The sequence below is a fragment of the Actinomadura sp. K4S16 genome (genome assembly GCF_008327685.1).
Taxonomy (GTDB): Bacteria; Actinomycetota; Actinomycetes; order Streptosporangiales; family Streptosporangiaceae; genus Spirillospora.
Genome location: NZ_BDDE01000016.1, coordinates 55935 through 286620 on the forward strand (window position 1 = coordinate 55935; position 230686 = coordinate 286620).

At 72.8% G+C, this 230686-nt stretch carries 189 protein-coding genes, 1 tRNA gene and 1 pseudogene (2 of these 191 only partly in view); 112 read left to right on the top strand and 79 right to left on the bottom strand.

The annotated features are described in order from the left end of the window. On the bottom strand, window positions 1-127 hold the 5' portion of the coding sequence (locus K4S16_RS24245) for a TetR/AcrR family transcriptional regulator (protein ID WP_160161016.1). Its footprint begins 491 nt before the window's first position; the window shows 127 of its 618 coding nt (coding positions 1-127); it begins with the start codon at window positions 125-127; the stop codon falls past the left edge of the window. Between the two features lie 125 nt (window positions 128-252). On the opposite strand from K4S16_RS24245, the gene K4S16_RS24250 reads away from it, so the two are divergent. Both K4S16_RS24250 and K4S16_RS24255 read left to right on the top strand, forming a co-directional pair. Beyond that, complete coding sequence (locus tag K4S16_RS24250; RefSeq protein WP_149261337.1) at window positions 253-1167, top strand: oxygenase MpaB family protein; 915 nt, start codon at window positions 253-255, stop codon at window positions 1165-1167. 23 nt (window positions 1168-1190) lie between these two features. Beyond that, entirely contained in the window at window positions 1191-2735 is a 1545-nt protein-coding gene (locus tag K4S16_RS24255) for an AMP-binding protein (RefSeq protein WP_149261338.1), read from the top strand. Window positions 2736-2762: 27 nt separating this feature from the next. Here the strand turns inward: K4S16_RS24255 and K4S16_RS24260 are convergent, their stop codons facing one another. From K4S16_RS24260 to K4S16_RS24270, 3 genes are all read right to left on the bottom strand, one after another. Next, a complete protein-coding gene (locus K4S16_RS24260; RefSeq protein ID WP_200842080.1) occupies window positions 2763-4514 on the bottom strand; it encodes a serine/threonine-protein kinase in 1752 nt (583 codons plus the stop codon). Between the two features lie 142 nt (window positions 4515-4656). After that, a complete protein-coding gene (locus K4S16_RS24265; protein WP_149261339.1) occupies window positions 4657-5220 on the bottom strand; it encodes a hypothetical protein in 564 nt (187 codons plus the stop codon). A gap of 333 nt (window positions 5221-5553) precedes the next feature. Continuing rightward, window positions 5554-6999: a cytosine permease gene (locus tag K4S16_RS24270; RefSeq protein ID WP_149261340.1), complete on the bottom strand. Its 1446-nt coding sequence runs from the start codon at window positions 6997-6999 to the stop codon at window positions 5554-5556. Between the two features lie 104 nt (window positions 7000-7103). On the opposite strand from K4S16_RS24270, the gene K4S16_RS24275 reads away from it, so the two are divergent. Next, window positions 7104-8660: a PucR family transcriptional regulator gene (locus tag K4S16_RS24275; RefSeq protein WP_149261341.1), complete on the top strand. Its 1557-nt coding sequence runs from the start codon at window positions 7104-7106 to the stop codon at window positions 8658-8660. 15 nt (window positions 8661-8675) lie between these two features. Here the strand turns inward: K4S16_RS24275 and K4S16_RS24280 are convergent, their stop codons facing one another. From K4S16_RS24280 to K4S16_RS24290, 3 genes are all read right to left on the bottom strand, one after another. Beyond that, a complete protein-coding gene (locus K4S16_RS24280) occupies window positions 8676-9542 on the bottom strand; it encodes a polysaccharide deacetylase (RefSeq protein WP_149261342.1) in 867 nt (288 codons plus the stop codon). Window positions 9543-9576: 34 nt separating this feature from the next. After that, the gene (locus tag K4S16_RS24285; RefSeq protein ID WP_149261343.1) at window positions 9577-10707 is read right to left on the bottom strand and encodes a tRNA-dihydrouridine synthase; all 1131 of its coding nucleotides are present in this window, start codon (window positions 10705-10707) and stop codon (window positions 9577-9579) included. Window positions 10708-10796: 89 nt separating this feature from the next. Next, on the bottom strand, window positions 10797-11405 hold the full coding sequence (locus K4S16_RS24290) for a DUF1989 domain-containing protein (RefSeq protein ID WP_149261344.1): 609 nt from the start codon (window positions 11403-11405) through the stop codon (window positions 10797-10799). A 391-nt stretch (window positions 11406-11796) separates the two neighbouring features. Between K4S16_RS24290 and K4S16_RS24295 the strand changes: the two genes are divergently transcribed. From K4S16_RS24295 to K4S16_RS24320, 6 genes are read left to right on the top strand one after another with little or no spacing between them, the layout of a single operon-like run. Then, window positions 11797-12630 carry an STAS domain-containing protein gene (locus tag K4S16_RS24295; protein ID WP_235037043.1) on the top strand — a complete coding sequence of 278 codons (834 nt, stop codon included), beginning with the start codon at window positions 11797-11799 and terminating at the stop codon, window positions 12628-12630. After that, window positions 12630-13016 (top strand): STAS domain-containing protein, encoded by a 387-nt coding sequence (locus K4S16_RS24300; protein WP_200842081.1) that lies wholly within the window; start codon window positions 12630-12632, stop codon window positions 13014-13016. Before K4S16_RS24295 ends, K4S16_RS24300 begins: the two co-directional genes overlap by 1 nt. Further along, window positions 13013-13423: an anti-sigma regulatory factor gene (locus tag K4S16_RS24305; RefSeq protein WP_149261345.1), complete on the top strand. Its 411-nt coding sequence runs from the start codon at window positions 13013-13015 to the stop codon at window positions 13421-13423. Before K4S16_RS24300 ends, K4S16_RS24305 begins: the two co-directional genes overlap by 4 nt. Further along, entirely contained in the window at window positions 13411-14466 is a 1056-nt protein-coding gene (locus K4S16_RS24310) for an ATP-binding SpoIIE family protein phosphatase (RefSeq protein ID WP_235037044.1), read from the top strand. Before K4S16_RS24305 ends, K4S16_RS24310 begins: the two co-directional genes overlap by 13 nt. A gap of 4 nt (window positions 14467-14470) precedes the next feature. Beyond that, the gene (locus K4S16_RS24315) at window positions 14471-16195 is read left to right on the top strand and encodes an ATP-binding protein (protein ID WP_149261638.1); all 1725 of its coding nucleotides are present in this window, start codon (window positions 14471-14473) and stop codon (window positions 16193-16195) included. Continuing rightward, the gene (locus K4S16_RS24320) at window positions 16192-17772 is read left to right on the top strand and encodes a SpoIIE family protein phosphatase (RefSeq protein WP_149261346.1); all 1581 of its coding nucleotides are present in this window, start codon (window positions 16192-16194) and stop codon (window positions 17770-17772) included. The genes K4S16_RS24315 and K4S16_RS24320 overlap by 4 nt, the downstream gene beginning before the upstream one ends. A gap of 1 nt (window position 17773) precedes the next feature. Here the strand turns inward: K4S16_RS24320 and K4S16_RS24325 are convergent, their stop codons facing one another. The 3 genes from K4S16_RS24325 to K4S16_RS24335 form a co-directional block, all read right to left on the bottom strand. Beyond that, window positions 17774-19096, bottom strand: coding sequence for an amidohydrolase family protein (locus K4S16_RS24325; RefSeq protein WP_235037045.1), 1323 nt, complete (start codon window positions 19094-19096; stop codon window positions 17774-17776). 172 nt (window positions 19097-19268) lie between these two features. Next, window positions 19269-20036 carry a peptidoglycan recognition family protein gene (locus tag K4S16_RS24330; RefSeq protein ID WP_149261347.1) on the bottom strand — a complete coding sequence of 256 codons (768 nt, stop codon included), beginning with the start codon at window positions 20034-20036 and terminating at the stop codon, window positions 19269-19271. A 129-nt stretch (window positions 20037-20165) separates the two neighbouring features. Next, the gene (locus K4S16_RS24335) at window positions 20166-20732 is read right to left on the bottom strand and encodes a hypothetical protein (protein ID WP_149261348.1); all 567 of its coding nucleotides are present in this window, start codon (window positions 20730-20732) and stop codon (window positions 20166-20168) included. Between the two features lie 694 nt (window positions 20733-21426). On the opposite strand from K4S16_RS24335, the gene K4S16_RS24340 reads away from it, so the two are divergent. From K4S16_RS24340 to K4S16_RS24350, 3 genes are all read left to right on the top strand, one after another. Beyond that, window positions 21427-22434, top strand: coding sequence for a DUF5753 domain-containing protein (locus K4S16_RS24340; RefSeq protein ID WP_149261349.1), 1008 nt, complete (start codon window positions 21427-21429; stop codon window positions 22432-22434). A gap of 101 nt (window positions 22435-22535) precedes the next feature. Beyond that, on the top strand, window positions 22536-23363 hold the full coding sequence (locus K4S16_RS24345) for an SAM-dependent methyltransferase (RefSeq protein ID WP_235037046.1): 828 nt from the start codon (window positions 22536-22538) through the stop codon (window positions 23361-23363). A 256-nt stretch (window positions 23364-23619) separates the two neighbouring features. Continuing rightward, the gene (locus tag K4S16_RS24350; RefSeq protein ID WP_235037078.1) at window positions 23620-24657 is read left to right on the top strand and encodes an NBR1-Ig-like domain-containing protein; all 1038 of its coding nucleotides are present in this window, start codon (window positions 23620-23622) and stop codon (window positions 24655-24657) included. Window positions 24658-24708: 51 nt separating this feature from the next. On the opposite strand, the gene K4S16_RS24355 is transcribed toward K4S16_RS24350, so the two are convergent. Genes K4S16_RS24355 through K4S16_RS24365 form a run of 3 tightly spaced genes read right to left on the bottom strand, consistent with a single transcriptional unit; the run spans window position 24709 to window position 27472 of the window. Then, the gene (locus K4S16_RS24355) at window positions 24709-25656 is read right to left on the bottom strand and encodes a SpoIID/LytB domain-containing protein (RefSeq protein ID WP_149261351.1); all 948 of its coding nucleotides are present in this window, start codon (window positions 25654-25656) and stop codon (window positions 24709-24711) included. 35 nt (window positions 25657-25691) lie between these two features. Further along, window positions 25692-26582 carry a peptidase inhibitor family I36 protein gene (locus K4S16_RS24360; RefSeq protein WP_149261352.1) on the bottom strand — a complete coding sequence of 297 codons (891 nt, stop codon included), beginning with the start codon at window positions 26580-26582 and terminating at the stop codon, window positions 25692-25694. Between the two features lie 41 nt (window positions 26583-26623). Beyond that, on the bottom strand, window positions 26624-27472 hold the full coding sequence (locus K4S16_RS24365) for a peptidoglycan-binding protein (protein ID WP_149261353.1): 849 nt from the start codon (window positions 27470-27472) through the stop codon (window positions 26624-26626). 252 nt (window positions 27473-27724) lie between these two features. Between K4S16_RS24365 and K4S16_RS24370 the strand changes: the two genes are divergently transcribed. After that, a complete protein-coding gene (locus K4S16_RS24370; RefSeq protein WP_200842083.1) occupies window positions 27725-28501 on the top strand; it encodes an aldo/keto reductase in 777 nt (258 codons plus the stop codon). Between the two features lie 4 nt (window positions 28502-28505). Here K4S16_RS24370 and K4S16_RS24375 read toward each other — a convergent pair whose 3' ends face one another. From K4S16_RS24375 to K4S16_RS24385, 3 genes are all read right to left on the bottom strand, one after another. Further along, window positions 28506-29387 (bottom strand): AraC family transcriptional regulator, encoded by an 882-nt coding sequence (locus tag K4S16_RS24375; RefSeq protein ID WP_235037047.1) that lies wholly within the window; start codon window positions 29385-29387, stop codon window positions 28506-28508. Between the two features lie 37 nt (window positions 29388-29424). Continuing rightward, complete coding sequence (locus K4S16_RS24380) at window positions 29425-30234, bottom strand: alpha/beta fold hydrolase (RefSeq protein WP_149261355.1); 810 nt, start codon at window positions 30232-30234, stop codon at window positions 29425-29427. A 67-nt stretch (window positions 30235-30301) separates the two neighbouring features. After that, window positions 30302-30859 carry a TetR/AcrR family transcriptional regulator gene (locus K4S16_RS24385; RefSeq protein WP_149261356.1) on the bottom strand — a complete coding sequence of 186 codons (558 nt, stop codon included), beginning with the start codon at window positions 30857-30859 and terminating at the stop codon, window positions 30302-30304. 71 nt (window positions 30860-30930) lie between these two features. On the opposite strand from K4S16_RS24385, the gene K4S16_RS24390 reads away from it, so the two are divergent. The 4 genes from K4S16_RS24390 to K4S16_RS24405 all read left to right on the top strand — a co-directional run bounded on the left by K4S16_RS24390 (window position 30931) and on the right by K4S16_RS24405 (window position 34804). After that, window positions 30931-32076 carry an FAD-dependent monooxygenase gene (locus K4S16_RS24390; RefSeq protein WP_149261357.1) on the top strand — a complete coding sequence of 382 codons (1146 nt, stop codon included), beginning with the start codon at window positions 30931-30933 and terminating at the stop codon, window positions 32074-32076. A gap of 28 nt (window positions 32077-32104) precedes the next feature. Then, on the top strand, window positions 32105-32650 hold the full coding sequence (locus K4S16_RS24395; protein ID WP_149261358.1) for an arylamine N-acetyltransferase: 546 nt from the start codon (window positions 32105-32107) through the stop codon (window positions 32648-32650). Between the two features lie 283 nt (window positions 32651-32933). Further along, window positions 32934-34073 carry a CapA family protein gene (locus K4S16_RS24400; RefSeq protein WP_160161017.1) on the top strand — a complete coding sequence of 380 codons (1140 nt, stop codon included), beginning with the start codon at window positions 32934-32936 and terminating at the stop codon, window positions 34071-34073. A gap of 59 nt (window positions 34074-34132) precedes the next feature. Beyond that, window positions 34133-34804: a DNA alkylation repair protein gene (locus K4S16_RS24405; protein ID WP_149261360.1), complete on the top strand. Its 672-nt coding sequence runs from the start codon at window positions 34133-34135 to the stop codon at window positions 34802-34804. Between the two features lie 115 nt (window positions 34805-34919). Here K4S16_RS24405 and K4S16_RS45880 read toward each other — a convergent pair whose 3' ends face one another. Next, a complete protein-coding gene (locus K4S16_RS45880) occupies window positions 34920-35189 on the bottom strand; it encodes a metal-sensitive transcriptional regulator (protein WP_235037048.1) in 270 nt (89 codons plus the stop codon). Window positions 35190-35507: 318 nt separating this feature from the next. On the opposite strand from K4S16_RS45880, the gene K4S16_RS24415 reads away from it, so the two are divergent. The 3 genes from K4S16_RS24415 to K4S16_RS24425 all read left to right on the top strand — a co-directional run bounded on the left by K4S16_RS24415 (window position 35508) and on the right by K4S16_RS24425 (window position 37711). Next, a complete protein-coding gene (locus K4S16_RS24415) occupies window positions 35508-36083 on the top strand; it encodes a rhodanese-like domain-containing protein (protein WP_149261362.1) in 576 nt (191 codons plus the stop codon). Beyond that, window positions 36083-36991, top strand: coding sequence for a sulfite exporter TauE/SafE family protein (locus K4S16_RS24420; protein ID WP_149261642.1), 909 nt, complete (start codon window positions 36083-36085; stop codon window positions 36989-36991). Before K4S16_RS24415 ends, K4S16_RS24420 begins: the two co-directional genes overlap by 1 nt. Window positions 36992-37096: 105 nt before the next feature. Continuing rightward, window positions 37097-37711, top strand: coding sequence for a bifunctional 2-polyprenyl-6-hydroxyphenol methylase/3-demethylubiquinol 3-O-methyltransferase UbiG (locus K4S16_RS24425; protein WP_149261363.1), 615 nt, complete (start codon window positions 37097-37099; stop codon window positions 37709-37711). Window positions 37712-37741: 30 nt separating this feature from the next. On the opposite strand, the gene K4S16_RS24430 is transcribed toward K4S16_RS24425, so the two are convergent. Both K4S16_RS24430 and K4S16_RS24435 read right to left on the bottom strand, forming a co-directional pair. Beyond that, window positions 37742-38956, bottom strand: coding sequence for a sulfotransferase (locus K4S16_RS24430; RefSeq protein WP_149261364.1), 1215 nt, complete (start codon window positions 38954-38956; stop codon window positions 37742-37744). After that, complete coding sequence (locus tag K4S16_RS24435; RefSeq protein ID WP_149261365.1) at window positions 38956-40026, bottom strand: DUF1214 domain-containing protein; 1071 nt, start codon at window positions 40024-40026, stop codon at window positions 38956-38958. The genes K4S16_RS24430 and K4S16_RS24435 overlap by 1 nt, the downstream gene beginning before the upstream one ends. A 149-nt stretch (window positions 40027-40175) precedes the next feature. Here K4S16_RS24435 and K4S16_RS24440 point away from each other — a divergent pair, with 149 nt between their 5' ends. The 3 genes from K4S16_RS24440 to K4S16_RS24450 all read left to right on the top strand — a co-directional run bounded on the left by K4S16_RS24440 (window position 40176) and on the right by K4S16_RS24450 (window position 42433). Next, on the top strand, window positions 40176-40763 hold the full coding sequence (locus K4S16_RS24440; RefSeq protein WP_200842084.1) for a TetR/AcrR family transcriptional regulator: 588 nt from the start codon (window positions 40176-40178) through the stop codon (window positions 40761-40763). A 95-nt stretch (window positions 40764-40858) separates the two neighbouring features. Beyond that, entirely contained in the window at window positions 40859-41299 is a 441-nt protein-coding gene (locus tag K4S16_RS24445; protein WP_149261366.1) for an SRPBCC family protein, read from the top strand. Between the two features lie 399 nt (window positions 41300-41698). Further along, window positions 41699-42433, top strand: a complete 735-nt coding sequence (locus tag K4S16_RS24450) for a LuxR C-terminal-related transcriptional regulator (protein WP_149261367.1) — start codon at window positions 41699-41701, stop codon at window positions 42431-42433. On the opposite strand, the gene pabB is transcribed toward K4S16_RS24450, so the two are convergent. Genes pabB through K4S16_RS24475 form a run of 5 tightly spaced genes read right to left on the bottom strand, consistent with a single transcriptional unit; the run spans window position 42378 to window position 48153 of the window. Next, complete coding sequence (gene pabB / locus K4S16_RS24455) at window positions 42378-44513, bottom strand: aminodeoxychorismate synthase component I (protein WP_149261368.1); 2136 nt, start codon at window positions 44511-44513, stop codon at window positions 42378-42380. The two genes, K4S16_RS24450 and pabB, sit on opposite strands and share 56 nt — an antisense overlap. Next, complete coding sequence (locus K4S16_RS24460; RefSeq protein ID WP_149261369.1) at window positions 44501-45325, bottom strand: aminotransferase class IV; 825 nt, start codon at window positions 45323-45325, stop codon at window positions 44501-44503. Before K4S16_RS24460 ends, pabB begins: the two co-directional genes overlap by 13 nt. A gap of 2 nt (window positions 45326-45327) precedes the next feature. Continuing rightward, window positions 45328-46881 (bottom strand): benzoate-CoA ligase family protein, encoded by a 1554-nt coding sequence (locus tag K4S16_RS24465; RefSeq protein ID WP_149261370.1) that lies wholly within the window; start codon window positions 46879-46881, stop codon window positions 45328-45330. Continuing rightward, window positions 46874-47458, bottom strand: coding sequence for a hypothetical protein (locus tag K4S16_RS24470; protein ID WP_149261371.1), 585 nt, complete (start codon window positions 47456-47458; stop codon window positions 46874-46876). The genes K4S16_RS24465 and K4S16_RS24470 overlap by 8 nt, the downstream gene beginning before the upstream one ends. Beyond that, the gene (locus tag K4S16_RS24475; RefSeq protein ID WP_149261372.1) at window positions 47437-48153 is read right to left on the bottom strand and encodes a Phenylacetic acid catabolic protein; all 717 of its coding nucleotides are present in this window, start codon (window positions 48151-48153) and stop codon (window positions 47437-47439) included. The genes K4S16_RS24470 and K4S16_RS24475 overlap by 22 nt, the downstream gene beginning before the upstream one ends. A 446-nt stretch (window positions 48154-48599) precedes the next feature. Between K4S16_RS24475 and K4S16_RS24480 the strand changes: the two genes are divergently transcribed. The 9 genes from K4S16_RS24480 to K4S16_RS24520 are packed head-to-tail and all read left to right on the top strand — an operon-like array spanning window position 48600 to window position 66544. Further along, window positions 48600-55232 (top strand): non-ribosomal peptide synthetase, encoded by a 6633-nt coding sequence (locus K4S16_RS24480; RefSeq protein WP_235037049.1) that lies wholly within the window; start codon window positions 48600-48602, stop codon window positions 55230-55232. After that, a complete protein-coding gene (locus tag K4S16_RS24485) occupies window positions 55229-60679 on the top strand; it encodes a non-ribosomal peptide synthetase (protein WP_149261374.1) in 5451 nt (1816 codons plus the stop codon). The genes K4S16_RS24480 and K4S16_RS24485 overlap by 4 nt, the downstream gene beginning before the upstream one ends. Next, a complete protein-coding gene (locus K4S16_RS24490) occupies window positions 60676-61710 on the top strand; it encodes a saccharopine dehydrogenase NADP-binding domain-containing protein (RefSeq protein WP_149261375.1) in 1035 nt (344 codons plus the stop codon). The genes K4S16_RS24485 and K4S16_RS24490 overlap by 4 nt, the downstream gene beginning before the upstream one ends. After that, the gene (locus tag K4S16_RS24495; protein WP_235037050.1) at window positions 61707-62843 is read left to right on the top strand and encodes a Gfo/Idh/MocA family oxidoreductase; all 1137 of its coding nucleotides are present in this window, start codon (window positions 61707-61709) and stop codon (window positions 62841-62843) included. Before K4S16_RS24490 ends, K4S16_RS24495 begins: the two co-directional genes overlap by 4 nt. Beyond that, window positions 62840-63619: a thioesterase II family protein gene (locus K4S16_RS24500; protein ID WP_149261376.1), complete on the top strand. Its 780-nt coding sequence runs from the start codon at window positions 62840-62842 to the stop codon at window positions 63617-63619. Before K4S16_RS24495 ends, K4S16_RS24500 begins: the two co-directional genes overlap by 4 nt. A gap of 37 nt (window positions 63620-63656) precedes the next feature. Beyond that, on the top strand, window positions 63657-64028 hold the full coding sequence (locus tag K4S16_RS24505; RefSeq protein ID WP_149261377.1) for a nuclear transport factor 2 family protein: 372 nt from the start codon (window positions 63657-63659) through the stop codon (window positions 64026-64028). A 46-nt stretch (window positions 64029-64074) separates the two neighbouring features. Beyond that, window positions 64075-65019: an ATP-binding cassette domain-containing protein gene (locus K4S16_RS24510; RefSeq protein ID WP_149261378.1), complete on the top strand. Its 945-nt coding sequence runs from the start codon at window positions 64075-64077 to the stop codon at window positions 65017-65019. Then, entirely contained in the window at window positions 65019-65798 is a 780-nt protein-coding gene (locus tag K4S16_RS24515) for an ABC transporter permease (RefSeq protein ID WP_149261379.1), read from the top strand. Before K4S16_RS24510 ends, K4S16_RS24515 begins: the two co-directional genes overlap by 1 nt. Beyond that, window positions 65795-66544, top strand: a complete 750-nt coding sequence (locus tag K4S16_RS24520; RefSeq protein WP_149261380.1) for an ABC transporter permease — start codon at window positions 65795-65797, stop codon at window positions 66542-66544. Before K4S16_RS24515 ends, K4S16_RS24520 begins: the two co-directional genes overlap by 4 nt. Before the next feature lie 37 nt (window positions 66545-66581). Here K4S16_RS24520 and K4S16_RS24525 read toward each other — a convergent pair whose 3' ends face one another. Further along, a complete protein-coding gene (locus K4S16_RS24525) occupies window positions 66582-67244 on the bottom strand; it encodes a methyltransferase (RefSeq protein WP_235037051.1) in 663 nt (220 codons plus the stop codon). 56 nt (window positions 67245-67300) lie between these two features. On the opposite strand from K4S16_RS24525, the gene pdxH reads away from it, so the two are divergent. The 4 genes from pdxH to K4S16_RS24545 are packed head-to-tail and all read left to right on the top strand — an operon-like array spanning window position 67301 to window position 71250. Further along, a complete protein-coding gene (gene pdxH / locus K4S16_RS24530; protein WP_149261381.1) occupies window positions 67301-67891 on the top strand; it encodes a pyridoxamine 5'-phosphate oxidase in 591 nt (196 codons plus the stop codon). Window positions 67892-67901: 10 nt separating this feature from the next. Continuing rightward, the gene (locus K4S16_RS24535) at window positions 67902-69467 is read left to right on the top strand and encodes a (2,3-dihydroxybenzoyl)adenylate synthase (RefSeq protein WP_149261382.1); all 1566 of its coding nucleotides are present in this window, start codon (window positions 67902-67904) and stop codon (window positions 69465-69467) included. Then, window positions 69464-70606, top strand: a complete 1143-nt coding sequence (locus tag K4S16_RS24540; protein WP_235037052.1) for a 3-deoxy-7-phosphoheptulonate synthase — start codon at window positions 69464-69466, stop codon at window positions 70604-70606. The genes K4S16_RS24535 and K4S16_RS24540 overlap by 4 nt, the downstream gene beginning before the upstream one ends. A gap of 14 nt (window positions 70607-70620) precedes the next feature. Further along, entirely contained in the window at window positions 70621-71250 is a 630-nt protein-coding gene (locus K4S16_RS24545) for a DUF2461 domain-containing protein (protein WP_149261383.1), read from the top strand. A 58-nt stretch (window positions 71251-71308) separates the two neighbouring features. Here the strand turns inward: K4S16_RS24545 and K4S16_RS24550 are convergent, their stop codons facing one another. Then, window positions 71309-72139: an SDR family oxidoreductase gene (locus tag K4S16_RS24550; RefSeq protein WP_200842085.1), complete on the bottom strand. Its 831-nt coding sequence runs from the start codon at window positions 72137-72139 to the stop codon at window positions 71309-71311. After that, window positions 72136-73476: an NAD(P)/FAD-dependent oxidoreductase gene (locus K4S16_RS24555; RefSeq protein WP_149261384.1), complete on the bottom strand. Its 1341-nt coding sequence runs from the start codon at window positions 73474-73476 to the stop codon at window positions 72136-72138. Before K4S16_RS24555 ends, K4S16_RS24550 begins: the two co-directional genes overlap by 4 nt. Before the next feature lie 131 nt (window positions 73477-73607). Between K4S16_RS24555 and K4S16_RS24560 the strand changes: the two genes are divergently transcribed. From K4S16_RS24560 to K4S16_RS24570, 3 genes are all read left to right on the top strand, one after another. After that, the gene (locus K4S16_RS24560; RefSeq protein WP_149261385.1) at window positions 73608-74735 is read left to right on the top strand and encodes a helix-turn-helix domain-containing protein; all 1128 of its coding nucleotides are present in this window, start codon (window positions 73608-73610) and stop codon (window positions 74733-74735) included. 115 nt (window positions 74736-74850) lie between these two features. Further along, a complete protein-coding gene (locus tag K4S16_RS24565) occupies window positions 74851-75123 on the top strand; it encodes a DUF1876 domain-containing protein (protein ID WP_235037053.1) in 273 nt (90 codons plus the stop codon). Between the two features lie 71 nt (window positions 75124-75194). Further along, a complete protein-coding gene (locus K4S16_RS24570) occupies window positions 75195-76865 on the top strand; it encodes a GAF domain-containing SpoIIE family protein phosphatase (RefSeq protein ID WP_149261387.1) in 1671 nt (556 codons plus the stop codon). 25 nt (window positions 76866-76890) lie between these two features. Here the strand turns inward: K4S16_RS24570 and K4S16_RS24575 are convergent, their stop codons facing one another. Further along, window positions 76891-77337, bottom strand: a complete 447-nt coding sequence (locus tag K4S16_RS24575; RefSeq protein WP_149261388.1) for an Lrp/AsnC family transcriptional regulator — start codon at window positions 77335-77337, stop codon at window positions 76891-76893. A gap of 93 nt (window positions 77338-77430) precedes the next feature. Between K4S16_RS24575 and K4S16_RS24580 the strand changes: the two genes are divergently transcribed. Beyond that, a complete protein-coding gene (locus tag K4S16_RS24580) occupies window positions 77431-78249 on the top strand; it encodes an LLM class flavin-dependent oxidoreductase (RefSeq protein ID WP_149261389.1) in 819 nt (272 codons plus the stop codon). Continuing rightward, window positions 78246-78713 (top strand): nucleoside deaminase, encoded by a 468-nt coding sequence (locus K4S16_RS24585; protein ID WP_149261390.1) that lies wholly within the window; start codon window positions 78246-78248, stop codon window positions 78711-78713. The genes K4S16_RS24580 and K4S16_RS24585 overlap by 4 nt, the downstream gene beginning before the upstream one ends. A 66-nt stretch (window positions 78714-78779) precedes the next feature. Here the strand turns inward: K4S16_RS24585 and K4S16_RS24590 are convergent, their stop codons facing one another. Beyond that, the gene (locus K4S16_RS24590; protein ID WP_149261391.1) at window positions 78780-80027 is read right to left on the bottom strand and encodes a M24 family metallopeptidase; all 1248 of its coding nucleotides are present in this window, start codon (window positions 80025-80027) and stop codon (window positions 78780-78782) included. A 124-nt stretch (window positions 80028-80151) separates the two neighbouring features. Between K4S16_RS24590 and K4S16_RS24595 the strand changes: the two genes are divergently transcribed. The 5 genes from K4S16_RS24595 to K4S16_RS24620 all read left to right on the top strand — a co-directional run bounded on the left by K4S16_RS24595 (window position 80152) and on the right by K4S16_RS24620 (window position 96083). Beyond that, window positions 80152-82869: an AAA family ATPase gene (locus K4S16_RS24595; protein WP_149261392.1), complete on the top strand. Its 2718-nt coding sequence runs from the start codon at window positions 80152-80154 to the stop codon at window positions 82867-82869. Window positions 82870-83409: 540 nt separating this feature from the next. After that, window positions 83410-87528 carry a LamG-like jellyroll fold domain-containing protein gene (locus tag K4S16_RS24600; protein WP_149261393.1) on the top strand — a complete coding sequence of 1373 codons (4119 nt, stop codon included), beginning with the start codon at window positions 83410-83412 and terminating at the stop codon, window positions 87526-87528. A gap of 138 nt (window positions 87529-87666) precedes the next feature. Beyond that, complete coding sequence (locus K4S16_RS24605) at window positions 87667-94689, top strand: polymorphic toxin type 17 domain-containing protein (RefSeq protein WP_149261394.1); 7023 nt, start codon at window positions 87667-87669, stop codon at window positions 94687-94689. An 840-nt stretch (window positions 94690-95529) separates the two neighbouring features. After that, window positions 95530-95829: a DUF6247 family protein gene (locus tag K4S16_RS24615; RefSeq protein WP_149261396.1), complete on the top strand. Its 300-nt coding sequence runs from the start codon at window positions 95530-95532 to the stop codon at window positions 95827-95829. After that, entirely contained in the window at window positions 95826-96083 is a 258-nt protein-coding gene (locus tag K4S16_RS24620) for a hypothetical protein (RefSeq protein WP_149261397.1), read from the top strand. The genes K4S16_RS24615 and K4S16_RS24620 overlap by 4 nt, the downstream gene beginning before the upstream one ends. 238 nt (window positions 96084-96321) lie before the next feature. Here the strand turns inward: K4S16_RS24620 and K4S16_RS24625 are convergent, their stop codons facing one another. The 5 genes from K4S16_RS24625 to K4S16_RS24645 all read right to left on the bottom strand — a co-directional run bounded on the left by K4S16_RS24625 (window position 96322) and on the right by K4S16_RS24645 (window position 101875). Beyond that, window positions 96322-97086: a sulfotransferase family protein gene (locus tag K4S16_RS24625; protein WP_149261398.1), complete on the bottom strand. Its 765-nt coding sequence runs from the start codon at window positions 97084-97086 to the stop codon at window positions 96322-96324. 41 nt (window positions 97087-97127) lie between these two features. Continuing rightward, complete coding sequence (locus tag K4S16_RS24630; RefSeq protein WP_160161018.1) at window positions 97128-97901, bottom strand: bifunctional 2-polyprenyl-6-hydroxyphenol methylase/3-demethylubiquinol 3-O-methyltransferase UbiG; 774 nt, start codon at window positions 97899-97901, stop codon at window positions 97128-97130. Window positions 97902-97975: 74 nt separating this feature from the next. Beyond that, the gene (locus K4S16_RS24635; RefSeq protein WP_149261400.1) at window positions 97976-98965 is read right to left on the bottom strand and encodes an aspartyl/asparaginyl beta-hydroxylase domain-containing protein; all 990 of its coding nucleotides are present in this window, start codon (window positions 98963-98965) and stop codon (window positions 97976-97978) included. A 5-nt stretch (window positions 98966-98970) separates the two neighbouring features. Further along, on the bottom strand, window positions 98971-100332 hold the full coding sequence (locus K4S16_RS24640; protein ID WP_160161019.1) for a M28 family peptidase: 1362 nt from the start codon (window positions 100330-100332) through the stop codon (window positions 98971-98973). 376 nt (window positions 100333-100708) lie between these two features. Continuing rightward, window positions 100709-101875, bottom strand: a complete 1167-nt coding sequence (locus K4S16_RS24645) for a cytochrome P450 (RefSeq protein WP_149261402.1) — start codon at window positions 101873-101875, stop codon at window positions 100709-100711. A 255-nt stretch (window positions 101876-102130) separates the two neighbouring features. On the opposite strand from K4S16_RS24645, the gene K4S16_RS24650 reads away from it, so the two are divergent. From K4S16_RS24650 to K4S16_RS24665, 4 genes are all read left to right on the top strand, one after another. Further along, a complete protein-coding gene (locus tag K4S16_RS24650; protein ID WP_149261403.1) occupies window positions 102131-103399 on the top strand; it encodes an MFS transporter in 1269 nt (422 codons plus the stop codon). Between the two features lie 109 nt (window positions 103400-103508). Next, window positions 103509-104609, top strand: a complete 1101-nt coding sequence (locus K4S16_RS24655) for a hypothetical protein (RefSeq protein ID WP_149261404.1) — start codon at window positions 103509-103511, stop codon at window positions 104607-104609. 159 nt (window positions 104610-104768) lie between these two features. Beyond that, window positions 104769-105893, top strand: coding sequence for a TRM11 family methyltransferase (locus K4S16_RS24660; RefSeq protein WP_149261405.1), 1125 nt, complete (start codon window positions 104769-104771; stop codon window positions 105891-105893). Between the two features lie 128 nt (window positions 105894-106021). Then, window positions 106022-106450 carry a DUF5959 family protein gene (locus K4S16_RS24665; RefSeq protein WP_149261406.1) on the top strand — a complete coding sequence of 143 codons (429 nt, stop codon included), beginning with the start codon at window positions 106022-106024 and terminating at the stop codon, window positions 106448-106450. Between the two features lie 125 nt (window positions 106451-106575). Here K4S16_RS24665 and K4S16_RS24670 read toward each other — a convergent pair. Continuing rightward, window positions 106576-106652 (bottom strand) — tRNA-Arg (locus K4S16_RS24670). A 105-nt stretch (window positions 106653-106757) separates the two neighbouring features. Between K4S16_RS24670 and K4S16_RS24675 the strand changes: the two genes are divergently transcribed. From K4S16_RS24675 to K4S16_RS24695, 5 genes are all read left to right on the top strand, one after another. Further along, window positions 106758-107549, top strand: a complete 792-nt coding sequence (locus K4S16_RS24675; RefSeq protein WP_149261407.1) for an aminoglycoside phosphotransferase family protein — start codon at window positions 106758-106760, stop codon at window positions 107547-107549. Then, window positions 107524-108429 carry a cobalamin biosynthesis protein gene (locus K4S16_RS24680; protein ID WP_235037054.1) on the top strand — a complete coding sequence of 302 codons (906 nt, stop codon included), beginning with the start codon at window positions 107524-107526 and terminating at the stop codon, window positions 108427-108429. The genes K4S16_RS24675 and K4S16_RS24680 overlap by 26 nt, the downstream gene beginning before the upstream one ends. Next, window positions 108426-109937: a cobyric acid synthase gene (locus K4S16_RS24685; protein ID WP_149261408.1), complete on the top strand. Its 1512-nt coding sequence runs from the start codon at window positions 108426-108428 to the stop codon at window positions 109935-109937. The genes K4S16_RS24680 and K4S16_RS24685 overlap by 4 nt, the downstream gene beginning before the upstream one ends. A gap of 37 nt (window positions 109938-109974) precedes the next feature. Beyond that, a complete protein-coding gene (locus K4S16_RS24690; protein ID WP_235037055.1) occupies window positions 109975-110610 on the top strand; it encodes a DUF1444 domain-containing protein in 636 nt (211 codons plus the stop codon). A gap of 64 nt (window positions 110611-110674) precedes the next feature. After that, entirely contained in the window at window positions 110675-111313 is a 639-nt protein-coding gene (locus tag K4S16_RS24695; protein ID WP_149261409.1) for a LysE family translocator, read from the top strand. A 9-nt stretch (window positions 111314-111322) separates the two neighbouring features. On the opposite strand, the gene K4S16_RS45165 is transcribed toward K4S16_RS24695, so the two are convergent. Beyond that, window positions 111323-113194 (bottom strand): serine/threonine-protein kinase, encoded by a 1872-nt coding sequence (locus K4S16_RS45165; protein WP_200842086.1) that lies wholly within the window; start codon window positions 113192-113194, stop codon window positions 111323-111325. A 107-nt stretch (window positions 113195-113301) separates the two neighbouring features. Between K4S16_RS45165 and K4S16_RS24705 the strand changes: the two genes are divergently transcribed. Beyond that, window positions 113302-114252 carry an alpha/beta hydrolase gene (locus tag K4S16_RS24705; RefSeq protein WP_235037056.1) on the top strand — a complete coding sequence of 317 codons (951 nt, stop codon included), beginning with the start codon at window positions 113302-113304 and terminating at the stop codon, window positions 114250-114252. Window positions 114253-114267: 15 nt separating this feature from the next. On the opposite strand, the gene K4S16_RS24710 is transcribed toward K4S16_RS24705, so the two are convergent. The 4 genes from K4S16_RS24710 to K4S16_RS24725 form a co-directional block, all read right to left on the bottom strand. Next, window positions 114268-115968, bottom strand: a complete 1701-nt coding sequence (locus K4S16_RS24710) for a serine/threonine-protein kinase (protein ID WP_200842088.1) — start codon at window positions 115966-115968, stop codon at window positions 114268-114270. A gap of 81 nt (window positions 115969-116049) precedes the next feature. Next, window positions 116050-117393, bottom strand: a complete 1344-nt coding sequence (locus K4S16_RS24715; RefSeq protein WP_149261410.1) for a DUF4389 domain-containing protein — start codon at window positions 117391-117393, stop codon at window positions 116050-116052. Window positions 117394-117465: 72 nt separating this feature from the next. Then, window positions 117466-118428: a quinone oxidoreductase gene (locus tag K4S16_RS24720; protein ID WP_149261411.1), complete on the bottom strand. Its 963-nt coding sequence runs from the start codon at window positions 118426-118428 to the stop codon at window positions 117466-117468. A gap of 111 nt (window positions 118429-118539) precedes the next feature. Next, window positions 118540-119232: a TetR family transcriptional regulator gene (locus K4S16_RS24725; protein ID WP_149261412.1), complete on the bottom strand. Its 693-nt coding sequence runs from the start codon at window positions 119230-119232 to the stop codon at window positions 118540-118542. A gap of 314 nt (window positions 119233-119546) precedes the next feature. On the opposite strand from K4S16_RS24725, the gene K4S16_RS24730 reads away from it, so the two are divergent. The 3 genes from K4S16_RS24730 (at window position 119547) to K4S16_RS24740 (ending at window position 123562) form a co-directional block, all read left to right on the top strand. Then, the gene (locus tag K4S16_RS24730) at window positions 119547-119819 is read left to right on the top strand and encodes a hypothetical protein (RefSeq protein ID WP_235037057.1); all 273 of its coding nucleotides are present in this window, start codon (window positions 119547-119549) and stop codon (window positions 119817-119819) included. 103 nt (window positions 119820-119922) lie between these two features. After that, the gene (locus tag K4S16_RS24735; RefSeq protein WP_149261413.1) at window positions 119923-120198 is read left to right on the top strand and encodes a DUF6504 family protein; all 276 of its coding nucleotides are present in this window, start codon (window positions 119923-119925) and stop codon (window positions 120196-120198) included. 1 nt (window position 120199) lies between these two features. After that, window positions 120200-123562: a DNA polymerase III subunit alpha gene (locus tag K4S16_RS24740; RefSeq protein ID WP_235037058.1), complete on the top strand. Its 3363-nt coding sequence runs from the start codon at window positions 120200-120202 to the stop codon at window positions 123560-123562. Between the two features lie 15 nt (window positions 123563-123577). Here the strand turns inward: K4S16_RS24740 and K4S16_RS24745 are convergent, their stop codons facing one another. The 4 genes from K4S16_RS24745 to K4S16_RS24760 form a co-directional block, all read right to left on the bottom strand. Then, entirely contained in the window at window positions 123578-124252 is a 675-nt protein-coding gene (locus tag K4S16_RS24745) for a DUF4328 domain-containing protein (protein ID WP_149261415.1), read from the bottom strand. Window positions 124253-124348: 96 nt separating this feature from the next. Then, window positions 124349-124696 carry a hypothetical protein gene (locus K4S16_RS24750; protein WP_235037059.1) on the bottom strand — a complete coding sequence of 116 codons (348 nt, stop codon included), beginning with the start codon at window positions 124694-124696 and terminating at the stop codon, window positions 124349-124351. A 70-nt stretch (window positions 124697-124766) separates the two neighbouring features. After that, a complete protein-coding gene (locus K4S16_RS24755; protein WP_200842089.1) occupies window positions 124767-125414 on the bottom strand; it encodes a response regulator transcription factor in 648 nt (215 codons plus the stop codon). A gap of 42 nt (window positions 125415-125456) precedes the next feature. After that, window positions 125457-126650: a sensor histidine kinase gene (locus K4S16_RS24760; protein WP_235037060.1), complete on the bottom strand. Its 1194-nt coding sequence runs from the start codon at window positions 126648-126650 to the stop codon at window positions 125457-125459. 119 nt (window positions 126651-126769) lie between these two features. Here K4S16_RS24760 and K4S16_RS24765 point away from each other — a divergent pair, with 119 nt between their 5' ends. The 5 genes from K4S16_RS24765 (at window position 126770) to K4S16_RS24785 (ending at window position 130961) form a co-directional block, all read left to right on the top strand. Beyond that, window positions 126770-126961: a hypothetical protein gene (locus K4S16_RS24765; RefSeq protein ID WP_149261418.1), complete on the top strand. Its 192-nt coding sequence runs from the start codon at window positions 126770-126772 to the stop codon at window positions 126959-126961. Continuing rightward, complete coding sequence (locus tag K4S16_RS24770; protein ID WP_149261419.1) at window positions 126958-127641, top strand: ABC transporter ATP-binding protein; 684 nt, start codon at window positions 126958-126960, stop codon at window positions 127639-127641. Before K4S16_RS24765 ends, K4S16_RS24770 begins: the two co-directional genes overlap by 4 nt. Continuing rightward, the gene (locus K4S16_RS44455; RefSeq protein WP_160161020.1) at window positions 127641-129635 is read left to right on the top strand and encodes an FtsX-like permease family protein; all 1995 of its coding nucleotides are present in this window, start codon (window positions 127641-127643) and stop codon (window positions 129633-129635) included. Before K4S16_RS24770 ends, K4S16_RS44455 begins: the two co-directional genes overlap by 1 nt. A 174-nt stretch (window positions 129636-129809) precedes the next feature. Further along, a complete protein-coding gene (locus K4S16_RS24780) occupies window positions 129810-130016 on the top strand; it encodes a hypothetical protein (protein ID WP_149261420.1) in 207 nt (68 codons plus the stop codon). 144 nt (window positions 130017-130160) lie between these two features. After that, window positions 130161-130961 carry a methyltransferase domain-containing protein gene (locus K4S16_RS24785; protein WP_149261421.1) on the top strand — a complete coding sequence of 267 codons (801 nt, stop codon included), beginning with the start codon at window positions 130161-130163 and terminating at the stop codon, window positions 130959-130961. Between the two features lie 22 nt (window positions 130962-130983). On the opposite strand, the gene K4S16_RS24790 is transcribed toward K4S16_RS24785, so the two are convergent. The 4 genes from K4S16_RS24790 to K4S16_RS24805 all read right to left on the bottom strand — a co-directional run bounded on the left by K4S16_RS24790 (window position 130984) and on the right by K4S16_RS24805 (window position 134968). Continuing rightward, window positions 130984-132639 (bottom strand): acetolactate synthase large subunit, encoded by a 1656-nt coding sequence (locus K4S16_RS24790; protein WP_149261422.1) that lies wholly within the window; start codon window positions 132637-132639, stop codon window positions 130984-130986. A 126-nt stretch (window positions 132640-132765) separates the two neighbouring features. Next, complete coding sequence (locus K4S16_RS24795) at window positions 132766-133785, bottom strand: LLM class F420-dependent oxidoreductase (RefSeq protein WP_149261423.1); 1020 nt, start codon at window positions 133783-133785, stop codon at window positions 132766-132768. Window positions 133786-133925: 140 nt separating this feature from the next. Further along, complete coding sequence (locus K4S16_RS24800; protein ID WP_149261424.1) at window positions 133926-134126, bottom strand: DUF397 domain-containing protein; 201 nt, start codon at window positions 134124-134126, stop codon at window positions 133926-133928. Beyond that, on the bottom strand, window positions 134123-134968 hold the full coding sequence (locus K4S16_RS24805; protein ID WP_149261425.1) for a helix-turn-helix transcriptional regulator: 846 nt from the start codon (window positions 134966-134968) through the stop codon (window positions 134123-134125). Before K4S16_RS24805 ends, K4S16_RS24800 begins: the two co-directional genes overlap by 4 nt. 213 nt (window positions 134969-135181) lie before the next feature. Between K4S16_RS24805 and K4S16_RS24810 the strand changes: the two genes are divergently transcribed. Further along, window positions 135182-135685: an ATP-binding protein gene (locus K4S16_RS24810; RefSeq protein ID WP_235037079.1), complete on the top strand. Its 504-nt coding sequence runs from the start codon at window positions 135182-135184 to the stop codon at window positions 135683-135685. Between the two features lie 7 nt (window positions 135686-135692). Here K4S16_RS24810 and K4S16_RS24815 read toward each other — a convergent pair whose 3' ends face one another. Continuing rightward, window positions 135693-136298 carry a TetR/AcrR family transcriptional regulator gene (locus tag K4S16_RS24815; RefSeq protein WP_149261427.1) on the bottom strand — a complete coding sequence of 202 codons (606 nt, stop codon included), beginning with the start codon at window positions 136296-136298 and terminating at the stop codon, window positions 135693-135695. Between the two features lie 76 nt (window positions 136299-136374). Between K4S16_RS24815 and K4S16_RS24820 the strand changes: the two genes are divergently transcribed. From K4S16_RS24820 to K4S16_RS24900, 17 genes are all read left to right on the top strand, one after another. Next, window positions 136375-137010 carry a GNAT family N-acetyltransferase gene (locus tag K4S16_RS24820; RefSeq protein ID WP_149261428.1) on the top strand — a complete coding sequence of 212 codons (636 nt, stop codon included), beginning with the start codon at window positions 136375-136377 and terminating at the stop codon, window positions 137008-137010. Beyond that, the gene (locus tag K4S16_RS24825) at window positions 137007-137486 is read left to right on the top strand and encodes a hypothetical protein (RefSeq protein WP_149261429.1); all 480 of its coding nucleotides are present in this window, start codon (window positions 137007-137009) and stop codon (window positions 137484-137486) included. Before K4S16_RS24820 ends, K4S16_RS24825 begins: the two co-directional genes overlap by 4 nt. 2 nt (window positions 137487-137488) lie before the next feature. Next, window positions 137489-138736, top strand: coding sequence for a bifunctional cobalt-precorrin-7 (C(5))-methyltransferase CbiE/decarboxylating cobalt-precorrin-6B (C(15))-methyltransferase CbiT (locus K4S16_RS24830; protein ID WP_149261430.1), 1248 nt, complete (start codon window positions 137489-137491; stop codon window positions 138734-138736). Beyond that, window positions 138733-139329: a precorrin-8X methylmutase gene (locus K4S16_RS24835; RefSeq protein ID WP_149261431.1), complete on the top strand. Its 597-nt coding sequence runs from the start codon at window positions 138733-138735 to the stop codon at window positions 139327-139329. Before K4S16_RS24830 ends, K4S16_RS24835 begins: the two co-directional genes overlap by 4 nt. Further along, complete coding sequence (gene cobC / locus K4S16_RS24840; protein ID WP_149261432.1) at window positions 139326-140351, top strand: Rv2231c family pyridoxal phosphate-dependent protein CobC; 1026 nt, start codon at window positions 139326-139328, stop codon at window positions 140349-140351. Before K4S16_RS24835 ends, cobC begins: the two co-directional genes overlap by 4 nt. Then, entirely contained in the window at window positions 140335-141447 is a 1113-nt protein-coding gene (gene cobT / locus K4S16_RS24845) for a nicotinate-nucleotide--dimethylbenzimidazole phosphoribosyltransferase (RefSeq protein ID WP_235037061.1), read from the top strand. The genes cobC and cobT overlap by 17 nt, the downstream gene beginning before the upstream one ends. A 126-nt stretch (window positions 141448-141573) precedes the next feature. After that, entirely contained in the window at window positions 141574-142812 is a 1239-nt protein-coding gene (gene cobA / locus K4S16_RS24850) for a uroporphyrinogen-III C-methyltransferase (protein ID WP_235037062.1), read from the top strand. Continuing rightward, on the top strand, window positions 142809-144920 hold the full coding sequence (locus tag K4S16_RS24855) for a dynamin family protein (protein WP_235037064.1): 2112 nt from the start codon (window positions 142809-142811) through the stop codon (window positions 144918-144920). The genes cobA and K4S16_RS24855 overlap by 4 nt, the downstream gene beginning before the upstream one ends. Further along, window positions 144917-146629, top strand: a complete 1713-nt coding sequence (locus tag K4S16_RS24860; protein WP_235037065.1) for a GTPase family protein — start codon at window positions 144917-144919, stop codon at window positions 146627-146629. Before K4S16_RS24855 ends, K4S16_RS24860 begins: the two co-directional genes overlap by 4 nt. Window positions 146630-146713: 84 nt before the next feature. Next, a complete protein-coding gene (locus tag K4S16_RS24865) occupies window positions 146714-147181 on the top strand; it encodes a single-stranded DNA-binding protein (protein ID WP_149261434.1) in 468 nt (155 codons plus the stop codon). Window positions 147182-147604: 423 nt separating this feature from the next. Further along, window positions 147605-148894 (top strand): GGDEF domain-containing protein, encoded by a 1290-nt coding sequence (locus tag K4S16_RS24870; protein ID WP_149261435.1) that lies wholly within the window; start codon window positions 147605-147607, stop codon window positions 148892-148894. Between the two features lie 46 nt (window positions 148895-148940). Further along, window positions 148941-150605: an energy-dependent translational throttle protein EttA gene (ettA, locus tag K4S16_RS24875; RefSeq protein WP_149261436.1), complete on the top strand. Its 1665-nt coding sequence runs from the start codon at window positions 148941-148943 to the stop codon at window positions 150603-150605. Between the two features lie 174 nt (window positions 150606-150779). Beyond that, entirely contained in the window at window positions 150780-152318 is a 1539-nt protein-coding gene (locus K4S16_RS24880; RefSeq protein WP_200842090.1) for an aldehyde dehydrogenase (NADP(+)), read from the top strand. After that, window positions 152315-153658: an enolase C-terminal domain-like protein gene (locus tag K4S16_RS24885; RefSeq protein WP_268843271.1), complete on the top strand. Its 1344-nt coding sequence runs from the start codon at window positions 152315-152317 to the stop codon at window positions 153656-153658. Before K4S16_RS24880 ends, K4S16_RS24885 begins: the two co-directional genes overlap by 4 nt. Before the next feature lie 39 nt (window positions 153659-153697). Further along, window positions 153698-154129 carry a thioesterase family protein gene (locus tag K4S16_RS24890; protein ID WP_149261438.1) on the top strand — a complete coding sequence of 144 codons (432 nt, stop codon included), beginning with the start codon at window positions 153698-153700 and terminating at the stop codon, window positions 154127-154129. Next, window positions 154126-154719 (top strand): GNAT family N-acetyltransferase, encoded by a 594-nt coding sequence (locus K4S16_RS24895; RefSeq protein ID WP_149261439.1) that lies wholly within the window; start codon window positions 154126-154128, stop codon window positions 154717-154719. The genes K4S16_RS24890 and K4S16_RS24895 overlap by 4 nt, the downstream gene beginning before the upstream one ends. A 448-nt stretch (window positions 154720-155167) precedes the next feature. Then, window positions 155168-156580: a S28 family serine protease gene (locus K4S16_RS24900; protein WP_235037066.1), complete on the top strand. Its 1413-nt coding sequence runs from the start codon at window positions 155168-155170 to the stop codon at window positions 156578-156580. Between the two features lie 82 nt (window positions 156581-156662). Here K4S16_RS24900 and K4S16_RS24905 read toward each other — a convergent pair whose 3' ends face one another. The 4 genes and pseudogenes from K4S16_RS24905 to K4S16_RS24920 form a co-directional block, all read right to left on the bottom strand. Then, entirely contained in the window at window positions 156663-158231 is a 1569-nt protein-coding gene (locus K4S16_RS24905; protein WP_149261441.1) for a glycoside hydrolase family 13 protein, read from the bottom strand. A 24-nt stretch (window positions 158232-158255) separates the two neighbouring features. Beyond that, window positions 158256-158621, bottom strand: a pseudogene (locus K4S16_RS24910) (globin); the annotation flags it as partial. A 72-nt stretch (window positions 158622-158693) separates the two neighbouring features. Continuing rightward, window positions 158694-159737, bottom strand: coding sequence for a mechanosensitive ion channel family protein (locus tag K4S16_RS24915; RefSeq protein WP_149261443.1), 1044 nt, complete (start codon window positions 159735-159737; stop codon window positions 158694-158696). 286 nt (window positions 159738-160023) lie between these two features. Further along, a complete protein-coding gene (locus K4S16_RS24920) occupies window positions 160024-160323 on the bottom strand; it encodes a hypothetical protein (RefSeq protein WP_149261444.1) in 300 nt (99 codons plus the stop codon). 392 nt (window positions 160324-160715) lie between these two features. On the opposite strand from K4S16_RS24920, the gene K4S16_RS24925 reads away from it, so the two are divergent. After that, window positions 160716-162365, top strand: a complete 1650-nt coding sequence (locus tag K4S16_RS24925) for an XRE family transcriptional regulator (protein ID WP_375708345.1) — start codon at window positions 160716-160718, stop codon at window positions 162363-162365. Between the two features lie 5 nt (window positions 162366-162370). Then, a complete protein-coding gene (locus K4S16_RS24930; RefSeq protein ID WP_149261445.1) occupies window positions 162371-162976 on the top strand; it encodes a GNAT family N-acetyltransferase in 606 nt (201 codons plus the stop codon). A gap of 614 nt (window positions 162977-163590) precedes the next feature. Here the strand turns inward: K4S16_RS24930 and K4S16_RS24940 are convergent. Both K4S16_RS24940 and K4S16_RS24945 read right to left on the bottom strand, forming a co-directional pair. Next, window positions 163591-164376, bottom strand: a complete 786-nt coding sequence (locus K4S16_RS24940) for a class I SAM-dependent methyltransferase (RefSeq protein ID WP_149261447.1) — start codon at window positions 164374-164376, stop codon at window positions 163591-163593. Continuing rightward, a complete protein-coding gene (locus tag K4S16_RS24945) occupies window positions 164373-166475 on the bottom strand; it encodes a prolyl oligopeptidase family protein (RefSeq protein WP_149261448.1) in 2103 nt (700 codons plus the stop codon). Before K4S16_RS24945 ends, K4S16_RS24940 begins: the two co-directional genes overlap by 4 nt. 262 nt (window positions 166476-166737) lie before the next feature. Here K4S16_RS24945 and K4S16_RS24950 point away from each other — a divergent pair, with 262 nt between their 5' ends. Beyond that, window positions 166738-167247 carry an HNH endonuclease gene (locus K4S16_RS24950; RefSeq protein WP_149261449.1) on the top strand — a complete coding sequence of 170 codons (510 nt, stop codon included), beginning with the start codon at window positions 166738-166740 and terminating at the stop codon, window positions 167245-167247. 31 nt (window positions 167248-167278) lie between these two features. Further along, on the top strand, window positions 167279-167497 hold the full coding sequence (locus K4S16_RS24955) for a zinc ribbon domain-containing protein (RefSeq protein ID WP_089309617.1): 219 nt from the start codon (window positions 167279-167281) through the stop codon (window positions 167495-167497). Window positions 167498-167519: 22 nt separating this feature from the next. On the opposite strand, the gene K4S16_RS24960 is transcribed toward K4S16_RS24955, so the two are convergent. The 3 genes from K4S16_RS24960 to K4S16_RS24970 form a co-directional block, all read right to left on the bottom strand. Next, window positions 167520-167870, bottom strand: coding sequence for a DUF1330 domain-containing protein (locus K4S16_RS24960; protein WP_149261450.1), 351 nt, complete (start codon window positions 167868-167870; stop codon window positions 167520-167522). A 99-nt stretch (window positions 167871-167969) separates the two neighbouring features. Continuing rightward, a complete protein-coding gene (ilvD, locus tag K4S16_RS24965; RefSeq protein WP_149261451.1) occupies window positions 167970-169832 on the bottom strand; it encodes a dihydroxy-acid dehydratase in 1863 nt (620 codons plus the stop codon). A 247-nt stretch (window positions 169833-170079) separates the two neighbouring features. After that, entirely contained in the window at window positions 170080-170892 is an 813-nt protein-coding gene (locus K4S16_RS24970) for a nuclease-related domain-containing protein (protein ID WP_149261452.1), read from the bottom strand. Between the two features lie 223 nt (window positions 170893-171115). On the opposite strand from K4S16_RS24970, the gene K4S16_RS24975 reads away from it, so the two are divergent. Both K4S16_RS24975 and malQ read left to right on the top strand, forming a co-directional pair. Next, entirely contained in the window at window positions 171116-172540 is a 1425-nt protein-coding gene (locus tag K4S16_RS24975) for an amidase (RefSeq protein ID WP_149261453.1), read from the top strand. Window positions 172541-172568: 28 nt separating this feature from the next. Further along, window positions 172569-174674 carry a 4-alpha-glucanotransferase gene (gene malQ, locus K4S16_RS24980; RefSeq protein WP_149261454.1) on the top strand — a complete coding sequence of 702 codons (2106 nt, stop codon included), beginning with the start codon at window positions 172569-172571 and terminating at the stop codon, window positions 174672-174674. Here the strand turns inward: malQ and K4S16_RS24985 are convergent. Together K4S16_RS24985 and pepN are read right to left on the bottom strand one after the other, a co-directional pair. Beyond that, window positions 174655-175692, bottom strand: coding sequence for a hypothetical protein (locus K4S16_RS24985; protein ID WP_149261455.1), 1038 nt, complete (start codon window positions 175690-175692; stop codon window positions 174655-174657). The two genes, malQ and K4S16_RS24985, sit on opposite strands and share 20 nt — an antisense overlap. 180 nt (window positions 175693-175872) lie before the next feature. Continuing rightward, window positions 175873-178407 (bottom strand): aminopeptidase N, encoded by a 2535-nt coding sequence (gene pepN / locus K4S16_RS24990; RefSeq protein ID WP_149261456.1) that lies wholly within the window; start codon window positions 178405-178407, stop codon window positions 175873-175875. Window positions 178408-178572: 165 nt separating this feature from the next. On the opposite strand from pepN, the gene K4S16_RS24995 reads away from it, so the two are divergent. The 8 genes from K4S16_RS24995 to K4S16_RS25025 all read left to right on the top strand — a co-directional run bounded on the left by K4S16_RS24995 (window position 178573) and on the right by K4S16_RS25025 (window position 184625). After that, on the top strand, window positions 178573-179187 hold the full coding sequence (locus K4S16_RS24995; protein ID WP_149261457.1) for a DsbA family protein: 615 nt from the start codon (window positions 178573-178575) through the stop codon (window positions 179185-179187). A 163-nt stretch (window positions 179188-179350) separates the two neighbouring features. Next, window positions 179351-180061, top strand: coding sequence for an energy-coupling factor ABC transporter permease (locus tag K4S16_RS25000; RefSeq protein WP_200842091.1), 711 nt, complete (start codon window positions 179351-179353; stop codon window positions 180059-180061). 10 nt (window positions 180062-180071) lie between these two features. Next, a complete protein-coding gene (locus tag K4S16_RS45170) occupies window positions 180072-180428 on the top strand; it encodes a PDGLE domain-containing protein (RefSeq protein WP_200842092.1) in 357 nt (118 codons plus the stop codon). Then, window positions 180428-181192, top strand: coding sequence for a cobalt ECF transporter T component CbiQ (cbiQ, locus tag K4S16_RS25005; protein ID WP_149261458.1), 765 nt, complete (start codon window positions 180428-180430; stop codon window positions 181190-181192). Before K4S16_RS45170 ends, cbiQ begins: the two co-directional genes overlap by 1 nt. Further along, window positions 181189-181941 carry an energy-coupling factor ABC transporter ATP-binding protein gene (locus K4S16_RS25010; RefSeq protein WP_149261459.1) on the top strand — a complete coding sequence of 251 codons (753 nt, stop codon included), beginning with the start codon at window positions 181189-181191 and terminating at the stop codon, window positions 181939-181941. Before cbiQ ends, K4S16_RS25010 begins: the two co-directional genes overlap by 4 nt. Before the next feature lie 129 nt (window positions 181942-182070). Further along, on the top strand, window positions 182071-183015 hold the full coding sequence (locus K4S16_RS25015; RefSeq protein WP_200842093.1) for an ATP-binding protein: 945 nt from the start codon (window positions 182071-182073) through the stop codon (window positions 183013-183015). A 61-nt stretch (window positions 183016-183076) separates the two neighbouring features. After that, complete coding sequence (locus tag K4S16_RS25020) at window positions 183077-184105, top strand: hypothetical protein (protein ID WP_149261461.1); 1029 nt, start codon at window positions 183077-183079, stop codon at window positions 184103-184105. Between the two features lie 43 nt (window positions 184106-184148). Beyond that, a complete protein-coding gene (locus K4S16_RS25025) occupies window positions 184149-184625 on the top strand; it encodes a ribose-5-phosphate isomerase (RefSeq protein WP_149261462.1) in 477 nt (158 codons plus the stop codon). An 18-nt stretch (window positions 184626-184643) separates the two neighbouring features. Here K4S16_RS25025 and K4S16_RS25030 read toward each other — a convergent pair whose 3' ends face one another. Next, a complete protein-coding gene (locus K4S16_RS25030; protein WP_149261463.1) occupies window positions 184644-184877 on the bottom strand; it encodes a hypothetical protein in 234 nt (77 codons plus the stop codon). 131 nt (window positions 184878-185008) lie between these two features. On the opposite strand from K4S16_RS25030, the gene K4S16_RS25035 reads away from it, so the two are divergent. Then, window positions 185009-186124 carry a PP2C family protein-serine/threonine phosphatase gene (locus K4S16_RS25035; RefSeq protein WP_149261464.1) on the top strand — a complete coding sequence of 372 codons (1116 nt, stop codon included), beginning with the start codon at window positions 185009-185011 and terminating at the stop codon, window positions 186122-186124. A gap of 41 nt (window positions 186125-186165) precedes the next feature. Here the strand turns inward: K4S16_RS25035 and K4S16_RS25040 are convergent, their stop codons facing one another. Further along, on the bottom strand, window positions 186166-187506 hold the full coding sequence (locus K4S16_RS25040; RefSeq protein WP_149261465.1) for a serine/threonine-protein kinase: 1341 nt from the start codon (window positions 187504-187506) through the stop codon (window positions 186166-186168). A gap of 333 nt (window positions 187507-187839) precedes the next feature. Between K4S16_RS25040 and K4S16_RS25045 the strand changes: the two genes are divergently transcribed. Continuing rightward, on the top strand, window positions 187840-189201 hold the full coding sequence (locus tag K4S16_RS25045; protein ID WP_160161021.1) for a cell wall metabolism sensor histidine kinase WalK: 1362 nt from the start codon (window positions 187840-187842) through the stop codon (window positions 189199-189201). Here K4S16_RS25045 and K4S16_RS25050 read toward each other — a convergent pair. Continuing rightward, window positions 189198-190664 (bottom strand): amidase, encoded by a 1467-nt coding sequence (locus K4S16_RS25050; protein WP_149261467.1) that lies wholly within the window; start codon window positions 190662-190664, stop codon window positions 189198-189200. The genes K4S16_RS25045 and K4S16_RS25050 overlap by 4 nt on opposite strands. A 56-nt stretch (window positions 190665-190720) precedes the next feature. On the opposite strand from K4S16_RS25050, the gene K4S16_RS25055 reads away from it, so the two are divergent. The 4 genes from K4S16_RS25055 (at window position 190721) to K4S16_RS25075 (ending at window position 195067) form a co-directional block, all read left to right on the top strand. Continuing rightward, window positions 190721-192217 (top strand): carboxyl transferase domain-containing protein, encoded by a 1497-nt coding sequence (locus K4S16_RS25055; RefSeq protein ID WP_149261468.1) that lies wholly within the window; start codon window positions 190721-190723, stop codon window positions 192215-192217. A gap of 209 nt (window positions 192218-192426) precedes the next feature. After that, entirely contained in the window at window positions 192427-193659 is a 1233-nt protein-coding gene (locus K4S16_RS25065) for an RNA-guided endonuclease TnpB family protein (RefSeq protein ID WP_149261469.1), read from the top strand. 28 nt (window positions 193660-193687) lie between these two features. Next, the gene (locus tag K4S16_RS25070) at window positions 193688-194302 is read left to right on the top strand and encodes a class I SAM-dependent methyltransferase (RefSeq protein WP_200842094.1); all 615 of its coding nucleotides are present in this window, start codon (window positions 193688-193690) and stop codon (window positions 194300-194302) included. Window positions 194303-194446: 144 nt separating this feature from the next. Continuing rightward, the gene (locus K4S16_RS25075; protein WP_149261471.1) at window positions 194447-195067 is read left to right on the top strand and encodes a hypothetical protein; all 621 of its coding nucleotides are present in this window, start codon (window positions 194447-194449) and stop codon (window positions 195065-195067) included. On the opposite strand, the gene K4S16_RS44460 is transcribed toward K4S16_RS25075, so the two are convergent. After that, a complete protein-coding gene (locus tag K4S16_RS44460) occupies window positions 195040-195213 on the bottom strand; it encodes a hypothetical protein (protein WP_160161022.1) in 174 nt (57 codons plus the stop codon). The two genes, K4S16_RS25075 and K4S16_RS44460, sit on opposite strands and share 28 nt — an antisense overlap. A 10-nt stretch (window positions 195214-195223) precedes the next feature. Then, window positions 195224-196147: a hypothetical protein gene (locus tag K4S16_RS25080; protein ID WP_149261472.1), complete on the bottom strand. Its 924-nt coding sequence runs from the start codon at window positions 196145-196147 to the stop codon at window positions 195224-195226. A 182-nt stretch (window positions 196148-196329) separates the two neighbouring features. Here K4S16_RS25080 and K4S16_RS25085 point away from each other — a divergent pair, with 182 nt between their 5' ends. Then, window positions 196330-197391: an alpha/beta hydrolase gene (locus tag K4S16_RS25085; protein ID WP_149261473.1), complete on the top strand. Its 1062-nt coding sequence runs from the start codon at window positions 196330-196332 to the stop codon at window positions 197389-197391. Here the strand turns inward: K4S16_RS25085 and K4S16_RS25090 are convergent. Both K4S16_RS25090 and K4S16_RS25095 read right to left on the bottom strand, forming a co-directional pair. Beyond that, window positions 197388-198815 (bottom strand): aldehyde dehydrogenase family protein, encoded by a 1428-nt coding sequence (locus tag K4S16_RS25090; protein WP_149261474.1) that lies wholly within the window; start codon window positions 198813-198815, stop codon window positions 197388-197390. The genes K4S16_RS25085 and K4S16_RS25090 overlap by 4 nt on opposite strands. A gap of 5 nt (window positions 198816-198820) precedes the next feature. Next, complete coding sequence (locus K4S16_RS25095; protein ID WP_149261475.1) at window positions 198821-200299, bottom strand: PucR family transcriptional regulator; 1479 nt, start codon at window positions 200297-200299, stop codon at window positions 198821-198823. Between the two features lie 91 nt (window positions 200300-200390). Here K4S16_RS25095 and gabT point away from each other — a divergent pair, with 91 nt between their 5' ends. Next, entirely contained in the window at window positions 200391-201752 is a 1362-nt protein-coding gene (gene gabT / locus K4S16_RS25100) for a 4-aminobutyrate--2-oxoglutarate transaminase (protein WP_149261476.1), read from the top strand. 63 nt (window positions 201753-201815) lie between these two features. Here the strand turns inward: gabT and K4S16_RS25105 are convergent, their stop codons facing one another. The 4 genes from K4S16_RS25105 to K4S16_RS25120 all read right to left on the bottom strand — a co-directional run bounded on the left by K4S16_RS25105 (window position 201816) and on the right by K4S16_RS25120 (window position 205924). After that, window positions 201816-202805 carry an LLM class flavin-dependent oxidoreductase gene (locus tag K4S16_RS25105; RefSeq protein ID WP_149261477.1) on the bottom strand — a complete coding sequence of 330 codons (990 nt, stop codon included), beginning with the start codon at window positions 202803-202805 and terminating at the stop codon, window positions 201816-201818. A gap of 37 nt (window positions 202806-202842) precedes the next feature. Further along, window positions 202843-203151 (bottom strand): hypothetical protein, encoded by a 309-nt coding sequence (locus tag K4S16_RS25110; protein ID WP_149261478.1) that lies wholly within the window; start codon window positions 203149-203151, stop codon window positions 202843-202845. Between the two features lie 105 nt (window positions 203152-203256). Then, window positions 203257-204945, bottom strand: coding sequence for an ExeM/NucH family extracellular endonuclease (locus K4S16_RS25115; RefSeq protein WP_149261479.1), 1689 nt, complete (start codon window positions 204943-204945; stop codon window positions 203257-203259). Window positions 204946-205060: 115 nt separating this feature from the next. Then, window positions 205061-205924, bottom strand: a complete 864-nt coding sequence (locus K4S16_RS25120; protein WP_149261480.1) for an NAD(P)-dependent oxidoreductase — start codon at window positions 205922-205924, stop codon at window positions 205061-205063. 79 nt (window positions 205925-206003) lie between these two features. Here K4S16_RS25120 and K4S16_RS25125 point away from each other — a divergent pair, with 79 nt between their 5' ends. After that, complete coding sequence (locus tag K4S16_RS25125; protein WP_149261481.1) at window positions 206004-208979, top strand: BTAD domain-containing putative transcriptional regulator; 2976 nt, start codon at window positions 206004-206006, stop codon at window positions 208977-208979. On the opposite strand, the gene K4S16_RS25130 is transcribed toward K4S16_RS25125, so the two are convergent. Continuing rightward, window positions 208976-210166, bottom strand: a complete 1191-nt coding sequence (locus K4S16_RS25130; protein ID WP_149261482.1) for an MFS transporter — start codon at window positions 210164-210166, stop codon at window positions 208976-208978. The two genes, K4S16_RS25125 and K4S16_RS25130, sit on opposite strands and share 4 nt — an antisense overlap. 99 nt (window positions 210167-210265) lie before the next feature. On the opposite strand from K4S16_RS25130, the gene K4S16_RS25135 reads away from it, so the two are divergent. From K4S16_RS25135 to K4S16_RS25150, 4 genes are all read left to right on the top strand, one after another. After that, window positions 210266-211675, top strand: a complete 1410-nt coding sequence (locus K4S16_RS25135; protein ID WP_149261483.1) for a PLP-dependent aminotransferase family protein — start codon at window positions 210266-210268, stop codon at window positions 211673-211675. A gap of 112 nt (window positions 211676-211787) precedes the next feature. Then, entirely contained in the window at window positions 211788-213047 is a 1260-nt protein-coding gene (locus tag K4S16_RS25140; RefSeq protein WP_149261484.1) for a lipase family protein, read from the top strand. Between the two features lie 48 nt (window positions 213048-213095). Continuing rightward, window positions 213096-214064: an acyl-CoA desaturase gene (locus tag K4S16_RS25145; RefSeq protein WP_149261485.1), complete on the top strand. Its 969-nt coding sequence runs from the start codon at window positions 213096-213098 to the stop codon at window positions 214062-214064. Then, a complete protein-coding gene (locus tag K4S16_RS25150; protein ID WP_149261486.1) occupies window positions 214061-215818 on the top strand; it encodes a fatty acyl-AMP ligase in 1758 nt (585 codons plus the stop codon). Before K4S16_RS25145 ends, K4S16_RS25150 begins: the two co-directional genes overlap by 4 nt. Window positions 215819-215833: 15 nt before the next feature. Here the strand turns inward: K4S16_RS25150 and K4S16_RS25155 are convergent, their stop codons facing one another. From K4S16_RS25155 to K4S16_RS25165, 3 genes are all read right to left on the bottom strand, one after another. Then, window positions 215834-217102: a CdaR family transcriptional regulator gene (locus tag K4S16_RS25155; RefSeq protein ID WP_235037069.1), complete on the bottom strand. Its 1269-nt coding sequence runs from the start codon at window positions 217100-217102 to the stop codon at window positions 215834-215836. A gap of 120 nt (window positions 217103-217222) precedes the next feature. Continuing rightward, the gene (locus K4S16_RS25160) at window positions 217223-218065 is read right to left on the bottom strand and encodes an EamA family transporter (RefSeq protein ID WP_149261487.1); all 843 of its coding nucleotides are present in this window, start codon (window positions 218063-218065) and stop codon (window positions 217223-217225) included. Further along, window positions 218062-218580 (bottom strand): MarR family winged helix-turn-helix transcriptional regulator, encoded by a 519-nt coding sequence (locus tag K4S16_RS25165; protein WP_149261488.1) that lies wholly within the window; start codon window positions 218578-218580, stop codon window positions 218062-218064. Before K4S16_RS25165 ends, K4S16_RS25160 begins: the two co-directional genes overlap by 4 nt. 99 nt (window positions 218581-218679) lie before the next feature. Between K4S16_RS25165 and selA the strand changes: the two genes are divergently transcribed. Genes selA through selD form a run of 3 tightly spaced genes read left to right on the top strand, consistent with a single transcriptional unit; the run spans window position 218680 to window position 222760 of the window. Then, on the top strand, window positions 218680-219999 hold the full coding sequence (selA, locus tag K4S16_RS25170; protein ID WP_149261489.1) for an L-seryl-tRNA(Sec) selenium transferase: 1320 nt from the start codon (window positions 218680-218682) through the stop codon (window positions 219997-219999). Further along, window positions 219996-221762, top strand: coding sequence for a selenocysteine-specific translation elongation factor (gene selB / locus K4S16_RS25175; protein ID WP_149261490.1), 1767 nt, complete (start codon window positions 219996-219998; stop codon window positions 221760-221762). The genes selA and selB overlap by 4 nt, the downstream gene beginning before the upstream one ends. Then, window positions 221759-222760, top strand: coding sequence for a selenide, water dikinase SelD (gene selD / locus K4S16_RS25180; protein WP_149261491.1), 1002 nt, complete (start codon window positions 221759-221761; stop codon window positions 222758-222760). Before selB ends, selD begins: the two co-directional genes overlap by 4 nt. Before the next feature lie 181 nt (window positions 222761-222941). Here the strand turns inward: selD and fdh are convergent, their stop codons facing one another. The 4 genes from fdh to K4S16_RS25200 form a co-directional block, all read right to left on the bottom strand. Next, entirely contained in the window at window positions 222942-226193 is a 3252-nt protein-coding gene (fdh, locus tag K4S16_RS25185) for a formate dehydrogenase (RefSeq protein ID WP_149261492.1), read from the bottom strand. A 94-nt stretch (window positions 226194-226287) separates the two neighbouring features. Continuing rightward, window positions 226288-228072, bottom strand: coding sequence for a hypothetical protein (locus K4S16_RS25190; RefSeq protein ID WP_200842095.1), 1785 nt, complete (start codon window positions 228070-228072; stop codon window positions 226288-226290). 143 nt (window positions 228073-228215) lie between these two features. After that, window positions 228216-228953 carry an evbL gene (locus K4S16_RS25195; protein ID WP_149261493.1) on the bottom strand — a complete coding sequence of 246 codons (738 nt, stop codon included), beginning with the start codon at window positions 228951-228953 and terminating at the stop codon, window positions 228216-228218. A 176-nt stretch (window positions 228954-229129) separates the two neighbouring features. Further along, a protein-coding gene (locus tag K4S16_RS25200; RefSeq protein ID WP_149261494.1) for an MDR family MFS transporter crosses the window boundary here: on the bottom strand, window positions 229130-230686 show its 3' portion. Its footprint extends 24 nt past the window's final position; 1557 of the gene's 1581 nt are visible here — the last part of the coding sequence; its start codon lies beyond the right edge, outside the window; its stop codon occupies window positions 229130-229132.

The window sequence follows — 230686 nt, forward strand, 5'->3', positions numbered from 1 at the left end:
TGGAGGCGCCGTCGTACCCGCGCTCGGACAGAACGCGAGTGGCGGCCTCCAGGATCCGCTCGACCGTGCGGCGCGAACGGTCCTGGGAGGGGGTCCTGCGGGGTGAGAGCCCAGGTGAGCGCGCCACCGGCCGATCCCTCCGAAACGCGACTTGTAAGCGACTGCTTATTCGCGTTTAGCTTACCGGAGCCGCCCCGCCGGCGGCCGGGTCGTCCGCCGGCGGCAGGAGTCGCTTCGTCAGGAGGTCGCGGCATGACGGTGACCGATGGGACGCCCGTGAACCCGCCGGCCGAGCGGGAGCGCCCCGGCGAGCCGACGCCGTTCGGGCCCGGTTCGCTTCTGTGGGAGCAGATGGGGCTCTACACCTCGGCGATCGCGGGCAACAGCGTGTTCATCCTCCAGGTGATGCACCCGGCGATCGGGACCGTGGTCGACCGGCTGTCGAGCTTCCGCACCGACCCCCTCGGCCGTGCCGCGCGCAGCTTCGCCTCGGTGCAGACCTGGGTCTACGGCGGGCGCACCGCCATCGAGGAGGGCAAGCGGCTCCGCGAGATGCACAAGCCGCTCAGCGCCGTCGACGAGGAAGGGCGGCGCCACCACGCGCTGTCGGCCGAGCCGTGGGCGTGGGTGCACCTCACCGGCTTCTACGCCGCCGTCACCGCCGCCGAGTACTTCGCCGCCGCCCCCTTGACCCCGGACGAGGAACAGCAGATCTTTGAGGAGTTCCTCCAACTGGGCAGGATCCTCCGGGTGCCCGAGCGGATGCTGCCCGAGAGCATCCCCGACTACTGGGCCTACTTCGACGACATGGTGGCCAACACTCTCGTCCCCCACAAGGTCGCACACGAGGTGCTCGCGCAGATGGACCAGGTGCCGCCGAACGTGCCGGGGCCGCTGCGTCCGGCGGTCGCCCCGCTGAGCACGGCCGTCGGGCGGCTCGGACGACTGATCACGGTCGGTACCCTCCCGGCGCCGGCGCGCGAGAAGCTCGGCCTGCGGTGGACCGCGGCGGACGAGCGCAGGCTGCGCCTGGCCGGGCAGATCATCGGGCGTGGCACGCCGCTGCTGCCCGAGCGGGTCCGCTACATGCCGATTGCCTACCGCGCCCGGCAGGCGGCCCGCGCCGAGGAGCGGCTGGAGCGCGCCCTGGCGCGCCGGCCCATGTGAAGCACCGCAGGAGGTCGATCACCATGCCCGCCGAAGACCCGCTCGCGGCGATGGCCGCCGCCGCCCCCGCGAAGACCGCGGTCGTCGAGGACGAGCGCCGCCTGACCTACGCCGAGTTCAACGCGCTGGTGAACCGGTACGCCAACCTGCTGGTCGAGCACGGCGTCCGGGCCGGCACGAAGGTCGTGTGGTGCGGCCGCAACAGCACCGAGGTCGTCGTGCTGATCTCGGCCCTGCGCAAGTGCGGGGCCGTCGGCGTCCCGCTGAACTACCGCCTCACCCCGGAGGAGACGTCCTACGTCGTCGAGAACGCCGACGCCGCGCTGGTCGTGTTCGACGCGGAGCAGGCGCCCCAGCTGGAAGCGGCGCACGACCGCGCGACCGGCGTCCGCGCCTGGCTCGCGTGGGGCTCCGAACCACCAGGCTGGGCCTCCTCGCTCGACGCCCTGGCCGAGCGGAGCCCGGACACCGAGCCCGTCGCCCGCGGCGCCGACCCGGCGGCCGGCACCTCGATGTTCTACACGTCCGGGACGACCGGCAAGCCCAAAGGCGTCGTGCGCGGTGAGCCCGACCCGGCCCTGGTGCTCGGGCTGGTCGGCGAGATCGGCTTCGAGCCCGGCGACGTCTACCTCACGACCGGCCCGCTCTACCACTCGGGCCCGATGAGCTTCATGCTCATCGTCCAGCTCATGGGCGGGACCGTGGTCGTGATGCGCGACTTCGACCCCGAACTCTGGCTGGACCTCGTCGAGCGGTACCGGGTGACCACCACTTTCTCCGCGCCGACCCCGATCCGCCGGGTGGTGGACCTGCCGGAGGAGACGATCCGCCGCCGGGACCTCTCCTCGCTGCGCCGCATGATCGCCAATGCCGCCCCGTGGCCCTTCGAGCTCAAGCGCCGGTACGTCGACAGGATCGGCGAGGACTCCCTGTTCGAGGTGTACGGGTCCACGGAGCTGGGCGTGGACACCGTGCTCCGCCCCGAGGACCAGATGCGCAAGCCCGGCAGCTGCGGCCGCGCCGCCCCCGGCGTCGAGATCGCGCTCTTCGGCGAGGACGGCCGCCCCGTCGAGGAGCCGCACGTGCCCGGCGACCTCTACGTGCGCGGCGCCGGCACCTTCAACGCCTACTACAAGGCCGAGGGCAAGTTCCGGGACGCGAGCCTCGGGGACTGGCTGACCGTGGGCGACATCGCCTACCGCGACGAGGAGGGCTTCTACTACATCTGCGACCGCCGCACCGACATGATCATCTCGGGCGGCATGAACATCTACCCGGCCGAGATCGAGGCCGTCCTCACCGCCCACCCGGCGGTGGCCGACGCGGCCGTGTTCGGCGTCCCGTCCGACGAGTGGGGCGAGTCCGTCCACGCCGCCATCGTCCAGGCGGAGGACGGCACCGTCACCGACGACCAGCTCCGCGACTTCTGCCGGGAGCACCTGGCCGCCTACAAGACCCCCAGGGGCTTCGACCGGCTCGACGAGATCCCGCGCAACCCCTCGGGCAAGACCCTGAAACGCCAACTGCGCGCCCCCTACTGGGAGTCCCGTCCCTCCAACCTCACCTGACCCCGTCGCACGCCACGGCGACGACCGCTACGCCAGCGGCCGGACGCTGCGGAGGATCCTCTCGACCACGTCCTGGTCGGCGAACTTGATGCCCGGGCCGGTGAGGACGGAGAACGCGAACGGTCCGCCGTTGCGCCCGGGGACCCGCGATGCGGCCGTCAGGACGTGGACGCGGGCCCCGCCTCTGGCGGCGTTGCACTCGGTCGCGCCGGCCACCGACCGGACCGTGAACGAGTGGAGCTGGGCCTGGACGCCTCCCGCGAGGGCGAGGGTCCGGTGCGCGCCCGCGTCCAGGACCGGGGGCCTGCCCCGCACGCTGAACGCGCCCCGGGCCCATTGGCGCGCCTGCTTCTCGGCCTCCCGGGCCAGCGCGCCGGCCTGGCCCCGCGCGGCGCCGACGATCCCGCCCGTGCCACCGCGCACGCCGGCGAGGGCGAGGTAGCAGCCGTTCCCGTCCCCGTTCTCCTGCTTGATGTAGGCGATGCTCGCCGCCCCGATGATCGGCTGCTCCGCCGCGTCGAAGTACGCCATCTCGTAGCCGGGGGACCCCGCCGTCCAGGTGGACGGCACCTCGTAGGCCACCCCTCGCTCCTTCGACACGACCACCTGCCAGCCATCGTTCGTCGGGGTGGTCGCGGTGCCGCTCGGAGTGGACGGAATGCTGGAACGAGGCGGTGGGGACGGGTCCGAGCCGCCGTTGGAGGCGACCGCGAACGCGGTGCCCGCCACCGCGACCAGCGCCGCGGCCCCGACCGCCGCCGCTGCCTTGAGGCCTCTGCCCCCGGGGCGCCGCCCGCCGTCGGTCCGGGTCGCCTCGTCGGGCACGGAGACCCGCGTCACCGGCGCAGCCGTTCCCGTCCCCGTTCCAGGCGGCATCGGGGGCATCGGCGGCGGTCCTCCGGGCTCGGCGCCGACCGCGCGCAGCCGCCGCGCGACCGTCGCGGCGTCGGCCGGGCGGGCCTCCGGATCCTTGGCGAGCAGGTCGGCGACCAGCGCGCGCAGCTCCGCGGGCACCGAGCCGGGCAGGGGCGCGGGCACCGAGCCGGGCAGGGGCGCGGGCACGGCGTTCAGATGCTGGTACATCAGCTGCGCCATGCCGCCCCCGCCGGTGAACGGCGGCGCACCGGTCAGCAGCTCGTACAGGACGCAGCCCAGCGAGTACAGGTCGGTGCGCGGGCCGACCGCCCCGCCGAACTGCTCGGGCGCCATGTACCGGGGCGTGCCGATAGTGCCGCCGTCGACGGTCAGCCGGGTGGTGGTGTCGGCCAGCCACGCGATGCCGAAGTCGCAGATCTTCACGCGGCCGTCCGGCAGGACGAACAGGTTCGCCGGTTTGACGTCGCGGTGCACCACGCCGCGCGCGTGCGCGATGGCCAGCCCCTCGGCGACCTGCGCGGCCAGCGACACCGCCTGCGGAACCGGCAGGCCGCCGGGCGCGACGCCGAGGACGGTGCGCAGGTCGCGGCCCTCCAGCAGCTCCATCACCAGGTAGACCAGGTGCCCGCCGGGAACGCCGGGGTGGGGCTGCTCGCCGATGTCGAACACGACGGTGACGGCCGGATGCTGCAGCGTTCCCGCCGTCTCGGCCTCGCGCCGCAGCCGCGCCACCGCGGTCCCGTCCGTCCCCGCGTCCAGCGAAAGGATCTTCACGGCCACCGGGCGGCGCAGGCGCCGGTCGGATCCGCGCCAGACCTCGCCCGTGCCGCCGCGGCCGATGAGCGCCTCCAGGCGGTACCGGCCCCCCAGTTCCATCTCGGCCTGTCCGATGGGATGTGTCATCAAGATCAGCAGACTAGTCCCGCGCATCCCCAGGGGTGCGGGCTTCCGTGGAGATCGCCTCCACCGAGGGCTCCGGCGGTCTGCTGATCATCAGCGGCGATGCGGTCCGCCGCTGATCGGACGTTCCGTCCGCCGCTCCTGCCTAGGGGTGTGCGCGTTCGGTGCGGCGGTGGGGGGTCTTCGGCTCGGGCTCCGGAGGGCGGGCCCACGGCGATCGCTGGGGTGGCTGGTGATGGCGGGGTCGGCGCGCGACGGCGTTTCCTCCGAACGCGGAAGCCGCCCTCGGCGGGCGCTGGGTCAGGTACTCCTCCGGGGCGTCGTCCCTTAAGGACGGCGAGGCCGGGACGGTGCCGCGGTCGGCGGTCCGCGCCGAGGTGATCGTGAGCTCGTAGTGCGCCCACACCATGGCGGCGTTCTCCAGCCGGCGGGCCGCGGCGTCGACGAGGTAGACCTCGGACAGGGCGGTGACGATCAGCAGGACGGACGGGTCGCGGTCCAGGTCGGCCGCGGTGGGGCCGGAGGGCCAGACCGCCACGCGCAGGTGCCGGTCGCCGACGACGCGGAGTTCGCCCCAGTCCGGGACGCAGACCCGGGGCCGCCCGTCCGGGGCGCAAGTGATCATGATGACGGGGTGGTGACGGGCCGGCGCGCCGCTGAGCGCCTGGACGGCGGCTGGGAGCACCTCGGGGGAGAACGCCATCGGCATGTCCGCCTTACCTCGAAGGTCCTGTACGTCGAAGGTCCTGCCGGCCCGGGGGTCCGTGCCGGTCCCTGCTCGAAGGGTTCCCGCTCAGTCGATCATATGTTCGATTTTAGAGGCGGGCGAGCGGTATTTCCACGAGCGGGGACGCCTGGTTCATTCCCGCCCCCGACGGGTCGCCATGCGACAACCTGGCGTGCGGGAGACATGGATGGCGCGTCGAGGATGGGTCGGTTTCGACGGTATGCGCACGGTGAGCCGCCGACCGTGATGGTCTCGGCGGCTCACCGTGGGCTGTGCAGGACCGGGGACCAAAGGAGCGGTCCCCTCAGACCTCTGTCAGGAGACCTCCTCGGCCAGGGCCGGGGCGGGAGGCGCCTGCCGATGGGCGCGCCGGGCCAGCGCGTAGTACAGCCCGCCCGCGACCAGGCCGCCCGAGAGCCAGGAGAAGTCGGTGTGCCCCAGCGTCCGCGCGATCGGCCCCTGGAGTGCGGGCACCATGCCGAACTGCCACGCCCACGCCGCCACCAGCCCCAGGGCCAGGCTGACCAGGGCCCGGGCGTTCGCGCCGCCGTCCCGGTAGAGGGTGGCCACGTCGATCCGGCCGCGCCGCAGCACGAAGAAGTCCACCAGGACGATGGCCGCCCACGGGCTGATCCAGACCAGGATGGACGCCATCCAGTGGTCGAACGCCTGGGCGAAGCTACTGGCATGAAGGAAGACCGCCAGCACCGCGGACGCCACCGCCCCGGCCACCAGCGTCACCTTCCACCGGGCGACCCGGATGCCGACCGACAGCGCGGCGAGCGAGCACGAGTACAGGTTCAGGATGTTGGTCGCCACGGGACCGTGCATGATCAGCAGCAGCACGGGCACGGCCATCACGCCGAACGTGCCGGTCACCAGGCTGGACGGGTCGCCGCCGTCGCCCGCGCTCGCCAGGCACGCGCCGAGCGCGGCCAGCCACACGGTGGGGACGTACATCCCGAGTGCGGTGGACCAGAAGACCGACCGGTCCGAGGACCGCGGGCGGACGAAGCGGCTGTAGTCGGCGGAGTAGGGCAGCCAGCTGATGCCCCAGCCGATGCCGATGGCGGTGAGCAGCTGGGTCACGGCGGTGAACTTGTCGCCCGGCGTCGTGGCGGGCGCGGTCGTCCAGTGGAGGTCCGCCTGCCCCAGGGCCAGCCCGGTCATGACGACCATGACCAGCACCGTCGCCGGGACGGTGTACTTCTCGAACGTGCGGATCGCGTAGAAGCCGTAGAGGGCCAGGACGAGCTGGGCGGCCATGATGAGCCCGGCCACCAGGTAGCGGAGCCCGGTGCCGCCGTGCACCCCCATCTGGGCGAGGATCTCGATCACCAGGTCCAGCACCACCCAGGTGTTGACGCCGACCCATCCCATGGTCAGCAGCCCCTGCACCAGGCCGGGGACGATGGCGCCGCGCCGGCCGAACGGCCCGCGGCCGAGCACCATCTGGTTGACGCCGGTGCGGTGGCCGATGACGTTGAACAGCCCGAAGACCGCGCAGCCGACCAGGTTGCCGAGCGCGACGACCACCAGGGTCTCCAGCAGGCTGAGGCCGAGCGTGATGCCCAGCGCTCCGAGCACCCAGTTGATCGGTGCGATGTTGGCCCCGCACCAGATCCAGAACTGCTGCCACGGCGTGGAGTCGCGGGAGGAGGCCGGGATCGGCTCGATTCCGTGTTCGTCGAAGCGGACCGGTTCTTCCAAGCGAACCGGTTCGGCTGAAAGGCTCTGGTGTGCGGATTGGTTGCTGGACATGGTTCCTCCGTCCGTGACGTACAGCACACCAAAGCACCGCGCCGTCCCGTCCAGAAGTAGAGAAACCTCTAGCGTTGACCGCAATGGCTGGATAGGTTCACAGGGTGTTCACGCTGGCGTCCCTGCTGGAGGACGAGTCGCTCGGCCTCACCGTTCTGGTCCCGGGCCCTGAGGGGGCCCTTGAGGAACCGGTCGCCTGGGTCCACAACACCGAGCTGCCCGACCCCTCGGGCTACGTGCGGCGGCGCGAGCTGGTGCTGACCAACGGCCTGTGGGACGACCGGATCGAGGCCTCCGGGTTCGTCGCCAACGTCCAGCGGGCGCAGGCGGCGGGCATCGTGTTCGGCCTGCGTCCGGAGCGCCGCACCACGCCGGGGGAGCTGGTCACCGCCTGCCGCGCCGCGGGGGTGCCCCTGCTGGAGATCGCGGCGGACGTCCCGTTCACCGCGATCTCCGAGGCGGTCGCCACCCGCTACACCGAGGAGCGGCAGGGCGCGCTCGTCGGCATGGTGCGGCGCGGGGACGCGCTGGCCACGGCGATCTCCCGGGGCGCGGGCGCGTCGGGCGTGCTGCAGGTGCTGCGCCGCGACCACGAGCTCCCGCTCGCCGTCATCGACCGGATGGGCCGGCTGCTCGCCTCGGCCGGCGCCGACCTGGACGCCGCCCAGCTCCACACGGTCGCCACCGGCCTGACCCGCCGGCCGCCGCCGCTGGAGCTGGACCTCGGCCCCGCGGGACGGGCCGCGCTGTACCTGGTCGGGGCGGTCGGCGACGTCGACGCGGCGCTGATCTGCCTGCGTCCGGTGAGCGAGCTGACCCGCGCCGAGCAGGACGCGCTCGACCAGGCGGCGCGCTTCCTCAGCCTGGAGGTCGCCAAGCAGCAGGCCGTGCAGGCGATCGAGCTGCGGTTCGCCAGCGAGCTGCTGGAGATGGTGCTGTCGGGCGGCAGCCGCGACGCCGAGGTGCCCGGCCGGCTGCGCGCCTTCGGGGTGGACCCGGACGGGCCGCTCGCGGTGTGGACGACGGCGTTCGCGGGCCCGGAGGCCACCCTGCCCGGGCTGGCGGAGGTGGTCGGCGAGTTCTTCGCCGCCACCGGCGTCCCGGTGGTGGTGGCGGCCGGATCGCAGGACGTGGTGGCGGTCCTGTCGTGGCGGCACGGCGAGCGGGAGGCGGCGCCCCTCGCCGAGCGGCTCGCCGCCGCAGTGGGGGAGCGGTTCCCCGGCCGCCGAGCCGTCGTGGGGCTCGGCGGGACCGTCCGGGGGCCGGCGGCGCTGCGCGAACCGCTCATCAGGGCGCGCGAGGTCTGCCGGACCCTGCGGCGCGGCGGCGCCGGGCCCGCCGTCCGGACCTTCGCCGAGCTCGGCCCCCACCGGCTCCTGCTCGGGACGCAGAACGCCGCCGCCCTGCGGACGCTCGCCGACGGCGTGCTCGCCCCCATCCGCGAGCACGACGCCAGGCGGGGCGGCGAGCTTGAGGCCACGCTGCGCGCCTTCCTCGACCACGACGGGCACTGGCAGGCCACCGCCGCCGCCCTCCGGGTGCACGTCAACACGCTGCGGAACCGGCTCGCCAAGATCGCCGAGCTGACCGGCCGCGACACCTCCCGCACCGCCGACCGCGTCGACCTCTTCCTGGCACTCCAGGCCGCCGACATGGCCTGACCGGCGGGCGGGCGGTCAGCGCGGGTGGACGTCCGGGTCCACACGCGGCGGACGGTGGGGGCGCGGCCGGACGTCCGGATCGGCGAACGCCGCCTCCGCCACGTCCCGGCAGCGGGCGAACGCCACGTCGCCGCACTCCCGCGCGTACTCGATGAACTGGCGCAGGGCCAGCGCCCGGCCCGGGCGCCCGGACAGGAACGGGTGCACGCAGAGGTTGAACAGGCACCGGTACCGCCGCATGCCGTCCAGCTCCGCCTGCCACAGCTCCAGCACCTTGCGCGGCGACTCGATCACCGCGCCGACGTGCGGCTCCGGCAGGTAGGCGTACTGCTCCCAGTCGTCCAGCGACCAGTGCACCGGCAGCTCGACGATCTTGCCCGCCCCGGTCGGCACCCGGTACGGCCGGTCGTCGCCCATCAGGGACGAGTCGTAGCGCAGCCCGTGCTCGGCGACCAGTTCCGCCGTCGTCCAGGACGCCTCCCACAGCGCCGCCCGGTGCCCGGCGATCTCGATGCCCTGCCGGTCGAACACCTCCAGGGCGCGCTCGAAGTCCGCGCGCTCCTCTCGCGGGGACAGCGAGGTGGGCGGGCGGTGGGAGTAGGAGTGGTGCGCCACCTCGTGACCGCGCTCGACGACGGAGGCGGCCAGCCCCGGGCGCTGCTCGGCCACCCAGCCCGGCACGAAGAACGTCGCCGGGACCTCCATCTCATCCAGCAGGTCCAGGATGCGCGGCAGCCCCACGTCCGGTCCGTAGGCCTGGTGCGACATGGTGCTCGCGTGCGCGGCGTACCGGCCGCCCTGGGCGAGGACCGGCGTCTCGGCGTCCACGTCGAAGCCCAGCGCCACCACCGCGGCGGCCCCGCCGTGCCAGCCTCCGCTCATGCCCCCGCCCCTCTCGCCGTCTCCGCCCGCCGGGTCAGGCGTCCGCACGGGCCGCCAGCCGCCAGCGCCGGACGTTGTCCAGGGTGACCATCGGCGACAGCATCGCATGGTCGAAGCGCTCCGGCTCCCGGCCCTCGGCGAGGCGGCGCGGCAGGTCGGGGTGCACCAGGGCGCCCCTGGCGATCGACACCAGGTCGGCGTGCCCGTCCGCCAGGACCTGCGCCGACAGCTCCGGGTCGTGCATCCCGCCGTTGGCGATCACCGGCAGGCCGCTGACCCGGCGGGCCAGGCCCGTGACGGTGAGCCCCCGCTCCAGCTGCGCGGAGTCGAGCCAGTTCCGCCCCTCGCTCGCGACGTGCAGGTAGGTCGCGCCCGCCTCGGTCAGCGCGGCGAAGATCACCTCAGCGTCGTGGGCGCCGCCCGGCCACCGGTACCGGAAGTCGTTCACCTTGGTCTGGGACACCCGGACCCCGACGCACCAGTCCGGCCCCACCTCGGCGCGGATCGCCGCGACGACCTCCGCCATCAGGCGCACCCGGTCGGCCACCGTCCCGCCGTAGGAGTCCTCGCGCTGGTTGGTGTAGTCGGTGAGGAACTGGTCCAGCAGGTAGCCGTTGGCCCCGTGGACCTCCACACCGTCGAACCCGGCCTGCCTGGCGTTCACCGCCGCGGCGACGAAGCCGTCCACGGCCTCCTTGATGTCGGCCGGGCTCATCTCCTTCGGCGCCGGCCACGGCCCGTGCCCGCCGTACTCGGGCATCCTGACCCCCTGCGGCACGACCGCCGACGGCCCCGCGGTGTCGTCGCGGTAGGGGTTGCCCTGGGACAGCGCGCCCGCATGCATCAGCTGGGCCACGATGGAGCCCCCTGCCTCGTGCACGCCGGTGGTGACCTCGCGCCAGGCGGCCGTGTGGCGCTCCGACACCAGCCCCGGCTGGTTGAGGTAGCCCTGGCTGTAGGCGGCGTCGGTGTAGACGCCCTCGGTGATGATCAGCCCGAAGCCGCCGCGGGCGAACTCCGCGTAGTACTCCGCGATCTCGGGCGTGGGCGTGCCGTCCGGCGCGGCCGACACCCGTGTCATCGGCGCCACCGCCATCCGGTTGGACGTCCGCAGTCCGCCGACGAGTCCCGGCTCAAGCGCGGGGTGCGCGGTCGTGACGGTCATCTTCGCTCTCCTTCTCGTTCCTGCCGTGCACCCGTTCATCGCGTGCACTTGTTCAATGAGTGCGCGGACCGGCTCCGGGCCGGTCCGCCTCACAGGACGTCGATCGCCAGCGGGGTCGGTCCGTCGCCGTTGATGGGGTTCAGGTCCTGCGGGCACGCCGACACCACGACCACGCAGTCCATGAGCGCCTCGAAGGTGATCGCGTCCCCCGGCCGGCTCTCGGCCGCCAGCCACCGCAGCCGCCCGGACTCCTCCACCGGAATCCGCATGAACACGTTGACCGGCTGCGGGGTGACGGCGACGGCCGGTACCGTCCCGGCCGGCCCCAGCGCCGCCAGCGCCGATTCCAGGTTCCCCGCGCACGAGGCGTGCCCGGGCACCCCGAGGGCCTCGTACCGCGCCGGGTCGCAGGCGGCGATCAGCATGTCGTGCGTCCCCGGCGAGGTGTCGTCCACCAGCGCCAGGATCGGCCGCCGGCGGTCGGTGACGAACGACTCGCCCACCTGGGGGAAGAGCCGGCTCGTCACGCTCCGGGTGTGCGCGGCGCTCAGATGCTCGCGCGGATCGTCCGCGGCGAACGCGAACAGGTCGCCGACCTGCCCGCCCTCGACGTCCACCACCCGTACCCGCCGCCCGGCGCCCACCCGCACCGCCCGGCCTTCTCCGGCGGGCACCATCGTCCGTTCCGTCGTCACCATGCGGGCAAGCACACCATCGACCGGGCCGGGTTTTCTATGGAGCTACATCTAGTCCCAGACGGGGATATTGGATTTTCATCCATGGTGTGCGGCCTGAGCGGCCCGCGGCCCGCTCGGCGGCCGGAGAAGAGACGGGGCCCGCCCGCGCGGGCGAGGCGCGACCTGACGTTCACGCTCCGTCACTGCCGGAGGCCTGGCGGCGTCGAGTTACCGGCGAGTCGGGTCCGGGTGCGCGTTCTGCCCGTCCGGCGCCGCCCCTGTTCGGAGCCGATTCGGGCCGACCGTGGATGATCATGGCGAAAAGTCCGTTTCTCTCTGTTATGGGCGGTAGCCTTCCCGCAGGCACTCGCGTGCCGAAGAGGACCCGGCGGTCAGAGAGGGAGCACTGCTTTTGAGCAAGGGAACAGGCGACGCGCATCTTCCGGAGCTGCTGCGCTCCAAGCGGGATGCCGTCCTTGACCGGTGGGTCGAGCTGGCCGTCGCGGGCGTGCGCGGCCGGATCACGGAGAGTGAACTCAGGACCGAGCTCTCCGAGCTGTACGGGTTGATCGAGAGGTCGGCCGGCGGGGAGGGCGAGGCGGCAGGGGAGATCCGGGCCGCGCTGTCGGAGATCTCGCGCGCCCGGGCCCGGCAGGGGTTCAGCCCCAGCGAGACCGCGGTGAGCGTCTTCGCGCTCAAGCAGGCGGTGCTGGAGCAGGTCGGCGCCGTCGGGGACGTGGCCGCCTACAGCGAGTTCGCGGGGTTCTCGGCCGAGATCGACGATCTGGGGCTGGTGACCTTCGAGACCTACGCCGCCGCGCGCGAGCAGGTCATCGCCGACCAGATGGAGCAGCTGCTCGAACTGTCCACCCCGGTCGTGAAGCTGTGGGAGGGCATCCTCGGGGTGCCCCTGGTGGGCACGCTCGACTCGGCGCGCACGCAGGTGGTGATGGAGACCCTGCTGGAGCGCCTGGTGGAGACCGGCTCGCAGTTCGCGGTGATCGACATCACCGGGGTGCCGGCCGTGGACACCGAGGTGGCCCAGCACCTGCTGAAGACGGTCATGGCGGCCAGGCTGATGGGCACCGAGTGCGTGATCTCCGGCATCCGGCCGCAGATCGCCCAGACCATCGTGGCGCTCGGGATCGAGTTCGGCGACATCCCGACGAAGGGGTCGCTGGCCGACGCCCTGGCGTGGGCGCTGGAGCGCAGCGGATCCCGGGTCGTCGCCGGGGCGGGTGGCTGATGGAGCGGGTGCCGATTCTCAAGATCGGTGACGTCCTGCTGGTGTCGATCCAGATCGACCTGCAGGACCAGAGCGTCCTGGCCCTCCAGGAGGACCTGGCCGACCGCATCGTCAAGACGGGCGCGCGAGGGGTGATCATCGACATCACCGCGGTGGACATCGTCGACTCCTTCATCGGCAGGATGTTCGCCACCATCGCCTCGATGTCGCGGCTGATGGACGCGGAGACGGTGGTCGTCGGCATGCGTCCCGCGGTGGCGATCACCCTGGTCGAGCTCGGGCTGTCGCTGGGCGGCGTGCGCACCGCCCTGGACCTGGAGAAGGGCATGCGGCTCCTCGGCGCACCGCTGCCGTCCGTCGGCCCGGGCACCGTGGACGGGCCGTGACGACTCCGGCGGGCGACTCCCTTCCCATCGCCTCCAACGACGACGTGGTCCGCGTGCGGCAGCTCGTGCGGACCGCCGCCGCGTCGGCCGGGATGTCGCTGGTCGACCAGACCAAGATCGTCACGGCGGCGAGCGAGCTGGCCCGCAACACCTTCGTGCACGGCGGAGGCGGCACGGCGCGCGTGGAGTCCGTCGTCAACGCGCGGGGACGCGCCGGTGTGCGGCTCGTGTTCACCGACGAGGGCGGGGGGATCCCCGACGTGGCGCAGGCGCTGACCGAGGGATGGACCAGCGGAGGCGGCCTCGGCCTGGGCCTGCCGGGCGCGCGGCGCCTGGCCGACGAGTTCGAACTGGAGACCGAGGTCGGGAAGGGCACCACGGTGACGGTGACCAAGTGGATCCGCTGACCGGCACCGGATGGATGACCAGCCCGCCCTCCGACGACGCGGTGTGGCTCCGTGCCGAGGAGCCCAGCGCGGCGGCCGGCGCGCGGCGCCAGGCCGTCCGCCTGGCCGAACGGCTCGGCTTCGCCGGGGAGCGTCTCGGCCAGATCCAGCTCGCGGTGACCGAGGCGGCCTCCAACCTCGCCAAGCACGCGGTGCGGGGAGAGATCCTGGTGCGGATCGTCCGGACGGGGGAGGACGCCGCGCTGGAGGTGGTGTGCCTGGACCGCGGGCCCGGGATGGCCGACGTCCGCGCCTCCCGCCTGGACGGCCACTCCACGTCCGGCACGCTCGGCCTGGGCCTCGGCTCGATCGAGCGGCTCGCCGACCGCAGCGGCATGCACTCGCTCCCGGGCGCCGGCACCGTCCTGTACGCCGGGTTCCGGCCGTCCGGCGGGAGGGGCGCCTCCACGGAGCCGGGGCCGCCGTTCGCCGGCCTGACCCGGCCGATCGACGGGGAGCGGGAGTGCGGCGACGCCTTCGCCGCGCGGCTGGACGGCGGGACGGTCTACGCCATGGTCTGCGACGGCCTCGGGCACGGGCCGATGGCGGCGCGGGCCGCCCAGGAGGCCGTCAGGGCGATGCGCGAGGCCGTGCTCCCGGCGCGTCCCATCGACCTGCTGCGGCAGGTGCACCAGCGGCTCGGCGCGACCCGGGGCGGCGCGGTCGCGGTGGCGTCGGTGGACCCGGCGGCGGACGTGGTGCACTACGCCGGGCTGGGCAACGTCGCCGGATGGATCCTCGGCCCCGACCGCCGGCACGGCATGATCTCGGTGCCGGGCATCGCCGGCGCGAAGACCAGGACGATGCGCGAGCACACCTACGCGCTGCCGCGGGGCGCCGCGGTGGTGATGCACTCCGACGGGCTGACCGACAAGTGGGACGCCGCGGGCCTGCCCGCACCCTCCCGCGGGCCGCTGCTGATCGCCGCGGACCTGCTGCGGTCCGCCGGAGTGCGGCATGACGACCGCTGCGTCCTCGCCGTCACGACCCCCGGGCGGCGGTGAGCCCGTGGCGGAGGAACTGCTGCGGTTGCGGGTGGCCGACGACGAGGGCGTCTTCGCCCTCCGGCAGGCGGGCCGGCACGTCGCCGCCGCCGTGCGGCTGGACTTCCAGGACCAGGTCCGGGTCGCCACCGCGCTCAGCGAGATCGGCCGGGAGCTCGTCGCCCACTCGGGCACGGTCGCGGTCGTCTTCTGCCTGGACCGGGGGCCGGCGCCGCGGCTGGTGATCGAGATGGAGTACGCGGCCGCGCGGGGCGCCGGCCGTCCGAAGGAGGGCGACGCCGCGGCCGCACGCCTCCTGGACCTCGTCGAGGAGACGGGGACGGGACCGCGGCGGGTCGTCCGGCTCGCCAAGGGACTGCCCGCGGACGCCGCCGCGGTGGCCGGCCCGGCGCTGACCGACCTCCGGGCGCGGCTGGGGCGCCTCCAGCCCGCGACCGCCCTGGAGGAGCTGCGTACCCAGAACGCCGAGCTGGTGCGGACGCTGGAGGACGTACGGCGGCAGAGCGAGGAGCTCCGCTCGCTGAACAGCGAGCTGGAGGAGACCAACCAGGGCGTGATGGCCCTCTACAACGAGCTGTCCACCGAGTTGGAGGAGACCAACCGGGGCGTGGTGGCGCTGTACGCCGAGCTGGAGGAGAAGTCCGACCAGCTCCGCGAGGCGGGCGAGGCCAAGAACCGCTTCTGGGCCAACATCAGCCACGAGCTGCGCACCCCCGTCAACGGCGTCATCGGCCTCGCCCGGCTGCTCCTCGACCCCGCCGCCGAGCCCCTCACCGAGGAGCAGCGGCACCAGGTCTCGCTGATCGCCGGGGCCGGCGAGACGCTGCTGTCGCTGGTGAACGAGCTGCTGGACATGGCCAAGGCCGAGCAGGGCAGGCTCGCGCCGCGCCGCAGCTTCGTCGAGGTGTCCTCGGTGCTGCGGCAGCTCGCGGACCTGATGACGCCCATGGCCGACCAGTCGGGGGTGCGGCTGCGGATGGACGCCGCCGAGGCCGGGGCCCTCACCATGGTCACCGACGAGGTCATGCTGACCCGCATCCTGCGCAACCTGGTGGCCAACGGGCTCAAGTTCACCGACGAGGGCGAGGTGCGCCTGACGACCCGGCGCACCCCCGGGCACCTGGAGTTCGTCGTCGCCGACACGGGCGTGGGTATCCCGCCAGGCGAGCAGGAGCGCGTCTTCGAGGAGTTCTACCAGGTGCCCGGCGGCAAGCCCGGGGGGACGGGACTCGGACTCACCTACTCCCGCCGCCTTGCCGAGGCCCTCGGCGGCGACCTGTCGCTGGAGAGCGAGGTCGGCGTGGGGACCACGGTGACGCTGCGCCTCCCCCCGTACGAGAGCCTGGCCGAGCTCGGCCTCTCCCACGTACTGATCGCCGACGGGCGCGACGCCATGCGCCGGACGCTGCGCGACATGCTGGGCGACGCCGCCGAACGCGTCAGCGAGGCCGCCGACCCGGAGGCCGTCCGCGACATCGCCGCCTCCTCCGACCCGCCCGACCTGATCCTGCTCGGCCCCGGCATCTCCGCCGCCGACGCGGTCGGGGAGCCGCCCGCGCTGCCGCCCGCCACCGCCGTCGTGCTGGTCACCGCGTCGGAGTCGGCCCCCACGGACGGGACGCGACCGGAACGGGTCGACGCCGTCCTCGCCCAAGCCCAGCTCGCACAGGTCATGCTCGCCGACGCGGTGGCACGGGCCCGAGCACGACGAACGGCCCGAACGCCATGACCGACTCCATACCGACCGGGACCGCCCTGGTCGTCGACGACAACGAGACCAAGCGCTACATCATCGGCAGCTGGCTGCGCCGCGCCGGCCACACCGTCGTGGAGGCGGCCACCGCCGCCCAGTGCTGGGAGCGGCTCGCCGAGCACCAGGTCGACCTGGTCGTCCTGGACGTCCGGCTGCCCGACGCGAACGGCATGGAGGTCTGCGAGCAGATCAAGGCCGCGCCCGCCACGGCGTCGCTGCCCGTCATCCACATCTCCGCCACGGCCGTCGACACCACCGACCGCACCCACGGGCTGCGGCGCGGCGCCGACGCCTACATGACCGACCCCATCGACCCGGGCGAGTTCATCGCCACCGCCGAAGCGGTCCTGCGCTACTACCAGGCCCGGCGGCGCGCCGAGCGCATCGCCGAGCGGCTGGCGGCCTTCACCCGCACCTCACTGGGGATCAACGCCGCCCAGACCTTCGACGGGCTCGCGGCGGTGGCGGCGCGCGGCGCCTTCGACATCTTCGCGGTGCCCGCGGCCGTGTTCGTCCACCCGCCGGACGGCCAGGTGCGAAGGACCGTCCACCTGGGCAACGACCCGTGGAACCGGCCCTGCGCCGCCGACGTGCCCGCGCGGCTCGCCGAACTGGCCGGCCTGGGCGACGACACAGGCACCCGCATCGTCAGCGTGCCGGAAGCGCGGTGGCGGGAAATGCTGCCCGACAGCGCCTCCAAGGGCGACGTCCTCCTGGTCACCTCGCGGGTCAAGCGCGACCGCCCCGCGATCGGCGTGGCGATCGAGGCCCGCGGCGCGTCCGACGAGGACTCCGCCCACCTCCTGCGGCAGCTCGGGCAGTCGGTGGCCCTGGCGATGGAGGCGCTGCGCTCCTACACCGAGGAGCACCTGATCTCGCTGACGCTGCAGCGCAGCCTGCTGCCCGCCGTCCACCCGGCCATGCCCGGCTGGGCGTTCAGCGTCCGCTACGAGCCGGCCAGCGACCAGGCCGAGGTCGGCGGCGACTTCTACGAGGTCATCCACCGCGACGGGGAGGTCCTGGTGGCGATCGGCGACGTGCAGGGGCACTCCCTGCACGCGGCCACCGTCATGGCCGAGCTGCGGCACGCGATGCGCGCCTTCGCCGCGGAGGGCCACGACATCGCCGGCATCCTCCGGCTGCTCAACACCGTGATGCAGCGCTACCACGACGACCAGACCGCCACGGTGTGCCTGATGTCCCTGGACCCGCGGACGGGACGGCTCCAGGTGGCCAACGCGGGCCACCTCCCGCCCCTCCACATCGCCGGCGGACGCGCCGAGTACGGCTCCCGCGGCGGCCTGCTGCTCGGCTTCCCCGCCGAGCGGCTCGGCCTGGAGGAGGCGACCGTCCCGCCGGGCGGCACCGTCGTCCTCATCACGGACGGGCTGATCGAGGACCGCGCCGTCCCCCTGGCCGCGAACCTCGAACGCCTCAGGACCATCGCCACGGACGTGGACGACGACCTTGAGGTCTACAGCGACCGCATCATCGCCGAGTTCGGCCATCGCGAGGACGACGTGGCCCTCATCGTCCTCCGCCGCGACCCTTGACTCAGGGGAGGGTGTTCTTGTGGATGCGGCCGTCCTTGATGATGACCTTCAGGTTGGCGGGGTCCGCCAGTAGGCGCAGGTCTCGGGTGGGGTCGCCGTCGACGAGGAGGAGGTCGGCCCAGGCGCCCTCGGCGATGACGCCCAGGTGGGCGACGTGCGGACCGTCTCCGTACGCCGCGGTGTCGGCCGATGCCGGGTTCTGGTAGGGGTCGCGCGGCCCGGCCTTGCGGAACAGTTCGGCGTTGCCGGACGTGGCGATCTTCAACGCCGCCAGGGGCCCGCCCACAAGTCCGGCCATGCGGGCGAGCATCTCGCTCTGCCTGGCACTGCTGGCAGGGTCCAGCAGCAGGTCGGTGCCGAACGCGACGCGCACGCCGTGCTCCAGCGCCCACCCGAAGACGCGCTCCACCCCCTCGCACACCCGCCGGTTCTTCTCGGCCGCCGCCGGATCCGGGAAGAAGTGGTCGGTTTCGGCGAACGGCTGGCCGCACAGCCATACATCGTGCTCGGCCATGTAGGCGATGTCGTCCTCCTCGGCCAGGTGCCCGTGCTCGATCACCTGCACCCCGGCCCGGACCGCTCGGCGGATGCCTTCCCCGGTGTAGACGTGCACCGCGACGTAGGTGCCCCAGTCGGCCGCCGCCTGCACCCCGGCGCGCAGCTCCTCGGCGGTGTACTGCAGGACGTCCAGGTGGTCGTAGGCGGACGCGACCCCGCCGCCCGCCATCATCTTGATCTGTGAGGCGCCCTTCTTCAGCTGCTCGCGCACGCCCGCGAGCACCTGCGCCGTGCCGTCGGCGATCCGCATCAGCCCGAGCTGCTCGGCGCGCGTGGCGGTTCCGCCCAGGGCGGTCGGGATGTCGTAGACCATGCCGAAGTCGCCGTGCCCGGCGGTCTGGGACAGGCCCGCGTGGCTGGGATAGATCCGCGGCCCAGGCAGCGCGCCCGCGTCGATCAGGCGCTTGAGGTCGCCGGTGTCCCCGGCCATGTCGCGCACGGTCGTGAACCCGCGCATCAGCATCGCGCGGGCCTCGGCCGCGCCCCTGAGGTATCCGACGCCCGCGCCGCCGAGCATCAGCTCGACCTGCGTGGCCCCGGCCAGGAGGAGGTGGACGTGAGCGTCGCTGAGGCCGGGGATGAGCGTCGCCCCGCGCCCGTCGACGACCGTGTCCGCCGCGCCGGGGACGGGCGGGTCCCCGTCGCCCACGGTCTTGATCTTGGTGCCCTCGGTCAACACGTGCCCGGTCCGCACCCGGTCGTTCACCCCGTCGAAGATCCGCACATCCCGGATCAGGATCGTCCCGGCAGGCCCCTGTTCGCTCACGACGGGGTCCTGCCCGCCCGGCCACCGGCGCGCGGCCGACCCCCGAGGGATATCGCTCAGCGATGAACGAACCTTTGCCCACTCCGCGAAGCCACCGGCCTTCGGTGTGAATCCCGCACCGGCCAAAATGCTCTCGGCAAGGGCGCGCCGCCGTCACCTGCTGCGGGGCCGGTCAGCGTGTGGGGTCGCCGGGGCCGAGCGCCGGGCCGTGGTCGAAGGTGAAGCGCGGTCCGGGCAGGCCGCTGGGCCCGGGGCGCGACGCCTCGGTCGCGCGCCGCTCACCCAGGCAGTAGGCGGCCTGGTCGCGGAGCCGCGGCAGCAGGGAGTACAGGACGTCGCCGGGGCAGGCGGTGCTGTTGTAGTCGCGGTGCCCGACGATCGCCGCGTGCGGATCGAGATCGTAGACGTCGCACAGCCACGCACAGGTCCGGACGAGCCTTCGCCATAGCGCGCCGGTGGGCGCCGCGGTCATGTAGGTGCCCTCGTTCTCGATGCCGATCGTGTGGTCGTTCTCGCCGAGGGTGTGCGCGCCGACGACGTGCTTTTCCGCGCAGATGGCCTCGATGGCGCGGTTGCGGCCCTCCATGAGATGACCGCCGCGGCTGATGGTGAGCTGCTGGCCGGTGTCGTCCCAGCCGTTGGTGTCCATGTGGAAGTCCTGGATCGACCGGGACAGGGCGAGGGCGTGGTCCAGCGAGTAGTCCGTGGAGTTCGGCGAGGCGGTGTGGTGGACCACGATGTGGTCAGGACCTTGGTCCAGCACGGTCGCCGGCACCTTGGGCGGCCGTGCCTCCCACTCGGCGCGGGTGTAGATGCGAGGCATGACCTGCGCCGACGCCACGGCGTGCGGCCCGGCCAGCGGGCCCAGCAACGCGCCGCCCACGAGGGCGGTGGTGCCCTTGAGCAGGCCGCGGCGGGGAAGGTGCGGGTCGGCGGGCATGAGCGTTCCCTCCAGGAGTCGATCAGCCGATAAGGCGATCTCGCGGGAAGATAGTGGAAATGGCGCGATATGTACTAGTCGTGTCGGTGGTCGCGTTCGGGAGCGAAAACGCGACCGCTTGATCAGAATCTAGTGCCGCGGTGGTAGCCACAGATGCGCCTTGGCTTTGCGTGTCTGCTTGCAGTTGACGCTCAATGGGGCGTAGGCGTTCGGGTCGATGGCGCCGTCACCGGCCGCGGCGCGGTAAAGGTGGTCGGAAACGACCATGCCGATGTCGGCGTCCAGGGCGCCGGCCATGGCCCGCTTGAACGCGGGGGCGTCCAGCAGCCGGAAGAGGTGCGTGACGGCTTGGCCGAGGACGCCGTGGGCGTCGTGCTGGACCTCGCCGCAGTGCACGGCCATCCGCAGCCGGAGGCGGGTGATGTCGTTGGCGAGCCGGTTGGAGCGCCGCAGCAGCGCCGCCAGGTGGTGCGCCAGGGGATCCAGCGCGGCGAAGGAGTCCACGGTCGGCGGTGCGACGATCAGCGCACCGTCGCCGCGGTCCTCGCGGTGGCAGGACCACCAGGGCAGCCGCGTCATGGCGAAGGAGTCCGCCAGCAGCTCGTACATGGTGGCGCGCAGCAGGCGCTGGACATCGTGCGTGCGGCGCTCGTCGCCGAAGCCGGGGATGTCCAGGGCGATCAGGGTGGTGTTCATGGTCGGGGACGGCTCACTCGGCTGGGGTCGGTGGGGACTGGGAATCGTCTGACATCAGGTGGTCCGCCCAGAAGTCTTCGAGTTCCTCCGCGCTCAGTTCGTGCACGGGGGAGGTCGGCAGCGGACGACCGGTGCGTATCGCCCAGACCGTCATGAGCGCCAATGCCATGTACGCGTCGTTGCCGACCGGTCCGATAGCGGTTCGGGGCATTTCGCGAGCACAAGTCGGGGGACGCATCCGTGTCCTTCTCGGGAGTTTCGTGCGGACGCGGTCAACCTTGGTCGTTCTCGCCCGGAAGTGAGGCGCGAACGTCCAACCCCGGATGCCTCGGACGGGACGGAGCTACCATCCAGTACATCCGAAATTGATCCGGGATGCTCCTGGGACGTGGCGGTTGTCGACTGATGGACCCCCAACGGGGCTCTTGTTATTCGCTGTAACCAGCGCCACGAAATGTGTCATGTGACCGAACCATCCCTGTCGGAGCTGGCAGCATGTCGATGCCGAAGATCCATCGGGGCCCTAGCGTGGACGGAGTCGATCATGGCGGACGGGGTTCCCGGCAGTCGCTTCGCGCCGGTGGTCTCCCTCCTGAGGCACAACCGCCGCGTCGCGGGAGTGCCCAGTTATCAGACGATCGAGAATATTTCGGCGGAGTTGGAAGCCGCCAAGCGCCCGTTTTACGGCGTTTTAGTGTGGCGTGTTCCGCGCTCGACCGCTAATGACCTCTTCAAGAAGTCCAGGCCGCGCATCCCGCGATGGGAACTGCTGGAGTCGCTGTGGGCGACGCTGTACCGCTACGCCGAGCTGAGAGGCCGCGAGACGAACGGGATGTTCTCCCTGGCCGATCTCCAACGCAGCTACCGGGAGGCGCAGAACGCGCCCGACGATCCCGCCGAGAGCGCGCACCGCGCACGGCCCGCCAGCGCCCCCGAGGGCGCCCTCGATGTCGGGGCGGGCGCCGCGGAGCTCCAGGGGCCGCTGGACTGGAGCGCCCTCCTGGCCGACTCGCTGCCGACGCCGGGCGCCGCGGGCGGCGTCCCCGCCGAGTCCCGCCCGCGCGAGGTCGACCAGCAGTTCGTCGCCGAGCTCCAGAAGCGCGGTGGCCGGGCCCTGGTGCAGTCCTACCGGGACGTCATCCCGGACTGGTTCGTGCTCTACGTGCTGGCGGAAGCGGAACTGGCCGAGATCAGGGCGTACGCGCCGCTCCGGATACCCGGCCTGCTGCAGACCGGCGAGTACGCCCGCCTGGTCATCGCCCACGACCTTCCGGACATCTCCGAACCGGAACTGCGCCGCAGGGTGGATCTGCGGCTGTCCCGGCAGGACGTCCTGTACCGCCCCGGCGGCCCGAGAGTGTGGGTGATCATGCATGAGCGCGTGCTGCGCGACGACGTGGGGAGCCCGGCGGTCCTGCGCGCGCAGATCCGGCACCTGATCGGGCTCGCGGGTTATGCGAACATCACGCTCCAGGTCATTCCGGCCGTGGAGATGAACCGGCCGTTCGCGGACGGCCCGCTGACGGTGATGCGGTTCCGCGAGCCCCACGTCAATGACATGATCTTCCTTGAGTTCCCCGGGTACGGGCTCTACCTGCATCGCCGGCGCGACATCCTGTATTTCTCCGAGCATTTCGCGACTTTCATGGTCAGCGCCCGGTCCCCAGACGAGAGCATTCGCTTTCTGCACGGCCTCCTGTGACCACCTCCAGCCATCGGATCCGAGCCGGTGTCCTCCTCCCCGGTTCTCTGGTCTCATGGGTGAGGAAACGATCAGCCCCCGAAGGGTTCTGGAGGATCACGATGTCGAGCGGCCCCGAGGAATTCCAGGCCAGAGCCGGCAAGGACCTCATGCGCGGGATCGACACCAGCGTCCCCCAATCGGCGCGTATCTGGAACTACTGGCTCGGCGGCAAGGACAACTTCGCCGTCGACCAGGAGGCGGGCGACCAGTACGCCCGCCTCTTCCCCGGGATCTTCGATCTGGCGAAGGCCGAACGGGCCTTCCTCGGCCGCGTGATCCGCTACCTGGTCGGCGAGGCGGGGGTCCAGCAGTTCCTGGACGTCGGAACCGGCCTGCCCACCGAGGACAACACCCACCAGGTCGCCCAGGCGCTGGCCCCCGAATGCCGCGTCATCTACGTCGACAGCGACCCGCTCGTCCTGGCCCATGCCCAAGCCCTGCTCGTCAGCAGCCCCGAAGGCGCCACCGCCTACATCGACGCCGACATGCGGGACCCCGACCGCATCCTCGGCCAGACCGTGAGCCTGCTGGACTTCGACCGGCCCATCGGCCTGCTGTTCATGGGCGTGCTCGGACACATCACCGACGACGCCGAGGCCCGGGGCATCGTGTCGCGCCTGGTGGAGGCGCTCCCCTCCGGCAGCTACCTCGCCCTCAACGACGGCGCGAACACCGATGCCGAGTTCAACCGGGCGCAGCAGAGCTACGACGACACCGGAGCCGTTCCGTACCGGCTGCGCAGCCCGGACGAGATCGCGCGCTTCTTCGAGGGCCTGGAGGTGGTCGACCCGGGCGTCGTCCCCATACCGCTCTGGCGCCCTGATCTCGGCGACCCGGGGGCGCCCAGGGCGATGAACGCGGTCGGCGGCGTCGCCAGAAAGGCATAGCCCGGCGACTCTGGGTGACAAGGATGATCTGTCAGGAGCCCGAAGAATGAGGATGCGGCCGGAAATGAAAAGGGTTCTTGTCGATCAGGTGACCGTCCCTCGCGAGGTGAGAGACCGGACCACCCCTTGATAAGACGGGCCGGTTTACCGGTGATCCGAACCCGGGTGAGAAGTGCCGTCTCGCCGGGCCGCCACCGATATCGATTCGAGCTTGAGGGGAGGCCGTGGGCGCTGTTAGCTTCACCCGGTGGACGACATGCGTGCACAGGCGGACGCGGTCGCGGACTTCGCGGCGGCTCTGCGAGAACTGCGCGAATCGGTGGGCAACCCGCCTTTCCGGGAGATGTCCGGCCGGTCCGGGGCGATCTCGCACACGACACTGCACGAGGCCACGAAGGGCAACAGGCTCCCGAGCTGGGGGACCACCGCCGAGTTCGTCAAGGCCTGCGGCGCCGACCCGGCGGCCTACCGCGAACGCTGGGAGCGGGCGAACCTGGCGGTCAGGTCGGCGGGCGTAGGAAGGCCCGCCGCCTCGGCGGCCTTACCTCTTGAGACCACCGAAGGCTCCGCCGCGAGCGCCGTGGAACCGTCGGGTACGTCCATCGCCATCGAGCCGCAGGCGTCCGGGCTGGCCGAGGGGACGGCGGCGACCGTGCCCGTGCGGCGGCCGCCGGACGAGATCGCGGGTGGGGCCCGGCCGCCGGCCGCCGTCCCGAGGGGGCGAGGGCCCTCGCGGCGGGCCCGCCTGGTGAAGATCGCGCTCGTGACCGCGGTCATCGGCGCGGGGACCGGGGCCGTCATCGTCTACGCCGTCGAACGCGGCTCCGGGTCCGGCAGGGACGGCCCCGGCGCGTCCGGCAACCGGGCCAAGGCCGCGCTCTCTCCCGCGGACTGCCCGGTGCACGCGACCAACCCGGCGCCGGCTCCGCCCACGCACCAGGGGGATGCCGCCCTTTTCGTCGCGGACATCACGCTCCCCGACTGCACGCGCGTCGGCGCCGGGAAGTCCGTGACCAAGGTGTGGCGGCTCAAGAACACCGGGACGGTCCCCTGGGAGGGCTATTCGCTGCGCCGCCTCGACCTCCCGCAGAAGGCCGACAACTGCCAGACCATCTCCGAGGTGCCGATCGCCGACACGCGGCCGGGCCGGGTGGTCGACATCCGCACCGACATCACCACGCCCAAGCAGCCCGGCCTGTGCTATGTCCGGTTCAAGATGGTGGACGGTGCGGGACGGGTCGCGTTCCCCGGAAGCCGTCCGGTCAACTTCCAGGTCATCGTCGAAGGACCCTGATCCCCCGCCGCGGAGGGGCACGGCGGGGGACCAGGGTCCGGGGGAGCGGGATCAGGAGATGGTGATCCCGCTGTAGTAGGCCCTGAGGATGGTGGAGTAGCTCTGCCCCGCGTTGGCCTTGTCACGGGAGCCGTACTGCGACATCCAGTCCCCGTTCACCCAACCGCCGCACGCCGTGGTCGTGGAGCAGTAGTGGGCTTGCAGGATCTTTCCGCCGCGGGTCATCCGCTTGCCCCACGTCGCGTCCACGGCGGAGCTCGTGGACGCCTTCGCCGATCCGGGCTTGTACACCTGGCTCGACGTGGTGTCGTAGACGTCGAAGCACTGGCCGCCCGACGTCTTGCGCGTCGAGTGCAGCGCCCAGTACCAGCCGTAGCTCTTGACGGCCATCGCGCCGGCCTTCAGCGACTCGCCGGGCCAGCTCGACACCCACTCGTTGGGAAGGACGTTCTTGACGTAGGTCTTGAACGACACCCGGTCCACCCGGCCGAGGGACACCCGGTACACCAGGATCGTCGAGGGGAGCTTGCTGTCGGTGCCGTCCGTCTTGCATCCGGTGGGCGGCGTGGAGCTCAGGAACTTGTGCGAGGCGTTCTGGTTCTTCAGGCTGGAGTTCAGGTTGCCCTTGGCTCCCGCCTTGAAGTCCTGGTACGTGCCGCCGTAGTTGCTGTTGTAGTAGACGCGGACGGTCTTGGTGCTGCGGTTCCAGACCGACGCGGCCTGGTTCTTCACGCACTTGCCCTTCCCGTTGCCCGACCCTTTGAAGTCGTAGCAGGAGGGCTGGGCGGTGCCGTAGTCGGCCACCGAGCCGGTGAAGTCCGAGACCGACCCCGCGTTGTTGCTGTTGAAGTAGTAGCAGAACTCGCCGCTGTCGCAGACGCCGTCGCGTCCCGCCGCGGAGGCGGGCGCGGACGCCGAGACGAGGGCCGCTCCGCCGAGCGCCATCGCGGCGGTCGCCGCGGTGGCCCGCGAGATCAGCCGCACGGTTCGTGTCGACACAGTCGTCTTCCTCTACTGGTGGAGGCCGCAGCGCTCTATCGGACGTTGTAGCCCTGGGAGTTCCAGAACGAGGTCGGGTTCGGGTTGTCGAGGACCGGGTCGTTCACGCTCTTGGACGCGTGCGTCTGCTTGCCGGGCCGCATCTCGACGTGGGTGTGCGCGCCCGAGCTGGACGACACGCCGTGCCACGACTCGTCGGCGATGATCTGTCCCTTGCTGATCGACTGGCCCACGCTCAGCGACGACCGCGGAGCGGTGTGCAGGTAGATGACCGTCTTGTTCGCCGAGGCGTTGTAGACGGCGATCGTGGACAGGCCCGAGCTGCCGGTGGCCCCGCGCGCGATGTAGGTGATCTTACCGCTGACCAGGGCGTGCACGTCGGAGCCGACGCTGCGGGCGATGTCGATGCCCTCGTGCCGGCCGGGGGTGCTGGTGTAGCCGTCGAAGCCGCAGGTGATCCGGCCGCCGCTCGCCTTGTACAGCGCGTAGGACATGTTCGTGCGCGACGACGGCGAGAACTGGTGGGAGGCGTTCTGGTTCTTCAGGCTGGAGTTCAGGTTGCCCTTGGCTCCCGCCTTGAAGTCCTGGTACGTGCCGCCGTAGTTGCTGTTGTAGTAGACGCGGACGGTCTTGGTGCTGCGGTTCCAGACCGACGCGGCGTTGTTCTTGACGCACTTGCCCTTGCCGTTGCCCGCGCCCTTGAAGTCGTAGCAGGAGGGCTGGGTGGTGCCGTAGTCGGCGACCGAGCCGGTGAAGTCCGAGACCGACCCCGCGTTGTTGCTGTTGTAGTAGTAGCAGAACTCGCCGCTCTCGCAGACGCCGTTGCGGCTCGCGGCCGAGGCGGGCGATACGACGAGCGCCGCCGTCCCGCCGAGCGCGACGGCGGCGGTCGCCGTCGCGGTGAGGACCTTGTTGAGCGTGTTCATGCTGTTCTCCTTGCGTGTGCGTAACACGATTGACGGATCGATCAGCGGCGCTGGTACTCCTCCCAGGTGCGGATGGTCACCTTCGGGCCGTCGTCCGGGCCGCGGCCGGAGAGCCCGTTCAGGCCGAGGTAGTAGTCACCGACCTGGTGCTGGGCCTGGGTCGAGAGGTCGGTGTCGTTGATGGCGACGGCGTGGATGTGCCACGGCCAGTCGCCCTGGGCGGGGCTGCGCACCCATGCCGCGAAGCCGACCTGGCGCAGCGCGCGGGCGACCGAGGTGCGGGTGGCGGAGGTCATCCCCTTCACCGAGATGTCGACGACCCCGCCGCCGTCATGGGTGCCCGCGGACGTGGGGTCGCCGCCGGGGTTGTAGGAGCCCTGGTCCAGCACGAGGTTCCGGCCGGCCAGCCGTTTCGCCTCGGCGAGCATGCTCTGCGTCCGGGTGTTGATCACGACGCCGCCGCTGGACACCCGGGAGCCCGGTCCGATGGGCCGGCTGACCGTGAAGCGGTCGGCTCCGAGCTTGGTGAGCGACGCCTTGCCCGGCAGCCCGTTGGCGCCGAGACCGCTGTAGCCGAGCGACTTCTGGTACTTCGCATAGGCCGCGATCGTCGTGGTGCCGAAGTAGCCGTCCACCCACTTCGCGTCGAGCAGGTGCCGGTCGCGGAGCGCCTGCTCGACGAGCAGCACGCTCGCCTTCGCGCCGGGGGTCAGCGTGTCGTCGGCCCGCCGCGGGTCGATCTGGGCGGCCTTGACGGCGGCCTCCATGTTCACGCTCGGAAGGGCCGCGGCGCCGTCCCTCTGGGCGGCGGCGGCCGTGACGGCCGTTCCCGTGAGCGAGGTGAGCAGGGTCGCCGTCACGAAGGTGGCGGCATAGGAAGGAAGCTTCATCGGGTCTCCTGGTGGGGGGAGCTCGGGGCGAAGCCCGCGGCGGGGACCACCGTCACCCGGCCGCTCACCTGTCCACAAGAAGATCGGTGTTGTCAGCCTGTTCGCCAGGCATTTCCGTACAGGCGTACACAAGATCTGACAGCCGAGACACCGCCGAACAACACGTCCGGACGCCCACATCGAGCCGTGTTCGGAGCGGCTGACACGGCCGCGTCAACGACCGGCGGGCCGAGCACGGGCAGAATGCGGTACATGACTCGGACTGTGGACCTGCCCGGTGGCACCGCGCTGCCGCTGATCGGTTTCGGGACCTGGCAACTGGGGTCCAGGGCGGCGTACGAGGGGGTGCGTGCGGCGCTCGACATCGGCTACCGGCACATCGACACCGCGACGCTGTACCGCAACGAGGCGGACGTCGGCCGGGCCGTGAAGGAGAGCGGCGTCGACCGGGAGGACGTCTTCATCACCACCAAGCTGCGCCCGCAGGACGCGCGGCACGCCCGCCGCACCCTGGAGTCGAGCCTCCGCCTGCTCGACACCGGCTACGTGGATCTCTGGCTGATCCACTGGCCGACCGCCCAGGACGAACTCGTCCCGACGTGGCGGGAGCTGCTGTCCGCCCAGGAGGCGGGGCTGGTCCGCAACGTGGGGGTGAGCAACTTCAGCCCGGCGCAGATCGACCTGCTCACCGAGGCCACCGGCCGGCAGCCGGCGGTCAACCAGATCTCGTGGAGCCCGGCGCAGCACGACCCGGCCCTGCTGGACGAGCACCGCCGCCGGGGGATCGTCGTGGAGGGCTACAGCGGCCTCAAGAACACCGACCTGCGCGATCCGGTCCTCACCGGGATCGCCCGGCGGCACGGCGCCACGCCCGCCCAGGTCGTCCTCCGCTGGCACCTGGAACATGACATCGTGATCCTCCCGAGGTCGTCCCGCCGCGAACACATAGCCGCCAACTTCGACCTGGAAGCCCTGACCCTCACCAAAGAGGACATCGCCGCCATCGACACCCTCTCCCGAACCCGCTGATCCTTCAGCGCGGCCGAAGGACGCGTTGCCGGCCGTCCACGGGGAGGTGTGGCGGCGTCGGTGCGGGCCAGGCTGTGTCGTCGATGGCGAGCCAGGGGGCGGTGGCCACGCCTGCGGGGGTCAGGTCGGTGAACGTCCTGACCTCGCGGTGGAGGTGGGACTGGTCGACGTAGCCGCACTCGGCGGCGACGTCGACCGGGGCGCGGCCCGCCGCGAGGAGGTGGGCGGCGTGGTCGAAGCGCACGAGGCGGGCGGCGCGCTTGGGCGTGATGCCGAGTTGGGCCCGGAAGCGCGACCAGAGGCGCTTGCGGCTCCAGCCGACCTCGTCCGCCAGGCCCTCGACCCGTACCCGTCCCTGGCCGGTGAGCGTCCGCCGCCAGATGTGGGCCACCTCGGGATCGACCGGCGGGCGGGGGGCCGGCCGGCGGCCGAGGATCTCCGCCGCGATCGCGAACCGCTCGTCCCATGTCGCGGCGGCGCGCAGCCTGTCCTCCGCTCGGTCGGCGTCGTGGCCCCAGACGTCCCTGAAAGGCACCACCGTCCCGGTGAGCTCGGCCGATGCTCCTAGGACCGCGGCCGCCGCGACCGGGCCCAGCCGGATCTGGAGGCACTCGCCGACCCGGCCGCCCACCCGGAGGCCGGCGGGATGGAGCCCGGCGACGAAGCTGCCGTGCCGGCGCCGGCCATGGACGCCGTGGACGATGCCTTCCCCGTCGCTCAGGTCGAGGAGGAGGGTGACGGACGGGTGCGCGACCATGGCGATGTCGACGGGCGCGGGGAGGCGCTGGCGGAACCCCGCCATGGCGACCCCCGGCAGCCGGACCGGCGGGCGCGGGACGGCGATGTCCACCTCCGCCCAGTCGGGGGACGTCCCGGTCGGCAGCACGTGACCAGTCTAGGTCGGGGGCTCGCAGGCCATCGGGTCAGCGGACCGCGGCCGTGAAGTCCAGCAGCAGCTCGCTGGTCGCCTCGGGCGCTTCGAGAGGGGGCAGGTGCCCGACGTCCGGCAGCATCTCGACCCGCGCGTTCGGTACCGCTTCGTACCGGCGCGCCGACGAGGGATCCCAGCGGGCGTCGGCGGCGCCGAAGACCACCAGCACGGGCACCTCCAGGGCGGCGAGGCGCTCGGGGACGCTCCGCTCGGCGACGTAGGCGGTGTTTCGGCGCAGGACCGTCCTCATCGAGCGGTAGGTGATGGCTTGTACGCCGGTGACCAGGTCGTCCGGGACGTCCACCGAGTGCGCGGCCGTCGCGGCGATCCCGCGGCGGATCATCGCGTCCGAGCGCCTCGCCCACAGGACCGGGCCGAGCGGCGGGGACAGCAGGACCCGGAGGAGGAGCGGCTGCCGGAGGAACGCGTCGAGACTCGGACCGCTGCTGATCAGCACGAGCGAGCCCACGAGGTCGGGCCGCCGTTCGGCGAGCGCGGTGGCGACGTAGCCGCCGCTGGAGTGCCCGGCCACGGCGGCGCCCCTCAGCCCGAGGTCGTCCAGCAGGGCGGCGACGCGGTCCGCCTGGTCGGGAACGTCGTACGACGGCGCGGGCGGGGACTGCCCGCAGCCGGGGAGGTCGACCCGGACGACGTGGTGGCGGCCGGCGAGCGCCGGGACCATGGGGTTCCACGTGGCGCCCGAGGCTCCCGACCCGTGGAGGAGCAGCAGCGGCGGCGCCTGCCGCGGCCCGTCGTGGACCACGTGCATCCCATGCGAGCGCTCGACATCGACTTCACTCATGCACCGACCATGCACGGCCGACCGCCCGCCGGTCTTGGACAAATGTTCCGGTCGAGCGGCGGTGCGCTCAGTCCGGAGGGAGGACGCCGGTCAGGTACTCGCGGACGGTGAGGCGGAGGTCGTCCAGGGCGGGTTCGCGTCCCGCGCCCGCGATGGCGTCGAACATCACGCCTTCCATGAAGGCGACGAGGGCGTGCCCGTGCCGGTCGGGGTCGGTCGAGCCGGCCGCGGCCATGAGCGAGACGGCGGCACGGCGGAAGTCGCGTCCGATCGCGTCGTAGATCGCGCGCAGCTCCGGCCGGCGGGTGGCTTCGAGCGCCAGTTCGTACCGGGCCAGCGTGCGGCGCCGGTCCTCGTGCAGGGCGCCGTGCAGGAAGCGCGCCAGCGCCTCGACGAGGCCGCCCTGCTGCGGGCCGAGGCCGGCGAGGCCGCGCTTCTCCAGTTCGGTGAGGTGGACGAGGGCGAGTTCGAGGAGTGCGGCGCGGCTCCGGGCGACGTTGGACGTGGAGCCGGGAGGGAGCCCGGCCGCCTCGTCGACGGCGCGGTGGGTGAGGCCGCGCATGCCGCGCTCGGCGAGCAGGGTGATGGCGGCTTCGGCGACGAGCGTCGCCCGGGTGGTGAGCACCACGTCAGACTACTCATGTAGTGCACACTATGAATGTAGTGGCACTATAGATGTAGTGAAGGGGGTCGGCGATGGCGAACGCGATCGTGGTCGGGGGCGGGATCGGCGGGCTGACGGCCGCGGTGGCCCTGAGCGGGAAGGGGTGGACGGTCACCCTGCACGAGCGGGCTCCCTCGTTGGAGCCGATCGGGTCCGGCCTCGCGCTCGGGCCCAACGCCCTGCGCGCGCTCGACACGATAGGGGCGGGTGACGCGGTGCGGGAGCTCGCGGTGATGCAGGGGGACGGCGGCCTGCGCACGGCGGGCGGCGCTTGGCTGAGCCGTACGAGTGCCGAGGCCCTGGTCGCGCGCTTCGGCGACCCGACGGTGGTGCTCATGCGCAGCGCGCTCGTCGATCTGCTGGCGGAACGGCTGCCCGAGGGCGCTCTCAGACTGGGATCGACGGTCAGGTCGGTGTCGCCGGACGACGGCATCGTGGTCACCGGGGAGGGGGAGGAACGGGCGGACCTGGTCGTCGCGGCGGACGGCATCCACTCGTCCGCCCGGTCGGTGCTCTTTCCGGGGCCGTCCCCCGTCCGGTACACGGGGCTGACCGCGTGGCGGGCCGTCACCTCCGAATCCGTGGGGGACGTCGCGGGAAGCGAGGCTTGGGGACGCGGCCGCGTGTTCGGCATGACCCGGCTGGCGGGCGGGCTCGCCTACGTCTACGCCACGGCGAAGGCCCCGGAGGGTGTCCGCGCCCAGGACGAGCGCGCCGAACTGCTCCGGCTGTTCGGGGACTGGCACGACCCGATCCCGGCGCTGCTGGCATCGCTGTCCCCGGACCGTCTGATCCGCAATGATCTCTACGCGATGGGACGCCCGCTGCCGTCCTTCCACCGCGGCAGGGTGGCGCTGCTGGGCGACGCCGCCCACCCGATGACGCCGAACCTCGGGCAGGGCGCCTGCCAGGCCGTCGAGGATGCGGTCGTGCTGGCCTACGAGGTGTCGGCGGGCGGGGGAGGGCTGCCCGCCTACACCGCGGCGAGGCTTCCGCGCACCACCGCGGTGATGCGCCGCTCCCTCCAGATCGCCCGTCTCACCGCCCTTTCGGGTGCCGTGCCGGTCGCGGCGCGCAACGCGATGGTGTGGCTGGGAGGCAGGCTCGGCCCCACCGCGGTCCTTCGCCAGGCGGACCAGCTCTACCGCTGGTCCCCGCCGGAAAGCACGTCCCCGTGACCGCTCTGCCCACCCGAGGACCGGTTCTATGACGTCGCCATTGCTCCGCGGATTCCTGCAGCGCGCCGGCCTGCCCGCCGACGCCCGTCTCGAAGACGTCGTCCGGGCGGTCCAGCGCATCCGTTACGGCCGTCCCCGCGACCGCTCCCCGGAGGGCGTCCTGTCCGAATGGACGGGCACCTGCTCCACCAAGCACGCCCTGCTGGCGACGCTGGTCCGTGAGCGTTGGCCGGAGCATGACCCCCGCCTCGTGCATCGGGTCTACCGCGTCGATCGGGAGCTGGCGCGCAGGCGGTACGGCTCCGTGCCGGCGGCCGCGGTGCCCGAGGAGGGGCTGACCGACGTCCACCGATACCTGCTCCTTCGCCGCGACGGTCGGGACGTGGTCATCGACGTCACCTTCCCCGGCGATGCCCCGTGGGACGGCCGGACCGACATGCCGATGGCGTGCGGGCCCGGCCAGGACCATCCGGCAGGGCCCGACCCGGACGCCGAGAAGGCCGTCCTGGAAGCCGCCCACTGCGACCCCGCGGTGCGGGAGCCCTTCATCGCGGCGCTCTCCCGCATGCCGTGAGCCCCGGCTGCCAGGCATGACAAGGAACCTGAAAGGCCATAAGAACACTAGTTCGGAAATCGTCCATTCCGAATCGTCGCGCGTCATCATCCCGGCAACACGCGCCTTCGGCATGCGATCTACATGATCTCGACAAAGCATCACCAGCGATGATCGTTCTTACGGTAAATGCCCGTTTCGGGCGACGTGAGCTGTTGATACAGCAACTATGCGAATGTCGATATCAACCCGGAAATCGGCTATCGGTCGGCGGCCCAGTGCCGGCCGGGCCGCGGCGAGCGCCTTGCTGGTCGGCGTGCTGGGGCTGGCCGCGCTCTCGGGATGCGACGGCGATGAGCGCCGGCCCGCGACACTCCAGCGGGCGACCAAGTCAAATCACCCTAAAACCGCACAATTCACGGTCGCGGCCACCGGCGACTTTCTGCTGCACCGGATCCTGATCGACCAGGCGGCCTCCGACGCTCGCGGCAGAAAGCGGGGCGGATACGACTTCATGCCGATGCTCGCCCGGCTCAATCCCGTGATCAGTCGAGCGGACCTGGGGATCTGCCACGTCGAGACCCCCCTGGCCAGGCGGTCGGGACCCTTCTTCGGCTATCCGGCGTTCAACTCGCCGCCGCAGATCGTGGACGCGATCCGCGGGCTCGGCTACGACTCCTGCTCCACCGCGTCCAACCACTCCATCGACCAGGGCGAACCAGGGGTGCGCCGCACGCTCGACGCCCTGGACAAGGCGGGCGTCAGGCACGCCGGCACGGCCCGCAGCGCGGCGGAGGCGAAGAAGACCAACCTCCTGGACGTGAAGGGCGTCAAGGTCGCGCACCTCTCCTACACGTACGGCACCAACGGCATACCGAAGCCGTCCGGCAAGCCCTGGCTGGTGAACGACGGGCTGGACCCGGCCAGGATCCTCGCGGACGCGGCCCGCGCCAAGCGGTCCGGTGCCGACATCGTCATGGTCAGCCTCCACTGGGGCGAGGAGTACCAGCACGAGGCGACCCCCGAGCAGCGGCGCCTTGCGGCGACGCTGCTGCGCTCCCGCGATGTCGACCTGATCCTCGGCGACCACGCGCACGTCGTTCAGCCTTTCGAGCGGATCAACGGCAAATGGGTCGTCTACGGGATGGGCAACCAGGTCGCCAATCCGGTCGCGAACATCCAGGCCACCCACGAAGGGCTCGTCGCCCTGGTCGCCTTCACGTGGGACGCCCGCGAACGGCGGTGGAAGGAGAAGCCCTCCTTCGTCCCCACCCTCGTCGCGCCCGGCCCGCCCATCAGGCTCCGGACCCTGGTCCGCGGCGACTCGGCCGACCAGGCGGCCATCGACGACACGACGAGAGTCGTCCGCAGCCTCGGATTCAAGGTCCCCGACGCTTCGGACCAGGTCACCTCGGTGAAGCTCCAACGCCCCGGGAGACGCTGAGCCCTTGCCGCGGCCTCGCGTCGTAGGGTGAGGGGCACCCGGGACGGACGGGAGGCCGGATGACCGAGGCGACGGTGGCCGGGGTGATGGCGGAGTTGGCCGGGCTCCAGGACCCGAAGATCCGCGAGGTGAACGAACGGCACGGCGACGACCACGGCGTGAACCTCGGCAAGCTGCGCGCGCTCGCGAAGCGGCTGAAGACGCAGCACGAACTCGCGTGCGGGCTCTGGGGAACCGACGACAGCGCGGCGAGACTGCTGGCGCTCCTGATCTGCCGCCCGAAGGCGTTCGAGCGCGACGAGCTGGACGCCATGCTGCGCGAGGCGCGCACGCCCAAGGTGCACGACTGGCTCGTGAGCTACGTGGTGAAGAAGAACCCGCACTGCGAGGAGCTGCGCCTGGCCTGGTCCGCCGACCCGGACCCGGTGGTCGCGAGCGCCGGCTGGGCGCTCACCGCCGAACGCGTGGCGAAGAAGCCCGAGGGCCTCGACCTCGCGGCTCTGCTCGACGTCATCGAGGCCGAGATGCGGGACGCCCCCGACCGCCTGCAGTGGGCGATGAACACCTGCCTCGCCCAGATCGGGATCGAGCACGCCGACCACCGCGCCCGCGCCATCGACATCGGCGAACGCCTCCAGGTCCTGAAGGACTACCCGACGCCCCCGAACTGCACGTCCCCGTTCGCCCCCATCTGGATCACCGAAATGGTGAGTCGAAAGCAAGGCGTCTGACTCGCACTCCAGCGTGCGGCCTTCGGGAGATGGGGTGCGCCGAGGCGGGCCTTGCCGCCACGGTCTACGGAGGCTGATCCGCTCGTCCGGGGCGGTGGTCGTACTCGGGGCCGGGTCAGGCGAGGCTCATGAAGAGCTTCTCCAACTGGGCGCGGTCGAGTGCGGCCTGCTCGGAGTCCGCGCCTTCCTGGACGCACTTCTCCAGGCCCGTTGCGATGATCTTGAACCCGGCGCGGTCCAGTGCCCGCGAGACCGCCGCGAGCTGGGCGATCACGTCCTTGCAGTCCCGCTCGTTCTCGATCATTTGGATGACGCCGCCGAGCTGCCCCTGGGCGCGCCGCAGGCGCACGAGGACATCGGCCAGCGATTCCGCCTCGAATTTCACGTCGCCCTCCTCATACCGGCCAGGGTATAGGGTCCGCGCCGCGACCCGGCGGGCCGGGCGGGCCCGGTTCGCGGCCCGCTCCCCCCGCGACGAGCCGGCGGGCTGACCGCGGGCCGAGCCGTACACGGCGTTCCTGGATACCCCCTGGGGTATTTGCGCATCGTTTCCCTTCTCGGCTACTCTCCGAGGCATACCCCCTGGGGTATCTGACATGTCCGTGACCTGCGCGTCCGGCGACCGCGGCCTGCTCGCCCCCCGGTGGGCGGCGGCAGCGGCGCCCCGGGTCCGGACCGGCCTCCACGACGAAAGAAGATGGGTATGCCTCGTTTGTCCCCGAAGATCGACGCGGCCTCGCTGCGCGACCGCCTCGCCGCCCCGGACGCGCCGCGCCTGCTGGACGTGCGCACGCCCGCCGAGTTCGCCGCGTCGCACATCCCCGGCTCCTACAACGTCCCCCTCGACACGCTGCGGGAGCACCGCGCCGAGCTGCGCGGCTCCCTCGACGAGGTGGTGCTCGTCTGCCGGAGCGGCGCCCGCGCGGCCCAGGCCGAGGAGGCGCTCGGCGAGGCGGGCATGACCAACGTGCACATCCTGGACGGCGGGATCGTCGCGTGGGAGGCCGCGGGCGCGCCGCTCAACCGGAACCGGTCCCGCTGGGACCTGGAGCGGCAGGTGCGCCTGGTCGCCGGGTCCCTCGTGGTGGTCGGCGTCGTCGGCGGCCTCGTCGTGCCGGGGCTCCAGTGGCTCGCTGCCGGAGTCGGCGCCGGCCTCACGGTCGCGGCCCTGACCAACACCTGCACGATGGGCATGCTGCTGTCGAAGCTGCCGTTCAACCGGGCGCCGTCCTGCAGCGTCGTGACGATGGCCGAGCTGCTGAAGGAGCGGCGGCCATGATGACACTCGCGCTGACCCTGATCGCATCGCTCGCCATCGGCGTCTCGCTCGGCCTGCTCGGCGGCGGCGGATCCATCCTCACCGTGCCGATCCTCGTCTACGTGGCCGGGGTCGAGGCGAAGCAGGCCATCGCCATGTCGCTGTTCGTGGTGGGCGCGACCTCGCTGGCGGGCATCCTGCCGCACGCCCGCGCCGGCCGTGTCCGCTGGCGCACCGGCCTGCTGTTCGGCGGCGCCGGAATGGCGGGCGCCTACGCCGGCGGACGGCTGGCGGCCTTCATCCCCGGCGGCGTGCTGCTCGGCGCATTCGCGGTGATGATGGCCGTGACCGCGGTCGCGATGCTGCGCAGCCGCCGCACCCCCACCGGCACTCACGCGGACCGGCCCATCTTCCGGATCCTGGCCGAAGGGGTGACCGTCGGGCTCGTCACCGGGCTGGTCGGAGCCGGCGGCGGCTTCCTCGTCGTTCCCGCGCTCGTCCTGCTCGGCGGCCTGTCCATGCCCGTCGCGGTCGGCACCTCGCTGCTGGTCATCGCGATGAAGTCGTTCGCGGGGCTGGCCGGATACCTCTCCAGCGTCCACATCGACTGGCCGCTGACCCTCGCGGTGACCGCCGCCGCGGTGCTGGGCGGCCTCGCCGGTTCGCGCCTGGCCGGACGCGTCGACCCGCAGCGGCTCCGCCAGGCCTTCGGCTGGTTCGTCCTGGTGATGGCCGGGGTCGTGGTGTCCCAGCAGGCCCCCGGGCCGGTACGCCACGCCCTGTTCGCCACCCCCCTCGGCTGGGCGGTGCTGGCGGCCGTCACCGTGGCCGCGTCCGCCGCGCTCCTGGCGCACAGGACCAGACGGCACGGGCCGGCCGCCGTCCACGAGGCGAAGCACGCCGCTCCGCCGGAAGGGGTGCGGCACTGATCCGCCGGCTCGGCGGCGCGGGATTCCCGCGCCGCCGGGCATGAGCGCGGCGCCTGAGGGGGACGGCGACGAAGATGGAACGGGACGTCGAACGTGGAGGTGGCCGTGGACAGCGCGGAGTGGGATCGCCGGTACGCCGGCAGCGACCTGGTCTGGTCGGCCGGGCCCAACCGGTGGGTCGAGGAGGTCGCGGCGGACCTGCCGGCGGGCCGCGCCCTCGACCTGGCGGCGGGGGAGGGACGCAACGCGCTGTGGCTCGCCGAGCGCGGCTGGACGGTCACCGCGGTCGACTTCTCCGCCGTCGGTCTGGAGCGGGCCCGCTCGCTCGCCGAGCGGCGGCTCGGTGAGCACGCGGACCGGATCCGCCCGGTCGAGGCCGATCTACGGGAGTACACCCCGGCACGCCAGGGCGCCGAGTTGGTGATCGTCGCCTATCTGCAGGTCGCCGAGCGGTTGCGCCGCAGCGCCCTGCGCGCCGCCGCCGACGCGGTGGCCCCCGGCGGGCTGCTGCTCGTCGTGGCCCATGACAGTGACAACCTCGCGCACGGTGTCGGCGGCCCCCAGGATCCGGCCGTGCTCTACACCGCGCAGGACGCGGTGTCCGACATCGAGGGCCGCGGCCTCCAGATCGTGCGGGCGGAACCCAGGACCCGCGAGGTCACCACCGACGAGGGCTCCCGCACGGCCATCGACGCGTTCCTCCTCGCCCACCGCCCGTGACCTGCCCGATCACCCCGGTGAGCCGGCCGCTCAGGGCGGCCCCGCCCAGCGGGTGAGGCGGGCCCGGACCGCTGCCTCGTCGAGCGCGAAGTCCTGCGGGGTGTAGCGGTGGGCGCCCTTGGCGGTGCGCGGGTGGTCGGCGTGGTAGCGGTCGATCATGCCGGTGGCATCCTCGGGTTCGAGGCCCGCCGCGGCGTAGATGCGGTCGAGAACGGCGGCGGTGTCGTGGACGAGGTCGTCGTAGTCGATGTCGACGATCGTGAGGCTGCCGGCCCGGTCACCGGTGCGGAAGTCATGGGCGCGGCGGAGCCACAGTTCGGTCTGATCGGTCTGGAAGCGGCCGACGTCGGCGGGGGCGACGTGGTCGCTGTAGGTGGAGCGGAAGACGCAGAAGAGACTGGCCCCCGAGGCGACGGTCTGCACGATGTCGCGGTGCAGGAAGATCACGCAGGCGCCGGGGAAGGCTGCGGCCAGGCTGGAGAGCTCGGCGGTGTGGGCGGGGGCCTTGAGGAGCCATCGGCGGCCGTCGGCGTCGTCGAGCGTGGCCAGGACGTGCCGGTGGCGCCGGTAGGTGTCGGTGAGGTCCTGGCCGGCGAGCCAGCGGCTGTAGCCGTCCAGCCGGACGGTCGCGCTGAACCCCCAGTTGCGGAAGCCGGAGTTCATCGCGACGACGCATTCCTCGGGCAGGCGCGGGCCGTGGCCGTGGACGGTCGACAGAGCGGGGTTCAGCAGGTCCAGCAGGTCGTTGGCCGCCGCGCCGGCGTCGATGAGTTCCGCGCGCCGCTCGGCGTCCGCGCCGCGGAACTTCCAGGGGACGGCCAGTTCGGCGGGCAGCGGTGCGCGCAGGCGGGGGTCGGTCGCCAGCAGCCGGTACAGGAACGTCGTTCCGGTCCGCCACCCTCCGGTGATGACGACGGGGGGCGTGTCGAGCGGCCGGTCGGTGTGCCGGAGCCGGTCCATCGCGAGGCGGGCGCGGAGGCCGGCGACGGCCGTCCCGCGGACCATCCTGGTGCCGAGGGCGTTGAGGCGGCCGTCCTCGTCGGCGGACGCCAGGTAGCGGTCCAGCCCTTCGCGCCAGAGCGCGGGGTCGCCGAGCCCGGCGGGGTCGGCGTCGCGGAGCGCCGCGGCGATGACGGGTTCCGGGTCGAGCGCGTACGCGTCGGGCCGGGCGGCGCGGTCGGACTCGGCCGCGGCGTAGACCGCCTGGGCCTGCGGGGTCCGCTGGGGAGGGTGCCACGGCGTCATCAGGCGGTTCCCAGCTCGTCGATCCGGCGGACGCGGACGCGGGGCAGAGGCGGCGGGCGTTCGGCGTGCAGCCAGCGCAGGACGACGAAGCCGGACGGTCGGCCTTCGGTGTCGAGCCAGTCGACGTCCGGTCCGGTCTCCGGCGCCTGGGAGGCCAGGACGATCCGGTAGCGGCCGTCGCTGATCGTGGCGTTGGCGCCGGTCAGGGACACGGTCCGGTGGCGGTAGTCGAGAGAGTTGAGGTATCGGCTGTAGAGGAGGGCGTTCCAGTGCCGGCAGGGGACGGTCTCGCCCTCGATGAGGAGCGCCTGGCCGGGGTCGAGTCTCCAAGCGCCGCGCAGGTAGTGGATGCCGGGTTCGGTGTAGGCGGCGCCTTCCGCCATCTCCGCCCAGTGGTGGACGGTGTTGGGTTCGACCTGCCTATCCACCGCCGCGAAGACCGCCGGCATCATCTCGACGGCCTTGGCGAGCCGCCGCAACCGGTGCCGGAACCGCGCGGCCTCGATCGGCGGCGGGGGCTGCGGCGCCGCCACCGGTTCGATGGCGCACCAGCCATGGCGATCGGTTTTGACGTCGTCGTGGAACTGGCGCACCCAGAGTTGCCCGTTGCCCTCGGGAAGCGGGAGCCACGCGCCCGCCTGAGGCCGCGTCCCGCCGACGAGCACGGAGAACTCCCCGGAAGGGCCGATGCCGAGCCGGTCGCCGTCGATGCGGGCCGCGGCCGTCGCTGTGCCGGGCCCGCCGGTGTAGGCGGTGATCGAGGTGTGGACGGCGTCGCCGGTGCTGCCGGTCAGGCGGTACCGCCGGTCGCCGCGCACGTCGGCGACCCAGTAGCGGGTGTCGGGGTTGTCCATGAAGAACTTCTGCCGCCAGCCGTTGAACGGGACGAGCTCCGGGCGCTCGCGGTCGACCTCGAACCGGGCGAGCTGGTGGTGCAGGCCGCGCAGCAGGGCCCGGTAGCCGTCGGCGCGCTCCTGCTCGGACAGGTCGGCGGCGGCGTCGTCGAGCCGCCGTCCCGCGGCCCCCAGCGCCTCGACCAGATCGGCCCAGGCCCGCCCGTCGGGACTCATATGCCGCCCTCGCCCGGTCCCCGGTCGGTCGCTCGGTGCGGCGTCCCCATGGCTCACCCTCGCTCCTGCCCGGTCTGGACGGCCGCCGGGCAAGGCGATAACTTACAGTTCGTAAGTTATCGGGGCAAGATGCGAGGAGCCACCGGACCATGACCGCACGCCGACGGCTGAGCGGCCCGCAGCGGCGCGCCCAGATCCTGGACGTGACCCGCCGGATCGTGGTCGAGCAGGGCTACCACGCGGTGAGCATCGAGCGGGTCGCCGAGGAGTGCGGCGTCACCCGCACCGTCATCTACCAGCAGTTCGAAAGCCTGCCCGGTCTCCTCGTCGCGCTCGTCGACCGCGAGATCGAGCATGCCTTCGCCGGCTTCCGGGAGGCGGCCGCCCGTCCCGTCCATCCGGACGAGGACCCCTTCACCAGCGCGCTGGCCGGAATCCTGGACGCCGTCGACGCGGCCCCCGCCACCTGGCGGATGTTCATGCTCCCCGCCGAAGGCGGACCTCCCGAACTCCACCAGCGGCTCGCCCGGGCCCGCGCCGTCACCCGCTCCCACCTCCACAGGATCACCGGCCATGCCGCCGATCCGGAACTGAGTATCCGCGTCCTGCACGCCGTCGCCGACGAACTCGTCCGCCTCCGCCTCACCGACCCCGACCACCACTCCACCGAACGCCTTCTGGCCCAGGCCCGCCGCATCGCGCGGGCCACCCTGGGCACCGCCACCGCGCAGCCCTGATGCGGGGCATTCGTCCCGCAGGTCGAGCCCGCCGCCAAGGCAAAGCCTGGCGAGGCTGAACGACGCCGGCCCGGCGCGGTGAAAGAATGATCGGCATGGGACAAGTCGTGGTGACCGCGGAGAGAACGCTGGCAGCGAGCCCGGACCAAGTGCTCGGAGCGCTCGCCGACTACACCGGGGTGCGGTCCCGGATGCTGACGGAGCACTTCAGCGAGTACGAGGTGCGGGAAGGCGGCCAGGGCGAGGGCACGGTGGTGCACTGGAAGCTCGCGGCCACCAGCAAGCGGGTGCGCGACTGCCTCTTCACCGTGAGCGCCCCCGCCGCCGACCGCCTGGTGGAGCGGGACGCCAACTCCTCGATGGTCACCACGTGGACGGTCGCCCCGGCCGGCGGAGGCGCGCGCGTCCAGGTCGCCACCACCTGGGACGGAGCGGGCGGCATCGGCGGCTTCTTCGAACGGACCTTCGCCCCCAAGGGCCTGCAGCGCATCTACGACGCCCAGTTGGCCAAGCTCGACTCCGCGCTGAGCGCGTGACCGGTGCGCCGTAGGGGCCCGTCACTCCATCCCATTGTGGACGACTGCGAGCGGTCGGCGATATCTCTTTGGCCCGCCCGCCGCTGACGTGTTTCGCGTCCTGCGAGTAAACGATGAGCGAACACGCGGGACGGTCTTGAGGCTTGCATGCAGGGCCCGCGCGTGGCGCGGTGCGATGCGGTCTCCGAGCCGGAGGCTCCGCGAATATGGAGACGCCTCCGACGTGCATGGTTGTAATTTCAATTAAAGGCGCCATTCGTTCTGCCGACGGCGCCGAGTGGTCCACATTTTTGGCTGCATGGAGGTCTTTATCTTGGGTATTACGATATAGAGAGTGGTTTGCGGCGGGGGCATAAATGGAGTTACGGTCATGGCTCCCCTGATCGACGACGGGTTCTGATGACTTCGAATCGGCAGGCAGGACGGAACGGCTCCCGCGTCGCCCTGGTCTCCCTGGGGAGCGAGGTGGTCCGGTGCGGAGTGGGCGCCATGCTGCGCGAGCTGGACATGTTGGATGACGTGGTCGCCAGCGGCAGCTTCGACCACAGCATGGAGCTGCTGCACTCGGGCCGGCCCACGCTGCTGGTCCTGAACCACGGCGACGAGCCCCGGCAGGCGGAGAAGCTCGCGAGCACGGCCGTCGGCTTCGGCGTGCGCGTCCTGCTGATGTTGAGGGCCGCCACCGCGGAGGCGCTCGCCCAGGTGGCGAGCGTGCCCGCCGACGGCTACCTGCTGGAGCCGACGCTGACCCGCGAGGCGCTGGTGAACGCGCTGGGGGACCTGGAGAGCGGGCTGGTGCCGATTCCGCATCCGGTGGCGCGCAGGCTCCTCGCCGAGGTCGGGCCCCTCGAACCCGCCGAGCCCGAACCGGCCGCGGCGCCTCCCGCGCGCGGGGACGGCGAGCCCGCCACACTGACGGATCGCGAGATGGAGGCGCTGGCCCTGATGGTCGAGGGGCTGAGCAACAAGCAGATCGCGCGCCGCCTCGGCATCTCCGAGCACGGCGCCAAGCGGCACGTGGCCAACATCCTGGCCAAGCTCAACTGCTCGAACAGGACGCTGGCGGCCGCCGTCGCGCTCAGTCGCGGACTGGTTCGGGTCCCCGGGACCTCGCGGCGGGCCCGCCGCCGGTGAGCAGGGGCCGCTCCCCGGCCCCGCGGGCCAGGGCGGCCAGACCGCGCAGCGGGGCGCGCGCTTTGAGCAGCATCTCCTCGTACTCGGACTCGGGATCGGAGTCCAGCACGATGGCGCCGCCCGCGCCCACCGACAGGCGGCCCGGGTGCGCGACCACGGTCCGGATGACGATGTTGAGGTCGGCGGTGCCGTCCAGGCCGAAGAAGCCGATGGCGCCGGAGTAGAGGCCGCGCGCCCGCCCCTCCAGCCGGTCGATGATCTCCATGGTGCGCAGCTTCGGGGCTCCGGTCATCGATCCGCCGGGGAAGCACGTCCTCGCCGCCTGCACGGCGGTCACCCCGTCGTGCAGGCGGCCGCGCACGGTCGAGACGAGCTGGTGCACGGTCTCGTAGGACTCCACCGCCATGAAGCGCGGCACCCGCACGGTGCCGATGTCGCTGATGCGCCCCAGGTCGTTGCGGAGAAGGTCGACGATCATGAGGTTCTCCGCCCTGGTCTTGCCGGAGGAGGCCAGCTCGTCGCGCAGGGCCGCGTCCACGTGCGGTTCGGGGGCGCGCGGCGCGGTGCCCTTGATCGGCTTGGACTCGGCCACCCCGTCCCTGTCGACCTTCAGGAAGCGCTCGGGGGAGGAGCACAGGGCGTGCATCTCGCCCATGCGCAGGTACGCGGCATAGGGAGCGGGGTTGAGCCGCCGCTGGGCCAGGTACAGGTCGTAGGGCGAGCCGTCGAAGGGGATCTCCGCCGTGTCGGTCAGGCAGATCTCGTAGCTCTCCCCGGCGCGCAGCAGCCGCAGGCACTCCTCGATGTCCGCCAGGTAGCGCGCTCGCGGCCGGACGAGCCACGGCTCCGGATCGAACTCCACGCTCGGCCGGGGGACCGGCCGCGCCCTCTCCCTCCGCCTGCGGCAGACGTCGGCCGCCCTGGCGACCCACGCCCGCGCCGCGGCGCGGCTCCCGCGCCCGCCGTCGGTCAGCGCGAGCGCCCAGGTCTCCCCGGCCTCGTGGTCGATCGCGACGAACCGGCTCGCCGACATCCAGACGGCGTCGGGCGAGGACGAGACCTGCGTCGCGGGGGCGCCGCAGTCGCGCTTCAGTTCGTAGCCGAGGTAGCCGACGTAGCCGCCGTTCAGGTCGAACGGAAGCGCCGGATCGCTCGGGACGGCCCGCGCCGCGATACGGGCGTCGAGCACGTCGAAGACCGAGGCGCGGACCGCGGACTCAGCGCCGCCGGCCCGTACCAGCACGCTGTCGGATCCCGGTGCGCAGCACAGGACCTCGCCGTGCGGTCCGCCCGCGTCGCCCAGGAAGGAGAAGCGGGACAGGCCGGGCTCGACCCGGCTGCTGTCCAGCCAGAAGGAGTACGGCTCGTCCGCGAACAGCTCGGCGAAGACGTCCTCTGCCTCGGAGACGCCGAAGACGCGCTCGGCCTCCAGCGCCCAGCGCGGCTCCTCCGGCGGTCGCGGAGCGAGGGCGGCGGCGCCCCCCGGCCTCGCCGTCCCGTTGTACTCCATGGCGAGGTCGCGGAAGTTGGACATCAGCTTCGGCCCGTACTCGGTGGAGACCGACTCCGGGTGGAACTGCACGCCCCACCAGGGCATCCGCCGGTGCCGCAGGCCCATCACGACCGAGTCCGCGGCCCATGCGGTGATCTCCAGGTCCTCGGGCGCGGGGGTGGCCACGCACAGCGAGTGGTACCGCACGGCCTGGAAGCGCTGGGGCAGACCGCGGAACAGGTCGCGTCCGCAGTGCCTGATCTCCTCCACGTGGCCGTGGACGGGTGCGGGCGCGGGCACCACGTCGGCCTTCGACAGCCAGGCCAGCGCCTGGTGGCCGAGGCAGACGCCCAGCGTGGGCAGCCCGGATTCGCGGATCAGGTCGAGCGTGATGCCGATGTCGCGCCGCTGCTGCGGGCGTCCGGGGCCGGGGGAGATGATGAGGGCGTCGAAGCGGCTCGGATCCAGCTCGGCCCAGCCGGGGTCGTCGTTGGGCATCACCACCGGCTCGACCCCGTAGGTCTGGGCGGCGAGCTGGAACAGGTTGTAGGTGTAGGAGTCGTAGTTGTCGACGATCAGTGTGCGCACGGCAGTTCCCAGAGGTTGAAGGCGGGCAGCACGGCGCGGTGCCGTACGGCCCGCCGCCAGTCCGCCGCCCGCGCCGTGACCTTGGCGGGCGCCGGGCGGCCGTCGGCGCCGATCCAGGCGCGCACCGGACGAAGACCGTGCAGTGCGTTGAGGGTCCAGGTCTCCAGCCCCGGCAGCTCGGAGAGATCGGCCTTCTCCTGCCGGACGGCGAACCGCCAGCACTCGGCCAGCCGCTCCAGATGCGTCCTGGTGACCGACGGGAGCACGGTGAGCCCGGCGTCGGGCACGCACAGCTCGTCGCCGCGCCACCACACCAGTGCGCTGTGGGCGGTCTCCAGTACCGTGCCCCCGCTCTCGTAGAGCACGGCGTCGTCGGCGCCGACCGCCTTGGCCCGCTCGCGCAGCGCGGCCAGGACGCGCAGGTCAGGGCCCTTGACCGCGGGCCGCGTGCGGGGATCCGGATCCGGCGGGATCCATAGCCTGACCTCCCCGGCGCCGGAGGCGGGCGCGGTTCTGGCCCAGAGGGCCAGCCGGGGCTCGGGGCCGCCGTACGCCTCGATCCTGGGGAACCAGCGGCCGCGCGGCGGCAGCCAGAGCCGCACCGCTTCCAGGAAGCGGTGGACGGTGGCGGGCGGAAGTTCGGGCACCAGGTCGGCGCAGGCGCGCAGGAACCGCTGCCCGTGCAGCGGCAGGTCGCGGACCCGTCCCTCGGCCACCAGCCAGGAGTCGACGACGGCGGGCTCGTCCGGCCGCCGGTCGGCCGCGGGCGTCAGGCCGGACCGCTCGCTCCACACCAGGCGGGAGTCCGGCATGGTCACCACCTTCCCTCGCGCACCGCGAAGCGGCGCAGCTTCCCGGTCGGGGTACGCGGCAGTCTCGGACGTAGCTCCACGCTGCGCGGCACCTTGTAAGCGGCCAGCCGGCGCCTCGCCAAGGCGATCAGCTCGTTCTCCAGTTCGGCCGGGTCCGCTTCCCGGCCGGGCACCACGAAGGCGCGCAGCTTGCGTGCGCCGTGCTCGTCGGCGATGACCGCCACCGCCACCTCGGACACCGCCGGGTGCTCGGCCAGCACGCGCTCGATCTCCAGGGGGGAGACGGTGATGCCGCCCACCATCTCCATGTCGTCGTTGCGGCCGCAGTGCTTCAGCGCGCCGCCGTCCACGTGTTCCGCCAGGTCCCCGGTGCGCAGCCAGCCGCCGCGCAGTGCCAGGGAGGTCTGCTCGGGGCGGCCCAGGTACTCGGCCATGACCGAGGCGCCCCGCACCCATATCTCTCCGCGGCCCTGCGCGACGGGGGCGCCGCTCTCGTCGCGCAGCACGATCTCGTATCCGGGCAGGGGGCGGCCGATGGTGCCGGGCTCGTTCCGCCAAGCGGTGTTGGAGCAGAAGGCGTGGCCGACCTCGGTGGAGCCGAGCTGGTCCAGCACCGGGGCGCCGAGCAGCTCGCGGGTCCTGGCGCCGAGGGCTGTGGACAGGGACTCGCCGGCCGAGACCGCGAGCCGTACCGAGGAGAACGCCGCGGGCGGGCATTCGGCCGCCATGTTGGCGTACGCGGACGGCACGCCGTACAGGAGCGTCACACCGTGCCGGGCCACGGCCTCGGCGATCTCCGCCGGCGCGGGCCGATGCGGCAGCAGCACCGCGGAGGAGCCGGAGAACAGCGGGAAGACCAGCGCGTTCCCCAGGCCGTAGGCAAAGAACAGCTTCGATATCGACAGCGTCACATCGTCGGGTCGGACGCCCACCACGCCGTCGCCCGCGGCCCGCTGGTAGAGCAGCGGGTCGGCGTGGCGGTGCAGCGCCGCCTTGGGGGTGCCGGTCGTGCCGGAGGTGTACTGGGCGTACAGCGGCGTGTCGCCGGTGACCTCGGCGGCCGGCCCGGAGGGGGCGCTCGCGGCCAGCCGCATCAGGCGCTCGCCCGTCAGGGCGGCGCGGCGGTCGAAGCGGTCGATGAGGCGCTCGTCCGCCACCACGAGGCGGGCCCGGCAGTCGTCGGCCATGAAGGCGTGCTCTTCGGGGATCAGGTCGGGGTTGACCGGGACCGCCACCGCGCCGAGCCTCGCGGCCCCGAGGAACGCCGTCACCCATGCGATGCCGTCGCCCATCGCGATGAGGATCCTGTCGCCCGGGCGGACGCCTTGGCCGGCGAGGACCGAAGCGGCGGAGGCGGCGAGGGCGTGCACCTCGCCATGCGTCCAGGAACGTTCCGGGGTGTGGAAGGCGGGGCGCTGCCCCCAGCCCTCCCGCAGAGCCTTGGCGGCCAGGTGCGCCGCGTAGTTCGCGGGCGCGGGCCCGGCGGTCGTCCGCCCACCTCGCTCCGGGGCGGTCGGCGCCTGCACGGCGGTGCGGCTGGGCGGGACCTCAGGCATGGCGGGACCTTTCTGGCACGGCTGCGCGGGGGCGGCTCGGCAGGTCGAGGGGGGCGACGAGGAAGGCGCCGTCCACGGGACCCACCGGCCACCAGCCGCGGGCGACCAGCTCGGCGAGCGCGTCGTCGCGGTCGCCGGTCAGCGCGTCGGCGACCAGGGTGCCGAGGAGCCAGAGGACCGCACCGGACATCGCCAGCGCGTCGGCGTCGCCGGGATCGGCGGGCCGCAGCCGCGGGGTGGCGACCAGCATCGCCACGTGCTCGGCCAGGTCCAGCCGGTCCTCGCGGCCGGCGTCGAGGAGCCTTCGCCGGGCGTCGTGCCGGCGGCGCTCCAGCCGGGCCAGCCAGCCGCCGTCCACCCGGTCGAGGAGGGGCGCGGGGACGTCGTCCACGACCCGCACGGGCTCGCCCGCCACCGCCACCGGGAGCTGGTCCTTGTCCCGCCGCGGAATGTTCGCACCGTCTCCCCGGAGGTGCTCGGACACGCCGTCGAGCAGCGCGGCGACGCGCTCGCCGCCGGGGCCGAGGTCGCGGGCCAGCCCCTCGGGCGGGGCGCTCAGTTCGTAGTACCGGGCCATCGCGTCGGCACCTCCGGGTAGTCCAGTCCGAGGTCGTCGCACAGCAGCGCCCGTGTGCGGCGGACGAACTCCGCCCGCGCCTCGTCGTTGGTCAGCCGTTTGATGCCCCACCTGCGGAAGACCTCGTTGTTCCGGGACTCGCTGCGGCCGAAGAAGGGCAGGGTCATCGCGATGAGGCGGTGCGCCGAGGAGCGGACCTCCTCGCGGGCGTCCGGGTCGGCGGCCAGCCGCTTGGCGCTCGTGGTCCCGAACCGGACGTGGAAGCGCTCCTCCGGCATCAGCGACCGGCAGAGCCGGCGCAGCGGCAGGTACGAGCACTCGCAGAGGTCCTCCATCAGGACGACCTCGGCGAGATCCACGATCGCCTTGGTCATCACGTATCCGGCCCACGACCCCACCTGGTAGTCGAAGACCGAGAGCGGCGGACGGTCCCCGGCGTCCTCCAGCCCCAGCTCGTTCGCGAGCTTGTTGAACTTTAAATGGTGACCGTACTCCTCCATGGCCATTCTGCAGGCGAGCCACTTCTCGCGCGGAGTGGGAGCCAGGGAAATGGACGGCTCATCGAACACCGCCGCCCCGGTCGCCTCATTTCGCACATGGCTGTTGATGATCTTTCCGAGCGCCGCGACGTACTCGTCGCCGAGCGCGTGCGCCTCCGCGGCGTCCTGGGCTTCCCGAGTGAGTGCCGGCGGCATGCCCCTCCTTCCGGACGTCATCGACGGAAGCTATGGAGGGGTCGGAGCGGAGGCAAGTGCCCGGATGGGCACCTCGAAAGAGCAGTAGCCGAACTGGGGCGGCGCGTCGTCCGGGCACCGTTGGCGCGTTCCCGCTGATCAACCTTTCCCGTTCGGGCAGTTAGGTAAGGCAAGCCTAACAGTCGAACGGCTACTTGGGACACCTGAAATAAAAGTCCGGGATTCGTCAGGTCTTTAGGGATATGCCAGTGTTGGGCGTTATGACGGAAACGGCGATGCGTTCCCCCTGCGTGTCCGTGCAAGGCCGGCTGCTTTCGTCCGACGATGTCGAAACGGCCGTTCGCGAGCTGACCGGATCGCCCTGCCGCGCCTTTCAGACCGTTCACGGCGGAGGCCTGACCGTAGTGGTGGAATCGGCGCCGGGCGCCGGACCCTCGGCCAGGCAGGTGCGAAGCGCCGTCATCGACGCGTGCGGCGCGGTCGTGGAGACGGTGGCCACCGTCGACCCGGGATCGCTGGCGGGCGACGAGGCGGAGCTCGTGACGCGCTACCGGCGCGGGCTGCTGCCGCTCCGGACCACCGACACGCTGGCCGCTCCGCCCGTCCCTCTGGACGCCGCGCCGGATCCCGCCCCCGGGGCCGGGAGCGCGCTCGCGAGCCCCGCCGTCCCCTCGCCGCAGGCTCCCGCCCTGGAGGAGGTCGCCTGTGCCGCGGCCGACCTGCTCGGCGTCCGTCCCGAGGATCTCGGGCATGGCGAGGACCTCATCGCTCAGGGCCTCGACTCCATCCGCATCATGCAGCTCGCCAACGACTGGCAGCGCCAGGGGCTGAATGTCAGGTTCGCCGACCTCGTGGAGTCCCCGACGGTCGCGTCATGGCATGCTCTGCTCCGGTCGGGAACCGCCGCGCCGCCGCCCGCCGCGGCCGAACCGGTCGACCGCGGCGCCCCCTTCGGTCTCACCCCGCTCCAGCACGCCTACTGGTTCGGCCGCCGCGACCGCCAGGTGCTCGGCGGCGTCGGCTGCCACTTCTACATCGAGTTCGACGGCCGGGACATCGACCGCGACGCCCTGGAGAGGGCCGCCCGCGCCCTGTTCGAGCGGCACGAGCTGCTGCGCGCCCGGTTCCTCGACGACGGCACCCAGCAGATCCTGCCGAGCAGCCCTTGGCCGGGCCTGACGGTCCACGACCTGCGCACGGCGGAAGAGGCCGACGAGGTCCTGCTCGGACTGCGCGAACGGCTGTCGCACCGGCGACTGGAGGTCGAGCGCGGCGAGGTGCTCGACCTGGCGCTCTCACTGCTGCCGGACGGCGCCCACCGCCTGCACGTCAACATCGACCTGCTGGTCGCGGACGTGCGCAGCATCCAGATCGTCCTGGAGGACCTGGCCGCCCTCTACCGCGGCGAGGACGCCGAGCTGCCGCCGCTGACCTACTCCTTCCCCGACTACCTTGCCCAACGGGAGCTGCTGCGGGCCGAGGAGCACGAGGCGGACCGCCGCTACTGGGCCGACCGCCTGCCCGAGCTGCCCCCTGGCCCGCCGCTCCCGCTGGCCGTCGGTCCGGAGAGGGTGGAGCGGGTCCGGGTGGTGCGCCGCGACCGCCGGATCACCGCCGAGGAGAAGGGGCGGCTGGCCGAGCGCGCCCGCGCGCACGGCGTCACGCTGCCCATGGTCATGGCCGCCGCGCTGGCCGAGGTCGTCGGCGCCTGGAGCGGCGCGCCGCGCTTCGTCCTCAACGTCCCGCTCTTCGACCGGCAGGCGATCCATCCGGACGTGGAGCGCATGGTCGCCGACTTCTCCAACCTCATCCTGCTCGAGGTGGACCTGTCGCGTTCGCAGACGTTCGCCGAACGGGTGGCGACGCTCCAGGCGCGCTTCCAGCGCGACGTGGCGCACTCGGCCTACTCCGGCGTCGAAGTCCTGCGCGATCTCAACCGGGGCGGCCCGCACGACCAGGTGACCGCGCCGGTGGTCTTCACCAGCGCCCTGGGAATGGGCGACCTCGTGGGCGCGGACGTGCAGCGGAGCCTCGGCCGCCTCGGCTCGATGCTGTCCCAGACGCCGCAGGTGTGGATCGACCACCAGGTGGTCGAGGTGGACGGCGGCCTGCTGGTCAACTGGGACGCGGTCGAGGAGCTGTTCCCGGCGGGCGTGCTGGACGGCATGGCCGATGGTTACGGCCGCCTGATGGAGTGGCTGCTGAAGCACGACTGGGATGCGGTCGCTCCGTCGCTGGTGCCGGCGTCGCAGTCGGCGGTGCGGGCGGCGGTCAACGACACGGCGGCGCCGGTTCCCGAGGGCATGCTGCACGGCGGCTTCTTCGAGCGGGCGCACCGTGATCCGTCGCGCGTGGCGATCTGCCCGGACGTCTCCTATGGGGAGTTGGCCGATCGGGCGTTGCGGGTGGCGGGTTGCCTGCGTGAGCGCGGGGTGGGCGCGGGCGACGCGGTGGCGGTGTCCCTGCCCAAGGGGGCTGATCAGGTCGCGGTGGTGCTGGGGGTGCTGGCGGCCGGGGCGCTGTACGTGCCGATCGGTGTGGACCAGCCGCCGGCGCGGCGTGAACAGATCATGGAGCGTGCCGGTGCGCGCGTGCTGCTGACCGAGCTGCCGGAGGGCGAACCGCTGGCGGCTCCGGTCGAGGTCGATCCGGGGTCGAGCGCGTATGTGATCTTCACGTCGGGCTCGACGGGCGAGCCGAAGGGGGTGGAGGTCTGCCACCGTGCGGCGTTGAACACGGTGCTGGACGTCAACGCGCGTTTCGGTGTCGGTGAGGACGACCGTGTGCTGGCGGTGTCGGCGCTCGATTTCGACCTGTCGGTGTGGGACGTCTTCGGGTTGCTGTCGGCTGGCGGGTCGCTGGTGATGGTGTCCGAGGACGAGCGGCGCGACGCGGCGCGGTGGGCGCGGCTGGTGGCCGAGCACGGGGTGACGGTGTGGAACACCGTCCCGGCGCTGCTGGACATGCTGCTGGTCGCCGAGCACGGTCATTTGGGATCGCTGCGGTTGGCGATGGTCTCGGGCGACTGGGTACCGCTGGACATGTCGGCAAGGCTGGCGCAGGCGGCACCGGAGTGCCGGCTGGTCGCGCTGGGCGGGGCGACCGAGGCGGCGATCTGGTCGAACTACTGCCCCGTACCGGCGGAGGTTCCGGCGGAGTGGGCGTCGGTTCCCTACGGGCGTCCGCTGGCCAACCAGTGCTTCCGTGTCGTGGACCAGATGGGCCGCGACTGCCCGGACTGGGCTCCGGGGGAGTTGTGGATCGGCGGCGCGGGCGTGGCCGAGGGCTACCGCGGCGACCCGGAGACCACCAAGGCCAAGTTCGTCGCGCACGAGGGGTTGCGGTGGTATCGCACCGGTGACATGGGGCGCTACTGGCCGGACGGGACGCTGGAGTTCCTGGGCCGGGTGGACCACCAGGTCAAGGTCCGCGGGCACCGCATCGAGCTGGGCGAGATCGAAACGGCGCTGCTGGCCCATCCCAAGGTGGAACGGGCCGTGGCCACCACGATCGGCGGTGCCACCCGCAGGCTCGCCGCCCTGGTCGTCCCCGCGGGGGACCTCGACCACGACCTCGACCCCGCCGACCTGCACGACCATCTGGCCGAGCACCTTCCGCCCTACATGATCCCCGAACAGCTCACCCGGGCCGCCCGCCTGCCCCTCAGCCTCAACGGCAAGATCGACCGCGGCGCCGTCCGGGACATCCTCACCGAGCATCTCGCCGAGCGTGCCGAGCGGTTCGATCCGCCCCGCCCGGGGGTGGAGACCGCCGTGGCGGAGATCTGGGCCGAGCTGCTCGAGCTGCGCGCCGTCGGCCGCGACCAGAACTTCTTCACCCTGGGCGGCGACAGTCTGCTGGCCACCCGCCTCATCACCCGCCTCCAGGCGGCCGGCGTGGCCGGTGCCGAGCTGACGAACCTCTTCGACCACCCCGAGCTCGCCGCGTTCTCCCGGACCGTGCGGCTGGGGGACGAGAGCGAGGTCTCCGCACCGTCCCCCCTGCGCGCCGACCCGGAACGGCGACACGAGCCGTTCCCGCCCACCGACGTGCAGCGCGCCTACTGGTTCGGACGCACCGACGACTTCTCCCTCGGGGGCGTCGGCTGCCACTTCTACACCGAGTACGACTTCGACGATCTGGACCTGGAGCGCCTCACCGCCGCATGGAACCGGCTCATCGAACGGCACGAGATGCTCCGCGCGGTGTTCCTGCCCGACGGCACCCAGCGGATCCTGCCGGCGGTGCCGGCGCTGACCGTCCCCGTCACCGAGGCCGGCGGCGGGGACGGCGAGCGGGCCCTCACCGAGCTGCGCGAATCCATGTCGCACCAGCTCATCGACGCGACCCGGTGGCCGCTGTTCGATGTGCGGGCCGTCCGGTACGGGGAGGGCCGCACCCGCCTCGGCGTCAGCTTCGACAACATCGTCCTGGACGCGCTCAGCATCATGACCCTTCTGGACGAACTGGACACCCTCTACCGCGACCCGGACGCCGGGCTGCCGGAGATCGGGCTGTCCTTCCGGGACTACGTGCTCACGGTCAAGCCCGAGGCCCAGGCGCTTCGGCGCGCCGAGGAGTACTGGTCGGCCCGGGTCGCCGAGCTGCCGCCCGCGCCGCAGCTGCCCCTGGCCAGGGACCCGGAATCGCTGGGCCGCCCGCGCTTCACCCGGCGCCAGATCCGCGTTCCGGCCGAGCAGTGGCAGGCCGTCAAGGACACGGCCCGGCGGCACGGCCTCACCCTCTCGACCGTCCTGGCCACGGCGTTCGCCGAGGTGCTCGGTGCGTGGAGCGCCCGCCGCGACATGACGATCAACCTCACGCTCTTCGACCGGCGCCGCGTCCACCCCGACATCGACGCCGTCCTCGGCGACTTCACCTCGCTGCTGCTGGTCGCCTACGAGCCGGGGGATACCTGGCTGGAGAGCGCCCGCCGGCTCCAGCGCCGGGTGGCGCGCGACCTTGAGCACAGCGAGGCGTCCGCGCTGTGGGTGATGCGCGAACTCGCCAAGAGCACCGGCTCGGCCGACGTCACGATGCCGGTCGTGTTCACCAGCACGCTCGGCGTGACGGGGGAGGACGGCGCGCTGGCCGACACCCTCTTCGCCGACCCGGTATGGGGCGTCTCGCAGACGCCGCAGGTGTGGATCGACCACCAGGTGGTCGAGGTGGACGGCGGCCTGCTGGTCAACTGGGACGCGGTCGAGGAGCTCTTCCCGCCGGGCGTGCTGGACGGCATGGCCGACGGTTACGGCCGCCTGTTCGAGTGGCTGCTGGAGCACGACTGGGAGGCGCCCGCCCCGCCCCTGGTGCCGGCGTCGCAGCTGGCGGTGCGGGCGGCGGCCAATGACACCGCGGCCCCGCTGCCCGACGGCACGCTGCACGGCCGCTTCTTCGAGCTGGCCCGCCGAGACCCGGCTCGCCCGGCGATCCGGCCCGGCATCTCCTACGGCGACCTGGCCGGACGGGCGTTGCGGGTGGCGGGTTTCCTGCGCGAGCGCGGGGTGGGCGCGGGCGACGCGGTGGCGGTGTCCCTGCCCAAGGGGCCTGATCAGGTGGCGGCGGTGCTGGGGATACTGGCGGCCGGGGCGCTGTACGTGCCGATCGGTGTGGACCAGCCGCCGGCGCGGCGTGAACAGATCATGCGGCGCGCGGACGCCCGCCTGCTGCTGACCGAGCTTCCCGAGGGCGAGCCGCTGGCGGCTCCGGTCGAGGTGGACCCGGACGCGAGCGCATACGTGATCTTCACATCGGGCTCCACGGGTGAACCCAAGGGAGTGGAGGTCTCCCACCGCGCCGCCCTGAACACGGTCCTGGACGTCAACACCCGCTTCGGCGTCGGTGAGGACGACCGTGTGCTGGCGGTGTCGGCGCTCGATTTCGACCTGTCGGTGTGGGACGTCTTCGGGCTGCTGTCGGCCGGTGGGTCGCTGGTGATGGTGACAGAGGACGAGCGCCGCGACGCCGCCCAGTGGGCGCGGCTGGTGGCCGAACACGGGGTGACCGTGTGGAACACCGTCCCGGCGCTGCTGGACATGCTGCTGGTCGCCGAGCACGGTCACCTGGCCTCGCTGCGGTTGGCGATGGTGTCGGGCGACTGGGTTCCCCTCGACCTGTCGGCAAGGCTGGCGCAGGCGGCACCGGAGTGCCGGCTGGTCGCGCTGGGCGGGGCGACCGAGGCGGCGATCTGGTCGAACTACTGCCCCGTACCGGCGGAGGTGCCGCCGGAATGGGTGTCGGTTCCCTACGGCCGACCGCTGGCCAACCAGTGCTTCCGGGTCGTCGACCCGCTGGGCCGCGACTGCCCCGACTGGGGCCCGGGGGAGTTGTGGATCGGCGGCGCGGGCGTGGCCGAGGGCTACCGCGGCGACCCGGAGACCACCAAGGCCAAGTTCGTCGCGCAGGACGGCGTCCGCTGGTACCGCACCGGTGACATGGGGCGCTACTGGCCGGACGGCACGCTGGAGTTCCTGGGCCGGGTGGACCACCAGGTCAAGGTGCGGGGCCACCGGATCGAGCTGGGCGAGATCGAGGCGGCGCTGCTGGCCCATCCCAAGGTCGAGCGGGCGGTGGCCACCACGGTCGGGAGCGCGGCCCGCAGGCTCGCCGCGCTGATCGTCCCGGCAGGCGGCCCGGACGGTGACGGCCTCGACCCCGACGAGCTGCACGACCGGCTGGGGGAGCACCTTCCGCCCTACATGATCCCCGACCAGATCATCCAGCTCGCCGCCTTCCCGCTCACCGCCAACGGCAAGGTCGACCGCGGCGCGCTCGCCCGGCTGGCCGAGGAGCACGGGAGCGGCCAGGCCCAGGACGCTCCGCCCGCCGGCCCCGTCGAGGAGGCCCTCGCCCGGGTCTGGCAGGCGCTGCTCGACGTCCCGGAGGTGGGCCGGCACCAGAACTTCGTGATCCTCGGCGGCGACAGCGTCCTCGCCACCCGCCTGGCCGAGGAGATCAGGATCGAGTTCGGCGTCGAGCTCCCGCTGCGGACGCTGTTCGCCGGGCCGACCATCGCCGAGCACGCGGCCTTGATCGAACAGCATCGCGACGAGGGAGCCTTCGAGGAGGGCACGATATGACCGCTGGTCAGCTCATCGCCGAACTGGCCCGGGAGGGCGTGCACCTGTGGGAGGAGGCGGGCCGGCTGCGGTTCCGCGCTCCCCAGGGCGTCCTCACCGACGAGCGGCGCGCGCTGCTGGCCGCCCGCAAGGACGAACTGCTGGAGTACCTGAGCCGCCCGGCCGCGCCCGAGTTGGAGCCGGACCCGGCCGCCCGACATGAGCCGTTCCCGCTCACCGACGTGCAGGCCGCCTACCTGCTCGGCCGGGGGGACGCCTTCGACTACGGCGGCACGGCTTGCCAGGTCTACGCGGAGCTGGCCTTCGCGGACCTGGACCCGCGCCGGATGGAGGACGCCTGGAACCGGCTCGTCGAGCGGCACGACATGCTGCGCTGCACCTTCCACCTGGAGGGTTACCAGGTCACCGCTCCGGAAGCGCCCCCGTACCGCGTCGAGGTCGCGGACCTCCGCGGCTGCTCCGCCGCCGAGGTCGACGCGCATGTGACCGCCACCAGGGCTGCCATGGACAGCCGCGTCTACGACCCCGCCGCCTGGCCGCTGTTCGACGTCCGGATCACCCGGACCGGCGACCGCGACCTGCTCCACGTCTCCATCGACTTCCTCATCGCCGACTACCTGAGCATCCAGCTGCTGCTCACCGAGCTGAAGCGCCTGTATCTCGACCCGGCCGCCGAGCTGCCGCCGCTGGAGATCACCTTCCGCGACTACGTGGCAGCTGCCCGCGGCCTGCGCGACGGCGCCGCCTACGAGCGCGACCGGGCCTACTGGGAGGACCGGCTGGACGAGCTGCCCGGCGCGCCCGAACTGCCGCTGCGGGAGGACCGCGAGGTCCAGGCGACCGGCTCCTTCACCCGCCACGAGGTCCGCTTCGACCCCGAGCGGTGGCGCGGGCTGCGCGAGCGCGCGGCGGCGCACGGGGTCACCCCCTCGACGGCCGTGCTCGCCGCCTTCGCCGAGACCGTCGGCCGCTGGAGCCGCCAGCCGGCTTTCTGCCTCAACCTCACGCTGCTCAACCGCCAGCCTCTCCACCCGCAGGTGGGCTCCCTCGTCGGCGACTTCACCACCGTCAGCCTCCTGGAGGTGGACGGCGCGGCCGGCGACTCCTTCGCCGCCCGCGCCGGCGCCCTCCAGCAGCGGCTCTGGGACGACCTGGACCACCGGCTCTACTCCGGCGTGGAGCTGATGCGCGAGATCGCCCGCCGCCGGGGCCGGCAGGCCGCCCTGGTACCGGTCGTCTTCACCAGCACCGTCGGGCTCAGCGACGAGAACGAGGGCATGGACGGCCTGGCCGAGGTGGTGTACGGCAGGAGCCAGACGCCCCAGGTGTGGATCGACTGCCAGGCACTGGTCGAGGGCGGCGTCCTGGAGGTCAGGGCCGACGTGCGCGACGGCGTCTTCCCCGACGGCCTGATCGAGGACCTGTTCGGCGCCCTGCGCGCGCTGCTGCTCGACCTGGCCGCCTCCGACGCCGCCTGGGAGTCGGCCTCACCGGTCCGGCTGCCCGCCGCGCAGGCCGAGCGGCGCGACCGCGCCAACGCCACCGCGGCGCCCCGTCCCGCCGGGCTGCTCCACGAACCCGTCGTGGCGCAGGCGGCGGCCACACCGGACGCGCCCGCCGTCATCACCGAGGAGCGCACGCTCACCTACGGCGAGCTGCTCGCGCGGGCCACGGCCGTGGCCGAGAGCCTGGCGGGGGCGGGCGACGCGCCCGTGGCCGTGCTCATGCAGAAGGGCTGGGAGCAGGTCGCCGCCGTGCTCGGCACGCTGCTGGCCGGCCGCGCCTACCTGCCCGTGGACGCCGGGCAGCCGCCCGCCCGGCGCGACCGCATCCTCGCCGACGCCGGGGTGACCACGGTGCTGACCCAGTCCCGGATCACGGAGCGCCCGCCCGGGATGCGCTGCGTGGACGTCGACACGACGCCGCCCTCCGCCGCCCCCGCGCCCCCCGGCCGCGCCCGTCCCGGCGATCTCGCCTACGTCATCTACACCTCGGGATCCACCGGCGACCCCAAGGGCGTGATGATCTCCCACGAGGCGGCGCTCAACACGGTGGCCGACATCAACCGCCGCTTCTCGGTCACCGCGGACGACCGCGTCCTCGGACTGGCGAGCCTCGGTTTCGACCTCTCGGTCTACGACGTCTTCGGCCCCCTCGCCGTGGGCGGCGCCCTGGTGCTGCCGAGCCCCGAGGGCCGCGGCGACCCCGGCCGCTGGGCCCGGCTGATCGCCGACCACGGCGTCACGCTGTGGAACTCCGTCCCCGCGCAGCTCCAGATGCTGGAGCACTACCTGGCCGCGAACCCCACCGGCCTGCCCGCGCTGAGGCTGGCCCTGCTCAGCGGCGACTGGATCCCGATCACGCTGCCCCCGGCCGTGCAGGCCCGCCTGCCCGGACTCGAACTGGTCAGCCTCGGCGGCGCGACCGAGGCCTCGATCTGGTCGATCCACCACCCGATCGGCGACCTCGCGCCGGACTGGACGAGCGTCCCGTACGGCAAGCCCCTGGCCAACCAGACCTTCCATGTCCTGGACCACGCGATGCGGCCGTGCCCGGACTGGGTGGCGGGCGAGCTCTACATCGGCGGCGCCGGAGTGGCGCTGGGGTACCTGGGCGACGAGGAGAAGACGCGGCAGCGGTTCGTCCGGCATCCGGAGACGGGCGAGCGCCTCTACCGCACCGGCGACCTCGGGCGCTACCGCGAGGACGGGCTGATCGAGTTCCTCGGCCGCGAGGACCGGCAGGTCAAGATCCGCGGACACCGCATCGAGCTCGCGGAGGTCGAGGCGGCCGTCCAGGAACATCCCGCGGTCGCCGCCGCCCACGTGCTGGTGGACGGCGACGGGATGGAGCGCCGCCTCGCCGCCTTCGCCGAGCCGGCCCGCACCCCGTCGCCGCGGATACCGGAGGCTCCGGCGGAGGAGCTCCGCACCGCGGGTTCCGGGGCCGGGGACATGCAGACCGCGCACATCGACCGCGAAGAACTCATGGAGTTCATGGCCCGGCTGGACAGGGCGGCGGTCGTCGGCATCATGCGCGCCCTCACGCGCCACGGCCTGTTCGAGCGTCCCGGAGACACCGCGACCACGGAGCAGGTCATCGAGGCCATCGGGGCCGCGCCACGGCACCACCGGCTCGTGCGCCGCTGGCTGCGCGTCCTCGAGGACGAGGGCTTCCTGGAGCGGGACGGGGACGCGCGCCGCGCCGTGCGCACCGCCACCGGGCACGACCTCGACGCCGCCTGGCAGGCGGTCGCGGAGCTGCAACGCGAGGACAGCTATCCCGAGGCCCTGATCTCCTACTTCCGGACCAGCACCGACCATCTGCCGGAGCTCGTCCGCGACGAAATGGACCCGCTGCCGCTGCTCTTCCCGGAAGGGCGCCTGGAGATCTCCGAGGCCGCGTACCGGGAGAACATCATCAGCCGCTACGTCAACCACGCCGCCATCGAGATGATGCACCGCATCGCCGGACGGCACGACGGCGGACTGCGGCTGCTGGAGGTCGGCGCGGGCGTCGGCGGCATCAGCGCGCAGATGATCCCGGCGCTGGCGGAGCACGACGTCGACTACCTGTTCACCGACGTCTCGCCCTTCTTCCTCAACGAGGCCCGCAAGCGCTTCGGCGACCGCCCCTGGGTGCGCTACGGGCTGTTCGACATCAACGAGGACTTCCGCGAGCAGGGGTACAAGCCCAACGACTTCGACGTCATCCTCTGCGTCAACGTGCTGCACAACTCCCGCCACGCGGGACGGGTGCTCGGCAGGCTCGTTCGGATGCTGCGGCCGGGCGGCTGGCTGGTCTTCGTCGAGACCACCAAGGACAGCCTCCAGATCATGACCTCGATGGAGTTCATGATGCCGGAGAAGGACCCGCGCAAGTGGGACTACGAGGACTCGCGCAAGGGCCTCGACCAGACCTTCCTCGGCCGCGGGCAGTGGCTGGAGCTGCTGCGCGAGGCGGGCGCCGGCACGACCGTCTGCCTGCCCGGACCGGGGGACGTGACCGATCCGCTCGGGCAGCACGTCTTCGCCGCCCGCTTCAAGACGGACCGGCACCCGCTGGACGTCACCGCGCTGGCGGGGCATCTGGCCGGGCGGCTCCCCGAGTACATGATCCCGGCGCATCTGCAGATCGTCGACGAGCTGCCGCTGACCCGCAACGGCAAGGTGGACACGGCCACGCTGCGCTCCTGGCTGCCGCGCGCCGCCGCCCGCCGCGCATCTGCGGGCGGGCCGCCCCGCGACGACCTCGAACGGGAGCTGGCCGCCACCTGGGCCGAGGTGCTCGACGTGGCCGAGGTCAACCGCGACGACGACTTCTTCGACCTCGGCGGCGACTCGCTCGTGGTCGCCAAGCTGGCCGCCACCCTGCGCGAGCGCGTGCCGGCCGCGGCGCGGGCGCACTGGGACGACCTGGTCCGCCAGATCCTGCACCGGCCGACGGTGGCCGCGCTCGCCGAGGAGCTGCGCAGGGACGGCGACCGGGACGAGGGCGACCGCCGCGCGGAGAGCTCCCCGCTGGTCCCGCTCGGGGGCGAGCTCCCCGGCGACGGGCCGCTGACCGTGCTCGTCCACGAGGGCAGCGGCACGCTCGCGCCCTACCGCGCCCTGTCCCGGCTGCTGGCGGGCAAGGGCGGTCCGCTGGCCGGACTCGCGGTCACCGACGTTGAGTCCTACCTCGCGGAGGATCCGCACGGCCTGATCGAGCGCCGCGCCGCCCGGTACGCCCGCGCGCTGCTCGACACCGGCGCCGGCGCCTTCCACGTGGTCGGCTACTGCATGGGGGGCCTGCTGGCCACGGAGATCGCCAGGCAGCTGACCGAGGCGGGCGCCGACGTCAGCAGCCTCACCGTGGTCAGCAGCTACACGATGCCGCGGATCATCGAGGACGAACTGGTCGTGGAGTACGTCTTCGCCAAGGTCATGGGCGCCGATCCCGCCGAGGCGGGATACCCCGGCGACGAGGAGGCCATGTCCGAGGTCTTCGAACTGCTGCTCCGCGAGGACCCGGACCGGGTGCCCGCCGGGCGCGTCACCGCGCTCACCGGCGGGCTGGCGCCCACCGCCGAGGCCTTCCGCGCCCAGGCCGCCCGCCCGCAGGACGAGCGGCTGGCCGCCATCGGCCGCGCCGCGGGCCGCCACGCCGGCTCGGACGCCGACATCGAACGGCACGTAGCCACCTTCTACCAGGTGGTACGGCACAGCCTGCTCGCGGTCGGCGCCCACGAGCCGGAGCCGTACGCCGGGGACATCACCTTCCTGCGCCAGCTCGGCGACACCCGCTTCCTGCCGTGGCTGCGCGACGACATGACCGGCTTCTGGCGCGAGCTGTGCCTGGGCGAGCTGAGGGTCGCCGACATCCCCGGCGACCACTTCAGCTGCCTCCAGCCCCCGCACGTGGAAGAGGCCGCCGCCATGCTGACCCGGAGGTGGGAGCGGCCATGACCGTCGGCGTGATCGGATGCTACGGCGCCGTGGGCCGCGCGCTGGTGCGCCGCCTGCCGGAACCGCTGCGCCTGGGCGGCAGGGACGCGGCCCGCACGCGGGAAGCCGCCCGGCCCGGTGACGAGGCCGTCGAGGTGGACATCGCCGACGCCTCCCGGCTGGCGGGGTTCTGCGCCGGCTGCGACGTCGTGGTGAACTGCGCGGGTCCCTCGGCCCGCATCGGCGACACCGTGGCACGGGCCGCGCTGAAGGCCGGGGCCCACTACGTGGACGTGGCCGGAGAGCAGCTCGACCGCCCCCGCCTGGCGGCGCTCGCCGGAGACCGCGCGGCGGTGCTGGCGGCGGGGATGATGCCCGGCCTGTCCGCGCTGCTGCCCCGCGCGCTGGCCGAAGGCGCCGACCGGCCCGCCCGGCTGGTCGCCCACGTCGGCGGCCTCGACCGCTTCACCAGGGCCGCCGCGCTCGACTACATCGCCTCCCTGGACGGCGAGCACGCGACCCCCCTGGCGGCCTGGCGCGGCCACCAGCCGATCCGCGGCGCCCTGCGTCCCGCCGAACGCGTCGCCCTGCCGCACTTCCCCGGCCGCGTCAGCGTCTACCCCTACCTGAGCCGGGAGACCGAGCGGCTGGCCCGCGCGCTGGAGCTGGCCGAGATCGAATGGTGGGGGGTCTTCGACGGCGACCGGACCCTGCAGGCGCTGTCCGGAGCAGGCGGCAAGGAGCCGGCGCGGGCCGCCGAGGACCTCGAACTCGCGGCCGGCCTCGACGCCCTCGGCCGCCGGCCGTACTTCCAGCTCGTCTTCGACCTGGACGGCAGGGTTCTGATCGTCCGCGGCGCCGACAGCTACGAGCTGACCGCCGCGCTCGCGGCGACCGCCACGCGGGCGGCGGCAGCGGGCCGGGTGCCCCCGGGCGCCCATGACGCGTCCGACGTGCTGGACCCGTCCGGCGTGCTCCAGGACCTGTGCGAAGACCCGGTCGTGGACGTCGCCCTCCCGTCGCAAGCGCCGGTCGAGGAGGGGGTCCTGTGAGCACGGGCGCCGATGCGGGCGCGCTGGACGCCGCCGGTCGCGGGGCGCCGGGGAGCCGGCGCCCGCGCGTGCTGGTGTGCGGCACCGGTTTCGGCCGGGTGCACCTGGCCGCCCTCAGCGCGCCCGGCGCGGCCTTCGAGCTCGCCGGCATCCTCGCCAAGGGCGGCTCGCGCTCCCAGGCGTGCGCGGAGGAGGCGGGCGTCCCGCTCTGGACCCGCGTCGAAGACGTGCCCGGCGACGTCGACCTGGCCTGCGTCGTGCTGCTCGGCGAGGTCAACGGGGGACCCGGCACCGCGGTGGCGGCCGAGCTGATGGCCCGCGGCGTCCACGTCCTGCAGGAGGGGCCGCTGCTGCGCGACGAGCTGGCCACCGCACTGCGCGCCGCCCGCCGCAACCGGGTCGTCTACCAGGTGAACACCCACTACGTGCACCTGCCTTCGGTGCGGAGCTTCATCGCCGCCGCCCGCGCCCTGCGGCCGGTGTACGTCGAGGCCACCTGCGGCGTCCAGGTCTCCTACCACCTGTTCGACATCCTCGGCCGGGCGCTCGGCGGCCTGCGCCCTTTCGACCTGCCCGCTCCCACGGGCCGCGGCCCGTTCCGCACCATCGACGGCACGCTGGCCGGCGTCCCGTTCACGCTGCGCGTGCAGAACCAGCTGCACCCCGCCGACCCCGACAACCACGCCCACCTGCTGCACCGCGTCACCATCGGCGCGGACGGCGGCACGCTCACGCTGGTCGAGACCCACGGCCCCGTCCTGTGGTCGCCCCGCCCTCACCTGCCCGCCGAGGCCAGGCGCACGACCCGGCTCGACGCCGCGGCCGATCCCGGCCTCGACCTGCCCACCACCAGCGCGATCGGCCCCGCCGCACCCCCGACCTACCGGGAGATCCTCGCGACCCTGTGGCCGAAGGGCGCCCACCGGGCGATGATGCGTACATGGAGGGCCGTGAGTGACGGGACCGATCCGATGCGTGAGGGGCAGTACTACCTGTCCGTCGGCTCGGCCTGGCAGGCGATGGCCTCCGTCCTCGGCTTCCCCGAGCGCCTCTCCGGCCCGCCGCACCGCCCGATGCCCGCCGACGAGCTGATCGCCACTGCGAGAACGGAGCTGGAGGAATCACCGGCATGACCATCCCGACCGTCCGGCAGCGCGAGCGGTGGCTGCGTCCCCTGCGCGTCCAGGACGTGCCCCGGCTGCGCCTGGTCTGCTTCCCGCACGCGGGCGGCGCCGCCGGCTTCTTCAGGACGTGGGGGGCGCGCCTGCCCGTCGGCGTCGAGCTGTACGGCGTCCAGTACCCGGGCCGCCAGGACCGGGTGCGCGAACCGTACGCCGAGGGCGTCGACGAGCTCACCGAGCCGATGGCCGAGGTCCTGGAGTCCATGGGCGAGGTGCCGCTGGCCCTGTTCGGCCACAGCATGGGCGCCGCCGTGGCGCACGAGACGGCCAGACGGCTGGAGAGCGCGCTCGGGCGGCCCCAGGCCGGGCTGATCGTCTCCGGCCGCCCGGCTCCGGACCGGCTGCGCCCTTCCGCCGTCCACCTCGGGGGCGAACCGGCGCTGCTGGAGGACCTGCGCAGGCTGGGCGGCACCAGCGACGAGGTCCTGGACGACCCCGCGATGCGCGCCCTGATCCTGCCGACGCTGGCCGCCGACTACCGCCTGATCGAGACCTACCGGCCCTCGGACACGGCCCCGATCCGCACCCCGGTCTGCGCGTGCGTCTCCGACGCCGACCCCGAGGTCGACCCGGACGAGGCCGCCGGCTGGGAGTACCACACCCGGGGGCCGTTCCAGCTCCGGGTCTTCCCCGGCGACCACTTCTACCTGGTACCGCAGGAGGACGAACTGGTCGAGCAGATCCTGCTCTTCTGCGGCCTGCCCGGCCGCTGGCCCTCCACCCCCTGAAGCCCCGCCACGACCACCAACACGAAAGGAGCCCGCGATGAGCCTCGAGAACGAACTGCGCGAACTGGAGGAGAAGGGCTGGGCGGCCATCTCGGTCGGCAACGGCGACTTCTACCGCGGCCTGGTCACCGACCGCACCGTCTGCGTCGAGCCCGACGGCCTGCAGACCGGCCACGAGCTCGCCGACGACATCGACGCCAACAAGGCGCCGTTCGACGACTACACGCTCGACGACGTCAAGGTGCTGCCCCTGGGCGGTGAGTCGGCGCTGATCACCTACCGGGCCACCGTGCGGCTCAGCGAGGCCGACTTCTCCTTCCAGCTCTACATGACCAGCGTGTACGAGCGCGGCGAAGGCGGCTGGAAGCTCCTCTTCCACCAGCAGACCCCGGTGAAGCAGGAGGGCTGACAGGCACGGGCCGCACGAGGACCACCCGCGACAGGAGGTAGCGCTCATGCACGAAGGGGGAGTCGAAGTCGAAGGCCTCCGCAAGAACTTCGGTAAGAAGACGGCCCTGGAGGAGGTGTCGTTCACGGTGCGGCCGGGCGCCGTGGTGGGGCTGCTCGGCCCCAACGGCGCCGGCAAGACCACGATGGTCAACTGCCTGAGCACGCTCCTGCCGCTGGACGGCGGCCGGGCGTCGGTGGCCGGTCACGACGTGGCGCGGGACCCGGCCGGGGTCCGCGCGTCCATAGCGCTCACCGGCCAGTTCGCGGCCGTCGACGACGTGCTGACCGGGCGGCAGAACCTGGTCCTGTTCGGCAGGCTGCTCAAGCTGGACCGCCGGGCCGCCGCCGCCCGGGCCGAGGAGCTGCTCACCGGGTTCCGGCTGAGCGATGCCGCCGACCAGCCCGTCAAGTCCTACTCCGGCGGCATGCGCCGGCGCCTGGACCTCGCGGCCAGCCTGGTGGTCAAGCGTCCCGTGATCTTCCTCGACGAGCCGACCACCGGGCTGGACCCGGCCGGCCGCCAGGAGATGTGGGACCTGGTCGCCGGGCTGCGCGCGGAGGGCGCCACGCTGCTCCTCACCACCCAGTACCTGGAGGAGGCGGACCGCCTGGCCGACCGGATCGTCGTCATCGACCACGGCAGGGTGATCGCGGAGGGCACCCCGGGCGAGCTGAAGGACCAGGTCGGCGGGCAGGTCTGCGAGGTGCGCGCCGAGCCGCGCGAGCAGGTGCTGCGGATGCTGCGGGAGCGGTTCGGCGACGTGGACGAGTCCGGCGGCGTGGTCACCGTGCGCGGAGCGGACGCCGACACGCTGACGGACGTCGTCGCGCTGCTGCGCGAGGCGGGGATCAGGGCCGACGACATCATGCTGCGGCGCCCCACGATGGACGAGGTGTTCTTCGCGCTGACCGGCGGGGAGGCCGCCCGGGAGCCCGAGGAGGTCGGCTGATGGCGACCTCGACCGAGGCCGGCCTGGGCAACCTCTTCGGGCAGGGGCTGCTGCTCGCCGGGCGCAACCTCCGGCTCAACTCGACGGCCGACACCGTCAGCACGATGGTGGTGTTCCCGGTCGTCTTCGTCCTCGGCTTCCTGGCGCTGTTCCGGAACCTGCTGCGGACGCACGGCGTCGACTACGCCCAGTTCCTGCCCCCGGCGATCGTGGTGCAGTGGATGTTCTCGGTGGCCATCACCGCCGCCTTCTTCTTCGCCTCCGACCGCCGCAACGGCATGCTGGCCCGCTACCGGTCGCTGGCCATCAGCCGGGGCGCCGTGGTGGTGGGCCGGATGGCGGCCGACAGCGCGCGGGCGCTGCTGGCCATCGTGGTGATCGTCCTGACCGGGTACGCGGTGGGCTTCCGGTTCCAGGCCGGTCCGGCGGCGGCCCTCGGCTTCGTCGTGCTGGCGGTGGGCTTCGCGCTCGCGGTCTCGGCCGGCACGAGCGCTCTCGGGCTGGTCTCCCGCGATCCTGAGGCGGTCTCGTCGACGCTGCACGTGATCTACCTGCCGCTGCTGATGATCTCCTCGGCCTTCGTGCCCGCCGACGCCTTCCCCGCCTGGATCGAGCCGTTCGTGCGGCACCAGCCGGTGACCGCGGTGCTCGACGCGCTGCGGGCCCTCGCGGACGGCGGTCCGACGGCGGGTCCGGTGCTGAAGGCGGTGGCATGGCTGGCCGGGCTGCTGGCGGTCTTCTCGGCCGCGGCGGTCCAGGCGTTCAGGAGGGCGGCATGAGCGTCATCACCGAGACGGGCGTCCTGGCCGGACGCAACCTGCGGCGCTTCGCCAAGAGCACGCAGCTGGTCGCCGACTCGTTCATGTTCCCGCTGATCCTGCTGTTCCTCATGCTGCTGGTCTTCGGGGAACTGGTCGGCGACGCCTCCGGCGGCCGCTACATCGACCGGCTCGCCCCGGCCATCGTCCTGTTCAGCGCGGCGTACGGCGCGGTCGGCACCGGCCTGGGGTTCCACACCGATCTGCGCACCGGCATCGTCGACCGGTTCAGGGCCATGAACATCAGCAGGCTGTCGGTGCTGGCCGGCCGGATCGCCGGCGACCTGGTGCGGGTCCTGCTGGTGGCGGCGATCACCACGGCCGTCGCGCACACGGTCGGGTTCCGCTTCAGGCAGGGGCCGCTGGCCGCGCTCGGCTTCTTCGCGGTCGTCGTGCTCTTCGCCTGGATCTTCCTGTGGCTCGCGGTCGTCGTGGCGATGTCGGCCAAGAGCGAGCAGGCGGTCAGCGGAGCGCTCAGCAGCCCCATCACGCTGCTGCTGTTCCTCTCCTCGGGATTCGTGCCGGTCGACCAGTTCCTCGGATGGCTGCGGCCCGTGGTGCGAGCCAATCCGCTGTCGCTTGCCTGTGACGCGATGGTCGGTCTTTCCAGCGGCGGGGAGGTGGCGCAGCCGGTGCTTTTCACCGCCGCCTGGGCGGTGGCCGCGACGGTGATATTGGTGCCGCTCGCCGTGCGCCTTTACAAGTGAATCGGCCGGGCCTCCGCGGAGGCCCGGCCGGAGCGGTTCAACCGGCCCGCGTGAATTCGAGGAGCCGGTATTCGATATGCCCTTCTTCGGCGGCGCATTTCGCGGCGCGCAGCAATGCGGGCCGCCAGCCGTGCCCGGCCGCCAGCGTGCGCACGCGCTGCTCGTCGCCCAGGTCGGTGAAGCCCAGCAGCAGCCTGCCGCCCGGCTCCAGGTGCGCGGCGGCGCCCCGGAAGAAGGCCTCGTGCGCCGCGTAGCCGGAGTCGAAGAAGGCCCGCTCCAGGGCGTCGGCCGGCTCGCCCTCGACGAAGTTGGAGTTCCAGTAGATGGCGTCGAACCTGTCCTCGCTGGTCAGGGGGCTGAACATGTCGCCGCAGGCCACGCGGACCCTCGACCCGGCGCCGTGCCGCCGGGCGTTGAGGCGGGTGTTCTCGGCGGCCGCCTCGCTGACGTCCAGGGCGGTCACCGAGGCGCAGCCGCGCAGCGCCGCCAGCACCGAGATGTAGCCCGTGCCGCAGCCGACTTCGCAGAACGAGCCGTGCAGCGGATAGGGCAGCCATTCGGCGTACAGCGCCGACGACTGCGACAGATGAGGCGCGTAGACGCCGGGCAGGAGATCCCATTCCATGCCGAGCAGACGGAATGTGCGGGGACTGGTGATTTCTCGGTGGCGGTCGATGAGAGTGCGGGCGACTTGTTGCATACGGCCGATTATAGGCAATATTGTCTAGAAGACCACTGAATGACGGGATCAAGAGAATGCCGACTCAGTTGCCGACCGACCCGCTGCAGCAGTTCACGCGCTGGCAGGAGGAGCAGCGGGCGGCCGAAGCGCAGATGCCTCCCGCCTCCGCCGTCCTGGCCACGGCCGACCACCGCGGCCGCCCCTCGGCCCGGTGGGTGGACGTGGCCTACGTCGACCACGGCTTCGTCTTCTTCACCAATCATGGGAGCCGCAAGGCCTCCGACGTGGCCGTCAACCCGGTGGCCGCGCTCTGCTTCGGCTGGCTGGAGAAGGGGCGCCAGGTGAGGGCCGAGGGCCCGGTCAGCAGGCTGAACGACGTGGAGTCCGACGCCTACTTCGCCACCCTGCCCCGCGGCATCCAGCTGCTGGCCTGGAGCAGTGACCAGCGGGCCGAGATCGATGACCGCCAGGCCGTGCGCGAGCGCTTCGACACCGAGCGCGCACGCTTCACCGGCCAGGAGATCCCGCGTCCGGCCCACTGGGGCGGCTACCGGCTCACTCCGGAGGAGATGGAGTTCTGGCAGCGCAGAGCCGACGAGATCCAGGACCGCCTGCGCTACCGCCGCCACGAGGAAGGCTGGCGCGTGGTGCGGGTGGCGCCGTGAGGAGGATTCGATGATCCCCGGATGTACGCCCTGGCCCGCGGAGACCGCAGAGCGCTACCGCGAGCTCGGCCTGTGGACCGGCCAGACCCTCGACGTCCTGCTGCGCGCCCACGGCGAGCGCACCGCCCTGGTCTCGGGCGGCACCCGCCGCACGTACCGGGAGCTCGCCGAGCGCGCCGCCCGCCTGGCCGCGGGATTCCACGGCCTGGGACTGCGGCGCGGCGACAGGGTGATCGTGCAGATGCCCAACACGCCGGAACTGATCGACACGCTGTTCGCCCTGCTGGCGCTGGGCGCCGCCCCGGTGCTCGCACTGCCCCCGCACCGGCGCGACGAGATCGGGCACCTGGCCGCGCACACCGAAGCCGCCGCCTACGTCGTCCCCGCCGTCCACCAGGGCTTCGACCACCGCGCGCTGGCCCGGGAGATCCGCGGCCCGCGGCACGTGATCGTCGCCGGCGAGCCGGAGGAGTTCACCCCGCTGTCGGCGCTCTACGCCGAACCCGCCGAGCTCCCGCCGCCCGAGCCGGGGGACGTGGCCTTCTTCCTGCTGTCGGGCGGCACCACCGGACGCGCCAAGCTGATCCCGCGCACCCACGACGACTACCTGTGCAACATCAGGCTCAGCGCTCGCAACGCCCGCCTCGGTCCGGACGACGTCTACCTGGCCGCGCTGCCCATCGCGCACAACTACGCGCTCGGCTGCCCCGGCGTGCTGGGCACGCTGTACGCGGGCGGCAGCGTCGCGCTCTGCCCGACGCCGAGCCCGGAGGACGCGTTCCCCGTCATCGAGAGGGAGCGCGTCACCGTCACCGGCCTGGTGCCGTCCCTCGCCCTGCTGTGGGCGGACGCCGCCTCCTGGACCCGGCACCGGCTCTCGAGCCTGCGCCTGGTGCAGCTCGGCGGCGCCGGCGTCAGCCCCGAGCTGGCCCGCGACGTCCGCGCGCGCCTCGGACCGGTGCAGCAGTCGTTCGGCATGGCCGAGGGGCTGCTCAGCCAGAGCCCTCCGGACGACCCGCCGGAGCTGGTGACCACCGTCCAGGGCAAGCCGCTCTCGGAGTACGACGAGGTCCGCGTCGTGGACGAGACCGGCGCCGAGGTGCCGGCGGGTGAGGCCGGGGAGCTGCTCGTCCGCGGGCCGTACACGATCCGGGGCTACTTCCGCGCCGAGGAGCACAACAGCCGGGCGTTCACCCCCGACGGGTTCTTCCGCACCGGCGACCTGGCCCGCCGCACCGAGACGGGCCACCTGGTCATCTGCGGCCGGATCAAGGACGTCATCAACCGCGGCGGCGACAAGGTGCCCGCCGACGAGGTCGAGGAGCACCTGCTGGCCCACCCGGACGTGCGGGCCGCCGCCGTCGTCCCGGTGCCCGACCCCTACCTCGGCGAGCGCACCTGCGCCTACATCGTCGCCCGCGACGAGCCGCCCACCTTGCAGACGGTCGCCGCGTTCATGCGCGAGCGCGGCGTGGCCGCCTACAAGATCCCGGATCGTGTGGTCGTCGTCCCGGGCCTGCCGCTCACACCGGTCGGCAAGGTCGACAAGGCCCGGCTCCAGGAAGCGTCGCCGTGATCAGCAAGGTCGCGCAGCAACCCGACTGGGGCGACCGGGCGCTGCTCGACCATGTCACCGGCACCCTGCGCGACATGCCGCCGCTGGTCACGCGGGCGGAGTGCGTCCGGCTCAGCCAGGCCGTGGCCCGTGTCGCCAGTGGCGGCGGCTTCCTCTTGCAGGGCGGCGACTGCGCCGAGCGCTTCCGCGAGTCCGGTCCCGCCGAGGTGCGCGCCAAGCTCGCGCAGCTCTACGGCCTCGCCGAGGTGATCCGCTCGGCCACCGGGAGCCCGGCCGTCCCGCTGGGCCGCCTGGCCGGCCAGTACGGCAAGCCCCGCTCGTCCCCCTACGAGCGCATCGCCGACGGCACCCTCGTCCCGTCCTACCGGGGCGACGCCGTCAACAGCCCGGCCAGCGACTCGCGAGCCCGCCATCCCGATCCGACCCGGCTCCTGCGCGCCCGCGAGTGCGCGGAGCGGGTGCTGGGGGTGGTGCGCGACTCCTGGGCGGGGCGGCCGCCGCTGGAGCGGGCCTACGTCTCCCACGAGGCGCTGCTGCTCGACTACGAGCGCCCGCAGGTGCGCGGCGACTACGCCTCCTCGGCCCACTCCCTGTGGATCGGGGACCGCACCCGCCGGCCCGACGGCGAGCACGTCGCCTTCGCGTGCTCTGTCGTGAACACCGTCGGCGTCAAGATCGGCCCCGTGATCAGCCCCGCGCAGGCCGTGCGGCTCACCCGCCTGCTCAACCCCGACGGCGAGGACGGCCGGCTGGTATTCATCGTCCGCCTCGGCAGCACGCGCGTGCGCGGCCTCCTGCCCGAGCTGGTGGAGGAGGTGAGCAGGCGGGGCAGGCCGGTCGTGTGGCTGTGCGACCCCATGCACGGCAACACGATGCGCATCGGCGCGGGCCCGAAGACCCGGCTCATGGAGGCGATCCTGGACGAGATCGTGGCGTTCGTCCGCGTCATGCGGGCCCGCCGGAGGCATCCGGCGGGACTGCATCTCGAGATGACCCCCGAGGACGTCACCGAGTGCACCACCACGCCGAAGCCGTTCCGGGCGCCGCCCGCACTGCCGCACTACCGTACGGCCTGTGACCCCCGTCTGAACGCCGCCCAGGCCGCCGAGGTCGTCGAGCGCTTCGCCGCCCTGCTGTGAGGAAGGAGGAATTGATGGCCTTCGACGGCATCCCCCGCAAGGCCTTCGACTTCTACAAGGAGCTGGAGGCCGACAACACCCGCGAGCACTGGCACGCGCACAAGGCCGACTACGACAGCGCCGTGCGCGGACCGATGCAGGCGCTGCTGGAGGAGCTGGAAGAGGAGTTCGGGGCGGGCAAGCTGTTCAGGCCGCAGCGCGACACCCGGTTCAGCAAGGACAAGTCGCCGTACAAGACGAGCCAGAGCGCCACCGTGGGCGGCCAGGGCCCAGCGGGCTACTACCTGGAACTCGGTGCCGACGGCCTGTTCGTGGGCGCGGGTTTCCACGCCTTCTCCTCCGAGGGCGTCGCCGCCTACCGGGCGGCCGTCGACGACGACAAGTCGGGCCCCGAGGCGCAGAAGATCGTGGACCGGCTGCTCGACCAGGGGTTCTCCCTGGTCGGCGAACGGGTCAAGACCCAGCCCCGCGGCTACAAGGCCGACCACCCGCGCATCGAGCTGATCCGCTACAAGAACCTGGGCGCCGAGAAGCGCATTCCGAAGACCAAGGCGACCGGAGCGCAGGCCCTGCCCGCGGTCCGCGACGCTTGGCGCGACCTCCGTCCTCTGGTGGAATGGCTCTCCGCGCATACCGCGTCCTGAGGCCCCTGGATCGAGGGGGCGGCCCTCCCGGCGCGGGTGCCCTCTTCACGGGACGTGGTCATCTGGTCGGCCGGTGACGTGCGATGACGCCGGCGGCCAGCTCGGCACCCTGGAACGCGCCGGAGCGGACCCGGCCGGCCAGCGTGCCGGCGACGATCCGGTCGGCCAGCGCGGGCAGATGGCGGGCCAGGAAGAACTCGACGGCTCCCCGCCGGGTGGTCGGCAGGTCGCGGCGCGGGCGCCCGCGCAGGGCGGCGCGGAGCACGGTGCGGACGACGCCCTCCAGGGGCTCGTACCGGCTCATGCCCTCCAGCGAGAGTCCGGCGGCGGCCGTCGAGTCGTGGATGGGGCTCCGCACGGCGGACGGGTACACGCAGGTGACGTCGACATGTGTGCCGATCTCCAGGCGGAGCGCGTCCGCGTACGCCACCAGCGCCCGCTTGGACGCGCCGTACGCGGCCGCCAGCGGCAGCTGCATGATGGCCATCCGCGAAGAGACCATGACGACCCGGCCGCGGGAGGCGACGAGGGCGTCCACGCATGCGGCGGTCACCCGCCAGGTGCCGAGCAGGTTGACGTCGAGCTGGCGGCGGACCTCCGCGCCCGGGGGCAGCTCGGCGGGGGCGGGCCCGCCGATCCCGGCGTTGTTGATCAGCAGGTCGAGGCCGCCGAGCCGGTCGATCGCCTCGGCCACCGCGGCCGGGACGGCGTCGTCGTCGGTGATGTCGCAGGCCAGGACCGTGACCGGGTCGTCCTCGCGGGGCTCCAGGTCCAGGCCGACGACGCGGGCGCCGAGTTCGCTCAGCCGGGCGCAGATCGCCCGGCCGAACGTCCCGGACGCGCCGGTGACGAGGACGCGCATGCCGAGGGGATCGCGGCGGGTGCTCATACGAGGGTCTCCTTGGGAGTGAACGGGCGCGCGCCGCGGGCGAGGCGGGCGCGGCCGGCCGCGATCTCGCGGGGCAGGTCGGCGACGTACTGGTCGAAGTCGATGCGCATGTGGGGCCGGGCGTTCTCGCCCCAGCGATTGACGGCGGCGCGCAGGGCGCGGGCGACGGCGCGTTGCTGCTCGTGAGCCGGAGGCAGGGCATAGGAACCTGACAGGTACGCGGCGGCCAGTCTGGCCTGGGCCTCCACCACGGGAAGCGCCGCGCCCGTGGACTGCATCAGGCCGACGAACGCCAGGCTGGGGTCGGCCAGATGGAAGACCCGCTTGTAGAGCGGCAGCCCTTCCGGGGCGGGCCCCAGCCAGCGCGGGGACAGGAACGGGATGCTCACCCGGTAGCCGGTGGCCCACACGATCAGGTCGACGGGGTCGGCGGTCCCGTCGGTGAAGACGACCCGGTCTCCGTCGAGGCGGTCGATCCCGGGGCGCGCGGCCACCTCGCCGTGGGTGAGGCGGTGCAGGATCGTGTCGCTGATCGTGGGGTGGTTCTGGAACAGGCCGCCGGCGGGAGCCGGAAGGCCGTAGCTCTGCGGGGTGCCCACGGCCAGCCGCAGCATGGTCTCGGCGACGCGCTGGCGCAGTCGCCACGGCAGGGGGGCGAGGGCGCCGCCGGTCGCGTCCGACGGGCGGCCGAACAGGTACTTCGGGACGATGTGGACGCCTCGCCGGGCCGAGAGCAGCACCGGGCCTCGGGCCGTGTACGAGGCGTCCACGGCGATGTCCATGGCGGAGTTGCCCATCCCGACGACGAGCACCCGCTTGCCTTGGAAGACGTCGGCGGTGCGGTAGCCGTGGGCGTGCATCTGGACGCCGTCGAACGTCCCGGGATACATCGGCTCCGGGAAGCGCGGATCCCAGTTGTGGCCGTTGGCGACGACCACGGCGTCGTACCGTTCCACGTCCCCGGATTCGGTCGTGACCGTCCACGCTTCGCCGCGGTCGACACGGGTCACGGTGCTGCGGAAGCGGATGTGCTGCGTGAGCCCGAACCTTCCGGCATAGTCGGCCAGGTAGCCGGCGATGTGGTCGGCCGACGGGTAGTCGGGCCATGCCGCGGGCATCGGGAAGTCGGCGAACTCCGTGCGGCCCTTGCTCGTGTTCAGGTGCAGCGAAGCGTAAGCCGGGGAGAGCCCGCTGCTGTTGTCCCTGGCCCACAGCCCGCCGGGCCGGTCGCCCTTCTCGTACGCCACGGCCTCGCAGCCGGCGTCGAGGAGGGCCTTCAGGGTGGCGAGGCCTGCTGCTCCTGCGCCGATCACGGCGACGCGGCGGGGCGGGGCCATGGCGTTCCTCCTCGGGACGTTGTGGCGCTCACCAAACCGTAGGGTCTGCTCCACCGGCCTGGACATGGGCCACGGCACGCCGTTCCGGGCCGAGGTTGTGGGCCGCCACATGGCAAGGCAGCATGAGCGCCATGGACGCACCCGACGGCTGGTCGGCGGTGATCGACCTCATCGAGCGGGTCGTGGGCGAGGAGGACCTGCTGCCGTCGGTGATCGCCGGCGTTCGCACGACGGTGCGGGAGGTCGCGGCGCTGCCCCCGTCCGACATCGCCGGGCACACCCGCGCTCTCCTGGCCGCGGCGACCCGGGCGCTGGCGGCCCGGCGCGGCCCCACCGAGGCCGAGTTGTCCTTCGTGGAGGAGCTCGGCGTCACCCGCGCCCGGCAGGGCATACCGATCGAGGCGGTGCTCGCCGCCGTCCACGTCGCCGAACGCGCGATCTGGGCCCGGGCCCGGGAGATCGCCCGCGCCGAGGGGGTCGCCCCCGACCGGCTGCTGGACGCGCGGGAGCTGTACGACGACTGGGCCGAGGCCGTCCGGTCCCGGCTGATCACCTCCCACCGGACCACGCGGGCGGGCGCGGACCCGCGGCCGGGCGACCGGGACGCGGCGATCCTGCGGCGCCTGCTCCAGGGCGGCTCGGCGGCCGCTCTGGCCGTCGCCGAAGCGGGCCTGCCGGCCACCGGCGGGCTGTGGGTGCTCGTCGCCCGGCGCGACGACGCCGCCGTGGCGGAACGGGCCCTGCGGGAGCATCCGCCGGTCCTGTGCGCGGTGGTGAACGACCTGCTCGTCGGGGTGCTGCCCCGAACCCCTCCCCGCGCGCTGGCGGCCGCCGGGCTCGCGGCCGGGCTCGCCGGTCCCGCCGAGCCGGAGGAACTTGCGCCGGTGCGGCGCCTGGCCGTCGCCGCCCTGGCCGCCGCCGAGTCCGCCGGGCGGAGGGGAGTGGTCCACATCGCCGACGTGGCCGTGCTGGCCGCGCTCACGGAACGGGCGGACCTCGCCGCGGTGCTGCTCGACCACCACCTGCCCGCCTGGGCGGCGCTCGGGCCCAATGCCGAGCCGGTGGCGCATGCCGTCCTGGCCTGGCTGGAAAGCGACCGGGACGTCACCGCCGCGGCCGCGAGGCTGTTCGTGCACCCGAACACGGTGCGCAACCGGATCCAGCGCTTCGCCGAGGTGACCGGCGTCGACCCGTTCAGTACCTTCGGCGCCATGAACGCCTGGTGGCTCTGCCGCACCCGGCTCACCGACTCGACCTGACGCTCCCGGCGTCGCCCCAGGTCATTCGGCCGTTCGGGGTCGGGACCTCCGCCTCTATGCGGGCGCTCGAGCCGACCCGACGATGGAGGTGGGAACGGCGCGAGAGGGGGCCGTCGTGAGAACGAAGCAGTGGAGCTTAGGGATCTACATCAGCGAGGACGACCGGGAGACGCGCGCGCATGCGGTGCTGTTCAGCGGCGGCGACGAGCACACGGCCGGGGACGGCCGGGCACGCCGCAACCCGGTCGATCCCGAGGTGGCGGAGATCGGCGACGAACTCGCCGTGGCGCGGGCCCTGGCGGACCTGGCCGGCCGGCTGCACGGCACCGCCGACGAGGACATCGCCCGACTCACGGAAGGGAGAGCCGAGCCGCCGAAGGCCTGGTGACCGCTTCCGGCCGGGAGGACGGCCCGGGCGTTCGAGATCAGGAAGGAGAGCCCACTGGAGGCTGTGGTGCGATGCGACCGACTCAGCGTGAAGGCGGCCCGCGGGACGTGATCGACCCGGTGCTGCAATCCGCTCCCTACGCGGTCCTGACCCTCGACCCGTCGGGGGCCGTCGTCCAGCTCAACGACGCCGCGCGTCTGCTGCTGGGCGTACCGGCGGGGGCAGCGCCCGCCGACGTCGTTCCGGGATGGCTGCGCGACGCCCAGCGGTCACTCGACGGCCCTTCCCTGGCCGCACGAGCCGAACTCGCGGGGTCGGGAGCCGGCCGGCCGGGCCCGGACGCGGTCGCCTGCGGACCGATCGGCGACCGCGTGTTCGACGCCCATCCCGTGCCGGTGGACGGGGCGTGGGGGAGCCCGACGGCCTGGTGGCTCGTCGATGTCACCGAGCAGACGCGGCTGGCCAGGGAACTGGCGGTCGAGCGGGGACGGCAGGCCTTCCTCGCCGAGGCGTCCAGCAAGCTGCTGGCATCGCTCAACCCGGACCGGTGCATGGAGGTGACCGTGCGGCTCGCCGCCCGGCACCTGGCCGATGCGGCCGTGGTGATCGTCCCGCGCTCCGGGAGGCCGGGCCACCCCGTCGCCCGCTGCGGGCCCGACGGGCGGGTCGAGCGGGAGGAACTGGCGATCGACCCGGCGGAGGTCGTGGGTCTGGCCGACGCGATGCGGGCCTTTCCGCCGGTGCCTCCGCGTTGGATCGATCCCCGCACCGCTCCCGACTGGATCGCGCGCCCGGAGCTGGGGGAGCCCCGCGCGATGGTGGTGATCGCGCTTCCGGGCCACGGGGTCGCGGCCGGGGCGCTGATACTGATGCGCCGGTTCGCCCCCGAGGGGTTCTCGGAGGGGGAGGAGCGGACCACCCGCCTGTTCGCGAGCCGTGCCGGCGCGGCACTGTCGGCCGCCCGGCTCTACGCGGAGCAGGCGTCCATCACCGCCACGCTGATGCGCGACCTGCTGCCGCCGCGCACCCAGGAACTGGAGGGCGTGGAGCTGGCGGCGCGCTACCGGCCCTCCGGCGACGAGGACCTGGTCGGCGGCGACTTCTACGACGTGTACCCCGCCGACGCCTCCGACCCGGATGCCGAGTCGCTCGTGGTGGTGGGGGACGTGTGCGGCAAGGGCCTGGAGGCCGCGGTGCTCACCGGCAAGATCCGCAACACGCTGCGGGCCCTGCTGCCGATGGCGGCCGACCACCGGCGCGTGCTGGAGCTGCTCAACGGGACGCTGCTGCAGACCGACTCGACGAGGTTCGTCACGCTCGTGCTCGCCTCGGCCCGCAGGCAGGGCGAGCAGGTCCGGCTGCGGCTGACCAGCGCCGGTCACCCCACCCCGCTGATCGTCCGGACCGACGGGACGGTCGAACCGGCCCGGACCGGAGGCTCTCTGATCGGCGTCCTGGAGGACATCGACTCGACGACCGCGGAGGTGACGCTCGAACCCGGAGACTCCTGCCTGCTGTACACCGACGGGATCACCGAGGCCGTCGGCGGGCCGCTGGGCGAGGAGATGTTCGGCGAGGAGCGGCTGCGCGCCGAACTGCCCCCGTGCGGCGGCATGCCCCCGGAGGCACTGGTGGAGCGGGTGCACATGCTCGCCGCCGAATGGGTCGGACCCGGCCGGCACGACGACATGGCAGTGATCGCCATAACCGCCCCCCGCCCCGCCCGCCCCGCCACCACCTGAACGAGCGCTGCGGATCGCTTGCCGGTCAGGGGCGGGCGGGGCCGCGGTAGGGGAGTGTCTGGCTGTAGACGACGCTGGTGGTCGTGCTGCCGAAGCCGGCCAACTCGTCCATCAGTTGCTCCAGATGCGCCATGGAGGTCGCGGCCACCTTCAGCGTGTAGCAGTCGTCTCCGGTGGTGCGCAGGCACTCCAGGATCTCCCGGCGCTCGGCGAGCAGGCGGCGCAGCGGCTGGTGGTGGTTGCCGGGGTACTTCAGCCGGACCAGGGCCAGGACGGGGTAGCCGACCTTGGCCAGATCGACCGTCGCCTGGTAACCGGTGATGACGCCCTGCGCCTCCAGTTGCCGCACCCGTTCGGTGGTGGCCGACGCACTGAGGTTCACGCGCCGTCCCAGCTCGCTGAGGGAGATCCGCGCGTCCTGCTGCAGCTGGTCGATGATCGCCCAGTCGACGTCATCGAGATTCGCGGTCATTCCGCGACTTTACCGGTAGATCCCCGGGAAACCGTCGATATGGCCGGTAACAATCGGTTCCGTCCTGGTCGCGGGCCGGGATAGCCTCGCGGGATGCAACTCGGCGTGAACGTACCGAACTTTGGACCTGGAACCGATCCCGGTGTGCTGCGGGAGTGGGCCGGGGTCGTGGAGGGGCTCGGATTCGACCTGCTCATGATGTCGGATCACGTGGCCATCACCCCGGACGTGGCCGAGCAGTACCCGGAGCCGTTCTACGAGCCGTTCACCACGCTGTCCTGGATGGCCGGCATCACCACCAGGGTGCGGTTGGGCACGACCGTGCTCATATTGCCCTACCGGCATCCGCTCCTGGTCGCGCGCATGGCCGGCAACCTCCACGAGCTGAGCGGCGGCAGGCTTGTGCTCGGTGTGGGCGTCGGCTGGGCGCGCCAGGAGTTCGAGGCGCTCGACGTGCCGTTCGCCGAGCGCGGCAGGCTGATGGACGAATACCTGACGGTCCTGAGCGACGCCCTGCCCGCGGACGGTGGAGACGCCGGCCCCTCCGTGCCCATCTGGGTCGGCGGGAACAGCAACGTGGCGATCCGGCGCGCCATCCGCTTCGGCCACCCCTGGCATCCGCTGCGGAGGACCCTCCCGTGGCTTCGCTCGGCCTTGGCGGAGCACTCGCCGCCCGCGTTCGTGCCCCGCATCGTCCTGCAGCTGACCGCCAAGCCCGTCGAGGACGGGGAGCGGCTCGCCGGCGTCGGCACCATCGACCAGATCCTCGACGATCTCGACCAGCTCCGCTCGCTGGGCGCCGAGACCGTCGTCCTCGACCCCTTCGGCGGTGACCCGGAGGAAACTCGCAGGCCCGAAGAGGCCTGGAAGGCGCTCACCGCCGTGGCCACCCACTGGAGCACAAGATCATGATCACCCCTGCCGACGAAGGCTTCCTGCGGCGTGCGATCGCCATCGCGGCCCACGCCGTCACTGTGGGCGACGCACCGTACGGCTCCCTCCTGGCGGGCCCGGACGGGACGATCCTCGTCGAAGCCCACAACACGGTTAAGCGCGACAACGACATCAGCGCCCACCCGGAACTGAAGCTGGCCCGCTGGGCGGCCCGCGAACTCGACTCGCGCACCGCGGCGGACACCACCATGTACACCAGCTGCCAGCCCTGCGGCATGTGCACCGGCGGCATCGCCCGCTCGGGGCTCGGCCGGGTCGTCTACGCCCTCGCCACCGAGCAGCTCATCGAACTCAACCCGTCGGGAACCTGGCCGACGGTGCCGCAGCACGGCCCGGCCCTGTTCGACGAGGCACGCGTCCCCATCGAAGACTTCTACCGCCTCGGCTCCCCGATTCCACAAGCGCCGTCCACCCAAAAGTGAGGCGATAACACGACGAGCCCGCCCACGCCGCCCCGCCGGGCCTGGAACCCGGCGGGGCGGGGGCTTTCAGGCGCGGAGGAGGTCGGTGGTGAGGGTGTTCAGTTCTACGGCGCCGTCCTCGCCGACGACCACTGTGCCGCCGAGGTTGGCCAGGCGGCCGTTCAGGACGCAGTTCGGCTCGAACGCGAACGCCATCCCCGGGGCCAGGGGGAGGTCGCTGCCGATGGTGGGCACCTCGGTGAGCAGGCCGTAGTCCGCCGCCTCGGGCAGTTCGCGCAGGCCGCCGCCGAAGCCGCAGACGGTCCCGTAGGGGTCGAGGCCGTGGACGAGCGGGTGCACGTTCCAGCCTCCGGCGTCCTCCACGGGCTGCTTCATCGCGGCGACGACGTCGCCGAAGGTGGCGCCGGGCCGCGTCGCCGCCACCCCGGCGTCGTAGGAGGCGCGCGCCGCCTTGGCGGCCTGCTCGACGTCCGCGTGGACGTCGCCGACCGCGATGGCGACCTGGTGCTGGGACTCGCGCATCCCGTAGGAGCTGAACACCTCCGCCAGGATCACGTCGCCGTCCTCGATGACCCGCGGCGCCTGCGGCCGGTAGGACCACACCGGCGGACCCCAGCAGGCGAAGCCGGGCCCGGACTGGATCAGCATGCCCGGCGCGGCGACGCCGAGCCGGAATCCGGCGGCCATGCCCGCCGCGTACACGTCCGCCTCGGTCGCGCCGGGCCGTGCCGCCTCCAGCATCGCCGCCGCCATCGCCTCGCCGGCGTCCGCCGCGTGGCGGAGCGCGGCCAGCTCCTCCTCGGACTGGACGAGCGTCCGGAGCAGGAAGCTCAGCCAGACGGGCTTGAACGTCGCGTCCGGGAGCTGCTCCAGAACCGTCGACCACAGCCCGTGCGGCATGATCGGGTTGAAGTGGAACGGCGGGTACGGCTCCAAGCCGATCACGCCGATCGCCGCCCGCTCCAGGCCGTGCTCCTTGAGCACCTCGACCACGCCGGGCGCGTGCTTGGCGACGCGCATGTTGCGCGGCTCGGTCCAGCACGCCTCACCGCGGCGGCGGGCCTCGATGTGGTCGGCGATGTGCATCGGCGACCACACCAGCGAGATCGGGTCGGCGTCCCGGGGGAACACCACGATGGCGCCGGGCCGCTCGTTGGTGAAGTAGACGTCCGGTGCGAACGGCGCGGGACCGCTCGACTCGTGCTCGCCGTAGACCACGAGCGCCTCGACGCCCTCGGCGTCCATCAGCTCGCGCGCCAGCGCCCAGCGCCGGTCCCGCTCGGCGGTCGAATAGCCGGGAACTCCTGCGGTCATCGTGCTCTCCTCGCGTTGGCCTTCCTGCTGGTCAGAACGCTACGGAGCGGGAGATGCCGAGGAATCGGTCGAATTACCGGTACCTGGTTGGCGGGCACGCGCACGACCTCAGTACGTTCCTCCCATGATGGTCGGTCGTGAGGCGGAACAGGCCGTTCTCGACGGACTGCTCGACGAGGCCCGCGCAGGCCGCAGCGGCGCCCTGGTGCTGCGCGGCCAGCCGGGTATCGGCAAATCCGCGCTGCTGGAGTACGCCGTCGCGCGGGCGGACGGGCTGCGCGTCCTCCGCACCGCCGGGATCGAGTCCGAGGCGGAGCTGCCGTTCGCCGGGCTGCACCTGCTGCTCGGGCCCGTCCTCGACCGGGTCGACGTCCTCCCCGAACGGCAGGCCGCGGCGCTGCGCAGCGCGTTCGGGCTCGGTCCCGCCGGGCAGGACGGCCCGCTGCTCGTCGGGCTCGCGGTGCTGTCGCTGCTCGCCGACCTGGCCCCGCTGCTGTGCGTCGTGGACGACGCGCAGTGGCTCGACCAGGCGTCCGCCGAAGCGCTCACCTTCGCCGCACGGCGGGTCCAGCGCGAGGGCGTGGTACTGCTGTTCGCCGTCCGCGGCGGCGGCCGCACCCGCTTGGACGGGATGCGCGAGCTGCCGCTGTGGGGGCTGGACGGCCGGGCGTCCGCCGCGCTGATCGCCGAGCACGCCGCCGACCTCGCGGGGCACGTCCGGGACCGGGTCCTCGCCGAGTCCGAGGGCAACCCGCTGGCGATCATCGAGCTGCCCGCCGCGCTCACCCCCGAGCAGCGCGGCGGCGCGATACCGCCGCTGTCGTACAACCTCGGCGCTTTGCCGCTCACCGACCGCGTGCGCCGCGCGTTCGGCGCGCAGGCCGCCCGGCTGGACGAGGGGACCCGCACACTGCTGCTCGTCGCGGCCGTCGAGGAGGCCGGCGACCTCGACGTCGTGCTGCGTGCGGCGGGGGCTCTCGGCGCCCCGCCGTCCGCGCTGGAGCATGCCGAACGCTCGGGCCTGCTGTCGTTCACCGGGATGGCGGCCGCCTTCAAGCATCCGCTCGTGCGGGCGGCGGTCGTCCAGGAGGCGCCGCTGGCCCGCCGGCTGGCCGCGCACCGGGCGCTCGCCGAGGCGCTCGGCGAGCAGCACCCCGACCGCCGGGCCTGGCATCTCGCCGCGGCGGCGACCGGGCCGGACGAGCCGATCGCCGCCGGGCTGGCGGACACCGCCGAGCAGGCCGCGGCGCGGGGCGGGTACGCCGCGCAGACCGCCGCGCTGGAGCGCGCGGCCGAGCTCACCCCCGACCCGGCGCGGCAGGCCGGCCGGCTCGTCGGCGCGGCCGAGGCCGCGCTGCTGGCGGGCGACCTCGCGCGGGCGGCGCAGATCGCGCGCCGCGCGGGCCGGGCCACCGTCGACGCCGCGCTCACCGCACGCCTGGCCCACGTGCGGGCCGGAGTCGAGTTCGAGCGCGGGTCACCGCTCGCCGCCGCGGCGATCCTGCTCACGGGCGCCGACCCGATCGCGGACCGGCGGCCGGCCGAGGCCGCGCGGATGCTGGCGGAGGCCGTCCGGAACAGCTACTTCGGCGGCGATCCGGCACTCGCCCGCCGCGCCGCCGACCGGCTGCTCGACGTGGTCGGCGAAACTCCCGGCGCGGTGGCGCTCGGCGGTCTCGCCCGGCTCATGGCGGGCGACCCGGCCGAGGCGATGCCGCGCATGCGCGTCCTGCTCGCCGAGGCCGGGCGCGGCGGGGTGACCGGCACCGGGGAGCGGGTGATCGCCGGGGCGATGGGCATGCTGACCGGCGACGACGAGGCGGCACTGGCGATCTACGAGCCGCTCGTCGCGGACGCGCGCGACACCGGGCAGATCGGCTGGCTGCCGAACGCGCTGGAGCACCTGGCCGTGACGGAGATGTTCCTCGGCCGCCGCAGGGACGCCGTCGTGCACGCTGAAGAGGGCGTGCGGCTGGCCGAGAGCACCGGGCAACTGCACCGTGTCGACCATCTGCGCTGCGTGCTGGCCTGGGCGGCGGCGCTCGCCGGGGACGAGGACGCCTGCCGCTCCCTAGCCGAACCGGCCATCGCCCGCGCCCGGACGGCCGGGATCGCCCGCACCGCCGCCTGGGGCTCGATGGCGCTCGCCCTGCTCGACCTCGGCCACGGCCGGCACGCCCGCGCCCTCGACCGGCTGGAGGCGGCCTCCCGCGGAACCGGAGACGGCCCGCTCGGCCTGATGAACCTGGTCCACTTCGCGGGCGACCAGGTCGAGGCCGCCGTCCGCGCCGGGCAGCCGGAGCGGGCGGACGAGGCGCTCGCGCGGTTCGAGGGCTGGAGCGTCGCGTCGGAGCAGCCGTGGGCGGCGGGCGTCCTGCTCCGCTGCCGCGCGCTCCTGACCACGGTCGAGGACGCCGGACGGTACTTCGCCGAGGCGGTGCGGGCGCACGCCAAAGGCGGCCGGCCGTTCGAGCGGGCGCGGACCGAGCTCCTGTACGGCGAGTGGCTGCGCCGGGCCCAGCGCAAAGCCGAGGCGCGCTCGCTTCTGCGTCCGGCCCTGGAGACCTTCGAGGGGATGGGCGCGGCGCCGTGGGCCGAACGTGCCAGGGCCGAACTCCGGGCGACCGGCGAGGCGGGCACGAGCACCCGCGACGACTCCGCCCTCGACCGGCTCACCCCGCAGGAACTGCAGGTCGTCCGGCTGGCCGCCCAGGGCCTGTCCAACCGCGACATCGCGGCCCAGCTGTTCCTGAGCCCCCGCACCATCGGCCACCACCTGTACCGCGCCTACCCGAAACTGGGCGTCTCTTCCCGCAGCGAACTCCCCCGCCTAGGCCTCTAACCCCCCCGGGGACAAGCGATCGCCCAAGCTCGCTCCGTTCCACGCCACAGGAGTGAACGGCGAGCGAACGTTGCCCCTGGGCGACGCGCAGTTGCGAATTCTGTGAGGATCCGAGGCGCAGGTCGACGATATGGAAGCCGCCGTCGAGTTCGCGCACTCGAAGAAGGATTAAAGGCCTGCTTCGGAAGCACAATCCGGCTTCCACTCGATGGTCGCTCCTGCTATTCCCTCTTTGTTACTTGTTGGTAACTATCACTCTCAGTGGTGGCCCGCGATTATCGGCGTGAACTGTTTCGGCAAGGACGTGCAGGTCATGAGGTCGGGTTACCGAGAATCAAGTGATGTAGATCACAATTGCTTGATCGTTCCGACTCTTCCGCGCCGCGATTGGTCACGTTACGTTAAAGCGACTTTATTGGGGCTTTATGTGGGCGGGAGACCTCTGTGGCCTTTTTGGGTCGTTTTCTGGCGCAAAAGTCCAGGTCTCATCGTGTCCGAAGTCGGCCGTTCACCGTAGCCGCTGCGGCTACGGCGCTCGCTTTGGCGCTGCCGTTGTCGCTGGTGCCGCTTCCTGGCGCCGCCGCCCCCATTTCCGCAGCTCAGGCGAAGGAGGCGCCGCAGGCGGCGCCCTCTCAGGGTGAGGCGGTGACGACTGCGCTGAAGACGAAGCGACCCGTCACCGTCACCTCGATGACCGGCCCGCAACGCGAGGTGCGCGCCCTGCCGGACGGCCGCTTGGAAGCGACGATGAGCGCCCGCCCTGTCCGCACCCTGCGTGACGGGAAGTGGGTGCCGATCGACACCAAGTTGCGGCGGCGCGCCGATGGCATGCTCGCTCCAGGCGCGACAACCGTCGGTCTGGCGCTTTCCGGTGGAGGCGCAGGCCCGTTGGTGACGATGAGCCGAGCCGGGCGCGCCATGTCCCTGACCTGGCCACATGGCGCACTTCCGCCGCCGGTCGTGGATGGTGAAGCGGCGACCTATCAGAATGTCCTCCCGGACGTGGACTTGGTAGTGCGGGCCAAGCCCAGTGGGTTCAGTCACGTTCTGGTCGTCAAAACCCCAGCGGCTGCACGGGACCCGAGGCTGGCCACGGTCCAGATGGGCTTGAGAGCCGACCGGATGAATGCCGAGGCCGGCAAGGCCGGTGGTCTTCGGATGGTGGATCAGGCGGCGGGGGGGACGGTCTTCAAGGCCGCCGAGCCCATGATGTGGGACTCCTCAGGGAAGGGCGCCGGCGCCGGCGTCCGGAAGACTACTCGCGCCGAGCGCGCCCACGCCGCCGAGGCCCCGGCTGACAGTGTGAAGCGCGGCCGCATCAGGATGTCCGCAGGACGGGGGAAGCTGACCCTCGTCCCCGATGCGGGCCTGCTCACCGGGGCCGATACGACGTTTCCGCTGTACATCGACCCGGACTGGCAGGGGCCGGGGGAGTCGGCTGCGGTCATGGTGTCGACCAAGTACACCGACTCCTCCTGGGAGGACGAGGGGATGGGGTACTGCTCGGACGCCGACCCGTACATGGGCGGACAGTGTGGCGGCACCATCACCAAGCGGCTGTTCTACAAATTCGTCCTCCCCTCGGCCGTCATGCGGACCAACGTCTTGTGGGCGGAGTTCAAGCCGTACCAGACCGGCGCCTACAACTGCACCGCCGCCGCGGCACAGGTCTGGAAGACCAAGGGTGTCAGCGGTTCGACGAGTTGGGGGACGCAGGCCGCCTCCGGGTTCTGGCAGCGCAAGCTGGTGGAAAAGAGCTTCAACTACGGCAACGAGGGCGTCGGCTGCGCGAACAATACGGTGGTGCTGTCCAGCGAGACCCTCAAGACGGAGGTAGGCAACACGGCCAATGGCAGCGGCACTCTCTGGCTCGGCCTGAAGGCGACCAATGAGGGCAGCACCACGGGCTGGAAGAGATTCAACAACGATGCCGTTCTCCGCGTCCTGTACAACCTGCCGCCCAAGACTCCGACCAACGTTCACCTGGAGGGCGAGGGAGGCACTTACCCGTGCGGGACGAACGACGTGTCGTCCATGCCCCGCCTGCGGGTCTGGCCCACCATGGCCGCCAAGATCGCCGACCCGCAGGGCAGCGACCGCGTCCAGGCCGAGTTCATGATCGGTTGGGGCGACTCCAACGGAGCCGGCTTCTCCTGGAAGATCGGGGCTGCGCCGGCCCCTGACTCGACGCCCGTCTACTCCGGCGGCGGTAACTCCGGGCAGGTGTTCACCAAGGCCATGAGCGCCCTGGCGTCATCTCGTGGTATCCCGAAGAACGTCCCGCTCGCTTGGACCGTCCGAGGACACGACTTCAAGGACGGACTGGAGAACGACGACTGGCACAACTGGCTCGGCGCGGGTTACTGGGCCGACGCCCCGACCAATGTCGGTGGCTTGGGGCACAAGTGCTGGTTCGTCTACGACGACGCCAGCCCACCGCCGCCGATCGTCACGTCCGCCAAATACCCCGCCAACGCCATCGAGCACGACGGGGTGGGACAGCCCGGTGACTTCACCATCACCGCGGCACCCGGCAGTGAACCGATCGTGAAGTTCGGCTACCAGTTCACCCCGCCCGGCCGCCCGGCCGAACCGATCGCCTGGCTGACGCTCGGGCAGACGCCCGGCTGCACCACGACGGCCTGCACCTTTACCAAGACACCAGACGTTCGCGGCGACTGGAAGTTGAACGTGCACGCCGTCGACCGGGCCGGCCGCTCCGGTACCGCCCCCGACTACACCTTCCGTGTCCGCCGTATTGCCAGCGAAGAGGCGCATTGGAAACTCGACGATCCCGCCGGGACGGTCAAGCTCCGAGAGGAGATCGCAGCAAATAACACCTTCACTGCCGTCAACGTCAAGACCGGCAAATGCCTGAACGTCGAAGGCGGTCAATCGGCGCCCGGGACGCACATCATGCAGTGGGACTGCGACGGCGTCGACTGGGAACGCTGGAAACTCAACGAGGTCGACGCCAACACCTACACCTTTGTCAGCAAGATGAGCGACAAGTGCCTCGACATCGAAGGGACACCTGCGTCCACCGCCGACGGCGCTCATGCCATTCAGTCCGAGTGCGCGGAGGTGTCCAGCCAGCGGTTCCAGCGCGTCGAGCAGGCGGACGGCGTCTTCCTCCTCAAACCCACACATAGCAACAAGTGCCTGACCATCGATGGTGAATCGATGGACAACCGCGCGCATGTCCTCCAGCAGACCTGCACCGGCTCGCAGTGGGAGCAGTGGCGCCTCCTTTCGGTGAACGAGGCGAGCATGGTCGGAACCGACTACACGCTGGGTACTCCGGCGAGGGTCGGGTCGTCGTCGCTGAAGCTGAACGCCGACGCTGACCCCGCGACCACGGGCTACGCCGAGACCAAACTGCCCTTGTTGGATCCGACGAAGAACTATGCGATATCGGCGTGGGCGAAACTGGCGGCCAAGGGCGGTGTCTCCACCATCGCCTCCCAGGACGCCGACGTCGCAAGCTCGATGTACCTCCAGTACTCGCCCATCGACGATCGGTGGGCATTCTCCGGAGTGCTCGGAGACAAGACCGATGCGCCCGGGGTCAGAGCCCTGTCGGCGCAGCCCCCGGTAGTCGGGCAGTGGACGCACCTGGTCGGCGTCTACGACGCATCGGCCAAAACGATCGGCCTGTACGTCGATGGCAAGCTTGAACAGACCACGTCCTACGACGGGGACCAGTGGGCGGGCGTGAACCGCGGCGCCTTCGCGATCGGCCGCGCCAAGTACAACGGCGTCAAAACCGACTTCTTCCGGGGCGAGATCGATGATGTCCGGGTGTTCGACCGGGCCGTCACCGCCCAGGACGTCGCTGGGTGGTACCGCTCCACCGTCCAAGCCCGCTGGAGACTCTCGGCCGCCCCGACCAACGGAGTAGTTCCGGACGACTCCGGCGCCGGCCACGATCTCACCCTGTACGGCGGCGCTGAGATCAAGACCGATGGTGAGACCTGCAACCAACTCGACGGTGGCTGCCTGGTGCTCCACGGCGCCAACACCTCTGGCGTCGGCGAATGGGCCAGGACGGCGCTGCCCGTAGTCCGCACCGACGGAAGTTTCTCGGTCGCCGGCTGGGTGGACGCTGTGAAACCGACCGTCCCGATGACCGTCTTCTCATTGGCTGGAAACACCCAGAACGCCTTCACCGTGCGCTTCAACCCGAAGGCGGCCAAGAACCCGAACTGGGACCCCGACCGAGACGACCCCGCCGACGAATGGGTCGGCCGCTGGGAGATCGAGGCGTCCGTCACCGACGCCCTCGGAACCACCCGGGTCACCGCCTACCAGTCGCAGTCCTGCAACATCTGCACCGACTCCGGCCCTGATCACCTCGCGCTGGTCTACGACGCGGAGACCGACACGATGACCCTCTACGTCAACGGCAACACGAGTGCCGAATCGTCGAAGACCGGGGTCATCGGGTTCAACGCACCAGGCCCTGTGCAGATCGGCCGCCGCTTCGCCGATGGCAAGACCACCGACAACGACCCCAGCCGCGAGTACTTCGCCGGGCTTGTCCGCGACGTATGGCTGGTCAAGGGCGCCCTCGCCCCGCACGAGGTGCTGCCGTTGGCCAACCTTCAGCAGATCGACACCCCCTACGGAAACCCGCCTCTGCCTCAGTCCTACGACTGACGGCGGTGAGCGGGGCGAGGGCCTCCCTCTGGAGCCTGTCCCACGAATGGCCGACTTCCATTCTCCTGCTGACAACACCGGTGGCCCTAGGGATGAGGGCAGGCCTTGGAGGGCGTTGTGAGTAAGCGCGGTACCCGGATGCTGCTGGGAGGCCACGGCTGGGCGCGGTCGAAGATCGCGCTGGGCATGGCCGCCGTGCTGGCGCTCGGACTGGCGTCCCCGATGCCCGCGCGGGCCGAATCCGCGCCGCGGCGTCAGTTCAAGGACGCCAAGCCGGTCAAGGGCCGGGCGCTGGACGCGCGGCCGCGCAAGGCCGGGAACAAGCGCCTGACCACCAAGGCTTCCCCGGCTCCGAGCTGGCCGAAGGCCGGCACGGCGACCAGCAAGGTCCCCGGCAAGGGCCGCTGGGCCCGCGCCGGTGATCTCCCCGTCTGGGTCACCGCTCCGAGCGATGCGCCGCGCCTCGATTCGCGTCCGGGCTCCCGAGGTCTGCCGGCGGCCGAGCAGGTCCGGGTCCAGGTCGTCGACAGTAAAGTGAGCGACCGCGCCGGCGTCCAAGGCGTCATGATCTCGGTTGCCCGCACTGACACCGCGGCACCGGGACAGGTCGGGGTCGGGCTGAACTACGCGTCGTTCGCGTCGGCGTTCGGTGGTGCTTACGCCGACCGGCTCAAACTCGTGCAATACCCGGCGTGCGTCCTCACGACGCCGGAACGAGCCGAATGCCGGACGGCCACTCCGGTGGCGACGACCCACGACACCAAGAACCAGACGCTGATCGCGCAGGTGCGGGCCGAATCGGATCCAGCCGCGCGGCAGGCGTCACCGCAGCAGCCGACGGCCACGTCGGGGCCGACGGTGCTGGCCACGGCCGCGGGAACCGCCGGTGAGCAGGGAGATTTCAAGGCCACCAAGCTGTCGGCGTCGTCGACCTGGAACGTAAATCTCAACACGGGCGATTTCACCTGGTCCTACCCCATGCGGGTGCCGCCCGTGCCCGGCACCATGGCCCCTGAGGTGGCCATCAGCTACTCCTCGGGCAACATCGACGGCCTGACGTCGAACACCAACGCCCAGTCCTCATGGGTAGGGGATGGATTCGACCTGTGGCCAGGGTTCATTGAGCGCCGCTACAAAGCCTGTGAAGACGACGATGCGCCGAAGGACGAGTGGGGGTCTTCCCCGGGCGACCAGTGCTGGGGTTACGACAACGCCACGATGCAGCTGAACGGGCACGGAGGTGAGCTGGTCCCGGACGGGGCAGGGAAATGGCGGCTGAAGAACGATGACGGTACCCGCGTCGAGAGGCTGACCGGCAACGACGCCACAACCGGCAATGGCGACGACGACAACGAGTACTGGAAGGTCACCACCACCGACGGTACCGTCTACTACTTCGGCAAGCACCGGCTGGACAACTGGGCGAGCGGCAATCCGGAGACCAATTCCACCTGGACCGTCCCGGTGTTCGGAGACGATGCGAACGAGCCGTGCCACAAGGACGCGTTCAAGGATTCGTGGTGCCAGCAGGCGTGGCGATGGAACCTGGACTACGCGGTCGATCCCGACGGCAACGCGGTCACCTACTACTACGACAAGGAGATCAACCACTACGGCCGCAACCTCAAGCCCGAAGACGAGACGCCCTATGTCCGCGGCGGTGTGCTGAACCGGATCGAGTACGGACTGCGGTCGGACAACCTGTGGGCCAAGGCGCCGGCCCGTGTGGTGTTCAACAGCAAGGAACGGTGTCTGGACACCGACGCCAACTGCGACCCCTCCAAGATCGAGACCAATCCGAACCTGTGGCCGGACGTCCCCTACGACCTCAACTGCAAGTCCGGCACCGAGTGCAAGGACTTCAAGGGCACGGTCTCGCCGACCTTCTGGACGCGCAAGCGGCTGGAGTCGGTCAAGACCCAAGTGATCAAGGCGGACGGCACCTGGCGGGACGTCGACTCCTGGACGCTGACCCACAAGTGGGGCACCGCCGACTACGCGCGGGCACTGCTGGCCACCTCCATCCAGCACACCGGGCATGCCGCCAGCACCGCGGTCACGCTGCCCAAGGTGACGCTCGACTACGAGGAGCGCTACAACCGCGTCCGGGCCGGTGACACCGGCGGGCTCATGCGCTACCGGCTGGACTACGTCGCCGACGAGTCCGGCGGCGAACTGTCCGTCGCCTACAGCACCGCCCAATGCACGTCCGACGACCTGCCGACCCCGCAGACCAACACCAAGCGCTGCTTCCCGGTCTACTGGGCCCACGACGGTGACCTCAAACCCAGCCTGGACTGGTTCCACAAGTACGTCGTCACCCATGTGATCGCGCGTGACCGGACCGGCCACAGCGCCGACATGGTCACCAAGTACATCTACGACGATTCCAAGGGCGGCGCGTGGCATTACGACGATGACGACGGCCTGACACGGGAGAAGTACAAGACCTGGAGCCAGTGGCGCGGCTACGACAAGGTCAGCGTGCTGACCGGTTCCGACCTCGCCGACGGCATGGTCGCCCAGACCGACCATTACTTCCTGCGCGGAATGCACGGCGACCGCACTTCGACGACCGATCCTGACCAGAAGCGCACGGTCACCGTCGACAACGGCGACGGCGGTACCGTCACCGACCACGACGCCTTCGCCGGCCGGGAACTGCGCACCGTGCAGTTGGACAAGCCCGGCGGCCAGATCCTGCAGTGGGACCAGAATCTGCCGGTGCGATTCCAGACCGCGTCCAAGACGCGGTCCTGGGGCACGGTCACCGCCAACATCGTGGCCACCGAGTACGGCCGGACGTTCACCCCGACAGGACCGGGGACTTGGCGCAAGGCCGAGGTACGCACCAGTTACGACGCCGACACCGGGCGGGTCAACTGGGTGTCCGACAACGGGGACCTGGCGGTCGGCGACGATGACCGCTGCACCCGTTACACCTATGCGGACAACACCACCGCCTGGATACGCAACCAGGTCGCACAGGAGGAGGTCACCCGCGGCAGTTGCCTGTGGAGCGGGCTCGACCGTCGCATCCACGTGCTGTCGGGTACCCGCACCTACTACGACGGCACTGCGTCGGCGCCCAAGAGCGCCTTCAAGTCGATCAGCAAGGGCCGGGTCACCTACACCGAGCGGCTGGTGTCGCACGCTGCCGCCGACGGCTCCGACCCGACGTACCAGAAGCTGTCGGCCGTCACCGGCTTCGACGGGTACGGCCGCCCCACCGCTGTGTCGGACGCTCAGGACCACGTCACCACCACCGCCTACACCCAGACCCCCGGCGGAACGGCGCCCGGGCTGACCACCAAGATCGCGGTCACCAAGCCGGCCGTGACCAAGGAGGACGGCACCAGCCTGCAGCTGTCCACCAGCGCCACGTTGGACCCTGCCTGGGGCTCGCCGATCGTCAAGCTCGACGAGGCCGGCGGCAAGACCGACCTCTACTACGACGCGCTGGGCCGCACCATCAGAGTGTGGCTGCCGAACCGCAGCCGCACCGGCGGTGAGACCGCCAGCGCGGAGTACACCTACCAGATCGCCGAGAACGCGCCCGTCGTCGTCGGCACCCGTACCGTCACCAACAGCGGTGCCCTGGGCACCCCGTCCTATGCGATCTATGACGGGTTCCTCCGGGCCCGCCAGACCCAGGAGCCGGGGCAGAACGGCGGCCGGCTCATCACCGACACTCTCTACGACGGCCGGGGCCTGGTCGCCTTCACCTACAACGGCTATTACAACGATCAGGCCGGGCCCACCCCGAGCCTGTTCGGCCCGGAGATGCAAGGCCTGGTCCACAGTCAGACCCGGTACAGCTATGACGGTGCAGGCCGTAAGACCCGCGAGGCGCTGCTGGGCGGCGCTGGTGACGGCGCCGAGGTGTACGCCACCGCTTACGCCTACGGCAGCGACGCGCTCGGCACCTGGGTGAAGACGACCCCACCCAGCGGAGGGACACCCACCACCACCTACGCCGACGTCCGCGGCCGCACCATCGAGCTACGGCAGCACAACACCGCCACACCGGACGGCACCGACTACATCTCCACCAAGTACGAATACGATCCGGCAGACCGGAAGACCAAGATGGTCGGGCCGGGCGGCAAGACCTGGGAGTACCGCTACGACATCCGCGGCCGCCAGACCACCACCATCGACCCCGACCGCGGCACCACCACGGCCGCTTTCAACGACCTCGACCAGGTCGTGTCCACCACTGATTCGCGTGGTAACGCGGGCAAGGTCTTCCACGAATACGACGCGCTCGGCCGCAAGCTGCGTACTTATGCCGCCAACGGCGACGGGGACAAGGGCGACCTGATTGCGCTGTGGGGATATGACACCGTGCGAGCCGGCCAGCTCACCTTCGCCTCCCGCAAGGCGACCGGTGCCGACGGCAACACCTACGAGTACAAGATCCGCACGGATGACTACGACAACCTCAACCGGCCCAAGCGCACCACCATCACCGTCCCGAATGGCGCGGAGGGCGGCGGCCTGGACGGCAGCTACCAGTTCAACACCGCCTACAACCCGGACGGGACCGTCCAGTCGACGAGCCTGCCCGCGGCCGGCGACCTTCCGGCCGAAGTCCTCACCTACACCTATGACAACGAGAACCTCGGGCGGCCGCTCACGCTGACCGGGAACTCGCAGTACGTAACCGGCACCAGCTACACCAACATCAACCAGGTCCGCGGCTACGTACTGGCGGCCGGGGGCAAAGCAGTAAACGTCGGATACGACTACGACCCCGCCACCCGCCGACTGATCCACGCCACCGTCAGCCGTGAGGGCATCGACGGGTACGCCCGCGACGCCGGCTACACCTACGACGACGCCGGCAACGTCCGTCAGATCACCGATGTCACCGGGCATGCGTCCACCGGCGGCGTCACCACCGACACCCAGTGCTTCCGCTACGACCTCCAGCGGCGGCTCACCGACGCGTGGACGCAGAGCACCGCGACCTGCGCGGCCTCCGCCGCCACCGCCGAGATCGGCGGTCCCGCTCCGTACCGGAACGCCTACACCTACAACCCCGACGGCAACCGCACCACGGAGGAAAGCTGGGGAGCCGGGCCCGACGGCGGCGTCCGGCAAGAAACCCGCACCTACCGCTACCCCGGCGACGCCGGAGTCGACCCCGCCTACAAGGGACACCAACTCGCCGGCTACTCCCAGGAAGTCGACGGCACCAGCGACACGCAGAACTTCACCTACACCTACGACGCCGGTGGCAACACCACCCAGCGCACGGACGGCAGCAACACCCTCCAGTTCTCCTGGGACCAGCAGGGCGAGATCTCCAAGATCACGGACACCGCCCAAGGCAGTACGACGTTCGTCTACGACGCCGACGGAAACCGGCTCGTCCGTCGGGACAAGTCCGGCACCGTCCTCTACTTGCCGGGCATGGAACTCCGCCTCAGCAACGGCGCCGTCACCGCCACGCGCTACTACTCCTTCGGCCCCCAGGCCGTCGCCATGCGCACCGGCGCCGGCGTGACCCTCCTGGCCGGCGACCACCAGAACACCGCCCAACTGGCCATTCCCGCCGGTGACCCGTCCAAGCTCAACCAGCGCCGGTCCACACCCTTCGGCGAAGACCGCGGCGCCATTGTGGGCATCTGGCCCACCGCCATGGACAAGGGCTTCGTGGGCGGAACCAAGGACAACACCGGGCTCACCCACCTTGGGGCCCGCGAGTACGACCCCGCGACCGGACGGTTCATCTCCGTCGACCCAGTCCTGGACCCGGCCGACCCTCAGCAACTGAACGGCTACAGCTACGCCGACAACAACCCCGTCACGAGCGCCGACCCCTCCGGACTATGCCCGCCCGACCGCTGCGGGAAAGGGGTCATGAACGTCGGCCACAAGACCCCCGCCAAGGGAGGCGGCTGCGGCTTGGACTGCGGTGACCCATACCCGCAGTACAACTGGCCGGTCTGGCTGAACCCTCGCAAGGCGGCACGCGTCAGGCAGGCGCTCGCCATTACCAGCTGCAGACTGCAGGGCGGCTGCGGCGGAAGCCGCAACGTCCTGGAAGGACGCACCCACAACGACCCGCTCTTCCTCAAGTATGCGAGCTACGGACCGAGCGGCATCTGCGGAGCAGAGGACGTCATCTGCCAGGTCCAGAAAGAACTGATCGCTCAGGGCTTCTCCCCGGACATCGCGGACGATCTTGGGGACGACTACTGCTCCTTCCTGCATTGCAACTCGCCGCTCGAAGCCCTTGCCAGCGGCCGATCGATCGAGTGGCCCTGGGTCAAGGGCGCCAGCAACACAGAAATGCTCGAAAACGGCCTCATGCTCGGACGGGGACGAGGGAAAGGCGGCTGCAACAGCTTCGTCCCCGGCACCGAGGTCTTGATGGCGGACGGCAGTCGCAAAGCCATCGAAGACGTAGAGGTCGGCGATAAGGTGCTCGCCACCGATCCAAAGACCGGCAAGACGCGCGCGGAGCCCGTCGTGGACACGATCTTCGGCAAGGGCGAAAAGAACCTCGTCCAGATCACCATCGACACCACTGGACTCCGTCCCTTCTGGCCGGCAGACGAGGGGCTCAAGAAACCCGCCAGCCCGCTGCGTCCCAAGAGGGGCGTCATCATCGCCACCGACGCCCACCCCTTCTGGGTCGCCGGCAACCTCAACGAGTGGGTCAACGCTGGTGACCTCAAGCCGGGCATGTGGCTCCGCACCAACGCCGGCACCTACGTCCAGGTCACCGCGACCAAGCAGTGGACCGCCCACCACCAGCGCGTCCACAACCTCACCATCGTCGACCTCCACACGTATTATGTAGATGCAGGAACGACACCTGTCCTAGTTCACAACGCGGGCTGCTGGAGCATAAAGGGGCGTTTGCGGGCGGCGGGACCTGGAGATGAGTTCGGTCTTCCTAGTAAAGGGCGTATCAGATACCTCCCCCCGGAGGGATATAATCCGGCTAACCCTCTTCCTCGCGGACCTAGCAACGGCTACGTCGACCGTTTTGGTAATGAATGGACTGTTGGTCCGTCGCGAACTGAAGGCCACCCGTTCGAGTGGGATGTCCAGCTATCGCGCACTGGACGCGAAAAGATTGGATGGCTGTCTCGAGATGGCCGTCATGTGAACGTTGATCCACTGGGGGAGGTTACGCATCGGTGAGAGATATTAATTTCTATGACGTCGTCGCCGTGCTGAGGACGGCAGATGCTGTGGCCATGGGGGTGGACGACACTCGTGGTGTGGTTGTCGGTGTCTCTGGAGAGGGATGCGGGCGGAGGTATGCCGTCCTGATTGGGGATAGGACATTCATGTTGGGATCGTCGGACCTGGCCCCGACCGGGGAGCGGGTCGATCGCGAAGCCATCTATGCGGGGGAGGCTGTCGAGGTCCATCCTGAGCGTTACCCAAAGAGAACTTCCTCCGACAGGAAAGGCAAGGAACGGGAGTAGAAGGAGTTCGACGCCACTTCCATGCCGTCATGGCTTCCCGTAACCGGCATTGTGTTGGGGACTGATTTGCGACTGCCTAATGGAATCTTTTCGTTTTTGTCGCTAATATCTGGCAGGACCACACCGATTTTCGGATCGACGCTGCAATGGAGACGTTTGATTCGATGCGAAGAATCCTCTCATGTCGACAAAATGAGCGCCGATCCGTCGGTGACAAAATCACATAGCACTGCGCCGCTTCGTCCGGGCGCCGGAGGTATCGAGGCGAAGACCTGCACGGGCTGACCTTCGGATTCACTGCGTGGGTGTCCGCGCCCCGAGCTATTCCGGGCGCGGACACCTACGTCATTCCTGGGCCTCGTCCGGCAAATAAAAGTCCGCCAACCGCCTGCGCGGCGGCGCTCCGGCGAGCGCCTGGTCGCTGTGGCCGGAGTGGCGGCTAGGCAGTGGTTGCAAACGCAAGATCATTCGGCGCATACTCCGGATCTTGCTTCTCGGGTCCGCGGGGAGCTTCCTGTGCCGTGGGCGGCACACAGGTAGATTGGGCATCATGACCGCTCAGCCTGAGGAACCGACCGCGTCGCGGGATCCCGGAGAGGATCCGGCTGCGATCTTCGATGCGCTTCCGCCGTCGCATCGCGATCAGTTCCGGGCCGAGTACGACGAGGCGCTCGACGCCGCTCATGACCTGGCGCGGTTCAAGCAGGTGCAGACGTTGCTGCGTCACTGGCGCATGCGGGCCATCGCCTACGCCCGTCCCGGATACGAAGAGGCGGTCCAGGACGCTCTACAGGGACGGGAAGACACCTTCGTCCGCTATACCCCACCGGGCTGGGAAGGCCGGGTGTGACGTACCGCTTCGACGGCTTCCACGGACGCGCGCTGTACGAACTGAACGGACTCCCCGAAGAGGTCCGCAACGGCCCGCTCCTCGAACGCCTTCTACAGCTCCTCGAAGCTCCATGGGACGCGGTACCGGAACGGGCAGATCAGACAGCGGTCCGGCATGCCTTCTTCGGTGCCGGCGGCGAAGGCATGCTCACGCTCCTGGTGGATGACAAGGCGGAGACGCTGCGCATCCTCGACATCCTCTGGATGGGGTAGCGGCACGGCGTAGCCGCCGGTTCCTCCTCCACCTTCCGCCTCCGACCTGTCGTGACGTGTGCCTAGCGGCGGACGGGTGCGGTCAGGGGCTGCGCAGCCATCACGAAGTGATGCCCCGGGCCCCTTGACGGGTTCCGACCGCCGCCATCGGCCTTCAATCTCGGGCGGGACCATCCATGAGTGTGGGTGGCCCCGGCGTCCCGGTGTCCCGGTGCTTTGGGGGGCGGGGGGCCTTTGGTTACCTGTTCTGGGTTGGGTGGCGTTTGCGGTGTAGGGCCCAGGTGACTGCGGCGCCGGTCGCTAGCGCGGTGGTGGCGAGGGTGGCGAGGATTCGGGGGGCCAGGGTCTTCTTCAGGGCCTGCCGTTGCCGTCGTTTGAACGTGGCCGCGTCGTTCTCGCGGGGGAACGGCTCGTCGGGGACGGGTACGCCGAGGAAGGCGCACAGCGGCTCCCATCCTTTCTTGACCTCGAACACCAGCAGCCGGTCTTCGGGCACGTACGCCTTCACTTCGGCGACATGCCGTTCGAATCTCTCGGCCATCTCCGCGCGCTCGCCGAACGGCCCGCCGATCTCAAGGTGCCACGTCGTCCGCTGCACGCGGTCGAGGACCTCCGCTTCGGGGTCGGGTCGGCGCGGGCCTCGCCAGCTCAGCATCCGCACCAGGAGCGGCGGCTTGGCGAGCACGGCGGCCATGGTCTGCGCGGCGCTGTCGTACCAGCGTTGCGGATCGCGGACGGTGAGCACCACCTTGGCGTCCGGGAACGCGTCGACGATCTCGCGCCAGAACGCGGTGCTCGGAGAGCCGACGGCGCAGCCGAAGCCCGCGAACACCTTCCCCCAGTCGACCGTCCGCCCGTCCATCGCGGCGGCCCAGTCGGCGGCCCGCTCCGGCTCGGCGTTGAGGACGCGCATGTTGTAGCAGGGGCCGTACCCGAGCCGGTCGAGTGCCAGCGCGAGTGAAGTCGTACCAGTTCGGAGCAAACCGATGCCGATGACCTGCACGCGAACTCTCCTCAGGACGAAGTGGATGACGGTTGGGCCGGTCAGGCCGTACGGCGGGCGACCAGGGTTCCGGGGTCTTCGCCGTCGGCGACGGGGCGGAGGGCGGTTCCGGCCGTCGGGGTCAGCCCGGCCGTTGCCAGGTCGGCGATGACGGCATGCGGCCGGTGCAGGTAGTGGGCGCGTTCCACCACTTCGGTCTCCACCAGATCGCCTTGGTGGTACGTGCGGTAGACGAACCGCAGGTGCGCCTGGTCGTCGCCGTCGGGCCGCGCCTCGCATGACATCTCGTACCGGCAGTCGCCGAGGGTGGCCTCGTCGGTGACGTGCTCCGGCCAGTCCGGTACGGGTTCCGACAGCACCATGTCCATCGCCACCTCGCCGTCCTCGGCCAGATGTTCGGCGATCGCCTCGAAGAGCGCGAGCCGTTCGGGGTGCGGCACGTGCTCCAGCACCCCCGCCAGGTACACGAAGTCGAAGCGGCGGGCCAGGTCGAAGTGGGGTGCCGCGCGGTCGAGCACGGTGACGCGGTCGCGCAGGTACGGGCGTTCGGCGAGCTTGGCCAGCAGCACCGCGCGCATGGTCGCCGACCGCTCCAGGCACACTACGGTGGCTGCTCGCTCGGCCACGGCCAAGGTGATCCGGCCCGTACCTGCGCCGATCTCCAGCGCGTGTCCGCCCTCGGGTGCGCGGCCGGCGAAGAACCGGGGGTCGGGGAGGGCGCCCTCTCCACGGGAGGCGCGGAAGAGATCGTAGTAACCGGGCTGGAAGGCGTACGGGTCGGTGCCGAGCGGAGCGACCCGGGCGGGGGAGGACATGCGAGTCACCTGCCTGTCTGGTCGGAGAGGGCGCATCGTCAGATGGTCGTGCTTGGCCGAATCGTCCGACCCCCTCAGGTGGGCTGCGCCGGGCGTGTCCACTCGCGGAGAGCGCGGCCGGCGCGTTCAATGATCCGCACCTGGCCGGTGGACTCGATGGCGATGGTGCGCTCCTCGCTCCAGCCGGTGAGGCGGAACTCGCCCAGCCCGAGATGCACCAGGCCGAAGGCGGGCTCGCCGTCGATGGCGAGGACGAGCCGGTCGTCGTGCACGAGGACCTCGGCGTCGCTGTCGGGCCTGGCCTCGACCTCCTCCTCCGACCACTGCGCGAAGTCGCCCGGCAGCCGGAACCGGCAGCGGAACCGGTCGCGTTCGGACGCGCTGAGCGGCACCGGATCGCGGGCGAACATCACCTCGCTCGTCGGCAGCAGCTCCAGGAACTCGTCCGGCAACAACCCGACGACCTCCCGGCTGACCAGGCAGTCGAGCACCATGTGCACCCGAGGGCGGTCCCCGCCGTTCGCCACGTAGTGCCTTCGGCCGAAGTCGCCGAACCACAACCGTCCTGCCGTCCAGTGCTCGGACACGCCGTCGATGACCACGACGGCGTCCGGGTTGGTGTCGATCGGCACGTGCAGCCGCAGGAGCCCGCGTTCGAACCCGTACTTGTAGTCGCGGTGCTCGTGGACGGTCGCACCCGCGCCCAGGGCGATCAGCCGTACGCCCCGGACCGGCGCCGGTAAAGCGTCGATGACCTGTGCGAGAGCTGGGGCTTCGGCCAGCCACGGGGTGTCGGCGAAGTCGGTCAGGCCCGCGCCGCCCGGGTCGGTCCGTACCGGATCGCCGCCGACGCTGCGCAGCGGCAGGATGCGCCAGTCCACGCCGGACTCCGTGGCGGCGCCGTCCTGGCTGTAGGCGCGCTGGGCGCGCCACCGCTGGTGCCGCAGCCTGTCGAGGTCGGCGCGCAGCGCATCGACGTCGAAGCCGAGCCGCATCGGCGACGACGGCGGGTACGCGGCGGGCGGATCCGTCAGCGATTCGATTGCCTGGGGGTACGTCGTCATGGTCGCTACTCCTGGGCGCCGGCGGCGGGCAGGTCGGAGACGTCGAGGGCGAAGCGGCCCACGGCCCACGCGATGGCGGGCACGTTCTCATCGAGCGCCCGGCGGTCGAGGTTGCCGATCGTGTCGCATGGCTGGTGGTAGCAGGGGTCGTACAGCTGCCCGGCCACCCCGCCGAACCGCGCCGCCTGCGCGGCGGTCTTGACCCCGAGGACGCCGCCGTTCAGGCCGCCGACCGGGATGCCCGCGGCCACGAACGGCTCGTGGTCGGAGCCGACGGCCCGCAGGTCGTGGCTTTCGTAGGGGAGTCCGGCGCGGTCGAAGTAGTCCTTGAAGACCTTCTCCACGACCTGCGAACCCGCCGGGCCCGGCGGGGTGCCCGGCGGCTGCTCGCTCGCGTCCCCGTCGAGGACGAACCGCACCCCGTTCGGCGCGGCGATCAGTTCGAAGTTGAGGTAGAGCGCGATCTTGGCGCGTTCGGCCGGTGACAGGTTGCTCACGTAGTAGTTGGAGCCGACGTCGATGAGCTCCTCGGCCCCCCACAGCGCGAACCGTACTTTGTGGCGCACCTTGTCCTGGTGGGGAGCCAGCCGCAGCGCGGTCGCCATCAGCGCGGCGGCCGCGGCGGCGTTGTCGTTGATGCCGGGTGCTTCGGTCACGCTGTCCAGATGGGCGCCGGCCATGACGGTGCGGTCGTCGCCGCCGCGCGTCTCGGCGAACAGGTTGGCGGTGACTCCCGCGACCTCGTGCCCGCGCAGGTCGAGACGCATCCGCACCTGCTGCTGCGCGGACTCCTGGGCGAGCTGTTCGGCCTGCGCCTGCGTGACGCTGGCCACCGGGATGGTGAACGCCTGCGGGTTGAACGCGTGGAGCCGGTAGATGTTGTTCGGGCTCGGCGTGGACAGGTAGATCAGCATCGCCCGGGCGCCGAGCCCGGCGGCGACGCGCTGCTGTGCCGTGTAGCCGCAGGATCCGCGCTGGACGAGCACGATGGATCCGGACACGGGCAGTCCGTCGTAGTCGGCGGCGGAGCATCCGGCGGTGGCGTCCGTCGTGGCCCGGGGCACGACGAGCTGCGCGTCGAGACCGCCGGGCGGGGTGACGGGTGAAAAGCGCATGACCAGCGCGCGCACCTGCCGGGCGGCGGGCGCGGTCACCGTCGCGCTCTCCGCGTCGACCCGATAGTCGGTGTACGGCACTTGCTGCTGGTGGACGCGGTAGCCGGCGTCGGTGAGCACCTTGGCGGCGTAGCGCGCGGAGGCCTCGAACCCCGGCGTGCCGGTGGCGCGCACCCCGCCGTTCTCCGCGGCGATCCGGTCAAGGACACGCAGGTGCCGCCACGCGTCGCCGCCACTGGTGGACCCCGCCAACAGCCGCGCCAGCCACGGCTCGCCCGAACGGCCTGCCGCCCCATGGGGTGTGGTTGCGGCGGCATGGGAGGTCGCGGACGGTGGAGCAGCCGAAAGAATGGTGGCCGTTATGGTGACGAGGCCGGTCACCAAGGCGGTTTTCGTGCGTACAAACACCCTCATCAGCGCTCCAGAAAAACAGGTGAGGCCAGGAAACAGAAACCACGTTGACATGTGCAGAGAGTCTCTGAGGCCGGCGGTGCGGTGAATAGTGCGTGCCCGGCATATCGGGGCAGGTGGAAGCGCGTGCCCCGATATGCCGGGCACCCTCTACATCACTCAGTGGAGGTAACGCATCCGTGCCACCTCCTTTCTGTTAAGAGGGATCTGAGGTCGGTCAGCCGAGGCGGACTCTGAGTCGGGCCACGCCTCGCAACGTGAGGTTTCGGTGGTAGACGGGCTCGCCGGCAAGGCGGATGCCTGGGAACTCGGTCGTGAGCAGGCCGAGGACGACCTGTGCCTGGAGGACCGCCAGCGACTGCCCAAGGCAGGAGTGGGCGCCCCGGCCGAACCCCAGATGCGGGTTGGGATGGCGGGCGAAATCCAGCTCGTCGGGCTCGGCGAACTTGGCTGGATCCCGGTTCGCGGCGGCCAGCATCAGCGTCACCGCTTCGCCGGGCGCGATGACATGGCCGCCGATGCGCGTCTCCCGTACACACGCCCGCCCGTCGGCCTGCACCGGCGTCACGTACCGGACCAGTTCCTCCACCGCACGTGACAGGTCAGCCTGAGCGAAACGTGGCAAAGTGTCCGGCGCGCTCAGCAGGACGACCAGAGCGTTGCCGAGCAGCCGCCCCGCCGATTCGAACCCCGCGTGCAGGACGGCCCGCAGCGTGTTCAGCAGCACCGGGCGCGCGATGCCGGAGCCGGGCGCCTTGGCCGCCACATGCGCCACCAGCCCGTCCGCCGGCGGGTCGTCCAGCCACCGGCCGGTGTATTCGGCCAGCTCAGCGCGGGCTTGCACGGCGGGCTCGGCGGTCTTCGGCCAGATCCCGGCGTCCATGCCGTCCACGATCGTCTGCGACACGGGCAGGAACCACGCGGCGTCGATGGGCGGCACCCCGAGCACCGCGGTGACGGTGTCCAGCGCGAGTGGCGCGGTGAACTCGGACACGCAGTCGAACTCCCCGCCCGCGCGCAGCCGCTCGGCGCGGGCGCGGACCTGGGCGGCGATGCGCTCGCGCAGCATGCCCGGGTCGAGACCGCGGACCGTGTCGACCATGAAGTGCCGGATGGCCGTGTGCTCGGGCGGGTCGAGCGACTGGATGCTCAGCAAGGGCTCCGGCACGACCTCCCCGATCCGGCGCCAGTCCGAGGCGAACGATTCCGTGTCGCGCAGCACCGCGGCGCAGTCGTCGTACCCGGTCACCACCCAGGAGTCGAGGAAGGTGCTGCGGTAGACGGGGGCGCTCTCGCGCAGGCGGCCGAAGAGGGAGTAGGGATCGAGCAGCGCCGCGGGCTCCGCGAGTCCCGCGGCCGGATCTGCGACCGGCGCCTCCGACATATCGACCTCCTCGCACGGACGGCTACCGGCGAGCGGCTTCAGGCCCGTTCGTCGCGTCCCGTCCGGGTTGCCGGGAGGACGACGGCGCTGTCGCTCAGGTGTCCGGAGATCGTCCGACACATGATCTTTTCCGATGGTAAATGAGTAACGCAGAATTGCAAGGTTCCGGATCCGGCCATGATCTTCCATATGCCCGCGAGATCCTCCGTGGCATGATCTTGTAGTTCCGCCTCACCGCCGAGGAGGAGGTCGCCTGTGAGAGTTCTGCTGACCAATCGCGGGTTCCGGCTCCTGATCATCGGACAGTCCTTATCGACCCTTGGTGACCGGGCGCTCATCATCGCCTTCGGCATCTGGGTCAAGGAGCTGACCGGCAGCAATGCCGCGGCGGGCGGCGCGTTCTTCTTCGTCGCCCTGCCGTTCCTGTTCGCCCCGTTCGCCGGGGTGCTCATCGACAGGTTCCCGCGGCGCCAGATCTTCATCGCGACCAACCTGGCGATGGCGGGCGTCATGCTGCTCGGCCTGCTGGTGCGCGGCGAGGGCCAGGTCTGGCTGCTGTACGCGATCATCCTCTGCTACGGCATCGCCGCTGTGATCATCACCGCCACCCAGGCCGCCCTCGTCCCGGCGATCGTGGACGAGGACGCGCTCCCCGACGCCAACGGCCTGCTGCAGACCTCCGCCGACGGAGTGAAGCTGCTGGCTCCCCTCTTCGGCGCGGCGTTGTTCACAGTGGTGGGCGGCCACGTAGTGGCTCTGCTGGACGCGGCGACGTTCCTGGTGGCCGCGGTATGCGTGTGGCTCATCCGGGCGCCCGGCGACCAGCGTCACGTCACCGGTGCACTGGAGTTGCGCGAAGAGATGCTTTCGGGCCTGCGCCACCTGTACCGGTCCTCGCCACTGCGCACGCTGGTGGGCGCCCTGGGCCTTGCCATGCTGGTGACGGGCTTCTCCCAGACCCTCATCTTCTCCATCGTCGACGACGGGCTTCACCGCGCTCCCGCGTTCGTCGGCGTGCTGAGCAGCGTGCAGGGCGCGGGCGCGATCTGCGCCGGCCTGGCGGCGGGCGCCGCCATCCGCCGCGTGGGCGACCTGCGCACGGTGATGCTGGGCATCGCCCTGGTCACGATGGCGTCCTTGGCCTATCTGGCGCCCGCCATCCCCCCGGTGGCGGTGGGGGCGTTCCTTTTCGGGTTCGGCATGTGCTGGACGACCGTCGGCCTGGTCATGGCGGTGCAGCGGCGAACGCCCGACGCCCTGCGCGGCCGAGCACTGACCGCGGCGATGGGCGTCGTCAGCACTCCGCAGACCGTCTCCATCGCCCTCGGCGCGGCACTGTCCCTGGTCGTCGACTACCGGGTCCTGCTGATCCTCATGGCCGCGGTCACCGTCGTGTCCGCCGTCTGGCTGGTACGCGTGCCCCCCGAACCCGACCCCCAGGACCCCCCACCCAAAGACCTGGATCCGGCATCCGCGAAACCCGAGCCTTCGGCTCCCTCACCGGACACCAAGACCGTGCCTTGATCGGCACAGGCTCCTGCCAGTCGAGGGCGCAAGCGAAGGAAGATCTGGTTTGTCGGTGAGAGGCGACAGACTCGGCACGACGTTCCATCAGGGGTTTGGGGAATCGATCATGCGAGTCCTGTTCGACGGTGAGGTGCACGTCCACTACAGGCAGGCGTACGTCACCAGCTCACCGGGCTTCGCCTCTGGCTTGCGCGAATGCTTCCTGGGGCAGGAGAACGGGCTGTGCGGCGCCGCGTCGCCCGGAACGTTGTTCCTTACCGCAGGGTTGCACACCGGCGGCATCGGGTTCGCGGTCGAGCGGCATGGGGAGCCGCCCCCGGTCGATGAGAGGTGGGAGGAGATCGTCGAAGTCTCGTTCACACCTGAGACCGATGAGGTGACCCTCGTGCAGTGGGCGGGCGAGGCCACCTGGAGGCTGGACCTGGACCGGGTCGACTACCGCGTCCGGTACTGCGCGAGCGGAATGCAGGCGGCCAGGGAGGCTGACACCAGGCTCAAGGGTGAACCGCGAATCGACCGCTACCTCCTGCAGTTCTGGCCGGCCCCACCCGAGGCCGATCGTGTGCTGAAGCAGACCACGGAGCACGCGGCGTACTGGCACGGCTTCGCGCGTGGCCTGCCGCCGGCTCCGACCGCCGAGCAAAGGGCCGAAGCGGCGCGCCTGGCCGAAGTGGAGAAAGCACACGAGAGGGAGCAGGCCAGGCTGCGGGCCGAGGCGCGATCATGGGGCGGACGACTGCCCAGCGAGCGGCTTCGGCGCGTGTCGGGTAACGCGCTGGCCATGGCGCGGCTCGACCGCGACGTGAGCGAGGCGATAGCCGCGGCCGACCCGGAGGTGCAGCGCGCGATCGCCCGGTGGGTGGCGCGCCGGGCCTATGACGTGGCGGGCCTGGCGAGCATCGATTGGATCGCCCCCGCCCTGCTCGCCATGGACCGGGCGCAGCCCCTGCCCCCGCCCTTCGACGACATGGAACACGTCTGGCCGAGGCTGTGGGCCGACGAGCAGGTGCCGAGTTCGACGGTCACGCTCCCGGGTGGGCGGATCCACAACTTCTCCCAGCAGGCCGCCGCCGTACCCGCACTGTTCGAGGCTGTCGAAGCAGACCCGCTTCAGGCCTCGCTCGATGCCCTGTGGGCTGCGGCGGCCGCCTTCGGAACCGATTACCGCGACCTTCTTCAGGAGGTCCGGGACGCTTTCGATCTCTAGCGGGGAGGCGGATGCGGAGAAAGGTCTAAACTGCTGCCCATGACGTTCTTCTTCCACCTGCGTTAGCACGCCGCCGGCGAAACGAGGACCACCCGTCGTCGGCGAGGCGGGGCGGCGGAGCGCTGCCCCGGGTGCTGACGTGGGAGAAGAACGATCATCATGCGCATTCCGCGCACCCGTCTGGTCGCCCGCTGCGTACGCGGGCTGGAGTCCGCGGTCGCCGCCGAGGTCCTGGAGTCGGGGCTCGGCTCCGTCACCCGCCTCGGTCATCGCGAGGTCCACTTCGGTCTCCGCTCGTCGCGGCCGGAGCCGATCCCGGTGCTGCGCACAGCCGACGACCTGTTCCTGTCGGCCGCGCGCCGGTCCGACATCGGGACGACGAAGCATGACCTGCATGCATTGGCCGAGCTCGCCGCCCTGGCCGACACCGATCTGCTGGTGCGCCTGCGCCGCGCACTGACGCAGGCGCCGGCCCAGGTGCCGGGCATCGATGTCTCCGCATCCTTCCTCGGGCGGCGCACCTTCAGCCGGTACGACGCCGAGGATGTCGTGGGCACGGCTTTGGCCGAGCGGCTCGGCGTCCCCTACCACTCGCGGCGCACGGGCGCCGCGCCCCCGCCGGGGTACTGGGGTTGGCGGCTGACCCTGGACGGAACGCACGCCGCGCTCATGATGCGGGTCGGCGACCGGCCGCTGCACCGCCGCGCCTACAAACAGCGGATGATCAAGGGGACGCTGCACCCGCCGCTGGCCGCGGCCATGGCCGTGCTGGCCGGCATCCGCCCGGACCACACCGTCCTGGACCCGTGCTGCGGCGCCGGAACCCTGCTGATCGAGGCCGCGCTCGCCCGGCCCGGCGCCCGCCTGTACGGCTTCGACCTTTCTCCCGACGCCGTCGCGGCGGCACGGGCGAACGCCGCCGCCGTGCCCGTCCGCGTGGACCGTGGCGACGCCGGGCGCCTCCCTCTCCCCGACGCCAGCGTCGACCGCGTCCTGTGCAACCCGCCCTGGGGCGTCCAGGTCCACCCCCGCGGGCTGCTCGCCGGCTCCCCGTCCCGCTGGTGGACGGAGCTTCGCCGCGTACTGGCACCGGACGGCACGGCCGTGCTCCTCCTGCCCACCTCCGAGACCCTGACCGACGCCATCCGGCACGGCCTCGCCCCGGTCCACGTCCAAGGCGTCCGTATCTCCGGCGCTCAATCCTTCATCGTCGGCCTACGCCCGGCAGCGTCCACCAAAGCCCGGAGACGCACCACGCGCCACACTGAAGAGAAGCCCCGCTGAGATTACGAGCGGTGTGGAGTTGCCAATGCTGCGGGACATGCTGGGTAATTCCAGCATGTCCCGCTGACCGCCACACCTGCACCGGCCGGGCGAGGATCTTGTCACCGATCGCCGACGAGAGGGCAGCCATGGGCGACGGCCCCCCGAGGGAGTTGATCTCCCTCGCCGACGACGAGGGGAACAGCGTCACGGTCAACGTGCTGGGACGTGCGGCCGGGTGGGCCGCCGGACTCGACGCCGAGATCGTCGTCAAGACGCCCTTCGTGTCCGGCCGGATCGACCTGGCGCTGTACGTTTCGAGGCTGGAGAGCTGGGCCGACGCGCTGGACCGGCTCGACGCCGGCGAGGACGCCGCCTGGATGGAGATGAGCCGGGGCCCGTCCGTCTTCATCCGGCTCACTGGCGAGCGCGATTGTCCGGAGGTGGTCGTGGAGGACGAGGGCGGATCCATGGTCACCGTGCGGGTCCCGCTCGTCCCGCCGGACGGCTGGATCGCGGACCACCGCCGGCGCCTGCACCAGGTGATGAGCTACTGGATCCCGATGCTGTCAGGCTGATCGCAGCGATCCGCGGGGGGTGCCGGCGACAGGTTCGTGACAGCCGAACGAACATCGAGCGGACGCGGGGACGTACCGGGACAGAACTCGGGATCTTGGCAGCGGTGGGACTGCAGGTCAGGGGGTGGCGCGCCCGGCAGGATTCGAACCCGCGACCGTCGGATTAGAAGTCCGATGCTCTGTCCAGCTGAGCTACGGGCGCTCGGCGCCCGGCGGGACGCCGGGACACAGTGTAAGGGTGCGCGTCGTCCGGCTCCACATCCATAACGGCGTTACCGCTGGGGCGGGGGTTCTATCTTGGGGTGCTGTGGCGGTGAACATCGAGGTGCCGCTCTCCGGTGGGGCCGTGTCGGAGGGTGTGGTGCGGGTCGGGGAGACGGTGCGGCGGCCGCTGCGGGCGCACAGTCCGGCGGTCCACGGGTTGCTGCGGCATCTGGAGGCCGTGGGGTTCGACGGGGCGCCGCGGGTGCTGGGGATCGACGAGCTGGGGCGGGAAGTGCTCAGCTGGGTGCCCGGGGAGGTGCCGCATCGGCCGTTGGGGGCGGGGGTCGTCTCCGAGGACGCGTTGCGGGGCGTCGCGCGGCTGCTGAGGCGGTACCACGAGGCGGTTGCGTCGTATGAGGCGCCGCTGGGGGCGCCGTGGGACGCGGAGACGTCCAACCTGGACGGGAAGCCCGAGGTCATCGGGCATTGCGATGTGACTCCGGAGAACGTGGTCTTTCGGGGCGGGAAGCCGGTCGCTTTGATCGATTTTGACCTGGCGCGGCCTACCACGCGGGTGTTCGACGTGGTCACCGCGCTGCGGCACTGGGGGCCCATCGAGGATCCCGCCGATCGGGACGCTTTGCTCTATGCGGCGGATGTGGGGCGGCGGCTGCGGATCTTCTGTGATGCCTACGGGCTGGAGCCGGAGCGGCGGCGGGAGGTGCTGCCGGTGGCGCGGGTGCGGTTCGAGCGGTCCTACCGGGCGATGCGGGAGAAGGCGGAGCGCGGTGGGGGATGGGCGCGGATCTGGCAGGGCGGCGCGGGGCCGCGGATACGGCGGGCGCAGGATTGGCTGGAGCGGCACTGGGATGAACTCGATGCGCGTCTCTGGTGAGGGGCTGGTTCTCGGGGTCGCGCTGGACGCGCTGCTCGGGGATCCGAAGCGGTGGCATCCCGTGGCCGGGTTCGGTCGGGTGGCGTCCGGGGCGGAGCGCTGGATCTATGGGGATTCGCGCTGGCGGGGTGCTGTCTATGTCGGGGCTCTGGTGGGGGGCGCCGGGGTCGCGGGGGTCGCGCTTGAGCGGGTGAGTCGGCGGCCCCTCGTGCATTGTCTTGTTACCGCCGGGGTCACCTGGGCCGTGCTCGGCGGGACGTCGTTGGGCCGCGAAGGGCTCCATATGGCGCGGGTGCTGGAGCGGGGAGATGTGGAGGCCGCAAGGAAGCGGCTTTCCCATCTGTGCGCGCGGGATCCCCGGGGGCTGGATGCCCGTGCTCTGAGCCGTGCAGTGGTGGAGTCGGTCGCCGAGAACACGTCGGACGCGTCCATCGCCCCTTTGGTGTGGGGTGCGGTGGCGGGCATTCCGGGGTTGCTCATGTACCGGGCGGTGAACACGCTTGACGCCATGGTGGGGTATCGGAGTCCGAGGTACGAGCGGTTCGGGTGGGCGGCGGCCAAGCTCGATGATGTCGCCAACTGGGTTCCGGCGAGGGTCACCGGGGGATTGGTCGCCCTCTGTTCGGGACGGGAGGCCTGGCGCGTCCTGAGAAGGGACGGGGCGAAGCATCCGAGCCCCAATGCCGGACGGTGCGAGGCGGCTTTCGCCGGGGCGCTCGGGGTGAGGCTGGGCGGGGTCAACGCCTATGGCGGACGGGTCGAGCACCGGCCCGAGATGGGGGACGGCCGGGCCCCCGAGGTCCGGGACATCCGGAGGGCCGTCCGGCTCTCCGCGGCGGTGACGTTCGCGGCGGCGGCCGTGGTCTGGAGCGTGCGGTGAGCGGGCTGCTGGTGGCCGGGACCACGTCCGACGCGGGGAAGAGCGTCGTCACGGCGGGGCTGTGCCGGTGGCTGGCCCGGCAGGGCGTGAAGGTCGCGCCGTTCAAGGCCCAGAACATGTCGCTGAACTCGATGGTGACGAGCGACGGTGCGGAGATCGGGCGGGCGCAGTACATGCAGGCGCAGGCCGCGGGTGTGGAGCCCGCGGCGCTGATGAATCCGGTGCTGCTCAAGCCGGGGAGCGACCGCAGAAGCCAGGTCGTGGTGCTGGGACGGCCCGTCGCGGAGGTCGACGCTCTGCAATACGGGGCGCACAAGGAATGGCTCAAGGGCGTCGTGCTGGAGAGCCTTGACGAGTTGCGGGCCAAGTACGACGTGGTGGTGTGCGAGGGGGCCGGGAGTCCCGCCGAGATCAATCTGCGGGGCGGCGACATCGTGAACATGGGGCTGGCGCGGGCCGCGGATCTGCCGGTCGTGGTGGTCGGCGACATCGACCGGGGCGGTGTCTTCGCGTCGCTCTACGGCACGGTCGCCTTGCTGGAGCCCGCGGACCAGGCGCTGATAGCGGGATTCGTCATCAACAAGTTCCGGGGGGCGGAGGAGCTTCTGGCGCCCGGGCTGGAGCAGCTCAAGATGCTCACGGGCCGGCCGACATTGGGCGTGCTGCCCTGGAAGCTCGGGCTGTATCTCGATTCCGAGGACACCCTGGCATTGGACGCGCCGCGGCCCGACGCGAAAGGGCCGTACGGGAAGGAGACGCTGCGCATCGCCGTCGTCCGGTTCCCGCGCATCTCCAATTTCACGGACCTGGACGCCCTGGCCTGCGAGCCCGGCGTCGTCGTCCGGTACGCGGCGAGCGCCGGGGATCTGGCGGAGGCCGACCTGGTGGTGCTGCCGGGCACCCGGGCCACGGTCGCCGATCTGACGTGGCTCCGCGAGCGGGGAATGGCGGAGGAGGTCCGGAGAAGGGCCGAAGCGGGGCGGCCGGTGCTCGGTATCTGCGGCGGCTACCAGATGCTCGCCGAAGAGATCGTGGACGACGTCGAGTCGAAGGAGGGGAGGACGAGGGGCCTCGCCCTTCTTCCCGCGAGAGTCGAGTTCAAGAAGGAGAAGACCCTCGGGCGGCCGGAGGGGAGCGCGTACGGGGAACCCGTGCACGCCTACGAAATCCACCACGGCATCGTGACCGCGCAAGGGGAGCCTTTCCTCGACGGGTGCCGGAAAGGCTCCGTCTGGGGGACGACCTGGCACGGCGCCATGGAGAACGACGGTTTCCGGAGGGCGTTCCTCGCGGACGTCGCCCAGGCCGCCGGAAGGGCTTTCGTCCCGGCCCCGGACGTGTCGTTCGAGGCGTTGCGGGAGGCGACCCTGGACGCGCTCGGCGACCTCGTCGAGGAGCACATGGACACCGAGGCCGTGTGGCGGATCATCGAGGGCGGGGCGCCCGGCGGCATGCCCGTCGTCCCGCCCGGTGGAGCCCCGGAACCGCCCTCCGCGGCGGTAAGGTGATCCACTCGTACGCGCAGAGCACCAGGAGGAACGCCCCGTGACCGACCCGCGGTCCAAGCTGATCGTCCCGCTGATGAAGGCGCGGGTCCCGGCCGAGGTCCAGCTGGAGTTCCCGCTCCCGGCGGACGAGGAGCCGATCCGCGACCCGTTCGCGGCCGACCTGTACGTCACCTACGCGCTGGAGATCGCCGACGAGGGCGCCCCGACCGGCCGCCGCTACGAGCACGTGGCGCGCCGGCACTGCGCCGACCTCGGCGTCGCGCCGGGCGAGCTGCGCCGCCACGCGGTGATCAACCTGCGCGACCTGCGTCCCGAGCTGAGCCTCAGCTGGTACCCGGACGCGCGCGCCGTGACGGTGTCGCTGGGCGGTTCCGCGCGCAGCGGGAGCCTGGAGTCGGGCCTGCTGCTGGACGAGGGCTTCCTGGAGAAGCTGGCGCAGGACGTGGACGGCGACCTCGTCGTCGCGGCGCCCGCGCGGGACGTGTTCGTCGCGTCCGGCACCGGGCATCCGGACGGTGTCGACAAGCTCCGCTGGGCGGTCGCGCAGGTGTGGGCCGAGGACCGCGGGGACGACGACGCCTCCGACCCGGTATGGGACGTCCCCGCCGGGACCCTTCTCACGCACAACCTCCTGGTCCGCCGCAACGGCGCCTGGGACGTCCTCGCGGTCTGAGACCGGCCCCGGCCCCCGGAAAATTGAGTGGGACGCCCTGGCCGGGATGCGTACCGTGCCGTCCATGGTGTCGACTCATCAGCTTCTGGCCTTCTCCGCGATGGCGCTGGCCATCATCCTGATCCCCGGACCGTCCGTCCTCTTCGTCGTAGGCCGCGCGCTGGCGCACGGCCGGCGCACCGCTCTTGCGGGCGTGGTCGGCGGGGTGCTCGCCGCCCTGGTACTGACCTCGGCCGTCGCGGTGGGCATCGGTTCGATCGTGGAACGCTCCGTCATCGTGTTCACCGTGCTGAAGATCGTGGGCGCGGTCTACATCGTCTACCTCGGGGTGCAGGCGATCCGGCACCGGCGCTCGCTCCAGGAGGCGATCGCCGGGAGCGAGGCGGAGCGCGGCGGCGGCAGGGCCCTGCTGCAGGGGTTCATCGTGGGCATGACCAACCCGAAGACCACCGTGTTCTTCGCGGCCGTCCTGCCGCAGTTCGTGGTGCGCGAGAACGGGCACGTCGCGCTCCAGATGATCGTCTTCGGCGCGATCTTCGCGGTGATCGCGCTGTTCTGCGACAGCGTGTGGGGCCTCGCGGCCGGGACGGCCCGCGACTGGTTCGCCCGGTCGCCGCGGCGCCTCGCGGCGATCGGCGGCACCGGCGGCCTGATGATGATCGGCCTCGGCGTCACCGTCGCGGCGACCGGCCGCAAGGACTGAGGCGCCGGGTCAGACCTCGCAGAGCGCGAAGTCGTCGAAGACCGCCTGCGGCCGCCCGGTGGCGCCCTCGGCGCGGAGGACGACCAGGCCGCTCCAGCCGGGGACGGCGGCGGGCGGTGTGGCGGCGGACGATGCGACCGGCTCGCCGTTCACCCACATCGCGAGGTCGATGTTGCCGTCCTTCCGCTTGACGCAGGCGGCCTGCACGCGGTTGTCGTCGCGCAGCTTGGGCACGGTGCCGCTCGTCACGGTCTGCGCCTGCGACGAGGTCAGCTTGGCGATCCGGGCATGCCCGTCCGAGCGGAGGAGGAACGCGTAGCCGGTGCTTCCGTGGCAGAACACCCCCGCCTCGCCGTTGGGGTCCTGCAGAGAGACCTCGGCGTCGATGAGCTGCGAGTCGGGGGTCCTGCTCGTCGGTGCGTCGACGATCGTCCGCGTGGTCTTCGGGAGGACGCGGATCTCGTACTTCTTGTCCTGGTAGGCCGCGTCCCAGTCCGGTGTGGCGGCCGTCTTCCAGCCGGAGTCCTCGTGGCTGAACTTGTCGTCGAAGACCTTGTCCTTGGACTTCGGCGGTTCGTCCCCGAGGACGGCGGCCGCGCCGGATTCGGGAGCGGCCGGGGCCTTGTCGCCGTCCGGGATGCCGAGGGCCCCGATCACGCCGGAGACGGCGACGACCGCGCAGGCCGCGACGGCGACCAGGCCGTGGTTGCGGTACCGGCCCAACGGCTTCTTCGCCCGGGCCGCCGGAACCGGGACGCCGGCCGGGCTCGTCGGGGGCACGGAGTCGGCGCTCATCATGGCCGCGACCGCGGGCTCGGGCGTGGGGACGGACCCCTGCTCGGTGGCGGGTACCGACGGAGGAACGGGCCTCTGCTCGGTGGCGGGCCCCGGAGGAGTCGCGGCCTTCTCCTCGGCCGCGCTCTCCGGTGAAGATGCGGGCGGCTGCTCGGCGGCGGGCGTCGGCGCGGGCGCGGGCCCCGGAGGCGGCACCGGAGGCGGCACGGGGGGCGGCCCTGGGGGCGGCACCAGGCCCGGTGCGGGCAGTTCGGCCGTGGGCGGTGTCGCGGGCGGCTCGTCCTCGCCGGTCAGCGCCTGGATCAGCTGCTTCACCGCGGGACGTTCGGCGGGGTCCTTGGCCAGCGACCGGGCCACCACGTCGCGGACGGCCGGGTCGAGGCCGTCCAGGTCGGGTTCGCCGGACGTCACCCGGTTGATGACCTCCGGTAGGTTCCCGCCGCCGAACGGGGCGCGCCCGGTGCCCGCGTAGGCGACGACGCAGCCCCAGGAGAACACGTCGGCGGCCGGCGTGATCTCCCGGCCGTGCATGAGCTCGGGCGCGATGTAGGCGGGCGTGCCGACGAACTGGCCGGTCCTGGTCGGGCCCTCGGTGGCGTCCAGCGCCCGCGCGATGCCGAAGTCGATCACGCGCGGCCCGGTCGGGGACAGCAGCACGTTGGACGGCTTGAGGTCGCGGTGCACGATCCCCGCGCCGTGGATCGCGCCCAGCGCCGTCGCGATGTTGACCGCGAGGGCCTCCAGGTCGCCGCCGCGCAGCGGCCCGTCCGCCTTGACGGCCTCCTCGACGGACGGCCCGTTCACGTACTCGGTCACCACGTACAGCGGGTCGCCGTCGAGACGGGCGTCCAGGACGGCGGCCGTGCAGAACCGGCTGACCTGCCGCGCCGCCGTCACCTCCCGCCGGAACCGGTCGTGGAAGGCCTCGTCGTCGGCCAGTTCGGCGTTGATGACCTTGACCGCGACCTGCCGCCCCGCCTCGTCCTCGCCGAGGAAGACGGTGCCCATGCCTCCCCGGCCGAGCCGGGCCGTGAGAACGTAGGGGCCGAGCAGACGCGGGTCTCGATCACGAAGGGACGTCCGCATGGCTCGGCTCCCGGGGGGTGTGCTGTTATTCAGTGTGTCCTGCGGTCAGAATCTTTGACGTCCGGCCACGGGGCAATGGTTCGCGGACTGCGGGAGGAAAATTGGACGTGACGGCGGACGTGCTCGGCCCCGGCTACGAGGCGATCGAGCTGCCGATGGGCCGCGACGCCGAGGGCGAGGTCGTGGCGACGCTCGTGCGGCGGCGCGGCGGCGGCGACCCGTCCCGGCGGGCGGTGCTGTACCTGCACGGCTTCGTCGACTACTTCTTCCAGCGGCACCTCGCCGACTTCTACGTCGACCTCGGCTTCGACTTCTACGCGCTCGACCTGCGCAAGTACGGGCGCTCGCTGCGGCCGCACCAGACCCCGAACTACGTCGAGAGCCTGTCGGACTACTTCCCCGAGATCGACGAGGCGGTGCGGATCGTCCGGGACGTGGACGGGCACGACACGCTCCTGCTGAACGGCCATTCGACCGGCGGCCTGGTCGCCGCGCTGTGGGCCGACCGGGCGAGCGGCAAGGGCCTGGTCGACGGCGTGTTCCTCAACAGCCCGTTCCTGGACATCGCCGAGCCGCTGGTGATGCGCAAGGTCGGCGCGGGCCTGGCGCGGGCGCTGCGGCCCCGGTTCCCGAAGGCGAAGCTGCCCGCGGGCGTGTCCGACCGGTACCCGCGCAGCATCCACCGCGACCACGAGGGCGAGTGGGACTTCGACCTCGCCTGGAAGCCGATCGCCGGGTTCCCGGTGCGGGCGGCGTGGCTTGCGGCCGTCCGCCGGGGGCAGCTGCGCCTGCACCGCGGCCTGGACGTGGACGTCCCGGTGCTGGTCATGGCGTCGACGCGCAGCGTCCGCCCGACCCGCAAGGTGCTGGACGTGACGGGCGCCGACGCCGTCCTGGACGTCGAGCACATGGCGAAGTGGGCGCCGCGGATCGGGCGGCACGTCACGCTCGTGCGGATCGACGGCGGCCTGCACGACCTGGTGCTGTCCGCCGAACCGGCCCGCACGCAGGTCTTCGCGGAGCTGACCCGCTGGACGAACGGCTACCTGCCGGCCTGACCGGGGCCCGCTCGGCTACTCAAGGATCTTCGACAGGTCGAAGTCGTCGAAGTCGACGATGATCTGCTGCGCGGCGTTGCCGCCCCGCTCGACGGTGAGGCCGACCTTGCCGTTGCCGAGCGGCTGGTCGGCGTCCGTCGCGTCGATGACCTGGTCGCCGTTCACCCAGAGCCGCAGCCGGACCTGCTTGCCGTCGTTGCCGCTCTCGCACGCGATCTGGAGCTTGTTGGACTTGCCCTCGCTGAAGCCCGGGACCGAGTCGGGGTTGGCGAGCTCCTTGGTGCCGCGGTCCTTGGTGCCCTTGCGGAGCACCGCGCCCTTGCCGTCGTTGCGGACCAGGAACAGGTACCAGTTGCTGTCGGCCGAGCGGCAGTAGACCCCGTACATGCCGTCGGGGGCCCCTTGGGCGGCCTTGGCGCTGACCGTGGCCAGCATCGGGTCGGGGGCGAACTCGTTCTTGGGCACGTCCCGCGACTGCGAGCCGGCGCTGCCGTCGGTCTGTATCCGGTAGGCGCCGTTCGTGTAGGTGTACTCACCGGTGAAGGAGCCCCAGCCGGAGTTCTCGTTGGAGAAGTCGTCGGCGAACGCCATGGCCAGGTTGTCGTCGGGCGGGCCGTCCGGGCCCAGCGCGAAGAACCCCACGGCGGCGAGCAGGGCGAGGGCCGCCACGACGGCGCCGCCGATGAGCAGCGGGCGCCGGGGGAGCCCGCCGCCGCTCGGGCCGGGGGCGGGGCGCGCGTCCTGGCGGGTGGCGCCGGGCGCCGCGGGCGGAGCGGTCGGCTGCTGGAAGGCGGCCGGGGCGTTCGGCGCCGCCGCGGTCGGCTCGCCCGGGGTGGCGTGCCAGCTCGCCTGGACGGTCTCGGCGAGCTTGGCCGGGTCGGCCTTGCCGTTGCCGACGAGCCGTCCGAGCAGCTCCTGGACGGTCGGCCGCCGCCGCGGGTCCTTGTCGAGCGCGGCGGCGACGACGTCGCGGAGGGCGGGGTCGAGCCCGTCGAGCTTCGGCTCCTCGTGCACGACGCGGTAGAAGATCTCCGGGACCGTGTTGCCCGCGAACGGAGGGCGCCCGGTCCCGGCGTAGGCGACGACGCAGCCCCACGAGAACACGTCGGAGGCGGGCGAGACCTGCTCGCCGCGCAGCAGCTCGGGCGGCAGGTAGTTCGGGGTGCCGACGAACTGGCCGGTGCGGGTGGGGCCGTCGGCGGCGTCGAGGGCGCGGGCGATGCCGAAGTCGATGACGCGGGGGCCGGTGGAGGACAGCAGGACGTTGGCGGGCTTGAGGTCGCGGTGCACGATCCCGGCGCCGTGGATCGCGGCGAGCGCGGTGGCGACGCCGACCGCGAGGCCCTCCAGGTCGGAGCCGGGCAGCGGGCCGCGCTCGGCGACGGCGCTCTCCAGCGTCGGCCCCTCGATGTACTCGGTGACGACGTACAGGGGGTCGGTGTCCAGCTCGGCGTCCATCACGGGCGCGGTGCAGAACCGGCGGACCTGCCGCGCGGCGGTGACCTCGCGCCGGAACCGTTCCCGGAACGCGCCCTCCCCGGCGAGTTCCCGGTTGATCATTTTCACGGCGACGCGGCGGCCGGCGCGGTCCTCGCCGAGGTAGACCGTCCCCATGCCGCCCCGGCCGAGCCGCCCGACCAGCCTGTAGGGGCCGAGCTCTCCGGGGTCGCCGGGGCGCAGGGTCTCCCCGTTCTCTCCTGCGTGCGTGGTCATCATGATCCTGAGGGGAATCGGGAGTCTTTGCGGTAGAACCCTAGCGGTCCACGGTAATTCGGACGCGCCAAGCCGTCAGCGCGTTCAGTGGGTCGGCGGGGTCGTTCGGCGCGACGGGGCGCGGCGGGCCCGCGGGAGGGTCCGGAACGGCGGCAGCTTCTCGCCGGTGAGCCCGAACGCGTACGCCACGACCCGGCTGGACCAGCGCTGGCACCCGACGACCAGCGCGTACAGGCCGCGGGGGTACCGGCCGGTGAACGGGATGACCAGCCAGCTGAGCAGCATGACGACCACCAGGGCCGCGTACATGACCAGCATCACGGCCAGGTGCGGTATCACCAGCAGGCCCCGGAGCAGGGTGAGCCAGCGCCGCGGGCCGCGCCAGGCGGCCGGGAACGGCAGCTCGACCAGGACCGTCTCCTCGTCGGGGCCGGGCTCGCGCACCGCCGGGGCCGCCGTCGCGGGGGGCTCGGGCGCGGCACTCTGAGCCGGTACGCCGACCGCCGCCGGCCGCTCCCCGTCCGCGGCGGGGGCGGCGGCCGGCTCCGCGGCCGGATCCGGCCCCCGCCACGACTCCGAGATCGTCTCCACGGCCTGGGTGAGGTCGGCCTTCTCCTGCCCGACGAGCAGGGTGAGCAGCCGCCGCGCCGACGGGCGGTCGCGCGGGTCCTTGCCGAGCGCGGCGGCGACGACGTCGCGCAGCCGCGGGTCGAGGCCGGCGAGGTCGGGCTCCTCGTGCTCGATGCGGCGGAACGTCTCGGCGACGGTGCCGCCCTGGAACGGCGGGCGGCCCGTCCCGGCGTAGGCGACCACGCAGCCCCACGAGAACACGTCCGACGCCTGCTCGACCGGCTCGCCCCGCAGCACCTCGGGCGCGATGTAGGACGGCGTCCCGACGAACTGGCCGGTGCGGGTGGGGCCGTCGGCGGCGTCGAGGGCGCGGGCGATGCCGAAGTCGATGACGCGGGGGCCGGTGGAGGACAGCAGGACGTTGGCGGGCTTGAGGTCGCGGTGCACGATCCCGGCGCCGTGGATCGCGGCGAGCGCGGTGGCGACGCCGACCGCGAGGCCCTCCAGGTCGGACCCCGGCAGGGGGCCCTTGTCCCGGACGGCCTTCTCCAGGCTCGGACCGTCGATGTACTCGGTGACGATGTACGGCGGGTCCTGGTCGAGCTCGGCGTCGATCACCGGCGCGGTGCAGAACCGGTGGACCCGCCGCGCGGCGGTCACCTCCCGGCGGAACCGGGCGAGGAACGCCGGCTCCCCGGCCAGCTCCCGGTTGACGACCTTCACCGCGACCCGCCGCCCGTCCGGCTCGGCGCCCAGGTAGACGGTGCCCATGCCACCCCGGCCGAGCCGCCCGAGCAGGCGGTACGGGCCGAGAACGCGGGGCTCGTCCTTCTCCAGCGGTCCGGCGTACGTCGTCATGGGGGGCGGCGCTCCTTGGAAGATCGTCTGTCCGGGCCAGCCTAAGGGAGGCGGCGGCGCGGCCCGGGACCGTCAGGGGATCAGCAGGAGCTTGCCGGTGCTCCGCCGCGCCTCCAGATCGGCGTGCGCGGCGGCGGCCTCGGCCAGGTCGTAGCGGCGGCCGACGTGGACCTTCACGGCGCCGGACTCCACCCACGCGTAGACGGCGGCGGCGCGCTCCAGCAGCTCCTCGCGGTCCGCGACGTAGTGGGTGAGGGACGGCCGGGTCAGGAACACCGAGCCGGCCCGGTTGAGGCGCTGCGGGTCGAACGGCGGGACGGGGCCGCCCGCCGCCCCGTAGAGGGCCAGGGTGCCGCGCCGCCGGAGGCTGTCCAGGCTCCCGTCGAACGTGGGCGCCCCGACGCCGTCGTACACCACGGCGACGCCCTCGCCGCCGGTCAGCTCCCGCACCCGCGCAGGGAAGCCGTCGTAGCCCATCGTGGCGTCCGCGCCCGCGTCCTTCGCCAGCTTCTCCTTCTCCGGGGTGGACGCCGTCGCGAGCACCCTGGCGCCGAGCGACGTGGCCGCCTGCGTGAGCAGCAGCCCCATCCCGCCGGCGCCCGCGTGCACGAGGACGGTGTCGCCCTCCTGGACCGGGTAGGTCGACCGGGTCAGGTAGTGCGCGGTCATGCCCTGCAGCAGCGACGCGGCCGCGTCCTCCAGTTCGACGCCGTCGGGGACGGGGACGACCTTGTCCGCGGGGACGACGGCCTTCTCCGCGTAGCCGCCCTGCACGTTCGCCCAGGCGACGCGGTCGCCCACCGAGAACTCCCGGACGCCCTCGCCGACCGCCGCGACCGTCCCGGCCGCCTCGACGCCCGGCGTGTACGGGGTCTCCTGCGGGTACGCGCCCGTCCGGTAGTACACGTCGATGAAGTTGACCCCGGCGGCCGCCACGTCGATCAGCACCTCGCCCGGTCCGGGCTCCGGGGCGGGGCGCTCGGACGCCTCCAGGACCTCGGGGCCGCCGCTGCGGGTGATGACGATCGCGCGCATGTCGTTCTCCTGACGGGTAGGTTCGCGTGGACGCTCCCGGAAAACCCGGTCGCCCCTACGGGCTATTCCGCCCGCGGGCCGTTCGAATCCGCTCGAATCCGCCGCCGGGGCTCACACCCAGTCGCGCATGGTCCGGCCGACGAGGGCCACGGACTCCTCCACGCGGGACGCGACCGTCCCGGCGTCCCAGATGTCGCGGCGGGCGCAGTCCTCGAACGCGACCTTGGTCGCGGCCAGGTAGAACGACACGACGATCCGCGGCCGCAGGTCCTGCTCCATGTCGACGCCCTCGCGGCGCGCGATCTCGGCGGCGAGCGCCTCCGCCGACGCCGAGTACCGCGCCATCTGCGCCGCCATCAGCGCCGGCGTCGCCTCGATCACCTGCCGGACGCGCCGGAACCGGGCGCCGTCGGCCGGGTCGCTCTCGGCGATCGTCCGCAGCACGACGCGCAGCGACTCGAACAGCGCGGTGAACGGCCGCTCGTCGGGCGGGCGGGCCGCCAGCGCCTCCGCCAGCACCTGGTCGTGCTCGGTGAGGAAGCTCGTGACCACGTCCTCCTTGGTGCCGAAGTAGCGGAAGAAGGTGCGCTGCGACACCTCCACCGCCGCCACGATCTCGTCGATGGTCGTGGCCTCGTACCCCTTGGCGAGGAACAGGTCCAGGGCCGCGTCGATGAGGGCGAGGCGGGTCCGCTGCTTCTTGCGCTCGCGGAGCCCGGCGAGGGCGCGGCCCTGCTCGGGGCCGTGCCCGCGGACGCCGTGATCCGTGTGGCCTGACGGGTCGCCGGCGGGGACGGCGCTCATCGGCTCGCTCCTTCTATTTGGCTGACGCGGGCCATGCCCGCCTCACAGAGGCTTCTATCACGGACAGGGCCTCCGCATGCGGGCCGGGTTCCGGGGACCGGAAACCTGGTGTGCGGTGATTGGCGCATAACACGCCGGTCCGTTCCCACCGCTCCCGCGGACCATCCCCTTACGGACGGGGTACACCCGTCCCCACCTTTGGGATTCTCCCTCCGCGGGCCCCGGATCCGGGTCATGCTGAGGACCGGTCACCAACCGTCGCCGGGTGATCGCACAAGGTCATCACGGCGGCCGGACCTGCTGAGGCGGCTGATGTGTCTGTAGTCGGTGGGCGGGAGATCGCCGAGGTGCGCCGGCGTCACCTCGCGGCGCTCGCGTGCGAGGTCGAGGCCAGGGGCCTCGTCTGGCGGTTCGCCGGGCCCGGGGAGTCGCTGCTGGCCGTCTCCATGCCGGGGACGGGGCGGCACCTGATCGTCCTCGCCACCCCGTCCGGCGACGGCTGGTACTACCTGTGGCCCGCCGGGGGCATGGCCGACGTCGCCCGGCTCAACGAGGTCGCCGACCGCATCCACACCCTTCTCGGCTGACCCCGCCTTGCCCCCCGGGCCGGGGGTTCCCTAGACTCGGATGCGAACGTCTGTTCGAGTTCCGCATGTCTTCCCCCGTGCGGTGAGCGCGAGGGGGAGGCAGATGACGCGCGTGTTCGGCGATCCGGTCGACGTCTGGGTGAGCGACGGGCGTCCGGTCCGGTTCGTCTGGCGTGGCCGGCTCTACAGCGTCCGGCGGGTGCTGGAGCACTGGGTCACGACCCGCGACTGGTGGCGGGAGCGGCAGCCCGACGGCGAGGCCACCGGCGAGCGGGAGTTCTGGCGGGTCGAGGCGACCCCGGAGCGGGAGATCGGCGTCTACGAGCTGCGTTATGACGTGGCCGCCGACAGCTGGCTGCTATCCCGGGTATGGGACTGACGTGCATATTCATGTCGCTTCGTCCTATTCGCTCCGGTTCGGCGTCGCGCCGCCCGCGGCGCTGGCGGAGCGCGCGGCGGTCCTCGGCATGGAGACGCTGGCGCTGACCGACCGCGACGGCCTGTACGGGGCCGTCCGGCACGTCCGCGCATGCGCGGACGCGGGGATCGGCGCCGTCGTCGGCGCCGACCTCAGGGTCGCCTCCACCGGCGACGAGCGCATCGTTGTCCTCGCCGAGGGGCGCGCCGGGTGGCGGTCGCTGTGCCGGCTGGTGACGGCGGCGCACGCGGCGGGCCGGCGCGGCCGCCCGCTGGTGACCAGGGAGATGGTCGGCGCGCACGCCGACGGCCTCGTCGTCCTGCTCGGCCCGGCGTCGGACGTCGGGCGGGCCCTCACCGGGCGGCGCCCGGACGTGGCGGCGGCCCGGCTGGCGGCGTGGCGGGCCACCGCCGAGGCCGTGATCGAGATCGTCGACCACCGCGACAGGGGCGACGGGCCGCGGGCGGCGCGGATGCTCGCGCTCGCCCGCGAGGCCGGGGTGCCCGCCGTGCTGGGCAACGCCGTCCGCTACCTGGACCCGTCCGACCACCCGGTCGCGCAGGTCCTGGACGTGACGCGCCGCCTCGTCCCGCTCGACCGGCGGCACCTGGACGACCGCACCGGTCAGGCGTACCTGAAGTCGGTCCCCGAGATGCGCCGGGTCGCGGAGGCGAGCTGCGGCCCCGACGAGGCCGACGCGCTGCTCGCGGCCACCCGGCGGCTGTCGGAACGCTGCGTCCTCGACCCGGCCCGCGACCTCGGGATGGACGAGGTCCACCTGCCGGCCGTCGAGGGCGATCCGCACGCCCGGCTCGCCGCCCTGTGCGCGGAGGGGATGGCGCGGCGCGGGCTCGACGGGTCGCGGGAGGCCGCGGCCCGGCTCGACCACGAGCTCGGCGTGATCGGCCGCAAGGGCCTGGCGCCGTACTTCCTCACCGTCGCCGACGCCGCCGCGCTGATCAGGGCGCGCGGCATCCGCTGCGCGATCCGCGGCTCGGGCGCGGGCAGCCTGGTCAACCACCTGATCGGCATCAGCGACCTGGACCCGCTGCGGCACGACCTGGTGATGGAGCGGTTCCTCGCCGACAGTCGCGAGGGCCTGCCCGACATCGACCTGGACGTGGAGTCGGCCCGGCGGCTGGAGGCCTACCAGGCGCTGTTCGACCGGTTCGGCGCGGACGCCACGGCGTGCGTGTCGATGATGGAGACCTACCGGGCGCGCAGCGCGCTGCGCGACGTCGGCAACGCCGTCGGGCTCCCGCCGCACGAGATCGACGCGATCGCCAAGGCGTTCCCGCGGATCCGGGCGAACCAGATCCGCGCCGCCCTGGACGACCTGCCCGAGCTGCGGCAGAGCAACCTGGCGGCGGGGCGCCTGGAGGTGCTGTTCCGCATCGCCGAGCGCCTGGACGGGCTGCCCCGCCACATCGCCATGCACCCGTGCGGCGTCCTGCTGTCCAACCCGACGCTGCGGGACCGGACGCCGGTCGAGAGCGCCGCCGTGGGGTTCCCGATGAGCCAGTTCGACAAGGACGACGTCGAGGCGATGGGGCTGCTGAAGCTCGACGTCATCGGCGTGCGGATGCAGTCGGCGATGGCGCACGCGGTGGCGGAGGCCACCCGGGTGACGGGGGAGCGGATCGCGCTGGAGGACGTCCCGCGCGACGACCCCGCGACGTACGCGCTGGTGCGCACGTCCCGGACGCTCGGCTGCTTCCAGATCGAGTCGCCCGGCCAGCGGGAGCTGATCGGCCGGCTCCAGCCCCGCGACCTGGACGACCTCGTCATCGACATCTCGCTGTTCCGCCCCGGCCCGGTCAACTCCGACATGGTGACGCCGTTCCTCGAGGCCCGTGCCGGGGACCGGGAGCCCGCCTACCCGCACCCCGACCTCGAACCCGCGCTGCGCGAGAGCCTCGGCGTGGTCGTCTTCCACGAGCAGGTGCTCCGCGTCTTCGACGTGATGACCGGCTGCGGCCTGTCCACGGCGGAGGCGGCGCGGCGGAGCCTGAACCACGAGCGGGGCCAGGCCGTGGTCGGCGACTGGTTCCGGGAGCGGGCGCTGGCGCGCGGCTACGACGGGGCGACCGTCGAGCGCGTCTGGCGGATGCTGACCGCGTTCGGCGCCTTCGGCTTCTGCAAGGCGCACGCCGCGTCGTTCGCGCTGCCCACCTACCAGTCGGCCTGGCTGAAACGGCACCACACCGCCGCCTTCTACGCCGGCGTCCTCACCCACGACCCCGGCATGTACCCCAAGCGGGTCATCCTCGACGACGCGCGGCACTTCGGCGTCCCGATCCTCCCGCTGGACGTCAACCGCTCGGACGCGCAGTGGCGCGCCGAACCCGTCGCGGCGGGCGGCCCGGCCGGGATCCGGGTCGCGCTGAGCGAGGTCAAGGGCATCTCCGAGGCGGAGATCGGCAGGATCACCGGGGCCCGGCCGTACCGGTCGCTGACCGACTTCTGGCGCCGCGCCCGGGTGTCGCGGCCGATCGCCGAGCGGCTCGTCCTGGCGGGCGCGTTCGACGCCCTCTACGACGGCGTCCCGCGCCGCGACCTGCTGTGCCGCGTCGGCGCCCTCGACCGGGTCACCGCCCGTCCCGCGCGGATCCCGGAGGGGCAGCTCCCCCTCGGCCGCGAGGACGGAGAGGACGCCCTGGTCGACGTGGCGGCCGACCTGGCGGAGGAGATCCCGGCGGGCGAGCTGCCGCCGATGACGCCGGCCGAGGTGGTCGAGGCGGAGCTGGACATCCTGGGCATGGACGTGAGCCGGCACATCATGAGCTTCTACGCCGGGCTGCTCGCCGGGCTCGGCGTCGTCCGCGCCGCCGACCTGCCGGGACGTCCGGACAAGAGCGAGGTCCTGGTCGCCGGGGTCAAGGTCGCGACGCAGACCCCGGCGGTCAGGTCGGGGCAGCGCGTCATCTTCGCCACGCTGGACGACGCGACCGGCCCGGTGGACCTCACGTTCTTCGAGTCGGTGCAGGACAGGTGCGCCGCCACCGTGTTCGGCTCCTGGCTGCTCGTCGCCCGGGGGCGGCTCCGCCGCGCCGGGGCCCGCGCCGTCTCGATCACCGCGAACGCCTGCTGGGACCTGAACGCCCTGCACGAGGAGTGGCGGCGCGGCGGCCCGGAGGCCCTCCGCGCGGCGATGGCGGGAACGGACGGCCGCGGCCGTCCGGTGGGCCGCCGCATCGTCCAGCCCACGGGCTTCGCGATGTCGCCGTACTCCGACATCGGCCATGCGGGTCCGGCCATCAAGCGCCCCCCGGGAACCGCCCTCTGGCACACCAGCCAGGGCAGCTCCGGCCCCGCTCCGGACTGACCCGCGCCGCCCGGCTCACCGGGTGATCTGGATCCGGGTGATCTGGAAGACGGTGGCCATGCAGAGCGCGGCGGCGAGGGCCTGGAAGGCGGCCGCGGCGACGCCGACGTGCACGTCGAGGCGGGCGTCGGCGAGGGTCTCGACGCTGCCGTGCGTGAACACGCGGCCGAGGACGAGGCCGAGCAGGGCGCAGCCCCACCAGCCCGCGACGACGAGCGCGGCGCCCTGGCGCTCGGCCGTCCGGTACCGGCCGCTGTTCACCCAGACCTCGTAGACCACCCGGGGCGGCACCCACAGGTTGACGACCGGGAGGAACCAGCCGAGCAGGACCCAGGCGCGGTGGTGCCGGTGCGGGCCGGGGGACTGCTGGAACGCCCGCCACAGCCAGGTGAGGTACAGCAGGCCGGTGACCGCCGCCATGATCGCGCCGATCGTGAACACGTCCGCGTAGGGGGCGAGGGCCTTGCCGGTGGCGGCGGCGTCATAGCTGTCGTGCGTCGCGCCGTGCAGCGGCCGCGCCAGCCTGAGCAGGCTGATCCCCGAGCCGAGGGCCACGAACGCGTTGAAGCCGAGCAGCATGAACACGGCCACGCCGACGGCCCGGAAGTCGCGGCGCCTGGCCCAGGCGCCGCAGGCCGGGCACCGGTCGACCTCCGTCGGGATGATGTCGCCGCAGAGTGCACACGGCATGATCCACCTCCCCAGGGCCTTTGCCATTGCCTGTTTTGGATACTACGTACGTTTGACCGACGCGGCCCAACGCGGGTTCGGGCCCTTACCGGATCGTCACATGTGCAGGACGAGCCGGGTCGCAGCCCACGTCGCGGCGGCGGTGACGGCGGCCCAGGCGGCGAGGCGCCCGAGGCCACCTGTGGACAGCAGCCGTTCGGGCCGGAGCCCGGTCACCGCCAGCAGCGCCCACCACTCGGAGGTCAGCGCGATCGTCGCGGGCAGCGACCCGAAGCCGATCAGGGCGAAGAGCAGGACGACGGCCGCCGGGGTCGCGGTGTGCGCGAACAGGGCGGGCCCCCGGGCCGGTCCGCGCAGGCCGCGCCGCAGGCCCAGCAGGACCGCGCCCCAGCCCGCCGCGCACAGCACCCATACGACCAGGACGGTCACGGGCAGCCCGTTCATCGACTCCGGTGCCAGTGCCCAGCCTCCCCCGTCTCCCGTGTTCCCCCGTCCGCGTTCCCCGCCCGGGCCGTCAGGTCATGAGGCCCGACTCCCAGGCCCACGCGGCCGTCGCGACCCGGTTCCGCGTGTTCAGCTTGCGGTTGACGCTGCCGAGGTGCGTCTTGACCGTGGAGAGCGACACGTACAGCTCCGCGGCGATCTCCTCGTTCGTCCTGCCGCGCGCCACGAGCCGGACCACGTCCAGTTCCCGGTCGGTGAGCGGCTCGCGCGGCGGGACGGGCCGCGCCGGCGGCTTCGCGAGCCGCTCCAGCAGCCGGACGGTGATGGACGGCGACACCAGCGACCCGCCGTTCGCCGCCGCGCGGACGGCCTCGACCAGCAGCGCGGGCCCGCTGTCCTTCAGCAGGAACCCGACCGCGCCGCCGCGCAGCGCCCCGTACACGTACTCGTCCATGTCGAACGTGGTGACGATCACGATGCGCGGCGGGTCGGGGACGCCGGGGCCGGCGAGGGCGCGGGTCGCCTCCAGGCCGTCCATCCGCGGCATCCGGACGTCGAACAGGCACACGTCGGGACGCAGCCGGCGGGCCAGCGCGACGGCCTCGGCGCCGTCGGCGGCCTCCCCGACCACCTCCATGTCGGGCTGCGAATCGACGATCATCCGGAACCCGGTCCGGACCATCTCCTGGTCGTCGGCGATCAGTACGCGGATGGTCACCCTGCCGATTGTGTCAGCATCCCCAGTCATCGGCCGATACGGTCATCCGTCCGGAACGGGCAGGCGCGCGACGACCTCCCACCCGCCCTCGGGGCGCGGGCCCGCGTGCAGCCGCCCGCCGAGCGCGCCGACCCGCTCGGCCAGCCCGGTGAGCCCGAACCCGCCGGACGGCAGCCGCCTGCCGCCGCGCCCGCGCCCGTCGTCCCGCACGGCGACCTCGACGTCGCCGCCGACCCGCGCGAGCGAGACCCGCACGCTCGCGGCGTCGGCGGCGTGCTTGCGGACGTTGGTCAGCGCCTCCTGGACGACGCGGTGCGCCGACGCCGCGACCTCGGGCGGCAGCGTGCCGAGCCCGGGCTCCAGCGTGAGCGCGGCGGGCGGGTGCGCGAACCCCTCGACGAGCTCTTCGAGCTGCGCGAGGCCGCCGACGGGCCGGGTTCCGGCGCCGCCGGAGGGGAGGGCCTCCCCGTCCGGCGCGTTCACGTTCTGGGCGTCCCGCAGCAGCCCGACCATGCGCCGCATCGAGGTGAGCGCCTCGGTGCCGGCCTTCTCGATCTCGCCGAGCATCCGGTCGAGCTGCTCCTGCGTCTGCGCGGCGCCCGACTGCGCCGTGAACCGCGCCGCCTGCGCCTGGACGACGATGCCGGTCACGTGGTGGGCGACGAAGTCGTGCAGGTCGCGGGCCAGCTCCAGCCGCTCGTCCCGCCGCGCCGCCGCCAGCGACCTGGCCCGCCGCGCGTCCAGCGCCCGCAGGTAGAGGCCGACGCCGAGCGCGACCGCCACGGTGATGCCGAGCGGGGCGGTGAACAGCGCCGCCGCGATCAGCGACCAGCGCAGCGGCGTCGCCAGGACCGCCGCGCCGAGCAGCACCGCGAGCGGGACGAGCCGGTCGCGGTGGGCCTTCCACACCACCCGCGCGAGGACGATCAGCAGGCCGCCGATCTCCGCGAACAGGCTCGGGGCGGCGAGCTCCGGCCGGACCGCCGTCCCGAAGTAGAGGGTGCCGAACGCCGACAGCGCCCCGGCCGCGGCGGCCCACAGCAGGAAGCGGCGCCCGGAGACCGCCGCGGCGTTGGCCACCGCCGCGATGAACACCATCCCCAGGATCGGGGCGTGCCCGATCCCGGCGGCCGCGCACCCCAGCAGGTACAGGGCCGCGAAACCGGCGTACGCCGCGCGCATCAGGCAGCCGCCCACCGAGTGGATGCGGTCCAGCCGTGCCCCTATGTCGCTCACGTTCACGCAGCGTACGACTCGATGCGGACCGCCGTATCGGCCGTTCGGCCGATACGGCGCCTCAGGGCGTGGCCCCGCGTCCGATGCGGCCGGGCGGCGGCGCCGCGCACGCTGGGGGCATGTACCTGATCTACCTTCCCCTCGCCGCCGCGTTCGCCGTCTTCGTGGTCTACGGCGGCGTCGTGATGCCCGCCATGGAGATCGCCGAGTCGATCCGGAACCGCCGCCGCACCCGTCCGCCCGACAACGTCGTGGAACTGCGCCCCTCGGGCGAGCCGAGCCCGTCGGGTGAGCGGGGGGAGGCGGCGTGAGCGAGCCCGTCCTGTCCGGCCGCGGGCTGGTGAAGCGGTTCGGGGTGACCGTCGCCCTGGACGGCGTCGACCTGGCCGTGGACCGCGCCGAGGCCGTCGCGATCATGGGGCCGTCCGGGTCGGGCAAGTCGACGCTGCTGCACTGCCTCGCCGGGATCCTGCCGCCGGACGCGGGGGAGGTGCACCTGCTCGGCCAGCGGATCGACACGCTCGGCGAGCGCCGGCGCAGCGCGCTGCGGCGCAGCCGGTTCGGGTTCGTGTTCCAGTTCGGGCAGCTGCTCCCCGAGCTGCCCGCCGTGGAGAACGTCGCGCTGCCGCTGATGCTGGGCGGCACGTCCAGGCGGGAGGCGGAGCAGGCCGCGCGGTCCTGGTTCCGGCCCCTCGGACTGGACGGGCTGGAGCGCCGGCGTCCGGGCGAGCTGTCGGGCGGTCAGGCGCAGCGCGTCGCGATCGCCCGCGCGCTCGTGCCGCGCCCGGCGGTCGTGTTCGCGGACGAGCCGACGGGCGCGCTCGACCAGGCGACCGGCCACGACACCATGCGGCTGCTCGTGGACGCGACCAAGCACAACGGCGCGTCCCTGGTCGTCGTCACCCACGACCCCGCCGTGGCGGCCTGGTGCGACCGCGTCCTGGAGGTCCGCGACGGCCGCATCCAGCACCCCATGCGGAGGACGGCCTGATGCGCACGGCAGTGCAACTCTCCTGGCGGCTGCTGCGCGGCGGCGGCCGGAACAGCATGCTCGGCACGTTCCTCACCCTCGCCGCCGTCGCCGTCTCGACGGGGCTCCTGCTGTTCGCGGTGGGCGCCGACCACGCGTTCCTCCAGCGCGCCCACGCCGACGCCTGGCGGCATCCGGGCGGGACGAGCGCGGACCCCTCCGCGATAGAGGCGCTGTCGACCGACTATGTCCAGGGCAAGCCGATCACAGTCGTCGACCTGGCCGCGCTGAAGGGCGACGCCCCGGTGCCGCCCGGCATGCCCCGGTTCCCGAAGCCCGGCGAGGTCTGGACGTCGCCCGCACTGGCCCGCCTGATGAGGGAGCTTCCCGCCGACCAACTCGCCGAGCGGTTCCCCCATCGGGCGGGCACGCTCGGACGCGGCGCGCTCGTCCATCCCGGAGAGCTCGTCGCCGTGGTCGGGCGCACCGCCGACGACCCCGCCATGACCGCCGACCGGGACGCCGTCGAGCACCTGGGCACGAGCGGAGGCCCGACCCGCATCGACCGGTTCGCGACCGGCGCGTCCTGGGGCGCCGGCATCTACCTGTGGCTCGCGGGCCTGGCCTCGGTGCTGATGGTCGTCCCGCTGCTGGTGTTCGGCGGGGCCGCGGCCCGGCTCACCGTGGCCCGCCGCGACGCCCGGCTCGCGGCGCTGCGGCTGGTCGGCGCCACCCCGGGGCAGGTCGTGGCGATCACCGCGGCCGAGGCGGTGCTGACGGCGGCGGCGGGCGCGGTGGCGGGGCTCGCGCTCTACGCGGCGGCGGTCCCGGCGCTCGCCCGCATCACGATCGCGGGCGGCGGCTGGTTCGCCGGCGACCTGTGGCCGGGTCCGGCCGTCCTCGCGGGCGTGCTCGCGGGGGTGCCCCTGCTCGTCGGCGCCAGCGCCGTCGCGGGCCTGCGCCGCGTGGTCGTCGGCCCGCTCGGCGTCGCGCGCCGCGAGACCCCGCCCGGCATGCGGGCGGTCCGGATCGTCGCGCTGCTCGCCGTCGTCGCCGCGTTCGGCGCGGTGGGCGGCGGCCTGGTCGACATGGGCCGCGCGGGGATGGTCATCCTGATGGTCTTCCTCATGCTGGCCTTCCTTACGATCAACTTCGCGGGCCCATGGGTGGTGGCGGTCATCGGCCACCTGACGGTCGCGGCGGCCCGCGGCCCGGCCCGGCTGCTCGCCGGGCGCCGCCTCGTGGACGACCCGCGCTCGGCCTGGCGGACGGTCGCCGGAGTCGCGCTCACCGGCTTCATCGCAGGGTTCTTCGCCCTGCTGAACACCCCCGCGTCCACCGGCGAGGCGCGGGACGAGCTGAGGCTGGCCGTCCCGTACGCGCGGTCCGCCGCGGTCGCCGAGCAGGCGCGGGGCAGGCTCGCCGGCCTCGACGCGGACGTGTCGGTGCGCCGCACCGAGACCGGGGACGGCGCGCCGGCCGCCGCCGGTCCTGCCACCGCGACCGGTGTGGTGGTCGTCGAGGTCTCCGGCGCCGCCGCCGTCGACCGGGCGCGCACGGCACTGAGCGGCCTCGTCCCTGGGAGGACGGCCACCGCGCCGGCGGACGACGAGGTGACCGGGGACCGGCTGCTGGCCGACCTGCGCACCGGCGCGCTGATCGTCCTCGCCGTCTCGTTCCTGCTCGCCATCACCAGCGCGGGCATCACCGGGGCGTCCGCCGTCCTGGACCGCAGGCAGGCGTACGCGATGCTGCGCCTCGCCGGGACGCCACTGTCCGTGCTCGACCGGGCGCGCCGCCAGGAGACGCTGATCCCGCTCGCCGTCATGGGCGGCGGCTCCCTGCTGGCGGGCCTGTTCTTCAGCCTGCCGTTCGCGCAGGGGTTCGGGCTCTCCGGGCTGGCGGGGCTCGCCGGGTTCGTCGTCCTCGGCTTCGGCGGCATCATCGGCGCGAGCGCGCTGAGCCGCCCGCTGTTGCGCTCCGTGACCGCGGACCCGGCGCCCCGTCCGGACTAGCCGGATAAGGGTTCGAGAATGTCAGACCCTCCGCGTAGCGTTGACCTTGTGATTTGGGAGACACCGGGAACAAGTGTCGAACCAGGTTGCTTTCAACTACGTACCTAGGGGTATGTGACAGACGGTGGTGTTCGCACAGGCGCGGCCCCACCGGCCAAGGAAGGGGCGTTGGCAGTGAGCGCAGCGACCGGCACGTTCCATCTCACTCACCCGCGGCTGTACGGGCCCGCCGAGCGGACCGTCGTGGAGCCGTGGCTCACCGAGCTTCCCCATGCGGCGCTGAACGCCTACGCCGAGACCGCGCCCCCGCTCGCGGTGGTCGAGGCACTGCCCGTGCGCCCGCAGCCGATGCCCCGCCGCCGCGTCCCCGTGGCGGCCTGACGAACCGACCCCGCAGAGGGACCGAGGCCGACACCTCGGTCCCTTTTTTTCGCGCCTGCTCATCTCAAATAATGATACGTACTTCTCAAATTATGAGAAGTGGTCGTACGGTGGAGGGCACCCGGACACAGAGAGGCGACCCCGATGACCGCGAAGGCGACCTACACCCACGGCCACCACGAGAGCGTGCTGAGCGCGCACCAGTGGCGCACGGTCGAGAACTCCGCCGCCTACCTGATCGAGCACCTGCGTCCGGGCCTGTCGGTGCTGGACGTCGGGTGCGGGCCGGGCACCATCACCGCCGGGCTCGCCGAACGCGTCGCGCCGGGACGAGTCGTCGCCGCCGACTCCGCCGAGACCGTCCTGGACGAGGCCCGCAGGAACACCGCCTCCCTGGACAACGTCGAGTTCGCGGTCGCCGACGTCCACGCCCTGGACCATCCGGACGGCACGTTCGACGTCGTCCACGCCCACCAGGTCCTCCAGCACGTCGGCGATCCCGTCCAGGCGCTGCGCGAGATGCGCCGCGTCGCCAGGCCGGGCGGGATCGTCGCCGTGCGCGAGGCCGACTTCGGCACCATGGCCTGGTACCCGGACCCGCCCGGCATGGACGCCTGGCTGCCGATCTACTACAAGGTCGCGCGCGGCAACGGCGGCGAGCCCGACGCCGGCCGCCGCCTCGTCTCCTGGGCCCGCGCCGCCGGGTTCACCGAGGTCACCGCGTCCGCCTCGGCCTGGTGCTACGCCACCCCGGAGGAGCGCGAGTGGTGGAGCGAGTCGTGGGGCGGCCGCCTGATCAGGTCGTCCGTCGCCGACCACGCCGTGGCGGGCGGCCACGCCACCCGCGCCGAACTCCAGCGCGTCTACGAGGGCTGGAAGGCGTGGGCCGCCGCCGAGGACGGCTGGTACTCCGTCACCCACGGCGAGATCGTCTGCCGCGCGTGACCGTCCGTCACCGGAGCCCCGGTCAGAAGGGGCCGGTGAGGTCGCCCAGCTTGTCGGTCAGCTGCAGGTTGTGGGAGTAGTCGACCGGGACGGCGATGACCGAGACCGCGTCGTCCGCGAGGGCCTTGCGGAGGGTGGGGAGCAGTTCGGCGGCCGACTCGACGCGGTAGCCGCGGGCGCCGAAGCTCTCGGCGTACCGGACGAAGTCGGGGTTGCCGAACCTGATGTTCGAACTGCGCCCGAGGTCGAGGTCCATCTTCCACTCGATCAGGCCGTAGGCGGAGTCGTCCCAGATCAGCACGGTGATCGGGATGTTCTCGCGGACGGCCGTCTCCAGCTCCTGGGAGTTCATCATGAACGCGCCGTCGCCCGTCGCGGCCAGGACCCTGCGGTTGGGGTGGGCGAGCTTGGCGGCGATCGCGCCGGGGACGGCGAAGCCCATCGACGACAGCCCGTTGGAGACCAGCAGCGTGTTCGGCTCGTAGGTCGGGTACATGCGGGCCATCCACATCTTCACCGCGCCGGTGTCGGCGAGGACGATGTCGCCGCGGCCCATGGCGGTGCGGACGTCGGCGACGATGCGGCGGGGGGAGAGCGGGAAGCCGTCCTCGGCCGCCCCCTCGGCCAGCTCCTCCCGGAGCATCTCCCGGATCCTCTGGCGTGTGCCGTTCACGTCGAAGCGGCGGTGGACCGAGTCGGCGAGTGCGCGCAGCGAGCGGGAGATGTCGCCCTGGATGCCGACCTCGACCGGGTAGTGGTCGTCGACCTCGGCGGGCGACTGGTGGATGTGGATGATCTTCTTGTCCGCGTTCGGGTTGATCTTGACGGGGTCGAACTCCTGGAGCTCGTAGCCGACCGCGATCAGTACGTCCGCCTCGTCGAAGCCGTAATTGACGTAGTCGTGGCGCATGAAGCCGAACGCGCCGAGGGCGTTGCGGTGGTCGTCGGGGAAGACGCCCTTGCCGTTGAAGGTGGTGGCGACCGGCAGGCCGAGGTGCTCGGAGAAGTACACGAGGGCGTCGCTCGCGCGGGCCCGGGTGGCGCCGTGGCCGGCCAGGACGATCGGCCGCCGGGCGAGGGCGAGCACGTCGGCGGCGCGGGCGATCTGGGACGCCGACGGCTCCTGCGGGCGGACGACGTTGACCGGCAGGGGCCCGAGGTCGGCGGGCACCTTGGCAGACTCCACGTCCTCCGGAATCGCCAGGTAGACGGCGCCGGGGCGTTCGGTCTGCGCCGTCTTGAACGCCTTGCGGACCATCTCGGGCAGCGCCTCCGCCCGGGGCGCGAGCTCCGACCACTTGGTGATCGGGCGGAACAGGGAGACCAGGTCGACGATCTGGTGCGACTCCTTGTAGATGCGGTCCAGGCCGACCTGGGCGGAGATCGCGACGACGGGCGTGCTGTTGGTGGTGGCGTCCGCGACGCCGAGCTGGAGGTTGATCGCGCCGGGGCCGAGCGTCGCGGAGGCCACGCCCGCCTTGCCGGTGAGGCGGCCGTAGATCTCCGCCATGAACGCGGCGCCCTGCTCGTGCCGGACGAGGATGTAGCGGATCGGCGAGTCGTTCAGCGCGTCGACGAAATGGATGTTCTCCTCGCCCGGGATGCCGAAGACGTACTCGACGCCCTCCGCCTCGAGGATCCTGACGAGAAGCCGGGCGGCGTCCTCCTGCGTGGACATCGTGTGTCCCATCTCCAGTCTGCGTCTCTCCTGGGTGCATTCCGTGCAGCACCCAGGTCCCTACCTCCATTCCGCGCGATGATGTGTTCTTGATCTCCAGGGCCCGCCGTCCGGGAGCCCGGCGGCTCAGGCGTCGGCCATCTCCTTGATGGCGCGCAGGGTCGGCTCGTCCTTCACCCCGGCGATCAGGAGGGTGGTGACCGGGCTGTCGCGCCACAGCTGGAGCCTCTCCTTGATCCGCCCGAGCGGGCCGAGGAGGGAGATGGCGTCGGCCAGCCCGTCCGGGACGGCCTTGATCGCCTCGTCGCGCCGGCCGCTCAGGAACAGCTCCTGGACGCGCCCCGCCTCCTCCGCGTAGCCGAGCCGGCCGATCAGGTCGAGGTGGAAGTTGCGGTCCTTGGCGCCCATCCCGCCGATGTAGAAGGCGAGCGGGATCTTGGCGAACTCCAGCGCGGACGCCAGGTCGTCGGTGACGATCGTGGTGACGGTCGCGGCGATCTCGAAGCCCTCCGGGCGGCCGGCCAGCGACGCGCCGAACACGGGCTCGATCTGCTCGGGGTCGACGAACAGCGGCAGCCAGCCCTGCGTGATCTCGGCGGACAGCGCGACGTTCTTCGGCCCCTCCGCGCCCAGGTAGACGGGGATCTCCGGGCGGACGGGGTGGGCGATCGACTTCAGCGGCTTGCCGAGGCCCGACCCGCCGGGGTAGGGCAGCGGGTAGTGCGGGCCCTCGCTGGTCACCGGGGCGTCGCGGCGCCACACCTGCCGCACGATGTCGAGGTACTCGCGAGTGCGGGCGAGCGGCTTCGGGAACGGCTGCCCGTACCAGCCCTCCACGACCTGCGGGCCGGAGGCGCCGAGCCCGAGGATGACGCGCCCGCCCGACAGGGCGTCCAGCGTGAGCGCGTGCATCGCGGTGGCGGCCGGGGTCCGCGCCGACATCTGGACCACGGCCGTGCCCAGCTTGATCCGGGACGTGCGGGCGCCGTACCAGGCGAGCGCGGTGAACGCGTCCGAGCCGTACGCCTCGGCGGTGAACACCGAGTCGTAGCCGCAGCGCTCGGCGGCCAGGACCGTCTCGGTCTGGTCGTCGGGGTCGCGCTGCCAGTAGCCGACGTTGATGCCGAGCTTGAGTTCCGCGGTCACGTTGCACCCTCCGGTAGTCGACGCACCGGCGATACTAGAACACGTTCTAGTTTCTCGGGAAGGGGTGCGGGCCCGCCGCGCCCCCCGGCGGGCACGGAACGGGGCCGCGGCGTCCTTCGCCGCGGCCCCGCCACCGCTCGCTAGCTCTCCTTGATCGTGTCCAGCAGGCTCCGGCAGGCGGACGGCGTCAGCACCAGGGCGGGGCCGGCGGGGTCCTTGGAGTCGCGCACCGCGCGAAGGCCGCTGGACAGGGCCGCCATCTCGACGCACTGGTCTCCGCTTCCGCTGCGGGACGACTTGCGCCAGACGGCCAGGGTGAGTTCGCGGTGGAGGTGGGTCACAGGCTGCTCCTTGCTGCCTCGGCGATGAGGTGCGCGGAATCCTCGGGGGACAGGGCCGCGTCCACGATCCGTTGGAAGCGATCCCTATGTTTTGCTATTGCCTCGGCGCTCTCAAGGTAAACGTCACCCATGGTCCCCTCGACGTAGGCGATATCAGGGTCTGCGGGGTCCGGATACGACAATATGGTGAAACGTCCGTCCAAGCCCGCATGCTCCGCTGCTGTAAACGGAAGTACCTGGATCGTCACGGATGGGCGGATTTTCGCGGCGGTGGCGAGGGCCTCCAACTGGGCCCGCATCACCTCCCGGCCGCCGATCGGGCGGTGCAGCACCGCCTCGTCGAAGATGACCTCCAGGCGCGGCGCGTCGGCGCGGTCCAGGAGGGCTTGGCGGATCTTGCGGGCGGCGATGCGGCGCTCGATCTCCTCCTCGGAGGGCAGCAGCCGGCCCGCCCTGATGACGGCCTGGGAGTACGGCTCGATCTGCAGCAGGCCGTGCACGAGCTGCGGGTCCCAGGTGCGGATGTGGGAGGCCTCGTCCTCGAGCGCGACGTAGCTGCCCGCGAAGACGTCCTGGTAGGCGGTCCACCAGCCGCGCTGGCCGGCCTGCCGGGCCAGCGTGATGAGCGCGTCGCGGTCCGGGCTCGGCACTCCGTAGAGGTCGAGGATGTCGGCGATGTCGCCGGGTTTGGGGCGGGTCTGGCTGGTTTCCAGGCGGGAGACGGTGGCTCTCGACCAGTCGAGCCGGTCCGCCACTTCCTGCAGCGTCAGGCCCTGCTCCTCGCGCAGCTTGCGGAGCTCCCGGGCGAGACGGCGGCCACGGACGGTGGGGCGGTAGGTCATGGGAGTGGAGTCTTTATCACTCCCGGCGCCCGTCACAACGCGATTGACGAACCCGGCAGGAAGGGCAGAGCAATTCCATGAAGGGTGTTGCGGTTGTGAGAATCTCACGTCACGCTGGGATGCGTGATCGGCCGTGGACCCACAGTGACGACCGCGGTCCGCCGGCCCGGTCCGTCCCACTCGCACGATTCCGCGGGAGGAACCGTGAAGAGCATGCCAGCCGACCTGACGGCGGAGACCATGGCCGACGCCATGACGGGCGTCGAGCCCGTCCGTGGCGACGGCGCGCCCGGGTGGGTGTGGGCCCTGCCGGGCGGCCCGGGAGGCGCGGGCCACGCCCGGCGCGTCCTGCGCGACGCCCTCGCCTCCCTCGGGGCGCCGGCGGACGGGATCGCCGACGCCCAGCTCATGGTGAGCGAACTGGCCACCAACGCCCACCAGCACGCCGGCGAGCACGGCCCGCACGAGCTGTGGCTCTACATGGGGGACGGGGCGGCGGGCGAGGTGCGGTGCGCCGTCTTCGACACCTACGCCGACGCCGGCCTGCCCGGCTACTCGTGGACTTCAGGCGACTGCGGGCGCGGGCTCAGCATCGTCCGGGAGTTGTCGGCCGGACGCTGGGGCCTGCGGCGCACCCTCTCCCGGCTCGGGCCGCCCGTGCGGGGGAAGGCCGTCTGGTTCGCCGTCCCCGGTACCGGTGAGACCCCCGTCGCCTAGCCCGCCGCTAACCCTGCGGGGGCTTCTCCAGCGCGGGGCCGATGTCGCTGACGAGCGTGAGCAGCGACCTGGTGAGCAGCGTGCGGACCTGGTCGCGGTCGAGCGTCTTCTCCTGGAGCCACTGGCGCGTCGCCGCGTCCGCCAGCCCCGAGTAGGCCCGCAGCACGGCCCGCAGCGTCTCGGTCGGCTCGGGCACCCGCAGCACGGCGAGCATGTGCTCGACCGTCTCGTCCCGGAACCGGTTGACGATGCGCAGGAGCTCGGGGTCCTGACCGAAGCCCTCGGCGTCCAGCGCCGCGAACCACGTCGTCGCGTTGCGCTCGGCCGTGTCGAGGAACAGGTCGACGCACAGCTCGACCGCCGCGGGCAGCGTCAGCCGCTCGTCCGGCGGCGGGGCCTGCATCGCGGCCGACGCCGTCAGGCCCTGCACGACCTTGAGGAACAGCTCCCGCTTCGTCCCGAAGTAGTAGTGGATCAGCCCGCGCTGCACGCCGGTCTCCCGCGCGATCGCGGCCGTGGACACCTCGGCGTACGGCAGCTCGGTGAACATCCGCCGCGCGACGTCCAGGATCTGGGCGCGCCGCTCGTCCGGGGACAGGCGCTGGTAGCTCACCGCGACAGCCTATTCTGTGGGGCGGCCGGCGCAGTACGGTCGGCGGTGCGCGGCGGGCGACGTGAGGGGAGCGCGCGTGAACGCGTTCGAGGAGGGCGTGCGCCTGGAAGGCGAGCGGCTCGTCCTGCGACCGTTCGGCCTCGACGACGCGCCCGCGCTGATCGAGGCGATCCGCGCCGGGGAGGACTACCTGCCCCCCAACTTCCCGGACGTCCTGGAGGCCGAGCCCATCGCCTGGTTCCTGCGGGAGGGCGTCCACAAGGTCCAGCGGTTCGGCCTGGGCGTCCATCTGGCGGCGGCGGACCGCGAGACCGACGCCCTGGTGGGCACCATCGGGCTGTTCAGAGTGAACTGGACGCACCTGACGTGCGAGGTCGGGTACGGGATGCGGCCGAGCGCGCGCGGGCGGGGCCACGCCACCGAGGCGCTCTCCCTGATCTCCGACTGGGCGCTGCGCACCTGCGGGCTGTTCCGCATCGAACTGCGCGCGATGGTCACCAACCCCGCCTCGATCCGGGTCGCGGAGAAGGCCGGCTACGTGCGCGAGGGCGTCGCGCGCGGCGGCGAGCGCGACGCCGAGGGCGTCAGCCGCGACATGGTCGTCTTCAGCCGCATCGCGACCGATCCGCCTCTCGTCGGCGCGCCAGCGCGCCGCTCCGGCGGCGCCTCGGGAAAGCTCGTCGCCGACGACCAGGAGGGACGGCACAGGTGACCGCTGCTGACAGGACGCTCGTGATGTACGGAGAGGGCGCGGGCGAGGCCGCGCGCCGGATGCTGCCGAACCTGCCGGAGGCGAGCTTCGTCCCGGTCTCGGCGGAGCGGCTGCGGGAGGCGGTCAAGGCCGGGTACGGGCAGGTCGTCATGGTCGCCCGCATCGCGGAGCAGGCCGCGTTCCTCGGTGGCGCCGCGGGCCTGCTGGAATCGATCACGCTGGACATGGACTGCGGGCCCGCCCTGGCCGGCCGCGTGGCGCAGGCCGAGGCGGTCCAGGACGTCTACGCGCTGTGGGACGCCGCCGGCAAGCTCGGCCCGTGCGGGCGCGAGCTGTGCCGCAGGACGGCCGAGGGCCTCGAACGCCTCGCCGCAGAGGCGGCGGGCACGGCGGCCAGTCCGGTCGCCGCCCAGGTGGTGCTCCTGGACGCGGCAGGAGAACGCATGGTCGGCATGTACGGGCGAATGGCCAGGTAGCGATGCTGACGGTCGTCGGCCGCGACGGGTCGCCCCTTCTGGAGGGGGCCAAGGCGGCTCTGGAGAGCGCCACGCTGGTGGTGGGCGCCGCCGGGCATCTCGACGGGCTTCCCCTGGCGCCGGATGCCCGCACGGTCGCCACCACGGATTTCCTGGAAGCACTCGAAGGTGTCGACGTCAGTAAAGAGGACGTCGTCCTCGTCGTGGACGGCGACCCCGGTTACTTCGGAGTCGTCCGCGAACTGCTCGAAGAGGGGCACGCGCCTGAAGCCTTTCCCGGGACGCCCCAGGTGGCGCGGGCTTTCGCCCAAGCAGGCCTGCCCTGGGACGATGCTCTCGTCGTCTCCGCCAAGGACGGGCATCTGAGGCAGGCCGTCAACGCGTGCCGCGCCCATCCGAAAGTGGCCGTCCTGACCGAGCCGGGTGCTGGGCCATCCGAGTTGGCACGCGCGCTGTTCCCCGTCACGCCGCGCTCGTTCGTCGTCTGCGAGGACTTGGGCGGCCCCAAGGAGCGTGTCGTCTACGTCCGCCCGGCGGAGGCGACCACCCGTCCGTGGAACGACCCCGAGGTCGTGCTCGTCCTGGACAACCGCCATGCGCTGGGAGAGGCGGGCTGGGTTGGCGGGCCGGCGCCGGGCCCGGCCGGGTGGGCGCTGCCGGCGGACGCCTTCGGCGGCGGACCGGGCCCGCGCCCGGAGGTGCGCGCCTTCGTCCTGGCCAAGCTCGGCCCCAAGGTCGGCGACATGGTGTGGGACGTGGAGTCCGGCGACGGCTCGGTCGGCATCGAGTGCGCCCGCTTCGGCGCGGCCGTCGTCGCCGTCGACCGCGACCACGCCGCGTGCGCGCGGGTGCGGGAGAACGTCCGCCTGCACGGCGTCAAGGTGGCGATGGCGTCCGGCGACGTCCGGTCCAGCGCCGAGCACCTCCCCGTGCCCGACGCCGTCTTCCTCGGCCGCGGCGGGCCGGAGGCCGTCCAGGTCTGCGCGGCCCTCCGCCCGGCACGGATCGTCGTCCTGGCGACGCCCGCCGAGGCTCGCGCCATACTGGACGAACTGGGCGGGCAGGGCTTCGCCGCCGACGCCGTCCGGCTCCAGGCCGCCCCGCTGGACCCGCGGGCGGAGGCGGGGGAGCCCGTGATCGTCGTCTGGGGCGAGCGCGACGCCCGGACCCCCGAGCGGCCGACCTCCCGGACGAGCCGCCCCATCGAGACCATCTCCGCGTTGCCCGGAGTTGTGGAGGAGCGCAGTTGACCGTCCGCCGGCCCCACCCGATCGAGGTCCGCTCGTATGAGGTCCTCCGGTCCCGTGTCGACCTCTCCCCGATGCCGCCGCTCTGGCGGGCGGTGGCCGAGCGGGTGATCCACGCCACCGCCGACCTGGAGTACGCGGTCGACCTGGTGACCACGGAGGAGTCCCTCGCCCAGGGCTGGGCCGCGCTGCGCGCCGGTGCGCCGATCGTCGCCGACGAGGGCATGGTCGCCGCCGGGATCACCGCCCGTGAGGCGGTCTGCCACGCCGCCGACCCGGCCGCCGCCCGGATGGCGCGCGCCGCCGGCATCACCCGGTCCGCCGCGGCCGTCCGGCTGTCGTACTCGGAGGTGGGCCCGGGCGCGGTCTGGGTGGTCGGCTCCGCGCCGGAGGCGCTCTTCGAGATCATCACCCGCCGGGTGAGCCCCGCCCTGGTGATCGGGATGCCGGTGGGCTTCGTCGGCGCCTGCGAGGCCAAGGACGCCCTGCGCGCGAGCGGGCTGCCGCAGCTCAGCAACGTCTCGGAGAAGGGCGGGTCCGCGGTCGCGGCCGCCGCCGTCAACGCGCTGCTCTACTACGAGGCGGAGCGGCCGTGACCGAGCCCGCCGATGTCGACCTGCGCCACCACGGGGACGCGGAGGTCGGCGACGGCCTCGCCGACTTCGCCGTCAACGTCCGCACCGGGACGCCCCCCGAGTGGCTGGCCGAGCGCATCCGCGCGTCCGTCGCCGACCTCGCCGCCTACCCCGACCCCCGCCCGGCCCGCAAGGCGGTCGCCGCCCGGCACGGCAGGTCGACCGAGGAGGTGCTGCTCACCGCCGGGGCCGCGGAGGCGTTCGTGCTGCTCGCACGGGTGCTCACCCCGCACCGGGCCGTCGTGGTGCACCCCCAGTTCACCGAGCCGGAGGCCGCGCTGCGCGGCGCCGGGCACGAGGTGGAGCGGCTGGTCCTCGGGAAGGACTTCACCCTCGACCCCGGAGCCGTCCCGGACGACGCGGACCTCGTCGTGATCGGCAACCCGACCAACCCGACCTCCGTCCTGCACCCGGCCGGCGCGCTCACCGCGCTGGCCGCGCCCGGCCGGACCGTCGTGGTCGACGAGGCCTTCATGGACTGCGTCCCGGGCGAGCCGGAGAGCCTCGCCGCGCGGCTGCCCCCGGGCGTCGTGGTCATCCGCTCGCTGACCAAGACGTGGGGCCTCGCCGGGCTGCGCGCCGGTTACGTCCTGGCCGAGCCCGCCCTGATCGGACGGCTGGCGGAGGCGCAGCCGCTCTGGGCGGTGTCGACCCCGGCGCTCGCCGCCATCGAGGCCTGCTCCGGCCCCGAGGCCGTCGCCGAAGGGGAGGCGTGGGCCGTCGAGCTCGCCGCCGAACGCGACCGGCTGGCCGCGGAGCTTGCGGCGAGGGGCCTGTACGTCGTGCCCGGAGCGCGCGCGTCGTTCCTGTGCCTGCGCGTGCCGGACGCCCTGGGCATCAGGGCCCTGCTGAGGCAGCGCGGTTACGCCGTCAGGCGCGGAGACACCTTCCCGGGGCTCGGCTCCGACTGGCTGCGGATCGCCGTGCGCGACCGCCCGTCCAACGACCGGCTGCTGGAGGTGCTCGGTGAGCTGGGCATCTGACATCGGAAAGGACGCCATGAACCTGATCGAGGAGACCGTCGCCTCCATCGCCCCCCTGGACGAGGCGGCCATGCGGGACGCCCGCGACCTCCAGGCCCGGCTCACCAAGCCGCCCGGGTCCCTCGGCGTCCTGGAAGAGGTGTCGGTCCGGCTCGCCGGGCTGGCCGGGCAGTGCCCGCCGCCGCTGCCGGAGCCCGCCGCGGTGGCCGTGTTCGCCGCCGACCACGGCGTCCACGCCCAGGGCGTCACGCCGTGGCCGCAGGAGGTCACGGCGCAGATGGTGGCCAACTTCCTGGCCGGCGGCGCCGTCGTCAACGCGTTCGCCGCGCAGGTCGGCGCGGACGTCACGGTGGTCGACATCGGCGTCGCCGCCGAGCTGGACGAGGCCCCCGGCCTGCTCCTCCGCAAGATCGCGCCCGGTACCGCCGACATGACGGCGGGGCCCGCGATGACCGCCGAGCAGGCGCGGCGCGCCGTGGAGGCGGGCATCGAGACCGCCGGAGAGCTCCGCGCGCGGGGCGCCCGGTGCCTGATCACCGGGGACATGGGGATCGCCAACACCACCGCGTCCGCCGCGCTGATCGCCGCATTCACCGGCCTGCCGCCCGAGCGGGTCACCGGCCGGGGGACCGGCATCGACGACGCCACCCACGCGCGCAAGGTCGAGGTGGTGCGCGCCGCGCTGGCGAAGCACGGGCTGGCGGAAGGGCACGGCAAGGCGCCGATGGAGGTCCTCGCGGCGGTCGGCGGGCTGGAGCACGCGGCGATCGCCGGATTCGTCCTCGGCGCGGCGGCCCTGCGCGTCCCCGTCGTCCTGGACGGCGTCATCGCCGGCGCCGCCGCCCTGGTCGCGGCCGCGCTGTGCCCGGACGCCCTCGGCGCCTGCGTCGCGGGACACCGCTCGGCCGAGCCCGGCCACTCCGCCGCCGTCGAGGCCCTCGGCCTGCGGCCCCTGGTCGACCTGGAGCTGCGGCTGGGCGAGGGGACCGGCGCCCTGCTCGCGTTGCCGCTGGTCCAGGGCGCGGCGCGGGTCCTGCACGAGGTCGCCACGTTCGACTCCGCCGGGGTGAGCGAGAAGGACGCCGGGCGGCCGTAACAACGTGATCACGGAATGAGTCACGCTCGGCTATCGAACGGGCGGAGCCCCTCTCCACCGACTCCCCGGGCCGAGTACCTTTGTTCCACAAAGCCACTGTCCGCCACCCCGTCCGAGAGAACCACCGTGCCCCCGTACCTGCTTGGCCTGCGACTCGGCGGGCGACGCGTCCTCGTCGTCGGCGGAGGGCGGGTCGCCCAGCGCCGCGTGCCCGCCCTGCTGGACGCCGGCGCCGAGGTGGTCCTCGTGTCCCCCTCGGTCACCGCGACCCTGGAGGGCCTCGCCGACCATGGCCGCATCACCTGGCGCCGGCGGCGCTACGAGCACGGCGACTGTGCCGGCGCCTGGCTGGTGCAGGCCGTCACCGACGACGCCAAGGTCAACGGCGACGTGGTGGCGGAGGCCGACGCCGCGCGGATCTGGTCCGTCCGGGCCGACGACGCCGAGTCGTCCCCGGCCTGGACGCCCGCCAGCGGGCACGCGGGCGACGCGACCGTCGGGGTGCTGCTCGGCGGCGACCCCCGGCGCGCCGCGGGCATCCGCGACGCGGTGGTGGAAGGGCTCCGCGACGGCGCCCTCGAATCCCGGCACTCCCGGCGCAAGCCCGCGGGCGTCGCGCTCGTCGGCGGCGGGCCGGGCGACCCGGGCCTGATCACCGTGCGGGGGCGGCAGCTGCTCGCCATGGCCGACGTCGTCGTCACCGACCGGCTCGCCCCCGGCGGGCTGCTGGACGAGCTGGCCGCCGACGTCGAGGTGATCGACGCCGCCAAGATCCCCTACGGCCGCACGGTCACCCAGGACCGCATCAACGAGTACCTGGTCGAGCACGCGCGGCAGGGCCGCTTCGTCGTCCGGCTCAAGGGCGGCGACCCGTTCGTGTTCGGGCGCGGCGGCGAGGAGGCGCTGTACTGCGCCCGCCACGGCGTCCCCGTCACGGTCGTCCCCGGCATCACCAGCGCGGTCGCCGTGCCGTCCGCCGCCGGCATCCCGGTCACCCACCGGGGCGTCGCGCAGGAGTTCCACGTCGTCTCCGCGCACGTCCCGCCCGGGCACCCCGACTCGACCGTCGACTGGGAGGCGCTCGCCCGCGCGAACGGCACGATCGTCCTGCTCATGGCGGTGGAGCGGATGGGGCTCATCGCGGCGGCCCTCATGCGCTATGGTCGGTCGTCCGGCACGCCGGTGGCCGTGGTGCAGGACGGCACCCTTCCCGGCCAGCGGGCGCTGACGGCGACGCTGGGCACGGTGGCCGACGAGATGGCCGCCGGTGAGGTCCGGCCCCCGGCGATCGTGGTCGTGGGCGACGTGGTCAACGTGGCACGAGAGATCGACATGATTCGAGCGGACTTGGGACGGGATCCGTGACACCCCCCGCAGAGCAGAGCACGGTCCACGACGAGGAGGCCGGCGCCGGCTCGGGGCGCGGGGTCGAGGAGCCCGCCCCCGGCGAGACCACGGCGACCGGCGAGACCGCCACGTCCGGTGAGAGCGGGGCGTCCGGTGAGACGGCGTCCGGCGAGAACACGTCCGGCGAGGACGCGTCCGCCGAGCGCGGGCGGGTCGAGGACACGGGAGGCCGCGCCACGGCACGGAAGAAGGAGACCTCGAAGAAGGGCAGGGCGGGAGACGACGCCGTGCCCGAGGACGAGGCGAAGGACGTCCAGACCCCCGAGACCGAGACCTCCGAAGGCGCAGAGACGCCCGAGGTAGTCGAGAACGTCGCGATGGCCCAGCCCAAGCCCAAGCGCGGCAGGCGGCGCGCCCCCAGGGCCGGGGCCACGGTTAACCAGGGCGAACTGGTGCGCGCCCTGACCGCGCTGCGCGAGCAGCTCGGCGCGTTCGACTTCCTGCTCGACGTCCCCGGCGTCGAGCAGGCCCGCGAGGCCCGCGACGAGCTGCGCGGCCAGCTCGTCGACTACGTGCTGCCCCGCGTCCAGGCCGCCGGCGCCCCCATGCTCGTGGTGCTCGGCGGCTCCACGGGAGCGGGCAAGTCCACCCTGGTCAACACGCTCGTCGGCGCCCGCGTCAGCGCGACCGGCGTGCTGCGCCCCACCACCAGCAGCCCGATCCTCGTCTGCCACCCCGACCACGTCCAGTGGTTCATGGAGGGCCCGCTCCTGCCCGGCATGGGACGGGTCCGCGGCCCCGCGCCCGACGCCATCGCGGGCGACCAGCTGGTCATCATCGCCAGCGACGTCCTCCCGCCGGGGCTCGCCCTGCTCGACAGCCCCGACTTCGACTCCGTCTTCGAGGACCACTACGAGTTCGCGACCAAGCTGATGGCCGCCGCCGACCTGTGGCTGTGCGTCACCACCGCGGCCCGGTACGCCGACGCCCAGGTCTGGCAGATGCTCCAGCGGGCCAAGGAGAACGGCGCCACGATCGGCGTCGTGCTGTCCCGCGTCCCGCAGGGCGCCGGCGCGGGCGGCGGCGAGATCGTCGAGCACTTCGCCGAGATGCTGGACGAGCACGAGGTCGGCGACGCGCGGCGCTTCACCATCCCGGAGACCCGGGTCGAGGACAGCCGCCTCCCCGAGGAGACCGTCGAGGACATCCGCTCCTGGCTGACCGGCGTCGCCGAGGACGCCGAGGACCGCGAGATCGTCGTCAGCGACACCCTCGCCGCCGTCCTGGACAGCTTCCGCACCCGCGTCCCCGAGGTCGCCCGGCAGGTCGAGGCCCAGGTCGAGCAGCGCACCGAGCTGGCCAGGGAGGTCGAGGCCGGATACGGCACCGCCCTCGCCGAACTGGACGAGGCCACCCGCAACGGCTCGCTGCTGCGCGGCGAGGTGCTGGCCCGCTGGCAGGACTTCGCCGGCACCGGCGACCTGCTGCGCGCCCTGCACGTCCAGCGGTCCCGGCGCGGCCGCGCCGCGAACCGGCGGCACCGCAGCCCGGCCCGCGTGCGCGCCCTCAAGGCGGCGCTGCGCAGCGGCCTGGAGTCGCTGATCATGGCGTCCGCCGAGCACGGCGCCGAGCAGGTCATGGCCCGCTGGCGCGAGCACCCGGCGGGCCCGCAGGTGCTCGCCCGCGCCGACGCGAGCCTCGGGCACGTCTCCCCGGAACTGTCGCGCCGCGTCACCCGGGCCGTCAGCGCCTGGCAGGACCACGTCCAGGAGCTGATCCGCACCCAGGGCGTCACCAAGCGCTCGGTCGCGAAGCTGGTCTCGTTCGACACCGAGGCGGTCTCGCTCGTCCTGATGGTCGGCCTGCTCGGCTACGGGACGTCCGACGTGGCCGTGGAGGGCGGCAACAGCGCCGTCCCGCAGCGGCTGCTGAAGGCCCTGTTCGGCGCCGAGTCCCTGCGCGGCATGGGCGCCAAGGCCCGTGCCGACCTGCGCAGCCGCATCGGGATGCTGTTCGACGAGGAGGCCATCCGGTTCGGGCAGGTGCTCGACTCGGCCGGCATCCCCGACGAGACCGTCCCCGTCCAGCTGTACCAGGCCACCTACAACCTCGAGGTTGCCCGATGACCACCTCGGCCATCCCCGCGAACTCCCCGGCGGGAACCGGCGAGACCCCGCTCCCCGGCGCGCCCGCGCCCGACGCCCCCGCCGAGCCCGCCGGCCCGCCCGCGCTGGTCGACCGGCTCAACGGCCTCGACCGGCTCGTCCAGGCGGGGCTCGGGCGGCTCGACCAGCCCGTCCTGGACGACGCCGACGCGCTGCTGCGGCGTGCCGGGCAGCGGCTGCGGCTGTCCGGGGACCACACCGTCGTCACCCTCGCCGGCGGCACCGGCAGCGGCAAGTCCTCGCTGTTCAACGCCATCTGCGGGCTCGAACTGTCGCCGACCGGGATGCGCCGCCCGATGACCTCGCAGGCGCACGCGTGCGTCTGGGGGCTGGACGGGGCGGGCCCCCTCCTCGACTGGCTCGACGTCGACAAGCGCCACCGCTACGCCCGCGCCAGCGCCCTCGACGAGCGCGCCGACGCCTCCCTGCAGGGCCTCGTCCTGATCGACCTGCCCGACCACGACTCCATCCAGGCGATGCACCGCGCCGAGGTCGACCGGTTCGTCACCATCGCCGACCTGCTGGTCTGGGTGGTCGACCCGCAGAAGTACGCCGACGCGGCCCTGCACCGCAACTACATCGTCCCGTTCGCCCGGCACACCGGCGTCACCCTGATCGTCCTCAACCAGGTCGACCGGCTCGCCCCGCACGAGATCGACGACTGCGTCGCCGACCTGCGCCGCCTCCTGGAGGCCGAGGGGCTCGCCGACCCGCGGATCGTCACCACCTCCGCGGTCGCCGAGGACGGCGTGCACGGCTTCCGCGACACCCTCGTCGACACCGTCGCCGCCCGCCGCGCCCGCACCGAGCGGCTGTCGGCCGACGTCGACCGGGCCGCCGAGAGCTTCACCGGCTACCGCTTCGACGCCGAGCCGCCCGTCACCGTCGACGACGGGCGCAAGGCCGACCTCATCCAGGCCTTCACCGACGCCGCGGGCGCGCCCGCCGTCGCCGAGGCCATGGAGAGCGCCTACGAGCTGCGCGCCGCCGACTTCATCGGCTGGCCCGTCACCGCCATGATCACCCGGCTGCGGTCGGACCCGCTGCGCCGGATGCGGCTCACCGAGCTGCGCGAGGAGCTGCGCAACGCCTTCACCGGCCCGATCGGCGCCCAGCAGGGCGACGTGGACAACGCGCTCCAGGCCGTCACCGAGGGCGTGGCCGCCGAGCTGCCGCCGCACTGGGGCCGCTCGGTCCGCGCGGCGGCCCGCTCCCACGCCGGCGAGATCCCGGAGGCGCTCGGCGAGTCCCTCAAGGAGGCCCTGCCGACGTTCAACGTGGTGCCGCGCTGGTGGTGGCTCGTGAAGACCTGGCAGTACTTCCTGATCCTGGTCGCCGCCCTCAGCGTGGTGTGGATCGGCTTCCTGGTCGCCTACGGCCTGCTCGGCCTCGGCGGCGACGACCCCGACGGCCTCCTCGGCCAGGCGGGGCTGATCCCGTACGTCGCCATCCTGGCCGTCTGCACGTTCGGGATGGGCTGGCTCACCGCGTCCGCCTGCCGCAACATGGTCGCCCTGTCGTCCGCCAAACACGGCGAGAAGATGGAGCTCCACATGCGCCAGGGCATCGAGCGCGTCGCCCGGGAGAAGGTGATCGTCCCCATCGAGGACGACCTGGAGGTCTACGCCCGCTTCCGCCGGGACGTCGACGTCGCCCTCGGTCGCGGCTGAGTTATCCACAATTCCGCGACGCCCGGCCGGGGCTGCCGTCGCTGCGCCACCGTTGTCCTCGTACGCGAGACAACGGAGGACGCGATGAACGAGGCGCTTGTCACCATCACCGGCTGGGTAGCGGCCGAGCCCCGCTACGCCGTGACGGCCAACGGCCACCCCTTCCTGTCGCTGCGGGTGGGCTGCACGCCCCGCCGCTTCGACCGCCAGACCAACCAGTGGCAGGACGACGAGTCCCTGTTCGTGACGGTGAACTGCTGGCGCGGCCTCGCCGACAACATCAACGCGTCCGACCTCCAGCGCGGCACCCCGGTCCTGGTCACCGGCCGCCTGCGCATCCGCCAGTACGAACGCGACGACCAGTGGCGCTTCTCCGCCGAGGTGGAGGCCACCACCCTGGGCCCCGACCTGTCCCGCGGCACGGTCGACTACCGCCCCGCCCAACGCAGCGGCCCCCTGACGGACGAAGACCGCCAACTGGCCCGCGAAACCGCCGACCAATGGGCCCTGACCACCCCCACCGACCAGGAGGAGGAACCCAAGGCCGCCTGACCCACCCCGCGCAGTCGATCCCGACCTCAAAGCCCCGGCCGCCGGGCCCGGTCGGCGGGCCGGTGGCCGGGTTCGGCCGCCCGTTCGGGCGCGCTGGAACCCCGGGGCCTGCCTGGCCGCGGAGTTTTTCGTGGCGAGCAGGGGTGGGCTGGGATGTCCGGGTGGGGGGAGGTCGCGGGTCGCAGGTGGTGGGTCCGTGTGGGCGTGCCCGCTGCTTTGGTGGCTTTCTGGCAGGTCAGATCCAGGAAACGCCGCGCATGATGGTCCCCCTCAGGATGTGCCGGGCGCCGTGAGATGTCAGGCCCGGACGCCGGTGATCAGATCGGTCACCCGCTTGGCGTTCCCGAACGTACCTGTTTCACGCCCGTTCCGCACACGTTGCAACTATCGTATTACACAACGTGATGTGCGTAAGGGGGAAGGATGACGGCAGTGCAGTCGTCCGCCGAGGACCGGGGTGGGGAGCTGGCGCGCAGGCCGAGGCGCAGGGCGCGACTCAAGCGTCCGTCCCTGCTCGTGGTCTACGTGCCGGTGGTCGTCGCCGTCCATCTGGGGCTCACCGTCGCGGGGCTCCTGGAGACCCCGTTCCGGGGCGACGATCTGATGACCTTCGGCGCCCTGCTGGCGTGCAGCGCCGTGTGCATCGAGGCGACGCGCAGGCTGGGGATGCCGGCGGGCGTCGCGCGCGACCTGCTGTCGGCCTGGTGGCTGCCGGTAGCGCTGCTGCTGCCGCCGGTGTACGCGCTGCTGATCCCGGTGCCGCTGCAGGCGCTGCTGCAGTTCCGCGTCCGCCGGACGCTGATCTACAGGCGGGCGCTCGTCGCCGCGGCGCACGGGATCGCCGGGGCGGGCGCGTCGGTGGTGTTCCACCTCGTGGTGCCCGATCCGCTGCAGGGCGCGCCGCAGTGGGTCGTCGACGCCTACCCGGGCATCCCGGCGGCCGTCGGCTGCGCGGCGCTGTTCACGGTGGTGAACACGGCGATCGTCGCGGTCGCCGCGCACGCCGCCGATCCCGAGAGCCGCTGGCGGGACGTCCTGTGGACGCGCGAGAGCCTCCTGCTCGACGTGGTCGAGCTCTGCGTCGGCATCCTCGTGGCGATCACGAGCGCGCTGTCGCTGGGGCTGCTGCTGCTCGCCCTGCCGCCGGTGATGCTCCTGCAGCGCAGCCTGATGCACCAGCAGCTCCAGGCCGCCGCGCGCACCGACGCCAAGACGGGCCTGCTGAACGCCGCCGCGTGGCAGCGCGAGGCCGACACCGAGCTGTCCAGGGCCCTGCGCACCCACGACGCCGTCGCCCTCCTGCTGATCGACATCGACCACTTCAAGCGCGTCAACGACACCCACGGCCACCTGGTCGGCGACCAGGTGCTGGTCGGCGTGGCCAGCACCCTGGGCCACCAGCTGCGCGACTACGACGTGGTGGGCCGGTTCGGCGGCGAGGAGTTCGTCGTCCTGCTGCCAGGAGCCGACACCGTGGAGGCCTGCCGCGTCGCCGAGCGCCTCCGCGGACGGGTGCGCCGCCTCGCCGTCCCGGCCGAGGAGGGCACCGTCACGGTCACGGTCTCCGTGGGCGTCTCGCTGTTCCGCACCCACGGCCAGGACCTCCTGGAACTCCTCGCGGCGGCCGACCTGGCGCTCTACCGCGCCAAGTCCTCGGGGCGCGACCGGGTGTGCCTCCCCGCCCTGGAGGGGCCCAAGCCGTCCGACAACTGAGGCGCGACGCGATAAACAGGTTCCAGGACCCCCTAGTCTTGACGACATGGCCGAGTACATCTACACGATGCAGCGTGTGCGCAAGGCACATGGCGACAAGGTCGTCCTCGACGACGTCACCCTGCATTTTCTTCCGGGCGCGAAGATCGGCGTCCTGGGGCCCAACGGCACCGGTAAGTCGACGCTGCTGCGCATGATGGCCGGTCTGGAACAGCCCTCGAACGGCGACGCGCGCCTCATGCCCGGTTTCTCCGTCGGCATGCTCCAGCAGGAGCCGCCGCTGAACGAGGAGAAGGACGTCCTCGGGAACGTCCAGGAGGGCGTCGCCGAGACCAAGGCGATGCTCGACCGGTTCAACGAGATCGCCGAGCTGATGGCGACGGACTACTCCGACGAGCTGATGGAGGAGATGGGCAAGCTGCAGGAGCAGCTCGACCATCGCAACGCGTGGGACCTCGACAGCCAGCTCGACCAGGCGATGGACGCGCTGCGCTGCCCGCCCGGCGACGCCGACGTGTCGAAGCTGTCGGGCGGTGAGCGCCGGCGCGTCGCGCTGTGCAAGCTGCTGCTGGAGGCGCCCGACCTGCTGCTGCTGGACGAGCCCACCAACCACCTGGACGCCGAGAGCGTCCAGTGGCTGGAGCAGTTCCTCGCCAAGTACGAGGGCACCGTCCTGGCCGTCACGCACGACCGGTACTTCCTCGACAACGTGGCCACCTGGATCCTTGAGCTCGACCGGGGCCGCTGCTACCCCTACGAGGGCAACTACTCCGTCTACCTGGAGAAGAAGGCCGACCGGCTCAAGGTCGAGGGCAACAAGGACGCCAAGCGCAAGAAGCGCCTCGAGGACGAGCTGGAGTGGGTCCGCTCGAACCCGAAGGCGCGCCAGACCAAGAGCAAGGCCCGCCTGGAGCGGTACGAGGAGATGGCCGCCGAGGCCGCGAAGCACCGCAAGCTCGACTTCGAGGAGATCCAGATCCCGCCGGGCCCGCGCCTCGGCCAGACGGTGATCATCGCCGACAAGCTGACCAAGGGCTTCGACGACCGGCTCCTGATGGACGACCTGACGTTCAACCTCCCCCCGAACGGGATCGTCGGCGTCATCGGCCCCAACGGCGTCGGCAAGACCACGCTGTTCCGGATGATCGTCGGGGAGGAGCGGCCGGACGCGGGCGACCTGCGGGTCGGCGAGACCGTCAAGATCTCCTACGTCGACCAGGGCCGCGGCGGCATCGACCCGAAGAAGACGGTGTGGGAGGTCGTCTCCGACGGCCTGGACCACATCAACGTCGGCCAGGTCGAGATGCCGTCCCGCGCCTACGTCGCGGCGTTCGGGTTCAAGGGCCCCGACCAGCAGAAGCCCGCCGGCGTCCTGTCCGGCGGCGAGCGCAACCGGCTCAACCTGGCCCTGACGCTCAAGCAGGGCGGCAACGTCCTCCTGCTGGACGAGCCGACCAACGACCTGGACACCGAGACCCTGTCCAGCCTGGAGAACGCCCTCCTGGAGTTCCCCGGGTGCGCCGTGATCACCTCGCACGACCGGTGGTTCCTGGACCGCATCGCCACGCACATCCTCGCGTGGGAGGAGGGCTCGAACTGGTTCTGGTTCGAGGGCAACTTCGCCGACTACGAGAAGAACAAGATCGAGCGGCTGGGCGCCGACGCCGCCCGCCCGCACCGGGTCACCCACCGCAAGCTGACCCGCGACTGACCCCGTCGCCACCGGACGGCCGCGCGATCACGATCGCGCGGCCGTCCGCGTTCCCGCCCGAAAACGGCGATACCGGTCGCGCATCGAACGATGCGTTTTTCGTGTTGGACAGGTATCGATCACGTCTCCTATCGTCCGGGTTCAGACACTCCGCCGGACCGAGAGGACGGGACGTTGGCGCGGCTCACCGGGCAGATGCTGATCGGTTCCGAGCACGTCACCGGGACGGGGGAGGCGATCACCGCCGTCGATCCCCGCACCGGTGAACGCCTCGCGCCCGAGTACCGCTACGGCGGCGACGCCGAGGTGGACCGGGCCTGCGCCCTCGCGGAGGAGGCGTTCGACGCCTACCGCGCGACGGGGCCCGAGGAGCGGGCCGCGTTCCTCGAATCGATCGCCGCCAGGCTCGACGACCAAGCCGGCGATCTCGTCCGGCGTGCCGCGTCCGAGACGGGACTACCCGAAGCCCGGTTGACCGGGGAGGTCGCGCGCACCTCGGGGCAGTTGCGCCTGTTCGCCTCCGACCTGCGCGCGGCCGTGAAGCCCGGCGCCACCGCCCGCTACGGTTCGCATCCGCCGGAGGGCGGCGGATCAGCAGCGGGCGGCCCGGCCGTGAGCACCGACCCGCCGGGCGAGGGCGCGCCCGAGATCCGGCAGGGACGGGTGCCGCTCGGGCCCGTCGCGGTGTTCGGCGCGAGCAACTTCCCGCTGGCGTTCTCGGTGGCGGGCGGCGACACCGCCTCCGCGCTCGCGGCGGGCTGCCCGGTGGTCGCGAAGGCGCACGACGCCCACCCCGGCACCTGCGAGCTGGCCGGCCGGGCCGTCTCGGAGGCCGTCCAGGAGGCCGGGCTGCCCGAGGGGGTGTTCTCGATGCTGTACGGGGACGGGCCCACGCTCGGCATCGCGCTCGTCACCGACCCGCGGGTCCAGGCCGTCGGGTTCACCGGTTCCCGGAAGGCGGGCCTGGCGATCGCGAGGGCGGCGGCGGCCCGCCCGCGGCCGATCCCGGTCTACGCGGAGATGAGCAGCGTCAACCCGGTCTTCCTGCTGCCGGACGCGCTGGCCGAGCGCCCCGCCGAACTGGCGGAGGAGTACGTCGGGTCGGTCACGCTCGGCGCCGGCCAGTTCTGCACCAACCCGGGCCTCGTCTTCGCGGTCGGCGGCTCCGGCCGCGACGCCTTCCTGGACGCTGCGGCGACGGCGATCGAGGCCGCACCCGGGGCCCCGATGCTCACGCCGGGCATCGCCCGCGCCTACGCCGAGGGCGTCGAACGGCTCGGCCGGCGTCCCGGCGTGAAGATCCTCGCACGCGGCCGGGAGCCCGAAGCGGCGGCCGGATGCCGCGCCGCCCTCGCGGCCGTGGACGCCGGGGACTTCGGGCCCGACCTCCAGGAGGAGATCTTCGGCGCCTGCTCCCTCGTCGTCCGCTGCGGCGACCTCGACGAGGCCATCGGCCTGGCGCGCGGGCTGGAGGGCCAGCTGACCGCGACGATCCACGGCGGGGGCGAGGCGGCGGCCCGGTTGCTGCCCGTCCTGGAACGGCTCGCCGGACGGATCCTGTGGGGCGGATGGCCCACGGGCGTCCGGGTAGGGCACGCGATGGTGCACGGCGGGCCGTACCCGGCGACGTCCGACGCGCGGACGACGTCCGTCGGGAGCCTCGCCGTCGAGCGGTTCCAGCGGCCGATCGCCTACCAGGGGGTTCCGCGGTGAGCACGCCGGTCGTCACCGGGATGCGGGTCGTCCCGGTCGCCGGGAGCGACAGCATGCTGCTCAACCTGGGCGGCGCCCACGGGCCGTTCTTCACGCGGAACATCGTGCTGCTCAGCGACTCGTCCGGCAGCACGGGCGTCGGGGAGGTGCCGGGCGGCGAGGGCATCCGGCGGACGCTGGAGGAGGCCCGCGAGCTGGTGGTCGGCAGGCCCATCGGACGGTCCGACGAGATCCTCAACGCGGTCCGCGCGGCGTTCGGCCACCTGGACGCGGGCGGGCGCGGCCCGCTCACCCACGACACCAGGATCGCCGTCCACGCGCTGACCGCGATCGAGTCGGCGCTGCTCGACCTGATGGGGCGGTTCCTCGGCGTGCCGGTGGCGGCGCTGCTCGGGGACGGCGTCCAGCGCCGGACGGTCCCGGTGCTCGGCTACCTCTTCTACGTCGGCGACCGGAACAGGACGGACCTTCCCTACGAAGCGCCACCGGAGGGCGCGGACGGCTGGGAGCGGGTGCGCCGGGAGGAGGCGCTGACGCCCGAGGCGATCGTCCGGCAGGCGGAGGCCGCGCAGGAGCGGTACGGGTTCGCCGACTTCAAGCTCAAGGGCGGGGTGCTGCGGGGCGAGGAGGAGGCGGAGGCCGTGCGGGCGCTCGCCGAGCGGTTCCCCGGCGCCCGCGTCAACCTGGACCCGAACGGCGCCTGGTCGCTGGAGGAGGCCGTCCGGCTCGGCACCGCGCTGCGGGACGTCCTGGCCTACGCCGAGGACCCGTGCGGCGCCGAGCACGGCTACTCGGGCCGGGAGACGATGGCGGAGTTCCGCCGCGCCACCGGCCTGCGCACCGCCACCAACATGATCGCGGTCGACTGGCGGCAGCTCGGCCACGCGATCCGGCTGGACGCGGTCGACATCCCCCTCGCCGACCCGCACTTCTGGACGATGCGCGGCTCGGTGCGGGTGGCGCAGCTCTGCGAGGCGTGGGGGCTGACCTGGGGCTCGCACTCCAACAACCACTTCGACGTGTCGCTGGCGATGTTCACCCACGTCGCCGCGGCCGCGCCCGGCGAGATCACCGCGATCGACACGCACTGGATCTGGCAGGACGGCCAGCGCCTCACGCGGGAGCCGCCGCGGATCGCGGACGGCGCGATCGCGCTGCCCGAGGGCCCGGGGCTCGGCGTCGACGTCGACGAGGAGCGGATCGAGGAGGCGCACGACCGCTACGTCCGTTACGGGCTGGGCGACCGCGACGACGCCGCCGCGATGGAGTACCTGGTGCCGGGCTGGCGGTTCGACCCGAAGCGCCCGTGCCTCGTCAGGGACTTCACCTCACCCGGGTAGCATCGGGCCGACCCCGGTTCCCCTCACCCAGGCGAGGACATGCAGCAGTTGCCCACGGCCGAGTACCGGCACGTCTACGAGTTCAAGATCCGGTTCGGCGACATCGACTCCCAGGGACACGTGAACAACGTCAAGTTCCTCGGCTACCTTGAGGACGCCCGGCTGGAGATGTTCCACGGCGACCCGGTGCGCAAGGGCGAGCAGCCCGTCCGCGGCATGGTGATCTCGCGGCACGAGATCGACTACCGGCACCCGCTGCTGCCGACCGTCTATCCGATCCGGGTGGAGACGTGGGTGACCGAGGCCCGTGCGGCGTCGTTCAAGCTGGCCTACGAGGTGCGCGACGACGACCACCTGTACGCCGAGGCGACCTCGACGCTCGTCGCGTTCGACGTGGAGGCGAACCGGCTGCGGCGGTTCACCCCCGAGGAACGGGAGTTCATCGGCCGGTACGTGGCGCCCGGGTCATGACCGCCCTCGCCGGGCCCCCGCCCGCGCTGGAGGGCCGCAGGCTCGGTGTCCGCCTGCGCGCCGTCCAGATGGCGGACGCGGAGGCGCTGGCGGCGCTGTACCGGGAGAACCGCGACTACCTGCGCCCCTGGGAGCCGGAACGCGACGAGGCGTACTTCACCCTCGGCGGCCAGCGCGACAACCTGCGCGAACTGACCGAGGCGTACGCGGCGGGGGAGATGTGGCCCGGCGTCATCCTCGCCGGCGGTGAGGTCGCCGGACGCATCACGCTCAACAACATCCTGCGCGGGCCTCTCCAGAGCTGCTTCGTCGGCTACTGGGTCGCCCGCGCACACGCCGGCAGGGGCGTCGCCACCGAGGCGGTCAGGCAGGCACTGGACGTGGCGTTCGGCGAGCTGCGCCTGCACCGCGTCGAGGCGTTCACGCGGGTCGACAACCTCGCGTCCCAGCGCGTGCTCGAACGCAACGGCTTCACCCCCGTGGGGACGGCCCGCCGCCACATCCACCTGGACGGGCGCTGGCACGACGAGCGCCTCTTCGAGCGCCTGGCCCCCTGGGACGACGGCTTCGCCCTCGTCCCCCCGTCCTGATCCCTTCGCTCCCGCCTTCCCCCGCTTCTCGACCTGCACGCCGACCTCCGGGCCCCGGCGGCCGAGTCATCGTCGTGAGGGCTGCCGCCGTCAGGCTTGCCGATGCCCCGCGCTCGGCCGGGGCCCGACTCGACCGCCGCACTCGGCGGGGCCGACTGCCCGGGGGCGGTCTGATCTCCGGTCACCGTTGGTCGCCGTTCCGGACGTGATCGACGTTCGGCGAGCGGTCCCCGCGTTCTTCCAGCGCGAACGCCATTGCCTGGCTGATCACGTTTCCGCCTCTCCTGGGGTTGATTTCCGGTCTGATCGGGTGACAACCGGGGCGTCACGGATAGGTAACAAGCCCAACAGCAATCCGTTTTGGCCGGGCTTCTCCCTCTAGGGTCGCGACGCGAATGTGGAGAACCCACGTGAAAGGGGCACAATGCGGCGCGTCTCACGAGGAGCCATGGCACTGCTGCTCGCCGCGGGCATGACCGGGGCGGGCGCCACCGCGGCGCAGGCCGCGGCCACGGCCCAGGCGGGCACGGCGAAGGCCGGCGCCGCCCAGGCGGGCGACATCCTCGCCCAGCTGAAGGCGATCCCCGGCATGCAGGTGACGGAGAAGCCGTCCACCCTGCCGGGCTACCGCTGGTTCTGGCTCGAGTACCGGCAGCCGGTCGACCACCGCAACCCGCGGGGGCAGTGGTTCGAGCAGCGCATCATGTTGCAGCACAAGTCGGCGGACCGTCCCATGGTGCTCTACACCAGCGGGTACAACACGCCCGAGGTGATGTTCACCTCCGAGCCGACGGCGCTGGTCGACGGCAACCAGATCTCGGTCGAGTACCGGTACTTCACCCCGTCCCGTCCCGAGCCGACGGACTGGAAGAAGGACACGATCTGGCAGGCCGCCACCGACGAGCACCGGCTGATCGGCGCCCTCAAGACCATCTACCAGGGCAAGTGGATCTCGACGGGGGCCAGCAAGGGCGGCATGACGGCCGTCTACCACAAGCGCTTCTACCCGCGGGACGTCGACGGCAGCGTCGTGTACGTGGCGCCGAACGACGTCAACAACAACGACGACCGCGCCTACGACAAGTTCTTCCAGACGGTGGGCACCGACCCCGAGTGCCGCGCGAACGTCAAGGCGCTCGCGCGCAAGTTCCTCGAGCGCCGCACCGAGATGCTCAAGCGCTTCAAGGCCGCCGCCGACGAGAACGGCTGGACGTTCGACATCCTGCGCACCCAGGACCGCGCGTTCGAGAACTCGGTGATGGACTACGAGTGGGGCTTCTGGCAGTACAGCCTCCAGTCGGCCTGCGCGACGCTGCCGAAGGCGGCGGACGCCACGGACGACCAGCTCTACGAGACGCTCGACAACATCTCGGGGCTGTCGTTCTACAGCGACCAGGGCCTCGCCCCGTACATCCCGTACTACTACCAGGCGGGCACCCAGCTCGGCTGGCCGACGCCGAAGTTCAAGCACCTGCGGCCGCTGCTGCGGTACGAGGACAGCTACCAGCCGCGCACCTACGTCCCGCGCGACATCCCGATGCGGTTCGACAACGGCCGTGCCATGCGCGACATCGACAGCTGGGTGCGCGGCAACGCGAACCACATGCTGTTCCTGTACGGCGCCAACGACCCGTGGGGCTCCGAGCCGTTCCGCCTCGGGCGCGGCAGCCGCGACTCGGCGGTCTACGTCGCCCCGGGCATGAACCACAGCGGCCGCCTCATCGCCAAGCTGCCGAGTGACCAGCAGTCCAAGGCGATCGCCGACGTCAAGCGGTGGGCGGGCCTCGGGGCCGGCATGCAGACGTTCAAGGCGGGTCTGGTCGCCGACGACCCGCTCCAGCTCCAGCGCCCGCCGCTGTAGCCGGAGGCACCTCCAGCGAAGTCCGCGGTGTGCCGGACCGTGCGTCGACCCCTCGCACGGACCGGCGCACCGCGTCGCGCTTTCAGGGGGCGGTCAGCCAGGCGGCGGTGTTGCCGGGGAGCAGGTCGCCGTAGAGGGGCGTGCTGGTCAGCAGCGGGATCCCGGCGGGGAGCCGCACCGGGTTCTCGCCGCAGTTGAGCGCGCAGACGAGCGGCCCGCGGCGGAAGAAGAGGGCCGTGTCGGGGGAGTCGATCCACTCCAGTTCGTCGGGGAGGCCGTCCTTCAGGCGGCGGCGCAGGGCGAGCGCCTCGCGGTACCAGTTCAGCATGGAGGACGGGTCGGACGCCTGCGCCTCGGCGGTCACGGACGCCCATCCCCGCGGCATCGGCAGCCAGGGCCGGACGCCGTCGGGGGAGAAGCCGTAGGGCTCGGCGGGTCCCGACCACGGCAGCGGCACCCGGCAGCTGTCGCGTCCGGCGGTCCGCCCGTTCGTGCGCTTGAAGATGGGGTCCTGCCGGGCCTCGTCGGGCAGGTCGGTCACCTCGGGCAGGCCCAGTTCCTCGCCCTGGTACAGGTAGGCCGACCCGGGAAGCGCCAAGAGCAGGAGCAGCGCCGCCTTGGCCCTGCCGTGCCCGATCCCGGGAAGCCCGCCCGGCTGCTCGTAGCGGGTGACGTGGCGGACGGAGTCGTGGCTCGACAGCACCCACGTCGGAGCGGCGCCCATCGGCGCGACGGCCTTCAGCGCGGCGTCGATCACTTCGCGGAACGCCATGGCCGACCACGGAGCCAGTTGCAGGTCGAACTGGAAGACCTGGTGCAGTTCGTCGGGGCGCAGATAGAGCGCGAGGTCCTGCGGGCCGTCCGTCCACACCTCGCCGATGGCCATGCGGTCGTCGTATTCGTCGAGGATCTGCCGCCATCTCCGGTACACGTCGTGGACTTCGGGACGGCTGTACATGGGGCCGTTCAGCATGCGCCGGTCCTGGCCGTGGAGGTCGCGGAACGACTCGTCCTTGAACAGGCCGGCGGCGACGTCGATGCGGAAGCCGTCCACGCCGCGGTCGAGCCAGAACCGCAGGATGTCCTCGAACTCGTGGCGCACCTCCGGGTTGCGCCAGTTGAGGTCGGGCTGCTCGGGCGCGTACAGGTGCAGGTACCACTCGCCGTCGTCCAGCCGCGTCCAGGCCGGGCCGCCGAACGCGGACGGCCAGTCGTTCGGCGGGTCCTCCTCGCCGGGACGTTCCCCTGGCTTGCCGGACCGGAAGATGTAGCGCGAACGTGCGGGCGACCCGGGCGGCGCCGCCAGCGCCTCCCGGAACCAGCGGTGCCGGTCGGAGGAGTGGTTGGGGACGATGTCGACGATCATCCGGAGGCCGTGGTCGTGCGCGTCCGACACGAGGGCGTCGAAGTCGTCCAGCGTGCCGAACCGGGGGTCGACGTCGCGGTAGTCGGCCACGTCGTAGCCGCCGTCCGCCAGCGGCGAGGTGTAGAACGGGGTGAGCCACAGCGCGTCCACGCCGAGGTCGCGCAGGTGGCCGAGCCGCGAGCGGATCCCCTGGAGGTCGCCTTCGCCGTTCCCGTCGGCGTCGGCGAAGCTGCGGACATAGACCTCGTACACGACGGCGTCGCGCCACCACGGGATTCGCGTCATACGAGGCGATCTACCCGCTTACGTCGGGGCGTTCACCATGCTCTGCGCCGCCATCGTGAAGTAGTTCCAGAGCTGCTTCTCGAGGTCCTCGGGGAGCCCGAGCTCGTCCACGGCGACCCGCATGTGCCGCAGCCACGCGTCCCGCTCGGCCGAGCCGATGACGAACGGCACGTGCCGCATGCGGAGCCTCGGGTGGCCCCGCCGCATGCTGTAGGTGTTGGGGCCGCCCCAGTACTGGATCAGGAACAGCCGCAGCCTCTCCTCGGCCGGACCGAGGTCCTCCTCGGGGTAGAGGGCGCGTAGCTCGGGGTCGTCCGCGACGCCCTGGTAGAAGCGGTGGACCAGCCGGTGGAAGGTCTCCTCGCCGCCGACCGCTTCGTAGAAGGTCACCTGTTCAGCCATAGCGGTCCCACCCTATGTGAGGGGCGTCCCATTCCTCACCTTGATCCATCCGGAAGACGGCTAGGGCGTGGGGGTGGCGACGGTGACCCCCGCCTCGTCGAACGCGCGCTTGACGCGTTCGCGCAGCTCGCGGGCCACGTCCCCCTGCTTGCCCGGCGCCGTCTTCAGCACGACGCGGATCACGATGGCGTCTCCGGCGAGGGCCTGCACGCCCCACACCGACGGCTGCTCCAGGACGAGGTCGCTCCAGGGCGCGTCCGCGGCCATCCCGTCGGCGGTGGCCTGCAGGATCTCCTTGACCTTCTCGGTGTCCTCGTTGATGTCGACCGGGATGTCGAGGACGGCGCGGCCCCAGTTCTGCGACTCGTTCCCGACCTTCTTGATCTCGCCGTTCGGGACGTACCAGACGACGCCGTTCACGTCCCGCATGCGGGTGACCCGCAGCGTGACGGCCTCGACCGTCCCCTTTGCGCTGCCCACGTCGATGACGTCGCCGACGCCGTACTGGTCCTCCAGCAGCATGAACAGCCCGGCGAGGAGGTCCTTGACGATGTTCTGCGCGCCGAAGCCGACCGCGACGCCGATCACGCTGGCGCTGGCCAGGATGGGGGCGAGGTTGAGGCCGAGCGAGCCGAGGATGCTGAACGCGGCCGTCCCCATGATGATGACGGACGCGATGGAGCGCAGCACCGAGCCGAGCGTCTGGGCCCGCTGGGCGCGCCGCTTGTTGAGCAGCGCCGGGCTGCCCTCGAAGACCGTCCGGGACCGCTCCCGGACCTTCTCCGACATCGTGCCCTCGGCCATCCGCAGCGTGACCTTGGTGATCATCCGGTGCGCGATGTTCTTCACGATCAGCGCGACCACGAAGGTCACGATGATCCACAGCAGGGTGGTGAGCGGCTTGTCCAGCCAGGTGGCCCAGAACTGGGTGAAGTCGGTGTTCTTCGAGATGTTCCAGACCAGCCGGCAGGAGATGCTGGGGTCGGTGCTCTTGCAGGCCGCCTCGGGGGTGCCCTTCTCGGCCCAGGGCAGCAACGGCTTGGCGACCGGCGACACGGCGAGCGGCGCGGCGAGCGGCACGCTGATCGACGCGACTAGAGACATGGTGTGGCAGACCCTCCCCGGCCATTGTGGTGCCTCGACACCTCGCCGTGGACCCGCGGCGGGCACGAGCCGATCGTAGGGGACTGTTCCGACCGGTTCGTACGACCGCCGGGCGTGTGGCGGGGCCCGGCCGGGGAGGGGGCCTGCCGGGCGAACGTGCCCCGCGAGGTCGCTGCTGCCGCGCCCTTCTCGCCGCGGCCTCGCGGGACACGCCCGGCCTTGCGGGACGCCCCGTCGGGGCGCCCGGGTCTGTGGTGGGGCTCGGACCGGGCCGGGGCCCGGGAGCTCAGGTGCGGCCGCTCACCTCGCGGCGGAGCGGCTGGAGGACGTGCGCCAGCTTGAGGGCGGCGCCGCCCACGTCGTCGACGCGGTGCATGCGCTCGCCCCACGACCACCAGAAGTAGTGGTCCTTGGTCTCGGGAGCCGGCGCGCAGGTGACGTCCTCGGCGAGGCTCGCGGCCTCGGGGTTCACGACCCTGAGGAAGGCCGGCCCCGAGCGGGTCCTGACGACGCGGGCGACCAGGCCCCGCGTGTCGAGTTCGTGTTCCAGCTCTTCGAGGTAGCCGACGCGTCTGTCGCTGACCACCTTCGCACCCCCTCCATCGGCGGGCGGTCCGCCCGCGGGCCCGGAGCCCGGTCGACCGGGCGGTCGACTCTCCGGATTCGTTCGATCACACCATGCGAGAATTGCAACTCTCACGGTGACCGGTCAAGGGGTCGGTCGGGCGGCGGAGAACCGGATTTCCCCACCTCAGAGGAAGTCCCTCCTCCGGCGGAGGAAGAATCTCTACCCGAGGGGTGCCGGGCGCCTCCCGGACATCACCACTTGCCGGGAATCGCTTGGCGGTGGCTGTGACCAGGATTACGCTGCGTGCGCAAGAGATTATCTGTTGTGGCCATTTCGACCGGTCGCCGTGGCACGGACGACCGCCCACCCCCCGAGTGGACGGCGCTCCGGCACGACGGTGAGGAGGCCGGATGTCGGATCCCCCTCGGAAAGAGACGGACGTGGCTCGCCGGATCCGCGCGCACGCCCTGGCCCGGGGGCGGGGGCCGGTCGAGATCGCGCAGGAGATCCACGAGCAGTGCGGGCCGCTGTTCGGCACCAGCCGGATCAAGGCGCACCGGCTGGCGCACGGCGTCGCGCTGTCCGACATCGTGGCGCAGGTCAAGGCGCTCTACGAGGTCGACGGCAAACCGCCGCCCCGGTTAGGGGAGACGCTGCTGTCCGCCTACGAGAGCGGGTACAAGCGTCCCGGCCCCGAATACCTGCACTACCTCTGCGCCGTCTACCGGGTGGAACCCGACGCGCTCGACTACCAGAGCCCCTGCATCTGCGGGCGTGGCCACGCGGCCCGCGCGGGCGCCGCGAGCGTCCCCCAGCCAAGGGTGCCGGACCGCCGTCCGGTGCCCGACCCCGACGCGATCGTCGGGTCGATCGTGCCCAGGAGCGATGAGCGCCCCTGGGCGACCGTCAGCGAACTACGGGGCCATGACCGCGCCGAAGGCCCCCTGACCATTGATGTTGGAGAGGAGGACATCGTGCTTCGTAGGACCCTTCTGCAGTTGCTGGCCGGAGCGGGCGTGGCGCTCGACGGTCAGTTCCTTGGGGCCGTCGACAACCTGCGCCGCAAGATGGACGACACGCTCGTCGGCGCGACCGTCTCGCCGACCATGCTCGACCAGTGGGAGGAGACCACCTACGGCTACGGCCGGCAGTACCAGGCGACCCCGTCGCTCCGGATGCTGTGCGACGTGCTGCTCGACTTCAGCGAGGTGCGGCGCATGTGCGACAAGCGCCAGCCCGTCGAGCTGCAGGAGCGGTTGTGCCGGATCGCCGCCCAGCTGTCCGGGCTGTCCGGGCTGATCATGATCAACCTGGGGGACCACCGGCTCGCCCGCTCGTTCTTCCGCACCGCGCGGACCGCCGCCGACGAGACCGGCGACCGCCAGCTGCGCGCCTGGGTGACCGTCCGCGAGTCGCTCGTGCCGATGTACTACGGCGACCCGCGCGAGGCGCTCCACCTGGCCCGCAAGGCACAGGACCTCGCCGGCCGGACGCCCGGCGTCGCCGCCGCCATGGCCCCCGCCGTGGAGGCGCGCGCCCTCGGCATGCTGGCGATGCGCGGGCGCGGCGACGCCGCGCCCAGCGCCCGCCGGGCGCTCGTGCGCGGGCGCTCGGTGTTCGACCAGCTCTCCAAGACCGACACCTCCGACCTGGTGTTCGGGTTCACCGACCGGCAGATGGCCTTCTACGAGGGCGACACGTTCACCAACCTCGGCGACCACCGGCAGGGCGACGAGGCGCTCAGCCACGCCCTCACCCTGTACGCGCCCACCGACCGCGTCGACCTGACCCTGGTGCGGCTCGACCGGGCCATGTGCAAGCTGCACGCCGGCCACCCCGAGGCCGCGCTGACGGCCGGCCGGGAGGCCATCTTCGACCTGCCCGCCGACCACCGGTCCGACATCCTCGTCCACCGGGCCCGGCAGATCGGCGCCGCGGTCGCGACCAAGTGCGGCGAGATACCGGAGCTGAAGGACTTCTACGAGGCCCTCTCCGGGCCGTGGGTGACGAGCCCCACCCAGGATCCCCCCGCCGCCGTCCGCCCCGGGGAGCAGGTCTGAGCGGAATGAGCACGCCCGACAGCGCCTCCTGGCAAGACCACCCCGTCCTCGTCCGGCTCCAGGACGATCCCCCCGAATGGCGGTACGGAGACCTGCGGATCCGCCGCTACCACGCTCCCGACCACGCCGTCGTCCTCGCCCTGCACCGCGAGGGCCTGGCCCAGGTGGGCCTGCGCCCCGGCGACGGCGTCTACTACGACCACGACTTCTTCCAGATGGAGGCCATCTACCTCCGCAACAACGGCGAGTTCCTCGTCGGCGAGCTCGGCGACCGGATCGTCGCGATGGGCGGCCTGCGCCGCGCCGACCTCATCCCCGGCGGCCACGCCCGCGCCTACGGCGGCTACGCCCCCGGCGCACCGGCCCTCGACGCCGCCGAGATGGTGCGCCTGCGCGTCCTGCCCGCCGTCCAGCGCCGCGGCTACGGCACCGCGCTCGTCCAGGCCCTGGAGGAACGCGCGGTGGAGTACGGCTACCGCATCCTCCGAGCCGACACCACCGAACTCCAGACCCCCGCCCTCTCCCTCTACCGCAAGTTCGGCTGGACGGAGACCCGCCGCGAGACCATAGGCGGCATAGTCAACATCTACATCGAGAAGAACCTGCGCTGAACCCCCACCCCGCGCCCGTCGCGGGCCCCCGCACCCCACCACCACGCAACAACTTCAGTCACCACACCAGACAAAAACCTCAGCCACCGCAGCACCACGCAACAACCTCAATGGTTGCGATCGCGTCCAAAGGCAGATTCGAGCGAAGCGAGAATCTGATCGCGGAGCGAGCCGCAAGGCGAGCCGGAGCGATGCCAGCGATCGCCCGCTTTTCCGACGATGGAGGGCCGCCAGGCCCGAAGGAGGAGGAAAAGCAATAAGCACGACCCCCTCCTGGAGGCTTCCCAACCCCAGGAGGGGGCGCTCGCGGGCACGGTTCTCCGTGCGTGTTCCCACGGCAGCGTAGCGCGATCTTCGAGCACCGTCCTCAAGATCACCTCACGGCCGACGCCCCTCGGCTGTACCCCGCAACAACCTCAACGGTTGCGATCGCGTCCGAAGGCAGGTTCGAGCGAAGCGAGAACCTGATCGCGCAGCGAGCCGCCAAGGCGAGCCGGAGCGATGCCAGCGATCGCCCGCAGTGCCCGACGATGGAGGGCCGCCAAGGCCCGAAGGAGGAGGGCACTGCAATAGGCACAGCAGGGCCGCCAGGCCCGAAGGAGGAGAGAAAGGCATCAAGCACGACTGGCTCCGACCATCTGCATGAGGGGGTAGCGGTGGTGGCGGAGGGAGGTGTAGCCGCGGGCGGTGAGGGCTCGGGTGATCTCGGTGTCGCCGAAGGCGGTGAAGCCGGTGGTGCGGCGGAGGAGTTCGGCGCCTAGGCGCGGGGTGGTGAGCGGGCGGCGGGAGGTGAGGATGACCAGCTTCCCGCCGGGTTTGAGGACGCGGGTCATGCCGTCCAGGGCCGCCCAGGGGTCGTCGAAGAGGTAGAGGGCGCCGAAGCAGCAGACGGCGTCGAAGGCGCCGTCGCGGAACGGCAGGTCGACGGCGTCGCCCCGGACGTAGGCCACTGGGTCGCCGGGTGATGTGTCGGCGACGGCGCGGGCCAGCATGGTCTCGGAGGCGTCGAGGCCGACGACCAGGCCGCCCGGTCCGACGCCGGCTGCCAGGGCGCGGGTGACGTTGCCGGGGCCGCACGCCACGTCCAGCACGGTCGCGGGCGGGCGAGCGGCGTAGCCGGGGTGCGACAGGCCGAGCCAGTCGCGTGCCGTGGCGTGCTCTTCGGCGGTGTCGGGGCCGAGCGGCCAGCCCTTCGCGAGGTTGAAGCCGACGGGCCGCCATACCTTCTCGTAGATCCGCGGAAGGAACGTCGACTCCATCACCGACTGGGCGAGGGAGGGCGAACGCTGCGCGGGCGGCCCGAGCAGGTCGAGATAGCCGCCTGACATGTCGGGCTCACCGGGCGGCTCGCGGAGCAATTCCAGCGCCCGTTCCACGGGCTCGCGCAGCGTCTCGGTCATCCTGCTATTAGACCATGCGTCAATTCGTCGTTCAGGGTGAGGCCGGTTTGTGCCGCGAGGAAGGTGAGCGTGTCGGCCATGAGGTCTGCTGAACGGGTGACCGAACGGGCGGCGTGGCCCACCTCGGCTTCGTCGCGCAGGAGGATCGGGGCGTCCGAGGTGGTCGCGTGCTGGAGGGCGGCGCACAACTTGCGGGCGTGCAGCGGGTCCACGCGGGTGTCGCTGCCGAACGTCGTGAACAGGACGGCCGGGTACGCGGTGCCGGGGTGGACGTGGTGGTACGGCGAGTAGCCGATGAGCCAGCCGAACTCCTCGGGGTCGTCGGCCGTCCCGTACTCGTCGTTCCAGGTCTGGCCGAGGCCGAACCGCTCGTAGCGGACCATGTCCAGGAGCGGCGCGGAGCACACCACCGCCCGGTACAGGTCGGGGCGCTGGGTGAGGGCCGCGCCGACGAGGAGGCCGCCGTTGGAGCCGCCGGAGATCGCGAGCTGGGACGGCGTGGTGAGACCGTCGGCGACCAGCTTCTCGGCGGCGGCGTGGAAGTCGTCGAAGACGTTCTGCTTGCGGTCCCGCATGCCGGCGCGGTGCCACTCCTCGCCCTCCTCGGAGCCGCCGCGCAGGTTGGCGACCGCGTAGACGCCGCCCGCCTCGACCCAAGCGAGGATGCTCGCCGAGTAGGACGGCGTGAGCGAGATGTTGAACCCGCCGTACCCGTAGAGGATCGCGGGGCGCGGCCCGGTCAGGCCCGGACGGGACGCGACGATCATCCGCACCTCGGTGCCGTCCCGCGAGGTGTAGGCGAGCTGGCGCGTCTCGATCTCGGGGACGTCGACCGTGCCAGGCGCGGACGCCCACAGCGTCGTCTCCCCGGTGCGCGCGTCGTAGCGCAGGACCGACGACGGGGTGACGTTGTCGGTGTAGCCGAACCAGGCCTCGTGCCCGCCCTCGGGGCGCTCGATGATCCCGCCGATGGAACCGAGCCCCGGGGTCGGGACGGTGCCGAGCCGCTCCCCGGACGCCAGGTCGTGCACGGTGATCTCGCTGATCGCGTGGCGCGTCCACCCGGCGAGCAGGACCGGGCGCTCCAGGTCGTCGAGGATCGCGAAGTCGGTGAGCACGGCCTCGGGGTCCTGGGGGACGAGGTCCCGCCACGTCCCGTAGGAGAGGTCGGACGGGTCGGCGACGCACAGCCGGGAGCGGGGCGCGTCGCGGTCGGTGAAGACGTAGGCGCGGCCGTCGCGGCCCACGTGGACGCCGGTGGAGGCGTCGACGCCCTCCTGCACGGGCCGCAGCGCGGGCGCCTCGGCGGAGGACGCGGTCAGGTCGGCGATCCACAGGTCGTTGCGCGGCGCCGTGCCCTGCGAGGCGGAGACCGTGAGCCAGCGGCCGTCGCGGCTGACGCCGACCCCGTAGTAGTTGGTCTTGTCCAGGCCCTCGCCGAAGATCAGCACGTCGTCGGCGTCGGGTTCGGTGCCGACCCGGTGCAGGTAGACGCGCCGGTGGTACTGCTCCTCGCCCTCCGGGACGTCCCGCGCGGGCAGCCGCCGCGCGTAGTAGTACGCCTCGCCGCCCGGCAGCCAGGCCACCGAGGAGTACCGGGCCCGGTCGATCGGCCCCTCCACCCGGTCGCCCGTCGCGACGTCGATGACGTACAGCAGCGACTCCTCGTCGCCGCCGGTGGACACCTTGTACGCCAGCAGGCGGCCCTCCTTGTCGGGCTGCCAGCCGTCCAGCGTCGTCGTCCCGTCCGGGTCGAGGGCAATCGGGTCGACGAGGACGCGCTCGGACCCGTCCGGGTCCGCGGTGTAGAGCACGGGGTGCTCCTGGTCGGCGCCGCGGCGGGTGAAGAAGCGCCGCTCGCCCCGCCACACCGGCGACCCGACGCTGCCCGCGCCGAGCAGTTCGAGGAGGCGGGCCCGCAGCGCGTCCCGGCCCGGCAGCGCGTCCATGGTCTCGTGGAAGAGCCGGTCCTGCGCGGCGCGCCACTCGGCGGTCTCGGCGCTGTCCGCGTCCTCCAGCCAGCGGTAGGGGTCGGCGACCCGGTGACCGTGGATGTCCTCGACGATGTCCTGGCGCTGCGCGGGCGGATACGGCGTCATGGGATGCACTTTATTGGCCGTTAAGCGCTGCCCGCCCCAGTACTCCCTACGGGTTCCGTGTTCGAGCGGTGTGCGGCTGGGGATTATTGGGGTAGCGGACGACCTCCCTCAGACGCCACACTGATTCTGGTCGGTTCGCCCCTGGGGAGGTCCTCATGGCGAGTGCGCAGGTGCCGGAGACGATAATCGGGCCTCGGTGGGAGGCGCGCTGCGCCGCGACCACCGGGGCGTCCAAGCAGTGCGGCCCGGCGGAGGGCGTCTGATGCGACAGGTCCTCCTCCTGAACGCGACGTACGAACCTCTCACCACGCTCCCTCTCCGGAGGGCGGTCTGCCTCGTGCTTCGCGAGAAGGCGGAGATCGTCCACCATGACATCTCGGGCGCGGTGCTCCATTCGGCGGCGATGACGATCGAGGTCCCGTCCGTCATCCGGCTCCGCCGCTACGTCCGCATCCCGTTCCGGACCCGCGTGCCCCTCACCCGCGCGGCCCTCATGCGGCGCGACAACTTCCGGTGCGTCTACTGCGGCCGCCGAGCCGAGACGATCGACCACGTCCATCCGCGCAGCCGCGGCGGCAAGCACGTGTGGGAGAACTGCGTGGCCTCCTGCATGACGTGCAACCACCGCAAGGCCGACCGCCTGCTGTCCGAACTGGGCTGGACGCTGAGCGTCACTCCGGCCGTCCCCAGGGGCGCGCACTGGCGACTCATCGGCCTCGTCCACGACGGCGATCCCCAGTGGGCCGCCTACGTCACCGAGCCCGCGGCCTGACGCGCACACCCCAGGGCCGTATCCTGGGGGCGTGCCTCGTTATGACTACCGCTGCCGCGCGTGCGGATCGACCTTCGAGGTCTCCCGCCCGATGATCAACGCGTCCGACCCGGCCCCGTGCCCGGCCGGCCACGACGACACGGTCAAGCTCCTGTCCACGGTCGCCGTCACCGGCACCTCCCGCGGCGGGGCGCCCCAGCCCCCGCCGAGCGCGGGCGGGGGCTGCTGCGGCGGAGGCTGCTGCTCCTGACCGGCCGTCCGTCCCCGACCGCTCAACCGGCCGCCTGGGCGGCGCGCAGCGCCCTGCCGGTCGCCGCGACGTCGTAGTTCGGCGGGACGCCGTCGAGCAGCACGGTGGTGCCGGGGATGTTGTCGGCGCGCATCGGCAGGATCTCCTGGTAGGCGTCCGATGCGTACCAGGCGCGCGCCTTGTCCGTGTCGGGGAACTCGATCAGCACGTACATGCCCTCGAGCGGTCCTTCGACCACCTCGGGCGGGGTGCCGTGCACGAGGAACCGGCCGCCGAACGGGTCCATGGTCTCCTGGATGCGCTCCATGTAGACGAAGACGTCGTCGTGCAGCGGCGGCTGGGGGGTCATGTAGGCGAGGGCGTAGGCGGTCATCGCGAGCTCCCTTTTCAGCGGTGGGGTCGGGCTGGTTCGCCCGACACCCACCACTTTGCCCGGAGCAGGGAATGGGTGCGATTACCTGACGGGTAACGCTCAGCCGTTGAGGCGGTCGAGCTGGGAGACGTCGCGCGCGGCGCCGGTCGAGGCGGACGTGGCCATCGCGGCGTAGGCGCGCAGCGCGGCGCTGACCGGGCGGTGCCGGTCGCGGGGCCGGTAGCCGCCGAGGTCGGCGAGCAGCTTCTCGCGGCGGACCTCCAGCTCGTCGGCCGGGACGTCCAGCTCCAGCGCGCGGTTCGGGATGTCGATGACGATGCGGTCGCCGTCCTCGACGAGGGCGATGATGCCGCCGCCCGCGGCCTCGGGGGAGGCGTGCCCGATCGACAGCCCGGACGTGCCGCCGGAGAACCGCCCGTCGGTGATCAGCGCGCACGCCTTGCCGAGCCCGCGGCCCTTGAGGAAGCTCGTCGGGTACAGCATCTCCTGCATGCCGGGGCCGCCCTTCGGGCCCTCGTAGCGGATCACGACGACGTCGCCGGCCTTGACCTTCCCGCCGAGGATGCCCTCGACGGCCTGGTCCTGGGACTCGAAGACGACGGCGGGCCCGGTGAAGGTCCACAGCTCCTCGTCCACGCCGGCGGTCTTGACGATCGCGCCGTCGGGGGCGATGTTGCCGCGCAGGACGGCCAGGCCGCCGTCGGCGGTGTAGGCGTGCTCGGCGGAGCGGATGCAGCCGTTCTCGCGGTCGAGGTCGAGCGACTCCCAGCGGGCGCTCTGCGAGAACGCCGAGGTGCTGCGGACGCCGCCGGGCGCCGCGTGGAACAGCTCGACGGCCTCCGGCAGGACGTCGGGGGAGCGGACGTCCCACTTGGCGACGAGCTCGTCGATCGACGCGGAGTGGATCGAGTGCGCCGCCGCGTTCAGCAGGCCGGCGCGGTGCAGTTCGCCCAGCAGGGCGGGGATGCCGCCCGCGCGGTGGCAGTCCTCGACGTGGTACTTGCCGGTGGCGGGGGCCAGCTTGCAGATGCACGGGACACGGCGGGACACCGCGTCGATGTCGGAGAGCCCGAAGTCGACGCCCGCCTCGGTGGCGGCGGCGAGCAGGTGCAGGATCGTGTTGGTGGACCCGCCCATCGCGACGTCGAGGACCATGGCGTTCTCGAACGCCTCGCGGGTGGCGATGCTCAGCGGCAGGACGGATTCGTCGTCGCCTTCGTAGTACCGCTTGGCGACCTCGACGACGGTGCGGCCCGCGTCCTCGTAGAGGCGGCGGCGGGCGGTGTGGGTGGCGAGGACGGTGCCGTTGCCGGGCAGCGCCAGCCCGATCGCCTCGGTGAGGCAGTTCATCGAGTTGGCGGTGAACATGCCCGAGCAGGACCCGCAGGTCGGGCAGGCGCTCTCCTCCATCTCGAGCAGCTTGTCCTCCGGCAGGGAGGCGTCGGCGGAGGCGATGATCGGGTCGATCAGGTCGAGCTTGTTGCCGCCCATGACGCCCTCGACGGGCTTGCCGGCCTCCATCGGGCCGCCGGAGACGAACACGGTCGGGATGTTGAGGCGCAGCGCGGCCAGCAGCATCCCCGGAGTGATCTTGTCGCAGTTGGAGACGCAGACCAGGGCGTCGGCGCAGTGCGCGTTGACCATGTACTCGATCGCGTCGGCGATCACCTCGCGGGACGGCAGCGAGTACAGCATGCCGTCGTGGCCCATCGCGATGCCGTCGTCGACCGCGATGGTGTTGAACTCGCGGGGCACGCCGCCGGCCTCCCGAACGGCGCCGGCGACGACCTTGCCGACCTCGTCCAGGTGGACGTGGCCGGGCACGAACTGGGTGAAGCTGTTGGCCACCGCGACGATGGGCTTGCCGAAGTCCTCGCGTTGCACGCCGCTGGCCCGCATGAGCGCGCGGGCGCCCGCCATGTTCCTGCCATGGGTGACCGTGCGTGACCTGAGCGGTGGCATCGTGACCTCTCCAAAACTGTGGCGTGCGGGGCGACGGGCGACTGGAGGCCCAGCCCGGCAGGGCGGGTCGCCTGGAAGTGGTACGCGCAGCGGCGGATCGCGGCGCTGCCGCCGGCTCGGCGGAGGTCGCGCCCGGGCCGGCCCGTGGGATCCGATGCTACCAACCCGGACGAGGGCAGGAAAAAAGCCGGGACGGCGGTGTCCCGGCTTTGCGCGGGCGGCCCGGGGAAGAGGGCCGCCCTCGGCCTCAGTCGGGGTACTTCGGCGGCAGGGCCTGCTCCGCCGCCTGGAAGATGCGCTGGACGTCGCTCTCGGTGAGGATCTTCGGACGCCGGCGCAGGTACGAGCGCGCCCGGTTGCCGGCGTAGACGTCCACGTCCCGGACCCGCATGACCTTCCACGGGATGGACGGGCCGTAGATCGCCACGGACGGCTGCACCGGCACGTCGAAGCCGACCCGCTCGGCGAGGATGATGCTCGCCATCTGGGCCTCCCAGCGCGCCTCGTCCAGCCGGTCCTTCTTGTTGAAGGGGCCGTGGAAGAGCTTGAGGTGGGACATGGTGCGCACGGGGAGACGCTTGTCCCACTTCTCCGAGTCGATGGCGTAGACGCCGCTCGGCCCGATGACCAGGTGGTCGATCCGCCCGTCGCTGACGCCCTCGTCGTCGCGCGGGACCGCCCGCGCGTGCAGCACGAGGTATCCGTTGCGCCGCAGGGACTTCAGCTGCCGCTCGGTGCGCCGCTCCGCCGCCGAGGACTTCTGCCAGGCGGCGACGGTGGAGCTCTTGCGGGACTGCCGGACGACGTCGCCGATGACCACCAGGACCGCGACGGTCAGCCCGAGCCGCCAGCTGGTCAGGAGGGCCGCGACCGCGCCGGCGGCGACGGCCGCGCCGATCCGGTACAGCCAGCGGCGGATCTTGGGGTCGTCGAGCGCCGCCGCGGCGGCGCTGCCCTCCAGCCGCTCCTTCACCGGAGTCTCGTCATGCTCGTCACGCGCCTCTTCGGACTCGGGTCGCGCCCTGGCATTCTGCGTGTTGCCCCGCTCCATGATCGCCATTTGTGACGCTCCGTGTTCCTTTCCCATCGGGGGCATGATCCTCCGTGCGCAGAGTAATCATCGGGAGGGTGGGCGACCAGTCATGCCGGGTTAATAGTTTTGTCGCCCCACGTCAGTGATTCTCTTACGGCACGGATGGGTAGGCCAGTACTAATCTCCTTCCGCCGGTGTTGTCCTGTGTGCCCCCTTTGATGCCCCCGCACACGGCGTCTAGCGTTCCGGTGTGACACAAACCCATGACCTCACCGCCACCCGGATGGCCGCGGCCGTCCGCGACCGGGACGTATCCCCGGTCGAGCTCGCCGACCATTACCTGGACCGCATCGAACGGCTGGACGAGCAGGTGGGGGCCTACGTGACGGTCACCGCCGAGCGCGCCCGCGAGGAGGCGCGCCGCGCCGAGAAGGCGGTGCTGGAGGCGGACGACCCGGCGGAGCTGCCGCCGCTGCTCGGCGTCCCGGTGCCGATCAAGGACCTGAACATGGTGAACGGCGTCCGGATGACGTTCGGCTCGGCGGTCTACGCCGACCTGGACGGGTTCGCCGACGACCACGTCGTGGCCAAGCTCGCGGCGGCCGGGACGGTGCTCCTCGGCAAGACCGCGTCCCCCGAGTTCGGGCTGCCCTGCTACACCGAGGGCGCCGTGTCGCCCCCGGCCAGGACGCCGTGGGACCCGTCCCGGTCGGCCGGCGGTTCGAGCGGCGGCGCCGCGGCGGCGGTCGCGGCCGGGCTGGCGCCGATCGCGCAGGGCAGCGACGGCGGCGGCTCGATCCGGATCCCGAGCAGCGTCTGCGGGCTCTTCGGGATCAAGCCGACCCGCGGCCGGGTCTCCCAGGGGCCGGTCATCCCCGACCTGTTCGGGCTCTCCACCAACGGGCCGATCGCGCGCACCGTCCGCGACGCCGCCCTCATGCTCGACGTCATGTCGGGCCACATGCCGGGCGACCTCTACCGGGCGCCGGAGGCGGACGGGCCGTTCCTCGCCCGCGCCGACCGCGCGCCGGGACGGCTGCGGATCGCGCGGAGCCTCCAGCCGCCGGTGCCGGACGTCGAGGTCCACCCCGACTGCGTCGCCGCCTACGAGGACGCGTCGGCGCTCCTCGAGGAACTGGGCCACGAGGTCGTGGAACTGCCGCAGGTGCTCGGCTCCGACCTCGTCCCCCACTTCGCGGCGCTGTGGGGCGTGATGGCGACGATGACGCCCGTGCCGGAGGGGGGCGAGGACCTGCTCCAGCCGCTGACCCGGTGGCTGCGCGGGCACGGCGAGCGGACGACGGCGCCGCAGCTGTTCCAGGCCCACGCGGCGCTCCAGGGGGCGCTGCGCGCGGCGTTCCCGGTGATGGACGAGTTCGACGCGATCCTGCACCCGACGCTGGCCATGCCGCCCGTGCCGGTCGGGTACTTCCACGACCAGGAGCCGGAGGAGAACTTCCGGCGGCAGACGCACTTCACCCCGTTCTGCGCGATGTACAACATCTCGGGGCAGCCCGCGGTGAACGTCCCGCTGCACTGGACCGGCGACGGCCTGCCCATCGGGATCATGCTCGCCGGGCGGCTCGGCGGAGAGGGCACGCTGATCTCGCTGTCCGCCCAGCTGGAGGAGGCGCGCCCCTGGATCGGCCGCAAGCCGCCTGTCTGGACGGCGTGACGCGGCCCGCAAAGGGCATGGTGCAGGCGTGGGCGACGACGAACTGATCAGACTGGCCGGGCACCACGGTGTCGCGACGCGCTACGAGGACTGGCGGGGACGGGAGACGGCGGTCCCGCGCGACACGCTCGTCGCCGTCCTCGCGGCGCTGGGGGTGGACGCCTCCACCCCCGGCGCCGTCCGGACGGAGCTCGACCGCCACCGGGAGCGGGCGCGGGGACTGCCGCCGACCCTCGTCGTCCGCCGGGCCGGCGGCGGCACGGCCGACCGGATCCGCGCCGCCCTCGCCGGGCACCTCGGCGGCGGCGCCGAGGTGGAGGTCGAGTCCGCCGCCGACGAGGTGCTGGCGCCGCCGCGCCCCGCCGGCGCGTCCCCCGCCGAGCGCTCCTTCGAGCCGCTGGACGCCCTCGGCGACGTCCCGCCCGGCTGGCGCGGCCTGCGCGTCCGGGACGGGGCGCGGACGCAGTACACGCAACTGCTGGTGGCCCCGGACGCGCTGGAGCCCCCGCCCCGGATGTGGGGGTTCACGGCGCAGCTGTACTCGGTGCGGTCCGCGGCGTCGTGGGGCCTCGGCGACCTGGGGGACCTGGCCGACCTCGCGCGGTGGAGCGGCGGGGAGCTCGGCGCGGGCTTCGTCCTGGTCAACCCGCTGCACGCGACCGAGCCGGTCCCGCCGGTCGGGGCGTCGCCGTACTCGCCGATGAGCCGCCGCTTCCCCTCGCCGCTCTACCTGCGGATCGAGGACATGCCCGAGTACGCGGAGCTGCCCGCCGGGGACCGGGAGCGGTTCGCGGCCCTCGCCGCCGGGCTCCGCGACCGGCAGGGCCTGCTCGACAGGGATGCGGTCTGGGCGGCCAAGCTGGAAGCGCTGGAGGCGATGTACCGCCACCGCCGGTGGCGCGACCCGGAGTTCGAGGAGTTCCGGCGCCGCGAGGGTGCGGCACTGGAGGGCTTCTCGACGTGGTGCGCCATCAGCGAGGAGCAGGGGACGACGGACTGGCGGCGCTGGCCGTCCACGCTGCGGCGGCCCAACGGCCACGGCGTCGTGGACGCCCCGCGGTACCACGAGCGCGCCGGCTTCCACGAATGGCTCCAGTGGCGGCTTGACGGGCAGCTTGCGGCGGCGCAGCGCGCGGCTCGCGACGCCGGCATGCCCGTCGGGATCGTCCACGACCTGGCGGTGGGGGTGCCGCACGGCAGCGCCGACGCCTGGATCTACCGCGACTCGTGCGCGCCGGGGATGAGCGTCGGCGCGCCCCCGGACGAGTTCAACCAGCGCGGCCAGGACTGGGGGCAGCAGCCGTGGCGGCCGGGCGCGCTCGCCGACTTCGGCTACCGGCCGTTCCGCGAGATGGCCGCGGCCGCGCTCAGGCACGCCGGCGGGATCCGCCTGGACCACGCCATGCAGGTGTCGCGCCTGTGGTGGGTGCCCGAGGGGGCATCCCCCGCCGACGGCACCTACGTCCGCTACGACCGGGACGCCCTGCTCGGCTCCCTGGCCTGGGAGGCCGAGCGGTTCGGCGCCGTGGTCGTCGGCGAGGACCTCGGTACCGTCGAGCCGGAGGTCCGCGAGGCGCTGGCCGACAGCGGCGTCCTCGGCACGTCCCTGCTCTGGTTCGAACGGGACGGGAAGGGCCGCCCCAAGCCGCCGGGCCGGTGGCGGGAGCTCTCCCTCGCGACCGTCGGCACCCACGACATGCCGCCGATCACCGGGTTCGTGCACGGCGACCACATCGACCTCCGCGACCGCCTGGGGCTGCTGACCCGCCCCCGCGCCGAGGAGGAGGACGACCATCGTCGGCAGCTGGCCGACTGGCTCGCCGTGCTGCACGCCGAGGAGCTGCTCTCCGACCCGCCGGCCGAGGTGATGCGGGCGCTGGCGGACGGCTCCGCCGCCTACGACGAGGAGATCGTCACCGCCCTGCAGGAGTTCCTGACCCGCACCCCGGCCCGTCTGATCGGCATCTCCCTGGCCGACGCCGTGGGCGAGCGCCGCACCCAGAACCAGCCGGGCACCGTCGACGAGTACCCGAACTGGCGGGTCCCGCTGGGGGACGCGGAGGGCCGTCCGGTCCTGCTGGACGACCTCAAGACCCGCGACGCGCTCAGGCTCTTCAGGCGAGCGCCGATGTGATGCGCTTCGTGACGTCGTGGAGAAGCGTGTCGGGGGCGATGTCGGCCGCCGCGACCGCGGAGAAGAGGGCGGGCAGCCCCGGAAGGGGATAGTCGTCGTCCGCCAGGACGGCCTTGCCCAGCGGGTGGCGGGAGAGGGATTTGCGGGCGCGCGCCCAGGCGGCCTGGACCTCCTCGGGCGAGGGGACGCCGAAGCCGTGCCCGACGGGAGCGGCGTGCCGGAGCTTCACCAGGGCGCCGTCGGTGAAGTCGGCGGCGAGCCTGCAGCGGTCGCCGAGGTCGGCGCGGACGAGGACGTCCAGGCGGGTCATGACCGTGCAGGGGGTGCGGCAGCGGGCGGCGCAGTCGCCCAGCGCGGACGCGACCTGGCTGTGGTGGCGGTCGAGGTAGGCGCGCCAGCCGGGCGGCGGCTCCTTGGCGACGCGCAGGGTGCGCTCGCAGGCGGCGCGTTCCGGCCGGGTGTGGTCGCACACGCGGGTCGAGCCCGGCTCGACGGGGACGCCGAAGCGGCTGCCCTCGCCGCCCACGGCCGCCGCGATCAGGGCCGGGTCGCCCGCGTGGCCGAGGACGGGCTCCCAGGCCAGCATCGGGAGGTACTCGCCGGCGATGTGGACGGCGGCGACGAGCGCGGCCATGTCGCGGCGGTGCCAGCGGATCGCGATGACCTCCAGCAGGAGGCGGTACGCGGGGCGGAGGCTGGCGAGCGCCCCGCGGGGCCGCTCCCGGGGCGCCTGCGGCATGCGGCTGGCGCGGGCCCGGTCGAGGAGGTCCCGCGGGACCTCGCCGGCCTCCTCGGGCATGCCGAAGTCCTCGGCGTCGAGGTCGAGGACGCGCTGCCCGAACGCGCACAGCGCCGCGACCCGCGCCGCGCGGCCGTCCGCGACCCGTGCGGAGCGGCCGTCCGCGACCCGCGCCGCAGAGCCGTCCGCGGCCAGGGCGCCCTCGGCGACCAGCGCCTCCAGGTCGCCGAAGGCGTAGCGCCGCGCCAGTGCCGCCAGAACGTCCCGAGCCGTCTCCACCGCGTCCCCTCCCCGTGACCATGCAACGATCGCATGGTCACGGGGCCTGTGGGACAGCCAGGGGCGGCCAGGTTTGGGCGATGCCTCACCCTCCGGTCAGGCGATTACCTTGTGGGGGGCGACCCCCCACACCCCCCGGTCAGGCGATTGCCTTGTGGGGGCAACCCCCACACCCCCCGGTCAGGTGGAGGCGGCGTCCTTCGCACGGGCGCGCAGGGCGCGCGCGACGCCGTCGCGCCCCTCCGACAGCAGCCGGCGCAGCGCCGCCGGCGGGTCGCTCTCCGCGATGTAGGCGTCGGTGCGGTCGACCGTGGACTGCTCGATCACCAGGAAGGGGTAGGCGACCTCGGCGAACGTCTGGGACATGTCGCTGGTCCACTCCTTCCACACGCGCCCGACCTCGGCGAAGTACTCGTCGACGTAGGGGACGAGCAGCTCGGCCTGGTCGGGCTCCACGAAGCCGCCGAGCGTCGCGCGGTAGACGGCGTTCGGCAGGTCGCCCGCGATGATCCGCTCCCACGCGGCCGCCTTCGCCTCGGCGGTCGGGATCGCGGCCTTGCAGGCGGCGGCGTGCCGCTCGCCCGCGGCGGTCCGGTCCCGCTCGTGCTCGGCGTCGATCTCGGCCTCGCCCGCCTTGCCGGTGACGACGAGGCGGCGCAGCAGCGCCCAGCGCAGGTCGGTGTCGACCGTGAGGCCGTCGAGGACCTGCGAGCCGTCCAGCAGGCCCTGGACGAACGCCAGGTGCTCACCGGTGACGGCGGACGCGGCGAACGCCTGCGTGTAGGCGAGCTGGAGGTCCGAGCCGGGCCGGGCCTCGCGGGCCAGCTCCGACAGCGTGTCCGCCATCAGGGCGAGGCCCTCCTTGCGCCACGCCGGGTCCGCGTACTGCTGGACGGCGGTGCGCGCCTGCCGCAGCAGCGTCTGCGTGACCGAGATGTCGGTGACGCCGCGGATGCCCTTCACGACGAGCCGGACGTAGTCGCGCGTCGCCATCTCGGCGTCGCGCGTCATGTCCCACGCCGACGACCAGCACAGCGCGCGCGGCAGGCTCTCGGTGATCTCGCCGATGTCCTCGACCAGCGTCTTCAAGGAGTGCTCGTCGAGCCGCACCTTGGCGAAGGTGAGGTCGTCGTCGTTGACCAGGACGAGGTCGGGCCGCTTCTTGCCGACGAGCTGCGGGACCTCGGTGCGGGCGCCGACCACGTCCAGCTCGACCCGGTCGCGCCGGACGAGGCCGTCGGCGGTCCTGTCGTACAGGCCGATGGCGAGGCGGTGGGCGCGCAGCGTCGGGTAGTCGGCCTTGGCCTCCTGCATCACGGCGAACGAGGAGAAGTTCCCGTCGGCGTCGAGCTCGTACTCGGGCCGCATCGTGTTGACGCCGGCGGTCTCCAGCCACTCCTTCGACCAGGACGCCAGGTCGCGGCCGGACGTCTCCTCCAGCGCGCCCAGCAGGTCGGTCAGGACGGTGTTGCCCCACGCGTGCCGGTCGAAGTAGCGCCGCACGCCCTCCAGGAAGTTCTCGAGGCCGACATAGGCCACGAGCTGCTTCAGCACGGACGCGCCCTTGGCGTAGGTGATCCCGTCGAAGTTCACCTCCACCGCGCGGATGTCGGGGATGTCGGCGGAGATCGGATGCGTGGAGGGCAGCTGGTCCTGCCGGTAGGCCCACGCCTTCTCCAGGTTCGCGAACGTCGTCCACGAGCCCTTCCACTTGGTGGCCTCCGCCTGGCACAGGACGCTCATGTACGTGGCGAACGACTCGTTCAGCCACAGGTCGTCCCACCAGCGCATGGTGACGAGGTCGCCGAACCACATGTGCGCCATCTCGTGCAGGATCGTCTCGGCGCGCCGCTCGTAGGCCGCGTCGGTCACCCGGGACCGGAAGACGTAGTCCTCCAGGAACGTGACGCAGCCCGCGTTCTCCATGGCGCCCGCGTTGAACTCGGGCACGAAGAGCTGGTCGTACTTGGAGAACGGGTACGGGCGGCCGAAGACCTTCTCGAAGTAGCCGAAGCCCTGGCGGGTCACGTCCACGATCGCGTCGGCGTCGAGGTGCTCGGCGAGCGAGGCGCGGCAGTACACGCCGAGCGGGATGACGGTGCCGTCCTCGCGGCGGTACTCGTCCCGGACGACGTGGTACGGCCCGGCCACGAGCGCGGTGATGTAGGTGGAGATCTGCGGCGTCGGCAGGAAGTGCCACGTCCCGCCCTCGGCCGTCTCGGCGGCCTCGTTGGTGACGACCTGCCAGTCCTGCGGCGCCTTCACGGTCAGCTCGAAGGTGGCCTTCAGGTCGGGCTGGTCGAAGCAGGTGAACATGCGGTGCGCGTCGGCGGTCTCGAACTGCGAGTACAGGTACACGCTGTCGTCGACCGGGTCCACGAACCGGTGCAGGCCCTCACCCGACCGTGAGTACGCGCAGTCGGCCACGACCCGCAGCTCGTTGTCGGCCTCCAGGCCGGGCAGCGGGATCCGGCCCTTCTCGGCGTCGTAGGAGCCGGGGTCCAGGGCCTTGCCGTTCAGCGTCACCTCCCGCACGACGGCGCCGTGCAGGTCGATGAAGGTGGACGCGCCGGGCTCGGCGCACCCGAACCTGACGGCGGTGGTGGAACCGAACCGCTCCTCACCCGTCGTGAGGTCCAGGTCGACCATGTACGACGCGATGCTGAGCAGCCGGGCCCGTTCCCGCGCCTCGTCGCGCGTGAGGTTGCCTGCCACATGAACTCCTTGGTCGGCTTAAAGGCTTGGTGCCCTCATGTCTACCAACCGGACGGCCGATCGGCCCGTCCGCCACGGTCTTCGGCGGCCTCTCGCCGAGGGGAATCGGGACGGGGACCCCCGGGTTGTGGCATGGGAGACATGGACACTTTCTAGGAGGCGACGTTGCCCGAGGACGTTCCCACACCGGTGGACTTCTGGTTCGACCCGCTCTGCCCCTGGGCGTGGATCACCTCCCGCTGGATCCTGGAAGTGCAGGAGCAGCGGCCGATCGACGTCCGCTGGCACGTGATGAGCCTGGCCGTCCTCAACGAGGACAAGGACATCCCGGAGGACTACCGCCGGGGGCTCGCCGACGCGTGGAAGCCCGTGCGCGTGTGCATCGCCGCCGAGCAGAAGTACGGCCCCGAGGTGCTCGGACGCCTCTACACCGAGATGGGCACCCGCAGGCACCACGAGCGGCAGAAGTTCGACCGCGCCTTCTTCGAGGCGTCGCTGACGGCGGCCGGGCTCGACCCGGGCCTCGCGGACGCCGCCGAGTCCACCGACTACGACGGCGCCGTGCGGGCCTCCCACAAGGACGGGATCGACCGCGTCGGCCAGGAGGTCGGCACCCCGGTGATCGAGGTCGAGGGCCACGCCTTCTTCGGCCCGGTCGTCACGCCCATCCCGCGCGGCGAGGACGCGGTCAAGCTCTTCGACGGCGTGCTGGCGGTCGCGAGCACCCCCGGCTTCTTCGAGCTCAAGCGCACGAGGACCGAGGACCCCAGCTTCGACTGAGCGAAGGCCGCGGCCGCCCGTGCGGACGGGCGGCCGCGGCCCCGCGCGCCCCGGCCTTCCCGGTGAGCCACACATGGGTTGCTATTGCGAGCATGTTGCAACAACCACGTGAATGCCGACAAACTGGTCCTGCTAGCTGCGAAGAGGTAGGGGTGGTCAAGTCGTGCACGTACCGGACGGATTCATCGACGCGCCGGTCTCGATCGCGGCGGGCGCCGTCGCGGTGGCCGGGGTCGGGGTCGCGCTGCGCGGGGCCCGGCGCGAACTGGACGACCGCACGGCGCCGCTCGCCGGGTTGACGGCCGCGTTCGTGTTCGCGGCCCAGATGCTCAACTTCCCGGTCGCCTCGGGGACGAGCGGCCACCTGCTCGGCGGGACGCTCGCCGCGATCCTCGTCGGGCCCTATACCGGCGTCCTCTGCGTCTCGGTCGTCCTGCTCATGCAGGCGCTGCTGTTCGCGGACGGCGGCCTCACCGCGCTGGGCGTCAACATCACCACGATGGCGCTGGTCACCGTGGTCGCGGGCTACGGGCTGTTCCGGCTGCTGCTGCGGGTGCTGCCCAAGTCGCGCGCCTCGGTGTCCGGGGCCGCGTTCGCCGCGGCCGTCGTCTCGGTGCCCGCCGCGGCCGTCGCCTTCACCCTGATCTACGCGGCGGGCGGGACGGCGGACGTCTCGATCGGCAAGGTCGCCGCCGCGATGATCGGTGTCCATGTGCTGATCGGCATCGGCGAGGCGCTGATCACCGCCGTGACCGTGTCGAGCGTGCTCGCCGTCCGGCCCGACCTCGTGCACGGCGCGCGCGGCCTGATGAAGCCGCTGGAACTGCGCACCGCCGGCCGCGACGCCGCCGAACCCGAGCCGTCCCGGGCCTGAGGAGGAAACGATGACCACCAAGCGCTTCCTCGCCGGGTTCCTGCTCGTCTCGCTCGTCCTGGCCGGGATCGTCAGCTACTACGCCAGCGCCAGCCCGGACGGCCTGGAGAAGGTCGCCGAGGACAAGGGCATCAGCGCCAAGGAGAAGGACCACTCGTTCAAGGACTCCCCGCTCGGCGACTACGGCGTCAAGGGCGTCGACGACGCGCGGCTGTCCGGCGGGCTGTCCGGCGTGATCGGCGTCGGCGCCGTGCTCCTCGTGGGCGGCGGGCTGTTCTGGGCCGTCCGGCGGCGCGGTCCCGCCACCGCGGATACGGCCCCGGAGCACGACGACACGGCGCCGTCCGAGCCGGCCCGGAAGGGCTGATGGGCGCGGGCCATGCGCACCGGCTCTACGTGCCGGGCGCCTCACCGGTGCACCGGCTGCCGCCGCAGTGCAAGCTCGTCGCCGTCCTGGCGTTCGTCCTGCTCGTCGTCGCCACCCCCCGCGAGCGGATCTGGGCGTTCGGCGTGTACGCGCTGCTGCTCGCCGCCGTCACGGCGGCGGCCCGGATCCCGTTCGGGACGGTCGCGCGGCGGATCGTGATCGAGGTGCCGTTCGTCGCGTTCGCCTTCCTCATGCCGTTCGTCGCGAACGGTGAGAAGGTCGCCGTCCTGGGGCTGAGGCTGAGCGAGAGCGGGCTGTGGGGCGCCTGGAACATCCTCGCCAAGGGCACCCTCGGCGTCGTCGCCTCGATCCTGCTGGCCGCGACGACCGAGCCCCGGCTGCTGCTGCTCGGCATCGAGCGGCTGCGGATGCCGCAGCTCATCACGCAGATCGCCACCTTCATGCTGCGGTACGGCGACGTCGTCGCGGCGGAGCTCGGACGGATGAGGGTCGCGCGGGCGTCCCGCGGCTTCGAGGCGCGCGACATCCGCGCGACCGGCGTGCTCGCCAAGTCCGTGGGCGCCCTGTTCCTGCGCTCCTACGAGCGCGGTGAACGCGTGCACCTGGCCATGGTGAGCCGCGGATACGAGGGCCGGATGCCGGTCGTCGACGCCGTGGGCGCGACCGCCGCGCAGTGGACGGCCGCCGCCGCGCTGCCCTTGGCCGCGGCCCTCGTCACGCTGGCTGCTTGGATGACCCCATGACCCCGTCGCTTGAGGTGAAGGGCCTCGCCTACGCGTACCCCGACGGCACGCAGGCGCTGTTCGGCGTCGACCTGACGGTCGGGCGCGGCGAGCGCGTCGCGCTGCTCGGACCGAACGGCGCCGGCAAGACCACGCTCGTCCTCCACCTGAACGGCATCCTGCACGGCGGGCTGGGCGAGGTCCGGGTGGGCGGCCTCGCGGTCGACCCGAAGGACAGGAAGGCCCTGCGGGAGATCCGCCGCCGCGTCGGCATCGTCTTCCAGGACCCCGACGACCAGCTGTTCATGCCGACCGTCCGGGAGGACGTCGCGTTCGGCCCGGCCAACCTCGGCCTGCGCGGCCCCGACCTCGACCGCAGGGTGCGCGACGCGCTGGCCCGCGTCGGCATGCTCGACGCCGCCGACCGCCCGCCGCAGCACCTCAGCTTCGGGCAGCGCCGCCGCGTCGCGGTCGCCACCGTCCTGGCGATGGAGCCGGAGATCCTCGTGCTGGACGAGCCGTCCTCCAACCTGGACCCGGCGAGCCGCCGCGAGCTCGCCGAGATCCTGCTGAGCCTGGACGTGACGGTCCTGATGGTCACGCACGACCTCCCGTACGCGGCGGAGCTGTGCCCGCGCTCGGTGATCCTCGCCGGCGGCGTCATCGCGGCCGACCGCCCCACCCGCGACCTGCTCACCGACGCCGAGCTGCTCGCGGCGCACCGCCTGGAGCTTCCGTTCGGGTTCGACCCGGCGGCCGCCCTGCGCTGACCGCGCCCTGACCTGCGCGCCGGCCCCGCGCCGGCACTTCCGCCGTTCCGCTTGCCTCCCCGGCGACGCTCCGCCAGACTCGTTGTCCTGACCGTGGAAACGATTTTCATACCCAGAATGGGGGCATTCGTGAAGGTTGCGTTCGTCGGCAAGGGCGGCAGCGGCAAGACGACCCTGTCGGCGCTGTTCGTCCGCCATCTGGCCGGGCTCGGGCTGCCCGTGGTCGCGATCGACGCCGACATCAACCAGCATCTCGGCGTGGCGCTGGGGCTGGACGAGGGCCGCGCCGCCAAGATCCCCGCGCTGGGCGACCGGCTCGCCGCGCTCAAGGAGCACCTGCGCGGCGACAACCCGCGCATCTCCTCGGCGTCCGCGATGGTCAAGACCACCCCGCCCGGCGCCGGGTCGCGGCTGCTGCGGTTCCGCGGCGACGACCCGTTCCACGAGGCCGGCCAGGAGGTGGACGGCGTCACGCTGCTCGCCACCGGCCCGTTCAACGACGACGACCTCGGCGTGGCCTGCTACCACTCCAAGACCGGCGCGGTGGAGCTCTACCTCAACCATCTCGTCGACGGGTCCGGCGAGTACGTCGTCGTCGACATGACCGCCGGCGCCGACACGTTCGCCTCCGGGCTGTTCACGCGGTTCGACCTGATGTTCCTGGTCGCCGAACCCACCCGCAAGGGCGTCGGCGTCTACCGGCAGTACACCGAGTACGCCCGCGACTACGACGTCGCCATCCGCGTCGTCGGCAACAAGGTCCAGTCCGAGGAGGACCTCGCCTACCTGCGCGAGCACGTCGGCGACGACCTGCTCACGTGGCTCGGCCAGTCCGCCGCCGTCCGGGCGCTGGAGCAGGGCCGGCGCGGCGTCGACCTGGAGGAGGGCAACGTCGCGGCCCTCGACCGCATGCGCGCCGAGGTGGACGGGTGCGCCAAGGACTGGGACGAGTTCCAGCGGCAGGCCGTGGAGTTCCATGTCAAGAACGCGCGGAGCTGGGCGAGCCGGGCCGTGGGGGAGGACCTCGAAGCCCAGGTCGACCCCGGTTTCCGCTTCCCCGTCCCCGCCTCGTAGTGCCTACCGCGGGTAGTCCGGGCCCTACCGGCGGAGACGAAACCGCACTACCCTGCCCGCCATGACGATGCGGCGGATGCTCGCGATGACGGGCGGCGCGGTGGTCCCCATGGCCCTCCTCGCCCTGGTCTTCGGAAACCAGTGGGTCGTCGAGGAGATCAACAAGAGCCACATCAAGTACGACGAGGGCATCGGGCCCGTGGTGACGTGGCTGTTCACGCTCGCCTGGCGGATCACCCCCGCGGGCGGCCTGGACGTGAAGCAGGTGGTCCTGGACGACTTCAGCCTGCTCGTCTTCTTCGGCGTGCTGGTGGCGCTCGTGATGGCGGGCGCCCGGCTCGCCGATCCGGAGCGCGGCCCGTTCGGCGCGCTGATCATCGGCTGGTGGGCGGCGGTCGTGGCGGGCGGCGTGTCCGGGATCGTGGCCGCGCCGCTCACCCGCTGGGCGTTCGAGTTCCGGGAGACGCCGTTCGGCAGCACCTTCAGCAGCACGGTCGGCCAGGGCGCCTCCTTCGGCTTCGCGTTCGGCTGGCTGGCCGGGCTCGGCGCCCTGGGCGGGTTCTTCCTCGCCCGCTCGCGCGGGGGCGGAGCCCTGCCTCAGCAGCCGTACGCTCCGGCCCGGCCCTACCCGGGCCCGCAGGGCATGCCGCAGCAGCCGTATTCGCAGCAGCCCTATCCGCAGCAGATGCAGCCGCACCCCTCGGCCGTCCCCTACGTCCCGCCGCAGGGGCAGCCGCAGCAGCCCGTGTGGGGCGCCGGGCCCGGCCAGCAGGCCCCGCAGCCGGGGCAGCCTCCGCAGCCGGGCCGGTTCGGTGTGCCGTCCGTGCCGCCGCAGCCCTCCGCGCCTCCGCAGGAGCAGGAGGCCCCCGCAGGGCAAGAGGAGCCGGACGGGCGGCAGGAGAAGCCGGACGAGGCGCCGAAGGGGCCGAAGGGGCCGGAGGAGCCGAAGGACGGCCAGGAGAAGGCCGAGAACGGCCCGGAGGAGCCTGAGGGCGGAGCCGGGGACGCGCCGGAGGACGCCCCCGAGGAGGACGACCTCGACCTCGCCGACCGGACGATGATCGACCGCAGGCGGGACGACGACACCTGACCCGCTCGCGCGTGCACGTCGCGGGCCTGCGACAATCGGGCCCATGCGCGTGTTTCTTGGATCCGACCATGCCGGCTTCGAACTGAAGGAGCACCTGGTCTCCTGGCTGAAGCAGAACGGGCATGAGGCCGTCGACTGCGGCGCGTTCGTGTACGACGCCGTCGACGACTACCCGCCGTTCGTCCTGCGGGCGGCCGAGCGGACGGCGGCGGAGCCGGGGAGCCTCGGCGTCGTGATCGGCGGCTCCGGCAACGGCGAGGCGATCGCCGCGAACAAGGTCAGGGGGGTGCGGGCCGCCCTGGTCTGGAACGAGGACACCGCAGTGCTCGCCCGCGAGCACAACGACGCGAACGTGATCGCTCTCGGGGCGCGGCAGCACGACCTCGACACCGCGACCCGCTTCGTGGAGCTGTTCCTCGGGACGCACTACTCCAAGGAGCCGCGCCACACCCGGCGGATCAGGATGCTCGGCGCCTACGAGCACACCGGCGAGCTGCCCCCGCTGCCGCGCGAGGGCTGAGCGCCCGGAGCCGTCCGGCTAGCGCCCGTTCTCCGGGGGCTTGCGGGGGCCGCGCTTGTCGAGGCGGCGCCGCTCGTTCTTCGCCGCCCTGGTCCGCCTGGCGGTGTCGCCGGCCTTCCCCCCGCCCGTTCCGGACGCGGCCGCGGTCCCCGGGTCGGCGGCGGGCGGCTCCCCGCCCGCGGGGCGCGGGCGCGAGACGTCGCGGGCCCGCATCGCCGCGTCCACCGTGATCCGCATGCCCGGCTGCACCATGGGCCGCTCCTTCCGAGATAGTCGCAAGGCCACATTTACCCCGTTTTCGCGTAGCATGATCGTTACACCGGGTCACTGGTGCCCTCGGATACTGACCCTCCGGGTGCATTGCTCGGTACAGTGCCGGAGTCATGCTTCAACGTCTGGTGCAGCTGCTCCCGCCGCGAGTGCGTGCCGTGCTGCGCAAGATCCCGTTCCTGGTCGTGCTCTACCGGTGGCTGAGACGGGGCTCTCTCACCAGGGATCGGTACGTCTTCGCCGCGCTGGCGCTGCTCGCGGTCGCGATCGGGCTGGCGTCCGGCGACTCGCGGGGGCTGGCCCCGTCCGGCGCGCTGGTGCTGATCGTGGTGGTCGGCGGGCTGCTGCTGAAGGTGCGGAGCCTGGTCGCCCTCCTCGGCGTCGTGGTCGCGATGGCCGCCTACAACGCCTGGAAGGACGTCGCCGCGATCGGGCCCGGCATGATCGCGACGCTGGCCATCACCGCGGTGCTCGCGCTCACCCTGGCCCGGACGCGCCAGCAGCTCGGCGTGCAGGGCCTGCGCGGCGACTCGATGCTGCTGGAGCTGCGCGACCGGCTGCGCCGGCACGGCGAGATGCCCGAGCTGCCGGACGGCTGGAACTCGCAGGTCGTGATGCTGCAGGCCGGGGGCTCGTCGTTCGGCGGCGACTTCGTGGTGTCGGCCTCCGACGGCGACACGCTGGAGGTCGCGCTGGTCGACGTCTCCGGGAAGGGGACCGACGCCGGCACGAGGGCGCTGATGCTGTCGGGCGCCTTCGGGGGCCTGCTTGGATCGGTCCAGCCCGGGAGTTTCCTGCCCGCCTGCAATACCTATCTCCAGCGCCAGCGGTGGGACGAGGGCTTCGTGACGGCCGTGCACGTCGTGGTCGACCTGCGCACGGGCGAGTACAGGGTCGAGTCGGCGGGGCATCCGCCGGCCGTCCAGTTCGACGCGGGCAGCGGCGCCTGGCAGGTCAGCTCCGCCAAGGGCGTCGTGCTCGGCGTGGTGCCCGACCTGAACTGCGTCCCCGAGCGGGGGCAGCTGCGGCCGGGCGACGCGCTTCTGCTCTACACCGACGGCCTGGTCGAGTCGCCGGGCAGCGACCTCGACGCCGGGATCGACCGGCTCCTCGGTGAGGCGGAGCGGCTCGTCCCGCAGGGGTTCGGCAGCGGCGCGCGGGAACTGGTGGAGACGATGGCCGCGGCCCGCGACGACGACTGCGCCCTCGTCCTGATCTGGCGCACCTGACGGGTTCGCGCCTGCCGAGCCGGCACCGTGCTCCTACCTGCTCAGTGCTTGTGCTTGCTTTTCGCTTTGCCGTGCTTCGCCGGGTGCTTCGCCTTGGGAACCGGCTTGTGCTTCTTCTCCTGCGGTTTCTGCTTGGGCTTCTGCTTGACCGCCTTCGCGGGGGGCCGCTTGGAGGATCCGACCCGGATGGCGGTCGGCTTCTTCTTCGCGGGCGCGTCGGTGACCGCCGGCGCGGACGGGGCCGGTGCGCCCGGCCGGGCGGGGGAATCGGCCTTGGCCCCGGTGAGCCCGAGGACGATCGCGCCCAGCAGGAGCGTTCCCGCCGCGGCGCCGGCGCCCGCGAGCAGCCGGGTCCGGGTGGACGTCGTGGCGTCGGCCACGCCGAGCGGTGTGTACGCCCTGGTGTCCTCGGCGCTGGAATCCCGGGACCGGAACGGCGTCGGGGCGCCCGGGACGGGGCGCCGCCGGGAGCGCGGCGTCAAGGAGGACCGCGGTGCGGCGGGCGCGGTGTGCAGGGGCGCCTCCTGCGCCGCCGCGGGCGGCGGCGTGAGGCGTCCGGCGACCTGCGGCTGCGGCTGCTCGACGAGGGCGAGCAGGAGGTCGGTCGCGGTGGGGCGGTCCGCCGGGTCCTCCGCCAGCGCCCACCGGACGGCCGGGACCAGCGAGTCCGGCAGGCCGGACAGGTCGGCGTCCCCGGCGGCGGTGCGCAGGGTCGCGGGGTCGCCGCCGATCGGCATCTGCCCCGTCCCGGCATGGGCGATGAGGCAGCCCCAGGCGAAGATGTCGGCCGCCTGGGAGGCGGGCCCTCCGACGAGGACCTCCGGAGCGATCCACCCAGGGGTGCCGAACACCTGACCGGTCGTGGCGGTCTCCTCGACCGCGTCCTGGCTTCCCGCGATGCCGAAGTCGATGACGCGGCATCCGGACAGGGTGAGCATCACGTTGGCGGGCTTGATGTCGCGGTGCACGAGGCCGGCGGCGTGGATCGCGGCGAGCGCCGAGGCGACGCCGACGGCGACGCCGTGCAGGTCGGCGGGCGGCAGCGGGCCGCCGGCGGCGAGCCGGTCGTGCAGGGACACGCCCCCCACGTAGTCGGTGACGAGGTACGGGAGTCCGTCGTCCTCGCCCTGCGCGAGGACCCGCGCGGTGCAGAACGAGGCGACCCGGCTCGCGAGGCTCGCCTCGTCGTGGAAGCGCCTCCGGTAGGACGGGTCGTCGGCGAGGTGCGGGTGGATCGTCTTCACCGCGACGCGCCCGCCGGACTCCGGGTCGGCCCCGAGGTAGACCGTTCCCATGCCGCCGGATCCGAGCCTGCCCAGCAGCCGATGGCCGCCGACCTCTCGGGGGTCGGCGGGTTCGAGTGGCCTGAAGTCAGTGTCCATACGGTGCTCCAGCACCCCCCTTCCGTCTCTCCCGTCCACCCATCCCCTTTCGGCGGCGAATTATGGCGGCTTTTCCGGAGGAAGGTCGAAACGTGATCGTCACGTCGATGTAGCACCCAGTGCACCGGGGGCGTGCACAGTGAATGAAGCGGTGCCCGCGCGGGCGGCTCCCCAGGGGTGGGAGGCGCCGCCCGCGCGGGCACCGGTCCGGTATGTGGTGATGTTTCGCAGGGCAATGGCCCGGTAAGAACCAGTTCTGCGTCACCCCCCCGACGCGTCGACGCGGCGCGGCGCCGGCCGCCGCGTGCGAGCGGGAAGGGGGAGGGGCGCCGGGTGCGGATACTCGGGGACCTGCTGACGCCGTCGTGCTGGTCGGTGCGGACCCGCGTGACCGTCGCCGCGACCCTGATCGTCGCGGCCCTCCTGATCGTCGGCGTCACGCTCTTCTACCAGGTCCTACGCAGCACCATCTACGGGGGCCTGCACGACCGCGGCACCCTCGCGGTCAACGACCTCGCCACGCACGTGCGCGAGACCGACATCAGAGGGACGCTTCCCGTCCAGGATCCCGGCGTCCCCCTCCTCCAGGTCGTGGACGGCGAGGGCGGCGTTCTCGCGGCCAGCGAGCCCCTGCGCGGCCACGGCCCGGTGAGGGTGCCGGTCTCACCGCAGCCGGGCCGTCCCGAGTACCGCACCCTGCATTGGACGGAGACGTCCGACGTCTACTTCGTCTCCGAGCGGGTGAACACCCGTTTCGGTGAGCGGATCGTCTTCGCGGGCGCGCCCATCACGACGTTCACCCGCTACCGGGGCGTGTTCGTCGGACTGCTCACCGTGACGGTGCTGGTGGCGACGGCCGCGGTGGGCTGGATCGTGTCGCTGTCGGTGCGGCGGGCGCTGCGGCCGGTGCGGGTGATGCGAACCGAGCTGGCGGAGATCACCGGCGGCGCCGACCGCCGGGTCACGGTGCCGGAGCCGAACGACGAGGTGTCCGACCTGGCGGAGTCGGTGAACGTGACCCTGGACCGCCTGGAGGACGTCCTCGCACGGCAGCGCGCGTTCGTCGCGGACGTCTCGCACGAGCTGCGCAGCCCGCTGACCGGCCTGCGCACCCAGCTGGAGGCTGCGCTGGAGCGGCCGCTGGACGAGGACTGGCCCGCGGTCGCGCGGGCGGCCCTCGGCGACGCCGACCGGCTGCAGGGCATCGTCAGCGACCTGCTCATCCTGGCGCGGCTGGGCGCGGGCGTGCAGGTCCCGCGGGAGCGGATCGACCTCGGCGAGCTGGTCCGGGCGGAGGCGAGCCGACGGCCCCGCCGGGTCCCGGTCGAGGTCGCGGCCGAGGAGGGCGTCACGGTCCGCGCCACCGAGGCCCATCTGATCAGGCTGCTGACGAACCTGCTGGACAACGCCGAGCGGCACGCGGAGTCGCGGATCTGGATCACCGTGGCCGCGGACGGCCCGGACGCGGTGCTGGAGGTCCGCGACGACGGCACCGGGATCGCGCCGGAGGACCGCGAGCGGATCTTCTGGCGGTTCCACCGGCTGGCCGAGGGCCGCGAGCGCGACCGCGGCGGCACCGGCCTCGGGCTGACGATCTCCCGCGACATCGCCCGCGCGCACGACGGCACGCTCGTCGCCGCCGACAGCGACCGGGGCGCCCGGTTCGTCCTGCGCATCCCCCGCGAAGAGCCCTAGGGGAGGGCGAGGGGCGGGCGGCGTTCGCCGTGCCGGGTCGCGCGCTCGAACGCGCGGCCGATCCGCAGGACGGCGAGGTCCGCGTGGTGGGGGCCGACGATCTGCAGCCCGACCGGCAGCCCGTCCGAGGTGAACCCGGCGGGCACCGACAGCGCGGGGCACCCGGTCGCCGAGATCAGGTAGCACGACCGCATCCACTCCAGGTAGTCGCGCATGGGCCGCCCGGCGACCTCCTCCGGGTACTCGGCGGCGGCGTCGAAGGGCGGGACCTGGCTGACCGGCATGAGCAGCGCGTCGTAGCGCTCGAAGAACTCCCGGACGCGGTGGAACAGCGCCGTGTGGAGCGTCTCGGCACGGCCGAGGTCGGCGCCGGTGAGCGAGCGGCCTGCGTCGATGTTCGCGGCGAGGGAGGGCTTGAAGTCGGCGCGGCGCTCGTCCAGCAGGGGGCGCAGGGTGATGTCCCAGTGCCAGGCCCGCAGGGTCCGGAACACCTCGTCGGCGCCGGCCAGGTCGGGCGAGGCCTCCTCGACCGCGCAGCCCAGCTCCTCGAACACCTTGGCGGCCGGTTCGAGGGCGGCGGTGACGGCCGGGTCGACGGGGATCGTCCCGCCGAGGTCGGGGGACCAGGCGAGCCGCAGCCCGGCGAGGTCGCGGTCGAGCGGCACGGCGAACGCCGAGCCGGGCGTCTCCAGCGCGATCGGGCTGCGCGGATCGGGCCCGGCGAGCACCGACAGCAGCAGCGCGACGTCGGCGACGTCGCGGGCCATCGGGCCCTGCACGCCCAGCGTCGACCAGCCCGCGAGCACCGGCCAGGACGGCACCCGGCCCGGCGACGGGCGGAACCCGACGACGTTGCAGAACGACGCGGGGTTGCGCAGCGAGCCGCCCATGTCGCCGCCGTCCGCGAGCGCCTGCATCCCGCACGCCAGCGCGGCCGCGGCGCCGCCGCTGCTGCCGCCCGCCGACCGGGACGGGTCGTAGGGGTTGCGGGTGAGGCCGAACACGGGGTTGAAGGTGTGGGACCCGGCGGCGAACTCCGGGGTGTTGGTCTTGCCGAGGGTGACGGCGCCCGCGGCGCGGATCCGCTCGACGACCAGTTCGTCGCGGTCCGGGACGTGGTCGGCGAAGATCGGCGATCCGGACGTGGTGCGGACGCCGGCGGTGGCGTGGGTGTCCTTGTGCGCCACGGGCAGGCCGTGCAGCGGGCCGGGCGGCTCCCCGGCGGCCAACCGCTCGTCGGCCTCGCGCGCCTGCCGCTCCGCCCGCTCCGCGACCAGCGTGACGATGGCGTTGACCTGCGGGTTCGTCCGCTCGATCTGATCGAGATGGGCCTGCAGGACCTCGCGCGCAGACAGGTCGCGGGCGGCGATCCTGCGCGCCAGGTCGCGGGCGGACGCGAAACAGATCTCCTCGGACACGTGCCCTCCTCCTGCGCGGGGTCCCCACCAGTGTCCACCCCGCATGCCGGGTGTTCACAGGGTGAGGTCATCATGCAGGGGAGGCCGACGGAAGGGGCGCCGTGACGGAGCGGGTCGGGGCGCGCGGGCTGCTGCGCCGCGTGCTGGACGGCGGCGCCTGGACGTCCTGGGACGTCCCGCCCGCCGGGGGGCCGCCGCCAGGCTCCGAGTACGCCGGGGACCTCGCCGCCGCCCGCGAGCGCAGCGGCTGCGACGAGGCGGTCCTGACCGGGGAGGGCCGGCTGCGGGGGCGCCGGGTCGCGTTCGTCGTGTCGGAGTTCCGGTTCCTCGCGGGCTCGATCGGCCTCGCCACCGCGGACCGGATCGTCGCGGCCGTCGAGCGCGCCACCGCCGAGGGCCTCCCGCTGCTCGCCGCGCCGTCCTCCGGCGGCACCCGCATGCAGGAGGGGACGGCCGCCTTCGTGCAGATGGCGCGCATCACCGCCGCGGTGATGGCACACCGCGCCGCAGGCCTGCCCTACCTCGTCTACCTGAGGCATCCCACGACCGGCGGGGTGTTCGCCTCGTGGGGCTCGCTCGGGCATGTGACGGCCGCCGAGCCCGGCGCGCTGATCGGGTTCCTCGGGCCGCGCGTCTACGAGGGCCTGCACGGGGAGCCGTTCCCGCCGGGGGTGCAGGTCGCCGAGAACCTGGCGGCCAAGGGCCTGCTGGACGCCGTGGTGGCCATCGACGATCTCGCGGAGGTCGCCTCCGCCGCCCTGGACGTCCTGTGCGGGCGGCCGCCCTCGGCTCCGGCGCCCCTGCCCGAGAGCGTTCCCCCGGAGGGGACGGCGTGGGACTCGATCGAGCGGTCGCGCCGCCCGGACCGTCCGGGCGTCCGCGAACTGCTGCGCCACGGCGCCACGGATGTGACGCCGCTCTCCGGCACCGGCGAGGGGGAGGCGGAACCCGGCCTCCTGCTCGCCCTGGCCCGTTTCGGCGCGGCGCCGTGCGTCCTGGTGGGCCAGGACCGGCGCGGCCGGCGCGGCGGCCACCCGCTCGGCCCGGCCGGGCTGCGCGTCGCGCGGCGCGGGATGCGGCTGGCCGCCGAGCTGGGCCTGCCGCTGGTCACCGTGGTCGACACGCCCGGCGCCGTCCTGTCGGCGGACGCGGAGGAGGGCGGGCTCGCGGGCGAGATCGCCCGCTGCCTGGCCGACCTGATCACCCTTCCGGCGCCGACGCTCTGCCTGCTGCTGGGCGAGGGCACGGGCGGCGCGGCGCTGGCGCTCCTGCCCGCCGACCGCGTCCTGGTGGCCCGGCACGCCTGGCTCTCGCCGCTGCCGCCCGAGGGCGCCTCGCTGATCGTCCACCGGACCCCGGCGCGGGCCGGCGAGATGGCCGAGGCGCAGGGCGTCCGGTCGGCGGACCTGCTGCGCGGCGGGCTGGCGGACGCGCTCGTCGACGAGCGCCCGGACGCCGCCGACGAGCCGGAGGCGTTCTGCCGCCGCGCCGCCGCCGCGGTGGAGCGGGGGCTGTCCGGCCTCGCGCCGACCGGCCCGGCCGCCCGCCAGGCCCGCTACCTGAATGCGGGCCGGTACTCCGGCTTTCAGGCGGGGTGAAGGCCCGCGCTGGTAGGGCTGCTAGGCCCAGGCAGTGCCTTGACCGGGACGGTTCTGCTGGTCGATGTACTGCTTGACGACGCTCAGCGGTGCGCCGGCGACGGGCACGGCGAAGTACTGGAACTGACCAGAGCTTGCCGGCCCGGTGGTGGTGCACCAGGTGGGGGAACTCCTGCCGCAAGCAGCTCCGGCTCGATACGCTCGTGGTCGTGCAGTTGCGGTACAACTACCGGGTGTACCCGGACGCTGCTCAGCGCGTCGCGCTGGCTCGGGCGTTCGGGTGTGCCCGTGTGGTTTTCAACGACGGTCTGAGGCTGCGCCAGCGGGCCCGCGAGGCGGGCGAGGAGTACATTTGCGACGCGGAGCTGTCCCGCCGGGTCATCACCGAGGCCAAGAGGACCCAGGACCGGGCGTGGCTGGGCGAGGTGTCGGCCGTGGTGTTGCAGCAGGCCTTGGCGGACCTGAATACGGCGTACCGCAACTTCTTCGCCTCGTTGTCGGGCAGGCGTAAGGGCCGCGCGGTCGCTCCGCCCCGGTACCGCTCGCGCAAGGACAACCGGCAGGCCATCCGTTTCACCGGGAACGCCCGGTTCAAGGTCCTGGTCAACGGCCGTCTTCGGCTGCCGAAGATCGGCGATGTACCGGTGCGCTGGTCCAGGAGCCTGCCGTGCGAGCCGACCTCCGTGACGGTGGTCAAGGACGCGGCGGGGCGGTATTTCGCCTCGTTCGTCGTCACGGCCGACGACTGGCCCCTGCCGCCGGTGGAGTCGAAGATCGGTATCGATCTGGGGTTGACTCACTTCGCGGTCCTGTCGGACGGCACGAAGGTGACCGCGCCGAAGTTCATGCGCCGCGCCGCCCGCAGACTCAAGCGGCTGCAGCAAGACCTGGCGCGTAAGCAGAGGGGCAGCAACCGCCGCAAGAAAGCCGTCGTGCGGGTCGCCCGCGCTCACGCGCGAGTGGCCGACACCCGGCGGGACTGGCAGCACAAGCTGTCCACGGCGATCATCCGCGACAACCAAGCGGTGTACGTCGAGGACCTGTGCGTGGCCGGTCTGGCCCGGACCCGGCTCGCCAGGAGCATCCTTGACGCCGGGTGGGCCGACTTCACCGCCATGCTGGAGTACAAAGCCGCCCGGCACGGTCGCACCTTCGGCCGGGTGGACCGGTTCTTCCCCTCCACACGCATGTGCTCGCGGTGCGGCCGGATCAACCAGAAGATGCCGCTCGACGTCCGGTCGTGGGCCTGCCCGTGCGGGGCGGTGCACGACCGGGACGTCAACGCCGCGATCAACATCCTGGCCGCCGGGCAGGCGGACAGGCTAAACGACCGTCGAGCGCGGGTAAGACCGGGACTCGTCCCGGCACCGCGCAGTGAAGCGGTAACCTACCCGGACGCCGCGCGGTCCACGCGCAGCGTGGAGGGAATCTCCGTCCCTTAGGACGGAGAGGATGCCAACGTCAGGGATCATGACCGGGACCGTGCCGCAGGCCTACGACGCCATCGCCGACCTCTACGCCGACCTCTTCCGCGACGCGCTCGACGAGCTCCATCTGGACCGGGCGATGATCAGCGCGTTCGCGGCGATGGTCCCGGCGGGGCCGGTCGCCGACCTCGGCTGCGGCCCCGGCCGCGGGACGGCGCTGCTGCACGACCTCGGCGTGGACGCGTTCGGGCTCGACGTGTCGCCCGGCATGATCGCGCGGGCCCGCGCCGACCATCCGCACCTGCGTTTCGACGAGGGCGACATGACGGCGCTCGACCTCCCCGACGGCGGGCTGGCGGGCGTCCTCTCGTGGTACTCGACCATCCACCTGGCGCCGGAGGAGCTCCCGCTGGCCTTCGCCGAGTTCCACCGGGTGCTGGCACCCGGCGGCCTCGTCATGCTCGCGTTCCAGTCGACCGACGAGGGCGAGGCGGAGGCGTTCGACCACAAGGTCGCCCTCGCCTACCGCAGGCCCCTCGACGACATGGCCGAGCTGGCCGCCCGGGCGGGACTGGTGGAGGTGGCGCGGCTGCTGCGCCGGCCGGCGGAGAACGAGCGCCCCATCCCCTCGGGCTGCCTTCTGGCCCGCAAACCCTGAGGCCGCGCGGCAGATCAGCGGCGGGTTCGAGAGGCGTGCCGCCCGAGAGGACCATGCCCGGTCCAACACCCCTCCCCCGTACGGGGGAGGGGTTTCGCGCTCGCGGGTGATCAACCGGGCCGGGGCGGCTGTGATGGTGGGTCCATGACCCTTGCGAGCACGCCATCGGTTCCGTTCGCGCGGCTGCGCGCGGGCTGGAACGCCGCCCACGAGCCGGTCGCGGGCGTCCCGCGCTGGGCGCGGATCGCGGCCATGGCCGTCCCGTTCACCGTCCTGCCGTCCGGCCTGTGGCGGATTGCGGCCTTCGCCTTCCATCTGCCGATCCTCAGTGACGGCGGCCTCGACACGGGGGACGCGGGGGGCGACGTGCCCGGCTGGCTGCCGCTGGAGGCCTACGTCGTGCTGCTGTCGATCTTCTCGGAGGCGGTGGCGTTCACCGCCGTCGGTCTGATCGCCCGGTGGGGCGAGGTGTTCCCGCGGTGGGTGCCGGGCCTGCGGGGGCGGCGCGTGCCGGTGCTGGCGGCCGTGGTCCCCGGCCTCACGGGCGCCGCGATCCTGACCGCGATGTGGACGGTCTCCATCGTGAACTGCCTGGTGTTCCAGGAGACCATCCAGGGACGCCCGCTGCCGGAGGGCTTCCCCGTCAACTTCGACAACTGGCAGGGCTTGCTCGGCGTGGTCGCCTACGCGCCGCTGGTGGCATGGGGACCGCTGCTCGCCGCCGTCACCCTCGCCTACTACCGCCGCCGCACCCGCGCGTCCTGATCGGTCCGGAAGGCGACGCGGTCAAGCCGGATCGGTGTGGCGGTCTCCATGTACTCGGCATAACGCTCGGCGTTGGCCAGGTGATGCTCGGCCTCCTCGGCCGGCGTCATCCCCCGGAACGGCTTGATCTCTTTCTTGTCGCTCATCGTTCTTTGCTCAGGCGTAGGGGTCGGGGGAGGCGAGGGCCAGGCGGCAGAGGTCGTCGAGGGTGTCGTCGGTGTAGTCGGGGGGCAGCTCGATGCCGAGGGTCCGGAAGACGCCCCGGATCTCCTCGGCGCTCGGGACGCGGCCCAGCTGCATGCTCCGCAGCGCGTGCAGCGGCAGCCGCCTGGCCTGCTGGAAGCTCACGTGCAGCTCCGTCTCCCAGGACAGGTACGTCGGGGTGCCGCTGTTGATCACCAGGGCGGGGAACTCGGGGCCCCGCTGGGTGAAGATGAGGCAGCTCGTCGACAGCTCGTAGCGCAGCAGCGAGTACGCCGACGCCAGCCGGACGTCGATGTCGAGCAGCTCGTACCGCTGCTGGTACCAGGAGGCCGCGAGGATCGTCGCGAACAGCTCGCGGCGGGTCTCCTCCACCGTCCAGGTGTGCTCGGGGCTGTCGGGATCGGTCGCCAGCCGCTGGTGCAGCCGGACGTACTCGCGGCACAGGTCCGGGTTCATCGGGTCGAGGATCTCCAGCCGGAAATCCAGCCTGCGCCGCAGCGGCTGGGCGGTCGCCACGCACTCGGGCAGCGTGACCGCGCGGATGTAGGCGCCCGTCCCGCCCCGGAAGACCCAGCGGTCGGTGGTGCGGCGCGCCTCGGTCAGGACCCGGTTGCACTCGGTCCCGCTGATGACGCGCACGTCCAGCTGCTTCTGCAGGGCCTCCACCGACTTCTGCACCTCGACGCCGCGGGTGTCGCTGCGAGCGCGGTCGCGCAGCAGCACGATGGCGACCACCGCCAGCGTCGCCATGGTCGCGCTCTGCACGAGCTTGGTCGAGGCGATGCCGGCGATGTCCAGGGCGAGGATGACGACCGCCAGGGCGAATGCGACGGCGACGTCGACATAGGCCGTCAGCATCTTCCAGATCCGCTGCATCCACCGCTCCCGTCACGCACCGCCACAGGGCCGCGACGATCCTAACCAGTCCGGTCCGGATGCCAGAGCCCTTTGCGCACGGGGGTTCCAGCGGTTCCGCCGGGTGGTGCGCGCTCCCCGGACGGGGGATGGGCCACGGGGGCTACTGGGGAGTACGGTGTCCGGGACCGAGGGAGGGCCGTATGGCGTCGTTGACCGAGAAGCTGCCGCCGGGAGTGTCGGGGGCCGTGCTCCGCGCCGTGTTCGCGCTGCCGGGGCCCGTGAAGAGGCTCATCGCCGGTGCGCCCGTGCGCAGGGACGGCCAGCTGCTGGCGCTGGACGCGCAGCTCCTGCTGACGGTGATGCGGCTGGAGGGCGAGCAGAGCCTGGCCGGGGGTTCGGTCGGGGACGCCCGGCGGGGCATCGCCCGGGGGCAGGCGTACCTGCCCAGGGTGCCGGCGCGGCCGGTCCGGACTCGGAAGGTGGACGCGGGCGGCGTGCCCGCGCGCCTCTACACGCCGAAGGGCCTCGCTGAGGGGTCGCCGCTGCTCGTCTTCTACCACGGCGGCGGATGGGTCATCGGGAGCCTCGACACCCACGACACCGTGTGCCGGTACCTCGCCGTGCACGCGGAGGTGCGGGTGCTGTCGGTGGACTACCGGCTCGCGCCCGAGCACCCGTACCCGGCGGCGGCCGAGGACGCCCTCGCCGCCTACGAGTACGCGGTGGCCAACGCCGGGGACCTCGGCGCCGATCCCGGGGCCGTCGCCGTCGGCGGCGACAGCGCCGGCGGCAACCTCGCGGCGGTCGTGGGCGTGCTGGCGCGGCGCACGCCGGACTTCGCGCTGCTGTACTACCCGGCGACCGACATGTCCGTCCGGCGGCGGTCGCGGGAGCTGTTCGCGGACGGGTTCTACCTGACCGACGACGACATGACGTGGTTCAGCGACCACTACTGCCCGCAGGAGCGGCGCGCCGAACCGCAGGCCTCGCCGCTGCTGGCCGAGGACCTCGCGGGCTTCCCGCCCACGTACCTCGTCACCGCCGGCTTCGATCCGCTGCGGGACGAGGGCGAGGAGTTCGCGGCGCGGCTGCGGGAGGCCGGCGTGCCGGTCGCGCTGAGGCGCCAGGAGGACCTCATCCACGGGTTCGCGAACATGTGGTCCCTGGGCGGCCGGTTCCAGGAGGCGGCGTCCGAGGCGGCCGGGGCCCTGCGCACCGGTCTGTACGCGGGGCCCCGGGTCCGGGAGAGCGGCCGGGACTAGAGGGGCAGCCCCGTGAGGACCATGACCTTCTCCTCGGTGTAGTCGGCGATCGCCGACCGCAGCCCCTCGCGGCCCACGCCGGAGTCCTTCACGCCGCCGTAGGGCATCTGGTCGGCGCGGTAGGACGGGACGTCGCCGATGACCACGCCGCCCACCTCCAGCTCGCGGTGGGCGCGGAACGCGATGTCCAGGCTCCGGGTGAACACGCCCGCCTGGAGGCCGAACTTGGAGTCGTTGACGAGGGCGAACGCCTCGTCGGCGCCGTCCACGGGCTGGACGAACATGACCGGCCCGAAGACCTCCTCGCGGGAGATCTTGGAGTCGGCCGGGACGTCGGCGAGGACGGTGGGCGCGTACGCGGCGCCCTCGCGGGTGCCGCCGGTGAGGACGCGCGCGCCCGCCGCGACGGCCTCGTCCACCCAGGCCTCCACGCGCTCGGCGGCCTCCTGGTTGACGAGCGGGCCGACCTGCGTCTTGTCGTCCCACGGGTCGCCGGTGACGAGGGAGTCGACCGTGTCGACCAGCTTCGGCAGGAACTCGTCGAGGACGGTCCGGTCGACGTAGACGCGCTGGACGGCGATGCAGCTCTGCCCCGCCTGGTAGTTGGCGAACAGCCCGATCCGCTTGGCGGCCCAGTCGAGGTCGGCGTCGGGCAGCACGACCGCCGCGCCGTTGCCGCCGAGTTCGAGGGTGACGTGCTTGCGCGGCGCCCGTTCCCTGATCGCCCAGCCGACGGGCACGGACCCGGTGAACGACACGATCGGCAGCCGCGGGTCGTCGACCAGGGCGGAGGCCCGGTCGTTCGGCACCGGCAGGACCGAGAACATCCCGGCGGGCAGGTCGGTCTCGGCGAGCAGCTCGCCGAGCAGCAGCGCCGACAGCGGCGTGGCCGGGGCGGGCTTGAGCACGATCGGGGCGCCCGCGGCGATCGCCGGCGCGATCTTGTGTGCGGCGAGGTTCAGCGGGAAGTTGAACGGCGAGATGCCGAGCACCGGGCCCTTGGGCACGCGGGTGACGTAGGCCATCCGGCCCTCGGCGGCCGGGTCGGTGTCGAGCCGCTGCGTCGTGGCGGAGATGCGGCGCGCCTCCTCGGCGGCGAACCGGAACGTGGAGATCGCGCGGGCCACCTCGCCGCGCGCCCACAGCAGCGGCTTGCCGTTCTCGCCGGTGATCAGCCGGGCGACCTCCTCGGCGCGCTCGACGAGCCGCGCGGACACGTGCGCGAGGGCCTCGGCCCGCACGTGCAGCGGCAGCGCCGCGGCCTCCCGGCGGACGGCGTCGGCCGCGGCGACCGCCTCCTCAACCTGCGCGGGCGTCGGCACGGCCGCCGTCCCGACCACGCGGCCGTCGTAGGGATGCGTAACGGTCAGCTCACCGTCACCGGTCTCGGGCCGGCCGGCCAGCCAGAATGGGGTCACGTTCATGCTGTTCACGGTAGCCACGGCGAGCCCGATTGGGAGTCGCCATCATGTCCAATCCTTTCTTCCCCGTTGGACGTGATGGCGAGCGCGATCCACAGCTCGGCGCGGACGGCCGGATCGTCGGGGTCGCGTCCGAGGACCTCGGCCGCCTTGCGCATCCGCGACCGGAGCGTGTGCCGGTGGACCCCGAGCGCCCGCGCCGCCGCCTCCCCCTGCCCGTTGGCCAGGACATAGGCCCGGACGGTATCGACCAGGTCCTCGGCGCGCAGGGGTGCGAGGAGGGCGTCGGCGAAGGCGTGCGCGGCGCCGGGCTCCATCAGTCCGAGCACGCCCTGGCCGGGGAGCCGGGAGTAGTGGAGGACGTCCCGGCCCGACCGCCCGGCCGCCGCGAGGGCCTCCTCGGCCTGCCGCAGCGCGGCGCGCAGGTCACCGGAGGCGGGGTCGCTGACGCCGACCGCCCCGCTTCCGGCGAGAACACGCTCGACCATCTCGAGCGCCTCGTCCGGCACGATCACGGCGATGTGCCCGCCGAGCGGCAGTGCCGGGCACCTCGCTCCGATCGCGTCCGACTCCAGCGCGTCCAGGGCGGCGGCGCCGCCCGCGCAGGCCAGGACCCGGACGGGCCCGCGCGGGACCGCCGGGCCCTCGCCCGGGCGCCCGAGCAGCAGCGCCGCCAGCGACGCCCGCAGCTCGCGCCCGGTGCGCGGCGTCTCCAACTGGAGCGTCAGCAGGGCGACCGCGGCGCCCACGATCGTGTGCGCGGTGGGAGGGAGCGGCGCGTCGGCGCCGACCGCGAGGAACCCGCGCGGCCGCCCGCCCAGCCCGATGCGCTGCACCACGATGTGGTCGTCGGGGACGGCCAGCGCCACGCTCGCGGCCGGGCCGCCCTTCCCCGGCCGGCGCCGCAGCCGGGCCAGCTCGGGCGCGAGGTCCGCGGCGCGCTCGCGGGCCCGGGCGGGCTCGGCGTGCCGCACGTCGCCGGACGCGTCCAGCAGCAGCGCCCACCCGCCGAGCAGCCGGGCCAGCCGGGAGACCAGCGCGCCGGGCCCGGTGAGGGCGGCGCGGGTGAGCTCGCGCTGGGCGTGGAACGCGCGGGTCACACCCTCGTACCACTCGGCGGCGAGCACCCGGGACACCGCCTTGCCGATCGCGATGAACGGGGTCGGGCGCGGCACCTCCAGCAGCACGAGCCCCTGGTCGCGGGCCGCCGCGAGCAGCTCGGCGGGGACGGTGTCGTGGATGACGCCGACCGCGAAGCCGAGCCCGGCCACGCCCCGCGCGACCAGCCGGGACACGTAGTCCCCGGCGTTGGCGGCGGTGAGCCGCATGCCCGTGGTCAGGACCAGCTCGCCGCCCTCCAGGAAGGGGGTCGGGTCCTCCAGTTCGCTCACGGCGACCCACACGACCGGGGTCGCGGGGAGCGGTCCGGTGAGCGACCGCAGGCCGAGCTGGGGGAGGGCGGCCACGGCGGCCAACGTGGGCGGCATGTCAATCCCTGTGCAAAGTGTCTACCTCGCCGGACGGATTTCGCCGTCCCGTACTGTTCATCGTAGGCGGCGCCCGGCTTATGTTCGGGCCATGACCAGCCTGGACAGCACCCTCGGCGCGAGCGGCTTCCGCCTGCCGCAGGAACGCCGCGTCGTGACCGAGATCCCCGGCCCCCGCTCCCGGGCGCTGCACGAGCGGCGCCTCGCGGCGGTGCCGCCGGGCGTCGGCAGCGTCCTGCCGGTGTACGTGACGGACGCGGGCGGCGGCGTGGTCGTCGACGCCGACGGCAACTCGCTGATCGACTTCGGCTCCGGCATCGCGGTGACGAACGTCGGCAACGCCAACCCCCGCGTCGCGGAGCGGGTGAAGGCGCAGGCCGAGCGGTTCACCCACACCTGCTTCATGGTCGCGCCGTACGAGTCGTACGTCGCGGTGTGCGAGAACCTCAACCGGATCACGCCCGGCGACCACGAGAAGCGCTCCCTGCTGGTCAACAGCGGCGCCGAGGCGGTGGAGAACGCCGTCAAGATCGCCCGGTACGCGACGGGGCGGCAGGCGGTCGTGGCGTTCGACCACGGCTACCACGGCCGGACGCTGCTGACGATGACGCTGACCGCGAAGAACATGCCCTACAAGCAGGGGTTCGGCCCGTACGCGCCCGAGGTCCACCGGATGCCGCTCGCCTACCCGTACCGCTGGCCGACCGGCCCGGACAACTGCGGCCCGGAGGCGGCGGCGCAGGCGATCGACCAGATCACCAAGCAGATCGGCGCGACGAACGTCGCGGCGCTGCTGATCGAGCCGATCCAGGGCGAGGGCGGGTTCATCGAGCCCGCGCCGGGGTTCCTGCCCGCGCTCGCCGAGTTCTGCCGCGCCAACGGGATCCTGTTCATCGCCGACGAGGTGCAGACGGGCTTCGCGCGGACCGGCGACCTGTTCGCCTGCGAGCACGAGGGGATCGTCCCCGACCTCGTCGCGACGGCGAAGGGCATCGCCGGCGGGCTGCCGCTGGCCGCCGTCACCGGGCGCGCCGACATCATGGACAAGGTGCACGGCGGCGGGCTCGGCGGCACCTACGGCGGCAACCCGCTCGCCTGCGAGGCGGCGCTCGCCGTCCTGGAGGAGATCGAGGAGGGCAAGCTCACCGAGCGCGCCCGCCGGATCGGGGAGGTCATGCTGCCCCGGCTGCACGCCCTCGCCGAGCGGCACCCCGCGATCGGTGACGTGCGCGGGCGCGGTGCGATGATCGCCATCGAGCTGGTGCGGGAGGGGACGAAGGAACCCGACCCCGAGCTGACCGCGCGGATCGCCCGCCGCTGCCACGAGAACGGCCTGCTCGTGCTGACGACCGGGACGTACGGGAACGTGATGCGCTTCCTGCCGCCGCTCGTCATCCCCGAGGACCTGCTCATCGAGGGACTGGACGTCCTGGAGGCGGCCTTCGCGTGCTGATCCGGCGGCACCCGCCCTCGCGGCGGCACCCGCCCTCGCGGCGGGTTCCGCCGGCGATCCGGGTCAGGCCGCGCCGAGGCTCTCCGGGTACAGCTCGGCGAGGATGTCGTAGGAGCGCAGCCGGTCGGCGTGGTCGAAGACCTGCGTGACCGCCATGACCTCGTCGACGCCCGTCCGGCCGACCAGCTCGTCGAGCTGCTTGCGGACGCCGTCCGGGCCGCCCACCACCTGGTCGGCCAGCCGCGCGTCGATCATCTGCCGCTCCAGCGGCGTGTACGGGTGGGCCGCGGCCTCCTCCGGCGTCGGCAGCGGCCCCGGCCGCCCCTGCCGCAGCCGCAGGAACGCCAGCGCCTGCGGCGCGGCCAGCTCGCGCGCCCGCTCGTCGGTCTCGGCGGCCGTCACCGAGACCCCGATCATCGAGTACGGCTCGTCCAGCGCGCCGGGCCGGAACGACTGCCGGTACAGCGTCAGCGCGGGCACGGTGTTCTCGGCGCTGAAGTGGTGCGCGAACGCGAACGGCAGGCCGAGCAGGCCGGCGAGCCGCGCGCTGTAGCCGCTGGAGCCGAGCAGCCACACCGGCGGCTCGTTCCCGGCGGCCGGGGTCACCTTGCTGTCCGCGGCGAAGTAGTTGCGCAGCTCCACGACCTGCTCGGGGAAGTCGTCGACCGACAGCGCGTCCGGGGACCGGCGCAGCGCCCGCGCGGTCGCCTGGTCGGTGCCGGGCGCGCGGCCGAGGCCGAGGTCGATGCGTCCCGGGTGGAGCGCCTCCAGCGTCCCGAACTGCTCGGCCACGACCATCGGCGCGTGGTTCGGCAGCATGACCCCGCCCGACCCGACCCGCATCCGGGTGGTGGCCGCCGCGACCTGGCCGATCAGCACGGCGGTCGCCGAGCTGGCGATGCCCGGCATCGCGTGGTGCTCGGCCAGCCAGTACCGGTGGAAGCCGAGCCGCTCGGCGTGCCGGGCCAGGTCGAGGGTGTTGCGCAGCGCCTGGGCCGAGGTGGAGCCGGCGGCGACGGGGGCGAGATCGAGGACGGAGAAGCGCACGGTCATACCGTGGCCAACCCGCGCCGGGCCGGTCCTCTTCCCGCTAGCCCTTCAGCGCGGCGAGGACGGCGGCGGCGGCGATCGCGATCACGACGGGGGCCGTGATGCTCAGCCACGACCAGTTCACCAGCGTGCGGGCCCGCGCGGGGTCCTCCCCGAACCGGGTCTCGGCCCGGGTGTACAGGAGGGCGGCGACCACGACCAGCGGCAGGAAGGCGAAGGTCGCGAGGAGGCCGAGGACGAACGCGAGCGCCTGCCCGAACCGGGTGTAGGTCCCGTCCGGGCCGATGCCGAACGCGAGGCGGGGAACGGGCGCCGCTGCGGGCACGGCACCGGACACGGCTTCGGTCATTGAGCGCACCGATCTCTAGGATGTGACCTGGATCATAGCCCCGGGGGTCGTGGTGCGCGAGGGGCCGGCCGCCGCCCGAGCGGCGGCCGGCCCCGGGGCGGCGGCTCAGCGCAGGTCGAGGCCGAGCAGGACGGGGTCGTGGTCGGACGAGCGGAACGCGTCCGGCCGGTAGAACGCGGGAGGGTTGTACTCGGTGTTGTAGTCGAGGAACACCGGCTCGTCGCTGTTGATGTGCCAGATCGTCGCGCCCGTCACGCGGCGGGACAGCGCCCTGCCCGCGAGCGCGTGGTCCAGCTCGCCCGATTGGCCGTCGAACACGTAGCTGTAGCGCTGGCTCGGGCGGACGAACCGCTCCGTCTGCCCGACGAGCCCGGCGCCCTTGAGCTTCTTCACCGGGTCCTCGGCCGTGTAGGCGTTGAGGTCGCCGACGACGAGCGGGTTCGGGACGCCGGCCGCGAGCGCGGCGACGGCCTCGGCCTGGGAGACGCGGCGGGCGTTGTAGCAGCCCTGGCCGTCGCCCTGGTCCTTGTCGGCGCCCGTGGCGTCGCCGCAGCCCTTCGACTTGAAGTGGTTGACGATCATGGTGAACGCCGTCCCGCCGGTCCGGGGGCGGAAGGTCTGCACCAGCGGCGGGCGGTCGAACACCGGGTCCTGCGACGAGCGAGCGTCTCCGACCGGCGTGACCTTCGCCGGCCGGTAGATGAGCGCGACGTGGATCTCGTCGGTCCCCGGGTACGGGTGCTTCACCCACGCGTACGTCCCGGCGCCGGCGGCCTGGTTCAGCCGGTCGACGATCGCCCCCACGGCGGTGTCGCCGTTGTTCTCGACCTCCATCAGCCCGACGACGTCGGCGTCCAGGCCCCGCAGCGCGGCGGTCAGCTTGGTGAGCTGCCGCTCCTGCTCCTCGGCGGTGTCCGCGCCGCGCTTGTCCAGCGTCGTGAACCAGTTCAGCGTGTTGAAGCTCGCGACGCGCACGTCACCGCCGACGTTCCGCGGCCGGTTCCGCCGCGGGTTCTCGTTGTCGAAGTGGGCCGGCCTGGTCGGCTGGAGCGCGTAGTCGCCGAACTGGTAGGTGAGCACGCCGGTCAGCCCGGTCGTGGTGTTCCCGATCCGCAGCACGCGGGGGTCGGTGTACGGGATCGCCGCGGGGTTCTGCACGTTCGACCCGTCGTCGACGAGAAGCCGCCGCGCGTCGTTGGCCGCCTGGGTGGAGCCGTGGCCCTCGGTCGGCTGGAAGAGGCGGCCGCCCGCGGAGACGGTGATCTGCCCGTACCGGCCGAGCTGGTAGGTCTCGGTGGCGGTGAGCCGCTGGCCGAACCGCAGCAGCATGCCCTCGTACTGCTCCATGGCCGCGCCGCCCTTGAGCGGCAGCCGGACGGCCGCGGGCGCGACCTCGCCCGTCCCGCACACGTCCACGGCCGAGACCGGCGACAGCTCGGTCAGCCCGTTGTACTCGACGGCCTTGCCGGTGACCAGGACCCGGTCGCCGACCGCGACGTCCGTGGTCGAGTAGACGAACAGCCCGTCGGACGTCCGGGGGTCCGAGTCGGGCGTCGGGTCCTGGACGAAGAAGCCCTTGAGCTGGTCGGAACGCTGGAAGTCCGCGGTCACGACGCCCTCGACCCGGACGGTCCGCCCGGCGAGAGGGGTCGCGCCGCCGCTGCCCTGGACCTCGGAGATCTGGTGGTCGGCGGGGGTGCCGCAGGTGGGCGGCTCCGCCGCGGCGGCCGCCTGGACGCCGGCGGCGAGGCCGGCGGTCAGGACGGTCGCGAGTGCTGCTGCTGTTCGGCGCATGCCGGGAGGGTACGGGCGGGCCTCGGCGGCTCAGCGAACCGTTAATGAAGACTCCACCAATTTGCAACGGATTGTCGTGATCAGGGGCACCGCCTGGCCCGCCCTCGCCGGACGGCTACCGCGCGGGGCGCTCCAGCAGCGTGATCAGGCGGGCGAGGCCGTCCTCGCCGTGGCCCTCCTCGACCGCGCGGTCCAGCAGGTCTCGGAGGGGGAGCAGGTATCCGGGGTCCACGCCCTGGTCGCGGCTCGTCTCGATCAGGCCGGGGAACGCGACCTGGCTGGTCGCGATGCTGGAGACGCTGGTGGCGAAGTCGCCCGCGTCGACGGCGCGGGCCTGTTCGGGGAGCGAGCCCAGCATCGCGGTCAGCCACGCGGTGGCCATCGGTGCGAACTCCGCGGCCGGGACCTTCTCCGACCGGGCGAGCGCGACGGCGTGCTGGAAGCCGGCGATCATGCCGTACATGGCGTCCAGCAGCGCGAGGTCGAGCAGCGGCGCGAGGCCCGGGTCGGCCCCGAGGAATTGCGCCCGGCCCAGCACCTCGAGCGTCTCGCGGTGCTCCTCGAACGCCGCCTCGTCGCCGCTGTAGAGGATCAGCGCCTCCGGGCGTCCGATCATCGGCGGGACGGCCATGATCCCGCCGTCCACGTACCGGGCGCCGAGCCCGGCGACGCGGTCGGCCATGGCGCGGGCCTGCCGCGGCGTCCCGTTGGTGAGCTGGACGATCGTCCGCCCGGCCGCCGCGCCGGTGTCGAGGACCTCCTCGGCGTTCGCGTACACGGACAGGCACACGATCACCAGCGGGCTCGCGGAGATCGCCGCCGCGGCGCTCTCCGCCTCCACCGCGCCCTTGGCCGCGAGGGGCCCGGCCTTGGCGCGCGAGCGGTTCCAGACGGTCACCGTCCGCCCGTCCTTCAGCAGCGCCTCGGCGAGCGCGCTGCCCATCAGCCCCAGTCCGAGCACGGTCACGGATGTCGTCATTTCGGTTCCTTCCGGTAGTAGGGCCCCAGCGTGCTGCGGGCGGGTTCGGGAAAGGTTCGGGCCGCATTACGGTGGGTCCATGCGCTTCGGGGTCCTCGGTCCGCTCGAGGTGCGGACGGAGGACGGCCGCCTCGTCCCGGTCCCGGACCGGAAGGTGCGGGCGCTCCTGGCCGACCTCCTCGCGCACGCCGGGCGCGCCGTCCCCGCCGACCGCCTCGTCGACGACCTGTGGGGCGACGCGCTGCCCGCCGCTCCGGTCGCGACGCTGCGGGCCCGCGTCTCCCAGTTGCGCCGGACGCTGGAGGACGCCGAACCGGGCGCTCGCGCGCTGGTCGAGACCCTCCCGCACGGGTACCGGCTGGCTGCGCGGACCGACGCGCTCGACTTCGCGGACCTCGCAGGGCGCGCGGCGGACGAACCCGGCCCGGCCGCCCGGGCCGCGCGGTTCGCCGAGGCGCTGGCGCTCTGGCGCGGCCCCGCGTTCGCCGACTTCGCCGACGCGCCGTTCACCGCCCCCGAGATCGCCCGCCTGGACGAACTGCGCCTCGCGGCGCTGGAGGGGCGCGCCGAGGCCCGCCTCGAACTGGGCGAGGACGCGGCACTGGCGGCCGAGCTGCGCGGGCTGGTGGACGAGCACCCGTTCCGGGAGCGGCTGCGCGCCGCCCACATGCGCGCCCTGTACCGCGCGGGCCGTCCCGCCGAGGCCCTCGCCGCCTACGACGACCTGCGCATCCGGCTGCGCGACGACCTGGGCCTGGACCCCTCTCCCGCGCTGGCGGCCCTGCACGCGTCGATGCTCCGCCGCGATCCGGCGGCCGGCGGGCCGCGGGGCAACATCCCGGCCGACGTCGCGCCCCTCGTCGGCCGGGACGCGGCCGTCCGGGAGCTGGCCGCGCTGCTGGAGGAGTCGCGGCTGGTGACGCTGCACGGGATGGGCGGGGTGGGCAAGACGCGGCTCGCGGTGGCGGTCGCGCGCGCCGTGCGCGACCGGGGCGAGGCGTGGCTCGTGCGGCTCGACGAGGGTCTGGAGGCGGGCGCGACCGCCGACGACGCGGCGTCGTTCGCGGCCGGGGTGCTCGGGCTGCGCGACGACGCGGGCTCCGGCGGCGGCCCGGCCGCGCGGCTCGGCGAGGCGCTGGGCGGCAGGAGGGCGCTGCTGGTCCTCGACAACTGCGAGCACGTCGCCGAACCGGTGGCGCGGCTGGCGGCGGCGCTGCTGAGGGACGTCCCGGACCTGCGGGTCCTCGCCACCAGCCGGGAGCCGCTCGCGATCTCGGGGGAGCGGCTCTGGACCGTCCCGCCGCTGGACGCCCGCGCCGCCGCCGCGCTGCTCGCCGAGCGGGCGGGCCTAGTACCCGGCCAGGGGAACGCCAAGGCGATCGCGGCGGTGTGCGACCGGCTCGACGGCGTCCCGCTGGCGCTGGAGCTGGCGGCGACGCGGGTGCGGGCGCTCGGCCTCGCCGGCCTGGCCGAACGGCTGGACGACCGCTTCCGGCTGCTGTCGTCCGGCGCCCGCGATGCCCCGCCCCGGCAGCGGACGCTCCGCGCCCTCATCGACTGGAGCTGGGAGCCCCTGGACGAGCGCGAGCGCGCGGCGCTGCGGCGGCTGGCGGTCCACGCGGGCGGCTGCACCCTCGACGCGGCCGAGGCGGTCTGCGGCGCCGGCGTCGAGACGCTCGCGAGCCTCGTCGACCGGTCGCTGGTCGTGGCCGGGGAAGGGCCGCGGTACCGGCTGCTCGAGACGGTCGCCGCGTACGGCGCCGAGCGGCTCCGGGAGGCGGGCGAGGAGGAGCGGGTGCGCCGCCGCCATGCCGAGTACTACATCGGCCTGGCCGACCGCGCCGACCTGCGCGGCCCCGGCCAGCGCGACGCCCTGCGGCGGCTGCGCGCGGAGACCGGCAACCTGCGGGCCGCCCTCGACGGCGCCGTCCGGGGCGGGGACGCCGGCCTCGCGCTGAGGCTGGTGAACGCGATGGGCTGGGCCTGGTTCCTGTGGGGCCGGGCCGGTGAGGCGCGCCGGGCGTTCGAGCGGGCGCTCGCCGTGCCGGGCGCGGCGGACCGGTCCTCCGCGGCCCGGGCCCGGACCTGGCACACCGGGTTCGCCATGCTGGACGGCGACGGCGCGGACCGCGACGAGCGCGTCCGGGAGGCACTCGCAGCCGACGGCGACCCGTGGGCGCACTGGTTCCTCGGGTTCGTCCGGGCCGGGTTCGGGGACCTGGAGCCGATCGGCGGTCTCACCGCCCGCGCGCTCGACGGGTTCCGCGCCCGCGGCGACGCGTGGGGCGAGGCGGCCGCGCTCGCCGTGCGGGCCGCGCAGGCGCTCTCGGCCGGCGACCTCGCCCGCGCCGAAGGCGACGGCGAGCGGGCTCTGCGGCTGTTCGGCGCCGCGGGCGACCGGTGGGGACGCCTCCAGGCCACCGAGACGCGCGGCCTGCTCGCGGAGGTGACCGGCGACTACGCCCGCGCCCGTGACCTCCACGAGAGCGGCCTGCGCGACGCCGAGGAGCTCGGCCTCTGGGCGGAGGCGTCCGGCCGCCTGGCCCGCCTCGGCCGCGTCGCGCTGCTCGAAGGCGACCTCGACGGCGCCGACGACCTGCACGAGCGCGGCAGGCGGCTGGCCGTCCGCGAGTCGCACCGCCGGATGGAGCACTTCGCCGAGGTCGGCCTCGCCCTCGCGGCGCGCAGGCGCGGGAACCTGGACGAGGCCGAGGCGATCCTGCGCCGCTGGCTCGGCTGGTGCCGCGACATCGACGGCGCCCCGGGCCTCGCCTTCCTCCTGGCCGAGCTGGGGTTCATCGCCGAACTGCGGGGCGACGCGGGCCGGGCGCTCGACCTGCACACCGAGGGCCTGGCCGCGGCCCGCGCCACCGGCCACCCGCGCGCGGTCGCGCTCGCGCAGGAGGGCCTGGCCGGTGCGCTCTCCCTCGCGGGCCGCCGCGCGGAGGCGGCGGAGGCGCTGGCCGCCGCGTCACGGGCCCGGGCGGCGGCCGGCGCGCCGCTGCCCGAGGCGGAGCGCGGCGACGTCGACCGGATCGCCGCCCGCCTCGGCTAGGAGCGGCGGGAGAACGCGAGTGGGAGGGCCAGCAGGATCACGGCGGCCGTCAGGGCGAACGCGACCGGGTAGCCGGTCGCTGCGGCGGCGAGGCCGAACGCGGCGCCGCCGACGCCCATCCCGCCGTCGTAGCCGACGTTCCACAGCGCGCTGACCGTGCCGTAGCCGGACGCGGGCGCGCGCTCGAACATCATCGCCATGCTCGCGTTCTGCGTGACGCCGAAGCCGGCGCCGAACACCACCATGGCGGCGAGGACGGCGACCGTGTTCGGCACCAGGGCCAGCAGCGCGACGCCGGACGCGGCGACGGCCACGGCGGGCATGAGCAGCCGCCCGGCGCCGTGCCGGTCCCCGACCCGTCCCGCCCACAGCCGCGCGAGCGTGGTGGAGGCCGGCTGGACGAACAGCGCCGCCGCCGCGATCCCGGCGGGGACGGCGTCCGGCAGGAAGGTGACCAGGATGCCCGCCGCCATCGCGGTCGAGGCGAACGCGACGGCCGGGCGCAGCAGCGCCGCCGACCGCAGCCCCGCGGCGATGCCGAACGGCCGCTCGGGCTCCGACGACGTGGTGGGCGGGCCGGTGATCCTGCGCGGCAGGCCGGGCAGCACCGCCAGCGCGGCGAGGGAGGCGGCGGCGCCCGCGACGAACACCGGCGTGTAGCCAACCCGGCCCGCGAGCCACACGCCGAGCGGCAGCGCGAGCAGCGACGGCACCCCGGCCACGACCCCGAACAGCCCGATCCCCTCGCCGCGCCGCTCCGCCGGGACGAGCGCCGCGAGCAGCGCGCCCGTGACCACCACGGTCACCGCGAAGCCGAGTCCGCGGACCAGGCTCACCGCGGTGATGGTCGCCATGGACGAGGAGAACGGCAGCGCGAGCGTGGGCGCCCCGAGCAGCAGGATCCCCGCCGCGAGCACTCGCCGGTGCCCGAACCGGTCGAGCAGCCGGGGCAGCGAGAGCTCGGCGAGCACCGTCGTCAGCATCAGCGCGCCCGTGGTGACGCCGGCGCCGACGCCGCCCGCTCCGCCGTCCACCGCGTACATCGGCACGACCGAGAACAGCAGGAAGAACCCCGTCAGCGTGGTGAAGGCGCCCGCGAACACCAGCGCCAGATGCCGCCCGACCAGCCGCGGCCGTGCGGCGCCGACGGCAATCGGATGGGGCAGCGTCCCCTGTGTCTCGCTCATGGCGACTCACTGTGGGGGGCGACCCCCCACACCCCCCGGTTCGCTTCGCTCATGAACAGACCGTAAATGAGCATCCGGCCTGCTATATGGTCCAATTTCATGGCAATCGAGTGGGCCGGTTCGTCGCCGGAGCTGCTGCTGAACCTCGACCGGGACGCGACCGGGACGCTGCGTTCGCAGCTGGAGACCGCGCTGCGCGACGCGATCTGCACCGGACGGCTGAAGGCGGGGGAGCGGCTGCCGTCGTCCCGGGAACTGGCCCGCCAGCTCGGCGTCTCCCGCGGCCTCGTGCAGGAGTGCTACGGCCGGCTCAACGCCGAGGGGTTCCTGTGCGCGCGGACGGGGTCGGCCACGCGGGTGGCGCCCGTCCGCGTCGTCCCCGACGAACCGGCGCCCGCCGCGCGGCCGGTGGCCTCCCGGCTCCGCGTCGACTTCGCCGCGGGCGTGCCCGACCTGGCGTCCTTCCCGCGCGGCGACTGGGTGTGGGCGCAACGGGAGGTGGCCCGCACGGCGCCGAACGAAGCGCTCGGCTACGGCGACCCGCGCGGCAGCGAGGTCCTGCGGGACGTGCTCGCCGGCCACCTCCGGCGGGTGCGCGCGGCGGTCGCCGAACCCGGGGACATCGTCGTATGCACCGGATTCGCCCAGGGGCTCGGCATCGTCCTGCACGTCCTGGCCCGCCGGGGCGTCCGCCGCGTGGCGTTCGAGGACCCCGGCTACGGCGACGGCGCGACCATGACCGCCGCGGAGCGCGCCGGGATCGAGGCGGTGCCCGTCCCCGTCGACGACCTCGGCCTGGACGTGGACGCCCTCGACGCGAGCGGCGCCCGCGCCGTCCTCGTCACCCCGGCGCACCAGTGGCCGACCGGCGTCGTGCTCGCGCCCGAGCGGCGCCGCGCCCTCGCCGACTGGGCGTGCGAGCGGAACGGGATCGTCGTCGAGGACGACTACGACGCCGAGTTCCGCTACGACCGGGAGCCCGTCGGGTCGGTGCAGGGACTCGCGCCCGGCCGCGTCATCGGCCTCGGAACGGTCAGCAAGTCGCTGGCCCCGGCCGTCCGGCTCGGCTGGATCCTGTGCCCGCCCTCGCTGACCCGGGCGGTCGCGGAGGAGAAGCGCCTCGCCGACCGCGGCTCGCCCGTCCTCGACCAGCTCGCCCTCGCCGCGCTCCTGGAGTCCGGCCGCTACGGGCGGCACCTGCGCCGGATGCGGCCCGCCTACGCCGCGCGCCGCGCGGCGCTCGTGGCGGCCCTCGCCGAGCACGCGCCCGGCGTGCGCCTGACGGGACTGGCCGCCGGGTTCCACGCCGTCGCCCACCTCCCCGACGGGACGGACGAGCGGCGAGTCGTCGCCGAGGCGCGCAGGCGGTCGGTCGGCCTGTACGGGATGAGCACCTACCGGGCGTCCGGCGCGGCCGGGCCGCCGCGGCTCGTCCTCGGCTTCGGCGCCCTCACCGAGACCGCCATCCGGGACGGGATCGCTGAGGTGGCCGACCTCCTCCGACCTTAAGTCGAGTGCTAACAACGGCACCCAGGCATGTGAGAGGACTTCATTCCGCGCGCCGCGCCGGGTGGGGGACAGTCGTCAGCATTCGGTTTCCAGCCCCCCTCCCGGAGCGAGAATGCGCTATCGCAGCCTGCTCACCACCGCGGCCCTCGCAGTGCCCGTCGCCGCCCCCCACGCCGCCGCCGCGCCGTCCGGCTGCGACGCCACCGACGCAGAGCTCTACGCGGCGCCGCCCGCGGCGGTCGCGGGGAGTCCGGGCGACGTGCTCGCCTGCCGCCCGGCGAAGCTGACCAACATCCCCGGCGACATCCCGATGAAGGCGTGGAAGGTCCGGTACGTCTCGACCGACGCCAAGGGCGCCAAGAGCGTGGTGACCGGGACGGTCGCCGTCCCGGACGCGGCCTGGACGAAGGGCGGGTCCCGCCCGACCGTCGCGTTCAACCCCGGCACGCTCGGCTCCGGCCCGCAGTGCGCGTTCTCCAAGCAGCTCGCCGGCGAGTACGTCGACATGTACGAGGGCCCCAACCTGGCGCTGTTCCTCAAGGCGGGCTTCGCGGTCGCCGCCACCGACGGCGCCGGATACCTCAACGGGCAGGTCCACACGTACATGGTCGGCGCGAACGCCGGGCACGCGCTGCTCGACGCCGTCCGGGCGTCGCGCCGCATCCCAGGGGGAGGCCTCACCGCGGACGGGAAGGTCGGCATCTCGGGCTACTCCGAGGGCGGCGCCGCCGCGCTGTGGGGCGCGCAACTCGCCTCGTCCTACGCGCCGGAACTGGACGTCGCCGGCGCGGCGGCGGGCGGCGTGCCCGGCGACCTCAAGCTGACGGCCAAGCAGCTGAACGGCAGCCTGTTCGCCGGCTTCCTCGCCGACGCGCTCGTGGGCCTGCACGCCGCCTACCCGGAGATGCCGTTCGACGAGCTGATGAACGCCCGGGGCGCCCAGGCGATCAAGGACGTGAAGTCGAACTGCCTGTACGGGACGCTCGCCGTGTTCCTCGGAGCGAAGGTCGAGGGCTTCTCCAAGGACGGCCTGTCGCTGGAGCAGATCTACGCGCTGAAGGGCCCCGGCGGCGCCACGTGGGGCGACATCGTCGACCGGCAGAAGCTCGGGGTCGGCATCGGCACCCCCTCGTCCGGCGCCAGGTACACGATCGGCTTCCCGGTGTTCCAGTACCGCGGCTGGCTGGAAGAGATCATCCCGCACGAGACCGAGGACGCCACCCGCCAGGCCTACTGCAAGGCCGGCATCACCACGACGTGGAAGAACACCTACCCGGCCGAGCACCTGTCCACCGACTGGGGGGCCGCCGGGGACGTGACGAACTTCCTCGGCGACCGCTTCGAGGGCAAGCCCGCGCAGGGTGACTGCTGACCCGCGCCGCCGAGACACACCCGATTCGAGACCAAGGGAGTCGTGATCATGACAGCGGGCGTCGCCGACGTCGGCAGCCGCACCCCGCAGCCGGACATCTCCGGCACCGTCCCGTTCCCCGAGCGCGTCGCGGTCGTGGTGTTCGTGGTCGGGCCCATCGCCGGGCTGCTGGGCGCCGTCCCCTTCCTGTGGGGCTGGGGGATCAGCTGGACCGACGTCGCCATCTTCGCGTTCCTGTATCCGCTGAACGCGATCGGCATCACCGTCGGCTACCACCGGCACTTCACGCACGGCGGCTTCAAGGCCAAGCGGTGGCTGCGGATCGCCCTCGCGATCCTCGGCGGGCAGGCCATGCACGGCTCGGTGGTCCGCTGGGTCGCCGACCACCGCCGCCACCACAAGTACGCCGACCAGGAGGGCGACCCCCACTCGCCGTGGGCGTACGGGCCCGGCGTGTGGGGCCTCACCAAGGGCCTCTACCACGCGCACATGGGCTGGCTGTTCGGCAAGGAGCGCACGTCCCGCAGCAAGTACGCGCCCGACCTGCTGAAGGACAGGGACATCCGGTTCCTGTCCCTCGACCCCGTCTACGCCGTGATCGTCCTGTCCACGTTCCTCGTCCCGATGGGGCTGGGCGCCCTGCTCACCTGGTCGTGGCACGGCGCCGTCACCGCGCTGTTCTGGGGCGGGGTGATGCGCGTCTTCGTCGGCGACCACATCACCTTCTCGATCAACTCCATCTGCCACGTGTTCGGCAAGGAGGACTTCCGGACCCGCGACCGGGCCCGCAACGTGTGGTGGCTGGCGATCCCGTCGTTCGGCGAGTCCTGGCACAACCTGCACCACGCCGACCCCACCTGCGCGCGGCACGGCGTCCTCAAGGGCCAGATCGACATCAGCGCCCGCGTCATCTGGATCTTCGAGAGGCTCGGCTGGGTCTGGGACGTCCGCTGGCCCGACCACGAGCGCCTCGCCGCCCGCCGCGCTACCGCCCCCAGCACCGGAGAACGAGCATGACCGGCCTGCCCGAACTCGACCGCACGCCGCTGATCGAGCGGCTCACCCGCTTCGCCAAGGACTTCCCCGGCGACCGCGCCTACACGTTCATGGACTACATGACGGACCCGGACGGCATCGCCACCCACGTCACCTGGGGCGAGCTGGACCGGCGCGCCCGCGGCATCGCCGCCGCCATCCGCCGGGCCACCGAACCCGGGAGGCGGGTCGCGCTGCTCGCCCCGCAGGACCTGCACTACGTCACGTCCTTCCTCGGCGCCATGTACGCCCGCGTCATCGGCGTCCCGCTGTTCTCCCCGGACCTGCCCGGCCACGGGGACCGCCTCCTGGCCGTCTACCAGGACGCGGACCCCGACGTCGTGATCACCACGAGCGGGTCGCTGCCGCACGTCCGCGCGTTCCTCGGGGGCGGGGACGTGCGGCGGCCCGCCGAGGTCATCGTCGCGGACGAGGTGGACGCGGACCTCGACTGGACGCCCGAGCCGATCGACCCGGACGACGTCGCCTACCTGCAGTACACCTCCGGCTCGACCCGCACCCCGGCGGGCGTGATCATCACGCACGGGAACTTCGCCACGAACGCCGAGCAGCTGTGGCGGACGTTCGACGGCATCCCGCGCGAGTCGTCCGGGGTGAACTGGCTGCCCGTCTTCCACGACATGGGCCTCGTCACGACCGTCGCGCTGCCGCTGGTCTACGGCAACCCGGGCGTGATCATGGACCCGGTGGCGTTCGTCATGCGGCCCGTCCGCTGGCTGGAGCTGCTCAGCGCGCAGACCCACGCGTTCACCGGCGGGCCCAACTTCGCCTACGAGTACCTCACCGCGCAGGTCACCGAGGAGGAGAAGGCGAAGCTCGACCTGAGCGGCGTGCAGGTCTTCATGAACGGCGCGGAGCCGATCCGGGAGAGCACGCTCACCGGGTTCTACGAGGCGTTCAAGGACTGCGGGCTGCGGCCCGAGGCGCAGGTGTGCGCCTACGGGCTGGCCGAGGCGACCGTGTACGTGTCGGCGTCGTCCCGGTTCCGGAAGCCGACCCGTGTCGCGTTCGACCACGAGGGGCTGCGCCGGGGGGTGGCCGAACCGTGCGGCGCGGACGCGCCGGGCGCGATCCAGCTGATCGCCTGCGGGACGTCCTACGGCCAGCACGTGGCCGTCGCCGACCCCGAGACCGGCGTCCGGCTCCCGGACGGCAGGGTCGGGGAGATCTGGGTGCACGGCCCGAACGTCGCGGCCGGCTACTGGGGGCGCCCCGAGGCCACGAAGGAGACGTTCGAGGCGGAGTTCGCCGACCCCGGCGAGCTGCCGAGCGGCCCGTGGCTGCGCACCGGGGACCTCGGCGTCCTGCACGGCGGCGAGCTGTTCGTCACCGGCCGGATCAAGGACCTGGTCATCGTGGACGGGCGCAACCACTACCCGCAGGACATCGAGGTCACCGTCTCCGGCGCGCACAAGGCGATCCGCCGCGAGTACGCCTGCGCGGTGGCCGTCGACACCGGCGACACCGAGGGCCTCGTCGTGGTCGCCGAGCGGAACCGCCGGGTGCCGATCGCGCTGCTCGACCGCGAGGAGGCGGCGCGGGCGGTGCGGGCGGCGGTGAAGCAGCAGCACGACCTGCGCGTGCACGACTTCGTGCTGATCGAGCCGGGCGGCCTGCCGCGCACCAGCAGCGGGAAGATCGCCCGGTCCGCCTGCCGGCAGGCCTACCTCGACGGGACACTGCCGGTCGCCGAGGCGGCGCCCCGGCCCGAGTGAGCCCGGTCGGGCCGCTCAGGCGTGCTCCCCGTCGGCGCCGCCGCGCAGCCAGACGGGGAGCAGCAGCATCAGCTCCAGCCGGACCGCCGGGTCCTCGAAGTCGTAGTCGAACAGCTCGTGGAGCTGCGCCAGCCGGTACCGGACGGTCTGCGGGTGCACGCAAAGCGCCTCCGCCGCGTCGGTCGCGTTGAAGCCGTGCCTGAGGCACTCCAGCAGCGTCTCCGCCAGCCGGGCGCCGCGGGACCTGCCGAGCGCGGTGAGCGGGGCCAGCCGGCGCCGCGCCGCCGCCTCGGCGAGCGTCCACCCCTCCTGCAGCAGCAGGTCGGGCACGTACCGGTCGGCGTGGACGAGCGTGCCGGGGCCCCGCCGGTCGAGGCGCCCGGCCGCCATCGAGTCGAGCGTCCGGTGCGCCCAGTGCAGCGAGACCCCGGCCCGGTCCAGCGGCACGGACGGCCCGACCGCGCCCGCCCAGCCGCCGAGGGTGGCGGTCAGCCGGTCGGGGCCGCCCGGGCGGTCCGGGTCGGGCATCACCAGGCACGGCCGCCCGCGGTCGAGGCCGCTCAGCAGGGACGGCGGCAGCCCGGCCGGCCCCTCCCCGCCGCTGCCGGGCCGCGGCTCCAGCACGATCACGGCCAGCCGCTCCGGCAGCGGCCACCCGGCCAGGACGGCCTGCTCGGCGACGACGTCCCGCGGCGCCGGCGGGTCGGACAGCAGCAGGCTCATCAGCCGGCCGCGGCGCTGCTCCCGCTCGCCCGCGGCCTTCTCCCGCGCCCGGGCGTAGCCCTGCGCGGCGGCGGACGCCAGCAGGTCCAGGTACGCGAGGTTCGCCTCGGTGAGCGCGATCACCAGCTCGCTCGGCTTGTTCAGCCGGCCGGCCTCCCGCGACAGGTACCGCCACGCGGTCCTGGACGCGACCCGCATCGCGTTCTGGAGGTGCTCCAGCCCGCGCCCCTCGACCGCCTCCCCGTACCCGATGTCGAAGTAGACCTGGTGCACCTCCTGCCACGAGGCGTCCGGGTCGGCGATCATCTGGACGAAGTGCCCCATGCCCTGTGCCGTGGCGAGCCGCATCGCCTCGGTGTAGACGGGGTCGTCCGGCCGCGCGTACTCGGGGACGTGCCGCAGCACGCCCTCCACCATGGAGTCGACCAGGTCCGGAAGGTGCGGGCGCATCCACTGCGCCTCTTCGCGCGGTATGTCGCGCCAGGGCTCCCTTGACAGATCGTCGATGCGGGCGGGCCCGTCGTGCAGCGCCGTCAACGTGTCACCTCCGTCAGAGGACACCCGGATCGCCAGGCTAGGGAGCACGCGTCGCACAAGACACTCACCTCGGTGACAAGGCCGCCCGATTCCTTGTCACGCCCGGCGGATGCGCCTGGTCGCACCGCACAAGGAGTGGTCCGCTCACGCCGCGGCGAGGGTCAGCAGGACGACGGCCGCCCCGGCCCCGGCGAGCCCCGCGGCCTGCGTCCCCGACAGACGCTCGCGGAGCGCCGTCACGCCGAGCAGCACCGGGACCACCGGGTACAGCGAGGACAGCACGACCGCGATGACGACGAGCTGCTGCCGGGTCGCGAGGAGGTAGCAGACGAGCGCCACCGCCGCGAGGCCCCCGTTCACCGCCGACCAGAGCCCCACCGTCCCGCTCGGGAGGCGGCGGCCGGGCGAGCACATCATCGGCGCGATCGCGAGGACGGCCGCGACCCGTCCCGCCGCGACGGGCCAGACCCCGGAGTCCTCGCCCGCCTGCGCGAGGGCCAGGTACTGGACGCCGATCCCGGCGCCCGCGGCGAGCCCGTTCACGAGGGCCGCGCGGACCCGGCCCCCCTCGTCCGACCGGGACCGGGACACCAGCCACAGCGCGGGCACCACGATGGCGATGCCGAGCCAGGCCGCCGCCGTGAGCCGGTCGCCGAGGAACGCGACGCCGACGACGACCGGCAGAGCCACCCCGCCGACCGCGCTGACCGGGACGACGATGCTCAGGTTCCCCTTGCTGATGCCCCGGTAGAGGAACACCATCGCGAGGCCCGTCCCGGCACCCGAGAGCGCGCCCCACGCCAGGTCCCCGGCGGCCACGTCGGGGGACGGGACCGCCGGCGCCGCCGCGACCGAGCACACCAGCCCGCCGGCCTGGCCGAGCAGGGCGACGGCGACGGGATCGGCGCGCCGCGACAGCAGCCCGCCCCAGACGTCGGCGACGCCGTAGAGCACCGCCGAGGCGAGGGCCAGGAGGACGCCCGTCATGCGCGTCCCGCGTCGCGCTCCGCCTGGCCGACCGGGCAGACGCCGCCGCCCGTGCAGCACCCCCGGTCGCAGAGCCGGCAGATGACGTCCGAGTCGCCGATCTCCTCGTACAGGCGGGCGAGGAGCTTGGACAGCAGCCCGGTGAGCGCCTCGCGCTCGCCGTCGTCCAGCACGGCGAGCACCCCGGCCAGCGGCGCGTCCCGCGCGGCGAGCATCCCGCGGACCGCCTCCTCGCCCTCCGGTGTCAGCAGCACCTGGACGGCGCGCCCCCCGGCGGGGCGCCGGTCGACCAGGCCGGCGGCCTGGAGCCCGTCCACCATGCGCGCGGCGGCGGACTGGGTCAGCCCGACGCGCCGTCCCAGTTCGGTGACGCCGAGGCCGGGCGCGTGCGCCAGCACGACCAGCGCCGCCGCGCCGCTCGCGCTCACCCGTCCCGCGCCCGTCGCCCCGGCCAGCACCAGGTCGGTCACCGCCAGCGAGGCGGCGCCCAGCAGGTTCGCCACTCTGTCATGCATGAGTCATGCATGTTAGCAGCCGGTGATCGCGCGGTGCCCGGCCGGGCCCCGTTTGCGTGCCATGCTGGCGGGGTAGCGCTGCATCTCGGAGGTCGCCTGATGGATCGCGGAGCCGTGCCCGTCGCGGGTGAGGACGAACGGCGGCGGATCGCCCGCACGGACGTGCTGCTCGCCGATCCCCGCCTCGTGCGCGCGGCCGGACGGCTCGGGCGCGGCGTCGTGAAGGCGGCGGTCGTCGCGGCCCAGCGCCGGGCCCGCGCCGGCGAGATCGCGCCGGAGGCGGTGGCCGACGCCGCCGTCGCGTCGCTCCCGCCGAGCGCCTCCGGGCTCCGCCCGGTGATCAACGCGACCGGCGTCCTGCTGCACACCAACCTCGGGCGGGCGCCGCTGTCGGCGGCGGCCCGCGAGGCCGTGGCGGTGGCGTCCGGCGCCACCGACGTCGAACTCGACCTGGAGACCGGCCGCCGTGCCGGGCGGGGCCGCTCGGTGCTCGCGGCGCTCCTGGAGCGGGTGCCGCAGGCGGAGGCCGCGCACGTCGTCAACAACGGCGCGGCGGCGCTGGTGCTGGCCGCCACCGCGCTCGCGCCCGGCCGGGAGATCGTCATCAGCCGCGGCGAGATGGTGGAGATCGGCGACGGGTTCCGCATCCCCGAGCTGCTCGCCGCCACCGGCGCGCGGCTGCGCGAGGTCGGCACCACGAACCGGACCTCGCCGGACGACTACGCGGCGGCCGTCGGCGCGGAGACCGGCTTCATCCTCAAGGTGCACCCCTCGAACTTCCGCATGACCGGCTTCACCCGGGGCGCGGACGTCGCGGAGCTGGCCGGGCTCGGGGTGCCGGTCGTCGCCGACATCGGCTCCGGGCTGCTCGCCCCCGAGCCCCTCCTGCCGGACGAGCCCGACGCCGCGTCCTTGCTCAAGGCGGGCGCCGACCTGGTCACCGCCAGCGGCGACAAGCTGCTCGGCGGGCCGCAGTGCGGACTCCTCCTCGGCCGGGACGACCTGGTGCGGCGGCTCGCCCGCCACCCGCTCGCGCGGGCGCTGCGGGTCGACAAGCTGACCCTCGCCGCCCTGGAGGCAACCCTCCGGGGGCCGCGGACCCCGACCTGGGAGGCGCTGCACGCCGGCGCCGGGGCCCTGCGGGAGCGGGCCGAGCGGCTCGCCGCCCGGCTGCGGGACGACGGCGTGGAGGCCGAGGCCGTCGAGAGCGAGGCGGCGGTCGGCGGCGGCGGCGCGCCCGGCGTCGTCCTGCCGAGCGCGGCCGTGGCGGTCCCCGAGCCGTACGCGGCGCGGCTGCGCCGGGGGACGCCCGCCGTGATGGGGCGGGTCGAGGACGGGCGGTGCCTGCTCGACCTGCGCTCCGTGGCGCCGGACGAGGACGCCGTCCTGGCCCGGGCCGTCCGGGCGGCGGCGCGATGACCCACGTCGTCGCGACCGCCGGGCACGTCGACCACGGCAAGTCCACGCTCGTCCGCGCCCTCACCGGGATGGAGCCCGACCGGCTGGAGGAGGAGCGGCGGCGCGGCCTCACCATCGAGCTCGGCTTCGCCTGGACGAACCTGCCGCGCGGCGACCGCATCGCCTTCGTGGACGTCCCGGGGCACGAGCGGCTCGTCACCACGATGCTCGCCGGGGTCGGGCCCGTCCCGGCCGTCGTGTTCGTGGTGGCCGCCGACCAGGGCTGGCAGCGCCAGTCCGAGGAGCACCTGGCGGTGCTGGACGCGCTCGGCGTCCGCCACGGCCTCCTCGTCGTGACGCGCCGCGACCTCACCGACGAGGCGACGGCCGGCCGGGTGCGCGAGGAGGCGCTCGCCCACCTCGCGGCCACGTCGCTCGGCCGCGTCGAGTCGGTGGCGGTCAGCGGCGCCACCGGTGACGGCCTCGACGAGCTGCGCGCGGCCCTGGAGCGGCTCACCGGCACCCTCCCGGCCCCCGACCGGGACGCCGACGTCCGGCTCTGGATCGACCGGGTCTTCACCATCCGCGGCAGGGGAACCGTCGTGACCGGCACCCTCGGCGCCGGAACGATCAGCGTCGGCGACCGCCTCGCCTTCGGCGACGCCCTTCTGCGCGTGCGCGGGTTGCAGAGCCTCAAGGAGGACCACCAGGAGATCGGCGCCGTCGCCCGCGTCGCCGTCAACCTGCACGGGAACGCGGGGGAGATGGGCCGGGGCGACGCCCTGCTCACCCCCGGGCGCTGGCTCACCGCCGACGTGGTCGACGTCCGGCTGCGCGGTGACGCCGCACCCGATCTGCCGCGCGAGCTGACGCTCCACGTGGGCTCGGCGGCCGTGCCGGTCCACGTCCGCCCCCTCGGGGACGACACGGCCCGGCTGTCGCTGCGCCGCCCGCTGCCGCTCCGCGTCGGGGACGTCGCCCTGCTGCGCGACCCCGGGCGGCACCGCGTCCCGGCGGGGGTCACGGTCCTGGACGTCCGCCCCGAGCCGTTCACGCGGCGCGGTGCGGCGGCGGCACGGGCCCGCGTGCTCGCCGAGATGACCGGACGGCCGGACGGCGCCGAGGAGGTCCGGCGCCGGGGCCTGATCAGGCGCTCGGACCTGGTGGCGATGGGCGTCCCCGTCCCCTTCGAGCCGGTCGCGGGGGAGTGGCTCGCCGACCCGGCCCTCTGGAAGGACCTGCGCGAGCGCCTCGCGGCGGCCGTCGACGAGCACGCCAAGGCCCACCCCACCGACCCCGGGCTCCCGGCCGACGCGGCCCGGCGCGCCCTCGGCCTCCCCGACCGCGTCCTCGTCGACGCCCTCGCCGAGGGCCTCGGCAGGCGCGACGGCAGGATCTACGGCAGGGCGACCGCGCCCGAACTGCCGCCGCCCGTGCGCGCGGCCGTCGACGCCGTCCGCCGCGATCTGGCCGCGGCCCCGTTCCAGGCTCCGGACGCGAACCGCCTCGCCGAACTCGGCCTCACCCCGAGGATGCTCGCCGTCGCCGCCGCGACCGGCGAACTCCTCAAGGTCGCCGACGGCGTCGTCCTGCTCCCCGGCGCCGACGCCCGCGCCGCCGAGCTGCTAGCCGCACTCGGCGGCCCCTTCACCCTGAGCGAGGCGCGCCGCGCCCTCGGCACCACCCGCCGCGTCGCCGTCCCGCTCCTGGAGTACCTCGACGACAAGGGCTACACGGTCCGAGTAGACGACCTCCGCCGCCGCTGCACCGAAAGGAAGCCATGACCGACGCTCCCCCGAAACGGCTCACCCAGTACGCGCATGGCGGCGGGTGCGCCTGCAAGATTCCGCCGGGGGAGTTGGAGGAGGTCGTCGCGGGGCTGGGGGCCGCGCCCGCCTCGCCCAACGCCGACCTGCTCGTGGGGCTGGAGACCGGGGACGACGCGGCCGTGGTCCGGCTCCAGGACGGCCTCGCCGCCGTCGCCACCGCCGACTTCTTCACGCCCGTCGTCGACGACCCGTACGACTGGGGGCGCATCGCCGCCGCCAACGCGCTGTCCGACGTCTACGCGATCGGCGGCCGGCCCATCGTGGCGGTGAACCTGCTCGCCTGGCCGCGCGAGGTCCTCCCGTTCGACCTGGCGCGCGAGGTCCTGCGCGGGGGGCTCGACATCGCCGTCGAGGCGGGCTGCCACGTCGGCGGCGGCCACAGCGTGGACGACCCCGAGCCCAAGTACGGCATGGCCGTCACCGGGGTCGCCGACCCCGCACGCCTGCTGCGCAACGACACCGGCAAGCCGGGCACGCCGCTCAGCCTCACCAAGCCCCTCGGCCTCGGCGTCCTGAACAACCGGCACAAGGCGACGGGCGAGGTCTTCGCGCACGCCGTGGAGACCATGGCCGCGCTGAACCGCGACGCGTCCGCCGCCGCGCTGGACGCCGGGATCGTCTGCGCCACCGACGTGACCGGCTTCGGGCTCCTCGGCCACCTCTACAAGATGGCCCGCGCGTCCGGGGTGACCGCCGTGGTCGACGCCGCCGCCGTCCCCTACCTCGACGGCGCGCGCGCGTCCCTCCGGGACGGGTACGTCAGCGGCGGCACCCGCCGCAACCTCGACTGGGTCGCCCCGCACACCGACTTCGGCGCCGTCGGCGCGGACGACCGGCTCCTGCTCGCCGACGCCCAGACCTCCGGCGGCCTCCTGCTCGCCGGCGAGATCCCCGGCGCCCAAGTCATAGGCGAACTCATCCCCGCAGCCGACCACCCCCTGATTGTCCGCTGAAGCCCGAGTTTCGAGCACCCCGCGACAACCCCTACAGTCGCGATCGCGTCCGAAGGCAGGTTCGAGCTTGCGAGATACCTGATCGCGCAGCGAGCCGCAAGGCGAGCCGGAGCGATGCCAGCGATCGCCCGCGTTTCTCGACGATGGAGGGCCGCCAGGCCCGAAGGAGGAGAGAAACGCATTACAACTCGGTTCCTGTCCGGTCGGTGATGCCGGCGCGCTCCTGGTACTCGCGGACCAGGGCGCCGGCGGCCGGGCCGCGTGGGCGGCGGCCGGGGCGGATGTCGACCGACAGCGCCTTCGCCTCCTGGATGTGCGTGTTCGGGTCCAGGGACAGGTGCAGCAGTTCGTTCGCGGCGTCGCCGCGGCTGTAGCCGTTCGGGCCCCAGTGGTAGGGCAGGCCGATCTGGTGCAGCTTCCTGCCGTCCACGGTCAGCGGCGCCATCCGATCGGTCACCAGCACACGCGCCTCCACGACGGCGCGCGGGCTGACGATGGTCGCCCAGCCGCCGTGCTCCAGGCGCCGCTCGGCCGCCAGTTCCGGCGAGACCTCGCAGAAGAACTCCGGCTGCAACTCGGCCAGGTAGGGCTGCCAGCGCGACATGCCGCCCGCCGTGTGGTGCTCGGTGAGCCGGTACGTCGTCACCACGTACGGGTAGGTTCCGGCTCCCGGGTCGGTGCCGCTCGGCGCGTACCGGTTGTCGGGGTGCGGCGGCGGCAGGTGCCGGACCGGGTTGCGCTGCTGCTTGTAGAGCGGGTTCTGGAACGGCGACTCCTGCGGCTCGTAGTGCGTCGGCAGCGGCCCGTCCGTCAGCCCGGCGGGCACGTACAGCCACGCCTTGCCGTCCGCCTGCATGATGAACGGGTCGTTGCCGGCGAGCGCGTCCGGTCCCGTCGCGTCGCGCGGCGGCTTGTAGTCCGGCGGGCGGTCGGCGACGAAGTCGGGCACGTCGTGGCCCGTCCACTCGCCCTTCTCGGCGTCCCACCAGATCAGCGCCTTGCGGTCGCTCCACGGCCTGCCGTCCGGGGCGGCGGACGCCCGGTTGTAGAGGATGCGGCGGTTCATCGGCCACGCCCAGCCCCACTCGGGCGCCACCCAGTTCTGGTCCTTGCCGGGCTTGCGGCGCGCGGTCTGGTTGACGCCGTCGGTGAAGCAGCCGCAGTAGATCCAGCAGCCGCACGAGGTGGACCCGTCGTCCTTCAGCTGCGTGTAGGAGGACAGCGGGTTCCCGTCGGCGTCCCGGCCGTTGATCTCGGCGAGGACGGCCTCGGCGTCCGGCTCGGCGATCTCGCCGTGCGTCGGGTAGTCCCACGTCAGGTCGAGGACGGGCCGGTCCATCTCGTCGGTGGAGCCGGCGAGCTTCTCCCTGACGAGGCGGCCGAGGTGGTACATGAACCACAGGTCGCTGCGCGTGTCCCCGGCGGGCTCCACCGCCTTGTGGTGCCACTGCAGCATCCGCTGCGTGTTGGTGAAGCTGCCGTCCTTCTCGGTGTGCGCGGCGGCCGGCAGGAAGAACACCTCGGTGCCGATGTCCTCGGTGCGCATCTCGCCCGACTCGATCTCCGGGCCGTCCTTCCACCACGTCGCCGACTCGATCAGCGAGAAGTCGCGGACCACGAGCCAGTCGAGGTTCGCCATCCCGAGGCGCTGGATCTTGGCGTTGGCGGATCCGACGGCCGGGTTCTCGCCCATGAGGAAGTAGCCCTTGCACACCCCGTCGATCTGCGCCATGGACGTCTCGTAGGTGCTGTGCGAGCCGGTCAGCCGCGGCAGGTAGTCGAAGCGGTAGTCGTTGTCGGCGGTCGCCGCGTCGCCCCAGTACGCCTTCAGCAGGCTGACCATGTAGGAGCGCATGTCGCCCCAGAAGCCCTTGCGCGCCGCCTCCGCCTGGATGAACGTGTCCAGGTCCTGGTTGCTGTGGGCGTGCGGCATCGGGATGTAGCCGGGCAGCAGGTTGAACAGCGTCGGGATGTCGGTCGAGCCCTGGATGGACGCGTGGCCGCGCAGCGCCAGGATGCCGCCGCCGGGACGGCCGATGTTGCCGAGCAGCGACTGCAGGACCGACGCCGCCCGGATGTACTGGACGCCGACCGTGTGCTGGGTCCAGCCCACCGCGTACGCGAACGCCGTCGTCCGGTCGCGGCCGGAGTTCTCCGTGACCATCTCGCAGACCTTGAGGAACTGGTCCCGGGGGACGCCGCAGATCCGCTCGACCATCTCCGGCGTGTACCGCGCGTAGTGCCGCCTGAGGACCTGGAACACGCACCGCGGGTGCTCCAGCGTCGGGTCCCGCTCCGGGTCGCCCACGCCGATCGCCGCGCCGCCCGAGCCGTGCGCCTCGCCGCGCGCGGCCTCCTGGACGGCTCCGACGCGGTCCTCGTACTCCATGTCGCGCTGGCCGGACGCCGCCTGGACCTCCATGCCCTCGTACTGCCACGTGCTGTTGTCGTAGCTGCGCTGCTCCCGGTCCAGGCCGGAGAACACGCCGTCCAGGTCCTCGGTGTCGCGGAACTCCTCGGTGAGGATCACCGACGCGTTCGTGTAGGACAGGACGTACTCGCGGAAGTACTTCTCGTTCCGCAGGACGTAGTTGATGATCCCGCCGAGGAACGCGATGTCACTGCCCGCGCGCAGCGGGACGTGGGCGTCCGCGAGCGCGCTCGTCCGCGTGAACCGCGGGTCCACGTGGATCAGCTTCGCCCCGCGCGCCTTGGCCTCCATCACCCACTGGAACCCGACCGGATGGCACTCGGCCATGTTCGAGCCCTGGACGACGATGCAGTCGGCGTGCTGGAGGTCCTGCTGGAAGGTGGTCGCGCCGCCGCGTCCGAACGAGGTTCCCAGACCGGGAACGGTGGAGGAGTGTCAAACGCGGGCCTGATTCTCGATCTGCACCGCGCCGAGCGCGGTGAACAGCTTCTTGATCAGGTAGTTCTCCTCGTTGTCGAGGGTGGCGCCGCCGAGGCTCGCGAAGCCCAGCGTCCGCCGCACCGGCACGCCGTCCTGCTCCCACTGCCAGCCGTGCCGGCGCGCCTCGACCACCCGGTCGGCGATCATGTCCATCGCCGTGTCGAGGTCGAGGGACTCCCACTCGGTGCCGTGCGGGCGCCGGTACAGGACCCGCTGCTCGCGGGCGTCCCCGGTGGTCAGTTGGAGGCTCGCGGAGCCCTTGGGGCACAGCCGCCCCCGGCTGACCGGCGAGTCGGGGTCGCCCTCGATCTGGGTGACCTTGCCGTCCTTGACGTAGACGTCCTGCCCGCAGCCGACGGCGCAGTAGGGGCACACCGACTTCACGACCCGGTCGGCGGTGCTCACCCGCGGCGTGATCCGCTCGGTTCCGGCGCTCCTGGCCGCTACGCCCCGTCCGAGGGGGTCGTCGCCGCTGAACTGGCGGTAGACGGGCCACGACTCGATCCATCTCCGAACGCCCACGTCCCACCGCCTTCCTCAGCTTGATCCGCCGCCCACCTACCCGCCGCCCGTTCCGCGAAACACGGGGCGGCGGGCGGCGGGCGGCGGGGTCGCGTCAGCGGGCGGCGAACGCGGCGAGGTTCGCGGAGACCGGCTCGGGCCGGCCGCCGTTCTGGACGGCGGACGCGGTCAGCACGTCGATGTGCTGGTAGCCGGGCGCGACGACGTCGCCGGGCTGAGGGTCGCCGCCGAGGCCGCCCTCCGCCTCCAGGTTGAGCGTCGGGTTCGCCGTGACGCCGTCCTCGTGGACGGCGTCGTCGGCGATCCCCGGTGCGGCGGCCAGCGCGATGTCGGTGACCATCCGCGTCGGGAAGTAGTGCTCGGTGAAGTCGAGCGGGTGCTCCGACAGGCTGCGGGCCAGTTCGGCGATGTCGGTGACCTCCTTGTCCGCGGACGTGAACGGGGTGCCGTCCTCGGCCTTGTACACGGGGTCGTCCGGGGCGCCGACGCGGTCGAAGTTCCGCCACGTGTACAGCGGGCCGCGCGGCTCGTCCGGGATCGCCTTCTTCTCGGTCCCGAGCAGCCGGGACAGGCCGCCGAGCCCGATGCCGGCGAGGTCGTTCGGCGCCGGGAACTCCTTGTCGACGATCTTCCCGCCGTCCCAGAACCCGAGGCTGGCCTGCATGAACGCGAGCGGCTGGGAGTTGTCGTCCAGCAGCCCGCCGAGCGCGGCGGCGTTGCTGAACCGGAAGTCCTTCACCGTGGGGGAGCCCGTGAGGAACGTCGGGTAGTCCTTGGAGAACAGGATCCGGTAGGTGGAGTCGGTGTTGAACGACGACGGCACGTAGGTCGCGAGGTCGGAGACGCCGCCCGGGTCGAGGCGCGCCGCCAGGCCCGCGATGCCGAGCAGGTTCATCGTCTCGGTGTTGACCACCGCGGGGGCGGACAGGGCCCGCGGGATCGCACCGCTCTCCAGCCCCGCCTGGACGGCGCCCGCGCCGAACTTCAGCAGCGGGATCCAGTCCTCGGGGAAGTCCCCGCCGAACCCGGGAAGCGCCGTCGAGATCCGGGTGTCGAGCGCGAAGTAGCCGGAGCACTGCTCGTACCCTGCGTCGCCCGTGGTCGAGTGGTCGCCGTCGAAGTCCCATTCGGCGAAGAACGCCGTCAGGACGCCGCCCAGCGAGTGCCCCCCGCACATCATCTTCCGATTGCGCGCGGCCGGGTCGGGAAGCTCCCTGACCATCAGGTCGTACTGGTCGCGGACGGTCTGCTCAAGCCCGACGCTCTGGAGCCACTTCACCTGGTCGTTGGTCTGGTACCCGGCGAACTTCCGGCCGTCGACCTCTTTCTGCCGGTAGTAGTAGTCGATGGCGAGATGGGCGTTCCCCGCCCGGAGCCCCGCCTGGATCCCGGTGCCGTCCTCCAGGCAGTTGGACCGCCGGTCCAGCGCCCAGAACTCGATGTGCTTCCCGCGCTCGGCCGCGGCCGAGACCGTGTTGCGCGCGACGCTGTCGAACGCGCCCGCGCCCTCCAGGATGCCGGGCTGCGCGACCAGGATCCGGTCGGCGTCGGCCGACGCGGCGGGACCGTCCTTGTGCCGGAACCGCAGGTAGGACAGCCAGTCGCAGGCCTCCGGATGCGGACCGGCCGACGCGGGCAGCGGCACCCTGACCCGCACGACCGACTCGGCGACGTCGGTGACGGGCGAGCTGGAGGCGACCGGCGCCTCGGTCCGGCCGGTCTCGCGCGCGCCAACCGGTCCGGCCGCAGCGGTGACGGCCAGCAAGGAAGCAGCCGACGCGGCCACGGCGAGAGCGAAGCGAACCGGGGAGTGCGGGGGGCCGCCCCCCACACGCGGCAGTGCCGCGAACGCGCCGAGGGGGAGAGGGGACCGTCCCATCACGTGCTCCTTCCGAGCGTGATCGGTTCTGGTCCGACAATGGACCTGTCGGCCCCTCTGCGACAGTCCCGCGCTTGCGCAATCTCCGCCCGGCGCTTGTGCCTCCGCGACAAGACCGGCCCCGGCGCGCTCCGCGGAACCGCTCAGCCGAGGACGGCCGCGCCGACCGCGCCGATCCGCTCGGCGAACTCGGCCCGCTCGGAGGGCGACAGCGCCCGCTCGTAGACGGCGGCGGAGAGCCGGTCGGTGATCTCCTCCGCCTCCACGCGCCGCGGCCTGAGCGCCGCGCAGTCGGGGAGGTCGCCCTGCCAGCCGAAGAAGCGCGCGATGTCCGGCCCGTCCTGCGTCAGGATCGCCTCCAGCGGGGAGAGCCCGACGGCGGTCGTCGCGACGAGATGCAGGCCGCCGCGCAGTTCCCGCAGCACCTGCACCAGCTGCATCAGCCGGGCCCGGGTGGCGTCCGGCAGCGTTTCGGCGCGCCAGCCGCAGAACAGCGGCAGCCCCGATCCCTCGGCCGCGCGCACGACGCGCTCCGCCAGCTCGCAGAGGCGCGGGTCCTCCGGCAGGTGGGCCTCGCCCCAGGCCGCGCAGCCGAGGATGTACCGCCGCGTCGCCTCGCGCGCCCCGGCGACCGCGACCCCCTCGTCCCACTGGGCGCGGACGAAACCGGGCTCGAACCAGCCGAGCGCCGCCGAGACCACGTCGGCGTCGACGTCGCCCATCACCCCGCCCCGTCCGGCGAAGTAGTACGCGAACGGGTTGTCGTACCCCTGCTCCTTGCCGTGCTCCGCCGTGCTGCGCGACAGCATCCACCGCGACCCGACGTCGTGGATGATCTTGTCGGCGGCGCGGACGGTCTCCGCGGCGCTCAGCTCGCCCATCGCTGCTCTCCCGCTTTCTCGCTGATCAAGTAAGCGAAAGGTTACTGCCCGGTCGGGGCGGTCCCGCAAGGGGATCGGCCCGGGCCCGCCTGGACCGCGGACGTCGAAGCCGCCGCCGCAAAGCGCGGCAGGGGCCGTCCTCGACGAGGACGGCCCCTGCCCGGTGCCGCGCCGGGTCAGATCGCGACGGGTTCGGTGACCGTGCGGTCCTCCGCGGCGGGCCGCTCCGCGGGACCGCCGCGCAGCGGGGTCTCGCGGATGAACCAGGCGGCGACGATGGCCAGCAGGGTGAACGCGGAAGCCCAGAGGAAGACGTTGTGGACACCGGAGGCCACCGCGTGCTCCACGGCGTCGCGCACCTCGGTCGGCATCCGCTTGAGAAGTGCCGGGGTGAGCCGGCCGCCGCTGCCGGAGATCGACTCGCCGGCCTTCTCGCCCAGCCGGTCGCTCAGCCCGCCGGTCAGGCGGCTGCTGTAGATCGCGCCGAGGATCGACACGCCGAGCGAGCCGCCGATCGTCCGGAACAGGGTGGCCGCGCCGCTGGCCGCGCCCATGTCCTTCAACTCCACGCTGTTCTGCGCGATGAGCATCGTGTTCTGCATCAGGAAGCCCATGCCGGCGCCCAGCACGAGCATGAACAGACCGGTGGTGAGCTGGGTGGAGTCCACGGTGAGCCGGGACAGCAGCAGCATGCCCGCGGTCATGACGACCCCGCCCACGATGGGGTAGACGCGGTAGCGCCCGGTGCGGGTCACCAGCTGCCCGACGGTCATGGTGGTGACGAGCATGCCCATCATCATCGGCAGCAGGAGCAGGCCGCTGTTGGTGGCCGAGGCGCCCTGCACCAGCTGCTGGAACTGCGGCAGGAAGGTCACCGCGCCGAACATCCCGAAGCCGACCAGGAAGCCCAGCACCGAGGCCAGCGTGAAGTTGCGGCTGCGGAACAGGCTCATCGGCAGGATCGGGGACTCCGCGCGCATCTCCCACAGCACGAACAGGACCAGCAGGACGGCGGCGCCGGCGCCGAGGCCGATGATCATGGCGGAGGCCCAGGCGTACTCCGTGCCGCCCCAGCTGGTCATGAGCGAGAGGCAGACGATGCCGGCGGTCAGCAGGACCGCGCCGATGTAGTCGATGCGGGCCGTGCTGCGGGGACGCTTCGGCAGGTGCATGGTCAGCGCGGTGACCACCAGGGCGAGGGCGCCCAGCGGAAGGTTGACGTAGAAGGCCCACCGCCAGCTGAGGTGGTCGGTCACCAGGCCGCCCAGCAGCGGGCCGCCGATGAAGGCCAGCGGCATGACCGCGGCCATCAACCCCTGGTAGCGGCCGCGCTCACGGGGCGGCACCAGGTCGCCGATGATGGCCATGGCGCCGACCATGAGGCCGCCGGCGCCGAGGCCCTGGACGCCGCGGAAGGCGATCAGCTGCGTCATGCTGTGCGCCATGCCGGCCAGCGCCGACCCGGCCAGGAACACCACGACGGCGGCCATGAACATGCCCTTGCGGCCGTACATGTCGCCGAGCTTGCCCCAGATCGGCGTCGCCGCGGCGGTGGCCAGCGTGTAGGCGGTGACCACCCAGGACAGGTGCGCCACCCCGCCCAGCTCGCCTACGATCGTGGGCATCGCGGTGCCGACCACCATGTTGTCGAGCATGGCGAGCAGCATGCCGATCATCAGCCCGCTCATCACGATGTACACCTGGCGCTTGCTCCGAGACGGCTCCGCCGTCCC

Excerpts from the sequence above, each read along its gene's own strand:
- K4S16_RS24250 (WP_149261337.1), top strand. The coding sequence starts at position 253 with ATGACGGTGACCGATGGGACGCCCGTGAACCCGCCGGCCGAGCGGGAG.
- K4S16_RS24255 (WP_149261338.1), top strand. The coding sequence starts at position 1,191 with ATGCCCGCCGAAGACCCGCTCGCGGCGATGGCCGCCGCCGCCCCCGCG.
- K4S16_RS24260 (WP_200842080.1), bottom strand. The coding sequence starts at position 4,514 with ATGACACATCCCATCGGACAGGCCGAGATGGAACTGGGGGGCCGGTAC.
- K4S16_RS24265 (WP_149261339.1), bottom strand. The coding sequence starts at position 5,220 with ATGCCGATGGCGTTCTCCCCCGAGGTGCTCCCAGCCGCCGTCCAGGCG.
- K4S16_RS24270 (WP_149261340.1), bottom strand. The coding sequence starts at position 6,999 with ATGTCCAGCAACCAATCCGCACACCAGAGCCTTTCAGCCGAACCGGTT.
- K4S16_RS24280 (WP_149261342.1), bottom strand. The coding sequence starts at position 9,542 with ATGAGCGGAGGCTGGCACGGCGGGGCCGCCGCGGTGGTGGCGCTGGGC.
- K4S16_RS24285 (WP_149261343.1), bottom strand. The coding sequence starts at position 10,707 with ATGACCGTCACGACCGCGCACCCCGCGCTTGAGCCGGGACTCGTCGGC.
- K4S16_RS24290 (WP_149261344.1), bottom strand. The coding sequence starts at position 11,405 with ATGGTGACGACGGAACGGACGATGGTGCCCGCCGGAGAAGGCCGGGCG.
- K4S16_RS24300 (WP_200842081.1), top strand. The coding sequence starts at position 12,630 with ATGGAGCGGGTGCCGATTCTCAAGATCGGTGACGTCCTGCTGGTGTCG.
- K4S16_RS24320 (WP_149261346.1), top strand. The coding sequence starts at position 16,192 with ATGACCGACTCCATACCGACCGGGACCGCCCTGGTCGTCGACGACAAC.
- K4S16_RS24330 (WP_149261347.1), bottom strand. The coding sequence starts at position 20,036 with ATGCCCGCCGACCCGCACCTTCCCCGCCGCGGCCTGCTCAAGGGCACC.
- K4S16_RS24335 (WP_149261348.1), bottom strand. The coding sequence starts at position 20,732 with ATGAACACCACCCTGATCGCCCTGGACATCCCCGGCTTCGGCGACGAG.
- K4S16_RS24345 (WP_235037046.1), top strand. The coding sequence starts at position 22,536 with ATGTCGAGCGGCCCCGAGGAATTCCAGGCCAGAGCCGGCAAGGACCTC.
- K4S16_RS24350 (WP_235037078.1), top strand. The coding sequence starts at position 23,620 with ATGCGTGCACAGGCGGACGCGGTCGCGGACTTCGCGGCGGCTCTGCGA.
- K4S16_RS24360 (WP_149261352.1), bottom strand. The coding sequence starts at position 26,582 with ATGAACACGCTCAACAAGGTCCTCACCGCGACGGCGACCGCCGCCGTC.
- K4S16_RS24365 (WP_149261353.1), bottom strand. The coding sequence starts at position 27,472 with ATGAAGCTTCCTTCCTATGCCGCCACCTTCGTGACGGCGACCCTGCTC.
- K4S16_RS24370 (WP_200842083.1), top strand. The coding sequence starts at position 27,725 with ATGACTCGGACTGTGGACCTGCCCGGTGGCACCGCGCTGCCGCTGATC.
- K4S16_RS24380 (WP_149261355.1), bottom strand. The coding sequence starts at position 30,234 with ATGAGTGAAGTCGATGTCGAGCGCTCGCATGGGATGCACGTGGTCCAC.
- K4S16_RS24390 (WP_149261357.1), top strand. The coding sequence starts at position 30,931 with ATGGCGAACGCGATCGTGGTCGGGGGCGGGATCGGCGGGCTGACGGCC.
- K4S16_RS24395 (WP_149261358.1), top strand. The coding sequence starts at position 32,105 with ATGACGTCGCCATTGCTCCGCGGATTCCTGCAGCGCGCCGGCCTGCCC.
- K4S16_RS24405 (WP_149261360.1), top strand. The coding sequence starts at position 34,133 with ATGACCGAGGCGACGGTGGCCGGGGTGATGGCGGAGTTGGCCGGGCTC.
- K4S16_RS24415 (WP_149261362.1), top strand. The coding sequence starts at position 35,508 with ATGCCTCGTTTGTCCCCGAAGATCGACGCGGCCTCGCTGCGCGACCGC.
- K4S16_RS24420 (WP_149261642.1), top strand. The coding sequence starts at position 36,083 with ATGACACTCGCGCTGACCCTGATCGCATCGCTCGCCATCGGCGTCTCG.
- K4S16_RS24430 (WP_149261364.1), bottom strand. The coding sequence starts at position 38,956 with ATGACGCCGTGGCACCCTCCCCAGCGGACCCCGCAGGCCCAGGCGGTC.
- K4S16_RS24435 (WP_149261365.1), bottom strand. The coding sequence starts at position 40,026 with ATGAGTCCCGACGGGCGGGCCTGGGCCGATCTGGTCGAGGCGCTGGGG.
- K4S16_RS24440 (WP_200842084.1), top strand. The coding sequence starts at position 40,176 with ATGACCGCACGCCGACGGCTGAGCGGCCCGCAGCGGCGCGCCCAGATC.
- K4S16_RS24445 (WP_149261366.1), top strand. The coding sequence starts at position 40,859 with ATGGGACAAGTCGTGGTGACCGCGGAGAGAACGCTGGCAGCGAGCCCG.
- K4S16_RS24450 (WP_149261367.1), top strand. The coding sequence starts at position 41,699 with ATGACTTCGAATCGGCAGGCAGGACGGAACGGCTCCCGCGTCGCCCTG.
- K4S16_RS24460 (WP_149261369.1), bottom strand. The coding sequence starts at position 45,325 with ATGCCGGACTCCCGCCTGGTGTGGAGCGAGCGGTCCGGCCTGACGCCC.
- K4S16_RS24465 (WP_149261370.1), bottom strand. The coding sequence starts at position 46,881 with ATGCCTGAGGTCCCGCCCAGCCGCACCGCCGTGCAGGCGCCGACCGCC.
- K4S16_RS24470 (WP_149261371.1), bottom strand. The coding sequence starts at position 47,458 with ATGGCCCGGTACTACGAACTGAGCGCCCCGCCCGAGGGGCTGGCCCGC.
- K4S16_RS24475 (WP_149261372.1), bottom strand. The coding sequence starts at position 48,153 with ATGCCGCCGGCACTCACTCGGGAAGCCCAGGACGCCGCGGAGGCGCAC.
- K4S16_RS24485 (WP_149261374.1), top strand. The coding sequence starts at position 55,229 with ATGACCGCTGGTCAGCTCATCGCCGAACTGGCCCGGGAGGGCGTGCAC.
- K4S16_RS24490 (WP_149261375.1), top strand. The coding sequence starts at position 60,676 with ATGACCGTCGGCGTGATCGGATGCTACGGCGCCGTGGGCCGCGCGCTG.
- K4S16_RS24500 (WP_149261376.1), top strand. The coding sequence starts at position 62,840 with ATGACCATCCCGACCGTCCGGCAGCGCGAGCGGTGGCTGCGTCCCCTG.
- K4S16_RS24505 (WP_149261377.1), top strand. The coding sequence starts at position 63,657 with ATGAGCCTCGAGAACGAACTGCGCGAACTGGAGGAGAAGGGCTGGGCG.
- K4S16_RS24510 (WP_149261378.1), top strand. The coding sequence starts at position 64,075 with ATGCACGAAGGGGGAGTCGAAGTCGAAGGCCTCCGCAAGAACTTCGGT.
- K4S16_RS24515 (WP_149261379.1), top strand. The coding sequence starts at position 65,019 with ATGGCGACCTCGACCGAGGCCGGCCTGGGCAACCTCTTCGGGCAGGGG.
- K4S16_RS24520 (WP_149261380.1), top strand. The coding sequence starts at position 65,795 with ATGAGCGTCATCACCGAGACGGGCGTCCTGGCCGGACGCAACCTGCGG.
- K4S16_RS24525 (WP_235037051.1), bottom strand. The coding sequence starts at position 67,244 with ATGCAACAAGTCGCCCGCACTCTCATCGACCGCCACCGAGAAATCACC.
- pdxH (WP_149261381.1), top strand. The coding sequence starts at position 67,301 with ATGCCGACTCAGTTGCCGACCGACCCGCTGCAGCAGTTCACGCGCTGG.
- K4S16_RS24535 (WP_149261382.1), top strand. The coding sequence starts at position 67,902 with ATGATCCCCGGATGTACGCCCTGGCCCGCGGAGACCGCAGAGCGCTAC.
- K4S16_RS24545 (WP_149261383.1), top strand. The coding sequence starts at position 70,621 with ATGGCCTTCGACGGCATCCCCCGCAAGGCCTTCGACTTCTACAAGGAG.
- K4S16_RS24550 (WP_200842085.1), bottom strand. The coding sequence starts at position 72,139 with ATGAGCACCCGCCGCGATCCCCTCGGCATGCGCGTCCTCGTCACCGGC.
- K4S16_RS24555 (WP_149261384.1), bottom strand. The coding sequence starts at position 73,476 with ATGGCCCCGCCCCGCCGCGTCGCCGTGATCGGCGCAGGAGCAGCAGGC.
- K4S16_RS24560 (WP_149261385.1), top strand. The coding sequence starts at position 73,608 with ATGGACGCACCCGACGGCTGGTCGGCGGTGATCGACCTCATCGAGCGG.
- K4S16_RS24570 (WP_149261387.1), top strand. The coding sequence starts at position 75,195 with ATGCGACCGACTCAGCGTGAAGGCGGCCCGCGGGACGTGATCGACCCG.
- K4S16_RS24575 (WP_149261388.1), bottom strand. The coding sequence starts at position 77,337 with ATGACCGCGAATCTCGATGACGTCGACTGGGCGATCATCGACCAGCTG.
- K4S16_RS24580 (WP_149261389.1), top strand. The coding sequence starts at position 77,431 with ATGCAACTCGGCGTGAACGTACCGAACTTTGGACCTGGAACCGATCCC.
- K4S16_RS24585 (WP_149261390.1), top strand. The coding sequence starts at position 78,246 with ATGATCACCCCTGCCGACGAAGGCTTCCTGCGGCGTGCGATCGCCATC.
- K4S16_RS24590 (WP_149261391.1), bottom strand. The coding sequence starts at position 80,027 with ATGACCGCAGGAGTTCCCGGCTATTCGACCGCCGAGCGGGACCGGCGC.
- K4S16_RS24595 (WP_149261392.1), top strand. The coding sequence starts at position 80,152 with ATGATGGTCGGTCGTGAGGCGGAACAGGCCGTTCTCGACGGACTGCTC.
- K4S16_RS24605 (WP_149261394.1), top strand. The coding sequence starts at position 87,667 with ATGCTGCTGGGAGGCCACGGCTGGGCGCGGTCGAAGATCGCGCTGGGC.
- K4S16_RS24615 (WP_149261396.1), top strand. The coding sequence starts at position 95,530 with ATGACCGCTCAGCCTGAGGAACCGACCGCGTCGCGGGATCCCGGAGAG.
- K4S16_RS24630 (WP_160161018.1), bottom strand. The coding sequence starts at position 97,901 with ATGTCCTCCCCCGCCCGGGTCGCTCCGCTCGGCACCGACCCGTACGCC.
- K4S16_RS24635 (WP_149261400.1), bottom strand. The coding sequence starts at position 98,965 with ATGACGACGTACCCCCAGGCAATCGAATCGCTGACGGATCCGCCCGCC.
- K4S16_RS24645 (WP_149261402.1), bottom strand. The coding sequence starts at position 101,875 with ATGTCGGAGGCGCCGGTCGCAGATCCGGCCGCGGGACTCGCGGAGCCC.
- K4S16_RS24655 (WP_149261404.1), top strand. The coding sequence starts at position 103,509 with ATGCGAGTCCTGTTCGACGGTGAGGTGCACGTCCACTACAGGCAGGCG.
- K4S16_RS24660 (WP_149261405.1), top strand. The coding sequence starts at position 104,769 with ATGCGCATTCCGCGCACCCGTCTGGTCGCCCGCTGCGTACGCGGGCTG.
- K4S16_RS24665 (WP_149261406.1), top strand. The coding sequence starts at position 106,022 with ATGGGCGACGGCCCCCCGAGGGAGTTGATCTCCCTCGCCGACGACGAG.
- K4S16_RS24680 (WP_235037054.1), top strand. The coding sequence starts at position 107,524 with ATGAACTCGATGCGCGTCTCTGGTGAGGGGCTGGTTCTCGGGGTCGCG.
- K4S16_RS24695 (WP_149261409.1), top strand. The coding sequence starts at position 110,675 with ATGGTGTCGACTCATCAGCTTCTGGCCTTCTCCGCGATGGCGCTGGCC.
- K4S16_RS45165 (WP_200842086.1), bottom strand. The coding sequence starts at position 113,194 with ATGCGGACGTCCCTTCGTGATCGAGACCCGCGTCTGCTCGGCCCCTAC.
- K4S16_RS24710 (WP_200842088.1), bottom strand. The coding sequence starts at position 115,968 with ATGATGACCACGCACGCAGGAGAGAACGGGGAGACCCTGCGCCCCGGC.
- K4S16_RS24715 (WP_149261410.1), bottom strand. The coding sequence starts at position 117,393 with ATGACGACGTACGCCGGACCGCTGGAGAAGGACGAGCCCCGCGTTCTC.
- K4S16_RS24720 (WP_149261411.1), bottom strand. The coding sequence starts at position 118,428 with ATGCGCGCGATCGTCATCACCCGCAGCGGCGGCCCCGAGGTCCTGGAG.
- K4S16_RS24725 (WP_149261412.1), bottom strand. The coding sequence starts at position 119,232 with ATGAGCGCCGTCCCCGCCGGCGACCCGTCAGGCCACACGGATCACGGC.
- K4S16_RS24735 (WP_149261413.1), top strand. The coding sequence starts at position 119,923 with ATGACGCGCGTGTTCGGCGATCCGGTCGACGTCTGGGTGAGCGACGGG.
- K4S16_RS24745 (WP_149261415.1), bottom strand. The coding sequence starts at position 124,252 with ATGCCGTGTGCACTCTGCGGCGACATCATCCCGACGGAGGTCGACCGG.
- K4S16_RS24750 (WP_235037059.1), bottom strand. The coding sequence starts at position 124,696 with ATGAACGGGCTGCCCGTGACCGTCCTGGTCGTATGGGTGCTGTGCGCG.
- K4S16_RS24765 (WP_149261418.1), top strand. The coding sequence starts at position 126,770 with ATGTACCTGATCTACCTTCCCCTCGCCGCCGCGTTCGCCGTCTTCGTG.
- K4S16_RS44455 (WP_160161020.1), top strand. The coding sequence starts at position 127,641 with ATGCGCACGGCAGTGCAACTCTCCTGGCGGCTGCTGCGCGGCGGCGGC.
- K4S16_RS24785 (WP_149261421.1), top strand. The coding sequence starts at position 130,161 with ATGACCGCGAAGGCGACCTACACCCACGGCCACCACGAGAGCGTGCTG.
- K4S16_RS24790 (WP_149261422.1), bottom strand. The coding sequence starts at position 132,639 with ATGTCCACGCAGGAGGACGCCGCCCGGCTTCTCGTCAGGATCCTCGAG.
- K4S16_RS24805 (WP_149261425.1), bottom strand. The coding sequence starts at position 134,968 with ATGACCTACCGCCCCACCGTCCGTGGCCGCCGTCTCGCCCGGGAGCTC.
- K4S16_RS24810 (WP_235037079.1), top strand. The coding sequence starts at position 135,182 with ATGCCAGCCGACCTGACGGCGGAGACCATGGCCGACGCCATGACGGGC.
- K4S16_RS24830 (WP_149261430.1), top strand. The coding sequence starts at position 137,489 with ATGCTGACGGTCGTCGGCCGCGACGGGTCGCCCCTTCTGGAGGGGGCC.
- K4S16_RS24860 (WP_235037065.1), top strand. The coding sequence starts at position 144,917 with ATGACCACCTCGGCCATCCCCGCGAACTCCCCGGCGGGAACCGGCGAG.
- K4S16_RS24865 (WP_149261434.1), top strand. The coding sequence starts at position 146,714 with ATGAACGAGGCGCTTGTCACCATCACCGGCTGGGTAGCGGCCGAGCCC.
- K4S16_RS24870 (WP_149261435.1), top strand. The coding sequence starts at position 147,605 with ATGACGGCAGTGCAGTCGTCCGCCGAGGACCGGGGTGGGGAGCTGGCG.
- ettA (WP_149261436.1), top strand. The coding sequence starts at position 148,941 with ATGGCCGAGTACATCTACACGATGCAGCGTGTGCGCAAGGCACATGGC.
- K4S16_RS24890 (WP_149261438.1), top strand. The coding sequence starts at position 153,698 with ATGCAGCAGTTGCCCACGGCCGAGTACCGGCACGTCTACGAGTTCAAG.
- K4S16_RS24895 (WP_149261439.1), top strand. The coding sequence starts at position 154,126 with ATGACCGCCCTCGCCGGGCCCCCGCCCGCGCTGGAGGGCCGCAGGCTC.
- K4S16_RS24900 (WP_235037066.1), top strand. The coding sequence starts at position 155,168 with ATGGCACTGCTGCTCGCCGCGGGCATGACCGGGGCGGGCGCCACCGCG.
- K4S16_RS24905 (WP_149261441.1), bottom strand. The coding sequence starts at position 158,231 with ATGACGCGAATCCCGTGGTGGCGCGACGCCGTCGTGTACGAGGTCTAT.
- K4S16_RS24915 (WP_149261443.1), bottom strand. The coding sequence starts at position 159,737 with ATGTCTCTAGTCGCGTCGATCAGCGTGCCGCTCGCCGCGCCGCTCGCC.
- K4S16_RS24925 (WP_375708345.1), top strand. The coding sequence starts at position 160,716 with ATGTCGGATCCCCCTCGGAAAGAGACGGACGTGGCTCGCCGGATCCGC.
- K4S16_RS24930 (WP_149261445.1), top strand. The coding sequence starts at position 162,371 with ATGAGCACGCCCGACAGCGCCTCCTGGCAAGACCACCCCGTCCTCGTC.
- K4S16_RS24940 (WP_149261447.1), bottom strand. The coding sequence starts at position 164,376 with ATGACCGAGACGCTGCGCGAGCCCGTGGAACGGGCGCTGGAATTGCTC.
- K4S16_RS24945 (WP_149261448.1), bottom strand. The coding sequence starts at position 166,475 with ATGACGCCGTATCCGCCCGCGCAGCGCCAGGACATCGTCGAGGACATC.
- K4S16_RS24950 (WP_149261449.1), top strand. The coding sequence starts at position 166,738 with ATGCGACAGGTCCTCCTCCTGAACGCGACGTACGAACCTCTCACCACG.
- K4S16_RS24960 (WP_149261450.1), bottom strand. The coding sequence starts at position 167,870 with ATGACCGCCTACGCCCTCGCCTACATGACCCCCCAGCCGCCGCTGCAC.
- ilvD (WP_149261451.1), bottom strand. The coding sequence starts at position 169,832 with ATGCCACCGCTCAGGTCACGCACGGTCACCCATGGCAGGAACATGGCG.
- K4S16_RS24970 (WP_149261452.1), bottom strand. The coding sequence starts at position 170,892 with ATGGCGATCATGGAGCGGGGCAACACGCAGAATGCCAGGGCGCGACCC.
- K4S16_RS45170 (WP_200842092.1), top strand. The coding sequence starts at position 180,072 with ATGACCACCAAGCGCTTCCTCGCCGGGTTCCTGCTCGTCTCGCTCGTC.
- cbiQ (WP_149261458.1), top strand. The coding sequence starts at position 180,428 with ATGGGCGCGGGCCATGCGCACCGGCTCTACGTGCCGGGCGCCTCACCG.
- K4S16_RS25010 (WP_149261459.1), top strand. The coding sequence starts at position 181,189 with ATGACCCCGTCGCTTGAGGTGAAGGGCCTCGCCTACGCGTACCCCGAC.
- K4S16_RS25020 (WP_149261461.1), top strand. The coding sequence starts at position 183,077 with ATGACGATGCGGCGGATGCTCGCGATGACGGGCGGCGCGGTGGTCCCC.
- K4S16_RS25025 (WP_149261462.1), top strand. The coding sequence starts at position 184,149 with ATGCGCGTGTTTCTTGGATCCGACCATGCCGGCTTCGAACTGAAGGAG.
- K4S16_RS25030 (WP_149261463.1), bottom strand. The coding sequence starts at position 184,877 with ATGGTGCAGCCGGGCATGCGGATCACGGTGGACGCGGCGATGCGGGCC.
- K4S16_RS25035 (WP_149261464.1), top strand. The coding sequence starts at position 185,009 with ATGCTTCAACGTCTGGTGCAGCTGCTCCCGCCGCGAGTGCGTGCCGTG.
- K4S16_RS25040 (WP_149261465.1), bottom strand. The coding sequence starts at position 187,506 with ATGGACACTGACTTCAGGCCACTCGAACCCGCCGACCCCCGAGAGGTC.
- K4S16_RS25050 (WP_149261467.1), bottom strand. The coding sequence starts at position 190,664 with ATGCGGGGTGGACACTGGTGGGGACCCCGCGCAGGAGGAGGGCACGTG.
- K4S16_RS25070 (WP_200842094.1), top strand. The coding sequence starts at position 193,688 with ATGACCGGGACCGTGCCGCAGGCCTACGACGCCATCGCCGACCTCTAC.
- K4S16_RS25075 (WP_149261471.1), top strand. The coding sequence starts at position 194,447 with ATGACCCTTGCGAGCACGCCATCGGTTCCGTTCGCGCGGCTGCGCGCG.
- K4S16_RS44460 (WP_160161022.1), bottom strand. The coding sequence starts at position 195,213 with ATGAGCGACAAGAAAGAGATCAAGCCGTTCCGGGGGATGACGCCGGCC.
- K4S16_RS25080 (WP_149261472.1), bottom strand. The coding sequence starts at position 196,147 with ATGCAGCGGATCTGGAAGATGCTGACGGCCTATGTCGACGTCGCCGTC.
- K4S16_RS25085 (WP_149261473.1), top strand. The coding sequence starts at position 196,330 with ATGGCGTCGTTGACCGAGAAGCTGCCGCCGGGAGTGTCGGGGGCCGTG.
- K4S16_RS25090 (WP_149261474.1), bottom strand. The coding sequence starts at position 198,815 with ATGAACGTGACCCCATTCTGGCTGGCCGGCCGGCCCGAGACCGGTGAC.
- K4S16_RS25095 (WP_149261475.1), bottom strand. The coding sequence starts at position 200,299 with ATGCCGCCCACGTTGGCCGCCGTGGCCGCCCTCCCCCAGCTCGGCCTG.
- gabT (WP_149261476.1), top strand. The coding sequence starts at position 200,391 with ATGACCAGCCTGGACAGCACCCTCGGCGCGAGCGGCTTCCGCCTGCCG.
- K4S16_RS25105 (WP_149261477.1), bottom strand. The coding sequence starts at position 202,805 with ATGACCGTGCGCTTCTCCGTCCTCGATCTCGCCCCCGTCGCCGCCGGC.
- K4S16_RS25110 (WP_149261478.1), bottom strand. The coding sequence starts at position 203,151 with ATGACCGAAGCCGTGTCCGGTGCCGTGCCCGCAGCGGCGCCCGTTCCC.
- K4S16_RS25115 (WP_149261479.1), bottom strand. The coding sequence starts at position 204,945 with ATGCGCCGAACAGCAGCAGCACTCGCGACCGTCCTGACCGCCGGCCTC.
- K4S16_RS25120 (WP_149261480.1), bottom strand. The coding sequence starts at position 205,924 with ATGACGACATCCGTGACCGTGCTCGGACTGGGGCTGATGGGCAGCGCG.
- K4S16_RS25125 (WP_149261481.1), top strand. The coding sequence starts at position 206,004 with ATGCGCTTCGGGGTCCTCGGTCCGCTCGAGGTGCGGACGGAGGACGGC.
- K4S16_RS25130 (WP_149261482.1), bottom strand. The coding sequence starts at position 210,166 with ATGAGCGAGACACAGGGGACGCTGCCCCATCCGATTGCCGTCGGCGCC.
- K4S16_RS25135 (WP_149261483.1), top strand. The coding sequence starts at position 210,266 with ATGGCAATCGAGTGGGCCGGTTCGTCGCCGGAGCTGCTGCTGAACCTC.
- K4S16_RS25140 (WP_149261484.1), top strand. The coding sequence starts at position 211,788 with ATGCGCTATCGCAGCCTGCTCACCACCGCGGCCCTCGCAGTGCCCGTC.
- K4S16_RS25145 (WP_149261485.1), top strand. The coding sequence starts at position 213,096 with ATGACAGCGGGCGTCGCCGACGTCGGCAGCCGCACCCCGCAGCCGGAC.
- K4S16_RS25150 (WP_149261486.1), top strand. The coding sequence starts at position 214,061 with ATGACCGGCCTGCCCGAACTCGACCGCACGCCGCTGATCGAGCGGCTC.
- K4S16_RS25160 (WP_149261487.1), bottom strand. The coding sequence starts at position 218,065 with ATGACGGGCGTCCTCCTGGCCCTCGCCTCGGCGGTGCTCTACGGCGTC.
- K4S16_RS25165 (WP_149261488.1), bottom strand. The coding sequence starts at position 218,580 with ATGCATGACAGAGTGGCGAACCTGCTGGGCGCCGCCTCGCTGGCGGTG.
- selA (WP_149261489.1), top strand. The coding sequence starts at position 218,680 with ATGGATCGCGGAGCCGTGCCCGTCGCGGGTGAGGACGAACGGCGGCGG.
- selB (WP_149261490.1), top strand. The coding sequence starts at position 219,996 with ATGACCCACGTCGTCGCGACCGCCGGGCACGTCGACCACGGCAAGTCC.
- selD (WP_149261491.1), top strand. The coding sequence starts at position 221,759 with ATGACCGACGCTCCCCCGAAACGGCTCACCCAGTACGCGCATGGCGGC.
- K4S16_RS25190 (WP_200842095.1), bottom strand. The coding sequence starts at position 228,072 with ATGGGACGGTCCCCTCTCCCCCTCGGCGCGTTCGCGGCACTGCCGCGT.
- K4S16_RS25195 (WP_149261493.1), bottom strand. The coding sequence starts at position 228,953 with ATGGGCGAGCTGAGCGCCGCGGAGACCGTCCGCGCCGCCGACAAGATC.